Origin of the sequence: Salipaludibacillus daqingensis, assembly GCF_029891575.1 — a bacterium.
In the GTDB taxonomy this organism is placed as follows: Bacteria; Bacillota; Bacilli; order Bacillales; family Salisediminibacteriaceae; genus Salipaludibacillus; species Salipaludibacillus daqingensis.
This window is the reverse complement of the sequence record NZ_JARZHF010000005.1, coordinates 115,343-346,028: the sequence shown is the minus strand read 5'-3', so window position 1 is coordinate 346,028 and position 230,686 is coordinate 115,343. Positions and strand designations below refer to the sequence as shown.

202 protein-coding genes, 1 pseudogene and 7 riboswitches (2 of these 210 cut by a window edge) are annotated in these 230,686 nt (G+C 38.5%); of the genes and pseudogenes, 146 read left to right on the top strand and 57 right to left on the bottom strand.

Annotation, left to right across the window (positions count from 1 at the left end):
- The 4 genes from QDN89_RS12245 to QDN89_RS12230 form a co-directional block, all read left to right on the top strand.
- A protein-coding gene (locus QDN89_RS12245) for an ATP-binding protein (RefSeq protein WP_280770426.1) crosses the window boundary here: on the top strand, positions 1 to 2,045 show its 3' portion. Its footprint begins 1,285 nt before the window's first position; 2,045 of the gene's 3,330 nt are visible here — the last part of the coding sequence; its start codon lies off the left edge, out of view; it ends in the stop codon at positions 2,043 to 2,045.
- Between the two features lie 30 nt (positions 2,046 to 2,075).
- Positions 2,076 to 2,771, top strand: a complete 696-nt coding sequence (locus tag QDN89_RS12240) for a response regulator transcription factor (RefSeq protein ID WP_280770425.1) — start codon at positions 2,076 to 2,078, stop codon at positions 2,769 to 2,771.
- A 463-nt stretch (positions 2,772 to 3,234) separates the two neighbouring features.
- Positions 3,235 to 3,327: riboswitch (cyclic di-GMP riboswitch) on the top strand.
- A 34-nt stretch (positions 3,328 to 3,361) separates the two neighbouring features.
- Positions 3,362 to 3,520 (top strand): anti-repressor SinI family protein, encoded by a 159-nt coding sequence (locus QDN89_RS12235; RefSeq protein WP_280770468.1) that lies wholly within the window; start codon positions 3,362 to 3,364, stop codon positions 3,518 to 3,520.
- 246 nt (positions 3,521 to 3,766) lie between these two features.
- On the top strand, positions 3,767 to 4,741 hold the full coding sequence (locus QDN89_RS12230) for an N-acetylmuramoyl-L-alanine amidase (protein ID WP_280770424.1): 975 nt from the start codon (positions 3,767 to 3,769) through the stop codon (positions 4,739 to 4,741).
- Between the two features lie 476 nt (positions 4,742 to 5,217).
- Here QDN89_RS12230 and QDN89_RS12225 read toward each other — a convergent pair whose 3' ends face one another.
- Positions 5,218 to 5,400 (bottom strand): YfhD family protein, encoded by a 183-nt coding sequence (locus tag QDN89_RS12225; RefSeq protein WP_280770423.1) that lies wholly within the window; start codon positions 5,398 to 5,400, stop codon positions 5,218 to 5,220.
- Between the two features lie 428 nt (positions 5,401 to 5,828).
- On the opposite strand from QDN89_RS12225, the gene cydD reads away from it, so the two are divergent.
- Together cydD and cydC are read left to right on the top strand one after the other, a co-directional pair.
- Positions 5,829 to 7,559, top strand: a complete 1,731-nt coding sequence (cydD, locus tag QDN89_RS12220; protein ID WP_280770422.1) for a thiol reductant ABC exporter subunit CydD — start codon at positions 5,829 to 5,831, stop codon at positions 7,557 to 7,559.
- Positions 7,556 to 9,283 carry a thiol reductant ABC exporter subunit CydC gene (gene cydC / locus QDN89_RS12215; protein WP_280770421.1) on the top strand — a complete coding sequence of 576 codons (1,728 nt, stop codon included), beginning with the start codon at positions 7,556 to 7,558 and terminating at the stop codon, positions 9,281 to 9,283. The genes cydD and cydC overlap by 4 nt, the downstream gene beginning before the upstream one ends.
- 173 nt (positions 9,284 to 9,456) lie before the next feature.
- Here the strand turns inward: cydC and QDN89_RS12210 are convergent, their stop codons facing one another.
- Positions 9,457 to 11,412 (bottom strand): CoA-disulfide reductase, encoded by a 1,956-nt coding sequence (locus QDN89_RS12210; protein ID WP_280770420.1) that lies wholly within the window; start codon positions 11,410 to 11,412, stop codon positions 9,457 to 9,459.
- A gap of 168 nt (positions 11,413 to 11,580) precedes the next feature.
- Positions 11,581 to 11,889, bottom strand: a complete 309-nt coding sequence (locus tag QDN89_RS12205; RefSeq protein ID WP_280770419.1) for a hypothetical protein — start codon at positions 11,887 to 11,889, stop codon at positions 11,581 to 11,583.
- Positions 11,890 to 12,067: 178 nt separating this feature from the next.
- Between QDN89_RS12205 and QDN89_RS12200 the strand changes: the two genes are divergently transcribed.
- Positions 12,068 to 12,748, top strand: coding sequence for a hypothetical protein (locus tag QDN89_RS12200; RefSeq protein WP_280770418.1), 681 nt, complete (start codon positions 12,068 to 12,070; stop codon positions 12,746 to 12,748).
- A 53-nt stretch (positions 12,749 to 12,801) separates the two neighbouring features.
- On the opposite strand, the gene QDN89_RS12195 is transcribed toward QDN89_RS12200, so the two are convergent.
- The gene (locus QDN89_RS12195) at positions 12,802 to 12,999 is read right to left on the bottom strand and encodes a CsbD family protein (RefSeq protein ID WP_280770417.1); all 198 of its coding nucleotides are present in this window, start codon (positions 12,997 to 12,999) and stop codon (positions 12,802 to 12,804) included.
- A 135-nt stretch (positions 13,000 to 13,134) separates the two neighbouring features.
- On the opposite strand from QDN89_RS12195, the gene QDN89_RS12190 reads away from it, so the two are divergent.
- The 7 genes from QDN89_RS12190 to QDN89_RS12160 all read left to right on the top strand — a co-directional run bounded on the left by QDN89_RS12190 (position 13,135) and on the right by QDN89_RS12160 (position 21,353).
- The gene (locus QDN89_RS12190) at positions 13,135 to 14,640 is read left to right on the top strand and encodes an amidase (RefSeq protein ID WP_280770416.1); all 1,506 of its coding nucleotides are present in this window, start codon (positions 13,135 to 13,137) and stop codon (positions 14,638 to 14,640) included.
- Between the two features lie 327 nt (positions 14,641 to 14,967).
- The gene (locus tag QDN89_RS12185; protein ID WP_280770415.1) at positions 14,968 to 15,528 is read left to right on the top strand and encodes an RNA polymerase sigma factor; all 561 of its coding nucleotides are present in this window, start codon (positions 14,968 to 14,970) and stop codon (positions 15,526 to 15,528) included.
- A complete protein-coding gene (locus QDN89_RS12180; RefSeq protein WP_280770414.1) occupies positions 15,525 to 16,364 on the top strand; it encodes an anti-sigma factor in 840 nt (279 codons plus the stop codon). The genes QDN89_RS12185 and QDN89_RS12180 overlap by 4 nt, the downstream gene beginning before the upstream one ends.
- A gap of 226 nt (positions 16,365 to 16,590) precedes the next feature.
- Entirely contained in the window at positions 16,591 to 17,964 is a 1,374-nt protein-coding gene (locus QDN89_RS12175) for a copper amine oxidase (RefSeq protein ID WP_280770413.1), read from the top strand.
- 40 nt (positions 17,965 to 18,004) lie between these two features.
- On the top strand, positions 18,005 to 18,697 hold the full coding sequence (locus QDN89_RS12170; protein WP_280770412.1) for a class F sortase: 693 nt from the start codon (positions 18,005 to 18,007) through the stop codon (positions 18,695 to 18,697).
- Between the two features lie 274 nt (positions 18,698 to 18,971).
- Positions 18,972 to 19,748: an ABC transporter ATP-binding protein gene (locus QDN89_RS12165; protein WP_425335401.1), complete on the top strand. Its 777-nt coding sequence runs from the start codon at positions 18,972 to 18,974 to the stop codon at positions 19,746 to 19,748.
- A gap of 3 nt (positions 19,749 to 19,751) precedes the next feature.
- The gene (locus QDN89_RS12160; RefSeq protein ID WP_280770411.1) at positions 19,752 to 21,353 is read left to right on the top strand and encodes a hypothetical protein; all 1,602 of its coding nucleotides are present in this window, start codon (positions 19,752 to 19,754) and stop codon (positions 21,351 to 21,353) included.
- A gap of 181 nt (positions 21,354 to 21,534) precedes the next feature.
- On the opposite strand, the gene QDN89_RS12155 is transcribed toward QDN89_RS12160, so the two are convergent.
- Both QDN89_RS12155 and QDN89_RS12150 read right to left on the bottom strand, forming a co-directional pair.
- A complete protein-coding gene (locus tag QDN89_RS12155; protein WP_280770410.1) occupies positions 21,535 to 22,191 on the bottom strand; it encodes a vitamin K epoxide reductase family protein in 657 nt (218 codons plus the stop codon).
- Positions 22,192 to 22,495: 304 nt separating this feature from the next.
- Positions 22,496 to 22,840, bottom strand: coding sequence for a DUF192 domain-containing protein (locus tag QDN89_RS12150; RefSeq protein ID WP_280770409.1), 345 nt, complete (start codon positions 22,838 to 22,840; stop codon positions 22,496 to 22,498).
- A 204-nt stretch (positions 22,841 to 23,044) separates the two neighbouring features.
- On the opposite strand from QDN89_RS12150, the gene QDN89_RS12145 reads away from it, so the two are divergent.
- The 10 genes from QDN89_RS12145 to QDN89_RS12100 all read left to right on the top strand — a co-directional run bounded on the left by QDN89_RS12145 (position 23,045) and on the right by QDN89_RS12100 (position 30,975).
- Positions 23,045 to 23,212 carry a Flp family type IVb pilin gene (locus QDN89_RS12145; RefSeq protein WP_280770408.1) on the top strand — a complete coding sequence of 56 codons (168 nt, stop codon included), beginning with the start codon at positions 23,045 to 23,047 and terminating at the stop codon, positions 23,210 to 23,212.
- Between the two features lie 290 nt (positions 23,213 to 23,502).
- Complete coding sequence (locus tag QDN89_RS12140) at positions 23,503 to 23,664, top strand: Flp family type IVb pilin (protein ID WP_280770407.1); 162 nt, start codon at positions 23,503 to 23,505, stop codon at positions 23,662 to 23,664.
- A gap of 87 nt (positions 23,665 to 23,751) precedes the next feature.
- A complete protein-coding gene (locus QDN89_RS12135; protein WP_280770406.1) occupies positions 23,752 to 24,258 on the top strand; it encodes an A24 family peptidase in 507 nt (168 codons plus the stop codon).
- Positions 24,255 to 24,629, top strand: coding sequence for a TadE/TadG family type IV pilus assembly protein (locus tag QDN89_RS12130; protein ID WP_280770405.1), 375 nt, complete (start codon positions 24,255 to 24,257; stop codon positions 24,627 to 24,629). The genes QDN89_RS12135 and QDN89_RS12130 overlap by 4 nt, the downstream gene beginning before the upstream one ends.
- Complete coding sequence (locus QDN89_RS12125) at positions 24,630 to 25,787, top strand: pilus assembly protein TadG-related protein (protein ID WP_280770404.1); 1,158 nt, start codon at positions 24,630 to 24,632, stop codon at positions 25,785 to 25,787.
- Between the two features lie 42 nt (positions 25,788 to 25,829).
- Positions 25,830 to 26,468 (top strand): RcpC/CpaB family pilus assembly protein, encoded by a 639-nt coding sequence (locus QDN89_RS12120; RefSeq protein WP_280770403.1) that lies wholly within the window; start codon positions 25,830 to 25,832, stop codon positions 26,466 to 26,468.
- 2 nt (positions 26,469 to 26,470) lie between these two features.
- A complete protein-coding gene (locus QDN89_RS12115; RefSeq protein WP_280770402.1) occupies positions 26,471 to 27,661 on the top strand; it encodes a CpaE/TadZ family protein in 1,191 nt (396 codons plus the stop codon).
- Positions 27,662 to 27,675: 14 nt separating this feature from the next.
- Positions 27,676 to 29,079, top strand: a complete 1,404-nt coding sequence (locus QDN89_RS12110; protein WP_280770401.1) for a TadA family conjugal transfer-associated ATPase — start codon at positions 27,676 to 27,678, stop codon at positions 29,077 to 29,079.
- Positions 29,072 to 30,037: a type II secretion system F family protein gene (locus QDN89_RS12105; RefSeq protein ID WP_280770400.1), complete on the top strand. Its 966-nt coding sequence runs from the start codon at positions 29,072 to 29,074 to the stop codon at positions 30,035 to 30,037. Before QDN89_RS12110 ends, QDN89_RS12105 begins: the two co-directional genes overlap by 8 nt.
- A gap of 2 nt (positions 30,038 to 30,039) precedes the next feature.
- Positions 30,040 to 30,975, top strand: coding sequence for a type II secretion system F family protein (locus QDN89_RS12100; RefSeq protein ID WP_280770399.1), 936 nt, complete (start codon positions 30,040 to 30,042; stop codon positions 30,973 to 30,975).
- Positions 30,976 to 31,030: 55 nt separating this feature from the next.
- Here QDN89_RS12100 and QDN89_RS12095 read toward each other — a convergent pair whose 3' ends face one another.
- Complete coding sequence (locus QDN89_RS12095) at positions 31,031 to 32,200, bottom strand: PstS family phosphate ABC transporter substrate-binding protein (RefSeq protein ID WP_280770398.1); 1,170 nt, start codon at positions 32,198 to 32,200, stop codon at positions 31,031 to 31,033.
- A gap of 29 nt (positions 32,201 to 32,229) precedes the next feature.
- Complete coding sequence (locus QDN89_RS12090) at positions 32,230 to 33,207, bottom strand: DUF4003 family protein (RefSeq protein ID WP_280770397.1); 978 nt, start codon at positions 33,205 to 33,207, stop codon at positions 32,230 to 32,232.
- 168 nt (positions 33,208 to 33,375) lie between these two features.
- On the opposite strand from QDN89_RS12090, the gene QDN89_RS12085 reads away from it, so the two are divergent.
- Both QDN89_RS12085 and QDN89_RS12080 read left to right on the top strand, forming a co-directional pair.
- Positions 33,376 to 33,891 (top strand): sigma-70 family RNA polymerase sigma factor, encoded by a 516-nt coding sequence (locus QDN89_RS12085; protein ID WP_280770396.1) that lies wholly within the window; start codon positions 33,376 to 33,378, stop codon positions 33,889 to 33,891.
- Positions 33,892 to 33,918: 27 nt separating this feature from the next.
- Positions 33,919 to 34,917 (top strand): anti-sigma factor, encoded by a 999-nt coding sequence (locus QDN89_RS12080; protein ID WP_280770395.1) that lies wholly within the window; start codon positions 33,919 to 33,921, stop codon positions 34,915 to 34,917.
- A 237-nt stretch (positions 34,918 to 35,154) separates the two neighbouring features.
- Here QDN89_RS12080 and QDN89_RS12075 read toward each other — a convergent pair whose 3' ends face one another.
- The 5 genes from QDN89_RS12075 to QDN89_RS12055 all read right to left on the bottom strand — a co-directional run bounded on the left by QDN89_RS12075 (position 35,155) and on the right by QDN89_RS12055 (position 39,121).
- Positions 35,155 to 36,579, bottom strand: a complete 1,425-nt coding sequence (locus QDN89_RS12075) for a class II fumarate hydratase (RefSeq protein ID WP_280770394.1) — start codon at positions 36,577 to 36,579, stop codon at positions 35,155 to 35,157.
- Positions 36,580 to 36,653: 74 nt separating this feature from the next.
- A complete protein-coding gene (locus tag QDN89_RS12070; protein WP_280770393.1) occupies positions 36,654 to 37,514 on the bottom strand; it encodes a DUF421 domain-containing protein in 861 nt (286 codons plus the stop codon).
- A 15-nt stretch (positions 37,515 to 37,529) separates the two neighbouring features.
- Positions 37,530 to 37,736, bottom strand: a complete 207-nt coding sequence (locus tag QDN89_RS12065; protein ID WP_280770392.1) for a DUF1657 domain-containing protein — start codon at positions 37,734 to 37,736, stop codon at positions 37,530 to 37,532.
- 20 nt (positions 37,737 to 37,756) lie between these two features.
- On the bottom strand, positions 37,757 to 38,776 hold the full coding sequence (gene spoVAD, locus QDN89_RS12060) for a stage V sporulation protein AD (RefSeq protein ID WP_280770391.1): 1,020 nt from the start codon (positions 38,774 to 38,776) through the stop codon (positions 37,757 to 37,759).
- A 141-nt stretch (positions 38,777 to 38,917) separates the two neighbouring features.
- Entirely contained in the window at positions 38,918 to 39,121 is a 204-nt protein-coding gene (locus QDN89_RS12055; RefSeq protein WP_280770390.1) for a DUF1657 domain-containing protein, read from the bottom strand.
- 216 nt (positions 39,122 to 39,337) lie between these two features.
- Here QDN89_RS12055 and QDN89_RS12050 point away from each other — a divergent pair, with 216 nt between their 5' ends.
- From QDN89_RS12050 to QDN89_RS11985, 14 genes are all read left to right on the top strand, one after another.
- Positions 39,338 to 39,979 carry a nitroreductase family protein gene (locus QDN89_RS12050; RefSeq protein WP_280770389.1) on the top strand — a complete coding sequence of 214 codons (642 nt, stop codon included), beginning with the start codon at positions 39,338 to 39,340 and terminating at the stop codon, positions 39,977 to 39,979.
- A 195-nt stretch (positions 39,980 to 40,174) separates the two neighbouring features.
- Entirely contained in the window at positions 40,175 to 40,465 is a 291-nt protein-coding gene (locus QDN89_RS12045; RefSeq protein WP_280770388.1) for a hypothetical protein, read from the top strand.
- 265 nt (positions 40,466 to 40,730) lie between these two features.
- Positions 40,731 to 41,705: an AAA family ATPase gene (locus QDN89_RS12040; RefSeq protein ID WP_280770387.1), complete on the top strand. Its 975-nt coding sequence runs from the start codon at positions 40,731 to 40,733 to the stop codon at positions 41,703 to 41,705.
- The gene (locus QDN89_RS12035) at positions 41,702 to 42,964 is read left to right on the top strand and encodes a DUF58 domain-containing protein (protein WP_280770386.1); all 1,263 of its coding nucleotides are present in this window, start codon (positions 41,702 to 41,704) and stop codon (positions 42,962 to 42,964) included. The genes QDN89_RS12040 and QDN89_RS12035 overlap by 4 nt, the downstream gene beginning before the upstream one ends.
- Positions 42,965 to 45,235, top strand: coding sequence for a transglutaminaseTgpA domain-containing protein (locus QDN89_RS12030; RefSeq protein ID WP_280770385.1), 2,271 nt, complete (start codon positions 42,965 to 42,967; stop codon positions 45,233 to 45,235). It abuts the gene before it with no gap.
- 63 nt (positions 45,236 to 45,298) lie between these two features.
- Positions 45,299 to 45,400: riboswitch (purine riboswitch) on the top strand.
- Between the two features lie 232 nt (positions 45,401 to 45,632).
- Complete coding sequence (guaA, locus tag QDN89_RS12025; RefSeq protein ID WP_280770384.1) at positions 45,633 to 47,171, top strand: glutamine-hydrolyzing GMP synthase; 1,539 nt, start codon at positions 45,633 to 45,635, stop codon at positions 47,169 to 47,171.
- 138 nt (positions 47,172 to 47,309) lie between these two features.
- Positions 47,310 to 47,411, top strand: a riboswitch (purine riboswitch).
- Between the two features lie 196 nt (positions 47,412 to 47,607).
- On the top strand, positions 47,608 to 48,924 hold the full coding sequence (locus QDN89_RS12020) for an NCS2 family permease (protein ID WP_280770383.1): 1,317 nt from the start codon (positions 47,608 to 47,610) through the stop codon (positions 48,922 to 48,924).
- Positions 48,925 to 49,066: 142 nt separating this feature from the next.
- The gene (locus tag QDN89_RS12015) at positions 49,067 to 50,980 is read left to right on the top strand and encodes an LTA synthase family protein (RefSeq protein ID WP_280770382.1); all 1,914 of its coding nucleotides are present in this window, start codon (positions 49,067 to 49,069) and stop codon (positions 50,978 to 50,980) included.
- Between the two features lie 345 nt (positions 50,981 to 51,325).
- Positions 51,326 to 51,925 carry a DNA-3-methyladenine glycosylase gene (locus tag QDN89_RS12010; protein WP_280770381.1) on the top strand — a complete coding sequence of 200 codons (600 nt, stop codon included), beginning with the start codon at positions 51,326 to 51,328 and terminating at the stop codon, positions 51,923 to 51,925.
- Between the two features lie 306 nt (positions 51,926 to 52,231).
- On the top strand, positions 52,232 to 53,326 hold the full coding sequence (locus tag QDN89_RS12005) for a type III polyketide synthase (protein WP_280770380.1): 1,095 nt from the start codon (positions 52,232 to 52,234) through the stop codon (positions 53,324 to 53,326).
- The gene (locus QDN89_RS12000) at positions 53,326 to 53,838 is read left to right on the top strand and encodes an isoprenylcysteine carboxyl methyltransferase family protein (RefSeq protein ID WP_280770379.1); all 513 of its coding nucleotides are present in this window, start codon (positions 53,326 to 53,328) and stop codon (positions 53,836 to 53,838) included. Before QDN89_RS12005 ends, QDN89_RS12000 begins: the two co-directional genes overlap by 1 nt.
- 145 nt (positions 53,839 to 53,983) lie before the next feature.
- On the top strand, positions 53,984 to 54,220 hold the full coding sequence (locus tag QDN89_RS11995; RefSeq protein ID WP_280770378.1) for a FeoA family protein: 237 nt from the start codon (positions 53,984 to 53,986) through the stop codon (positions 54,218 to 54,220).
- Positions 54,217 to 56,208 (top strand): ferrous iron transport protein B, encoded by a 1,992-nt coding sequence (gene feoB / locus QDN89_RS11990; RefSeq protein WP_280770377.1) that lies wholly within the window; start codon positions 54,217 to 54,219, stop codon positions 56,206 to 56,208. The genes QDN89_RS11995 and feoB overlap by 4 nt, the downstream gene beginning before the upstream one ends.
- A 20-nt stretch (positions 56,209 to 56,228) precedes the next feature.
- Complete coding sequence (locus tag QDN89_RS11985; RefSeq protein WP_280770376.1) at positions 56,229 to 56,420, top strand: FeoB-associated Cys-rich membrane protein; 192 nt, start codon at positions 56,229 to 56,231, stop codon at positions 56,418 to 56,420.
- Between the two features lie 156 nt (positions 56,421 to 56,576).
- Here QDN89_RS11985 and QDN89_RS11980 read toward each other — a convergent pair whose 3' ends face one another.
- Together QDN89_RS11980 and QDN89_RS11975 are read right to left on the bottom strand one after the other, a co-directional pair.
- Positions 56,577 to 56,870, bottom strand: coding sequence for a hypothetical protein (locus QDN89_RS11980; protein WP_280770375.1), 294 nt, complete (start codon positions 56,868 to 56,870; stop codon positions 56,577 to 56,579).
- A gap of 5 nt (positions 56,871 to 56,875) precedes the next feature.
- Positions 56,876 to 57,103 carry a helix-turn-helix transcriptional regulator gene (locus QDN89_RS11975; protein WP_280770374.1) on the bottom strand — a complete coding sequence of 76 codons (228 nt, stop codon included), beginning with the start codon at positions 57,101 to 57,103 and terminating at the stop codon, positions 56,876 to 56,878.
- A 326-nt stretch (positions 57,104 to 57,429) separates the two neighbouring features.
- On the opposite strand from QDN89_RS11975, the gene QDN89_RS11970 reads away from it, so the two are divergent.
- The 19 genes from QDN89_RS11970 (at position 57,430) to QDN89_RS11880 (ending at position 79,876) form a co-directional block, all read left to right on the top strand.
- Positions 57,430 to 59,469: an ATP-dependent Clp protease ATP-binding subunit gene (locus tag QDN89_RS11970; protein WP_280770373.1), complete on the top strand. Its 2,040-nt coding sequence runs from the start codon at positions 57,430 to 57,432 to the stop codon at positions 59,467 to 59,469.
- Between the two features lie 366 nt (positions 59,470 to 59,835).
- Entirely contained in the window at positions 59,836 to 60,375 is a 540-nt protein-coding gene (locus QDN89_RS11965; RefSeq protein WP_280770372.1) for a DUF2179 domain-containing protein, read from the top strand.
- A gap of 4 nt (positions 60,376 to 60,379) precedes the next feature.
- Positions 60,380 to 60,586, top strand: coding sequence for an NETI motif-containing protein (locus tag QDN89_RS11960; RefSeq protein WP_280770371.1), 207 nt, complete (start codon positions 60,380 to 60,382; stop codon positions 60,584 to 60,586).
- A gap of 459 nt (positions 60,587 to 61,045) precedes the next feature.
- A riboswitch (purine riboswitch) is annotated at positions 61,046 to 61,146 on the top strand.
- 264 nt (positions 61,147 to 61,410) lie between these two features.
- Complete coding sequence (gene purE / locus QDN89_RS11955) at positions 61,411 to 61,896, top strand: 5-(carboxyamino)imidazole ribonucleotide mutase (protein WP_280770370.1); 486 nt, start codon at positions 61,411 to 61,413, stop codon at positions 61,894 to 61,896.
- Positions 61,893 to 63,047 carry a 5-(carboxyamino)imidazole ribonucleotide synthase gene (purK, locus tag QDN89_RS11950; RefSeq protein WP_280770369.1) on the top strand — a complete coding sequence of 385 codons (1,155 nt, stop codon included), beginning with the start codon at positions 61,893 to 61,895 and terminating at the stop codon, positions 63,045 to 63,047. Before purE ends, purK begins: the two co-directional genes overlap by 4 nt.
- On the top strand, positions 63,044 to 64,339 hold the full coding sequence (gene purB, locus QDN89_RS11945; RefSeq protein WP_280770368.1) for an adenylosuccinate lyase: 1,296 nt from the start codon (positions 63,044 to 63,046) through the stop codon (positions 64,337 to 64,339). The genes purK and purB overlap by 4 nt, the downstream gene beginning before the upstream one ends.
- Positions 64,340 to 64,450: 111 nt before the next feature.
- On the top strand, positions 64,451 to 65,161 hold the full coding sequence (gene purC / locus QDN89_RS11940; protein ID WP_280770367.1) for a phosphoribosylaminoimidazolesuccinocarboxamide synthase: 711 nt from the start codon (positions 64,451 to 64,453) through the stop codon (positions 65,159 to 65,161).
- A 2-nt stretch (positions 65,162 to 65,163) separates the two neighbouring features.
- A complete protein-coding gene (purS, locus tag QDN89_RS11935) occupies positions 65,164 to 65,421 on the top strand; it encodes a phosphoribosylformylglycinamidine synthase subunit PurS (RefSeq protein ID WP_280770366.1) in 258 nt (85 codons plus the stop codon).
- Positions 65,418 to 66,101: a phosphoribosylformylglycinamidine synthase subunit PurQ gene (gene purQ, locus QDN89_RS11930; RefSeq protein WP_280770365.1), complete on the top strand. Its 684-nt coding sequence runs from the start codon at positions 65,418 to 65,420 to the stop codon at positions 66,099 to 66,101. Before purS ends, purQ begins: the two co-directional genes overlap by 4 nt.
- Positions 66,085 to 68,316, top strand: a complete 2,232-nt coding sequence (gene purL / locus QDN89_RS11925; protein WP_280770364.1) for a phosphoribosylformylglycinamidine synthase subunit PurL — start codon at positions 66,085 to 66,087, stop codon at positions 68,314 to 68,316. The genes purQ and purL overlap by 17 nt, the downstream gene beginning before the upstream one ends.
- Positions 68,292 to 69,716: an amidophosphoribosyltransferase gene (purF, locus tag QDN89_RS11920; protein WP_280770363.1), complete on the top strand. Its 1,425-nt coding sequence runs from the start codon at positions 68,292 to 68,294 to the stop codon at positions 69,714 to 69,716. The genes purL and purF overlap by 25 nt, the downstream gene beginning before the upstream one ends.
- A gap of 1 nt (position 69,717) precedes the next feature.
- On the top strand, positions 69,718 to 70,764 hold the full coding sequence (gene purM, locus QDN89_RS11915) for a phosphoribosylformylglycinamidine cyclo-ligase (protein ID WP_280770362.1): 1,047 nt from the start codon (positions 69,718 to 69,720) through the stop codon (positions 70,762 to 70,764).
- Positions 70,758 to 71,330 (top strand): phosphoribosylglycinamide formyltransferase, encoded by a 573-nt coding sequence (gene purN / locus QDN89_RS11910; protein ID WP_280770361.1) that lies wholly within the window; start codon positions 70,758 to 70,760, stop codon positions 71,328 to 71,330. The genes purM and purN overlap by 7 nt, the downstream gene beginning before the upstream one ends.
- The gene (gene purH / locus QDN89_RS11905; protein ID WP_280770360.1) at positions 71,331 to 72,869 is read left to right on the top strand and encodes a bifunctional phosphoribosylaminoimidazolecarboxamide formyltransferase/IMP cyclohydrolase; all 1,539 of its coding nucleotides are present in this window, start codon (positions 71,331 to 71,333) and stop codon (positions 72,867 to 72,869) included.
- 29 nt (positions 72,870 to 72,898) lie between these two features.
- Positions 72,899 to 74,170 carry a phosphoribosylamine--glycine ligase gene (gene purD / locus QDN89_RS11900; protein WP_280770359.1) on the top strand — a complete coding sequence of 424 codons (1,272 nt, stop codon included), beginning with the start codon at positions 72,899 to 72,901 and terminating at the stop codon, positions 74,168 to 74,170.
- 589 nt (positions 74,171 to 74,759) lie between these two features.
- Complete coding sequence (locus QDN89_RS11895) at positions 74,760 to 76,385, top strand: gamma-glutamyltransferase family protein (protein WP_280770358.1); 1,626 nt, start codon at positions 74,760 to 74,762, stop codon at positions 76,383 to 76,385.
- A 36-nt stretch (positions 76,386 to 76,421) separates the two neighbouring features.
- The gene (locus QDN89_RS11890) at positions 76,422 to 78,566 is read left to right on the top strand and encodes a M20/M25/M40 family metallo-hydrolase (RefSeq protein ID WP_280770357.1); all 2,145 of its coding nucleotides are present in this window, start codon (positions 76,422 to 76,424) and stop codon (positions 78,564 to 78,566) included.
- 10 nt (positions 78,567 to 78,576) lie between these two features.
- Positions 78,577 to 79,422: an N-formylglutamate amidohydrolase gene (locus QDN89_RS11885; RefSeq protein WP_280770356.1), complete on the top strand. Its 846-nt coding sequence runs from the start codon at positions 78,577 to 78,579 to the stop codon at positions 79,420 to 79,422.
- A 250-nt stretch (positions 79,423 to 79,672) separates the two neighbouring features.
- The gene (locus QDN89_RS11880; protein WP_280770355.1) at positions 79,673 to 79,876 is read left to right on the top strand and encodes a hypothetical protein; all 204 of its coding nucleotides are present in this window, start codon (positions 79,673 to 79,675) and stop codon (positions 79,874 to 79,876) included.
- A gap of 108 nt (positions 79,877 to 79,984) precedes the next feature.
- Here the strand turns inward: QDN89_RS11880 and QDN89_RS11875 are convergent, their stop codons facing one another.
- The 4 genes from QDN89_RS11875 to QDN89_RS11865 form a co-directional block, all read right to left on the bottom strand.
- Positions 79,985 to 80,242, bottom strand: a complete 258-nt coding sequence (locus QDN89_RS11875; protein WP_280770354.1) for a CGCGG family putative rSAM-modified RiPP protein — start codon at positions 80,240 to 80,242, stop codon at positions 79,985 to 79,987.
- A gap of 292 nt (positions 80,243 to 80,534) precedes the next feature.
- Positions 80,535 to 82,058, bottom strand: a complete 1,524-nt coding sequence (locus QDN89_RS11870) for an AbgT family transporter (protein ID WP_280770353.1) — start codon at positions 82,056 to 82,058, stop codon at positions 80,535 to 80,537.
- A 281-nt stretch (positions 82,059 to 82,339) separates the two neighbouring features.
- A complete protein-coding gene (locus QDN89_RS22000; protein ID WP_425335400.1) occupies positions 82,340 to 82,489 on the bottom strand; it encodes an EYxxD motif small membrane protein in 150 nt (49 codons plus the stop codon).
- A 36-nt stretch (positions 82,490 to 82,525) separates the two neighbouring features.
- Positions 82,526 to 82,777 (bottom strand): YgaP family membrane protein, encoded by a 252-nt coding sequence (locus QDN89_RS11865; RefSeq protein WP_280770352.1) that lies wholly within the window; start codon positions 82,775 to 82,777, stop codon positions 82,526 to 82,528.
- Between the two features lie 188 nt (positions 82,778 to 82,965).
- Between QDN89_RS11865 and QDN89_RS11860 the strand changes: the two genes are divergently transcribed.
- Genes QDN89_RS11860 through QDN89_RS11850 form a run of 3 tightly spaced genes read left to right on the top strand, consistent with a single transcriptional unit; the run spans position 82,966 to position 86,142 of the window.
- On the top strand, positions 82,966 to 84,714 hold the full coding sequence (locus tag QDN89_RS11860) for an adenine deaminase C-terminal domain-containing protein (RefSeq protein WP_280770351.1): 1,749 nt from the start codon (positions 82,966 to 82,968) through the stop codon (positions 84,712 to 84,714).
- Between the two features lie 40 nt (positions 84,715 to 84,754).
- Entirely contained in the window at positions 84,755 to 85,819 is a 1,065-nt protein-coding gene (locus QDN89_RS11855; protein ID WP_280770350.1) for a DUF3048 domain-containing protein, read from the top strand.
- Positions 85,820 to 85,848: 29 nt separating this feature from the next.
- Complete coding sequence (locus tag QDN89_RS11850) at positions 85,849 to 86,142, top strand: YerC/YecD family TrpR-related protein (protein WP_280770349.1); 294 nt, start codon at positions 85,849 to 85,851, stop codon at positions 86,140 to 86,142.
- 140 nt (positions 86,143 to 86,282) lie between these two features.
- Here the strand turns inward: QDN89_RS11850 and QDN89_RS11845 are convergent, their stop codons facing one another.
- On the bottom strand, positions 86,283 to 87,266 hold the full coding sequence (locus QDN89_RS11845; RefSeq protein ID WP_280770348.1) for a nuclease-related domain-containing protein: 984 nt from the start codon (positions 87,264 to 87,266) through the stop codon (positions 86,283 to 86,285).
- A gap of 413 nt (positions 87,267 to 87,679) precedes the next feature.
- On the opposite strand from QDN89_RS11845, the gene pcrB reads away from it, so the two are divergent.
- The 9 genes from pcrB (at position 87,680) to QDN89_RS11800 (ending at position 100,466) form a co-directional block, all read left to right on the top strand.
- Positions 87,680 to 88,366, top strand: coding sequence for a heptaprenylglyceryl phosphate synthase (gene pcrB, locus QDN89_RS11840; protein WP_280770347.1), 687 nt, complete (start codon positions 87,680 to 87,682; stop codon positions 88,364 to 88,366).
- Between the two features lie 63 nt (positions 88,367 to 88,429).
- Positions 88,430 to 90,688 carry a DNA helicase PcrA gene (gene pcrA, locus QDN89_RS11835; RefSeq protein WP_280770346.1) on the top strand — a complete coding sequence of 753 codons (2,259 nt, stop codon included), beginning with the start codon at positions 88,430 to 88,432 and terminating at the stop codon, positions 90,686 to 90,688.
- A 12-nt stretch (positions 90,689 to 90,700) separates the two neighbouring features.
- The gene (ligA, locus tag QDN89_RS11830; protein ID WP_280770345.1) at positions 90,701 to 92,713 is read left to right on the top strand and encodes an NAD-dependent DNA ligase LigA; all 2,013 of its coding nucleotides are present in this window, start codon (positions 90,701 to 90,703) and stop codon (positions 92,711 to 92,713) included.
- A 142-nt stretch (positions 92,714 to 92,855) separates the two neighbouring features.
- Positions 92,856 to 94,031: a CamS family sex pheromone protein gene (locus QDN89_RS11825; RefSeq protein ID WP_280770344.1), complete on the top strand. Its 1,176-nt coding sequence runs from the start codon at positions 92,856 to 92,858 to the stop codon at positions 94,029 to 94,031.
- A gap of 515 nt (positions 94,032 to 94,546) precedes the next feature.
- A complete protein-coding gene (gene putP, locus QDN89_RS11820; protein WP_280770343.1) occupies positions 94,547 to 96,055 on the top strand; it encodes a sodium/proline symporter PutP in 1,509 nt (502 codons plus the stop codon).
- Positions 96,056 to 96,448: 393 nt separating this feature from the next.
- Positions 96,449 to 96,739, top strand: a complete 291-nt coding sequence (gatC, locus tag QDN89_RS11815; RefSeq protein ID WP_280770466.1) for an Asp-tRNA(Asn)/Glu-tRNA(Gln) amidotransferase subunit GatC — start codon at positions 96,449 to 96,451, stop codon at positions 96,737 to 96,739.
- A gap of 12 nt (positions 96,740 to 96,751) precedes the next feature.
- Complete coding sequence (gene gatA / locus QDN89_RS11810) at positions 96,752 to 98,212, top strand: Asp-tRNA(Asn)/Glu-tRNA(Gln) amidotransferase subunit GatA (protein ID WP_280770342.1); 1,461 nt, start codon at positions 96,752 to 96,754, stop codon at positions 98,210 to 98,212.
- A 17-nt stretch (positions 98,213 to 98,229) separates the two neighbouring features.
- Entirely contained in the window at positions 98,230 to 99,663 is a 1,434-nt protein-coding gene (gene gatB / locus QDN89_RS11805) for an Asp-tRNA(Asn)/Glu-tRNA(Gln) amidotransferase subunit GatB (protein WP_280770341.1), read from the top strand.
- A 362-nt stretch (positions 99,664 to 100,025) separates the two neighbouring features.
- Positions 100,026 to 100,466 carry a hypothetical protein gene (locus QDN89_RS11800; RefSeq protein WP_280770340.1) on the top strand — a complete coding sequence of 147 codons (441 nt, stop codon included), beginning with the start codon at positions 100,026 to 100,028 and terminating at the stop codon, positions 100,464 to 100,466.
- A 35-nt stretch (positions 100,467 to 100,501) separates the two neighbouring features.
- Here the strand turns inward: QDN89_RS11800 and QDN89_RS11795 are convergent, their stop codons facing one another.
- The 3 genes from QDN89_RS11795 to QDN89_RS11785 all read right to left on the bottom strand — a co-directional run bounded on the left by QDN89_RS11795 (position 100,502) and on the right by QDN89_RS11785 (position 101,576).
- Positions 100,502 to 100,765, bottom strand: a complete 264-nt coding sequence (locus QDN89_RS11795; protein WP_280770339.1) for a hypothetical protein — start codon at positions 100,763 to 100,765, stop codon at positions 100,502 to 100,504.
- Between the two features lie 98 nt (positions 100,766 to 100,863).
- Entirely contained in the window at positions 100,864 to 101,379 is a 516-nt protein-coding gene (locus QDN89_RS11790) for a GNAT family N-acetyltransferase (RefSeq protein ID WP_280770338.1), read from the bottom strand.
- On the bottom strand, positions 101,376 to 101,576 hold the full coding sequence (locus QDN89_RS11785; RefSeq protein ID WP_280770337.1) for a hypothetical protein: 201 nt from the start codon (positions 101,574 to 101,576) through the stop codon (positions 101,376 to 101,378). The genes QDN89_RS11790 and QDN89_RS11785 overlap by 4 nt, the downstream gene beginning before the upstream one ends.
- 799 nt (positions 101,577 to 102,375) lie before the next feature.
- On the opposite strand from QDN89_RS11785, the gene QDN89_RS11780 reads away from it, so the two are divergent.
- Positions 102,376 to 103,290, top strand: coding sequence for a diacylglycerol kinase (locus QDN89_RS11780; protein WP_280770336.1), 915 nt, complete (start codon positions 102,376 to 102,378; stop codon positions 103,288 to 103,290).
- A 56-nt stretch (positions 103,291 to 103,346) separates the two neighbouring features.
- Here QDN89_RS11780 and QDN89_RS11775 read toward each other — a convergent pair whose 3' ends face one another.
- Complete coding sequence (locus QDN89_RS11775; RefSeq protein ID WP_280770335.1) at positions 103,347 to 104,282, bottom strand: hypothetical protein; 936 nt, start codon at positions 104,280 to 104,282, stop codon at positions 103,347 to 103,349.
- Positions 104,283 to 104,496: 214 nt separating this feature from the next.
- Here QDN89_RS11775 and QDN89_RS11770 point away from each other — a divergent pair, with 214 nt between their 5' ends.
- Complete coding sequence (locus QDN89_RS11770; RefSeq protein ID WP_280770334.1) at positions 104,497 to 105,453, top strand: ABC transporter ATP-binding protein; 957 nt, start codon at positions 104,497 to 104,499, stop codon at positions 105,451 to 105,453.
- A gap of 3 nt (positions 105,454 to 105,456) precedes the next feature.
- The gene (locus QDN89_RS11765) at positions 105,457 to 106,416 is read left to right on the top strand and encodes an ABC transporter permease (RefSeq protein ID WP_280770333.1); all 960 of its coding nucleotides are present in this window, start codon (positions 105,457 to 105,459) and stop codon (positions 106,414 to 106,416) included.
- Positions 106,417 to 106,490: 74 nt separating this feature from the next.
- Here the strand turns inward: QDN89_RS11765 and QDN89_RS11760 are convergent, their stop codons facing one another.
- Together QDN89_RS11760 and QDN89_RS11755 are read right to left on the bottom strand one after the other, a co-directional pair.
- On the bottom strand, positions 106,491 to 106,922 hold the full coding sequence (locus tag QDN89_RS11760; RefSeq protein ID WP_280770332.1) for a DUF948 domain-containing protein: 432 nt from the start codon (positions 106,920 to 106,922) through the stop codon (positions 106,491 to 106,493).
- 87 nt (positions 106,923 to 107,009) lie between these two features.
- Entirely contained in the window at positions 107,010 to 107,351 is a 342-nt protein-coding gene (locus QDN89_RS11755) for a DUF5665 domain-containing protein (protein ID WP_280770331.1), read from the bottom strand.
- Positions 107,352 to 107,623: 272 nt separating this feature from the next.
- On the opposite strand from QDN89_RS11755, the gene QDN89_RS11750 reads away from it, so the two are divergent.
- The 3 genes from QDN89_RS11750 to deoC all read left to right on the top strand — a co-directional run bounded on the left by QDN89_RS11750 (position 107,624) and on the right by deoC (position 110,888).
- Entirely contained in the window at positions 107,624 to 108,580 is a 957-nt protein-coding gene (locus tag QDN89_RS11750) for a DNA-binding transcriptional repressor DeoR (protein ID WP_280770465.1), read from the top strand.
- Between the two features lie 162 nt (positions 108,581 to 108,742).
- Entirely contained in the window at positions 108,743 to 110,014 is a 1,272-nt protein-coding gene (locus QDN89_RS11745) for a NupC/NupG family nucleoside CNT transporter (protein ID WP_280770330.1), read from the top strand.
- A 202-nt stretch (positions 110,015 to 110,216) separates the two neighbouring features.
- The gene (deoC, locus tag QDN89_RS11740) at positions 110,217 to 110,888 is read left to right on the top strand and encodes a deoxyribose-phosphate aldolase (protein ID WP_280770329.1); all 672 of its coding nucleotides are present in this window, start codon (positions 110,217 to 110,219) and stop codon (positions 110,886 to 110,888) included.
- 112 nt (positions 110,889 to 111,000) lie between these two features.
- Here the strand turns inward: deoC and QDN89_RS11735 are convergent, their stop codons facing one another.
- Positions 111,001 to 112,029, bottom strand: a complete 1,029-nt coding sequence (locus QDN89_RS11735) for an SEC-C metal-binding domain-containing protein (RefSeq protein WP_280770328.1) — start codon at positions 112,027 to 112,029, stop codon at positions 111,001 to 111,003.
- Between the two features lie 167 nt (positions 112,030 to 112,196).
- Here QDN89_RS11735 and rlmD point away from each other — a divergent pair, with 167 nt between their 5' ends.
- From rlmD to QDN89_RS11695, 8 genes are all read left to right on the top strand, one after another.
- Positions 112,197 to 113,570 carry a 23S rRNA (uracil(1939)-C(5))-methyltransferase RlmD gene (gene rlmD / locus QDN89_RS11730; RefSeq protein ID WP_280770327.1) on the top strand — a complete coding sequence of 458 codons (1,374 nt, stop codon included), beginning with the start codon at positions 112,197 to 112,199 and terminating at the stop codon, positions 113,568 to 113,570.
- Positions 113,571 to 113,920: 350 nt separating this feature from the next.
- The gene (locus QDN89_RS11725; RefSeq protein ID WP_280770326.1) at positions 113,921 to 114,721 is read left to right on the top strand and encodes a 2-oxo acid dehydrogenase subunit E2; all 801 of its coding nucleotides are present in this window, start codon (positions 113,921 to 113,923) and stop codon (positions 114,719 to 114,721) included.
- 419 nt (positions 114,722 to 115,140) lie between these two features.
- Positions 115,141 to 115,749: a succinate dehydrogenase/fumarate reductase transmembrane subunit gene (locus QDN89_RS11720; RefSeq protein WP_280770325.1), complete on the top strand. Its 609-nt coding sequence runs from the start codon at positions 115,141 to 115,143 to the stop codon at positions 115,747 to 115,749.
- A gap of 27 nt (positions 115,750 to 115,776) precedes the next feature.
- Positions 115,777 to 117,546: a succinate dehydrogenase flavoprotein subunit gene (gene sdhA, locus QDN89_RS11715; protein WP_280770324.1), complete on the top strand. Its 1,770-nt coding sequence runs from the start codon at positions 115,777 to 115,779 to the stop codon at positions 117,544 to 117,546.
- Complete coding sequence (gene sdhB, locus QDN89_RS11710) at positions 117,543 to 118,292, top strand: succinate dehydrogenase iron-sulfur subunit (RefSeq protein WP_280770323.1); 750 nt, start codon at positions 117,543 to 117,545, stop codon at positions 118,290 to 118,292. Before sdhA ends, sdhB begins: the two co-directional genes overlap by 4 nt.
- A 222-nt stretch (positions 118,293 to 118,514) precedes the next feature.
- On the top strand, positions 118,515 to 119,891 hold the full coding sequence (locus QDN89_RS11705) for an MATE family efflux transporter (protein WP_280770322.1): 1,377 nt from the start codon (positions 118,515 to 118,517) through the stop codon (positions 119,889 to 119,891).
- A 29-nt stretch (positions 119,892 to 119,920) separates the two neighbouring features.
- A complete protein-coding gene (locus QDN89_RS11700) occupies positions 119,921 to 120,148 on the top strand; it encodes a hypothetical protein (protein WP_280770321.1) in 228 nt (75 codons plus the stop codon).
- 326 nt (positions 120,149 to 120,474) lie between these two features.
- Complete coding sequence (locus QDN89_RS11695) at positions 120,475 to 122,745, top strand: putative bifunctional diguanylate cyclase/phosphodiesterase (protein ID WP_280770320.1); 2,271 nt, start codon at positions 120,475 to 120,477, stop codon at positions 122,743 to 122,745.
- Positions 122,746 to 122,804: 59 nt separating this feature from the next.
- On the opposite strand, the gene QDN89_RS11690 is transcribed toward QDN89_RS11695, so the two are convergent.
- Genes QDN89_RS11690 through QDN89_RS11660 form a run of 7 tightly spaced genes read right to left on the bottom strand, consistent with a single transcriptional unit; the run spans position 122,805 to position 130,622 of the window.
- The gene (locus tag QDN89_RS11690; protein ID WP_280770319.1) at positions 122,805 to 123,629 is read right to left on the bottom strand and encodes a rhodanese-like domain-containing protein; all 825 of its coding nucleotides are present in this window, start codon (positions 123,627 to 123,629) and stop codon (positions 122,805 to 122,807) included.
- A complete protein-coding gene (locus tag QDN89_RS11685; RefSeq protein WP_280770318.1) occupies positions 123,619 to 124,908 on the bottom strand; it encodes a rhodanese-like domain-containing protein in 1,290 nt (429 codons plus the stop codon). The genes QDN89_RS11690 and QDN89_RS11685 overlap by 11 nt, the downstream gene beginning before the upstream one ends.
- A gap of 5 nt (positions 124,909 to 124,913) precedes the next feature.
- Positions 124,914 to 125,543: a TorD/DmsD family molecular chaperone gene (locus tag QDN89_RS11680; RefSeq protein ID WP_280770317.1), complete on the bottom strand. Its 630-nt coding sequence runs from the start codon at positions 125,541 to 125,543 to the stop codon at positions 124,914 to 124,916.
- A gap of 22 nt (positions 125,544 to 125,565) precedes the next feature.
- A complete protein-coding gene (gene srrC / locus QDN89_RS11675) occupies positions 125,566 to 126,756 on the bottom strand; it encodes a respiratory selenite reductase subunit SrrC (protein ID WP_280770316.1) in 1,191 nt (396 codons plus the stop codon).
- Between the two features lie 16 nt (positions 126,757 to 126,772).
- Complete coding sequence (srrB, locus tag QDN89_RS11670) at positions 126,773 to 127,309, bottom strand: respiratory selenite reductase subunit SrrB (RefSeq protein ID WP_280770315.1); 537 nt, start codon at positions 127,307 to 127,309, stop codon at positions 126,773 to 126,775.
- Positions 127,309 to 129,525, bottom strand: coding sequence for a respiratory selenite reductase catalytic subunit SrrA (srrA, locus tag QDN89_RS11665; RefSeq protein ID WP_280770314.1), 2,217 nt, complete (start codon positions 129,523 to 129,525; stop codon positions 127,309 to 127,311). The genes srrB and srrA overlap by 1 nt, the downstream gene beginning before the upstream one ends.
- Positions 129,526 to 129,545: 20 nt before the next feature.
- A complete protein-coding gene (locus QDN89_RS11660) occupies positions 129,546 to 130,622 on the bottom strand; it encodes a rhodanese-like domain-containing protein (RefSeq protein ID WP_280770313.1) in 1,077 nt (358 codons plus the stop codon).
- 176 nt (positions 130,623 to 130,798) lie between these two features.
- On the opposite strand from QDN89_RS11660, the gene QDN89_RS11655 reads away from it, so the two are divergent.
- From QDN89_RS11655 to galU, 9 genes are all read left to right on the top strand, one after another.
- Positions 130,799 to 131,002 carry a DUF2680 domain-containing protein gene (locus tag QDN89_RS11655; protein ID WP_280770464.1) on the top strand — a complete coding sequence of 68 codons (204 nt, stop codon included), beginning with the start codon at positions 130,799 to 130,801 and terminating at the stop codon, positions 131,000 to 131,002.
- A 257-nt stretch (positions 131,003 to 131,259) separates the two neighbouring features.
- Positions 131,260 to 132,198, top strand: a complete 939-nt coding sequence (cyoE, locus tag QDN89_RS11650; protein WP_425335399.1) for a heme o synthase — start codon at positions 131,260 to 131,262, stop codon at positions 132,196 to 132,198.
- Positions 132,199 to 132,425: 227 nt separating this feature from the next.
- A complete protein-coding gene (locus QDN89_RS11645; RefSeq protein ID WP_280770311.1) occupies positions 132,426 to 132,608 on the top strand; it encodes a hypothetical protein in 183 nt (60 codons plus the stop codon).
- A gap of 12 nt (positions 132,609 to 132,620) precedes the next feature.
- A complete protein-coding gene (locus QDN89_RS11640) occupies positions 132,621 to 133,088 on the top strand; it encodes a cytochrome c oxidase subunit II (protein WP_280770310.1) in 468 nt (155 codons plus the stop codon).
- 16 nt (positions 133,089 to 133,104) lie between these two features.
- Positions 133,105 to 134,787 (top strand): cbb3-type cytochrome c oxidase subunit I, encoded by a 1,683-nt coding sequence (locus tag QDN89_RS11635; protein WP_280770309.1) that lies wholly within the window; start codon positions 133,105 to 133,107, stop codon positions 134,785 to 134,787.
- 261 nt (positions 134,788 to 135,048) lie between these two features.
- Complete coding sequence (locus tag QDN89_RS11630; RefSeq protein ID WP_280770308.1) at positions 135,049 to 135,681, top strand: SCO family protein; 633 nt, start codon at positions 135,049 to 135,051, stop codon at positions 135,679 to 135,681.
- Between the two features lie 3 nt (positions 135,682 to 135,684).
- A complete protein-coding gene (locus tag QDN89_RS11625; RefSeq protein ID WP_280770307.1) occupies positions 135,685 to 136,248 on the top strand; it encodes a hypothetical protein in 564 nt (187 codons plus the stop codon).
- A 251-nt stretch (positions 136,249 to 136,499) separates the two neighbouring features.
- Positions 136,500 to 144,725, top strand: coding sequence for a glycoside hydrolase family 94 protein (locus QDN89_RS11620; protein ID WP_280770306.1), 8,226 nt, complete (start codon positions 136,500 to 136,502; stop codon positions 144,723 to 144,725).
- Positions 144,726 to 144,774: 49 nt separating this feature from the next.
- Entirely contained in the window at positions 144,775 to 145,674 is a 900-nt protein-coding gene (galU, locus tag QDN89_RS11615; protein WP_280770305.1) for a UTP--glucose-1-phosphate uridylyltransferase GalU, read from the top strand.
- A gap of 139 nt (positions 145,675 to 145,813) precedes the next feature.
- Here the strand turns inward: galU and QDN89_RS11610 are convergent, their stop codons facing one another.
- Positions 145,814 to 146,656: an NAD-dependent epimerase/dehydratase family protein gene (locus QDN89_RS11610; protein WP_280770304.1), complete on the bottom strand. Its 843-nt coding sequence runs from the start codon at positions 146,654 to 146,656 to the stop codon at positions 145,814 to 145,816.
- Between the two features lie 169 nt (positions 146,657 to 146,825).
- Here QDN89_RS11610 and QDN89_RS11605 point away from each other — a divergent pair, with 169 nt between their 5' ends.
- The 5 genes from QDN89_RS11605 to desB all read left to right on the top strand — a co-directional run bounded on the left by QDN89_RS11605 (position 146,826) and on the right by desB (position 150,567).
- A complete protein-coding gene (locus QDN89_RS11605; protein WP_280770303.1) occupies positions 146,826 to 147,179 on the top strand; it encodes a winged helix-turn-helix transcriptional regulator in 354 nt (117 codons plus the stop codon).
- A 144-nt stretch (positions 147,180 to 147,323) separates the two neighbouring features.
- A complete protein-coding gene (locus tag QDN89_RS11600) occupies positions 147,324 to 147,497 on the top strand; it encodes a hypothetical protein (protein ID WP_280770302.1) in 174 nt (57 codons plus the stop codon).
- Between the two features lie 298 nt (positions 147,498 to 147,795).
- Positions 147,796 to 147,948 carry a YrzI family small protein gene (locus QDN89_RS11595; protein ID WP_280770301.1) on the top strand — a complete coding sequence of 51 codons (153 nt, stop codon included), beginning with the start codon at positions 147,796 to 147,798 and terminating at the stop codon, positions 147,946 to 147,948.
- A gap of 284 nt (positions 147,949 to 148,232) precedes the next feature.
- A complete protein-coding gene (locus QDN89_RS11590; RefSeq protein WP_280770300.1) occupies positions 148,233 to 149,138 on the top strand; it encodes a glycine betaine ABC transporter substrate-binding protein in 906 nt (301 codons plus the stop codon).
- Positions 149,139 to 149,481: 343 nt separating this feature from the next.
- Positions 149,482 to 150,567 carry a Delta(10) desaturase DesB gene (gene desB / locus QDN89_RS11585; protein WP_280770299.1) on the top strand — a complete coding sequence of 362 codons (1,086 nt, stop codon included), beginning with the start codon at positions 149,482 to 149,484 and terminating at the stop codon, positions 150,565 to 150,567.
- 300 nt (positions 150,568 to 150,867) lie between these two features.
- Here desB and QDN89_RS11580 read toward each other — a convergent pair whose 3' ends face one another.
- Positions 150,868 to 151,320 (bottom strand): DUF1499 domain-containing protein, encoded by a 453-nt coding sequence (locus QDN89_RS11580; protein WP_280770298.1) that lies wholly within the window; start codon positions 151,318 to 151,320, stop codon positions 150,868 to 150,870.
- 193 nt (positions 151,321 to 151,513) lie between these two features.
- On the opposite strand from QDN89_RS11580, the gene QDN89_RS11575 reads away from it, so the two are divergent.
- Complete coding sequence (locus QDN89_RS11575; protein WP_280770297.1) at positions 151,514 to 152,329, top strand: pyruvate, water dikinase regulatory protein; 816 nt, start codon at positions 151,514 to 151,516, stop codon at positions 152,327 to 152,329.
- Between the two features lie 3 nt (positions 152,330 to 152,332).
- Complete coding sequence (gene ppdK / locus QDN89_RS11570) at positions 152,333 to 154,978, top strand: pyruvate, phosphate dikinase (protein WP_280770296.1); 2,646 nt, start codon at positions 152,333 to 152,335, stop codon at positions 154,976 to 154,978.
- A gap of 40 nt (positions 154,979 to 155,018) precedes the next feature.
- Here ppdK and QDN89_RS11565 read toward each other — a convergent pair whose 3' ends face one another.
- Positions 155,019 to 155,243, bottom strand: a complete 225-nt coding sequence (locus QDN89_RS11565; RefSeq protein WP_280770295.1) for a hypothetical protein — start codon at positions 155,241 to 155,243, stop codon at positions 155,019 to 155,021.
- 291 nt (positions 155,244 to 155,534) lie between these two features.
- The gene (locus tag QDN89_RS11560) at positions 155,535 to 156,833 is read right to left on the bottom strand and encodes a cyanophycinase (protein ID WP_280770294.1); all 1,299 of its coding nucleotides are present in this window, start codon (positions 156,831 to 156,833) and stop codon (positions 155,535 to 155,537) included.
- Positions 156,834 to 157,063: 230 nt separating this feature from the next.
- Here QDN89_RS11560 and ymzB point away from each other — a divergent pair, with 230 nt between their 5' ends.
- The 3 genes from ymzB to ilvA all read left to right on the top strand — a co-directional run bounded on the left by ymzB (position 157,064) and on the right by ilvA (position 159,497).
- Complete coding sequence (gene ymzB / locus QDN89_RS11555) at positions 157,064 to 157,423, top strand: protein YmzB (protein ID WP_280770293.1); 360 nt, start codon at positions 157,064 to 157,066, stop codon at positions 157,421 to 157,423.
- Between the two features lie 58 nt (positions 157,424 to 157,481).
- Entirely contained in the window at positions 157,482 to 158,207 is a 726-nt protein-coding gene (locus tag QDN89_RS11550; RefSeq protein WP_280770292.1) for an endonuclease/exonuclease/phosphatase family protein, read from the top strand.
- Between the two features lie 81 nt (positions 158,208 to 158,288).
- Positions 158,289 to 159,497, top strand: coding sequence for a threonine ammonia-lyase (gene ilvA, locus QDN89_RS11545; RefSeq protein WP_280770291.1), 1,209 nt, complete (start codon positions 158,289 to 158,291; stop codon positions 159,495 to 159,497).
- A gap of 172 nt (positions 159,498 to 159,669) precedes the next feature.
- Here ilvA and QDN89_RS11540 read toward each other — a convergent pair whose 3' ends face one another.
- The 4 genes from QDN89_RS11540 to QDN89_RS11525 all read right to left on the bottom strand — a co-directional run bounded on the left by QDN89_RS11540 (position 159,670) and on the right by QDN89_RS11525 (position 162,237).
- Positions 159,670 to 160,152 carry a YqeG family HAD IIIA-type phosphatase gene (locus QDN89_RS11540; RefSeq protein ID WP_280770290.1) on the bottom strand — a complete coding sequence of 161 codons (483 nt, stop codon included), beginning with the start codon at positions 160,150 to 160,152 and terminating at the stop codon, positions 159,670 to 159,672.
- A gap of 58 nt (positions 160,153 to 160,210) precedes the next feature.
- On the bottom strand, positions 160,211 to 160,345 hold the full coding sequence (locus QDN89_RS11535; protein ID WP_280770289.1) for a hypothetical protein: 135 nt from the start codon (positions 160,343 to 160,345) through the stop codon (positions 160,211 to 160,213).
- A gap of 64 nt (positions 160,346 to 160,409) precedes the next feature.
- A complete protein-coding gene (locus tag QDN89_RS11530) occupies positions 160,410 to 160,577 on the bottom strand; it encodes a hypothetical protein (protein ID WP_280770288.1) in 168 nt (55 codons plus the stop codon).
- Between the two features lie 88 nt (positions 160,578 to 160,665).
- The gene (locus tag QDN89_RS11525; RefSeq protein ID WP_280770287.1) at positions 160,666 to 162,237 is read right to left on the bottom strand and encodes an alkaline phosphatase family protein; all 1,572 of its coding nucleotides are present in this window, start codon (positions 162,235 to 162,237) and stop codon (positions 160,666 to 160,668) included.
- Between the two features lie 356 nt (positions 162,238 to 162,593).
- Between QDN89_RS11525 and QDN89_RS11520 the strand changes: the two genes are divergently transcribed.
- From QDN89_RS11520 to QDN89_RS11500, 5 genes are all read left to right on the top strand, one after another.
- Positions 162,594 to 164,192, top strand: coding sequence for an aspartate:alanine exchanger family transporter (locus QDN89_RS11520; protein WP_280770286.1), 1,599 nt, complete (start codon positions 162,594 to 162,596; stop codon positions 164,190 to 164,192).
- A gap of 147 nt (positions 164,193 to 164,339) precedes the next feature.
- The gene (locus tag QDN89_RS11515) at positions 164,340 to 165,050 is read left to right on the top strand and encodes a response regulator transcription factor (RefSeq protein ID WP_280770285.1); all 711 of its coding nucleotides are present in this window, start codon (positions 164,340 to 164,342) and stop codon (positions 165,048 to 165,050) included.
- Positions 165,031 to 166,440: a sensor histidine kinase gene (locus tag QDN89_RS11510; RefSeq protein ID WP_280770284.1), complete on the top strand. Its 1,410-nt coding sequence runs from the start codon at positions 165,031 to 165,033 to the stop codon at positions 166,438 to 166,440. The genes QDN89_RS11515 and QDN89_RS11510 overlap by 20 nt, the downstream gene beginning before the upstream one ends.
- A 100-nt stretch (positions 166,441 to 166,540) precedes the next feature.
- Positions 166,541 to 167,509 (top strand): calcium/sodium antiporter, encoded by a 969-nt coding sequence (locus QDN89_RS11505; RefSeq protein WP_280770283.1) that lies wholly within the window; start codon positions 166,541 to 166,543, stop codon positions 167,507 to 167,509.
- Between the two features lie 153 nt (positions 167,510 to 167,662).
- Positions 167,663 to 168,112 carry a GNAT family N-acetyltransferase gene (locus tag QDN89_RS11500; RefSeq protein WP_280770282.1) on the top strand — a complete coding sequence of 150 codons (450 nt, stop codon included), beginning with the start codon at positions 167,663 to 167,665 and terminating at the stop codon, positions 168,110 to 168,112.
- A 155-nt stretch (positions 168,113 to 168,267) separates the two neighbouring features.
- Here the strand turns inward: QDN89_RS11500 and QDN89_RS11495 are convergent, their stop codons facing one another.
- From QDN89_RS11495 to QDN89_RS11475, 5 genes are all read right to left on the bottom strand, one after another.
- Positions 168,268 to 168,999 carry an ABC transporter permease gene (locus QDN89_RS11495; RefSeq protein ID WP_280770281.1) on the bottom strand — a complete coding sequence of 244 codons (732 nt, stop codon included), beginning with the start codon at positions 168,997 to 168,999 and terminating at the stop codon, positions 168,268 to 168,270.
- A 1-nt stretch (position 169,000) separates the two neighbouring features.
- Positions 169,001 to 169,729 carry a fluoroquinolone export ABC transporter permease subunit gene (locus QDN89_RS11490; RefSeq protein WP_280770280.1) on the bottom strand — a complete coding sequence of 243 codons (729 nt, stop codon included), beginning with the start codon at positions 169,727 to 169,729 and terminating at the stop codon, positions 169,001 to 169,003.
- The gene (locus QDN89_RS11485; RefSeq protein WP_280770279.1) at positions 169,722 to 170,576 is read right to left on the bottom strand and encodes an ABC transporter ATP-binding protein; all 855 of its coding nucleotides are present in this window, start codon (positions 170,574 to 170,576) and stop codon (positions 169,722 to 169,724) included. The genes QDN89_RS11490 and QDN89_RS11485 overlap by 8 nt, the downstream gene beginning before the upstream one ends.
- A gap of 2 nt (positions 170,577 to 170,578) precedes the next feature.
- Positions 170,579 to 171,205, bottom strand: a complete 627-nt coding sequence (locus QDN89_RS11480; protein ID WP_280770278.1) for a TetR/AcrR family transcriptional regulator — start codon at positions 171,203 to 171,205, stop codon at positions 170,579 to 170,581.
- A 435-nt stretch (positions 171,206 to 171,640) separates the two neighbouring features.
- Positions 171,641 to 173,314: an alpha-glucosidase gene (locus tag QDN89_RS11475; RefSeq protein WP_280770277.1), complete on the bottom strand. Its 1,674-nt coding sequence runs from the start codon at positions 173,312 to 173,314 to the stop codon at positions 171,641 to 171,643.
- A 234-nt stretch (positions 173,315 to 173,548) separates the two neighbouring features.
- A riboswitch (cobalamin riboswitch) is annotated at positions 173,549 to 173,745 on the top strand.
- Between the two features lie 157 nt (positions 173,746 to 173,902).
- Here QDN89_RS11475 and QDN89_RS11470 point away from each other — a divergent pair.
- From QDN89_RS11470 to ade, 18 genes are all read left to right on the top strand, one after another.
- Entirely contained in the window at positions 173,903 to 174,448 is a 546-nt protein-coding gene (locus QDN89_RS11470; RefSeq protein WP_280770276.1) for a cob(I)yrinic acid a,c-diamide adenosyltransferase, read from the top strand.
- Positions 174,448 to 175,845 (top strand): cobyrinic acid a,c-diamide synthase CobB, encoded by a 1,398-nt coding sequence (locus QDN89_RS11465; RefSeq protein ID WP_280770275.1) that lies wholly within the window; start codon positions 174,448 to 174,450, stop codon positions 175,843 to 175,845. The genes QDN89_RS11470 and QDN89_RS11465 overlap by 1 nt, the downstream gene beginning before the upstream one ends.
- Positions 175,838 to 177,352, top strand: a complete 1,515-nt coding sequence (locus QDN89_RS11460; protein ID WP_280770274.1) for a cobyric acid synthase — start codon at positions 175,838 to 175,840, stop codon at positions 177,350 to 177,352. The genes QDN89_RS11465 and QDN89_RS11460 overlap by 8 nt, the downstream gene beginning before the upstream one ends.
- Before the next feature lie 25 nt (positions 177,353 to 177,377).
- Entirely contained in the window at positions 177,378 to 178,442 is a 1,065-nt protein-coding gene (gene cobT, locus QDN89_RS11455) for a nicotinate-nucleotide--dimethylbenzimidazole phosphoribosyltransferase (RefSeq protein ID WP_280770273.1), read from the top strand.
- 52 nt (positions 178,443 to 178,494) lie between these two features.
- Positions 178,495 to 178,692, top strand: a riboswitch (cobalamin riboswitch).
- A gap of 162 nt (positions 178,693 to 178,854) precedes the next feature.
- On the top strand, positions 178,855 to 179,907 hold the full coding sequence (locus QDN89_RS11450) for an ABC transporter substrate-binding protein (RefSeq protein ID WP_280770272.1): 1,053 nt from the start codon (positions 178,855 to 178,857) through the stop codon (positions 179,905 to 179,907).
- Positions 179,873 to 180,943 carry a FecCD family ABC transporter permease gene (locus QDN89_RS11445; protein ID WP_280770271.1) on the top strand — a complete coding sequence of 357 codons (1,071 nt, stop codon included), beginning with the start codon at positions 179,873 to 179,875 and terminating at the stop codon, positions 180,941 to 180,943. Before QDN89_RS11450 ends, QDN89_RS11445 begins: the two co-directional genes overlap by 35 nt.
- Positions 180,940 to 182,415 carry an adenosylcobinamide amidohydrolase gene (locus QDN89_RS11440; RefSeq protein ID WP_280770270.1) on the top strand — a complete coding sequence of 492 codons (1,476 nt, stop codon included), beginning with the start codon at positions 180,940 to 180,942 and terminating at the stop codon, positions 182,413 to 182,415. Before QDN89_RS11445 ends, QDN89_RS11440 begins: the two co-directional genes overlap by 4 nt.
- Positions 182,412 to 183,377 carry an adenosylcobinamide-phosphate synthase CbiB gene (gene cbiB, locus QDN89_RS11435; RefSeq protein WP_280770269.1) on the top strand — a complete coding sequence of 322 codons (966 nt, stop codon included), beginning with the start codon at positions 182,412 to 182,414 and terminating at the stop codon, positions 183,375 to 183,377. The genes QDN89_RS11440 and cbiB overlap by 4 nt, the downstream gene beginning before the upstream one ends.
- 18 nt (positions 183,378 to 183,395) lie before the next feature.
- Entirely contained in the window at positions 183,396 to 184,478 is a 1,083-nt protein-coding gene (gene cobD, locus QDN89_RS11430; protein WP_280770268.1) for a threonine-phosphate decarboxylase CobD, read from the top strand.
- The gene (locus QDN89_RS11425; protein WP_280770267.1) at positions 184,475 to 185,059 is read left to right on the top strand and encodes a bifunctional adenosylcobinamide kinase/adenosylcobinamide-phosphate guanylyltransferase; all 585 of its coding nucleotides are present in this window, start codon (positions 184,475 to 184,477) and stop codon (positions 185,057 to 185,059) included. Before cobD ends, QDN89_RS11425 begins: the two co-directional genes overlap by 4 nt.
- Positions 185,060 to 185,064: 5 nt before the next feature.
- Positions 185,065 to 185,820, top strand: coding sequence for an adenosylcobinamide-GDP ribazoletransferase (cobS, locus tag QDN89_RS11420; protein WP_280770463.1), 756 nt, complete (start codon positions 185,065 to 185,067; stop codon positions 185,818 to 185,820).
- Positions 185,772 to 186,413 carry a histidine phosphatase family protein gene (locus QDN89_RS11415; protein ID WP_280770266.1) on the top strand — a complete coding sequence of 214 codons (642 nt, stop codon included), beginning with the start codon at positions 185,772 to 185,774 and terminating at the stop codon, positions 186,411 to 186,413. The genes cobS and QDN89_RS11415 overlap by 49 nt, the downstream gene beginning before the upstream one ends.
- Positions 186,365 to 186,802 carry a bifunctional adenosylcobinamide kinase/adenosylcobinamide-phosphate guanylyltransferase gene (locus QDN89_RS11410; RefSeq protein WP_280770265.1) on the top strand — a complete coding sequence of 146 codons (438 nt, stop codon included), beginning with the start codon at positions 186,365 to 186,367 and terminating at the stop codon, positions 186,800 to 186,802. Before QDN89_RS11415 ends, QDN89_RS11410 begins: the two co-directional genes overlap by 49 nt.
- Before the next feature lie 740 nt (positions 186,803 to 187,542).
- Positions 187,543 to 188,748: an aminotransferase-like domain-containing protein gene (locus tag QDN89_RS11405; protein ID WP_280770264.1), complete on the top strand. Its 1,206-nt coding sequence runs from the start codon at positions 187,543 to 187,545 to the stop codon at positions 188,746 to 188,748.
- Between the two features lie 229 nt (positions 188,749 to 188,977).
- Entirely contained in the window at positions 188,978 to 189,982 is a 1,005-nt protein-coding gene (locus QDN89_RS11400) for a DoxX family membrane protein (protein WP_280770263.1), read from the top strand.
- A gap of 226 nt (positions 189,983 to 190,208) precedes the next feature.
- Positions 190,209 to 191,942, top strand: coding sequence for an ABC transporter ATP-binding protein (locus QDN89_RS11395; protein WP_280770262.1), 1,734 nt, complete (start codon positions 190,209 to 190,211; stop codon positions 191,940 to 191,942).
- Positions 191,932 to 193,773 carry an ABC transporter ATP-binding protein gene (locus QDN89_RS11390; protein WP_280770261.1) on the top strand — a complete coding sequence of 614 codons (1,842 nt, stop codon included), beginning with the start codon at positions 191,932 to 191,934 and terminating at the stop codon, positions 193,771 to 193,773. The genes QDN89_RS11395 and QDN89_RS11390 overlap by 11 nt, the downstream gene beginning before the upstream one ends.
- Before the next feature lie 148 nt (positions 193,774 to 193,921).
- Positions 193,922 to 195,658 carry an adenine deaminase gene (gene ade, locus QDN89_RS11385; RefSeq protein WP_280770260.1) on the top strand — a complete coding sequence of 579 codons (1,737 nt, stop codon included), beginning with the start codon at positions 193,922 to 193,924 and terminating at the stop codon, positions 195,656 to 195,658.
- Positions 195,659 to 195,835: 177 nt separating this feature from the next.
- Here ade and thiE read toward each other — a convergent pair whose 3' ends face one another.
- Genes thiE through thiM form a run of 3 tightly spaced genes read right to left on the bottom strand, consistent with a single transcriptional unit; the run spans position 195,836 to position 198,164 of the window.
- Entirely contained in the window at positions 195,836 to 196,498 is a 663-nt protein-coding gene (gene thiE, locus QDN89_RS11380) for a thiamine phosphate synthase (protein WP_280770259.1), read from the bottom strand.
- On the bottom strand, positions 196,495 to 197,328 hold the full coding sequence (gene thiD / locus QDN89_RS11375) for a bifunctional hydroxymethylpyrimidine kinase/phosphomethylpyrimidine kinase (RefSeq protein WP_280770258.1): 834 nt from the start codon (positions 197,326 to 197,328) through the stop codon (positions 196,495 to 196,497). The genes thiE and thiD overlap by 4 nt, the downstream gene beginning before the upstream one ends.
- Positions 197,325 to 198,164, bottom strand: coding sequence for a hydroxyethylthiazole kinase (gene thiM, locus QDN89_RS11370; protein ID WP_425335397.1), 840 nt, complete (start codon positions 198,162 to 198,164; stop codon positions 197,325 to 197,327). Before thiM ends, thiD begins: the two co-directional genes overlap by 4 nt.
- 125 nt (positions 198,165 to 198,289) lie before the next feature.
- Positions 198,290 to 198,390: riboswitch (TPP riboswitch) on the bottom strand.
- Between the two features lie 74 nt (positions 198,391 to 198,464).
- Here thiM and QDN89_RS11365 point away from each other — a divergent pair.
- Both QDN89_RS11365 and QDN89_RS11360 read left to right on the top strand, forming a co-directional pair.
- Positions 198,465 to 199,544 (top strand): nitric oxide synthase oxygenase, encoded by a 1,080-nt coding sequence (locus QDN89_RS11365; protein WP_280770256.1) that lies wholly within the window; start codon positions 198,465 to 198,467, stop codon positions 199,542 to 199,544.
- A 162-nt stretch (positions 199,545 to 199,706) separates the two neighbouring features.
- Positions 199,707 to 201,020: an anaerobic C4-dicarboxylate transporter family protein gene (locus QDN89_RS11360; protein WP_280770255.1), complete on the top strand. Its 1,314-nt coding sequence runs from the start codon at positions 199,707 to 199,709 to the stop codon at positions 201,018 to 201,020.
- Positions 201,021 to 201,070: 50 nt separating this feature from the next.
- Here QDN89_RS11360 and recQ read toward each other — a convergent pair whose 3' ends face one another.
- Together recQ and QDN89_RS11350 are read right to left on the bottom strand one after the other, a co-directional pair.
- Positions 201,071 to 203,245 carry a DNA helicase RecQ gene (recQ, locus tag QDN89_RS11355; RefSeq protein ID WP_280770254.1) on the bottom strand — a complete coding sequence of 725 codons (2,175 nt, stop codon included), beginning with the start codon at positions 203,243 to 203,245 and terminating at the stop codon, positions 201,071 to 201,073.
- Between the two features lie 117 nt (positions 203,246 to 203,362).
- On the bottom strand, positions 203,363 to 204,667 hold the full coding sequence (locus QDN89_RS11350; protein ID WP_280770253.1) for an acetamidase/formamidase family protein: 1,305 nt from the start codon (positions 204,665 to 204,667) through the stop codon (positions 203,363 to 203,365).
- Positions 204,668 to 204,949: 282 nt separating this feature from the next.
- Here QDN89_RS11350 and QDN89_RS11345 point away from each other — a divergent pair, with 282 nt between their 5' ends.
- From QDN89_RS11345 to QDN89_RS11330, 4 genes and pseudogenes are all read left to right on the top strand, one after another.
- Positions 204,950 to 205,564, top strand: a complete 615-nt coding sequence (locus QDN89_RS11345) for an alpha/beta hydrolase (RefSeq protein ID WP_280770252.1) — start codon at positions 204,950 to 204,952, stop codon at positions 205,562 to 205,564.
- A 6-nt stretch (positions 205,565 to 205,570) separates the two neighbouring features.
- Positions 205,571 to 206,176, top strand: a complete 606-nt coding sequence (locus tag QDN89_RS11340) for a flavin reductase family protein (protein WP_280770251.1) — start codon at positions 205,571 to 205,573, stop codon at positions 206,174 to 206,176.
- A 219-nt stretch (positions 206,177 to 206,395) separates the two neighbouring features.
- On the top strand, positions 206,396 to 206,725 hold the full coding sequence (locus tag QDN89_RS11335) for a PAS domain S-box protein (protein WP_280770250.1): 330 nt from the start codon (positions 206,396 to 206,398) through the stop codon (positions 206,723 to 206,725).
- Positions 206,667 to 207,199 (top strand): annotated as a pseudogene (locus QDN89_RS11330) (diguanylate cyclase). Before QDN89_RS11335 ends, QDN89_RS11330 begins: the two are co-directional and overlap by 59 nt.
- A gap of 94 nt (positions 207,200 to 207,293) precedes the next feature.
- On the opposite strand, the gene QDN89_RS11325 reads toward QDN89_RS11330, so the two are convergent.
- Complete coding sequence (locus tag QDN89_RS11325; protein ID WP_280770248.1) at positions 207,294 to 208,850, bottom strand: ABC-F family ATP-binding cassette domain-containing protein; 1,557 nt, start codon at positions 208,848 to 208,850, stop codon at positions 207,294 to 207,296.
- Between the two features lie 225 nt (positions 208,851 to 209,075).
- On the opposite strand from QDN89_RS11325, the gene QDN89_RS11320 reads away from it, so the two are divergent.
- The 3 genes from QDN89_RS11320 to cshA all read left to right on the top strand — a co-directional run bounded on the left by QDN89_RS11320 (position 209,076) and on the right by cshA (position 215,524).
- Positions 209,076 to 210,203, top strand: a complete 1,128-nt coding sequence (locus QDN89_RS11320) for a DEAD/DEAH box helicase (RefSeq protein WP_280770247.1) — start codon at positions 209,076 to 209,078, stop codon at positions 210,201 to 210,203.
- A gap of 297 nt (positions 210,204 to 210,500) precedes the next feature.
- Entirely contained in the window at positions 210,501 to 213,800 is a 3,300-nt protein-coding gene (locus tag QDN89_RS11315; protein WP_280770246.1) for a DEAD/DEAH box helicase, read from the top strand.
- A 221-nt stretch (positions 213,801 to 214,021) separates the two neighbouring features.
- On the top strand, positions 214,022 to 215,524 hold the full coding sequence (cshA, locus tag QDN89_RS11310; protein WP_342394381.1) for a degradosome RNA helicase CshA: 1,503 nt from the start codon (positions 214,022 to 214,024) through the stop codon (positions 215,522 to 215,524).
- A gap of 419 nt (positions 215,525 to 215,943) precedes the next feature.
- On the opposite strand, the gene QDN89_RS11305 is transcribed toward cshA, so the two are convergent.
- Entirely contained in the window at positions 215,944 to 217,635 is a 1,692-nt protein-coding gene (locus QDN89_RS11305; protein WP_280770245.1) for a hypothetical protein, read from the bottom strand.
- 182 nt (positions 217,636 to 217,817) lie between these two features.
- Here QDN89_RS11305 and QDN89_RS11300 point away from each other — a divergent pair, with 182 nt between their 5' ends.
- Positions 217,818 to 219,731, top strand: coding sequence for an ABC-F family ATP-binding cassette domain-containing protein (locus QDN89_RS11300; protein ID WP_280770244.1), 1,914 nt, complete (start codon positions 217,818 to 217,820; stop codon positions 219,729 to 219,731).
- A 124-nt stretch (positions 219,732 to 219,855) separates the two neighbouring features.
- Here QDN89_RS11300 and kynU read toward each other — a convergent pair whose 3' ends face one another.
- Complete coding sequence (gene kynU / locus QDN89_RS11295; RefSeq protein WP_280770243.1) at positions 219,856 to 221,133, bottom strand: kynureninase; 1,278 nt, start codon at positions 221,131 to 221,133, stop codon at positions 219,856 to 219,858.
- 135 nt (positions 221,134 to 221,268) lie between these two features.
- On the opposite strand from kynU, the gene QDN89_RS11290 reads away from it, so the two are divergent.
- Both QDN89_RS11290 and QDN89_RS11285 read left to right on the top strand, forming a co-directional pair.
- A complete protein-coding gene (locus QDN89_RS11290; protein ID WP_280770242.1) occupies positions 221,269 to 222,048 on the top strand; it encodes a TspO/MBR family protein in 780 nt (259 codons plus the stop codon).
- 52 nt (positions 222,049 to 222,100) lie between these two features.
- Positions 222,101 to 222,256: a hypothetical protein gene (locus QDN89_RS11285; RefSeq protein ID WP_280770241.1), complete on the top strand. Its 156-nt coding sequence runs from the start codon at positions 222,101 to 222,103 to the stop codon at positions 222,254 to 222,256.
- A 79-nt stretch (positions 222,257 to 222,335) separates the two neighbouring features.
- On the opposite strand, the gene ytvI is transcribed toward QDN89_RS11285, so the two are convergent.
- Positions 222,336 to 223,487 (bottom strand): sporulation integral membrane protein YtvI, encoded by a 1,152-nt coding sequence (gene ytvI, locus QDN89_RS11280; protein ID WP_280770240.1) that lies wholly within the window; start codon positions 223,485 to 223,487, stop codon positions 222,336 to 222,338.
- Between the two features lie 196 nt (positions 223,488 to 223,683).
- Complete coding sequence (locus tag QDN89_RS11275) at positions 223,684 to 224,820, bottom strand: glycosyltransferase family 2 protein (RefSeq protein WP_280770239.1); 1,137 nt, start codon at positions 224,818 to 224,820, stop codon at positions 223,684 to 223,686.
- Between the two features lie 292 nt (positions 224,821 to 225,112).
- Between QDN89_RS11275 and QDN89_RS11270 the strand changes: the two genes are divergently transcribed.
- From QDN89_RS11270 to QDN89_RS11240, 7 genes are all read left to right on the top strand, one after another.
- Positions 225,113 to 226,015, top strand: a complete 903-nt coding sequence (locus tag QDN89_RS11270) for a diacylglycerol/lipid kinase family protein (protein WP_280770238.1) — start codon at positions 225,113 to 225,115, stop codon at positions 226,013 to 226,015.
- Positions 226,016 to 226,104: 89 nt separating this feature from the next.
- Complete coding sequence (locus tag QDN89_RS11265) at positions 226,105 to 226,419, top strand: thioredoxin family protein (protein ID WP_280770237.1); 315 nt, start codon at positions 226,105 to 226,107, stop codon at positions 226,417 to 226,419.
- Positions 226,420 to 226,526: 107 nt separating this feature from the next.
- Positions 226,527 to 226,664, top strand: a complete 138-nt coding sequence (locus tag QDN89_RS11260) for a lmo0937 family membrane protein (RefSeq protein WP_280770236.1) — start codon at positions 226,527 to 226,529, stop codon at positions 226,662 to 226,664.
- A 319-nt stretch (positions 226,665 to 226,983) separates the two neighbouring features.
- The gene (locus tag QDN89_RS11255) at positions 226,984 to 227,550 is read left to right on the top strand and encodes a sulfurtransferase TusA family protein (RefSeq protein WP_280770235.1); all 567 of its coding nucleotides are present in this window, start codon (positions 226,984 to 226,986) and stop codon (positions 227,548 to 227,550) included.
- Positions 227,551 to 227,584: 34 nt separating this feature from the next.
- Positions 227,585 to 228,715 (top strand): MBL fold metallo-hydrolase, encoded by a 1,131-nt coding sequence (locus tag QDN89_RS11250; RefSeq protein WP_280770234.1) that lies wholly within the window; start codon positions 227,585 to 227,587, stop codon positions 228,713 to 228,715.
- A 62-nt stretch (positions 228,716 to 228,777) separates the two neighbouring features.
- On the top strand, positions 228,778 to 229,005 hold the full coding sequence (locus QDN89_RS11245) for a sulfurtransferase TusA family protein (protein ID WP_280770233.1): 228 nt from the start codon (positions 228,778 to 228,780) through the stop codon (positions 229,003 to 229,005).
- 125 nt (positions 229,006 to 229,130) lie between these two features.
- On the top strand, positions 229,131 to 230,686 hold the 5' portion of the coding sequence (locus QDN89_RS11240) for a SulP family inorganic anion transporter (RefSeq protein ID WP_280770232.1). Its footprint extends 139 nt past the window's final position; only the first 1,556 of its 1,695 coding nucleotides appear in the window; its start codon is at positions 229,131 to 229,133; its stop codon lies beyond the right edge, outside the window.

Genomic DNA, 230,686 nt, shown 5'->3' with positions numbered 1-230,686 from the left:
TTCTGGCGGTGACCTCTCATGAATTAAGAACACCATTGAACGGTATCATTGGCATTGCGGAATCGATGCACGACGGTGCGGCTGGTAAACTGAACGATCCGGTAAAAGAAAATTTATCAATGATTATTGTAAGTGGAAAAAGATTAGCTCATTTGATTAATGAAATTGTTGATTTTTCCAAGCTAAATAATCGCGATATGGACTTATCCTTAAAAGAAGTAGATGTAAAAGAAGTTGTTGATATGGTTGTGAACATATGTAGACCGCTTCTGAAAAATAAACCTATTACGTTAGAAAATGAATTACAAAACCCCTTACCAAGTGGGCTTGCTGATGAAAATAGATTTCAACAAATTCTATATAATTTAATAGGAAATGCAATCAAATATACGGAAGCGGGCAGAGTAGTGATTCGTGCAGATGTAGAAGAGGACTTTATTAAAATAGAAGTAGCTGATACGGGAATTGGAATTCCTGAAGACAAATTAGAATCAATTTTTTTACCATTTGTCCGAGTTGATAAAGAGGAAGATGGATATGTTGAAGGCATGGGAATAGGTCTTAACATATCGAAAAGGTTTGTAGAGTTACAAGGTGGAAAAATGACAGTGGTATCAGAGGAAGGGGCTGGTTCTGTTTTCAGTTTTACCATTCCAAGGTATAAATATGATGAAAAGAAAACGGGGGAAAGTTTACCAACGAAGCCTATAGCGTTGGAAGCACCTTTGTTATCCGTGGAACAAAAAGAGCGTGCTATCGAAAATAATAATGGGAAAAAGATATTGGTAGCCGATGATGAGCCGATAAATTTACAAATATTAATAAATTATTTAACATTAGAAGGATATCAAGTGGTGACGGCGTCTAGTGGTCAAGAAGCAATCGATAGTCTAGAAAAAGACCCTTCTTTTGACTTAGTTATATTAGATATTATGATGCCAAAAGTATCAGGGTATAAAGTTTGCCATGAGATTAGAAGAACGTACTCTTTTTCGGAACTTCCAGTTTTAATGTTAACGGCAAAAAATAATATAGAAGATCGTTTAGCTGCATTCGAAGCAGGAGCAAATGATTACTTAGTTAAACCTTGTGATAAAAGAGAACTGTTAGCTAGGACAAAAACATATATTCATTTAAGTGAGGCAGTGCGAGAAACGAAAGCACGAGCCCGACAATTAAATACGATGAATGTTAAACTAAAAGAAATGAACGATATATTGGAAGAAAAAGTAATTGAGAGAACCAAAGAACTAGCTGAAAAAAATGTTCAATTGAATAAGAAGAATGATAAATTAGTCAATTTAGAAGAATCCAGGATTCAATTATTATCAAATATTTCTCACGAGTTAGGTACGCCTATTACCTTTTTACAAGGCTATGTGCAAACGGTTAAGGAAGGTTTTATAGATGCGAACAATCCAAAATATTTAGATCTAGTGGAAAATAAAGTGAAACTATTAGATCGACTTATCCATGACTTATTTGATCTAGTGAAATTTGAATCTGGTAAAATGAGTATGAAAATTGAAAATGTGGAAATACGTAGTTGGTTATCTCAAGTTCATGAGAAGTTTGTTTTTGATATTGGAACGGAGTCTATTTTTTTTCCGGAGCCTCTCATAACTAATTTAGATAAAGGTAAAGAGGGAATTCTCTCAATTGATTTTGAACGGATGGACCAAGTGTTTACAAATCTTTTTCACAATGCGATGAAACATACTTCTAAAAACGGAAAAATTGAACTATTCGCTTCCGTTTGTTTTAACAATGAAGATGATTCACTGATTGAGTTTGATGGAAAAGTTTTAATAGAAGTAAGAGATAATGGAAGTGGGATAGATGAACACTCATTACCTTATGTGTTTGACCGTTTTTTCAAAGAAAGTTCTAACGATAATGATAGGAGTGGCACGGGATTAGGTCTTGCAATTACCAGAGAAATTGTTGAGTACCATAAAGGTGAGATATGGGTGGAAAGTGAAAAAGGAATATTTACGTCTTTTTTCATAACATTACCAATCATACTTATAGATAAGTCTAATTGAACCAAAACTCTTCTTTAAGGGGTGTGAAAGATGGGGGAAAATAAAATTCTCATAGTTGAAGATGATCAAGACATACGTGAACTGACTTCCTTATACCTTCAGAAAAAAGGATTTGATGTTTTCACTGCAGAGAACGGTGTCGTAGCATTGGAAATGGCAAAAGAAGAATCTCCTGAGTTAATTTTATTGGATGTACTTTTACCTGGAATGGAAGGTTTTGATGTGTGTAAAAAATTAAGAGAGCACACAGAAGTTCCAATTATATTTATGAGTTGCAAGAGATCTTCTAATGATAAGGTGAGAGGATTGAACGCAGGTGGAGATGACTATATTACGAAACCGTTTGACCTTGCAGAATTAGAGGCTAGAATCAAAGCCAACTTACGAAGAAATGTTTCACTCAGTCGACCCAAAAAAAATCGCATCCTATCATCCGGCGGAGTTTCTATTGATCTGAATAGTTTTGACGTATATGTGAAAGGCAACCAAGTATCGTTATATGCAAAAGAACTGCAGCTCCTTTTGCTATTTTTAAAAAACCCAAATCAAGTTTTTAGCTCGGAACAGCTCTATAACCAAATATGGGGAGTCGATCAATATGGAGACTTAAAAACAGTTTCTGTTCACATTCGAAACTTACGAAAAAAAATAGAAGAAAATCCGGCCAATCCAGCTTATATCCAAACGGTGAGAGGTTTCGGCTATAAGTTCAAAGAAGAGAAATAGAAGAAATTAGGAATTGTTGGATTGCACTGTCTAAAAAGGGAAAATAGAAAGTACTGTGTTATTAAAGCGTGAAATTGTTTGAAACACCTGTAATATTATGTCATTCTATTGATGTCTCTAAAAACAGAAATAAAGATACAAACCCTTGTTCTATAGTGATTTTCTTTTTAAGTTACAGATGTTAGTGCCCAATGAATTGTCATTTGGTGGTATTCTTTAACTAAATAATTGAATTTTTGTGACGTGAAAATCATTCTAAAAAAGAATGATTTTTTTCCTTTATTTAACTTGGTTTTAACCTTAGCCGTGTATATTTAAATTCAGACAGGTTGACTAAGTCATAGACATTCATTCAATGGACTGCTAGGTTAAAAGGTTTTACATGGTGAAAAGTCGGAAAATTCAAACGTTAAGGAGAGGGGAAGATTTGGTTTTGCTCATCGGTTTGAAAAAAAACTCTCCTACTAGTTAAAGGCAAACTTGTCTAAAGGCAAGGACGCAAAGCTACGGGTCTAAGGGTCTTCAACTTCGGACTTATGATCGCCGAGCTACCTATTAGGCACTTGTGGGGAAGGAGGTCTAGGGCCGTGATGGAAAAAATGTACACAACCTTAGACAAAGAATGGGAGCAAATGATGACAGAGGCAAGAAAAATTGGATTGAAGCCAGAAGACGTCCGGAAATTTCTTAGACAAAAATCAGCAGAACAGCATTTCAATGTGAATGAAGCCTCAGGAAACGTATCTTAATGATACTTCTTACGATACTTAGGTAGTAATTCGCACGATGTCGATAAAATAAATAAGTTTAGCTGATTTTATGAAAGCTGCTCCAAATTGGAACAGCTTTTTTTCTTATGATAAAAAGCAACAATTTTTTAGAAAAGAACCAAAAATTAATAGAAAATCGTCAGTTGTCCAATCAACTATTCTCAACCATTCATGTAATAAAAGGAATGAGATTTTGGAACAAAGATCAGTTTAGGAGGAGAAATAATGGTTAAAATCTTTATAGATCCTGGTCATGGTGGGAGTAATATTGGAGCGGAAGGGAATGGAATGCAAGAGAAAGATATAGTTTTGGACATTTCCAAACGAATCGTTACTCAATTAAGCGACTACAGTGGTGTTGAAACGAGAATGAGTCGAAAAGATGATCGATTTGTTTCGTTATCGGATCGAGCGGAGCAAGCAAATACATGGGGAGCAGATTACTTTATTTCTGTTCATGTGAATGCTGCAGGCGGAAGTGGTTTTGAAACATATATTTGGAGTGGCGATGTACCTGAAGAAACAACAAGAAAGCAAGGGGTTATGCACGCTGCAATTATTGATGAAATTAACGAAACAGACCGGGGGAAAAAACGAGCAGATTTTGCTGTCCTTCGGGAAACGAGTATGCCTGCCATTTTAACAGAAAACCTATTTATTGATGATCCTGATGACGCTGCAAAATTAGCTGATAGTGATTTTTTGGAACAAATCGCGCAAGGTCATACAAATGGGATTGTGACTTTATATCAGTTAGATGAAAATGGATCTGGTGAGGTGGATGAACAAGATGATGATGACACTTTATCACAAGGGACAATGAGTACGATTCAGTCGACATTAAACAATCGATATGACCTTTCCATCGCTGTAGATAACATTTATGGACCGGAAACAGAAAGTGCGTTAATAAAAGCATTGCAAAGAGAGTTAAATAGTCAATTCAATCGTGATCTTAAGGTAGATGGAATTTGGGGACCAAACACGAGAAGGGCTGTCATCAATGTTCGAAGAGGCGCACAAGGCAATATCACTTGGATGATTCAAGCGACTCTTTTTGGTAAAGGTTTTCCCCCAGGGCAGATTGATGGCATTTACGGACCTCAAACAGAGGCGTCAGTTAGAGAATTTCAAGAGTATGAAGGGATAACTGTGGATGGAATAGTTGGTAGAGAAACTTTTTCGGCAATGTTTGGCTAACAGCGGAATTGAGGGGGATGAATGGAATTAGTGACCTAAAAGACGTCAAAAAAGCTAATTAGGGTCACTAAAGGAGGGCACTAGTGACCATTGAATTGAAAAAAGAGCAATCATGGGTCACTAGTCGGTAGCCTTAGTGGAATTAATTCGTTTGCCAGTAAGTGAATGGAAATAAAAGCTAATCCAATAAGGAAGGCATCAATAGACATTTTTCAAACTCCTTCGATCATCATAGTTTTCTATATAGTTTCCTAATGAAAGGGAAGTTGGACTAAAAAATAAGCTTTTTGATGATTCACTGTTAATGTTGAAAATGACACTGGAATTCTTCGAGTAATTACTCAGTTTCCTCGGAAAAAATGTGGGATTTTTTGTACGACATGCGTCTCCTAGATTTTAACAGGATTAACAGGCTTAACAAATCATCAACATCAAAAAGACACTAGGTGCAAATTCAAACCTAATGTCTTTTTGAGTTATTTCTTTTTTCGTTCGACTTCGGTTGGAGGATAACCGGGATTAGCATGAAGATCGTAGAGATCGTCCAGTTCTTTCGCTATTTCCAAATCCGAATCGTCCCTTACGATATCTTTTGTCGGTGTTTGAGGTAGTTTTTGTTTATTTTTATCACGAGCACGTCTATTTCTTGTGCTGCCCATATGAACAACTCCTTTATTCCTAATATTTCCCATCAAAGAAAGCAAGGTATTCCACTAGAAAGTCGACCGCATTGTCCACTGCAATCTAAGGGTGGAAGGATGTCCGCCAATTTTTGTAGCGTCTCGTCTTTCCCACGGGAGACTCTCGGCTTTTTCTAATATCAACATTAACCTTTAACATAGCTTTTGAGAAAACATAAAAGGATATGTTATGAAAAACATGGATTATTAATAATTTCAGCTAACAAACGGAAAAAATGATAAGCTTACGGAGAGAAATTTATCTGTTTGTCACAAAAGTGTCATAATATAATGAAGCATCTTTTGTGCGATCTATAAAGGCATCCTTTAAAATAGAAGGTATTAACCCTATAAACAAAGTGGAAAATGAAGATAGCACATTAACTTCCGTTAGGAGATCATTCGATATGAATCAACTTAAGCAAATGGCACAATCCCAGAGAAAAAGCAGGTCAACTCTGATGGTATCATCTATTTTGATCGGTTTATCGATCATTGCCCAAGCGTATTTTATTGTGGCAATTGTCGATCATGTATTTTTGAACGATGGAACATTTCAAGATATTATCCCTTGGTTAGGGGGACTTTTCATTGCCCTATTAGCTCGTGCAATGTTTTCTTATGTGAATGGTCGAACAGGTTTAAGGATGGCATCAAAGGTCAAATCTGATATTCGAAAACAGTTATTACAAAAATATGCTCGAAATCCTATGCAAGCTTCGATCAAAGGACAATCAGGAGAAAAAGTCAGCGTCATGCTTGATTCAGTAGATGAAATTGAAAGTTACTTTCGTCATTATTACCCGCAAATGATTCAATCGACCATCGTACCACTGATGATGTTAGTTGCTGTTTTTTCATACAACTGGGTTTCTGGAGTTATTTTAGTTGTGACGGCACCGTTTATTCCTATTATGATGATCATTATCGGGAAAAACACACAGAAAAAATCAGAAGAACAAATGGAAAAGATGGCTGTTTTTTCAGGAAGGTTTTTAGATATATTGCAAGGACTGTCAACACTGAAGTTTTTTGGACGTGCGAAAGACAAAAGAGAAGACATTCGAAATAGCAGCATCGATTATCGAGAAGCGACGATGGATGTGTTGAAAATCGCCTTTTTATCTTCGCTTATGCTTGAATTTATTTCTATGCTCAGTATTGCGCTAGTAGCTTTAGAAGTGGGGCTTAGACTCGTTATTTACGATCAGTTAACATTTTTCACAGCATTTTTTGTCCTCATTCTTGTCCCTGAGTTTTTTGCTTCTCTTAAAGAGTTAGGAAGCGCCTTTCATACAGGGAGAGGAAGTATGGGCGCAGCAACTCGCATATCAGATGAATTAGAAGAAGAAGAGCTACCAGTTCATTGGGGAGATAAATCGCTTGATGTGAGTGGAGGTCCACCCACGATAGACCTTCGTGGCGTGCATTTCTCTTATGGAGAAAATCGGTTTGCATTAAAACAAATCGATGCGAATGTACCACCAAATAGTGAGGTAGCGATTGTTGGACGAAGTGGTGCAGGGAAAACGACCTTGCTTCATTTGCTGTCTGGTCTAATAGCGCCAACGGATGGATCGATCGATGTAGAAGGACGTCCGTTATTTGATTACAAGGAATCAGATTGGTTTCATCAACTAAGTTATATCTCACAAAATCCATACCTTTTTTCTGGAACAATAGAAGAAAACATTGCATTAGGATTAACGGATTTTTCTAGAGAAGAAGTCGTGGAAGCGGCAGAACAAGCAGGAATTGCCGAGATGATTTCAAAGCTTGATAAAGGGTACGACACGAAAATCGGTGAAGGGGGAAGAGGGTTATCTGGTGGAGAAAAGCAGCGAGTTGCTATCGCTAGAGCCTTTCTGAAAAAACCGACAGTGATCCTTTTTGATGAACCGACAGTTGGCCTTGACTTGAAAACAGAGCAAATTTTGCAACGATCAATGAAAAAACTTGGTCACTCGTCTACGGTCATCACTGTTGCACACAGACTTCATACGATCATGAGAGCGGACCAAATTTTATTTATCGAAGATGGAGAATTAGTTGCAAATGGAACGCATGACGAACTACTACGTAGCTCGCCATCTTACAAAAACATGGTGCGTGTTCAGCAAGGAGGCGATGCAGGATGAGAGAAATAAGCATGATCATCACACTGATGTTAAAAGAGAAAAAAGATGTCCTGTTATCCATTTTATATGGGTTCCTTGCAGGTATGGGGGCCGTTGCGGTATTTGCCAACAGTGGTTACTTGATCTCAAAAGCGGCCATCATGCCACCACTATATGTGCTAACGGTGAGCATTGCTTTGCTGAAGTTGTTTAGCTTCACACGAGCACTAAGCCGATATGCGGAACGATACTATTCTCACCGAGCAACATTTACAATATTAAGTAACTTACGCGTGCATTTTTTCGAAAAAATCATGCCGTTAGCGCCGCAAATCTTTCAGAAATACCGTAGCGGGGATTTATTGTCTCGTATTGTTGGCGATGTAGAAAGTTTGCAAAACTTCTTTTTACGAGTATTTTATCCACCATTTGTGATGGTGACCGTATTTTTAGCGACGATTGCATTTACGATGTTTTTCTCCATATATATTGGTCTGATCTTAATCGTTGGAGTTGTTCTTACTGGCTTTGCCATTCCTGCTTGGTTTGCTGTTAAACAAAGCCATTTGGAAAGGCAAGTAAGAGAACAACGAGGTCAATTATCCGTATCAGCGACAGAATTTCTGTATGGGTTTCGAGATTTGAAAATCCATCAAAAATTAGCTAAGCAAGAAAGTGATTTAATCGATGCTTCGGATGCATACATTCATGAACAAGAAAAGGACGGGAGACGAGCGTTGTTTAGTCAATCATTGAATAATGGCATTACGATGATCATTTCTTGGTTTGTCCTAGCAGTAGGCGCTTACTTCGTTTCAATAGGAGAACTAGAGGGTGTTTTCCTTGCAATGCTCGTGATGGTTTCTTTAACAGTATTTGAGAACGCTGTGCCAATGGCGGCTTTTCCGAATCATTATGAAGAAAGTCGTTTAGCTGCAGCGAGGTTGTATTCTGTAGTAGAGAACGAAGAAGCTGAGCAAACGAGGTCGGAGGAGGTTCTTGAGAAACTAGAGAATAGTCAACCATGGTCACTTACGATGGAAAACCTTACGTTTACTTATCCATTTGAAGACCGACAAGCCTTGCATGACATTAATTTAAACATCCCGATTGGTTCAAAAACTGCCATTGTAGGTCCGAGTGGATCGGGGAAATCAACGTTACTCCAATTATTTTTAAAAGTGTACGAAGCGGATAGTGGACATGTACTCATCAATGGAAAAGACGTCCGTAAAGTAGAAGAAGAATCCATATGGTCTGGAACAAATACCCTTCTCCAAGATCATCATTTTTTCTATGGCACGATTCGCGAAAATTTACAGCTCGCTAAAGACGGCTTAACAGATCTACAGATGAATGAAGCGTTGGCCAACGTAAAGCTAGAAGATTTTTCGCTAGATGATTCGGTGCTTGAAAAAGGCGAAAACCTTTCAGGTGGTGAGAAACAACGTTTATCGATAGCAAGAGCGTTATTAAAAGGAAGTCGCCTCTGGTTATTAGATGAACCAACGTCATCAGTCGATGTGTTAACCGAAAAAGTCATTTATGAGCACGTTTTTGATCAAGCATCAAACGATACATTACTACTCGTGAGTCACCGCTTAACAGGGTTGGAAAAAATGGACCGTATCGTTGTCATGAACGAAGGGACGATATTAGAAACAGGAACGTACGATCAATTAATGAAGCAAAAAGGCTATTTTTATGAGATGAAACAAATTGAAAAGAGTGTTTTTTCAGCTTGATAATTATGAGAGCAGACTTCGGAAATAAGAAGTCTGCTTTTTGTTATCTAAAGTAAATACAACAAACAGTTTCGATTCACTCTTATACAGACTTTTTAATAGAGATAAAAATGATTTCTACTACCAAAGAAAGAACCCACCAAATTGGTGGGTTCTGTTCATTAGGGAGTAGCTTATTTCACTTTTGATAACGTTCCTTTAGCAATGATCGCATGAATATTGTCTTTGCTAGTATTTCGTTCTACTAACGTGTTGCCGTTGCTTTTGCACCATGCGTCAACATCACGAGCAAATCCAGGATCTGTTACAGAGATTTTTACTGTTTGACCATCTTCTAGTTCTTTCATTGCTTTGTGTAAATTCATGATCGGACCTGGACAAGAAAGGCCAGTAGCATCAATAATGACGTCTGCTTCTTTCGTTGAAGACTCATTTGAAATCTCATTTTTTTCACGCTTCAAGTCATCTTGGAAAGAGTCAGAACAGACATTTTTCACACAAGAATACGTTTTGTATCCACCGCTCAGATTAATTGGTTGGAATCCGTTTTGCTCAAGGATTCTTGTGGCCAAGTACCCTCTTAAGCCTACTTGACACGTAATATAAATCGGCTGCTCCGCTGGTAATTCCGTTAGACGGTCACGTAATGTGTCTAGTGGAATGTTGACGGAACCTGGGATTGAGCCCATTTCCACTTCTAACGGATCGCGGACATCAACGAGGTATCCACCATTTGCGACGATCTCGTCAATTTTATCATGATGAACGATCTCTAATTCCCCATCTGCTACGTTGGATGCCACGTAACCGAGCATATTTACTGGATCTTTTGCCGAAGAATATGGTGGTGCATAGGCTAATTCTAGTTCTGGCAAGTCGTATACAGTTAATTTCCCTTTAATAGCAGTTGCAATGACATCAATTCGCTTATCGACTCCGTTAATACCAACACCTTGGGCACCATAAATGGTTCCATCTTCAGGATTGAACGTAAGTTTTAATGAAACTGGGAACCCTCCAGGATAATAACCAGCATGAGAAGCAGGGTGAACGTGAATGGCTTGATAAGGAACGCCTAGCTTTTTCAATGTTTTTTCGTTATTACCTGTTGCAGCAACGGTTAAATCAAATACTTTCGCAATCGCTGTACCTAATGTCCCTTTATAAGCGATATTTTTTCCATAAATATTATCTGCTACAATTCTTCCTTGACGGTTTGCAGGCCATGCAAGTGGCACCATTGTTGGCGTTTGTTGATTATAATCTTTTACTTCAATCGCGTCCCCGATCGCAAAAATGTTAGTGTCCGCTGTTCTTAACGTTTCGTCAACGATGATTCCACCGCGCTCACCGACTGGCAAGTTAGCAGAAACGGCTAATTCATTTTCAGGACGAACCCCGATAGATAAAATTGTGAGGTCACTCTCTAATTTTTGTCCGCTTTGTAAAACGATATTCTTTCCGTTGTCCGAAAAAGATTTCACACCATCATTTAAAATTAATCTCGCTTTACTGCGAAGGTGATCGTGAACGATTGCAGCCATTTCGTAATCAATAGGAGCCATGACTTGATTAGCCATTTCCACGATCGTAACGTCAATTCCACGCTCATGAAGGTTCTCTGCCATTTCCAAACCAATGAATCCACCACCAACAATTACTGCTTTCTTAGGTGTCTTGTCGTCAACCCATGCTTTGATTTTATCTGTATCTGGAATGTTTCTTAATGTAAACACATTGTCCGTATCATTCAACCCTGGAATAGGAGGAACGATCGGTCTTGCACCAGGAGATAGAACCAACTGGTCATAAGATTCTGTGTACTCTTCCCCTGAAGCAACTTTTTTGACTGTTACGGTTTGATCTTCACGGTTAATTTTTGTAACTTCCGTTAAGTTGCGAATATCGAGATTGAATTTTTGTGACATTCCTTCAACTGTTTGTACGAGAAGTTTATCTCGATCTTCAATCGTTCCACCGATGTAGTATGGAAGCCCGCAGTTAGCGAATGAAATGTGTTCTCCTTTTTCAAAAACAACGATATGAGATGTTTCATCAATACGACGAAGCCTTGCAGCAGCCGTAGCTCCACCTGCGACTCCACCGACAATAATAATTTTCTTAGACATTATAATTACCTCCAAATGTATTGTTTATTTCTATTGTTTTAATACCTATAAGGGTATATTAAACGATTATTAACACTATGTAAATGCCTTTAAAGGATAAGATGTGACTGTTCTGTGAAACATGACACAAATAAAAAAGAAGCCTTATATGGGAAGGCTTCTACAAAGTTAGTTATTTTGTTTTTCTGCGATTTTTTTATATTTCTCTAAAACTCTAGAGTCATGGTTCGGATAATTAGCTTCAAGGAAATCTTGAAAGTGAGAACCGTAAGTCATTATCGTTTTCTTTGTTCCAAACGGTTTCCAAAATAATTTGTTCAAGTAATACTCCCATTCTTCCAAATCCCCTGAGAGATTGTCTCCTCTTTCAAATCGGTGAGTAAGTTCTTCTAATTGCACACGAACAAGACCGATGTTCATGAAATAAATCACAAATAAGATGAGTAAAACACCGCTAATAATAATAAAAGTCCACATGAACGATTCCTCCTTCTTGCTCATTACGATGCAGGGTGAACATAAAAAAATCATAACATGTAACCGATATTTTTGTCGTCAAAAAAGAGGTTGCAAGAATACTAGAATGTTGTGTTAGTAATTGAAATACCAACTATATCCAGTTATTCTAGTAGTAAGAGTTGAGGGAGGCGTTTAGATGGATCGTTTAAAAAGGTTGACGACAATCAGTTTTCTGTTATGTATTGCTATTGGGTTAGGCATATCCTTCGTCATTGGAGAAGCAGATTCAACGTATCATTCCGAGTTAGAGGGAGATATTGGCTATTTAGCGAGCCAAGAAAAATTAGAATCTGATTTGTTTGATTTGGCCTTTGATACGACATTCAAAGGACGGGTCCATGTGTCAGACCAAGAGAAGGTCAAAATGGTCTCGTCATTTATTAACATCTATGAATATGGCGAACACGTAGCACAATTTCCACTTGGTTCTTTACATTACGATGATGAGTTCCCTTTTGACTACCCACACATTGATTTCGTATTAGGTGGAATCAATCATAGTGATGAAGAGGAGATAGAGGAAGGCTTTTATTGGACCAATGTTGTTCAAGTTGGTGAGGGAAGTTTAAGAAGTCATTTGGATATGGCCGATGAAGGTCGATTTTCATTCTCGTCAAACGAAGAGGTTGGAGCAGTGAATGATGGAGAGCTGGTGTTACTTGGGGTTGCTCTGATGGAAGGAGAAGCGGAAATGCAATCCATTTCAGGAGATCGTGATCGATTTTACCATTGGGCTGAAAACAAAGAAAAAGTATTTGCATATGAAGTTCTTATTTCTTCTGGTGACGAAATGGAAGAGACGTGGGATAAGCGATAGGGAAAAGAACCGTCATCATTGATGACGGTTCTTTCTGTCGTGTCGGCTAACGTTTATTTGCCTTCTTCCCAAGTGTCTACTTCTTTTTCAGCATCTTCTTTAGACTTTCCGTATCTTTCTTGGATTTTTCCTACAAGTTTATCTTTATTACCATCTACTTCTTTCACATCATTATCTGTAAGTTTTGACCACTTCTTTTTCGTCTCTCCTGTTAGTTGCTTCCATTTACCTTTTAGTGTATCTCTATTCATGCGAATCTCTCCTTTGAGTATTAATAATTGGTTATATATATGGTGTACCACGTTAGTTTTCCGATAAAACGTTATTGGAGGAATTTGGTACAATAGTCGGTAATAAACAAAACTAATTAATAGGGGAGAGTATTGATGGACATATATACATATAAAACAATGGATGGTGTTGATTTAGCAGAGCTGATTCGGAAAAAAGAAATGAAGCCTAAAGAACTGGTAGAGCTAAGTTTCCAGCAGTTAGAGGTCGTGAATTCATATCTAAATGCAGTTACTCATCACCGGAAGGAAAAAGCGTTGAAAGAAGCTGATCAATTTGAGACGAAAGGCGGAGAACTAGCAGGTATCCCAATTTTATTAAAAAATATATCCCAGGCTTTGGAAGGAGAGAAATTAACGGCAGGGTCGAAGTTACTCGTGGAAAATGTGGCAAAACACGATTCGAACTTGGTAAAAAGACTTCGTAACGGTGGTCTGATTGTTGGCGGGCATACAAATACTCCTGAATTTGGGTTGAAAAATATTACAGAACCAGAGAGTCATGGAGCAACGAAAAATCCTTGGAATACAAATTATTCTCCAGGTGGTTCCAGCGGTGGTTCGGCTGCCGCAGTTGCATCTGGGATTGTACCGATTGCAGGAGCCAGTGATGGTGGTGGGTCGATCCGAATTCCTGCTTCGTTTACGGGATTGTTCGGATTGAAACCGACTCGAGGTCGTACGCCAGTTGGACCTGGTGCAGGTCGACAATGGCAAGGAGCAGCGATTGATTTTGCATTGAGTCGTACTGTGCGTGATAGTGCCGTCATGCTTGATCTGTTGCAGACGGTTCAAGCCGAAGCGGCTTTTCAAACCCCATTATTTCCTAGTCGTTACAAGGACGAGGGAGAGAAGAAGTGGGACAAACCCCTTCGAGTAGCTGTTTCAGACGATTCGCCTGTTGGTACACCAGTCTCGGATGAAGCACGCAAAGCTGTACGGGAAACGGCAGAATGGTTGGAAAGAGAAGGGCATCATGTGGAAAAGATTGCACCAAAAATCGATGGCGTATCTTTGATGCGGCAGTACTATTTGATGAACAGTGGAGAAATGTCTGCTGTTATTCACTCTCTAGAAAAAGGAATCGGCAGGACGCTTACGGCAAACGACATGGAAATTGAAACGTGGTTATTAAATCAAGCGGGGAAATCTGTTTCAGCAGCGGAATTTTCCTTGAGTTTGGGCGCATGGGATGTAGCTGCAGCGGAAATGACCACTTTCCATGAAACGTATGATTTTTATGTGACACCGGCGACCGCTTTTACGGCTCCAAAGGTCGGCGAGTTAACCCATTCCGCTGAGCGCAAGGGTGAGTTAATAGAAGCGATGGAAAAAGCGGATAAAAAAGATCAACAACAGCTTATTTATGATATGTTTTTGCCGAGTTTAACCTACACGCCCTTTACGCAATTGGCTAACTTAACCGGACAACCGGCCATGTCTGTTCCTGTGCACGTGTCGAAAGAGGGAATGCCTCTCGGTGTTCATGTGATGGCGTCAAAAGGAAGGGAAGATTTGCTGTTGCGCCTCGCTTTTCAAATGGAACAGTCGGCTTTGTGGGAAGGGATGAACGGAAATCCGTGGTATGAGCGGCGAAGATGAAGGTGATGAGTGGGGTTTACGAGTTTGTGCGTGAAAATATGAATTTGTGCGTGAAAAAACAAATTTGTGCGTGAAAAATAGGGTTTTATGCGTGAATTAGAATAATTATCGCCCAACTCAACAAACCAAAACAAACAATTTATCTTTTTAGAGGTGAAATTAGCAATTCTAAATGGGGAATGAACAACTTGATACATAGGTAACGAGTTTCAGCTTTTCTAGGCAGGGTAAAAGTAACTGTTATCGATATTTTTATATAAAGTGATCTAAAACGTTCGCTCCTTCGTTAATTAAAGTAAGGAGACTATCTAGAGTGAGGAGATAAAGATGGGAAAACACGAGGACCTTAAGTTTTATGATCGCCTGCGAGAAGGAGATAAGCAGGCTTTGGAAACTCTTTACGACAAATATGAGCGTCTCCTTTATTCTTTTTCATATAAAATGGTGAACAACCCTGAGGCCGCGGAAGAAGTGGTTCAAGAGGTGATGATCAAGTTATGGAAAGGAAAGGGAGGTTATTCGCCAGAATATGGAAAGTTCTCATCTTGGCTATTAACAGTTACTCGACACACTGCGATCGATTATTTGCGAAAGCAGAAAAAAGTCAGCACAGAAGAAGTTCACACAGAAGTAGAACTTCACGATAGCGAGCCTCCGATCGAAGAAGTGTTAGAATGGAAAGAAAAGGGAGAACGATTGCATCAAGCGATGAAAACATTAAAACGAGAACAACAATTGATTATTGATCTATTTTATTTTAAAGGTTATTCTCAAAAGAAAATATCAGAGAAAGTGGATATTCCTTTAGGAACGGTGAAAGGGAGGATCCGTTTAGCATTAAAACATTTAAAGAGTGAATTATATGAGGAGAGGGGGGATTTACAATGACAGAGCGCATGTGTGAGCAAGTCATCGATTATTTTAATGATCAGCTATCTGATGATGATAAAAAAATATTTGAAGAGCACCTGCAAAATTGTGAATCCTGCAAAGAGGAGCTAGCAGAGTTGCGCGAATTAACGGATGATCTTCCTCTTATTTCGGAACCGATGGAACCTCCTCGAGGAATGAAGCAAAGAGTATTATCTTCTGTATTCGATGATGAAACAGAAGATGAAACAACCGATTCGAAACTACTAACACCAATAGATGAAAAAGTCACGGAAGAAAAACCATTACCTGTAAAGCGAAAGAATAGAGGATCAGCATTTATTTATGGATCACTTGCAGCTGCTTTGCTACTATCCCTAATAGGGAACGGGTACCTTTGGAACGAGCAGCAAAACTTGAGCCAAGATAAGCAACAATTAATGATGGAAAGAGATATTATCGAATCGGATTACCTTGCTTTACTGGAAGAAGAGGAAGAGGGTACAGGAACATCTGATGTTCTATTAACATCGAATCTTGCTTCTGTGGAAGATGAAGGGACGCAAGGGCAAGGAACAGCGACGATTATTTCTGAAAACGGGAATGTTGATTTAGTCATTCAAGTGTCTGATATGCCAGAAGCTACCGGAACAGAAGTTTTCCAAGCATGGGTGATCGATGATGAGACGCCTTATCCGACAGGAAGCTTTAATATTGATGAAAACGGAAATGGTGCTGTGACATTTAGAATTAGTGACATGGGAGATTTCCAGATTGATCAAATTGCGATTACGTTAGAACCACAACCTGATAATGAACAACCAGAAGGGCAACTCTTGTTAGCCTCTCAATAACGAATAAAACTACCGATCATCAAAGTCTTTGGACTTAATGGTCGGTAGTTTTTTAATTAATGCTTAAATTTCAGAAATGTATTTCGTGTGAAAACCTAGTCATATCAACAATTTCAAAACTTTTATAAGTTTTTTTACAAAAAAATGATCTAAAAAGTGATCCATTTGATTTTCCTTTCCGTTATCTAGGGTAAGAAAGAAAAAAACAAAAGAGGAGATGTTTAATATGAATTGGAAAAGATCATTAGCAATTGTACCACTTAGTGCAACATTATTATTCCCAGCAGGCGTTTTGGGCGCAGATCACGGGGAAGAAGAAAAGATGGATCAAGGTCAGGAGCACGAATTGAGTGTTTCCACACCGGCATCTGATTTGAGAGCAACATTGGATATGTACTTATCAGAGCATGCGTTTCTCGCAGTTGTTGCCATGCAAAAAGGCATTGATGGATCAGAAGACTTTGAGGCTGCAGCAGCATCATTAGCGAATAATACTGATGACTTAACGGGAGCGATTGCGAGTGTTTATGGCGATGAAGCTGGCGAACAGTTCCGAGGTATGTGGGAAGATCACATTGGTTTTTTCGTGGATTATGTAACAGCAACAGCAGAAGATGATGAAGAAGGACGAGAAGCAGCATTAGCAGCTTTGGATAACTACAAAGCAGACTTCTCAGAATTTCTTGAATCTGCGACAGATGAAAGGTTGGAAGCAGGTGCATTAGCAGAAGGTCTTCAAATGCACGTCAATCAACTAGTTTGGGCATTCGATCAGTATAACGAAGGTGAATTTGAATCAGCTTACGATAATGTACGCGAAGGGATTCACCATATGTATGGTGTAGGAAAAGGATTATCAACAGCAATCGTTGATCAATTTTCCGAAGATTTCGACAGTTCGCACCCAGACACTCCAGCAGCAGACCTTCGTGCAGACTTAAACCATTTGCTTTCTGAGCACGCCGCACTAGCTACATTAGCGATGCAAAAAGGAATTGATGGTGCCGAAGATTTTGAAGCAACAGCTGGAGCTTTGAATGAAAATACAGAAGAACTTAGTGGAGCAATCGCTTCTGTTTACGGTGATGACGCTGGAGAAGCATTCCAAGATCAGTGGAGTGAACATATTGACTTCTTTGTTAACTACGTCGTAGCGACAGCAGAAGAAGATGAAGCAGGACAACAAGAAGCACTAGATAACTTAGATGGATACCGTGTTACATTCGCAGAGTTTCTTGAAACAGCGACAGAAGAGCGTTTAGATGCTAGTGATTTGGCTGACGGACTGCAAATGCACGTGGACCAGTTAGTTGGAGCATTCGATAGCTATGTAGAAGGTGACTATGAAACTTCTTATGAAAACATTCGTGAAGCATATGCTCACATGTTCGGCGTAGGTGAAGGGCTTTCAGGAGCGATCGTTGACCAGTTCCCTGAAAACTTTGAATCAGATATGCCAAATGAAATGCCAAAAACAGGTATGGGCGGTATGAGTGACGCTAACCAAAGTTCAACTTGGATACTATATACAGTGGCTTCTCTTTTCCTAGCATCATTCATCATAATGATTGCAAGAAGAAAAGCTGTTACGCAACAATAGGTTAATAGATAATTTTAGCTTGAAAACAAAGGTGATGAGGATGAAAAAATGGATGCTCGGTTTGCTAATGCTGTTAGCTGCCTGTTCAACGGAGAATGTTGAAAATGTAGATGGTAGTAGCGGCAATATGAATACTACTAACATGACTGAAAACAGCATAACTGACGTCGTCGAAGAGGAAGTGGACGAGGCTGACCAAGTGTCAGCCTCCCCTTCCTTAACACTTCCATCAGAATTAACTGCCGGCGGTGACAGCTCTTCCGTAATGAGTTATGAAAGAGAAGGTATTGTTCCACATCGTATTGAAATACCAGCCATCGGTGTAGATGCAACAATAGAACATGTCGGATTACTACCTAGCGGGCAGATGGATGAACCATCTGAAATGGATGATGTAGCTTGGTATGAAGGTGGCTATATGCCAGGTGAACAAGGAAGTTCTGTTTTAGCAGGGCATGTTGATAGCAGAACGGGACCAGCAATTTTTTTCGACCTTCATAAACTCGAGCAAGGAGACGAAATCATTGTTACGGATGACGAAGGTGTCGAGAAAGTCTTCGTTGTCCAAAAAAGTGAAAGCTATGATCGAAACGATGCACCATTACAGCAAATATTTGGTTATTCGTATCGTAGTCAGCTAAATTTGATTACATGTACAGGAGAATTTAATTCAGAAGCGGGAACACACGATGAGCGACTCGTCGTTTACACCGTTTTGAAAGATGATTTGTAGAAGAAATGAACCTGACCGGATTGTGCGGTCAGGTTTTTTAGTGGCTTGTGCGTGAAAAAGAAGAGTTTGCGCGTGAAAACCAGGATTTGTGCGTGAGAATCGGGGATTGCGAGTGAAAATAGGGATCTTCTGCGTGAAAATGAATGTTTTATGCGTAAACTAGAATGATTATCATCCGAGCAACTCCAACCAAATCATAAACTTCCATGCAATCACGTTGGTCCACATGTTAAAATGTGGTTATTCAAACTATAGACAGATGGCGGTGAGAAAGATCGAACCAATATTAGAACTAAAACAACTATCCAAAAGTTTTGGCAATGCGAATGTGTTACATAACATCGACTTAACCGTCCACAAAGGTGAGATTATCGGATACATAGGACCGAACGGAGCGGGAAAAAGTACGACCGTTAAAATCATGCTCGGATTAATTGATGAGTTTGAGGGAGAAATTCGTATTTTTGGCGAAGACATTTCCAAAGGTGACCCTGCCTATAAAGGAAGGATTGGCTATGTGCCGGAAACGGCTGACTTATATGAAAATTTAACAGCATACGAATATTTAACATTTATCGGTGAATTGTATGGTATGGAAGAAGAGGCAGTGGATCAGAAAGCGAAGCAGCTAGTGAAGCTTTTAGGAATTGAGGAAGTGTACCATTCTAGAATCTCTTCTTTCTCAAAAGGAATGAAACAAAAAGTGCTCATCATTTCAAGCATGATTCACAACCCTGACTTGCTGTTTTTAGATGAACCGCTTAGTGGGTTAGACGCTAATAGCGTGATGATTGTGAAAGAAATTCTTGCAAAACTGGCGGCGGAAGGTAAAACGATTTTCTACTCGTCACACATTATGGAGGTTGTGGAGAAGATCAGTCATCGAATCGTGCTTCTTGCTGACGGAAAGCTCGTAGCTGACGGGACGTTTGAACAACTACAAGGTCAAAATAAAGATGGGACACTAGAAGAGATCTTCAACCAGCTCACAGGTTTCGATGAGCATGATCAGATCGCTGAACAGTTTGTCTCTATCGTTAAAGAGGGATAACCGATGAGAAACTATCCTTCTCTCAAGTTTATCGATTTGTTTGAAAAAATATTTCGCTTTTTTGATGTGAATTATCCACTGATGCGTAAAATCCTCCAGATTAAATTAACAATGGACCGTAGGAGAGCTCCGACCGTTTTCAATGAACGGGGCAAAAAAGAAGAGGACGATGAATCGAATAAATTTTTGAAATCATTATGGATTTATGCCTTTTTAGGGTTAATTTTAGTTCCATTTATTTTAATTAGAGATAGCTATATTTTTCCGATGAGCCTTGTATATGGCGTATTGATGTTTTTACTAATGACATCGATGATCTCAGATTTTTCGCAAGTTTTGCTCGATATTAGGGATAAAAACATCTTGAACACGAAGCCGGTGGATAAAAGAACGGTGAATGCGGCAAAAATTGTTCACGTGAGCATTTATATGTTTATTCTCACAGGAACCATTACTGGAATTCCGCTGCTTGTTAGCTTGATTGCCAGAGAAATTCCGTTTTTTCTCGTATTCCTTGGTCAGATCATTTTAATCGACCTGTTCATCGTTGTCGTAACCGCGCTATTATATATTCTTATCCTTAAATTTTTTGATGGGGAAAAACTAAAGGATATCATTAATTACGTGCAAATTGCCTTGTCGCTATCGATTGTCATCGGGTACCAACTTGTTATTCGTTCGTTTGAGTTTCTAGAGTTGGACTTTTCGTTTGCGGCACAATGGTGGCAAGTGTTTTTACCACCGGTTTGGTACGGTGCGTTGTTTGAAGTGTTATTAGGCCAATCGCGTGACGGTTATTTGCTACTATTTTCCGTGCTAGCTGTCATTATACCGTTTCTTTCCATCTATATTTATGTGAAATCCATTCCTTCGTTTGAGCGGAACCTCGAGAAGTTAGCCCATCAAGGCGCTGCGAAAAAAACGAAACGTGACCGAATCGGACCGTGGGTTTGTTCGACGAAAGAAGAAAGATTATTTTACAACTTTGCTAAAAAAATGATGAAAAACGAACGTCAATTTAAACTAAAAGTGTATCCATCGTTTGGTTTGTCGTTTATTATTCCATTCATTTTAATTTTTAACGAACTTCGCATGAGTTCATTTTCAGAAATTGTCGATAGCCGGTATTTCTTATCTGTTTATTTCGCATCGATGATGATTCCTACCATTATCCTCATGTTGAGGTATTCGGAAAACTATAAAGGATCTTGGATTTTCCGAGCGCTGCCAATTACAAGCATGACTCCTTTGTTCAAAGGCACATTGAAAGCTTTTATGGTGAAATTATATCTTCCAGTGTTTCTAGTATTAAGTTTTTTATTGATGCTGATCTTTTCGGTTGGTATATGGTTTGATCTGATTGTCGTCTGGCTCGTTTCGAGTTTATTTGTATTGATTTGCTTTAAGTTTCTAAATGAAGGGAAGCTTCCGTTCTCCGAGTCGTTTGAGATGACACAACAAGAAACAGGTAAAATGTTTTTGTTGTTTATACCAATCCCTATATTCTTCGGGATTCACTTTTGGATGACAACCTTCGAATACGGTGTGTATATCTACGGAGCCGTTTTACTGATTGCAAATATCGTTTTCTGGAGAAAACTATAATTATGCTAGGGAATCCTAACGGGTTCCTTATCGTATAGCAAAATTGCAAATAGAGGTGTATCTATATTTGCAGCCTAATTTAAAATGGCTCCGTTCAAATTTGAACGGAGCCATTTTTACACTTATTAAACTTTCTTTTTCATATAAACTCTAGTTCACCAAGAATCAGCTCTTTCCTTTACTATACACCAGGTGCAGGAATGATCGTCACGATCCAAAAGCTTAGCACAGCAAGAGCTCCTATCATAAACATGAAGAACATCCATGTTAGACCTTTTCTGTCTAATGCAGTACGAGCATTACGCAGTAATACGCCAAGTGACGGTAAATTACTCATGCGTAGCATAACTAGTTCAAGCGCAAAGAGTATTGTCGTAGCGGTAGCTGACACCATACAAAATGGGCAAATGGCTCCAATAACGAATAATTGCAAATAAACAAAGAAAGCTGAAGACATCACGCCAATCGCTGTCAGCGGTGTTAAAATTTTGAGCACTAAAGGATGACGTGAGTGAAACCACATCCCTGCGAATAATAACACTGTAAGATAATAGAAGGCTCCCAATAAAGCCAATGGGATACCAAACACATAAGCCCAATCGCTAGTCATAACTGCCCAAGGTGTTCCTGTTACATCGAATCCAGCGGGTAAGGGCAGTACCCAGAAATGAATGCCACTTAAGAAAACACTCACTGCCCAACCAATCGCAGCAACAGCAGTAAAGACAGCAAACAGCTTAGGTACCACTGATCCATAAGCATATGAAGTATCATCGGTAGTTTCTTGAGTTACTTCTCTTCCAAAAGTAAAAGTTCTTTCATGTAATATATCTTTCATCGTTAACCCTCCATCAATAAATATTTTGTAATACCCCATCAGGTATAAAAGTATTATAAAATACCATAAGGGGTATGTCAAGAGGGTGTCTACATAATATTAAAGAGCAAAAGAATATAGTGATACTAGTTAGCTGCCTTAAACGCCAGCAAGCTTTAGGTCTTCTCACATAAAAAATGTCTATCAAATGAACAAACCATTTGATAGACAACCTATACTAAATTTTCTTAGTTTGAGATAGGCAACAGAACCCTCTAGGGGAACCCAGACCTTATTTTCGTTCTTATCGATTCATTGATCCTCGTTAAAGTTCAAGTTTCTCTCCTTTTTGCAGCCCCTCTTGTTGAATCGTTCCTTTTGGTAACTCCAACACAGATTTTGAATGGGCAACAGGAGGGACGAACCTCCATGGTTTTAAATTCTCTATCATATGAACGATTCGTTCGTTTTTATCTAAAAACAACACGTCGATTGGAAAGTTCATAAAACATGTATGAATAGAATTACACGGCTTAATCCACAGTGCCTCATTTTCGATAGGTTTTCTTCTAAACATCAATCCCTTTAAACGCGTAGCAAATGTATCGGCTTTTTTGACAGTTCCTAATTCTAAGCGGGAAACCTTTGCTAATTTGGTATTTTCAATCATGAATAACCCCTCCTTTTTCGTTAAACTTTATTTGTTAAAAAGTATAAAAAATTCTAAATAAAGCACAATTCGCCATATTTGTAAAAAAAACTTCTTTTTTTATTAAAAATATCTTTACAAGTTCATTATAACGAACTATACTAAAAAGTACAAACAGGTTCTTATTTAAGAACAAAATCCTCAACTTTTGAAAGGAGGATCAATGTGTATAAACGAATCTTAATGTTCGCAAAAGAGGAACAAGGTTCTGGAATGGTTGAGTACGCATTAATTATTTCAGGGATTGCTTTAGGAGCGTTTGCAGCCGTTATGTCATTTGGGACAGGAGTTTTAGAGTTATATGAAAATACCATTGAAAGGCTCGAGTGGTAGAAAAAAATTAACGAATAACCTAACATGATTTTTTGTTTGAGAAAGTTAGTCGTAGCAACGTTTTCGTTCTATATAGTGGAATTAAACGAAAGTTATTCAAACTTTTTTTAAAAAAACACTTTACAAATTCATTATAACGAACTATAGTAAGAGACAGGTTAAGTTCTTAATAAAGAACAAAAGCGATTTGGAGAATTTCCAGGGAATAGTTGGTTGAAAAGGAAATGTCGTCATTGCTTTTCAGCCAATTAAATATAAAAATCCAAAAAACTCAAGGAGGAATTATTATTATGATGGAAAAAATGAAGAACTTAGTGGTGGAAGAAGAAGGACAAGGAATGGTGGAGTACGCATTGATTATTTCATTAATCGCAGTTGCATTAGTAACCATTTTAGGAACACTACAAGGTGGGATTTCAGACGTATTCCAATCGATTGTAGACGCTTTTTAATGAGTAGTTATAAATTATCATGAAAACTTGTCCTCAGCCCTACTTTCCTAAAGTAGGGCTCTCATTCTAAAACAGGGGGGAAAGGCAATGCCATTTCTCATTACTATCATATTGGCCGTCGTATTAGTCATCTCGTTTATTACCGATATTCGTACGAGACGCATCTTAAATATCGTAACACTTCCAGCAATTTTATTCGGTCTTATCTATTATACAGTCACTCTTGGTTGGGAAGGTTTGTTGTTCAGTGGAGCTGGTTTTCTAGTTGGTTTATTACTTCTTCTCATACCGTATCTCTTAGGGGGGATGGGCGCAGGAGATGTGAAATTGTTAGCTGCAATTGGTGCGTTAACAGGTGTCTCGTTTGTTTTCTACTCATTTATTTATACCGCTATTATAGGCGGAGTCATTTCGATCTTTCTAATTATGAAAAAAAGAGGCGTTGTTCATTCGATCAGGTCCTTCATATATATGCCATTACTGAAAAGTACGAAAGGAAGCTTCACCTCCCATTCTGATAGAATTACGTTCCCGTATGGTGTGGCGATTGTCTTCGGAACAGTCATTGCATATGTAGGGAGAGTGTGGGTATGAAATCGCAAAAAGGTCAGTCGCTCGTTGAATTTGCTTTAGTTATTCCTCTATTAATTGTTTTACTTTTTGGAATAGTTGATTTCGGAAGAGTGTTCCACACCTATTTAACTCTTGATCATGTTGGCAGAGAGGCGGCAAGAGCTGCCAGTGTTGGTGCAACAGATGGGGAAATTATTAGTATTGCTGAAAGCAATGGATCTAGTATTAACTTAACGGGAGGTCAAGTGACGATAAGTCCTGCTGGTGAGAAAAGTTCGGGTGAAAATGTCACAATTACAATCACTTATCCAGTCGGTTTTTTAACACCAGTCATTGGCGATATCATAGGACCACTTGAATTATCAAATACAACAGTAATGAGGTTGGAGTAAATGAAAAAAATTCGTGAAATTTTTCAAAAAGAAGATGGGAATGTATTAGTCCTCGTTGCCCTTTCTATTGTTGTTCTTCTGGGGTTTACTGCAATGGCTGTAGATGCTGGAAGAATGTATGCAGAAAAAAGTAACTTGCAAAAAGCGATGGATGCCTCCGCTCTTGCAGGAGCCCAAGTTTATTATTCGGAAGAAGACTCTAAAGTTAAAGCAGTTGAAATAGCTGATTTGAACGGGTTTACTATTGATGAAAGTGATGTTGTCGTTGACGAAACGAATAAACATGTGAAAGTGACACAACAATCAAATATCCCATTAACGTTTGCGAAAATTTTAGGAATAACGGATGCAGATATTGGTGCATCAGCAACTGCTGCGATTTTTCCTTTAATTCAAAGTATCGGTATTGCTCCTATTGCAGTAGATGAGTCAAGTATTCCAGATGGAACATTTCTTAATTGCGAAAACCCTGGAAACAAAGTGAAAGAAGTGAATTTTAATAGTTTAATTAAGGGGAACGCAAGCGAAGACTATAAAACTGGGTTTAAAGATGGTTACGAAGAAGGTTACATTGATGGGTACGATAAAAATTCTGAAAGGTCATTCGACGGTAGTTATGCAAATGATAATGAAGAAGGTTTTGCTGAGGGCTACGCAGAAGGATTTGAAGCAGGGGAAGCAGATGGAAACGATATTGGTAACAAAGGGAACTGCGGTTTTCTTGCAATAGATGGTTCTGGAGCAAGTGCTTTAAAAGAAGCAATTTTAAACGGAACAGAGAGAGCAATAGGGGATGATCTTGAAGAAGATACGGAACCTGGAAGAAGTCAAGGACCTGTTAAATCAGCGATAGAGGAATTAATATCGAGAGATGTAAATGGAGGAGAAGAGAGAGCGCATTGCCAAGATCAAGACACGGCGGACAGTCGATGTGAGCGTGTCATTACTGTTGCCGTAGTAGCAGAAGGCGCTTTTGATAACATTTCCGGTCGAGATACTTTAGAAATCATTGCCTTTGCTTCTTACTGGCTGGAAGGAATGGGCACAGGTCAAGATAAACATCGTATTATTGGACACTTTATCGAAATGGTTACTCTTGGTGAAGGGGAAGAAGGAGTAAACGAAAAAGGTGCGTATAGTGTTAGATTAATAGAATAAAACATCATGAAAATTAGAAATTAAGGGAGGTCTTACGGTCCTATGAAAACGAAAAGACTTTGGATATGGTCGCTTATATTTGGGGTAATGGCTTCGTTATTAGTATACGGATTTGTTTTTATGAACTTGACTACACCGGCATCAAGTGAACAGTCAGAACCAACGGAAGAAGAGTTAGCAGCAGCTGCTCAAGAAGAAGAGGAACGACTTGCAGATGAGGCGTTTAATAGAGAGAAAGTTAACCCAATCGTAGAAATTGAAGATGGTAAACGAGCCATTTCTTTAAAAGTAGCTCAATCAGAAGAAGGTGTTTCAGGCTATATTGAACCGAGATCGCAAGTAGATATTATTGCTTATAGCACTGATTTTGAATCAGAGGAGTTAGAAGATTCAGAGACAACGGAGGGGTCAGGAGAAGTCGAGGAAATGGAATTTCTAACAGCTGAAGTTATTTTACAGAATGTGAAAGTACTTGCTTCAGGAAAATCGGCGGACACTGATAACGAAGCACTAAGCTATGAAACGGTCACAGTAGAAGTGACTCCAGAAGAAGGAGTGATGCTCAGTTTAGCTGCAAAAGATCAGGATGGTTTTTACTTTATGTTACGTCATGAAGAAGATGATGATGTGCTAGAAGACACCTTGAGACAGACTCGACAAGTTGTGAAAGGGGAGCGTTAACCATGGACCTCCAATGGCTTTTTTATTCCGATACGAATGCTAAGGCAGAGATTTTGGAGGAAACTCTTCTGAAGCGGCAGTATGCAATGAAACGAATCACTTATTTAGAAAGGCTGTTTGATTACTTAAAGAAAAACAGTCAAGTTATTTTAATCATCAAAGCAAATACAGTATATAATGTCTATCAATTATCTGAAGAACTCTCTGTAAAATATCCTCATGTCTATATTATTTTGATGGTTCCAGACAACATGGAAAATGTTAAAAAGGCTATGCAGGCAGGGGCTTCTAATACGCTTCGATTTTCTTCTGATAAAGATGAAGTAAGGGAAGTCATTGTTCAAGCTGAGAAATATATGCATCATCGTTTTAACCAAGAGGATGTACCTTCGATGCATATGCTTACGAGTGATAATCGTGTTATTTCTGTTTGTAGCACAAAAGGTGGCGTCGGTCGTACTTCCCTCACGGTTAATTTGGCGGTAGGATTAGCCAAACAAGGGCAAAGAGTAGCTGTTCTAGATGGAGATGTTCAGTTTGGTGATGTGGCGATGTACCTTGATTTAAAGCCGAAAAAAACGATATATGAGTGGGTGAAAGAAGGAGAAGCGCGCAAAGAGTTGGATATAGATAAGTATATGACGAAACATGATTCAGGTGTTTCTGTTTTAGCGGCTCCTAGTCGGCCAGAGTTTTTTGAAATCATTTCTGCAAAAGACATCCGGATGGCGATCGAAGAACTGAAAAAAATATACACCGTTATTTTAATAGATAACTCCTCTTATTTATCTGAGATCAATTTACAATGTATCGAAGAGGCGGATGAATTGTTATTTATGACAAATGGAGATTTACCGTCTGTAAGGAATTTGAAGCTTTACATGGATACATTAGCATCATTAAATCTTACGAAAGAGACAAGACTAATTTTAAATCAAAAACATAAGAAAAGCTTAGTAGATGGGAAGAAAGTATCTGAAATTACTGGGCTTCCAATTTATGCGTCGCTCCCTAAACAAGAAAATATCGTTGATGCGTCCATTAATGAAGGGTTGCCCTATGTTGTGTCTCATCCAAGAAAACCGTTGTCGAAAGAAGTACTTAAACTTTCTGGGAAGCTTGTGTCTTATGGTAACTCAGGAGATGAAAAAAGTATAAAAAAAGTTAAACGACGTTTTGCTGAAGCGAAATAAAAGGGGGGAATTATATGTCCTTATTCAAAAGATATAGTCATGATGTGAAAGAAGAGGAGCCGAAAGAACAAACCCCTGTCAAAACTCTGGAGAAAAAAGAAGCGAAAGTAATCACTACCAAAAGTTTTAAGGAAGTACCTCCTTCTCCTACGAAAGAATTTTGGGAATTAGAATCAAAAATACACTCAGAACTAGTTGAAGAACTGAAGCGGAAAGCCCCGAAAAATCAAGAAAAAGAAAAGGAACTCATTGAAGAACTTGGTCAAATGATGATAGAAAAACAAGCAGACCGATTAACATATGAAGAGAAAAAGCAATTACTCTCATCAGTGAAAAATGAGTTATTAGCATACGGACCAATCACATCACTTCTGGATAACCCGGATATTAGTGAAGTAATGGTAAACGGTGCCAATGACATCTATTATGAAACAGAAGGGAAGATTCTAAAAAGTCATTTAACTTTCCGGGACGATCAGCATGTGAGGCGTGTTATCGAGAGAATCGTATCCCCATTAGGCAGAAGAATTGATGAAAGTTCACCAATGGTAGATGCCCGTCTTCCAAATGGTTCCCGTGTAAATGCGATTATTCCACCACTGTCTTTGACAGGGCCATCCATTACGATAAGAAAATTCTCGGAGACACCTTTTACGGTAGAGGATTTAATCCAATTTGGAACAATAAGTGAAGACATGGCTCACTTTATTGATGTGTGTGTAAAATCAGATTTAAATATCTTTATTAGTGGAGGGACTGGTTCAGGAAAAACTTCTTCATTAAATGTTCTCTCTTCATTTATTCCTAATGATCAGCGAATCATTACAATTGAGGATGCAGCCGAACTAAAGCTATCACAAGATCATATTTTATCATTAGAATCACGTCCACCTAATATAGAGGGGGAAGGACAAGTTACGATTCGTGACCTTGTTAGAAACTCATTGAGGATGCGTCCAGATCGAATTGTTGTAGGGGAGATTCGTGGTGCAGAAGCATTGGATATGCTTCAAGCAATGAACACCGGTCACGATGGCAGTTTAAGTACTGGTCATGCCAATTCCCCAAGAGATATGTTATCTAGGATAGAAACGATGGTTATGATGGCGGGATACGAATTGCCTGTAAAAGCCATTCGAGAACAAATTGCTAGCGCACTTGACTTGATTATTCAGCAGTCTCGTATGAAAGACGGAACGAGAAAAATCACTCACGTCACGGAAGTTTTAGGCATGGAAGGAGATACGATTGTCCTTCAAGATTTATTTACTTTTAAAGAAACTGGTGTAGATGAAAATGGGAAAATATATGGTGAATTTATATCCTCGGGTATTCGTCCCAAAATTGCAGAAAAAATTGAATTGAACGGTTATAGTATTCCTGCATCTTGGTTCGCGGGAGGCTGGGCGGATGAATGATCTAGTAATTCTCTTCATATTGGTTATTTTATTTTGTGTTAGTTTCTACTTTATATTTTCTAATATTTCTAAGAATCGTAAAATGGATCGACGTACGAGAGATTATTTGAAGGTCAATGAAAAGGTAACAAATGAAGAAGAGGAAGAAACAAACAAAAAAGGTTTAGGAAAGTCCTATGTATCCATTCTATCTAAAGCATTTCGCTGGATTCCTTATAGTAAGAAGACAGAGAAGCTCCTTCAACAAGCGGGAACGGATATGACACCTGCAGAATTTTTCGCTTTAAGAATTTCTGCTGCTGGAGCATCTGTTATCGTTGTTTATTTCTTAAATGCTCATTGGATATGGATGATTGTTGGAACCTTGATTGGTTTTTTAATTCCTTCAATCATTGTTCGCCGTCAGCGAAAGAAAAGGTTGGATCTTTTAACGTATCAACTCGTTGAAACATTAGGGACAATGGCAAATTCATTAAGGGCAGGATTTAGTTTTATGCAAGCGATGAAAATGGTGTCAGATGAGATGCCTGATCCGATTGGACCAGAGTTTGGTAGAGTTGTAAGAGAAACGAGTTTAGGTGTTCCGGTAGAAGATTCTCTAAAAAAAATGGTGGAAAGATTACCGAATACGGAACTAGACGTTATTGTTCAAGGAATTATTGCGCAACGAGAAAGTGGTGGGAACTTAGCTGAACTTTTATTAGCGATGGAAGAGACGATCCGAGGAAGAGTAAGGGTGTTGGAAGAACTGAATACACTCGTCGCTCAAGGAAAACTATCTTCGTGGATTATTACTGCTCTTCCTATTGCTCTAGCTACATTTATCTATTTTACTAATCCAGACTATTTAAGTATTATGTTCGAACATCCTTTAGGGTGGTTCCTAAGTATTTCAGCATTAATTTCTATTTTCATAGGCTGGTTATTCATTCAAAAAGTAATAAAAATTGAGGTGTAGACATGGTAGAATTCCTTATATGGTTTGTCATAGCGGTGTTCTTTATATTAGTTTCTGCTGCGTTGATGTTCACTATTTTTGGACGAAGCATTGTAGTAGAGCAAAGAATGGATCATTATGTGGGTGCACCGGCGAAAGTTAACCAGACTAGTAATGAAGATGGCACGGAAAGACAATCACCTGTGATGGAACAAGCGAAAAAATACTGGGAAAAAGGTGTCGATTATACGAGTGAACGAGTAACGAACAAGGAAAAGAAAAAACTTGATCTTTTGCTAAGGGACGCTGGTCTTTTGACAAAAATGTCAGCAATTGAATTTCGTCTCATTCAGTTAGTTGGAAGTATTGCAGGAGCTGTCGGAGCGATTCTTTTGTTTTCACCAGCAATGGAAGAAGGGATTTTAGTCGTATTAATGTCCGTAACAGTCGCTCTCTTAGGTTTTAGACTCCCAATCTTTTATATAAAGAAAAAACGGGATCAACGCATTAAACAAATCGATTTAGATATGGCTGATTTTTTTGACACAATCAATTTATTAATTGAAGCAGGTGTAGGGGTAGACGCTGCAATTAATAATGTTTGTCATAAAAAAAGAGGACCCCTTTCGGATGAATTTTTACAGGCACTTGACGATATGAAACGAGGAAAATCGAAACGTGAAGCCTTCCATGACTTAAAAAGGAGAGTCCCATCAGATGCGTTACAAAGTGTCATGAGTTCAATGATTCAAGCGGATCAGCTTGGTATCGGAATGTCGAGGGTATTGAAAAATTTAACTGTACGCATTCGTGAGCAGCGACGAGAGAAAGCGCGAGCGCAAGCGATGAAGGCACCAGTTAAAATGTTGTTCCCAATGGTATTCTTTATTTTCCCAGCATTATTTATCGTTATTCTCGGACCGTTTGTTGTTGACTTAATAGTGAATGGATTGTTTTAAATGATACGAACATAACAAGACCAACGCCTAATGAAAAGCGCTGGTCTTTTATTAGTTAATTCACCGGAACATAACCAGATTTCTCGACCAATTGTTGTCCTTCATCTGACAAAATCCAGTCGATGAAATCATCAACATGGGGATTATCAGTACCAGCAGTTACTGCATAAAACTCGGAAGCAATAGGATATTCATTGTTTCGAATCGACTCTTTATCAGGATAAATGCCTTCTATTTCCAAGTGTTTAATATCGCCATTTTGAACCATCTCTGTTGAGAAATATCGAAACGAGAACCCGATAGAATTACTATAGTTACGGTAATCTGCTGTTTCTGAAATGATTCCACCCATGCCACCGACTACATCTTCTGTTGGAGGCTGCATGAGGGAATGATTTTCCATTAAGGTTTCCAATGCGGTTTGACTTCCGCTGTCTTCCGGTCTTTGGAAAGCTCGAATCTCTTCATCCTCTCCTCCAACTTCGCTCCAATTTGTTATCTCTTTTGAATAGATCTTTTGAATCTCTTCGATGGATAACTCATCTACTGGGTTACTGGCATTTACAAAGAACACAAAAGCTTCGCGCCCGATTGGTGTCAGCTCTAATTCCACTCCCGCTCGTTCGGCTTGACCCTCTTGGCCCATAGATGGTCCGGCAACAAAAATGATGTCCACTTCCCCATCGATCAGTCGATCATAGGCTACATCTGTTTGTGTAGAAACCACTTCACTGTCTTGAAAAGAATGAGGATCATATTCTTTATCAGGGTAAACTCCATGAACAAACGCTGCGTAAACGGGATAAAGTGCAGTTGCTCCGTCTAGCGTTGGTAATTCTTCATCTATACTTAAACTCGCTTCGGACTCCAAATTGGCTATGTTCGTCCCTTCTTCAAAAGGCTGATAGTCATATAAATCTACTCCTCGCTCTGTCATTTTCAGACTGTCTATGTAGGCGTTATATCCCCAGTTGGCAATGATTGAAACGATAACTAGACCGGCGAACGAAAGGGAAGTTATTTTGAGAATCTTTCGCTGGATTGATGTGAAAAGCTTGAGAAATATGAGAATGATAAGCAAAATGGCTACTATAACGATTAATGGTGTGTAAAAAGTTATCCCACCCATAAGTGCTGAAAAAAATGCGCCGGTGTATCCGAAAAAAACAATTAGTCCCGTTAAAACGATAAAATACATGATTCTAGTACCAATCGAATTGTTCATTTATCGTGTCATCCTTTCTCTAAATATGGCTAGTTGCTTGAATTTGCTGTTACGGCAACTCCGCCAGCCATCGCTGCTACCATCGCAGCTTGTTGAGCTTGGATAATCGTTTCCATCGTCGTATAAATACCTGCCTCTAACATTTGATTATCCATTTTTTCTCTAATGACGAAGTTCACTGCCATGATTGTGTTCATATCTTTCTGCCATTTAAACCACTTAGCTTGGTTAAGCTCACCTTGTATTGCTTCCACTTGATCAAGGTCCTTTGCTGTTGCATGTGTAATTGCCAGAAGTCCAATTTCCGGATAATGCATCGGTTTGATTTTGATTTTGCGCCGTCTACATTGGTCTGATAATTCCAAGCAACGAGTAATAAGGGAATCTGCGGAAGAGCCTTTATCCATTGTTAAAATATGACTTAAAAATTGCAGGTCATTTCCTTTTCGGAATCCATTTTGATCTAGCTGACGGTAGAAATGTTCTACTTGATCCATGATTGGTTCTATTTCTTCATCGAGTTGTGCGAGTAAAACGGATAACGGATAATCATTTTTTGACGTGAGAAATGGATGGTGTTCTTTCATTCCTTTATGGACTTCAAGGGAACGTTGAATCAAAGCTTGATGTGAACGTTCTTTGTTGTCATCTGACATCATCACTAAAGCAGAAATATAAGTGAACGTCCCTTTTTTGAAGCCGCCTCTCACAAGTTTATCGTATAAATGCGTTAATGTTTCAAATTTCTCATGAGGGTGATCAAATCGTTGAATAAGCATTGCAGCAGTTGTGAATCGTTGATGGGAACGCATTGGTGAAAATAAGGGAGACTTATTTTTGATGTAATCTGCTAGATCACTATAATCCTTTAAAACAAACGGACTCCCTTTAACAATATAAAAGGAAGCTGCCATCATCAATATTCTCTGGTCACTTGCTTGCCAGCGAAACTTCGAACGCATCTGTTTGTAAATATCCTGATATTCTTTTGCAATGTCATTCATCATTATTTCCACTCCTTTTTATATAAGAAAAGTGTAAAAGTAACAGTGTAGAGAAATACTTCATGCAATATCTTCTAAAACCTTATACGATAAAAGAGCAAAGAAAGTTTCTACATTTACTGTAACATTTTTGAAATGGATTCGTTGTATTGGTGAAAGGGGGTTCAGAGGGTGGCGAAACAGAATGAGAAGTTAGAAGATATTTATTTAACACATGCAAAGTCTCTCTATTATTACTTGTTGCAACTCTCTGGATCTCCTGAAGTAGCAGAGGATTTGCTTCAAGATACCTTCCTGAAGGCAACGATATCACTGAATTTTTACAAAAATGATGAAGTGAAAAGTTGGTTGTTTAAAGTGGCTCGGCATGCTTACTTTGATTACTGGCGTAAAAGAAAGCGTTGGGAATGGGTGCCTTTTGTCGAAAAAATACATAACAAAGATCAAGTATTTCATCCATACGAAACGCCAGAGTCTTTTGTGATCGAGAAAGAAAGTAGCGAAAACATCAAGACAGTATATGGATTCATGCCAGAAAACTATCGAACAATTCTATTTCTAAGAGAAGACGAGAAATTTTCTTATGAACAGCTTGCTGAGACATTGGAGATTTCAGAAAATCAGGTGAAGGTCACGTTACATCGGGCAAGGAAACGATTTGAGGAGCTTGTTCAACAATATTTTTAGAGACGGTTAAAGAAGGAGAGAGTGATCATGACGGAGAAGTGGACAGATAAAATGGGGAAGAAGGCACTCAGGCGTTACCGATTCACGTTAACGCTGAAAATCATTCGCGTTCTCTTGATTATCTTATTTATAGGAGTTATCTATCAAATGGTTCTGCAAATCTCTTATTCGAAAACAGATAATCAAGAGAAGTTGCAAACGTACGCGCAGCTAGCAGCAGAATGGACGATGCCGGGTGTGATGGTGGATAGGCATGGGAACTTTGGTGATATTTCCGCTCTGATGACGGAAAGAACGTTGATTGATTTGAAAAAAAGAGTCGGGAGCGCTGATAAGGGGATAGGGACAAGAGAAATTCATAAACCGTTGGTGACATCTTTTACACGGATAGATGATACTATTAACGATCAGGATGTTTACTCAGAGTATCAATTTTATTTGCCATATGATCCAAGAACAGATAATCAGCTTGCAGCATCGTCAGGGGAAGTTGTATGGGAAACGCTTGAGAGGCTTCATGAAGGGACTGTGACGGAAATCGCTTTTTCATTTGATGAATATTATCGTACTGAAGAGGTTATGGAAATTTTTGATGATTATGATTTAACCGTATCGTGGCTCCCATTGTATATGGGGGAATTAAAAAACTTTGATACCGACTGGAGTGCTGGTGGCGATACGCTAAGGGTCGATCCGTGGGGATTATCGAGCGCCCAGTACTTTGATGAAAACTGGCGAAATCATCAAACGGGTTATCTATCACTTGGAAATATAGAAGAAGTTGAAACACAAATGATTCATAATATGAATCTTCTCTATGAAGAGGATGAATCGTTAGCGGAAGCGATGTTTCAAGTCCCAAAGTTCGAAGAGAGGGTTGAATTTTTAGAAGAAGAAGGATTTAAAGTCTATGGAGCGGTTGTGACAGGTCCTTCGAAAGAACTGCTGAAGTTGCAAGAAGAAGAGATGATTCGTGGTGAGCAGATCGGTCCTATCGAGTATTGGAACTGGTCGCCGACATATTAATGAAAGGAGTGTGATAAAGATGATAACATCCGTCAATTGGCCGGTCATCATTATTATGTTATCTATCATGATCGTCTTGATAGCAGGTGTATCTTTTTTAATATATCGCAGTCAGAAGTAGCGTTTATCAGTTGAATAAAGGCTATCCTAAAAAACTGCATTGATAATTCTAGCTTTTGGACCTACGTTCTATGGAGTAATCAGGAACCTAAATTTAAACGAATCCCACTTGATATTTTATGACGTGGGATTCGTTTTCGTTTCACCAAGCAATCCAAGAGGGTCAATGGCTTGTTGTAATTCATTTGTCATCAATCCCATTTCTTGAAGAACTTGCGTTAACGTTTTATTTTCCGAATCTGCTTGCATACCTATTTTTGATGCTAGGTCGTAACCTATTTTAGGATTTAATCCTGTGACTAAAGACAAGCTAGCATTCATCCAGTTGTTACATATTTTTTCATCAGCTTCAATTCCTTTAATGCATTGTCCGGTGAGTGTTTCTATCGCATTGGACATGATACTGATGGATTCAAGTAACGTGTGAGCAATCAAAGGCATTAGTACGTTTATCTCTAATTCACTCCATGTTCCTGCAGCGGAAACGGTCGATTCATAACCAATAACTTGTAAACAGACCATATGGGTCATTTCAAGAATTGCGGGGTTTACTTTACCAGGCATGATGGTTGATCCGGGCTGAACGGAGGGAAGGGTGATTTCTGCTAAACCTGTTCTCGGACCAGAGCTCAGTAAACGTAAATCACTCGTGATTTTGATTAAATGGACAGCGAGTTCTTTTAATACAGACATCGTTTGGATCGCGGCGTTACGGTTTTGCATAAAACTAAACAAGTTCGTTGGTTGTCGGAATGGGAGGTTTGTCCGATGACTAATTTCTTCAACGACTTTTTGCGGATATTGCGGGTTCGTATGAATGATCGTACCGATGGCATTTCCGCCTAGACCAAGCTCATATAATGAATCTAAGGTTGCTTCGACTTGTGTATACATAGATTGGATCGTTCCTGCGTAACCTTCGAACTCTTGTCCTAACCGCATAGGGACACCGTCGTGTAAATGGGTCCTCCCAGCTTTTAAAATCGGCATAAGTTGTTGAGATTTGTTTTCTAGTTCTTGCTGTAAATCGAGGATAGCAGGAAGAAGTCTATTGACCATCTCTTCAACCGCAGCGATATGCATGGAAGAAGGAAATGTATCATTTGTGGACTGAGCTTTGTTCACATCATCGTTTGGGTGAACGCGATAAGTACCGATTGGTTGGTCAGATATTTGTTCTAATATCTCTGTTGCTCGGTTTCCGATTACTTCATTAGCATTCATGTTTTGAGACGTTCCTGCACCCGCTTGATAGACGTCAACAACAAAGTGGTCATCCCATATTCCTTGAATGACTTCTTCAGAAGCATCGATGATCGCTTGCCCAATATTTTCAGGGAGTTCGCCTAATTCCATATTAACGGCTGCGGCAGAGGCTTTGATGATACCTTGTGCACGAATAAAAGAGCGTGGTAGTGTCATGTGACTTATTTGAAAATTCTCTACGGATCGCTGTGTTTGCGAACCATAATAAGCTGTCGAAGGGACAAGGATATCACCTAACGCGTCTGTTTCAACTCTATAATGTTCATTGGAAAGCATGGTGATTATCTCCTTTGTTTCGTAATTTGTGTGTTATTAATCGGTATTATGACCAAGCGTTAAAATGGATTCGATTACTCTTTCGTGTAAGGAGTTACTGTTTGATATATTTGATTCATCTGTTCGGCACACCACTGATATTTTTGCTTAGCTTCTTCATTTTCTGTATCAAGAGCGAACAGTTCTAAATCAGCTTGCACTTTTTTTAGACTTGCTTCGAGTAAGGGCAATTCGGTTGGGGCGGCTACTTGCATGACATCATCATATAAATCAAAGGATAGTTGACCGTATTCATCTACTTGAGCGACAAAGACATTATCTACTGCGGCATCTCGTTTTTTTAGTTCCGATATAAGCCAATCATGGCTTAACCCTCTTGTTGCTAAAGGTTCATGAAGGATTCTTCCATCCATAATCACCGTTTCTGGTTCTTTAATGGGAGGGACTTTTTGTTTCATAATTTGAGGGGTAATCGGTTGTTGTTCTTGTTTAGTTAGAATGTTTAATTCTCCACTTCCTTCCAAAACTGCGAATTCAACATCGGCATACTGAAACACATCTTTAGAACGAAGTCTCGATAACAAATCGTCTGTCGTTATTCGTTGCTTTTTCATATTGTCTTCCAGTATTTTTCCGTCTTTGATGATAGGAACCCCATCACCATAAAAAAAAGAGCGGAAGGTTTTATTTTTTTGGCTCAATAAAGATGTACCAAAAATTAAAATACCAAAGACAACTATGGCCGTAATAGGAAGGACAATTGGAATGGTTAACTGAATAGCCCCAAATGCGACGACAATGGCCATAGCTCCAAGAATGCTAAATTCAAATAAAGAAGATTCTCCTAGCGGTTTTCGAACAAATACTTTGGATAATAAAAATAAAACGACAAAGCCTCCTAAACTTCTGAGCGCAACTTCCAACCATTCTGTCATGAATATCCCTCCTTTTTACTGTTGTTGGTATTGCGGTTCTTCTCTTTCGATTTCGCCTTTTCTCGTTTGGATTTGTCGAATGACTTCTTGTGTATTTATCGCACTTTGATAAAAGGCTTCTTTTGCTTCGCGATCGTTTGTTTTTGCAGCTAACGAATGTAATGTTGCTTCGATCGATTGAAGAGAAACGAGCGTTCCGTGAACAAGGCTTCCTACTGTCATCATTATTCTCCTTTCGTTTATTAAGTCGATGCGTTCGGACTAGCTTCAATAGATACAGCGTGTGCAATACAAGGAATGGACTCTTTTTGTTGGAAAGAGATAGGTGACAACAAAGCTCCTGTTGCAACGATGAGCATCTTTTGAATGTCACCGTTTTTCATTCTGTTTAATAAGTGGCCGTAAGTAACGGCAGAGGAACACCCGGCACCGCTTCCTCCTGCTTGTATTGGTTGACTTTCGCGATAAATCATTAGGCCACAATCTTTTATTGTGTCTATAGGAATGTGTAGTTCTTTATCTTCAAGTAATTCAAGCAAGATTGGCGAGCCGATTTTACCGAGGTCCCCTGTCGCAATCAGATCATAATGGTCAGGTGAAAGGTCTCTATCGCGAAAATGAGCGACGAGGGTGTCTGCTGCAGCTGGTGCCATGGCACCTCCCATATTAAAGGGATCGCTTAACCCCATATCGATTACTTTTCCAATCGTAGCCGATGTTACGACTGGACCATCGCCAATGTTAGCAACGACAGCGGCGCCTGACGCTGTCGTGGTCCACTGGGCTGTAGGTGGTTTTTGGGCGCCGTATTCCGTTGGATATCGAAATTGTTTCTCTGTAGCGGCGTTGTGGCTTGAAGCGGCAGTGACAATTCGTTCCGCACCGTTTGCATTAATGATCAAGGCAGCGAGTGCCAAACCTTCCATCGATGTGGAACATGCGCCAAATAAACCTAAATAGGGCATTGCTAATGTTCTGCCTGCAAAACTGGAAGGAGTTAATTGGTTAATTAAATCACCTGTGAGCATAAAATGGATATCTTCATTTCTTAATTCAGCTTTTTCGACTGCCCTTGTGATGGATTCTTCAAGCATAACCTTTTGGGCTTTTTCATAAGAATCCTGTTTGATCCACAAATCTTCGTGCAACAAATCGAAATCATTTGCCAGTGGTCCATTCGCTTCAAAAGGGCCACCTACGACGCCTGTAGAAATGATCACTGGGTTATTCTCAAACTCCCATGTTTGATGCCCTTTTAACATGTAGCACCTCTCCTGACTGTTGTTTTTAATAATGGTAAGAGTTATTTGCAAATCGCACATGTTATCTCTCACGATGATAAGAGTGCTCTTCGCTATGTAAAGAACACGAACCAGTCACGCCTGATTCGTGTATTCTGGAAATTACTGTTTGTATTGTGGTTCTTCTTGTTCAATTTCCTGTAATCTTGGTTCAAGTCCAGTGACAACGCCTTGTGTTTGTTGAGCCATCTGTTGAAAAAGCTGTTTCGCCTGTTGATTTTCTGTTTCTAATGCAAATGTTTCTAAACTTGCTTGAGCACTTTTTAACCCAGCAATTGTTTGTTTCATCTTTGCTCCAACTGTCATGAATGCATCCTCCTAAAAAAATTTAGTATGAAAAATCTTATTTCCTTTATTAGGTTGTATTTATTTTCATAAATTATAAATAGAAAATAATTGTAAATAATCGTTTGAAATTAGGTGATCTGATGATTTTTCCAAACGAAAATCACTTTCGTTGAGTTTCTCTCAAATGACTTGTTATAATGCTACTTGTTAAATAGATGAAGGAGTGATCATTTCATGAATATGACAACACATCCAAATGATTTAGGCGTATTCCAAACAATTCAGGAGCGACATACCGTTCGAAAATATGAGCGTGGAGTGGAAATTCCTGAGCAGGAATTAAATGAAATATTAGAAGCAGCAACGCAAGCTCCATCGTCTTGGAACTTACAGCATTGGAAGTTTCTTGTGATTGACGATGCAAAGAAAAAAGAGCAACTGTTACCTATTGCATATAATCAGCAGCAAATTGTCGATAGTTCAGCGGTGATTGCTATTCTTGGTGATCTGGAAGCAAACAAAAATGCAGAATATGTTTACCAAGGGGCCGTAGACAATGGGTTTATGACAGAAGAAATAAAAAATACGTTAGTGGATCAAATCAACGGTGCTTATAAAGGAGATTCCCCTTTCCCAAGGGACGAAGCGGTATTAAATGCTTCTCTTGCTTCGATGCAGTTAATGCTAGCAGCAAAAGCAAAAGGGTATGATACGTGTCCAATGGGCGGCTTTCAACGAGAGCGATTTGTTGAAGAATTTAACGTACCTGAGCGATATATTCCAGTGATGTTATTAACGGTAGGTAAAGCGGAAAAACCTGCTCACGAGACTGGACGATTTCCGTTAGAAGACGTTGTTGTAAAGAATACTTTTTAAGAAATCAAGCGAGAAGAGAACTATCCACGTTGAATGGATAGTTCTTTTTTGTAAGTAAATGTATATGATCAAACTAAATTCAACATCATTTTTGTGTTTCATCCTTTAGGCTTGTAAAAAGGCTTGTTCGCTGTTTAATCTACGTTAGAAAAGGGTAAAAATACGATAGTCACATCGCTGTGGGAGGTGGGAAACATGGATAAACAAGTTGTTGCAGTTATGCACTCGTTGGAACAAAAACAAGGAGTGTTAAGAGAGCTTGAAATCAAAGGAGTGAAAGAAGAAGATGTTCAAATTCTGCATCGGGAAGATGAAGAAGCTGAACAGTATCAAAAGTACTTCAAACAAGGAGATTATGTTGTTATAGTGGAAGTAGAAAAGGACATTGGACATATTCCTGTTGAACAAGAAGAAACTGTAAATGAACATCGGACTCCAAAAGGCCATCATCATCAGCCTCACCACCAAATGAAACACGGATTATAATAGTCATCGTAAAGGTCTCGGGACAAAACAAATCCCTGGGCCTTTTTTGTTTGATATTTGGACAAGTTTGGATGAATAAAAGTTTGCGCAATCACCAAAAACACACAAAATTATTGTTAAATTAGGGAATTATAGACAATTTGAATAAAATAGAGGGTTATTAAACGAAATTTCATGTTTTTCGTGGTATCATAGATTCAGATTAACGATGGAATTATCGTTAAAAAAGTTCGAATCTTCCAACATAAATGAAGGAGGTCCCCCATTGCGTAATCGTCCAGAACCATCGGTGGTGAAACAACCACATATTCATAGATTAATTGAAAATGTAGAAAAAGTAGTGGTAGGAAAAAAGCGAGAAATTGAGTTAAGCCTTATCGCCTTATTAAGCGGGGGGCATGTACTATTAGAAGATGTGCCAGGAGTCGGAAAAACGATGATGGTGAGAGCTATCGCAAAATCGGTTGGTGCAGATTTTAAAAGGATTCAATTCACACCGGATTTATTACCTTCAGACGTGACTGGAGTCTCTGTTTTTAGTCAAAAAACAATGGAATTCTCTTTTCGACCAGGTCCTATCATGACGAATATTGTGTTAGCAGACGAAATTAATCGTACGTCACCAAAAACACAAGCGGCCCTTCTAGAAGCATTAGAAGAAGGAAGTGTTACGACAGACGGGGAAACGAGAGAATTACAAGACCCGTTTCTAGTGATGGCCACACAAAATCCGATTGAGTATGGTGGAACGTATCCTTTACCAGAAGCTCAGTTAGACCGATTTCTCTTTAAATTCAAAATTGGCTATCCATCTAGATCGGAAGAGCTTGAAGTATTAAACAGAGTGGAAACGCGTCATCCGATTGAATACCTTGAGCCTGTATTAAGTTTAGAAAATATATTAGAGATGAAAAAAGAAGTGAAAAACGTTTTCGTTAACGAAAATGTAAAACAATACATTATTAATATTGTTAACGCTACAAGACAACATCATTCTGTGTTTCTTGGGGCGAGTCCACGTGCATCGATTGCTTTAATGAAGGCCGGTCAAGCATACGCTTATATGCAGGATCGTGATTTTGTCGTACCAGATGATATTAAATATTTAGCACCTTATGCATTGCAACACAGAATGATTTTAAATTCGGATGCAAAGTTATCCAATGCAACGAACGAGCGAGTCATACACGATGTAGTTGAGCAAGTGCACATACCAACAGGGAAAGAAACAGCTCGATGAAGGTTAGAAAAATAAGTAGTCGTCTGAGACCTATTTGGACGAGCGTGAAACTGCTATCGAAAGTGTTGTTTGTGATCGGTTTATTTGTTGCGATTTTCAGTTATGCCATGTTTCAAGGTGGTTTTGTCAGCTGGTTTTTATTTTATAGCATGGCAACGTTAGTCATATTAATGCTCGTTTATGCATTGATCCCTCTAGGTAGTTTTGAGATTGAGAGAAATACGGGTGAGGGAGCCGTACCATCCGGATCGGAATGGAAGGCTGAATTAACGATTCGAAGAAAGTGGGCTTTCCCGTTTTTGTACTTATCGGTAGAAGATGATATGGAGGAAGGGCTTCGGAAACAAATGCCACCTCATGCAGCCAAAAATATCTTTTATCCGACAATAAAAAAAGAACTTCATTTTACTTATGGTGTACCAGAACTGAAACGGGGACAATACAATCTTTTGGGCGTTCATTTATCTACTAGTGATATGTTCGGATTATTTCAAAAGAAAAAATTTGTGCCAATCAAAGAAAATCTTCTTGTTTATCCTAAATATCATGAGATTGAGCGATGGTCGGCATATGAAAAACACGAGTCAGAAACGATGCTGTCATCGCAAGATTTTGTAGAAGATATGACGTCCATTGCCGGAGCGAGAGAATACGTTCCTGGTGATAAGATGACGAGCATTGACTGGAAAGTGACGGCAAGAACAAATAAATTAATGACGAAAGAATTTGAAGAATACATTGGTCAAAACTTCTTGATCGTGTTTAATAATCATATTCCGGATGATCGTTTTGCAACGCTAGATGCTTATGAAAAAGGGATTGAGCTAGTTACCTCGATTATTATGTATGCTTATAAAAAACGTCTGCAAGTAGGATTATGGACGTTAGGAAAAGAGCGAACATTATTTGATCTTGATTCTGGTGGTGATCATCAGAAAAAAATGGTTACGCACCTTTCTCATATTCAACCAGATTATGATTCAAATTTTGCTGCAAAGCTTTATGATGCGGAAGATAAAATTCCAGCAGGGGCGACGGTCATTCTTGTGTCGGCGGAATTGACAGATGACTTATTAAATAGAGTGAAAATCCTCGTTTCTAGAAGGGTTCAGGTGTATTTTGGTTTGATGGATAAAGGCAACCAAACGGATTCGTGGGAACAAAAGAGATTTGAAGAATTGAAGCGAATTGGCGCGGAGGCCTATCTATTATCAGGCGGAAATTTGGACGATGAAGTTACAACTTACGAAGGTGATTAAATGGGAAGACTGAGAGCTCAGCCAGCTAATACGATAACTCATTTGTTTATATATATCCTAACTTTACTCCTGTTATGGGAATGGTTAAGACCAATTCCGGTTGTGACAAATACGGCAGATATTCACTTATTTGTCTGGTTTGCCTTTTTTAGCGCTGCACTTATTTATTTGCGGGTTCCTTATTGGCTGACAGTCCCAATTTTATTGACCTCTAGTGTATATGGCTTGCATTTTATTTTTCATGAAGGAGCTTTTCTTAGTCGAGAAGGTGGTTGGGAAACAGTTAAGTTGTTTTCAAGTGAATTTTGGTTTAATTCGAGTCTAATTATTTCTGGTGAATTTGCTAACCTCACTGATCCATTTCGGACATTTCTTTTATTTATGTTGTTAGCGTTGATTTGTTACTTGCTTTATTTCTGGATTTTTGAGACGAGAAGAATTTTTGTGTTCCTTTTATCGACAATTATTTATATTACGATTTTGGATACATTTACGCCAATTGATGCATCATCAGCTATCGTAAGAATTGTGGTTATTGGATTTTTTATGCTGACATTGCTTCATATGTTGAAAGTACAAGAACAAGAGATGAAGATTGGAAGGCGAGCGACGTCGTTTATATCACCAGCTTGGATGTACACACTGATTTTCATGATTGGAGTGGCGACTTTTATCGGAGTAATTGCACCAAAACCGGAACCTCAGTGGAGTGATCCTGTTCCACAGATGAGAAGTTTTGTTTTAGGGGAAGGGTCAGGAACTGGTTCTGGGATCCGTAGAGTAGGTTATGGGGAGAACGATGAACGCCTTGGTGGCGGATTTGTCCAAGATAATAATCCGGTATTTCGGGCCGAAGTGGAGGATGCGTCCTACTGGCGTGGAGAATCAAAACACTATTATACGGGGCAAGGTTGGATTTCAGAACCAACAAATGTGGATTCAAACTATATTTTTGAAGATGAAATTGATTATTATATGTACGATGACCTTGCAGAGTTGGAAGAACGAGAAGTATCGATTGAAATGGAAGAAGGAGTTGGATTTTCCCATTTCTTTTATCCAGGTCAATTGAAGCAAGTCGACTTGGAGACGTTGACGTACTTAGCTGATGGTAATGAAGGGGATGTCGGTCAACTAACGTTTCAAACAGATGTTGTTGGCGGGCGAGTGGAAGCTAGTTCTGAGCAATTTGATACGACGTTAAAGAGCTATGATTTAATTTATGATGAACCGACTTTTCCGATTGAAACGTTAAAAGCGGTCGATGAAGATGATCCTGAAGATGTGAAAGAATTATACCTTCAGCTTCCAGATGACTTGCCAGATCGAGTAGTGGAATTGGCCGAAGAAATTGTTGAGGATGAAGATAATCGTTACAATATGGCTGTAGCTGTGGAACAGTATTTTTCGGAAAATGACTTTGAATATGAGACGTCCAATGTTCCTGTTCCAGATGAAGGGGAAGATTATGTTGATCAATTTCTGTTCGAAACACAGCTCGGCTATTGTGATAATTACTCTACGTCCATGGCTGTGATGCTTCGGGCCTTGGATATTCCGGCAAGATGGGTGAAAGGTTTTACTGCTGGGGAAGAAGTGGATGAAGCAGATGGCGATCGTTCTGTTTATGAAATCTCTAACTCAAATGCGCACTCATGGGTAGAAGTGTATTTCCCAGGAGTTGGGTGGGTACCATTTGAACCTACCCAAGGGTTTGATAACTACGTAGAATTTGAAGAAGAGGAAGTAGAAATTGAGTTAGATTTGGATAACGGTGCAGATCAAGATGACATGCCAGATGCTGGTTTAGAAGAAGAGTTCCCAGAGTTGGATGAAGAGTTAGAAGGGGCAACAGGTCAAACAGATTCAGGAACGGATAGATTTCGCGGACAGATGTCGGAATTCGTGACTCTGAAAGCAGTCTTGATCTCGATATTTGTGTTGGTGATGACGATGGTTATTTACGAAAAACAGAGTCGTTTGCAAAACTATTATTTCCTTTGGCATTATCGCATGATCGGAAACGATAATCGTTACACCATTGCTTACCAACGATTAATGTGGATCTTAGCAAATGAAGGATTACCTCGAGGCGAAGGTGAAACGTTAAGAGAATATGCGACACGTGTGGATTTGGGTTTGAACTCTCAATCCATGTCAAAACTGACGAAAACGTATGAGAAAATTTATTATGGTAAGTACGAAGCGGACGGGGAGTGGACGAAGCTTCAAAAAGATTGGGAAGAAATTATTAAAGCATTGAACGCTTGACCAAGCGAAATGCAATTGATAAAATGAATCAGTCCACATCCGTGGTAGCAATTGTATTTAAAAAAATTAGAAAACTATTTGCCTCATATATCCTTGAGAATACGGCTCAAGAGTCTCTACCGGGTTGCCTTAAACGGCCTGACTATGAAGGCGGACATTTCTTGATTCTTAAACTGGAAATTCTGCCTTCGTATTTTTTTTGATACGAGGAGAGAATTTTCAGTTTTTTTTGTAAAGGTAAGTTAGAATTATTTTTTTCGCCTAATGGGCTTGTAAACTTAGGTGAAGGATGCGAAGTAGACGGTGAACAAAAGGAATAGTGGTAAATTGAGTTTCAATACTGATACATACCGGCTACACTGTAGCTGATGAAAAAATGAAGAGGTGGAAAATAACTATGAAAGAAATCAATGAAAAAGTGATTGTTCTAGACTTTGGTGGCCAGTATAATCAGCTAATTGCTCGTCGTATTCGAGACTTAGGAGTGTTTAGTGAGCTAGTAACTCATAAAATTACTGCAGAAGAAGTAAAAGAAATGAATCCAAAAGGAATTATTTTCTCAGGAGGTCCAGGAAGTGTTTATGCTGATAGAGCGCCTCGTTGTGATGAGGAAATTTTCGACTTAGGAATTCCGGTTCTAGGAATATGCTACGGTATGCAGCTGATGACACATCATTTCAAAGGTCCAGTAGAAGCTGCGAACCATCGTGAATATGGAAAAGCAACAATCAAAGTGGAAAGCCCTTCTAAATTATTTGGTAATTTACCAGAGGAGCAGTCTGTTTGGATGAGCCATGGTGATCTTGTAAAAGCACCACCAGCTGGATTCAAAGTTGATGCGACGAATGTTTCTTGCCCTGTTGCAGCGATGAGCGATGAAAGTCGCGGACTTTACGGGGTACAATTTCACCCAGAAGTCCGTAATTCTGAATTCGGTAATGAGATGTTAAGAAATTTCGTTTATGATGTTTGCCAATGTGATGGTAAATGGTCAATGGAAAACTTTATTGATATTGAAGTAGATAAAATTCGTGAAAATGTTGGGGAGAGAAAAGTTCTTTGTGCCTTAAGTGGAGGAGTTGACTCTTCTGTCGTAGCGGCATTAATTCACAAAGCAATCGGTGATCAGCTCATTTGTATGTTTATCGACCATGGGTTACTTCGGAAAAATGAAGCGGAAAGCGTGATGGAAACATTTGCTGGCCGATTTGGGATGAACTTAGTCAAAATAGACGCTCAGGAACGGTTCCTTACGAAGCTTAGTGGCGTGAGTGATCCAGAACAAAAGCGTAAGATCATTGGTAACGAATTTATTTATGTTTTTGAAGAAGAAGCAGGTAAATTAACTGACGTAGACTTCCTTGCGCAAGGTACACTTTACACTGATATCATTGAAAGTGGGACTGCGACTGCCCAAACGATTAAATCTCACCATAATGTCGGTGGGCTTCCAGAAAACATGAAGTTAGACTTAATTGAACCGTTAAATACTTTGTTCAAAGACGAGGTACGTGAAGTTGGTGCGGAGCTTGGTTTACCAGATGAGATCGTATGGCGTCAACCATTCCCAGGTCCTGGTTTAGGAATTCGTGTACTAGGCGAAATCACGGATGAAAAGTTGGAAATTGTTCGTGAATCTGATCAGATTTTAAGAGATGAAATTAAAAAAGCAGGCTTAGACCGCGAAATTTGGCAATATTTCACGGCACTTCCTGATATGCGTAGTGTTGGTGTAATGGGTGATGAGCGAACGTATGACTACACAGTTGGTGTTCGTGCAGTAACGTCCATTGATGGAATGACATCGGACTGGGCGCGAATTCCTTATGATGTCCTCGAAATTATCTCCACACGTATTGTCAATGAAGTAAAGAACGTCAATCGTGTTGTGTATGATATTACGTCTAAGCCACCAAGCACCATTGAGTGGGAGTAATTACTGGTAACCATTTCAAAAAAACACAAGACAGATTGTGATAATCGAGTAATAAACGAATGAAACATCTAATTTGATTATTAATATTCGTGTTTTGTATTGACAATAATAATGTCGGTTTGCTACACTAACGATTGTAAAAAACATTTGTCGAATGTTCGTATAATTTCGGGGATAGGGCCCGATAGTTTCTACCGAGCTACCTTAAATGGCTCGACTACGAACGATGAAGATAGAGATACGTGTAGCATGTGAGAAGAAGAGAGTTCTTTTTCTTTCATACGTCTTATTTTCATTGTTATGTACGTTATAGAAACGTTAAGCTCTGATTCCCTTGTAATGGGAGTCAGAGCTTTTTTTGTGGGAACAGAACAATGGTTGCACCTATTGTAATGAGTAAAAAAATGATTTGATAATGAGAGGGAGTATGAGAGAGATGGACCGTTACTTTCGTTTTGATGAATTTGGGACAAACTATAAGAGGGAAATTCTTGGTGGTATTACGACATTCCTTGCAATGGCGTACATCCTATTTGTAAATCCAAGTGTACTAGAACCAACGGGAATGGATACAGGTGCTGTTTATGTAGCAACGGCTTTAGCAGCAGCTATCGGTACGATTATTATGGGTGTCATTGCACGATATCCAATCGCTTTAGCTCCAGGAATGGGATTGAATGCTTTCTTCACGTATTCCGTTGTTTTAGGCATGGGAATCCCTTGGGAAACAGCTTTACTAGGCGTTTTTGTATCAGGACTTATATTTATTATTATTACATTAGTAGGCATAAGAGAATTTATTATTAACGCTATTCCGGCAGAGTTAAAATATGCAGCCGGAGCCGGTATTGGTCTTTTCATCGCTTTTATTGGTTTACAAAATGCAGGTATTGTTGTTGGTTCAGAAGCAACGCTCGTTGAAATTGGGAACTTAGGGAATCCATCTACGTTACTAGCGATATTTGGTATTATTATTACCGTTGTATTTATGAGTATCGGACTTCGCGGAGGAATTTTTTACGGCATGATTTTGACTGCGATTGTCGGAATGATTTTCAGTGTTGTTCCACTACCCGATGGAAGCCCGATCGGTTCTATTCCTAGTTTAGCACCAACATTTGGTGCTGCCTTTAGTCCGTTTGCAGAAATGGGACTTGGTGAAATTTTTACGCTTCAGTTAATGATTGTCATTTTAACTTTTCTGTTTGTTGACTTTTTTGACACGGCTGGAACGTTGTATGCCGTTGCAAACCAAGCTGGTTTTGTGAAAGACAACAAGCTACCTCGTGCTCAACGTGCTTTATTAGCCGATTCATCCGCAACATCTATCGGTGCGATTCTTGGTACGTCGACAACGACGGCATATATTGAATCATCTTCAGGGATAGCTGCAGGAGCTAGAACCGGTTTTGCTTCTGTTGTCACAGGTATTTTGTTTTTAGTCGCTCTCTTATTCTCTCCACTACTAGTCGTCGTAACGGCATCCGTCACAGCTCCTGCATTAATTGTAGTTGGTGTGTTGATGGCTGGATCTTTGGCTAACATCGATTGGAAAAAATTCGAGATTGCCGTTCCTGCATTTTTCACTGTTATCGCCATGCCGTTAACGTATAGTATTGCGACAGGTATTGCGTTAGGTTTTATCATGTACCCGATCACGATGGTATGTAAAGGACGTTATAAAGAAGTTCATCCTATTATGTATGCATTATTAATTGTCTTTGTCCTATACTTTGTCTATTTAGGAGAATAATCCTTTTTAATAAAAGCTGTTTCTTTGCTAGTGAAAACTGGTAGAGGGCAGCTTTTTTTTATTTGATAGGACCTTCATCAGGAAAACGACCCTTGAAGCGAACGCAGTCCCTTGAGATAACGAGTATGAAGAGTAAATAAATATGGGAATAGTAGGAAGTGGAATGAACAAAACGTTATTCTCAAGTGATGAGGTGCAGAAATTCATGAGAAACTTCGTTCGAAATCATCGCTTTTTATTTCTCTGTTTTATGACTCTATGGCTAAAAACGGTGATGGTATCTACTATTATTTTTCACGTAAATCCTGTAACTGTATTTCAAAAAATAATTTTTATGATTAATCCATTATCATTTATGCTCATTGCTTTTGCCATTGGATTAGTTTTTAAGGAAACGTTTCAACGGTGGTATTTATTCATACTTTCTGTCTTTATGACAATGATTTTGTATAGCAATGCTGTGTACTTTAGAGAGTTCACTGATATTATTACACTTCCGATGCTCGTCATGAGCGGGAATGCAGGAGATTTAACGAGCAGTATTTTTGAATTAATTCGTTGGTATGATGTGTTGTTCTTTGTGGACATCATAGTATTCGCAATACTACTCTGGAAGAAACGCAACTGGTTAACCGTCACTCAAATGACATGCAAAGAAAACAAAGTTCTATTTGCAACTGCAATTTTACTAGCGTTGGTCATTATCGGACTTGCTCAATTAGAAAAACCACACAACATAGAAACGAAGCGGTACACGTTTGATCGTGAGTGGTTGATTCAACGGTATGGTTTATATAACTTTTACGTTTATGATGCTTTCATTCATACACGAACGGAAGCTAAATCGATTTTAAGGGAAGAGGATGCTTGGAACGAAATTTCTGAGCACCTGATGCGTCATCGTAAACTTCCAAATGAAATTTTCCATAAATTAGCTAATCAAAAAAATGTCGTTGTCATCTCAATGGAATCGGTGGAAAGCTTTGTTATTGATGAAACGATTGATGGGAAAGAAATAACACCTTTTTTGAACAGGCTAATCGAAGAAAGTTACTATTTCCCTAATTTCTATGACCAGACTGCACAAGGAAAAACGTCTGATGCAGAGTTCTTAGTGAATACTTCTCTGTATCCATTAGGAAGAGGCGCAGTTTTTCATACGCACAGTGGAAACGAATATATGGCATTGCCTGAAATTCTTCGCCATCAAGGTTATTATACAGCTTCTTTGCATGCAAATGATCGTACTTTTTACAATCGAGAAATGATGTATGACGCTTTGGGATATGAAGATTATTATTCGGAAAGCTCCTATACAATTGATGAAACAAACAGCGTTGGTTGGGGATTGAAAGACGTAGATTTCTTTCATCAGTCGATGAATTATCTACAAGAATTCCCTGAACCGTTCTACGCTACTTTGTTAACGTTAACGAATCATTTTCCATATGAATTAGATGAAGAAGATCACTTTATCGATCCCTACACGTCTTCAAGTAATGTATTAAATCGATATTTTCCAACAGTGAGGTATACGGACGAAGCGGTTCGCTTATATTTTGAAGCCATGAAAGAGGCAGGTTTGTATGAAAATACAATCTTTGTCCTTTATGGGGATCATTTCGGTATTGCTGAAAGTCACAACAAGGCAATGGGGGAATTCTTAAATAATAAGGACATTAATGAATTTGAGAATGTTCTCTTAAATCGTGTTCCCCTCATCATCCATATTCCTGGTCAAGAAGGAGAAATACGTCCAACAGTTGGTGGGAAAGTGGACATCAAACCTACACTGTTAAATTTACTCGGGTTACCTGAATCTCCGGAAGGGATGTTCGGAACAGATCTGTTTTCTACAGAAAGAGAATCGTTTGTTGCATTAACTGATGGAACAGTTGTAACAGACGAATTCGTATACTCCGGGGAAACGTGCTATGATGCAGAACTTGAAACGGAAACGTCAATAGGTTTATGTGATCCGATACGTGAGCGGGCAGATTGGGAAATGTTTTATTCAGATAAAATTATATATGGGGATCTCTTACGTTTTCGCTAACTACGGTGAACTATAGTCCGAACTATTCTCTAAGGAAGTTCATATTCTTTTATCTATGATAAAATAAATTCACAATCGGTCATAGATGAGGAGAGACAATGTAGATGAATACTCCAGTGCTACTCCGTTTACATTGGGAAAATGATCGTCCGTGGATACATGTGAAGAACACAAAATATACGTAAGTTTTAAAAGACGGAAGTTCGAGTTCCTATGTGCACATAGACAAGCTGTTCGAACACATCGTTACGCTGTTCATACTCATAGCGTAACTATTGCGACACCCAACAAGTTTGATCTAAATTCCACATAAACAATTTTAAAAAGGAGTGTTTGACTATCAATTTGAAGCAATTAGAACCTCTGTTTTTTCAAAAAACTACGCTTGAATTAGCTCAGGCTCTCATAGGGAAATTACTAGTAAAAGAAACAAACGAAGGTATCACTGCTGGATGGATTGTTGAAACAGAAGCTTATATTGGGCCAAACGATCGTGCGGCACATAGCTTTAATAATCGGCGTACGAAGAGAACGGAAGTGATGTTTGGCCCGCCAGGTTTCACTTATACGTACGTCATGCACACCCATTGTCTCGTCAATGTCGTCAGTGGCAGTGAATCTAGTCCCGAGGCGATACTCATTCGGGCAGTTGAGCCTTATGTAGGGATCGATTTAATGTGGGAACGGCGACCAAAAGTGAATAAAATCGAGGATCTGACGAATGGTCCGGGGAAGCTAACGAAAGCACTCGGTATTGTAAAAGATGATTATGGACGACCTTTGGATAAACCTCCCCTTTTTATTGCGGAAGGAAAAACGCCAGAAAATATAAGAGTCGGTCCTCGAATTGGAATAGAAAATAGTGGGGAAGCAAAAGATTATCCGTGGCGCTTCTGGGAAGCTGGAAATGCCTTTGTTTCTCGCTTTAAAAAAAGACGAGACTAAAAAATGCTCTGTTACTAATACTAATTTTTCCCCATCTTCGTTTGAAAAAACACGATTTTGATGAAATGTAAGTGACGTCATCCCCCACGATGAATCAATCTCTTTTCTATGTAAAGCGTACTCATTTTATCTATTTAAATTTCGCTAAATTTATTACATTTGCGTGATTGTTCAATCTTCTTTGTTTAAAAAAGAAGGAAGAGAATAGCATGACAAGATGTATTTTAAAAATATGGAAAAAGATAGCATAAACTCTTCTTGTTCGGGACATGATAACGGAAAGATATGCGAATAGGAGGGATTCTATTGCCAGCGATTGTTTCAGTAAGTACAGAAATGCCTCCGTATCATATGACGCAACAAGAAACAAAAGAGTTAATTTACCATTTATTTTCACCATCCACTCCTCATGTCGATCGATTGATCAGCGTGTTTGATCATAGTGAAATCGTAAATCGGCAATTCATGGCACCAAAGTCTTGGTATGTTGAAGCTCATACGTTTGCAGAGAAAAACGCTCTCTATGTGAAATCAGCAGTAAAACTAGGTGTAAATGCAGTGAAGTCATGTATAGAAGATGCCAAAAAACATGTAGATGTGGATTTAAAAGATGTAGATGCGCTCATCTGTGTGTCGAGTTCGGGAATATCAACACCAACGATTGATGCAAAAATTATGAACGAGCTTTCTTTTTCTCCTCATGTAAAACGGATGCCTCTTTGGGGGTTGGGGTGTGCTGGCGGGGCAGCAGGATTAAGTCGGGCTTATGATTATTGTAAAGCCTATCCTCATGCAAAAGTACTTGTGCTCTGTATTGAATTTTGCAGTCTCACTTTCACGAGAGATGATCGCTCAAAAAGTAATATTGTCGGTACGTCGCTTTTTGGGGACGGGGTTGCGTGTGCGTTGATTACCGGAGACCAAATGGAATTTCATCAACATACAAATGGGACAAATCGTCCATATATTAAAGAAGTCCAGTCTACATTTATGGAAGATTCGGAAGACATTATGGGATGGGATCTTCAGGAGGATGGCCTACACGTTATTTTTTCTAGAGATATCCCTAATGTCGTTGAGAAGTGGTTGAAACCTAACGTGGACGGATTTCTTAAAGGGATGTCGGTAAATGTCAAGGATATTCAGGCATTTGTTGCCCACCCTGGTGGGAAAAAGGTACTTACCGCATATGAACAAGCGTTAAATTTTTCCGAGAGCATGACAGAAGTTCCGAGAAAAATCTTGTCTAATCATGGCAACATGTCATCTCCTACCCTGCTTTACGTGTTGAAAGAGTTTATGGAAAAACCATTTAATCATGGGGATATGGGATTAGCAACCGCACTTGGACCAGGATTCTCTTCTGAACTTCTTCTATTAGAATGGAGGGATATTAGTTAATGTTGTTTTGGGTGCTTTGGACAATGATCATTTTTCAAAGAGGTGTGGAGCTTTTTTACGCGAAGCGAAACGAACGGTGGATGAAAGCAAAAGGGGCGATGGAATTTGGGCGAAGTCATTACAAGTGGATTGTTTTGCTTCATGCAAGCTTTTTCCTATCGCTATTTATCGAATGGCATCTCGGAGTAAAAGAGCTACATCCTCTTTGGGGATTATTGACGGTCGGATTTATTCTATTACAAGGATGTCGGATTTGGGTCATTCAATCATTAGGGAGGTTCTGGAATACAAAAGTATTAGTGTTGCCTGGTGAAAGACTAGTAAAGAAAGGAATATATTCCGGAAAAATACGACATCCGAATTATGTGATCGTAAGTTTGGAAATCCTTCTGTTACCCTTGATTTTTCAAGCATATGCAACAGCAATTTGCTTCACGATTTTAAACGGAGCTCTCCTCTTTTTCATTCGAATTCCAATTGAAGAGCAAGCGCTAAGAAGTTATCGCTCATAAAGAGATTCAATCGACGTAAAATAGCTTCAAAAATGGACTTTATGTGAACAATCGTACAAAAGGAATAAATGATACTGGTTCTCATTGTATACTAGTAATTGAGAACGAATATCATTTGAAGTTCTTTATTGAGGGAGCGATGACGATGAAACTTACAGAGTTAGCAGTAGGGGATAAAGCAACAATTGTTGATATGTCAGGTTGTTCGCGTATGATTCAAAAGCGATTGACTCAACTTGGTATCGATGACTGTGCAGAAGTGTGTGTTCAAAACAAATTACCTTTCGGAGGACCTTGCTTCATTCAATGTGAGAATCAATGCATTAGTATTAGAAAAAAAGATGCTATGTCGATTGAAGTTTGCCAGGAGTCAGTCATATGATTGCGCTCCTTGGAAATCCAAACACAGGTAAAACATCACTATTTAATGCATTAACCGATTCGTATGAATATGTAGGGAATTGGAGCGGTGTTACAGTTGATAAAAAAGTCGGTAACCTTAGAAAAGGAGGCGAACTAGTCGATTTACCGGGCGTTTATTCTTTGAACCCAGTTTCAAAAGATGAAACAGTCGTTTCGACATTTTTAATAGAAGGTAATTTTGATTCCCTTATTAATATTGTAGATGCGTCTCAGTTAAATCGAAGTTTACACTTAACGATCCAACTTCTTGAATTTGGTTGCCCATTTATAGTGGGACTAAATATGGCAGACGTCGCTCAAACGAGAGGCATTAAAATTGATGTAGAAAAAATGGCTAATTTTCTTCAAGTACCAGTAAGATCGATTGTTGCTAGAAAAAAGCAAGGAATTGATGAGTTAGAAGCTGATTTAATAAACATAAAGAAACAACAGGAACATGGGCAAGTTATTTTATACGCAAAACCTTTAGAAGCACTTATTCAAAAATTAGAAGGAATATTACCATTAGACTTGCCAATAAATAAACGGTGGGCCGCAATACAATACATTGATGATAATCCAGTAGTAAAGGCAGAAATTCAAAAGTATATGAACGACGAAACAATGAATGAAATAGTAAACGAGCATATGACGAGGGAAAATATTACTGAGGAACAACTTCGGCGATTGATCCGTCAAGGACGCGAGAAGTATATTCATAACTTAATAGCTGAAGTTGTAAACGATCAACAATCAGGAGAGAAATCCTCGACGGAAAAAATTGATAAGTTTGTGACTCACCCTGTTTTAGGAATTCCTACATTTATTGCTCTCATGTATTTGATGTTTATGTTGACATTTAATTGGCTTGGTTTCCCAATTTCAGATTTGCTAGAAGGTGTTATTTCAGGGCCTATTACAACCGGATTGGAAGCGGGGTTAACGTTCATTGGTGCTTCGGCGTTTTTAGAATCAATGATTTTAGATGGGATCGTCGCTGGAGTTGGAGGAGTACTCGTATTTGTGCCCCAAATTTTTATCTTGTTCTTTTTTATTTCTCTTCTTGAAGATTCAGGATATATGGCTAGAGTTGCGACTGTTATGGATCGCCTCATGCAAGTGATGGGCTTAAATGGTAAGGCATTTATTCCTATGATTATTGGGTTCGGTTGCAATGTTCCTGGGGTCATGGCGGCACGAACAATTGAACAACCACGCGAGAGATTAATTACGATTTTGTTGACTCCACTGATGTCTTGTTCGGCAAGGCTTCCTGTTTATGCATTGTTTGCCGGTGCATTTTTTGCACAGCAACAAGCATTTGTTGTTCTTTCTCTATATATTTTAGGCGTCGTTCTTGCGTTACTGATGGCAAAACTATTATCAAAAAGTATGTTGAAATCAGAAGAATCATTTTTTATTATGGAACTTCCACCTTATCGAATCCCACAACCTTTAACGTTATGGAGAAGTACGTGGGAAAAAGGGAAAGGGTTTTTACGAAAAGCAGGAACGTATATTTTTGCCGGTTCGGTAATCATTTGGTTGTTAACATACACTGGTCCTGGAGGAATCGGCGTTGAAATGAACGATAGCTTTCTAGCAGCGATTGGAGGATGGTTTAGTCCATTGTTCGCCCCTCTCGGTTTTGGAACATGGCAAGCGTCAGCTGCGCTAATCACTGGATTTCTAGCGAAAGAAATAGTCGTAGCAACGATGGCAATCTTATATGTTGTACCGGAAGCATCGATGCATTTGGCTTTATCAGAGGCGTTTACTCCTATTGCTGCATATAGCTTTATGGTATTTATTTTAATTTATGTGCCATGTCTTGCAACAGTTGCCGTTATCAAAAAAGAAACCGATTCTATGAAACTCACTTTATTTAGTATGGCATACGCGTTTATCTTGGCTTATGGATTATCATTTCTCATCTACCAAGTAGGAACAATTTGGTTTGCAGGATAACAAGGGCGGAGGCGTTTTTTATGGTTAGTTGGATCATTGCAAGTATCATATTTCTCTATGCAGGTTATAGCTTGTATACATTTATTTCTAGAAGTAAACAAGGGAAGTGTGCAGCTTGTGAATTAAATAAACATTGTGACAAAGGGACAAGTTGCCCTAGTGAAGGTAATCAATTGATGTTTGTAAAACAAGGTTCAAAAACGAATAAATAAAGGAAAAGATCAGGTGAAAACGAAACATTTCTGTTTTTTGAAAATAATTAACTAGGCATGCAAAAGGCCTTCCCATTGTAGATTGTCTCTAACAATTGGAGGGCCTATCATTTTTGTGCGACTTTTTAATATAAAATCATGAAGAACAATCCCTCACTAAACTTTTTTGCTTATATAGAGCCAGTAGCCAAGACCGACTAAAATGGTTAATGACATCAAGCTCGTAAGGCTAACTCGAAGTAAAGTATAATCTACCGTTTGTCCTCCTGTGATAAATATAATTAAAGCTAATCCTCCCAATAAAAAAGTAAATAGAAACCTAAACAATTTATATCCCATATATTGTGTTCTTTCGTCTTTTCCTTCTCTCCTTACTAAAAAAATTAAAACTAAAAATGCAAAAAATGCGACGACTGTTATACCGTTTGTTACATTGATTAACATCTCCATGAAGATCACTCCTCTTTCATTTTTTTATACTGAAACACATCAGTTATTTCCAATTCAAACGCATTGGCAATTTCAAAGCCTAATGTTAATGATGGCGTATATTTTCCCTTTTCAATTGAAATAATTGTTTGTCTACTCACGCCAATTTTTTCGGCTAAGTCTTTTTGTGTCATATTTCGTTCAGCCCTCAATACATTTATTCGATTAGATAAAGAGCCGTTGATTACTACCATTTTTCACACCTCCTTAGTAAAGTGTTCTTTACTTATAGTAAAGTAAACTTAACTTAATGTCAAGTTTACTTTACTTTAATTCTTAGAAATAATAGGAAAAGTATTTAAAAATCTCGAATCGATCATAACCGCTTCTATCTCTTAGCGTAACTTTTGGAAAAAATGCCCTAAATGGTCGATTTGAAACGTTGTTTTAGACAAAAAGAATACAAAGGTCAAAAAAGGTTAAACTAATTGTTGACCTTTCCTGACCTTCGTTTTATAATGAGATTAACTAATAGTCAAAGATAGTCAAAGTCAAACTTTGATGAAGGAGGAGATATGATATGAGAACGTGTCAACATTGTCAGCAGAAGGAAGCAACCATTTTTTGGAGAGTAAATGTCAACGGACAAGAGCAATCAGCGGAACTATGTTCTACTTGCTATGAAGAGTTATCCCAACATGCAAACCAAGCAAACCAAGGTCAAGGAAAGACAACGTCATTTTCCTCTACAAATCAAAACTCAAATGGGGGACAGCAACCTCAGACGCAGCAAGAACAACAAAAAGGTGTTTTGGAAACGTATGGTAGAGATTTGACAGAGCAAGCGAAAAAAGGGTTGATCGACCCCGTAATCGGTCGAGAAGATGAAATTCAACACGTTGCAGAGGTTTTGAATCGTAGGAATAAGAATAACCCTGTTTTAGTAGGTGAGCCTGGTGTCGGTAAGACAGCGATTGTAGAAGGGCTCGCATTGAAAATCAACGAAGGGGACGTTCCTGCAAAACTACAAGGAAAAGCCATTGTCTCATTAGATGTGGCGTCCATTTTGTCTGGAACTAGCTATCGAGGTCAATTTGAGGAAAAAATGAAGCAGTTGGTCGATGAATTGGAACAGAGCCCTGACACCATATTATTTATTGATGAAATTCACCAGTTAGTTGGTGCAGGAAAAACGGAAGGGTCAACGGATGCTGGAAACATTTTAAAACCAGCGCTTGCAGGCGGACAAGTCCAAGTTATTGGAGCAACAACCTACCAAGAATATCGTATCATTGAAAAAGATGCGGCACTAGAACGACGGTTTGAACCAGTTGATGTAAAGGAACCAAAAGTGGAAGACATGGTAGCGATTTTAAAAGGTTTGGCACCTAAATACGAGGCATATCATGGAGTGACGTATCCAGAGGAAGTATTAGAAGCGTGCGCGAGGTTGTCTCATCGTTATATTCAAGATCGACGTTTGCCAGATAAGGCCATTGATTTACTGGATATTGCCGGTGCGAAGATCAACCTTCGAGAAGGCACTGGCAATAAAGATGAACTTGAAGCGCGGTTGAAAACAATTGAAAAAGAGAAACAAGATGCAGCAGAAAAAGAAAACTATGAACAAGCAGCCAAATTACGTCAAGAAGAACTAACATTACAAGAAAGGCTAGAACAGGCGTCAAACGAAGCACTTGTTGTCCAAATAAGTGATGTTCAAGCCATTATTGAACAAAAAACAGGAATTCCAGTACAAAAGTTAGAACAAGCAGAACAAGAAAAGCTTCAACACCTTCAAGAACACTTGGCATCAAGGGTAGTTGGTCAAGAACAAGCGGTGGAAGCTGTAGCAAAAGCGGTTCGACGAGGACGAGCAGGTTTTCGCAGAGAAGGTCGTCCGATTGCATCCTTTTTATTCCATGGACAAACTGGTGTAGGGAAAACAGAGCTTACTCGAGCACTAGCTGAAGAAATGTTCGGAGATCGAGAAGCAATGTTACGGTTAGATATGAGTGAATTTATGGAAAAACATACGGTGTCTAAATTAATTGGTTCTCCTCCAGGTTATATTGGTCATGAAGAAGCGGGACAGTTAACTGAGAAAGTTCGTCATCGACCGTACTCGATTGTATTGTTAGACGAGATGGAAAAAGCTCACCCTGACGTGCAGCATATGTTTCTACAAGTACTTGAAGATGGGCGTTTAACAGATAGTCATGGAAGGACGGTAAGTTTCAAAGATACGATTGTCGTCATGACAACGAATGCGAAACCTTTAGAAGCTTATTTCAAACCTGAATTCATGAATAGAATCGACAGAGTGGTTCAATTTGAAGCATTAGCAAAAGATGACCTTCAAGCAATTACTAAATTAATGCTTGAAGAAGTGATGGAACACAGTGATGAGCAAGGTATAACGTTAACATTCACAGATGCAGCGATTGAAGTATTGGCTGAAAAGGGCTACGATCCAAAATACGGAGCTCGTCCATTAAGAAGGACAATTCAAGAAGAGGTAGAAGATCGAATCGTCGACTTAATGATGGAAACAGAGCAAATCGATTCGTTAACTGTTGATGCAGCTAGTGGAGAGATAATCGTAACTCAGACAAAATAAATAAGAGTAAGCCTGATGATGGTAGTAAGTTCTACCTCATCAGGCTTTTTTATTTTGGTGTAGTTTGCTTGGAAGAATTAATTTAGAGCGGAAAAGAATTTGATTAGCTAAGAACTTGTGGACAAGTTCTAGCGAGAAATGGAAAGAAAGGTCACAAGAGTATTCATACAATTAGAAATTGTAATCTCATGTCAGTTATTGTGAGAATTTTTGTTTAATTTACACTATCTATTTTATATAAAAGCATTTAAAATTGCAGGAAATAGATGATAAATGAATATATACATAGATATATTGATTTAAATCATTATTTTAGAAGTATATGATTGTTTTTAGATGTAAATTGAGATTTATGGGGGTATGGTGATGTTGTCAGCAATGATGGATTACGCTGTTGGTATGGTTATCATCATTTTAGTCATTAACATCGTATACGTAACGCTTTTTACTGTGAGGATGATCTTAACGTTGAAGGGGCAACGTTATTTAGCGGCTAGTGTTAGTGTGGTAGAGATTCTAATTTATATTATCGGGTTAGGAATTGTCCTAGAAAACTTAGATAGAATAGAAAACTTAATTGCTTATGCGATCGGTTATGCTATTGGTGTTTTGGTCGGAATGAAGATTGAAGAAAAGCTTGCATTGGGGTATATTACTGTTAACGTGATTACAAAAGAGTATGAACCGGATATTCCAAATAGTCTCAGAGATAAAGGATACGGTGTGACAAACTGGGTAGCTTATGGGCGCGAAGGCGAACGTTTAATGATGGAAATCTTAACATCACGTAAATATGAAAGAAAACTATATCAGCAAGTGAAAGTGTTAGATCCATCAGCTTTTATTATCTCTCACGAAACAAAAGCATTTTTTGGTGGTTTCTGGCTCAAAGGAGTGAAACGATAATTTTATGGCAGCAAAAAAAAGGAAGCAGCGGTTTTATGTGGAAGAAAATGAGACGATTGATCAGTGCCTTTCACGAATGCAAAAGGAAGGGTTTCAACCAGTTCGTCGAATGGAAGAGCCAGTGTTAAAAGAAGTAAAAGGTGGCAAGAAAAATGATGTGGAAGTCGCTTATCAACGCATTGTTTTTGAAGGGAAACCGATAGAAGAATAACCCACTTCATTTTAGAAGTAACCCGAGCGAGCAATTCATCTCAATTCGGGTTACTTCTTTCCATTTTTTTCTCATCAGAGAAGGAAAGTGCATTATAGGTTCGTCGAAGTGCATTATAGATTCGTCGAAGTGCATTATAATGTTGCAGAAGTGCATTATAGAACGTCCGAAGTGCATTATAACATCACGAAAGTGCATTATAACAAATTACGACAGATTCCAACAATTTTCGCACTCCCCCCTTCAACCGCTCAACCGCCTAGAGCCCTAAAACTACTCCCCCCCCTCGAAAAGAAAACACATAGCCTCAAATACAATAATTAGCATTTTTACAAACGATAGCAAATGTCTACCGGGCGAAAACACGTAATGGGAGCTAATTCCGAACAATAGCTTATTATTAACTATCAAATGTTCGAAAAAAGTTGACTCATTCGAGCCAAATTGGTATGATAGACATAACAAAACAATACGTTACCTCATATAATATCGGGAATTGGCCTGAAAGTTTCTACCTGCTGACCGTAAATCGGCGGACTATGAGGGAGATGGACACAAATGTACACACCAAGAGGACAAGTTTTTTGTTGCGCATTTTTTTATGTGCGGTTTTCTGACATGTGTAAACATCTAAACGTGTCTTATTGTCCCTCATTGAAATGGACGATAAGACACGTTTTTTATATGTTTTATTAATCGGTGATTTAACATCACCTAAAGAAAAACGTATAATGGAAGGTGTTGAGAGTTTATTTCTCGGTAAGGGCAGTTTTAGCGGCATGCAAAGCTATTCTTGTAGAAACCAAACTTAGGAGGTTTTTTATATGACAGTGAAAGTCGGAGTCATCATGGGTTCCACATCTGATTGGGAAACGATGAAACATACCGCAGAAACATTAAAAGAACTAGGAGTTCCTTTTGAAACAAAAGTAGTATCGGCTCATAGAACGCCTGACTTGATGTTTGAGTATGCTGAAACAGCAAGAGGACGAGGCTTAGAAGTGATTATTGCAGGAGCAGGAGGAGCTGCCCACTTACCCGGTATGGTAGCAGCAAAAACAACGATTCCAGTGATTGGAGTTCCTGTCCAATCAAAAGCACTTGATGGGATGGACTCCCTATTATCTATCGTACAAATGCCAGCGGGTGTACCTGTTGCTACAGTGGCGATTGGAAAAGCAGGAGCAATTAACGCAGCACTGTTAGCAGCTCAGCAACTATCTATTCATGACACAGAGATTCATCAAATGTTAGAACTTCGCCGTGATAAAAAACGACAAGAAGTGATGTTAGAAGGGGAGTTAACATGAAAAAAGAGTGGATTGCACCAGGCAAAACTATTGGAATTCTTGGCGGTGGACAACTTGGTCGTATGATGGCTTTATCTGCTCGTGAGATGGGGTATCGAGTGGCGGTGCTTGAACCAACGCCTGATTCTCCTTGTGGACAAGTTTCAGATAACCAAGTGGAAGCAGAATATGATGATTTAGAAGGGGCAAAGAAATTCGTCGAACTTTGTGATGTCCTGACATATGAATTTGAGAATATTGATGCTAATACTGCTACGTGGTTAGAAAAACAAGTATATCTTCCTCAAGGAAGTGATTTATTAGAAATAACGCAAAATCGTATTCACGAAAAGCAAGCCATTAAATCATTTCAAGTTCCTGTAGTTCGTTACCGAGCGTTAGAAACAGCCAATGAATTGCAAAAAGCCCGTGAAGCGCTAGGACTTCCAGCTGTGCTGAAAACAACACGAGGTGGTTATGACGGCAAAGGGCAACAAGTAATAAGAACGAACAATGATATTGCAAAAGCTTGGAAAGAGATGGAAGGGAAAGGACCTTTTGTCCTCGAATCGTGGGTTGATTTTGATCAAGAAATTTCTGTCGTCGTAACGAGAAGCAGTACAGGTGAAATGACAACATTTCCAGTTGCAGAAAATATTCATGTAAATAACATTTTGCATCAATCGATCGTGCCAGCTAGAATCCCTTATGAGATTGAAAAACAAGCGATTGATATAGCGAAACATTTAGCCGAATCGTTCCACCTTATAGGAACACTAGCTGTAGAAATGTTTGTTACGGATGATCAGATGGTTTATGTAAATGAACTAGCACCAAGACCACACAATTCCGGTCACTACACGATAAATGCTTGTGAAACATCGCAGTTTGAACAACACATTCGTGCCATCTGTGGGTGGCCATTAGGTAAAACCGATTTATTAAGACCTGCTGTTATGGTGAACATTTTAGGAGAACACGTAGATGAGGTATTGGAAGGTTTGTCTGACTTACCGACTGGACATGTTCATCTATACGGAAAGAAAGAGGCACGACCTGGTCGAAAAATGGGGCATATCACATTTTTAACTGACGATCTTGAGAAAACATTAAAAGAAATTAACCAGTCACCCATTTGGAAGCTGGACAACCCCGAGGAGGATGAAGCATGATTGAACGTTATACGCGCCCAGAAATGGGAGCGATTTGGACAGAAAAAAATCGATTTCAAGCGTGGCTTGAAGTAGAAATAGTGGCTTGTGAAGCCTGGGCTGAACTTGGAGATATTCCAAAAGCAGATGTGGAAAAAATTCGTGAAAATGCTTCGTTTGATGTGGAGAGAATTCATGAAATAGAAGCGGAAACAAGGCACGACGTTGTCGCGTTTACTCGCGCTGTTTCTGAGTCATTAGGGGAAGAAAGAAAGTGGGTTCACTACGGACTCACCTCCACAGATGTCGTTGATACGGCCTTATCGTATTTATTAAAACAAGCAAATGAAATTCTTGAGAATGACTTAATAAATTTCATTGAGATTCTCAAAAACAAGGCGATGGAGCATAAAACTACAGTCATGATGGGACGTACTCACGGTGTTCATGCTGAACCAACAACGTTCGGGTTGAAATTGGCACTTTGGTACGAAGAAATGAAACGAAACTTGGAGAGATTCCGTCAAGCAGCAGAAACAGTGAGAGTAGGTAAATTGTCAGGTGCTGTTGGCACATATGCGAATATTGACCCTTCTATTGAGAAGCACGTCTGTGAAGGATTAGGACTTGAAGCGTCACCAATTTCAACACAAACATTACAGCGCGATCGCCACGCTCATTACATGGGAACAATTTCCCTTATTGCATCATCTATTGAAAAAATGGCGGTTGAAATTCGAGGCCTACAAAAAAGCGAAACAAGAGAAGTAGAAGAATTTTTTGCGAAAGGGCAAAAAGGGTCATCGGCTATGCCACATAAACGGAACCCAATCGGTTCTGAAAATATGACTGGTCTTGCTCGCGTCATTCGCGGACATATGTTGACAGCATACGAAAACGTAGCGTTATGGCATGAACGAGATATTTCCCACTCCTCGGCCGAAAGAATCATCATTCCAGATGCAACGATCGCTCTAAATTATATGTTGAATCGATTTGGTAATATCGTGAAAAACTTAACGGTATTCCCTGATAACATGAAACGCAACATGACACGAACGTATGGATTGATTTACTCTCAGCGTGTTCTATTATCGTTAATTGATAAAGGCATGTCCCGTGAAGACGCATATGACCTCGTTCAACCAAAAGCAATGGATGCATGGGAACAAGCGGTTCAGTTCAGAACGCTTGTGGATGCGGACGATCGAATTACAACTCATTTATCAAAAGAAGAGTTGGATGATTGTTTTGACTATCATCATCATTTGAAACATGTAGACACGATTTTTACCCGTTTAGGATTAGTTTAATTGCGTATTAGCTTTAAAGAAGTAAAAGGTACATAGGGGGCGGCAAGTTCGCTCCTCCTGAATGTGGAAAATTCCCAATATTCTGATGAGAATAAATAGGAGGCGGCTTTGGTGGATAAAAAAGCATGTTTATATGAGGGCAAAGCGAAAAGAATCTATGAAACGGAAAAACCAGAAGTGTTATGGGTGGAGTACAAAGACGATGCAACGGCGTTTGATGGAAAGAAAAAAGACGTCCTTCTAGGTAAAGGACGTCTTAATAATGAAATCAGTTCTCTTATTTTTTCTACACTAGCAAAACAAGGCATCAAAAGCCATTTCATTGAGAGGTTGTCTGAGACAGAGCAACTGATCAGAAAAGTGACAATTATTCCAATTGAAGTTGTCGTGAGAAATGTCGCTGCTGGCAGCTTAGTGAAGCGGTTAGGATTGACTCGAGGACAAACATTTTCTGAGCCAATAGTAGAGTTTTACTATAAAGACGATGAGCTGGGTGATCCACTCATGAATGAAGAGCATGTTCGTGCGATGCAGTTAGCAACAGACGAAGAAGTGCTTGTGCTGAAACAAAAAGCGAAAGAAGTGAATGAGCAATTGATACCACTTTTTGAACGCATCGGAGTTCAGCTGATCGACTTTAAATTAGAATTTGGCCGCGATGCTTCTGGAAATGTATTATTAGCAGATGAAATATCGCCTGATACGTGTCGCCTTTGGGACAAAGAAACAGGAGAATCGTTTGATAAAGACTTGTTCCGATTCGGACAAGGTAATTTGCAAGAAGGATATGAAACTATTTTTGCAAGACTAGGGGGACAATAATAATGAATTATGATGTAAAGGTACATGTAACGTTAAAAGAAGGCGTATTAGATCCACAAGGTTCAGCGGTGAAAACGTCGCTGCATCACCTCGGCTTTGCTGGAGTGGAAGATGTTCGTATCGGCAAAGTAATGAACCTTCGTATAGAGGGAACGAAAGACTCGGTTGATGGACAAGTGAAAGAAATGTGTGACAAGTTATTAGCGAATCCTGTTATTGAAGATTATACGTATGAAATAGAGGAGGTTGTCTCCACATGAAGTTTGCCGTCATCGTATTTCCAGGTTCCAACTGTGACATAGATATGTTTCATGCGATAAAAGATGAGCTTGGTGAAGACGTCTCTTACGTGTGGCATGACGAAACGAGCCTTGAAGGATTCGATGCGATTCTTCTTCCAGGTGGATTTAGTTACGGAGATTATCTTCGGTCAGGAGCGATTGCAAGGTTTTCACCAATCATGAAAGCAGTGGAAGAAGCTGCTGCTGCGGGAAAACCAATTCTAGGTGTATGTAACGGATTTCAAGTTTTATTAGAGGCAGGACTCCTACCAGGCGCCATGCGACGAAATTCTAAACTAACGTTTATTTGTAAGCAAACCGAGCTTGAAGTAAAACAAGGGGATACGATGTTCACTCAAAGCTATGAGGAAGGGGAGTCGATCACGATTCCTGTTGCTCATGGAGATGGGAACTATTATTGCGACGAAGAAACATTGAAGAATCTTCAAGCAAACAATCAAATTGTATTTACGTACAAAGAAGATATTAATGGATCAATCGCAAATATTGCTGGAATTACGAACAAAAAAGGGAATGTGCTCGGAATGATGCCTCACCCTGAGCGTGCTGTGGACGAACTCTTAGGTTCAGCAGATGGATTAAAACTTTTTCAATCGATTGTTAAGCATTGGAGGGAACAACATGCCATTACTTCATGAACCATCACCTGTGATGATTAAAGATGAGAAAATATATAAAGAAATGGGTGTCAGCGATTCGGAGTTTCAAATGATCGAAGACATTTTGGGGCGTCAACCAAACTATACGGAACTAGGGTTATTTTCCGTGATGTGGTCAGAGCATTGTAGTTATAAAAATTCAAAAGTCCTGTTAGGAAAATTTCCAACGAAGGGCGATAAAGTATTGCAAGGTCCTGGTGAAGGGGCTGGTATTATCGATATTGGAGATGAGCAGGCGGTTGTTTTTAAGATCGAAAGTCATAATCATCCGTCAGCGATCGAGCCATACGAAGGAGCAGCGACAGGTGTTGGTGGGATTATTCGCGATGTGTTCTCCATGGGAGCTCGTCCTGTTGCACTATTGAACTCTCTTCGTTTCGGTGAATTGAAAAATCCACGAGTGAAATATATTTTTGAAGGTGTTGTAGCAGGCATAGCAGGTTACGGCAATTGCATTGGGATTCCAACGGTCGGTGGCGAGGTGCAGTTCGACCCTTGTTACGAAGGCAATCCGTTAGTAAACGCTATGTGTGTTGGACTAATAGATCATAAAGATATCCAAAAAGGTCAGGCAAAAGGTGTTGGAAACCCCGTTATGTATGTGGGAGCGAGCACAGGTCGCGATGGAATTCACGGAGCGACATTTGCCTCAGAAGAGTTAAGTGAAAAGTCAGAAGCGAAACGTCCAGCTGTTCAAGTTGGCGATCCTTTTATGGAAAAATTATTAGTAGAAGCTTGTCTTGAAGCGACGAAACATCCGAAACTAGTTGGCATTCAAGATATGGGAGCAGCAGGTCTTACATCTTCATCTGCAGAAATGGCAAGTAAAGCAGGGTCTGGTATTGAAATGAACTTAGATGACGTGCCGCAACGAGAAAAAGCGATGACTGCTTACGAAATGATGCTGTCAGAATCACAAGAGAGAATGCTTCTTGTGATGGAAAAAGGCAGTGAGCAAGAATTCATTGATTTATTTGAAAAATGGGGCTTAGAAGCGAAAGTGGTCGGAAAAGTGACAGATGATCACCGATTGAAACTTGTTCATCAAGGAGAAACGGTCGCAGATGTCCCAGTTGATGCACTTGCCGAAGATGCGCCAGTTTATCACCAGCCATCAAAAGAACCAGCTTACTTCCGTGAATTTCAGGAAATGAAAGAATATCGACCAGAAATAACGGACTACGCAAAAGCGTTAAACGATTTACTCAAGCAACCGACGATTGCTAGTAAAGAGTGGGTATATGAGCAATACGATTACATGGTGCGAACGAACACCGTGGTCGCTCCAGGGTCCGATGCTGCCGTCATCCGCATTCGCGAAACAGAAAAAGCACTAGCAATGACAACAGACTGTAACTCTCGTTATATCTATTTAGATCCATATGAGGGCGGGAAACTTGCTGTAGCAGAAGCGGCAAGAAACTTGGTGTGTTCTGGTGCGGAACCATTAGGTGTGACCGATTGTTTAAATTACGGAAGCCCAGAGAAGCCAGAAATATTTTGGCAATTGGAACGATCGACAGACGGGTTAAGTGAAGCGTGTGAACAACTGTCCACACCAGTTATTGGTGGGAACGTGTCATTATACAATGAAACAGCTAAAGGAGCGATTTATCCTACACCTGTTATTGGGATGGTTGGTTTGATTCATCACTTAGACCACATTACGAAACAGTCGTTCCAACAAGCTGGAGACGTGATTTATCAACTAGGCGAAGCGAAACCGGAGTTTTCAGGAAGTGAGCTACAAAAGCTTACAGAAGGAAAGATTTTCGGACCATCGCCTCTCATAGACTTGGCTTTGGAAAAATCAAGACAAACGCGAGTGCTCACAGCAATTCAACAAGGTACGGTGCAGTCAGCTCATGATTTATCAGAAGGCGGATTCCTTGTAGCGCTAGCGGAAAAAGCATTTGGAACATCGTTTGGAGCAGAAATAACGTTACAGGATAACGATATTTTAGCAAGTTTCTTTAGTGAATCGCCTTCTCGCTATATTTTGACTGTTAAGAAAGAAGATCAGATAGAGTTTGAGAAGCTCATTCCAGACGCAAAAGCAATTGGAATGGTAACAAAGGCAGCGGACATTATCGTGAAAGATAAAAAAGGTGAATTTCTAATTAACGAAAGCGTCCAGCCAATGGAGGATGCTTGGAGAGGTGCTATTTCATGTTACCTGAAATCAAAGGATTAAACGAAGAATGCGGCGTTTTTGGAGTTTGGAATCACGAAGAAGCGTCTCACATCACTTATTATGGATTACACAGCCTTCAGCACCGTGGTCAAGAAGGTGCTGGTATTGTTGTGACGGATCGGGAGAGACTAAAAATTCATAAAGGGATGGGCCTCGTTAATGAAGTATTCAATCCTGACATACTCGATAGTTTAAAAGGAAACGGAGCGATCGGTCACGTTCGATATACGACGGCTGGTAATAGCGACTTCATCAATTGTCAGCCACTGCAGTTTAATTCACAAACAGGAAGTCTAGCATTAGCTCATAATGGAAATATAGTCAATGCGACAGCGTTGAAACGCCAGTTAGAACATCAAGGCAGTATTTTTCAAACGACTTCAGATACAGAAGTCATTGCTCATCTTATCAAGAGAAGTGGTTACCCGGACGTAAGAGATTCTGTGAAAAATGCACTAACGATGGTGAAAGGGGCTTATGCTCTTGCTGTCCTTGTAGAAGATTTCATGATGGTTGCCCTAGATCCGAACGGACTGCGTCCTCTATCGATCGGAAAAATGGGAGATGCCTATGTTGTTTCTTCGGAGACGTGCGCGTTTGATATTGTAGGTGCTGAATTTGTTCGGGAAGTTCAACCAGGAGAGTTAATTACGATTGATGATGAAGGACTTCACATTGAAGAGTTCTCTCCATCAACAAAGAGAACCATTTGTTCCATGGAATATGTTTATTTCGCTCGACCAGATAGCAACGTGGAAGAAATCAACGTCCATTATGCTCGAAAAAATCTTGGCAAACAGTTAGCCAAAGAGTTTCCTGTCGAAGCTGACGTCGTTACCGGTGTGCCCGATTCGAGTATTTCTGCAGCAATTGGTTTTGCTGAAGAAACGGGAATTCCTTATGAATTAGGGTTAATCAAAAATCGCTACGTAGGACGTACTTTCATTCAACCTTCTCAAGCATTACGTGAACAAGGGGTAAAGATGAAGCTTTCCGCCGTTCGAGGTGTTGTAGAAGGAAAACGTGTCGTCATGATTGATGATTCCATCGTAAGAGGAACGACAGCAAGGCGAATTGTTAAACTACTTCGTGAAGCAGGAGCGAAAGAAGTGCATGTTCGTATCAGTTCACCACCGATTATCAACCCTTGTTTTTATGGAATTGATACGTCCACGAAAGGTGAGCTTATTGCGTCAACCAAAAGTCAGCAAGAAATTTGTGACGAAATGGGAGCGGACTCGTTATCCTATTTAAGTGTGGATGGCTTAATGGAAGGTATAGGACGTTCTGATAAAATGGAAAACTGCGGGCAGTGTTTGGCTTGTTTCACGGGTCAGTACCCGACTGAAATCTATCCAGAAACAGATCATCCTTATGATAAAGTTTTAGGGGGGAAATAACGTGGCTAAAGCATATGAATCTGCGGGCGTGAATATTGAGGCAGGATACGAAGGTGTCCGTCGCATGAAAAAACATGTGGAATCGACCTTACGAAAAGAAGTGATCGGTGGTCTCGGTGGCTTCGGCGGTATGTTTGATTTATCTCAATTGAATTTAAAAGAGCCTGTTCTTGTTTCTGGTACGGATGGCGTTGGAACGAAACTTATGATTGCCCAAGAAATGAACAAACATGACTCGATTGGAATCGATGCAGTAGCCATGTGTGTCAACGATATTATTGTTCAAGGCGCATCACCATTGTTTTTCCTAGATTATTTAGCCCTTGGCAAAAATGATCCTGTACAAGTTGAACAAATTGTATCGGGTGTAGCAGAAGGCTGCCGTCAGTCAGGTTGTGCATTGATCGGTGGAGAAACAGCAGAAATGCCAGGGCTCTATGATGAAAAGGAATATGATGTAGCTGGATTTGTTGTCGGTGCTGCTGAAAAAAGCGAGCTTTGGGGAGCGACCAGAGTATCAGAAGGAGATGTCCTTATTGGCCTTCCTTCTAGTGGTGTTCATAGTAATGGATTTTCCCTCGTTCGGAAAATTGTCAATGATGCAGGATGCACATGGAAAGACGTGGTTGTAAGTGGCGATAAAGAAGAATCATTAGGTGACATGATGATGACACCAACGAGAATTTATGTAAAAGCTTTGCAACCTTTTATAGGCACGAATCTTATACAAGCTGCGGCTCATATAACAGGTGGAGGGTTAGTGGAAAATGTTCCACGTATGTTACCAGAAAGTCTAGGCGCAGAATTACAATTAGACGCCTGGGACGTGCCACATGTATTCCAGTGGTTGAAAGAAAAAGGCACATTAACAGAAGAAGATCTACTCGAAACATTTAACATGGGCATTGGTCTAGTTTTAGCCGTGAAAAAAGAAAATGTCGCTGATGTCATGGACGGCTTGAATTCATCTGGAGAATCTCCTGTGGAAATAGGAATTGTTAAGGAAGGCGAGGGTCTTAGCTATAAAGGGGCGCTGAAAAGATGGTGAAAATAGCAGTTTTCGCATCAGGAAGTGGCAGCAATTTTCAGTCGATTATGGATTCAGACATTGATGCAACCGTTGAACTTCTTGTTTGTGATAAACCCGGAGCGTATGTTGAAAAACGAGCGGAAAAGCATCGCGTAGACGTATTTTCTTTTACAGCAAAGGATTACTCGTCCAAAGCTTTGTTCGAGCAAGAAATCTTGAAGGAACTTCAACGACGAGATATTGAGCTACTCGTATTAGCTGGATACATGCGACTTGTTGGACCAACCTTGTTAAGGGAATTTCAAGGAAGAATTATCAATATTCACCCTTCTTTATTGCCTGCTTTTCCAGGACTGGATGCGATTGGGCAAGCGTTTGAAGCAAATGTGAAAGTATCTGGAGTGACGATTCATTTTGTTGATGACGGAATGGATACAGGACCAATTATTGCTCAAGAACCTGTTAGAATAGAAGAGACGGATACAAAAGAAGATGTGCAGCGAAAAATTCAAGCAGTAGAGCATATCCTTTATCCGAAAACAATTCAAAATGTGATTTCACAATGGCAGAGGAGCGTGAATTAAGTGAAGAAAAGAGCGTTAGTAAGTGTGTCAGATAAACAGGGGATTGTCCCTTTTGTTCAGCAGTTGGTAGACATGGGTGTGGAGGTCATTTCTACGGGAGGAACGAAGCGTGAGTTAGAAAAAGCAGGTGTTGATGTTATAGGGATTGAAGACGTGACAGGATTTCCTGAAATGATGGATGGACGAGTTAAAACGCTTCACCCAAATATTCACGGTGGATTACTTGGCGTGCGAGAAAACGAAGAGCATATGTCTGCCTTGAAACAACAAGGGATTGGTCTGATTGATTTTGTTATCGTCAATTTATATCCATTCCAGTCAACGATTGAAAACCCAGACTCTACGTTTGATGATGCCATTGAAAACATTGATATTGGTGGGCCTTCGATGATTCGATCTGCTGCAAAAAATCACAACGATGTGGCAATCATTGTCGATTCAGCAGATTATGATGTAGTTTTGCAAGAATTAAAAGAATTCGACGGAGAATTACCGAACCAACGAAAGCGAAAACTTGCAGCTAAAGCATTTCGCCATACGGCAGCCTATGATGCGTTGATTGGAGAGTACTTAACGAAACAAGTAGGGGAAGATGCACCAGAAAAAATGACGATTACATATAACTTAAAGCAAATGCTACGTTATGGAGAAAATCCTCACCAGCTAGCTGCTTTCTACGAGCGCCCACTAGGAAATCCGACGTCGATTGCTCATGCGAAACAGCTTCACGGAAAAGAGCTTTCTTATAATAACATCAACGATGCGGATGCAGCGTTGGCTGTGATTCGTGACTTTCATTCACCGGTAGTCGCTGCGATTAAACATATGAATCCTTGTGGCGTTGGTTTTGGAGAATCCTTGGTCGATGCTTATACGAAGGCATATGAAGCAGATCCAATGTCGATTTTTGGTGGAGTTATCGCGACGAATCAAGAAGTGGACGAAGAAACAGCCTTGAAAATGAAAGAAATTTTCCTTGAAATAATCATTGCACCTAGTTTTTCTGATGAAGCGCTAGAAGTGTTAACACAAAAGAAAAATATTCGTTTGTTAACGGTGAATCTGGCGACGAATCAGATGACAGAACAGCGAATTACTACTGTGTCTGGCGGAGCACTTATGCAAGAGACCGATACGCTTAGCTATGAAGATGTGGAAGTGACGATTCCGACGGATCGAAAACCGTCTGACCGTGAATTGGAACAAATTAAATTAGCTTGGAAAGTAGTTAAACACGTGAAATCTAACGCGATTGTATTAGCAAAAGAAGATCAGACGATTGGGATTGGTGCTGGACAAATGAATCGCGTGGGAGCGGCAAAAATTGCCATCGAACAAGCGGGAGACAAAGCGGATGGTTGTGTCATGGCTTCAGACGCGTTTTTCCCTATGAGTGACACGGTAGAAACAGCAGGCAAAGCGGGCATTCGTGCCATTATCCAGCCTGGAGGTTCGAAACGGGATCAAGAATCGATTGATATGGCGAACGAATACGGTATCGCGATGGTATTCACAGGAGTAAGACACTTTAAGCATTAATTTTTAATAACGGGTGGGGGAGGATCTCTATGAAAGTATTGGTTATTGGTGGCGGTGGACGAGAGCATGCATTGGCCTGGAAGTTTGCCCAGTCAGAACGTGTAACAGAAGTATTGGTAGCCCCAGGGAGCGACGGAATTGACGACGAGCAAGGCTGTCGATCGGTAGCAATTCGTGAGGACGATCACGAAGGCTTAATTGCATTGGCTAAAAAGGAGAATGTCGCCTTGACGATGGTCGGGCCTGAAGCCCCTCTTGTCGCAGGGTTGGTCGATGATTTTCTAGCAGCGGGTTTAACCGTGTTTGGTCCTTCGAAAGCTGCAGCGGAGATTGAAGGAAGCAAACAGTTTGCCAAAGATATCATGAAAAAATATGAGATCCCCACAGCTACGTATGAGTCATTCACAAACTTGGTTGATGCTAAAGCATATGTGAAACGTGTTGGAGTACCGATTGTTGTGAAAGCAGATGGTCTCGCAGCAGGCAAAGGTGTCGTTGTTGCAGAATCAGAAAGTGAAGCGCTGACGGCATTGGATGAAATGATGACTGCGAAGAAATTTGGCGATGCTGGGGCATCGGTTGTCATCGAAGAATGTCTTCGAGGAGAAGAGCTATCGTATATGGCATTTGTGCATGGAAAAACGGTTGTTCCAATGGTCACAGCACAGGATCATAAACGTGCATTTGAAGGGGATACTGGACCAAACACTGGAGGCATGGGCGCTTACTCTCCAGTCCCTCATTTAGACGGGGATTGGCTAAAAGAAGCGGAAGCAACGGTGCTTCGTCCAATGGCAGAAGCGATGGTAGCCGAAGGTGTTCCATTTACTGGTATTTTATACGGCGGATTAATGATTACAGAAAAGGGACCGAAAGTAATTGAATTCAACGCACGATTTGGTGATCCGGAAACGCAAGTAATTTTGCCGAGGCTAAAGTCTGACCTTGTAGACGTGATCGAAAGAGTGCTAGATGGCGAAGAAGTTTCGTTATCTTGGACAGATCAAGCGTGTGTAGGCGTCGTGCTAGCATCGGAAGGTTACCCAGGAAGTTATGAAAAAGGAATCCCATTCCAGTTGCCTGATGTCAATGATACGGAAAATCAACTTTGGTTTCATGCAGGAAGTGTGAAGGATAAAAACGAAGTCGACGGATGGAAAACAAACGGCGGAAGAGTCTTGTTGTTGTCTACGATGGCCCCAAGCCTTAAAGTAGCGTTAGATGGTACATATGACGTGCTTAATCAACATTCGTGGAATGGTCTTTTTTATCGAAAGGATATCGCTCACCAACTGAAGTGAGTTTAGAGGAACCCTATTTTGTAGGGTTCTTTTTTCTGTTCAGAAAAGGGAGCGCTTTTAAGATGTGTTGGTGCGCTCTTGAACGAGGTTGGTGCGCTTTCAAACGAGGTTGGTGCGCTTTCAAATTAGTTTTGAGCGCTCTCACGAAAAGGGAGCGCTTTTAAGATGTGTTGGAGCGCTCTTGAACGAGGTTGGTGCGCTTTCAAACGAGGGAGATGGGCTTTCAAATTAGTTTTGAGCGCTCTCACGAAAAGGGAGCGTGGAAAGACGGTCACAAAAGCTTCGTGCACACAACAAATTTTGATACAATTTCAACTGTCGAATGATTGAAGAATTTTCCTCTCTGATGTCAGCAATATTCTCTTGTGCAAAACTTATACGTGGAATATAATTACAAGAGATAGTCTTTTATGAAAAAGGTGCAAATGCACTGTCATGCAAGTAACTTCAAAGTTTTTCTTATGCACGGAAAAGCTTTTTTACATGTCATTTACTTTCATGCGTTAATGTATAAAACAGTGCGCGAAAGTAAATTATTATCAATAAAAGTCGGAATTTTCAGTTTAATTGACAGTTAGGAGTGGGTTTCATGAGTGAAATACATAGAGAAATTTCTTCTTCACAAGGAAGTTATGGAATGGTTTCCACGGCTTCTAAACAAGCGACAGATGCAGGTGTAGAAATGCTTCGTCGCGGAGGAAACGCCATTGACGCAGCAGTTGCTGCAGCATTTTGCTTAGGTGTATCCGAACCGCAAGCTTCTGGAATTGGTGGTCAATCAATGGCTCTTGTGCGTCTCTCTGATGAGAAAAGAGTGTTTGCTCTTGATGGTTCTTCTCGAGCACCATACTCTTTGCAACCAGCAAAAAATCCGAAAAAACCGATAAAGTTTGGTCTTAAATCATCCACTGTTCCGTCGACACCAGCTGCCCTCGGTTATTTACAAGAATCTTATGGAAAGTTACCTTTAGCCGTAACGTTGGAACCTTCCATTCGTGCGGCAGAAGAAGGAGTTAAAATTACAGAACTCATTCATCGTCGGATGAAAAAGGAAGTGGAACATCTTAGAAAGGATTCATCTGTTAAGCGAATTTTTTTCGAAAAAAATCACCTTAAAAACATTGGAGATATGATCATTCAACCAGAGTTAGCTGAAACGATGAGAACGATGGCTGAAAAAGGTTGGCGTGATTTTTACACAGGATCGATTGCTGACACAATTGTCAAAGATATGGAAATTAGGGGTGGCTGGATCACAAAACTCGATTTGAATCAAATTCCATTTCCCGTTGAACGAGAAGTCCTTGAAAGTACGTATCGGGATTACGATATTTATACGTATCCCCCACCAGGAGCAGGGCGAGTACTTGTTCAAATTCTAAATACATTAGAAGGGTTTCCTCCCGAAACGCTTGATCCAAATGAGCCAATTGGAGCTGTTATATCAGCATTAGCTTTTCGATTCGCACTCAATTATCGAGAGAGAATGCCGATGCATCCGGATCACTATTTGCAATCGGTCAGCCAAATGCTAGTTGATAAAGGGTATGCAAAAGAAATCATTAAACGAATTCATTATATTTATAACATGGCTTTGAAAGATACGTTTTTGCCTCCACCAACAAGTGGAGAAACGACTCATTTATCTGTAGTTGATAAAGAGGGAAATATGGTAGGTATTACACAATCTATTGAACTTGTTTTCGGTAGTAAAACGATGGCAAAAGGACTTGGATTTTTTTATAACAACTACATGAGTGCATTTGAATACAAAAACATGGCACATCCATACTATTTGTTGCCTGGAGGCAGGCCTTGGAGTAGTGTAGCGCCAGTATTGTTATTTAAAAAAGGAAAACCTCACTACTTACTCGGCAGTCCTGGTAGCAGCCGGATCTCAACCACTCTAGCTCAAGTCATTGTAAGGCTTGTTGATAAAGAAGAGTCCCTTGAAGAAGCCATATCAGCTCCACGATTTCACGCTTCTGATACAGGTGAACTGTTGATTGAAAAAGATCGTTTTCAAAAAGACGTGTATAAAGCTTTAGAAATTTCAGGATTTGATCTGAAAAAAAGGGATCCATACAGCTTTTACTTAGGCTGTGTACAAGGCGTACAAATGCCTATGAAATGGCGTGAACCATATAAAGGAGTGGCTGATCCAAGACGAGATGGAACAGCACTAGGTCCATCAGAAAACGAAACGAATATCTAAGACAGAGAAAAAAACATTAAAAGGGGTTGAACATTAATGAAAATTGCCGTGGTCTATAACCGTGAAAGTCAGGCGGTCATCAATCTATTTGGAACACAGAACCGAGAAAAGTACGGAATGGAAACAATTAAAATGATTAAAGAAGGCTTACTATCAGGCGGGCATCAAGTAAAGACATTTGAGGGAGACAAAAATTTAATTAAAAAGCTTGAAGAATTTATGCCCACGGTAATCTCCGGTGAACGCCCCGGATTAGTTTTCAATTTGAGTTACGGCATTCAAGGTAGAGGGAGATACATGCATGTACCAGGAATGTTAGAGATGCTTGGTGTTCCTTATGTCGGTTCTGGACCAGAAACACATGCGCTAGCTCTTGATAAAGTAGTAACGAAAATGATTCTTTTACAACGAGGGTTGCCAACGCCAAAGTTCACTGTATTAGATACACCAGATTCGCCAGTAACGGAAGATTTAACGTATCCGTTGATTGTGAAACCGAAGGATGAAGCGGTATCTTTTGGACTTAAAATCGTTCATAACGAAGAGGAGCTCCGTGAAGGTGTGAAAGTGATTTATGAGACATACCATGCACCTACTCTTGTAGAAGAATATATTGAAGGACGCGAAGTGAATGTCGGCCTATTAGGAAATAATCCCGTTCAGGCCTTACCAGCTGTCGAACTTGTGTTTGGCGAAGGGCCACAAATTTTTACGTATGAAGATAAAAAGAATAAAAGTGGACGTACGGTAGAAAAAGTTTGCCCAGCTAATTTAACAGAAGAAGAAGCGGAAAAGATACAGCAACTTGCGATTGAAACGTTCAAAGCGTTGAATTGTTATGACACGGCAAGAGTTGATTTTCGAATTGATAAACAAGGTAATCCATACATTTTAGAAGTGAATTCTATGGCTAGTCTTGGGTCGGACGGTTCATTTGTTTTTGCGGCAGAAAAAATCGGTTTATCTTATAAAGATCTCATGAACAGAATTATTGATGTCACATGTGAACGATATTTTGGAGCTGATTTCCTTGTTCCAGCGGATGAGCATATGCAAAAAGCAGATGTACGTATTTTCAATCAATTAACGAAGAAACGAAGCGCAATGGAAACGGAATTAAAAGCATGGACAAACATTTCAAGTCGGACTGAAGACCCCGTTGGACTTAGTCGGATTCGAAAAAAATTAGAAGAACGATTAAATAAATTAGGGTTAAACCCTTTAGAATCATGTACAAATGGTCGATCGGCTTGGGCTTTTGAAACAGCAGCAGGGATGCAAGGAGGAACGTTACTTGTTGTTCCAATCGATGTACCTGGTGAGCGAACAGGATTTCCGATTCCTTTTCGTACAGAACAAGAGTGGTTGTACGGGGAGGGAATAGCGTCAAGTCGTGGTGGAATAGTCACAATGCTTTCCGCTTTAAATGCTTTAAAGGAACAGAAGTTACTAAGCAAAAAAAAGGTAGGCGTTCTTTTCTATTCAGATGAAGGAAGGGGAATGCGGTACAGTTCCTCCATGGTCGAAAAGGCAGCCAAGTTAGCTGCAGAAGTCATAGTTTTGCAACCAGGTTTTACGGATGGAAAAGTGGTTCATCAACGGCGTGGAACGAAACAATTTAGCATTATTGTTGAAGGAGACCCCATTCGAATTGGAAAAGAAACGAAATCTGTTGATGTTCTGAACTCATTCATTCAAAATGCCCAGAAGCTTCAGGATTTTAATAATCGTAAAAAGAAATTAGCTGTTTCTATCCAAGATGTTCGATCGGAACGTTACTCTGTTTTGAAACCTCACCGAGTCTATGCCACGTTATCGATCACGTATATAGATGAAAAGTTAGCAGTCGAAACAGAAAAAGCAGTGAGAGAACTTTTTAAATCACAATCAAAAGGGATGCGAACACATATAGAAAAATTAGTAGAGCGATCGCCATTTATTCGAAGAAAAAATAACGAATTATTAGAGAAACTAACCGACTTAAGTTCGAAATGGAATTTACCTTTTGGCACGGAATCAAGTTTGTTATCTTCAGCTGCTGGTGAAGTTCCTAAAGGGACAACTGTTGTTTGTGGATTTTCGCCTGCAAGTAAAGGACTGTATATGCCAGAAGAAGCACTCCATAGAAGTGAATTGGTTCAGCGTTCGTTACTTTTAGCTTTGTACCTAAATGGTGAATGAGGTGGAGAAAATGTTGAAAGAAAAACTTCCTATTCTTATTTCTGTTCCGCACGGTGGACAGGACATTCCTGATGAGATTCAGACAACGTGTTTGCTTAATGAAATGGATATTTTGCTTGATGGGGATACGTGGACAAAAGAATTGTTTGCCTTTGAAGACCTCGTGGAGGAATTTCATCAGATGGATGTGGCGCGGATTGTGATAGATATGAACCGTTCATTAACCGATTTACCACCTGAAAATCCAGATGGAATTGTGAAAACATTGACGGTGGACGGGGGGAATGTTTGGGACTCTCCTTCAGGCCTCAATGAATTGGAGCGGAAGATCGTCATTGAAAAACATTATATGCCTTATCACCAAAAGTTAATCGAAGGGGCAAAAAATCCTAATGTAAAACTTGCGATTGATTGTCATTCTATGCTTGATTATGGTCCTAGTGGGAATGGGGAGGAATGGCAACATCGACCGTTATTTTGTATAAGCAATCGTGGCACGAAAATGGCTGAAATGGATGCTGAACCATTAACAGCACCAGTTGAAATGGTGATTCGGTTTAAAGAATTGTTAGAAACTAAATTTCAAAAGTATGCCGTTAATGATAGGGATTTTGTGACATTAAATGACCCATTTAAAGGTGGGCATGTCACTCGGTATCACGGAAATATTGGTGATACGCCTTGGATTCAGCTGGAAATCAATCGAATGCTCTATTTACCTGAGACACCATTATTAACAGTGGAACCGGATGATTTACAACGTGTTAAATTAGAAGAATTTAGAAATATACTTTATGACGTCTTCTCAGAGCTTGTAAAAGGAGTTCACCCGATTCATGGGAAAGAAGCATTGTAGTTTTTTTCGGAAAAATAGAACGAGGAAAAAAGGATTCGAATCTATGATCATTCTAAATTATTTAGATTTTTATGATGACGTGTGAGTTAATTCGTCAAAGAGAGGGTATAGAATTAAATGAAGACTTTTATGACTGATAAATGATTGACACCTATTTAGTCATAAAAAATACTTTGAATTTTCGTTAAGTGGCGGCGTTCTTTCTCCATCGTTTATTTTCTAAATAAAAGGGGAGATTGGAGATGATTTTATGTCAGCGACAGTTGCAATCGTACTTGGATTAGCTGTATTGGTGCTGGTAATGATCATTCTATTTTTTGTTAATAATCGAAAAATGGAAACAGTTGATGTCAATCTTAATTCTCAAAGAAAATGCGAAAACTGTCATTTTGTGATTCCAAATGATTATCAAAAATCATTATGTCCGCAATGTAAAACTTACTTATCTAGATAAGTCGTGTATACAATCATTATTTAAAAGACGTAAAAATTGGATGACAACTTTTACGTCTTTTTTGTGTATTTTTAAGATCTGGAAGTGGCACTGTGGCACTGCATAAGCTTATTTAAAAACTCTTAAAACATAGCCGCCGCAACCACATTGGTCGATAAATTTCGTTGTAATCGTGTCACCGTATTTTTCACGGATTAATAAAGATAAATAGTCGTCTGGGTTTCCGAAAACATCAGGAGTGACAAGATTGACGTAGCACCCGTCTGCTGTTTCATCAATCGCTTCTATTGCATGGCGAATCACTAAGTCTCGATCTTCTGCGTACTCTCCGTGTTCTAAGCTTGCTGACCAATCTTTTGTTTCCATATAGACATCACCTTTCACCTTTCGTAAGGAAGATTTACTTTTATTTTAATTTGGAGGATTGTTACTGTCAGTGATGTAGATCATTCAGATTAGTTTTTTACATGCAGGAGGGGTGGGAAAACAGCGGAAGTGCATTATAAGTTGTTGGAAGTGCATTATAAAATCGCAGAAGTGCATTATAAGTCGGAGGAAGTGCATTATAACAAAAAACGACAATTATCGCCATCGCCCCCGGCCGATCTGTGAATCTATAAAAAAGGTATTGACCGCGCTAACGGCCAATACCTCTCTTTTATTCATATAAGATTGGTGAACCTGGTCCAAGATCAATACCAAGAAGCATCCAAATAATAAGCATGATTGTCCATGCAATCGTAAAGATAATTGTATAAGGGAACATTACAGAAATAAGTGTTCCAATACCCATCTTTTTATCGTATTTTTGTGCAAAGGCGATGATAATTGCAAAATACGTCATAAGTGGGGTAATGATATTTGTCGTTGAATCGGCAATACGGTAAGCCATTTGCGTCATTTCTGGCGAGTATCCAAGTTGCATCATAATTGGAACGAATACTGGCGCCATCATTGCCCACTTCGCAGATGCACTGCCGATGAAAAGGTTGATGAAACCGGCAACAACGATAAATCCTAAGATCAATGGAATACCAGTTAAGTTAGCTGCTTCCAACGCTTCCGCACCATATACACCTAGGACAAGTCCCATGTTTGTTTCAGCGAAATAGGAAACAAATTGACCAGCCGTGAATGCTAATACGATAAACATTCCCATGGCAGCCATGGTTTCTGATAGTTGGTTGGCGACGTCTTTATCATTTCTAATGTTCTTTGTTGCCATTCCATAGAAAAGACCAGGAATGAAGAATAAAATCATAATAATTGGAACGAGTGAGTCCATAAATGGCGATTGAATAATTCCTCCATCATCGGCTCTTAACGGTCCGTTTGCTGGAACAATGGTAAGGGCGAAAATGATGATTCCGATAAGGAAAGAAAGGCCTGCCCAGATTAATCCTTTTTTCTCAATTGCTTCAAGGCCTTTTAAGTCCTCGCGATATTCCCCTTTATATTCACCCAGGCGTGGTTCCACTATTTTTTCAGTTACCCAAGCACCAACAAATGTTAATATAAACACGGAGACAATAATAAAGTAATAGTTCATTGCAATGTTCATGCCTTCAGCATAAGCTGGATCAATAATCGCAGCAGCTGAAATAGTTAGTTCACCGAGCAACGGATCAGTTGCAGATAAAAATAAATTGGCACTAAAACCTGCGGATACACCTGCAAAAGCAGCAGCGAGACCGGCAAGTGGATGACGACCAATTGCGGCGAAGATAACTGCACCTAAAGGCGGTAAAACAACATATCCGGCGTCAGATGCGACACTGGACATGATCCCTGCAAAGACAAGACCACCAGTAATTAACCGTTGTGGAACGGATAAAACAAACCCGCGCAAACACGCGCTAATTAAACCTGTTCGCTCAGCGAGACCAATACCAAGCATAGTAGCTAGTACTACACCTAATGGAGCGAATCCGATGAAATTATCAACCATACTGGAAAAAATATATTGAATCCCTTCAGCATTCATGAGGTTTGTTACTTCAACCATTTCTCCTTCTTGACCAGGGTGTTCCACGCTGACTCCTAAGCTGGACACGACGGCCGATAGTCCAATTACTAATAATGCTAAAATAGCAAAAAGAGTAACAGGATGAGGTAGTTTGTTTCCGACATATTCAACCATGTCGAGGAATCGTTGAAATAACCCCTTACGTTTTTCTCCCAATGTGAAAACCCCTTTCGGTAATAGATGTAACAAAAATAGAAAAATTCAGATTTCGACATCCGCTATTTTCATTACAACATGTTTTATACTCGTCCCTAGTATAAAGGTACATGACCAAAAAATGAACACGCTTTCAAAAAGTGGGAATAATGGGATTTTTCAGGCAATTCGTGGTAGTGAGAAAATTATCGTAATAAACTTAAATATTAGAAGTTAAATGAGACATTTATCTCGCTATTAATGTAAAAAGGAATCCGAAATAATCGGATTCCTTACGTGCATTATTTCTTTTTTAATATTTCATCTCTCGTTCCATGATCTTCAGAAAGTTTTCGTTTCTTATTTAGTTTTATCCAAAAGTACACACCGAAAACAATGCTTCCAACCAAGAAAAGGAACAGAAATATGGAATCGGTGGCTACTTCCCAAATATTGATGTCTCATCATTCCTTTCAATTGATTCGCCTTTAAGATGGATTTACCGGAGAATATACATCTTCATCGAACGTGTCATCTGTTTGTCTTTCTTCATAAAGATAAACGACAGGGCAAAAACGAGTGATTCCTTCTGCTACTTTAAGTGCACCCATCATCACAGAAAATAAAGGGTAATTTCTCCTTGAGTGTTTTACTAATGCTGCAGTACCCCAACCTAATAGTGTAAATCCAGCAGTAATTCTTATTAAAGCATTGAGAGTACCGATGTTTGGCTTAAGCATAGTTGACCTCCTTCTGTTTTTTAAAGAAAATGTAACAATATCTTTAGCAATGTAAAGGGGAAATATGTTAAGATTATGAAAACGATTTCTTTGCTAATTTAAAGCTAAAAAACCTTTTTTTTTAAAGAACTTGTGAAAAAGTCAACATAACAAAACATATAAACGAAAGTATCGAATAGGTGATAAAAATGGTAAAAGGATTTTCTCATTATTGGACAAAAAAACAAATACGCGAACAGCAAGCTGTTATTCAAGGCAAGGTAGCTCCGACGATGGTCATTGCTAATGCGACCTACTTAAACAGCTTTCGTAAAAGTTGGGTGACCGGGAACATCTGGATTTATGATGACCGGATTGTTTACGTAGGACAAGAAATGCCTCAAAATCAAATGGATACGGAAGTTGTCGATGCTTCGAGTGAATTTGTCGTGCCTGGTTATATCGAACATCATGCGCATCCGTTTCAGTTATATCATCCCCTTACCCTTGCTAAATATGCATCGGAACGTGGCACAACAACACTTATAAACGACAATATGCCGTTCTTTTTTCATTTGTACAAAAAGAAAGCGCTTACTTTATTGGATGACCTACAAGAGACACCTGCAACGATGCTTTGGTGGGCTAGATACGATGCCCAAACGGAACTGAAAAATGAATACGACGTGTTTGCAGACTCTAATTTGAAAGCTTGGATTGATCACCCTTATGTCGTTCAAGGTGGAGAATTGACTGACTGGGCTAAAGTGCTACAAGGCGATGACCATATGCTCCATTGGATGCTGGAAACGAAAGATGTTCGCAAACCGATTGAAGGACACTTTCCTGGAGCAGGCAAGAAGACGCTCTCACAAATGGCTCTAATGGGAGTTGATGGAGATCATGAGGCTATGAGTGGAGAAGATGTCCTTAAACGACTAGATGTTGGAATGACGACTTCCTTACGTTACTCATCGATCCGACCTGATTTACCAAATATATTGCGCGAATTACATGAACAAGGGTTTAACCACTACGATAGACTAATGATGACAACAGATGGATCGCCACCCCACTTCATGAAAAAAGGAATGATGGAGCATTTAATTCAGCTTGCATTAGACGAGGGAGTACCATTCATTGATGCAGTTAATATGTGTACGATCAATGTGGCCACCCATTTTCATATGGACGACGTCATTGGAATGATCGCTCCCGGTCGGTTAGCTAATCTCAATTTTTTGAGCAGTAAAGAAGATCCTTTCCCTACGGATGTTCTTGCTAAAGGGACGTGGGTTCGCCGAAAGAACGAACCTTGTTTCCCTGATATCCGTTTCGACTGGGAAAAATACGGTTTCACTCCAATGGAATTAGATTGGGATTTAACAAGAAAAGACTTTCACTTTTCTATGCCATTAGGGCTTGAAATGGTTAATGAAGTGATTATGAAACCATATCAAATTGATCGCGACTTAACTTGCGAAGACCTTGGAGAAAAGAGTGATGAATGTTTTATGATGCTTGTTGATAAAAATGGGAAGTGGTTAGTCTCAACGTTAATCAAAGGATTTGCCAAGAATATTTATGGATTTGCTAGTTCATTTTCTAACACAGGAGATATAATTTTGATCGGAAAAAGTAAACAAGGACTATTAGATGCCTTTAAACTATTAAAGGAACAAAAGGGAGGAATCGTCCTTGTAGATCACGAAGATATTGTAGCAAAAGTATCTTTACCAATTGCAGGGTTACTCTCAGACTTATCAATGGATGGAGGGTTAGTAGAGGAAGAGGAAAGCCTTCGAGAGGCTTTATCTGCAAGGGGATATCGTTATAGTGATCCTATTTATAGCTTGTTATTCTTTTCTGCAACGCACTTACCTTATGTTCGAATTACACAAAAAGGGATTTTTGATGTGAAGAAAAAAAGGGTACTTTTTCCTTCGATAATGCGTTAAACTATAAAAGTAAATAGGGGTTTGGAAGGTGATGTCCTACATGAAGTGGTCGAAAGTAATCTTTTATATGTTATTATTACTTCTCCTCGTTGTTTTTGTTGCCTGTAGTGGAAACAATGAAGAAGTGGTGGAAAGCGAAACCGTTGATGAACCAGAACAGGAACAGGAAGAAGAAGAGCCAGAGGAAGAAGAACCTGAGCCTGAATTTGCAGGTGCTTATCCATTGACGGGATTGGAAACAGATGAAGACGTTGATCATCGTGCTTTCGGTGTCATGGTCGAAAACTCTAATGCAGCAAGACCGCAAACTGGACTATATCAAGCGGATGTCGTATATGAAGTTTTAGTCGAAGGACGAATTACGAGACAGCTAGCATTTTACCATAGTCACCAGCCAGATCGAATTGGTCCAGTCCGAAGTGCTAGAGATTACTTCATTTTTTTGAACAATGGGTATGATGCGATTCATACGTCCGCGGGAGGAAGCCCTGGAGCTTTAGACCTTGCTGAACGTGGAGAAGTCGCCTTTATTAGTGCGTTAAATTATGATGGACAATTTTTCAGTCGATCGACTGATCGCTCAGCACCCCACAATATGTTTACGACATATGAAGATCTAGAGGGAGCAGCAGAACATATCGGTTTTGATGTTGAGGATCGAGAACCTCCTGCTTTACCATTCATGGAAGAGTTGGACGACTCTTTATCCGAGATAGAGGCATTCACCGTAGATATTAATTACGGTAGTTCTACAAATAATGTTCGATTTGAGCATGATGAAGAGGTCGGTGGTTATATTCGCTCAGTTGGTGGTGAAAGAGTGGATGACATGGAAACAGGGGAACATGTTGCTCCTCGTAACTTGTTTATTGTGGAAACCACGCACCGTGTCATTGATGACCAAGGAAGACGAGATATTGACATAGAGACGGGTGGAAACGCATACTTAATACATGATGGTTCCGTTATTGAAGCAGAATGGGAAAACGTCGACGGTGTTATTCTGCCTTTCAAAGACGGAGAACCATTAGATTTCTTGCCAGGTCAAACGTGGATAAATTTAGTGGAATCATTAGATGACATTTCGTTTCCACATGATGAATGAGTGAGATGAAGAAAGGATGAATTCATGACATGCAAATCGATAAATTAAGAGGAAAAGAGTTAGATCAACTTTTCAAAGCCATTTTAAGTTTGAAAGATGTGGAAGAATGTTACACTTTCTTCGATGATCTCTGTACAATGAATGAAATTCAATCGTTAGCACAACGGTTGGAAGTGGCGCGCATGCTCATGGATGGCGACACCTACCAACGAATCGAAAAGGATACTGGTGCTAGCACTGCAACAATTTCAAGAGTGAAACGCTGTATCAATTATGGAAATGACGGTTACAAGTTTGCTTTAGACCGAGTCCATGAAAAATAAAGATTGATTCCATGGAGACCTGGCTGCGCCGGGTCTCTTTTTGGTAGATTTATGGTGTGTGTTTGTTTGTGCGTGAGAAACGTGTGTTTGTGCGTGAAAATACCAATTTGTGCGTGAGAATACCGACTTATGCGTAATTCTTACATATAAGGATATTTATTTGGCAAGTTGTACTTACTAGATTTGCTTTTTCCACTAACTAATAGTTTCATGTCTTTACATAAATAGTTAACGACATTTCTAGAAGACACCCTCAAAAACCACCTAGCTTCTGCGTTTGTTATCGTATTGCCAATCAATAATGAATAATCTTCTAATGCTTGCTTATGAGCCGTCTTGGATGAAGTGCGGCATGAAGAGCAGTACCATTGGCCTTGAGAGCGGATAATCGAATAGCAACCGCACGCTTCGCAGCAAACTCCAGTAATGAGTTCATTTCGGTTGATCAGATACTTTTTTAATACGTCCTCTTTTTTAGGGACGTCATGTTTGACGATTGCTTTGCCTATTTTTCGTAAAGTCTTTTTATCCAAAAAATCAGTTGACATTTTGTCATTTAATTTTTTCAGGTGATCAAGAACAGCGTGAGCATGAAACACATGATCAGCTATTAGTTTAAAGTTATTTTCTATTTCAATCGTTGTCGTTGGATAGCTGATGACAACAAATGGATAGATAGGAATCGTGGTAGAAAATCGGTGATTTTGTAGCCATTTAAGGAGATGTGTTCGTTGAAGGAAAACTTGACTAATAGGGTCGCTGCAACCTTCCTGCTCACCTTGGACTTTGCGAGTCGCTTGCTTGAGTGCAGGATTAAAGGAGATCGTACCACTCCAGTTTTTCACTTCAAAAAGACAAAAGTAAGAACGGACCAATAAAAGAGTGTCTACTTGAAAGAAACTTCCGAAGTTGTCTCGAAGTCGTAATCCTTGAATCAGGAAGTGGGGATCTGTGGTGAAAAAGTTTAAATAATGGTCCAGTTGGAGTTCGCCACGATGTCCTTTTTCGAACATGATTAGATCTTTTTCAATGGATGGTCTTCTATGGTCATTATTGGGGAGTCGACGCAGAAGAGCTTTCAATTGAAGAATGATAAGAGGGATGGAGCGTGGTTTTAATATCAAAATAATCACCTCATAGGCATATTTGATTACTGGAACATACTTTCGACATTTGTTAGTAAAAACCTTTCTTAAATTACGCTTAAATGAGGCGAATTTATGTAATTTTTGTCGATGGACGAGCTTGTGTGAGTGCTTATTAGGAACAGGTGGGCTGTTGTGCGTGAAAAATGAGAGTTGTGCGTGAGAAACGAGATTTGTGCGTGAGAAACACAGTTTGTGCGTGAGAAACACAGTTTGTGCGTGAAAAACAGCCCTTTATGCGTAAACTAGAATGATTATTGACTCGAAATGCCACTCTTCCAAACAATCTTAGACAAATTAACAAGTTTAACGTCTTGATTGTCGAGTCTCCTACTATTTTTTGATATACTATTCCACAGACGATAACGCAATGGATGATTGGAGATAAAATGATGAAAGTTTATTACGAATGGAAACACGTTTTTAAGTTGGATCCGAACAAAGATCTGTCTGAAGAGGCATTAGAACAAATATGTGAGTCTGGAACAGATGCGGTAATCATTGGAGGAAGTGACGGTGTCACAGAAGAGAACACCCTTGATTTGCTAATGCGAGTCAGACGCTTCAGTGTGACATGTGTATTAGAAGTTAGTAATCTCCACTCTGTCGTTCCAGGATTTGATTACTATTTAATTCCGTCTGTTTTGAATACTAGGCATACCGCATGGCTGAATGGATTGCACCATCGTGCGTTAAAGGAATTCGGTCATTTAATGAATTTTGAAGAAGTATTATCTGAGGGATATTGCGTCCTTAACCCTGAATCGAAAGTGGCTCAGTTAACCGATGCAGATACAGAACTTGATGAGGAAGATATTGTTGCGTATGCTCGGATGACGGATCAACTTTTTCATATGCCAATCTTTTATCTGGAGTATAGCGGGATTTATGGCGAGCTTTCAACGGTGAAAGAAGTAAGTCGAGTACTAGAGAAATCACAACTTTTTTACGGTGGAGGCATTGAGTCTCTTGAGCAAGCGGTAGAGATGGCAGAACATGCGGATACAATCGTGGTTGGTAACATCATATATACCGATTTGAAAAGTGCGCTGAAAACTGTTGCTGCAGTAAAAAATTAAGTGTACAAACGGCTGATAAAAGGGTAAAATAGCATTAATTAGAACGTACGTTTGGATGGTGAAATGATGAAAAGTGAATTATTGGAAGGATTAAATCCGGAACAACAGGAGGCAGTCAAACACGCAGAAGGACCGTTGTTGATTATGGCCGGAGCAGGTAGTGGAAAGACGAGGGTGTTGACGCACCGAATTGCATATTTAATTGGGGAAAAAGAGGTACCCCACTGGTCGATTCTTGCGATTACCTTTACAAACAAAGCGGCGCGAGAAATGAAAGACCGAGTAGCGAAAATCATAGGTGGACAAGCAGAAGGAATGTGGATTTCCACGTTTCACTCCATGTGTGTGAGAATACTTAGAAGAGATATAGACCGGATTGGTTTTAATCGAAACTTTACAATCCTTGACTCGACGGATCAAAAAACGGTCATCAAACGTCTAGTAAAAGAAATGAATATCGATTCGAAAAAATTTGATCCACGGACAATCCTTGGTTCAATCAGTTCAGCAAAAAATGAATTGAAAACGCCGGCAGACTTTGCGAAAACAGCGAACAGTTATTACGATGAAACTGTTCATAAAGTATATGAAGCGTATCAAAAAGAATTAAAGAAAAACCAAGCATTGGATTTTGATGATTTAATTATGACAACGATCAAACTTTTCAAATTGGTTCCTGAAGTGCTTGAATATTATCAACGCCGCTTCCGCTATGTCATGGTGGATGAGTACCAGGATACGAACAGGGCACAATACGTGTTAGTGAATATGATGGCAGATCGTCACAAAAACATTTGTGTCGTTGGGGACTCAGATCAGTCGATTTATCGATGGCGAGGGGCAGATATCGGAAATATTATGTCCTTTGAAAAAGATTACACAAATGCCACGGTCGTCATGTTAGAGCAAAACTACCGATCCACAAAAAGAATTCTTGAAGCTGCCAACAAAGTGATTGATAAAAATACTGGAAGGAAGCCGAAGAATTTATGGACAGAAAATATCGACGGGGAAAAGCTGAGTTATTATGAGGCTAGTAACGAGCATGATGAAGCTCAATTTGTCGTTGGGAGAATACAAGAACATATCAATAGTGGTAAATATAAAGCGTCAGATGTGGCGGTTCTTTATCGTACGAATGCTCAGTCCCGTGTGATCGAGGAATTATTCGTTAAGTCTAATTTATCTTATACGATTGTTGGCGGTACGAAGTTCTACGATAGAAAAGAAATCAAAGATTTGCTTGCTTATTTAAGACTCGTTGCCAACCCTGACGATGATATTAGTTTAAGACGAATTATCAACGTACCTAAACGTGGGATTGGAAATACAACATTAGATAAAATTCAAGAGTATGCCAATCATCATGATTTATCTTTGTTTCAAACAATTCAAGAAGTTGATCAAATTGGATTGAGTGCTCGTTTCACGAAGATGTTACGAGAATTTGCTGATCAACTGCGCGGTTGGGTGCAGATGCAAGAATATTTACCTGTCATGGAGTTAGTCGAAGAGCTGCTAGAAAAGACAGGGTACAGGGAAATGCTCAAAAATGATAAGAGCCTTGAAGCAGAGGGGCGATTAGAAAACATTAATGAATTTTTAACAGTTGCAAAAGAATTTGAAGAAGTGAATGAAGATAAAACGTTGATTGCATTCCTTACTGATTTAGCATTAATAGCAGATATTGATAAAGTCGATGACGAGGAAGAAGCTAGCGAAAAAATCTTACTTATGACACTTCACTCAGCAAAAGGATTGGAATTTCCACTCGTTTTCCTAATCGGTTTGGAAGAAGGGGTGTTTCCTCATAGTCGAGCGCTAATGGAAGAAGTAGAAATGGAAGAAGAACGAAGACTTGCTTATGTAGGAATTACTCGTGCTGAGCAGCGACTTTACTTGAGTCGGGCACAAATGCGGACGCTTTACGGCCGAACGAACATAAATCCACCGTCACGTTTTCTTAGCGAAGTGCCTAGTGAATTACTAGAAACAATAGGAAAAGAAAAGGCGGCAACACCACCTTGGATGCAAACGTCTCGGAAAGGTCTAAGTGCTTTAAGTACATCCAGCAACGGAGGCAAAGCACCGACACGGTCACCGCAAAAACAAAGAAAAACGGTATCAACACCTCAAACGACGACAACAGAAGGTGCTTCATTTGAATGGGGAGTTGGAGATAAAGCGCTTCATAAAAAATGGGGAACAGGTACGGTCGTTAGTTTGAAAGGGAGCGGTGAGAACGTCGAATTGGATATAGCATTTCCTCAAGTCGGCGTGAAAAGATTGGCTGCAAAATTTGCTCCGATTACGAAAGGGTAAGGTGAGGTTTCCATGTCAAATGATCAAGTGAGAAAGCAAATCGATCAATTAACAGATCAATTAAATGACTATGCTCATCACTATTATGTCTTGGATCAGCCGAAAGTGACGGACGCTGAGTACGACCAGCTTTTGCGCGAGCTAATCGATTTGGAAGAAAAGCATCCAGACATGAAGCGGGAAGACTCACCAAGTGAACGTGTTGGTGGAGTAGCGTTGGATCATTTCAGTAAAGTGCAGCATGATGTTCCTATGCTTAGTTTATCCAACGCTTTTGATGATAGTGAACTGCGCGATTTCGATCGCCGTGTCCAACAAGGATTAGGTCATGAAGCGACGTATAGCTGTGAGCTAAAGATTGATGGACTTGCTGTTACTCTCAAGTATGATAATGGCCGTTTTGTTCAAGGAGCAACTCGTGGAGATGGATCGACAGGGGAAGACATTACAAGTAATTTAAAAACGATTGCGTCGATTCCACTTAAACTGAATGAAACTGTTACCATTGACGTGCGTGGCGAAGCTTTTATGCCAAAAAGTTCGTTTAATCGATTGAATAAAGCAAAAGAAGCCAACGATGAAGCACTATTTGCTAATCCAAGGAATGCAGCAGCAGGTTCTTTACGTCAGTTGGATCCGAAAATTGCAGCGAAACGTCAGTTAGATATATTTATTTACTCTGTGGGTCAATTAGAGGGAAAAGAACTCACATCCCATCATGAGTCTCTGGAGTACGTTAGTAAGCTAGGTTTTAAAATTAACGACCAAGCAAAGCATTGCAAAAATATAGAAGATGTCATTGAATTTTGTGAAGGTTGGTTAGAAAAGCGTGCGGATCTTCCATATGAAATTGATGGAATTGTCATCAAAGTGGATCGTTTGGAAGATCAAAGAACGTTAGGTTTTACAGCAAAAAGCCCTCGCTGGGCGACAGCGTTTAAATTCCCAGCTGAAGAAGTTGTTACGACATTAAGAGATATTGAATTAAGCATAGGCAGGACGGGTGTCGTGACTCCTACTGCTATTTTAGATCCCGTATCTGTAGCAGGAACAACTGTCCAACGGGCATCTCTTCATAATGAAGATTTAATTCGTGAGCAAGATGTGAAGATAGGCGATAAAATTACGATTAAAAAAGCTGGAGACATCATTCCTAAAGTAGTCAATGTCCTCACAGACCAGCGGACTGGCGAGGAAAAAGATTTTCATATGCCAACGGAATGTCCGGAGTGTAATAGTGAATTGGTTCGAATAGAAGGAGAAGTGGCATTACGATGTGTTAACCCAAAATGCCCTGCACAAATTCGCGAAGGATTAATTCACTTTGTATCTAGAAATGCCATGAATATTGATGGTCTTGGCGAACGTGTTATTACACAATTATTTGAACACGAGCTAGTGGAAGACGTAGCAGACATTTATCGTCTTGAAAAAGACGAATTATTGAAGTTAGAGAGAATGGGTGAGAAGTCTGTTGATAATCTGTTGAAGGCGATAGAGGTTACGAAGACGAACTCTTTAGAAAAATTATTATTCGGACTTGGTATTCGATATGTTGGTTCCAAAGCAGCAAAAACATTAGCCATGAATTTTGAAACAATGGATCAACTAAAAGAAGCTTCGATCGACCAATTAGAAGCAGTAGATGAAATTGGGACGAAAATGGCACATGCGATTGCGACTTATTTCGATAAAGAAGAAGTTCATTTATTGTTGGAAGAATTGGATGAGTTAGGAATTAATATGACGTATACAGGACCAAAGCTCCAGTCTGCCGAAGAAATCGACTCTATTTTTGCAGGGAAAACGATTGTACTTACTGGCTCGATGGAAGAGCTATCTCGTAAAGAGGCGAAAGAGAAAATTGAACTTTTAGGTGGCAAGGTAACTGGTAGTGTTACTGCAAACACAGACATCGTAGTGGCTGGTGAAAGAGCTGGATCAAAGTTGAAAAAAGCCAATGAACTTCAAATTGAGGTTTGGGATGAAGCGAAGTTACTAACAGAACTAGGTTTAATTTCATAGATAAAACTACGTAAAATGTTAGGCTAGACCGCGCCATTGGTTTGTGAGAAAATGGCAAGTAGAACTGAAAAATAGGCAAGTCGATTGAACGGTTTGTCAGGTTGCGACGCCATAAAGTCGATGGCGAGGAGTGTGAATATAAATGAAAAAGTGGAATATACTTAGTCTTTCGTTTGTTATTCTTTTGACAGGATGTATTCCTGCTCTTGAAAGAAGCGAAGAAGATGTGATCATTGTAGAAGAAACAGAGGAAGAAGAGGAACAACAATACGTCATTACACCTACCATTGATTCTCCTGATAACTTTTATCGTAATGTGTTAAGAGATGGAAAGTATCACAGGAGTGAAGCGCGGGGAAATGTAGCTCATGCTATGGAAAACCGAGTGGATTTAAATCAATTCGAGATGGGGTTAATTGAAATTGCAAGTGGCTTTTATGATCAAGAAGATTACTACTTTCAAGAAGGACAGCACTTGGATGGGAGCAGGATAAATAGTTGGTTACGTCGGTATGACCCTGATGAAGATGGTAATCAATTTGGATTGAACCCTTCTCTTGGAGATGGAGACGATGATGAAGAAAGAATGCGTAGCAATCCGCTTGTATTGTCTCATATTATGGAACATAATTACTTTTATGGTAATGAAGAAGAAGGTGTCAATCTTGGCGGGGTCGTCATCGGACTATCACTGAGATCTGTTTATTATTTCCGAACAGTAGATGAAGATGGGGGATACTATTTCCATGAAGAACCATTAGATCCTGAAGAAACATTGGAACAAGGGCGCGAAATCGCTCAAGAAATCTTAGAACGAATGAGAGCAATGGAAGGTTTAGAAGAAGTACCGATTACTTTTGCTCTATACCAAGAAGAAGAAAGAGGGTCGGTGGCTCCGGGTTCTTTTGTTTCTATGGGAAATGTTGAGAGTGGTCAATCTGAGATTCAAGGTTGGGAGTCCATTAATGAAGATTTTATTGTATTCCCATCTCAACGAGCAAGAAATGACCAACCAAATTTATCTAGTAACTTTTCCCAATTTAGAGAGGAAATAGAAGAGTTTTTTGATCGCACGGTTGGTGTCGTTGGAAAAGGTCGTTACAAAAATGACATGTTAGAAGAATTAAAAATTGAGCTGAACATTCAGTCTCATGGCAAAGCGGAAATTATCGCTTTAACACAATTTATTAGTGGTCGAGTAGAATCAACGTTTGCTACACAAGTGCCAATTCATATCTATGTCGAATCTGTTAACGGACCTGAATCGATTATTATTCAATATGCGGACCAAGAACCTTATATTCATATATATAAATAACGTAATGGAAACTCCTGGACATCAATGTTCAGGAGTTTCTTTTGTACTAGAATAATTTAAAGGGACATAAGGTAAAATAGGAACATGTTATGAAATAGGCTATTAATTTTCATTTTTTTTGATGAATATATATGACCCATTAAGTCTGCAAGCGTAAATGAAAGAAGATTATTTGTATAAAAATACAATTACTGATTATTAAAACAATATTTGCAATGTTCTTACAATAAATATGTGATAAACTTCTGCTTATGCTTTTCGTTTGAGATTTGAAGGTATATTGAGAAAATTCAGATTAATGTATAGTTCTGTATATTTAAGATGGTATTTTATTCGTATAATATGCTATGATAAATACATCTTTAGTCTTAATTTTCTTGAAATTCAATATGTGAGGGGGGGAACAGTATGGAACACTCATTGACAGCAGCGACGTGGTTTTTGTTATTTGTTCCAATGCCATTATTAGTGATCTTATCAATTATTACATTCTTTACTGAGAGGAGAGGATAGTCATGGAAACTTCGACGTTAATAACGTTTATTATTTATCTTATAGGTATGTTAGGTATAGGACTAGTAGCTTATAAAATGACAAATAACTTATCGGATTATGTATTAGGTGGACGCCGATTAGGCGGTGGGGTAGCCGCACTTAGTGCTGGTGCTTCAGACATGAGTAGTTGGCTATTACTAGGACTACCAGGAGCGATGTATGCAGCTGGTATGACAGAAATTTGGATAGGAGTCGGGCTTGCTATCGGTGCCTATTTGAACTGGCAGTTTGTTGCAACTCGATTACGTATGTATACGGAAATTGCAGGAGATTCCATTACACTTCCTGACTTTTTTGAAAACAGATTCAAAGATGACACGAAAATACTGCGTATTGTTTCAGCACTTGTTATATTAATTTTCTTTGCGTTCTATACATCCTCCGGTTTAGTTGGGGGAGCGATTTTATTTGAAAGTTCATTTGGATTTAGCTATACACAAGCGTTATGGATAGGTGCGATAGTTATCATATCCTATACCTTCCTAGGTGGCTTCCTAGCTGTTTCGTGGACAGACTTTGCACAAGGTATTTTAATGTTCTTAGCTCTAATTATAGTTCCTGTGGTAGCTATCTCAGATATGGGAGGTTGGGGTGAAACGGTTCAACGAGTTGGCGATATTGACCCAGCTTATTTGGATGTTTTCACTGGTACAACCTTTTTGGGTATTGTTTCCTTACTAGCTTGGGGGCTTGGTTATTTTGGACAGCCTCATATCATCGCTCGTTTTATGGCGGTGAAATCAAAAGATGAAATTCCAAAAGCACGTTTAGTTGGGATGTCTTGGATGGTATTTGCTTTATTCGGTGCTATATTCACAGGTTTTGTAGGGATTGCCTACTTTGCTGATGCGCCTCTAGCGAATTCAGAAACAGTTTTTATTGAATTTACTCAAGTGTTATTTAATCCGTGGGTATCTGGGTTCCTATTAGCTGCAATTTTAGCAGCGATCATGAGTACAATTGACTCTCAGTTACTCGTTTCATCAAGTGCGTTAACAGAAGACTTCTATAAAGCATTATTCCGTAAGAATGCTTCCCAAAGAGAGTTAGTCATGGTAGGTCGTTTAGGTGTTGTTGCAATAGCGTTGTTTGCGATTTTCTTAGCTTACAATCCAGAGTCTACAGTCTTGGATCTCGTAGGTTATGCGTGGGCAGGTTTTGGTGCAGCTTTTGGTCCTGTCGTGATCTTAGCACTTTTCTGGAAAAAGATGACGAAGTGGGGAGCTTTAGCAGGAATGGTCGTAGGTGGAGCATCCGTTATCCTTTGGGATATTATGTCTACCCCACCAATGGATCCGGCAACTGGTGAGCGAATGGCTCAGGCAGAAGCTCTTATTCCATTCTCCCTTTATGAAATTGTTCCAGGGTTTATCTTAGCTTGGATTGCTATTTACGTCGTATCTAAACTAGGTGGCGAGCCAGAACAAGAAATTCAAGATCAATTTGAACAAGTAAAAGAAAGTTTATAAACTTAAAAAAACATGAGAGCTTTCAAGTGGTCGCTATCAAGGGACTGCTTGAAAGCTTTTTTAGGTCACGCAATCAAGTATAATCGCCCCCTCATGATAAGTAGCAATCTAGCGTAAGTTCTAGCAACCAGAGTGGCTACTCTAGTGGAAAAGGAAGAGGTGACGATCCTTGTGTGTGTGTTCGATGAAACAGAAGCGTTTATCGAGGAAAGCGTTCGCTTGAAAGGAATTTTAAATAAGATTAAAGTTGAACAAGTCCTAAAGAAAAAGAACAATAATATTTTATATCAAATTATCTGTCTGATTGCTTGTCTAGAGCATATTTGGTATGATCATACTATTGTAAAGTCAGGTATTGAGCAAATATTCTTTCAAATTGTGGAGGTGGATGCAGTGGAACGAATTACGAAAGAACAAGTAAGGCACGTTGCGAAATTAGCAAGGCTTGAATTTAAAGAGGAAAAGATCGAACAATTAGCATATGAGTTAGATGAAATCATCAGTTTTGCAGAGCAATTAAATGAATTGGACACGGATAACGTGGAGCCAACTTCTCATGTTTTAGACGTGAGAAATGTTTTACGAGAAGATGAAGTGAAACCGTCATTATCTAGAGAAGAAACGATGAAAAACGCACCAGATCAAAAGGATGGGCAATTCAAAGTACCGTCTGTGCTTGAATAAGGAGGGAAACAAATGGGATTATTTGATCATAAATTACGTGATATCCATGAGTTATTACATAATAAAGAACTTACTGTAACAGAGTTAGTTGAAGAATCATACAAACGAATTGAAGAAGTGGACGAAAAAGTAGGTGCTTTTCTCCGATTAAACAAAGAAGCAGCGCTCAAGCAAGCGGCAGAGCTTGATGATCAACTGGCTAAAGGGCAAATTCAGTCAAAAGAAGTTCTTTTTGGATTACCAGTAGGGATCAAGGATAATATTAGTACAAAAGGATTGAAAACGACATGTGGAAGCCAGCTGCTCGATAATTTTGATCCATTATATGATGCAACGGTTGTAGAGAAACTTGCTTCAGCCAACACGGTAACGATTGGGAAATTAAACATGGACGAGTTTGCCATGGGCTCATCAAATGAAAATTCCAGCTATAAACAAGTGAAAAATCCATGGGACCTGTCGCGAGTTCCAGGGGGATCAAGCGGTGGATCTGCTGCGACGGTAGCAGCTGGAGAAGTTCCTTTTTCATTAGGTTCTGATACAGGCGGTTCGATTCGGCAACCAGCAGCATTTTGCGGAGTTGTTGGATTAAAACCAACGTACGGTCGAGTATCACGTTATGGGTTAGTTGCCTTTGCATCTTCATTGGATCAAATTGGACCAATTACGAGAAGTGTAGAAGACAATGCTTATGTTTTGCAACAAATAGCAGGATATGACAACCGAGATTCAACAAGTGCAGACAAGGATGTTCCAGATTATCTTGCCGCCCTTGATGGAGATATTAAAGGGATGAAAATTGCTGTGCCAAAAGAATATCTTGGTGAAGGTGTTAATGAAGATGTGAAAAATCAAGTGAAGCAAGCTCTTCAGCATTTGGAGGACTTAGGTGCTACATGGGATGAAGTATCCTTACCGCACTCTAAATATGCTTTGGCTACTTATTACTTGTTAGCTTCATCTGAAGCATCGGCCAATTTAGCTCGTTTTGATGGTATTCGTTATGGAGTAAGAAAAGAGCAAACGAATTTAATTGACACATATAAACAAACGAGAACAGATGGATTTGGTGATGAAGTAAAACGTCGAATCATGTTAGGGACATTTGCTTTAAGTTCTGGTTATTATGACGCGTATTATAAAAAGGCCCAAAAAGTTCGTACGTTAATTAAACAAGACTTTGAAGACATATTTTTAAATTATGATGTCGTAATAGGTCCAACAACGCCAACAACAGCGTTTAAACTTGGGGAGAATCTCGATGATCCGCTTACGATGTATGCGAATGATATTTTAACGATTCCAGTCAACTTAGCTGGTGTACCAGCCATTAGTATTCCTTGTGGTTTAGCAGATGGACTACCTGTAGGATTACAGATTATCGGAAAACATTTCGATGAAGAATCAGTTTATCGCGTAGCGCATGCTTTTGAACAAGCAACTGACTATCATAAACAAAAGCCAGAGCTATAGAGGAGGGAGGCAAAAATATGAGTTTTGAAACAGTAATAGGATTAGAAGTACATGTGGAACTTAAAACGAACTCAAAAATATTCTGTAGTTGCTCAACGGAGTTTGGAGCACCGCCGAACACCCATACATGTCCAGTTTGTCTCGGTCATCCTGGTGTTTTACCGGTATTAAATAAACGAGCTGTTGAGTTTGCGATGAAAGCATCGATGGCATTAAATTGTGACATAGCGGAAATGACGAAATTTGATCGAAAAAATTATTTCTACCCTGATAATCCAAAAGCTTATCAGATTTCACAATTTGATCGTCCAATTGGGGAAAATGGCTGGCTTGAAATCGAAGTGAACGGTGAGAAAAAGAAGATAGGAATTACGAGGCTCCATCTAGAAGAAGACGCTGGTAAACTGACGCATGATGAAGAGGAAGGGCATACGCTTGTTGACTACAATCGCGTAGGAACACCACTCGTTGAAATTGTCTCTGAACCAGATATTCGAACGCCAGAGGAAGCATATGCTTATTTAGAAAAACTAAAAGCGATCATGCAATACACGGAAGTATCGGATTGTAAAATGGAAGAAGGATCCCTTCGATGTGATGCGAATATATCTTTAAGACCAAAAGGACAAAAAGAATTTGGAACGAAAACAGAATTAAAGAACTTAAATTCGTTTACGAACGTATTAAAAGGTCTTGAATATGAAGAAGTTCGCCAAGCAGAAGAACTTTCAAATGGAGGAGAAATTCTTCAAGAAACGCGACGATGGAATGAGCCAAGTAAAAAAACCGTGTTGATGAGAGTGAAAGAAGGTTCTGATGACTACCGATATTTTCCGGAACCAGATTTGGTTAATTTGTATATCCAAGAAGACTGGAAAGAGAAAGTTCGTCAAGAGATTCCGGAATTGCCTGACGCGAGACAGAAACGATACATTAACAAATTTGATCTCCCTGCATATGACGCTGGAGTTCTTACCCAGCAAAAAGCAATGAGCGATTTTTTTGAAGAAGGATTAAGTCAAGGTGGCCCAGCTAAACCACTATCCAATTGGCTTATGGGTGAAGTGAATGCCTATTTGAAGGACAAAAATAAAGAAATTACCGATATACCGATGACACCGGAAGCCTTGGTTAACATGATTAAATTGATTGAAAAAGGAACAATCTCTTCAAAGATTGCAAAAAAAGTTTTCAAAGAGTTAATTGAAAACGGTGGAGATCCTGAAAAAATCGTCAAAGACAAAGGTCTTGTACAAATTAGTGACGAAGGTGAAATCCGCAAAATGGTAAATGAAACGTTAGATAGTAACCCACAGTCTATTGAAGATTACCAAAATGGGAAAGACAAGGCAATTGGGTTCCTTGTAGGACAAGTGATGAAAGCTTCTAGAGGAAAAGCCAATCCTCAAATGGTGAATCAGCTACTAGTTGAAGAAATCAAACAACGATAATATGAAATGCCTCGTCTATGTGAATCCATAGATGAGGCATTTTTTAAAAGATAGGTAATATGTAGTTACTTTCTCGTGGAAAAAGACTTGGAAATGGTAACAGAGTCTTATTTCAAAAATTTGGTCAAATGATGAGTTATATAGAGGATACGTGTGAATGATAAGGAAAAGTATAAGTAAAATAACGGCATTGATAGATACAAATAAATAAGAGAAAATACGCTGCAATAACGTTCTTTACACTATTACTCCGTATGTTATAATCACAAACATGTGTAATGAAGCTATGATGTATAGACATGTAAAAGAAGCAATAGTATCAAAAACAACTAGTAGATATAGAAAGGTTTGAATTAAAGCGAATGAAAGATTTTCTGAAGTTTATTGTAAGTATCGTTAGTATCGTTGGTTTCTTTATTGTCGCAATAGCTGGGACAGTATTAATCACTTCGGCATTTTTAGGAGCAGAGATCATTGTAGAGTCATGGACAGCTCTTTTTGTGTTCGCATTTGGTACATTTTTATGGATTGTCCCTTTGCAAGTGATTGATTGGATGAAACTCATCCCTGTTCAAAGAAGAATGAGGAGAATTCTTTATCCATATTTTGTTACGTTTATTCAAGTAGTATTTTTCGCAGCTTATATGATTGGTCTTAATGTAACAGTTAGCAACATCATTTTTACAAACATAGGGCTTATTACATTTATTTCTGTGATCGTTCTCGTTGCGAAAGTGATCTACACACAATTTGTTCTCTACCTTCGTAAATATAAACAAAATCGTCTGAAAGTATCTGCATAAAAAGGTGTGCCAAAATGGTGCGGCACACCTTTTGTTCATATTAAAAGATGAAAAGAGTCCAGAATATAAATAATGATCGAACTGGCGCTCAAAATACCAGTTGTTGTAGCCATATTCACATGCTTTTTTGAGTAAAGAGAACCTTTGTTCATCCATACGATAACAGAGAGTAAGACACCGATAAAAGATACCCCTAGCGAGATCATTTGATTGGAGGCAGGTGTAAATAACATAAAAGTGAGAAAGTAAACTTGATATCCGATAAGAAAAATAAAAATGTAATCAATGGATCTTCTCACTGTAGTTCATTCTCCTTTCACGGTTATCGAGGATAGTCCTTGCAATGTTAATCATCTCAAATGAACATGATTTGCTCAATAACCATTGTGTCTTTTTGTTACGATTTAGTCACAGATTTTCTCATAACGATGAAAGGCATGTCCCAATTCCCAACTTGCGTAAAAAAAATTTCTCCAGAAATAAACCCTGCTCTTTGATAGGTGCGAATGGCCCGGTCATTAACTGTGGCCACCACTAATCTTACTTCGTTAACGGTTAGGTTCTTTTCTATCCATTGAAGAATAGATGATACGAAAGAAATTCCTAATCCTTTACCAGTAAAATTAGGGTGAATGCCTAACCCCAAGTCAATCACATTCTCCATGTCATCATAGATTTTCGCTTGATACCCGCCTGGCACTCTTGCTTCATTACCGATACAAAAATATCCAAACAAAGGTTCTTCGGCTGTTGATACAAGGTAATAGTCTTTAGACAGGAGGGCGGAGATCGTTTCCTGTGATCCATCCATGCTATAAAGTTCATAAGGAGATGGATATTCCCAAAATGAGATGTTCGTAGCTGCATCTTTCGTCATTTTCTTTATTTGATAGGTTTCATTATCATGGGTCATTGATTAATACCGTCATCAATACCATCGCAACTAACGCTCCAACTACCTGAAAAGAAGTTTTTATCCACGTATGCAGTGCCACCTACTTCTTCGCACAACTCAGTCACTTGGTGCATGCTATATTCGTTCATGACAACTAGTACAATCATTAAAATAGATAAACTAGTTGAAATAATTAAAAACGCTTTTTTTGTCATGGGAACGTTCACCTCCGATAACTTGATTTTACAGGAATAGGTAAGAGATGTCATTGACCGAATAAATAAAAAAATGAAATCGTTAGATAATTAGAGTAAATAAGCGGAAGAGATAGGCAAATAGAAGGTAAACAGTTGTAACTAAATATTCTGAATGTTTACAATAGATAATTAATTGTATAGTATACGTAGTAAGCAATAACAATTGCTAATTCGAAACGAAAGGAGAACGGCTTTCGAGTAGCGAATAATAATCTAAACAGGTTTTCTGAGTGAGTACTTACAAAAGGATGTGAATCCAATGACGTAGGTGAGCGAAATGTACCAAAACCGCAACACCGGTACATGGGTGACTCAAATTGAAACATCTGCTAGATAAAAAGGAAGAAGGTTTTGAATTACATGATTGAAGAAAGTTTAATGTGAGTGACCCTTTGAATCCATACAAGGATGAGGGTCACTTTTATTGTGCAATTTAAAATTGAATCCAGAGTTCTAACTAGGGATCAGTTATTTTCAATGGAAGAAAATAGCTTATTCGTTCTTTTTTTCTGTGTGAAGTGGTATACTGACTGTCATAAGAATAGTTAGAATGCTATGTACAAAAAATAAATGAATGTTTAAACGTATTCGCTTCTATAAAGGCCATGTTATCGTAGTATGTTGATTTAGAATATAGCCGTTCCACAACTAGCAGCAGAGCCGTGAACTTCCTAAGGAAAGTCTTGCGGATTTTTAACATCAAACAGAGACATTAAACAGAGCCGTAAACATAAGTGAATCTGATGGAGGAAATTCGATGAAACGTGCAAGGTTAATATATAACCCTTCTTCTGGAAGGGAACATGTGAAAAAACATCTCCCATACATTTTGGAAAAACTTGAGACATCTGGGTATGAAGCATCAGCGCATGCGACAACAGGGAAAGATTCTGCGAAACACGCTGCATCCTTGGCTTGTGATCGCAATTATGATCTTATTATTGCAGCTGGTGGTGATGGAACCATCCATGAAGTCATTAACGGTATGGCAGAAAAAGATAATCGACCTACGCTCGGTATTTTACCTGGTGGAACTACGAATGATTTTGTACGCGCCCTACATATACCGAAAAACATTGAGGAAGCTTGTGATGTTTTAATAGATGGTCGTCAACAGTTAATTGATATTGGAAAAGTTGGTGCCAAATATTTTATGAACATAGCCGGAGGAGGTACGCTAACGGAGTTGACATATGAGGTGCCAAGTCGTCTTAAAACAATGATGGGCCAAGTTGCTTATTATGTTAAAGGATTTGAGAAGTTACCAAGAATCAAACCGAATCGGGTGACGATCGAATATGATGGAAAGTGGTTTGAAGGGGAGATAATGCTATTTCTCGTTTCTAACACTAATTCAGTCGGTGGTTTTGAGAAACTTGCACCAAATGCATACTTAAATGATGGACTGTTTGATTTAATTATCTTGAAAAAGACGAATTTAGCTGATGTAGTGAGGTTAACAGGTGCAGCTATGCGTGGTGAGCACATTCATGATGAAAGAATCATATATGTTCAAGCAAGCAGAATTAAAATCCATGCAGAAAACGAAGTTCAATTAAACTTAGATGGAGAATATGGTGGAAACCTCCCAGGTGAATTTATCAATTTACACAATCATATTGAGCTTATCGTACCAGATAAACAGTTAAGTTGTTTTCAAGGTTTATATTAACGATTTAAAGGTTGGTGAGCGTTGTTAATTGATTGAAATAAAAAGGCAGAGGGTTGTTATCCTCTGCTTTTTTGATAAGGGTGTGAATCTATTCGATCAAATTGTTGAAGCATTCGAAGTGTTTGAACAGTGAGGAAACCTTTCCATTCAGGCTTTGCATCCTGCTCCCAAACATCAATATATTGTCCCCATTGCCAAAAAGGAAGCCATGAGCCATCTTCATGTTGCTGCTCAATTTCGTAGTCTAGATTTAGTTGAACGTACTTTTCCAATTTAGGGTACAGAGAAGCATCAGGACTAGAGGCAAGCCATAATGGTTTAGCACAATAACCACCCCAATCTTGTGGGTCTTTGGTGACGACTTTTACAGCAACATCTAATATATGTTCCATACACTTCTTTTTAATAGAGTGGTCTGATAATTCTTCGATTAACCTTAAGTAGCAAAGAACTTCATGGAATTCAATGTTTCCTCGTCGTCCTTCTAAATCTTGCATCACCAAATCATCTAATTCCGGTAAAGATAAATGATGATCCACCTTTGAGTAAGCATGGAAATAACCGATTATTTCAGCACCTGGATTTGCTTGAAAGGATGTTTGTTGATCGCTTCGTGATCCCCACCATTCCGCGTGAGGGTAGGTTTTCATTTCTGGAAGAATTAATGGCCAGTGACCGAATCGATCATATGTATCTTCTAAATATTTCATTGTTGATTTAATAAATGGATGACGCCAAGGGGTATTTACATTTCTGGTATATTGCAATGCTACAGAGGTAGCTATAGGACTTGATTGCGGCATTCGAATATCAGGTTCTATTCCATGACCTATACCACCATCTTCATTTTGGAAATGAGCTAATTCATTAAGGACTGCAATATTTGAGGCATTATTAAAGTAGTAGTCAAATAGTTTTCTATCAAGTGGACGAGCATGGGTCATAATAAAATCAACAGCTTTCAAAAACTGATCTGAAGAAAGTTTTTTCATTAATAGCACTCCTTTTAATCAAAAATGAACGTTTCGGTACAGTTCAACATGTGATAATCTAGCGAGACTATGAAAAAATTGTAAAAATGAAACATTTTACCAACTTCCCCGTATAGTAAAATATGCTCTTTTCTATATACTACCATATTTCGAAAAAATATCATGTGTGAAAAGTGATGGTTTCAAAGATTAAATGTTCTAAAGGAGTGAGTGTATGAGTGATACAGTGATGGAAGTAAAAGGGCTTACGAAACAAGTAAGTGGAAAGAAACGAATTGTCCACGATGCTTCATTTGTTATGAATAAAGGTGAAATTCTCGGTTTATTAGGGCCTAATGGTGCAGGGAAAACGACAACGATTCGAATGATCGTTGGACTGATTAATAAAACGGAAGGGAAAGTATTTATTAATGGTGCTGACTTAGACAAAGAAGGACTTGCTTGTAAATCTGATATTGGAGCAATTGTTGAAAATCCATCTTTTTATGACTATATGAGTGGATACAAAAATTTGCAACTTTATGCTCGAATGTCCAAAAATCCAATTACAAAAGAACGTATGGATGAGGTTGTAGAATTAGTGAAATTAAGTCACGCCATCCAAGATAAAGTGAAAAAATATAGTTTAGGGATGAAACAGAGATTAGGTGTGGCTCAAGCAATTTTACATAAACCGGCTTTATTAATTCTTGATGAACCGACAAATGGTCTTGATCCAAAGGGGATTCGTGAGCTTCGGGATTACTTACGACAGCTTGCAAATCAAGGTATTTCAACGCTTGTATCTTCTCACTTGCTTTCAGAAATGCAACTAATGTGTGATCGGGTCGTCATTATGGAGAAAGGGAAAATCATTGATGTTTCCAATATTTCCTCATTAAGCGAAAATGGTAATTCTGATAAATTAATCGTTTCCATTGAAGTGAAAAAAGAGCATCTACAACAAACAGAACAAGTAATTAAAATGGTGGATGGTGTAAGTATCGTTAAACAAGAAAATGATCATATGTTTATTCTAGAAATGAACCAAAATCTTGTCCCTACGTTAAATCGTAAGTTAGTAGAAGCAGAAGTTGATGTTTATGGAATTGAATCAAAGAAAACGTCCCTTGAAGATAAATTCCTTGCCTTAACATCAGAAGATAACGTTCAGATGAAGGAGGGGCAATAACCAATGGGTGCATTACTAAAAAATGAGTGGATCAAACTGTGGAATAAAAAACAGACGTGGTTTTTCCTAGGAGCAATTGTTATTATTATGATCGGTTTAACGTTTATCTATCAATCCTTTATTGCTGATTCAACGAACCAAGGTGAGGGAGAATGGACAATTGAGTTAGAGACAGAGATTTCTGAGCAAGAAGAGATATTAGAATCAGGTACGGATGAAGAGTGGATGGAAGCTCAGGCAGAACAGACGATTCAAGAAAATGAAGAACTACTTGAAGCAGGGATCAATCCTAATGAAATGAATAATATGATATTTATGAACGAAACAGTCCTCAGTGTCGCATCATTTATTACGCTTTTCACTGTTATCGTTGCAAGTTCGATTGTTTCTTCTGAAATAGATAACGGAACGATGAAACATTTACTCATTCGTCCGTATGAAAGATGGCAAGTGCTACTTTCAAAGTTTATAACAGTAGTAGCTTTCTCTATAGTTATGATGGTTACGCTAATATTAACAAATATTCTTATGGGGACAATCTTTTTTGGAACAGGGAGTTATTCATCGCAAGTCATGGAAATGAGTTTTCATGGCGGACCACTTTATACAACAGTTGCTAATATTTTTCCTGCAAAAATCGGATTGTACTTTTTGAACATGCTTATGTTTGTGATCATTTCATTTTCTCTTTCTATTTTGTTTAAGAGTCAAACATTGGCAGTAGGTATTTCTATATTTATTTTGTTCTCTACTTCTGTATTGCAAGGATTCTCTTTGTTACTAGCAGATACTGCATGGTATAAGTTTATCTTTTTACCGCACTTGGATCTACCTGCATATGCCGTAGTAGATGAAATCATGCCAGGTGTAGGAATTGGGTTTTCATTAACAATATTAGCTATATATGCGATCGCATTTATAGGGGCAAGTGGTATCTACTTTCAAAAGAAAGATCTCATGTAAACTAACGGATACTATTTGATCTTAATGAGCTTAATAACAAAACAAAAACCCCTGAATTTTCAGGGGTTTTAAACTTAGTTGTTTGCGTCGTATTCTTTTTTTGCCTGTCTTAAATAATAAATAAATGCTGCGCCACGAAGGAGACCTTCGAGGTTAGTTCGATCAACAGCGTCTACTCCAGATTTTGCTCTGTCCGTTTTACCAGACGTATACTTAACCAAAGTAGAAGTTAAATGCTGCGCAGATGTCCCTGTGTCATGAATAATATCAAATAGTGGGTTGAGTTTTGAAATTTTTTCATTTACATCAACTAGCGTTTCATTAGCATTAAACAGAATGACCGTTGCTTCTCCTGTGACTTCCCCGATACTTTTGTTAACCGTTGCCACAGTGTCAGCTGTATTTCCTAATGTGGCCGATAGCTTTTTCATAACAGGAATAAGAATGAATACGAGTCCTGCAAAGCCAAGCGATAAAATAAATACACCTATACCTAACCAATCCATATGTATCACCTCGTTTAAAATTTACTTCCTTATGCTGTGGATCCTTGATGTAAAATAAGTTGATCATTTTTGTTCAAATGCGATAAGTTAATTTCGCTGAGTCTCTATAGCTTCTAATAGCTGGGCGATGTATTCCCCAACTAAAGGTAAGGAGACCGTCTGAGTTAAAATAAAAAAGAAGAGTCCTAGGAAAATTGCTGTTCCTAATGTAAGTCCAACACCACGGGCAACTCCTGCTAGCAGATTGACTTTAATCACTTCTTTTTTATTTGTAAAGTGATAAGCCATGTCCTTTAATCTGCCGTTCGTTGTCATGTCTTCTAAATTATCAAGAAGTTTTTCAAACCTCTCGTTTTCATCATGACGCTTTTCATCTCCACGATTTTTCGAGGGGATTTTCCGTTTTTCTTGTTCTTTTGATAAAGCCAATACAAGCACCCCTTCATAAAAATAAAATATAGACAGGTGCTTAAGGTTTACCCCTTACTATATTATTGTAAACCAATTACAGCATTGGTACTAGTCTAAAACAGCGGATATATGAAAAGATTTCACAATTTTATTATATAAAAAAGAGATTGAATTGCTTTCGATAGTACGATTGTTTTATAATTACTGTGAAATAAATTTCGATTATAAATGAATAAAATTTCATTATTTTGAAAGCGTTTAACTATTTATTTGGAAGAAGGTGATGGATGGTGGATCAAGAAAAACGTAACAAAGTTATTGAGGCTGCTCGTATGTATTATGTATATGACTACAATCAAAGTGTCATTGCAGAAAAGTTAGGTGTGTCACGTCCCACTGTGTCGAGATTACTTGATTTAGCTAAGCAAGAAGGAATTGTTGAGATCAACGTTGTTGATCCTGAAGAAGATACGGTACATATGACAAAGAAACTAGAAAATAAATACGGACTGAAGAAAGTTTTTATTGCCCACACGCCTGATGATGAAGAGCAAACGAAGTACTATTTAGGAAGAATGGCGGCACAATATTTGAATGAAATAGTTAAAGATGACGATATTATCGGATTAACGTGGGGAACAACGCTACATAAAGTTGCCAAAGAATTAACTCCAAAAGAAGTATCAAATGTAAAAGTCGTCCAATTAAAAGGTGGTGTCAGTCATTCAGAAACAAACACATACGCAGGGGAGATTTTACATTTGTTCGGTCAAGCTTACGATACCATTCCCCATCATCTTCCGCTTCCAGCAATTGTTGACCACGTCGTTGTAAAACAAGCAATGGAAGCAGATCGTTATATTAAAAATATCCTCGATCTAGGCAGACGTGCGAATATTGCTATGTATACGATTGGACCGATTAAAACGGAATCGATTTTGTTTCAGCTTGGTTATTTTTCCGATAACGATTTAAAGGTGATATATTCTAAAGCCGTTGGGGACATAAGTTCGCGATTTTTTGATGAAAAAGGGGATATATGTCACTCAGAACTGAATGCAAGAACGCTAGGCCTCGATTTAGAAGAACTGCGCTCGAAAGAGTATTCCATACTAGTTGCTGGAGGCGAAAATAAATTACAAGGTATACGTGGTGCTTTAGTAGGAGGATATGCTAATGTACTCATCACGGACATCCATTCTGCTAAACAATTAATGGAAGAGGAGTCATTATCGGGATTGGTCTGAAATCGCAAAATAAGCTATAAGTAGAGAGTAATAGAATAAATGAAAAAAAGTTCATGAAAAGGTTTACAAATATTCACGTCATCTGCTATAGTCATACTTGTTAACAAGTTGTTAGACGTCTGAACAATATAAACATACATCTTATGACGAGAGGTGACTAACATGAATATTTTATGGGGATTTTTGGGTGTTTTTGTTGTACTATCTATCGCATTTCTTTTATCTAGTAATCGAAAAGCGATCAAACCGAGAACAATTATCGGTGGATTGGCAATACAATTTATCTTTGCTTTTACTGTCTTTCAGTGGGAATTTGGAAGAGATCAGCTACAAAACTTAACTGGACTTGTAAATAACGTCGTTGGGTATACAGATGAAGGAATTAATTTCCTTTTCGGAGGATTATTTGAAGCGGAAGGTGTTGGCATGATTTTTGCCTTTCAAGTACTAACCGTTGTCATTTTCTTTTCTTCCCTCATCTCTGTGTTATATTATTTAGGAATTATGCAAAAAATTATCAAAGTGATTGGTGGAGGATTGGCAAAATTACTTGGTACTAGTAAGCCTGAATCATTATCGGCAGCAGCGAATATCTTCGTAGGACAAACAGAAGCGCCGCTTGTTGTACGACCATTTCTCGATAAAATGACTCGATCAGAATTATTTGCTGTCATGACTGGGGGACTCGCCTCTGTTGCAGGTTCGGTGTTGATTGGGTATTCCTTATTAGGGGTTCCACTTGAATATTTACTTGCGGCAAGTTTTATGGCTGCTCCATCCGGGTTGATCATGGCAAAAATCATGTTACCTGAAACAGACCCTGAGGCAACTTCTGATGAAAGAGAAGTTGAAATGGATGATGATAAAGAGTCCTATAACGTCATCGATGCAGCGGCACGAGGAGCAAGCACTGGGCTTCAGCTAGCTTTGAATATCGGTGCCATGCTATTAGCATTTATTGCATTAATCGCATTAATCAATGGACTTCTTGGTGGTGCAGAAACAATTACGAATAATACCGTTAACTTCTTTTTAAGTTTATTTGGTTCCGATGCTACCATTAACTTACAAGGAATTACTTTAGAGAACATTTTCGGTATTCTTTTTGCCCCGTTAGCATTTGCCATAGGAGTACCTTGGGCTGAAGCGTTTCAAGCAGGATCTTTTATTGGACAAAAACTTGTTTTAAATGAATTCGTAGCTTATGTAGCATTTACAGATGTTATGGAAACATTATCTCCAAAAACCATTTTAGTTGTTAGTTTTGCTCTTTGTGGTTTCGCGAACGTATCCTCTTTAGGGATTTTACTAGGTGGTCTTGGTCGACTAGCTCCTAGCCGTCGAGGAGATATTGCAAAATTAGGAGTTAAAGCAGTTGCAGCAGGTATGCTGGCGTCACTTCTTAATGCGTCTATTGCTGGAATGTTCTTTTAAGAGGGATTTTAAGTTAGTTATGGGAATACGTATCTGGAAAATCAGGATTTATGTTGGACAAAGTCAGATTGTGCGTGAATATAGGAGATTTGTCCGTGAAAGATCAAGTTTATGCGTAAAAGTTTGATTTTACCCATAAATAGTATAATTTTCTTTTGGAAATGAGTTAAAATAAACTTAGGTATATGAAAGGATGAGTGACATGAGTAAATCTATCGGAGCTATTATTGATCACACACAATTAAAACCAGAAACAAAACAAGAGCAGATCGTTAAACTTTGTGAAGAAGCAAGAGAGTACAAATTTGCATCTGTCTGTGTCAATCCAACATGGGTAAAGAAATCTGCAGAATTATTATCAGGAAGCGGCGTCGATGTTTGTACTGTCGTTGGGTTCCCTTTAGGAGCGACAACTCCTGAAACAAAAGCATTTGAAACAAAAAATGCCATTGAAAATGGTGCAACAGAAATCGATATGGTTTTAAACATTGGTGCACTAAAGGATGGAAACAATGACCTTGTGGAAGCTGACATGCGAGCAGTTGTGGAAGCAGCTAAAGGAAAAGCATTAACAAAAGTGATCCTTGAAACTTGTTTATTAACGGATGAAGAGAAAACTCGAGCATGTGAAATTGCTTTGAAAGCTGGTCTTGATTTTGTGAAGACATCTACTGGTTTCTCAACTGGTAATGCGACAATAGAAGACGTAAAGCTTATGAGAAGTGTCGTTGGTGATAAAGCTGGTGTCAAAGCATCAGGAGGCGTTCGTAGCCTTGAAGATGCACAAGCGATGGTGGAAGCAGGAGCGACGAGAATTGGAGCAAGTGCTGGCGTCTCTATCGTTAAAGGCGAAACTGCAAAAAGTGATTACTAATTTATAAAGGAAATAAAAGAGCAGCGAATGCAAATATTCGCTGCCCTTTTTTTGTTTTAAAAAAGGTGCTGTCCCCTCCCATTTTACTAAAAGAAGACTGCACCTTTTTAAATTAGTTTTCGTTAATCGCTTTGTATTTATTAGAAATGGTCCCGGCTGAAACCGTATATTTTTCAGCAAGTTTCTTTTGAGAAACGTGAGTGGAATCATGTAACTTGCTTATCCAATATTCCATTGCGGCCGCAAACGTTTCAGGTTTCTGAATTCTTGGAGATTGCTCTGTTGCATAGGAAATCCACGTGACTTTCGCTTGTAAATAGTGAGCGAAAGAGATCGAAGACCAATCTAATTTATCCATTAATAGAGTTAAGACTTGTTTGCTTTTGTTTTCTAGACTCTCTTCGGCTTGGAGTGTTTTTCCTGAAACGGCAATCAAACTGAGAACTTCAAGCACATCATGAAAATGTCGCGTAAACATTGATTGCTCTGTCTCATTGCTTTTATGCTTAGATAATTGGCTAACTTGATTCATACTTTCCCATTGCACCAAAAATGCTTCTTCTAGTTTTTTAGGGATCGCAATAGCGTCATTTCCAAGAGTGTATCCTTTTGGAGTTGGATATAAGAACCCGATTAGCCTATCGCCTTCGTTTAAATTCGCAGATGCTGGTGTTTTTTCCAATGTCATAGAATGATCTTGAAAGACGTCATAAACAACCATGTTTTTTGCGTCAGAATTTGTGATGCGAAATAACTTTGGCTCTAGAGCCTTCCAGTCTTGTAAAAATTGTTGGAAATGATCGGAATACGTTGATGAATGAGTAGAAATATAATCATCAAGTATCGTTTTATTGTTTTCTAACGGATAATTAAAAAGCATCCAATGAAACAAAAGTTGAGAAAAGGCTTGTGCATCAGCTTTTGGTAGACGCTCAAATGAATGAACGTATTGTTCGTAAACGGGTTGAATCTCCTCATCAAAGGTTTTGCTATAATCAAAAATTTTCGGTAATAGTTCGTTAAACGCCCGCTGATCGGCTTGGTCAAACGTTGGTTTATCCTGTAATTTTATTAAACAGCATTTTTTGTATTTTTTCCCACTCCCGCAAAGACACGGGTCATTTCTTTTCAGTGTTGCCATTCTTTTATTCACCTCATTGATTTAAATCGCCTTTGCTCTATCCGTGAGCAATCTCACAGTAAAGTAAGCCTTCTATATCATATCAGCCATGCTAATTTTTTCAAGAGTTCAGTTGTGGTACAATCAATGGCAGACGATTATTGGAGAGCGGAAAGGATCGAGATAAGATGAGTAAGCAACAACCCCCTGTAGAAAAAAACGAAACGGTAGATGTGACGTTTGAGGATATAACACACGATGGCGCTGGTGTAGCAAAGTTGGGCGGGTATCCATTGTTCGTAAAAGGTGGATTACCTGGAGAAAAAGCGGAAGTTAAGGTTGTGCAAGTGAAGAAGAATTATGGCTTTGGTCGACTGATGAACGTAATGAAAGAGAGTAACCAACGAGTAGACGCTCCTTGCCCTGTTTTTAATCGGTGCGGTGGCTGTCAGTTGCAGCATTTAAGTTATGAAGGGCAGCTAGAGTACAAACAAAAACAAGTCAAAGAGACGTTAGCTAGGATTGGTGGGTTAAATGATGTTGCCGTTCATCCTACTTTAGGAATGGATGATCCTTGGCGTTATCGTAACAAATCACAAGTTCCAGTTGGGGAACAAGGTGGAAATATCGTCACTGGATTTTATGCAGAAAGAAGTCATCAAATCGTTGATATAAATAGCTGTATCATCCAACACGAACACAATGATAAAGTCGTTCAGCTCGTAAAAAAATTAGCGAAGGATTATGGTATACGTGGTTACGATGACCGTATTCATAAAGGAACGCTTCGGCATGTTGTTGTTCGTCACGCAAAACATACAGATGAATTGATGGTTGTTCTTGTTACAAAAGGGAAAGAACTCCCGAACAAGAAAAACCTCGTTCATGCAATGAAAGAAGAACTTCCTAACGTGAAGTCGATTATTCAAAACATTAATCCGAAACGGACAAATGTCATTTTTGGAGAACGGTCGGAAGTGCTTTGGGGTGAGGAAGTTATTCATGATTATATTGGTGATATTAAATTTGCAATCTCCGCCCGATCATTTTATCAAGTCAATCCAGTGCAAACAAAAGTGTTGTACGAAAAAGCGCTTGAATATGCTCAGTTAACAGGCAAAGAAACGGTTATAGATGCTTACTGTGGGATCGGGACGATTAGTTTATTTTTGGCCGAAAAAGCGAAACACGTATATGGTGTGGAAATTGTTCCAGAAGCTGTGTCGGATGCGAAACGAAATGCAAAATTAAATCACGTGACAAACGCAGACTTTGTTGTAGGCGAAGCGGAAAACGTCATGCCATGGTGGCAAGCGCAAGGCATTGAAGCGGACGTGATTGTTGTTGATCCGCCTCGAAAAGGATGCGATGAAAAACTATTGGAAACGATGGCTACGATGAAACCGGATCGGATCGTCTACGTTTCGTGTAACCCTGCTACTTTAGCTCGAGATCTGAAATATTTAGAGGAACATGGGTATGAAACGAAAGAAGTTCAGCCAGTGGACATGTTTCCACAGACGACACATGTGGAGTGTTGTGTGTTGCTCGAAAAAAAATAAAATTGGTGTAAGAGGGATCAGAGAAATCTGGTCTTTTTTATTTGTGTCCGAATTTAATGTAGCAATTTTGTAGTAAAAAATAGGAATAGAAGTTTTTTCAATAGAACATCTACATAAAAGAATTTGGTATTTGTGTGAAGGTGTTAGTGAATACGTCCCTACCTTGAAAAAAGTGTGCTATATTTTATTTGAGATGAAGTGGAATTGGTACGATAGCCTTAATAGAAAACATCGATTAATTACGTGTCATTAACCCCTGTCGTAATCAAATTCTCTCTTCCAAGGCTTGTATAAGTGAGTATACCTATACTTTATTTTTTCGATAATAATAGTGAATAGGGGGAGTGTGTATGAAACAGCTAGGAGAATACCGCATCGATTCTTTTCCGTCGAGTAGAATAGCGACAATTGACATTGGCGCTGCTAGTAAAATGAAACACCATATAAGGGCATTAATAGAACTGGATGTTACGGATGCACGTCAAATGCTTCTAGAAAAAAAGAAGCAAAAGCAGAATGTTTCTTTCAATGCATGGTTAATAAAATGTATTAGTAAAGCAGTGGAAGATTGTAAAGATCTTCATGGAGTTCGAAAAGGAAAAAAGAAAATTGTTATCTTCGAGGATGTTGATATTTCGATCATGATTGAAAGAGAGATCGAAGGAGAAAAAGTTCCATTACCTTATGTGATTCGAAAGACTAATGAAAAAGGAATGGAAGAGATTCACGATGAAATAAAAGGAGCACAAACACAGTCTATCGATGATGAAGGTGATTTTGTTCTAGGAGAGAGGAAAAATGAATTTTTAATGAAAGCATATTATTCCATGCCTGGATTTATTAGAGGAATAGTATGGAAAAAAATAATTGGAAGTCCTTTTCTAACAAAACAAAATATGGGGACAGTTATGATAACTTCTGTTGGAATGATGGGGAAAATTAATGGTTGGGTCATGCCAGTAAGTATTCATCCACTTTCTTTTGCAGTTGGTTCCATTATTAAAAAACCTGGAGTGAAAGATGGAAGAATCGAAATAAGGGAGTATCTTTTTGTGACAGTTTCCGTTGATCATAATGTTATTGATGGTGCCCCTGCAGTTAGGGCTTTATCGAAACTTACAAAACTAGTGGAAAAGGGATTTGGTTTATAAAAAAATGAAAACTAGGTGATATACACTCGTCAGGTTTCTAAGAAAAAAGTGCTTTGCAAAGACTAAAATGAAAATGACGAAAAGGTGTAACAGAATTCTATTGCGCAGAGTCATTTCATCCTATATTCTGAAGGTAGGAGATATTTTTCTCGTTAATTATTATATAAACATATCACTTTTCAGATCATTGTAAATGATAATTTTTAGTTGATCATTCATAATTCTGTGTTTTTTTGTGCGTTCTTTTCTTCGATATATTTTTTTAGTGTCATTTGTGAAATGTTTCACTTATTGTAGTTTTCTATTGATTATATATATAAACGAAATGTAAAGATGCGAGGAGGATAGATTCACCGTATTTTCAATGTTAGCCCAAAAAATAACCAGTGCATCACTGGTTTATAAGGAGGAACAAGAATATGAGTCGAGATCGAGCATTTTTTTGGAGAAGGGTACATTCGCTATCTGGTTTGATCCCCATCGGAGTGTTTTTACTCGTGCACTTTGGGATTAATTACACGGCGTTTTATGGAGAAGAGGTCTATAATCAAGCCGCAGGTTTAATGGATCAACTACCTTTTAAATATGCACTTGAACTATTTGTTATCTTTATTCCCCTTTTATTTCACGGAATATATGGGATATTTATTGCTCGAGAAGCAAAGATGAAAATGAGTGTCTACTCTTACGAAAAAAATTGGTATTTCTATTTCCAACGTCTTTCTGGGATTTTAGTATTTATATTTATCATTTGGCATGTTTGGACAACTAGGGTTCAAGTGTTTTTTGGAGCAGAAGTCAACTTTCAGATGGTTTCAGAACTTGTAGCGAATCCATTTTTCCTTTTGTTTTATATCATTGGAATCACGATGGCTACTTTTCATTTTAGTAATGGACTTCGGACGATGTTAATTACGTGGGGCCTTACGGTCAGTGAGCATTCCCAGAAAGCAGCAAAATATGGAGCAATTGGCGTGTTTGTTCTTCTTACAGGTGTTGGAATGGTAGCAATATTTGCTTTTGTATAAACGGAAAAGTCTTGAGGAGGAGATACAATGAGTACTGGAAAAGTTGTTGTCGTTGGAGGTGGGCTTGCTGGACTAATGGCCACCATTAAACTTGTTGAACAAGGGTTAGATGTGGACTTACTATCACTCGTCCCAGTAAAAAGGTCACATTCTGTATGTGCCCAAGGTGGAATTAATGGTGCGATAAATACGAAAGGGGAAAATGATTCTCCATGGGAGCACTTTGACGATACATTATACGGTGGAGATTTTTTAGCAAATCAATCTCAAGTTTGGGGCATGTGTCAAGCGGCGCCAAAAATTTTGCATATGTTTGACAGAATGGGCGTCATGTTTAATCGAACGCCAGAGGGACTTTTGGATTTCCGAAGATTTGGAGGAACACAACACCGAAGAACAGCATTTGCAGGAGCGACAACAGGACAACAACTCCTTTATGCACTTGATGAGCAAGTACGAAAATTAGAAGATGAAGGTCGCGTCAAAAAGTTTGAAGGCTGGGACTTTGTTTCAGCTATTCTAGATGATGATGGAAGGTGCCGTGGCATCACAGCACAAGAACTCTATTCGATGGAGATCCATGTTTTTAAAGGAGACGCTGTTATCATGGCATCTGGCGGACCGGGAATGGTTTTCGGTCGATCAACCAACTCATTAATCAACACAGGTTCAGCTGCTGGGCGTTTATATCAGCAAGGTGCCACCTATGCGAACGGAGAGTTTATTCAAATTCATCCTACAGCCATTCCAGGTGACGATAAACTTCGCTTAATGAGTGAATCAGCAAGAGGTGAAGGTGCTCGAGTATGGACATATAAAGACGGAAAGCCATGGTATTTCCTTGAAGAAAAGTATCCTGCTTATGGAAACCTTGTACCAAGAGATATTGCAACGAGAGAGATTTTTGATATTTGTGTGAATCAAAAGCTCGGAATCGACGGAGAAAACATGGTTTATCTCGATGTTTCTCATATTGATAATGAGAAACTGAATGTGCGATTAGGGGGCATCTTAGAAATCTATGAAAAATTTATGGGGGACGACCCACGCCGTGTTCCGATGAAAATTTTCCCTGGAGTACATTATTCGATGGGAGGTATTTGGGTAGATGAGAAACAACATACGTCCATTCGTGGATTATTTGCGGCTGGAGAATGTGATTATTCCCAGCATGGTGCGAATCGATTAGGTGCCAACTCTCTCTTATCTGCTGTTTATGGTGGCATGGTAGCAGGTCCATCGGCAGCAGAATACGTAAAAGGTCTTGAACCTGCTGAAAAAGGTAATGCAACAGCTGTTTGTGAAGCACAGCGAAAACAAGACATCGAACAGGTGAAGGCCATAAAGGCAATGAATGGAAAAGAAAATGCCTTTGCATTGCATCAAGAGATGGGAAAATTAATGACTGAAAATGTAACGGTCGTTCGTGAAAATGAGAATTTACTTCGAACGGACGAAAAATTAACGGAGATAATGGAACGTTATAATGACATCGGAATCGATGATAACTTGCAGTATCACAACCATAGTGTGTCATTTATTCGAGGATTAAGAGGGATGATGGATTTAGCTCGAGTAATCATTCAAGGGGCATATAGAAGAAATGAAAGCAGGGGAGCTCATTATAAACCAGAGTTTCCAGATCGCAACGACGAAGAGTGGCTAAAAACAACGATGGCAACATATAATCAAGAAACAAATCAGCCGGAGTTTACCTATGCAAATGTTGATACTTCCCTTATCGAACCTCGAAAACGCGATTATACGAAAACGAAGAAGGCGGGTGCTCGAGCATGATGGATGAAAGAAAGATTCACTTCATTATAAGTCGAAAAAATGGCCCAAGTTCCGAAACGTATGAAGAGGAATTTCTCATTCCTTATCGTCCTAGCATGAACATTATAACGGCATTGATGGAAATTAGAAAAAATCCGTATACAAAAGATGGTCAGAAAACGAATCCAGTGGAGTGGGAGTCGGTTTGTTTAGAGGAAGTTTGTGGAGCGTGTTCTATGCTAGTTAATGGAAAACCACGGCAAGCATGCTCAACGCAAGTGGATCAACTAGAACAACCTGTTCGAATTGCTCCATTATCAGCGTTCCCTGTGGAGCGAGATTTGATCATAAATCGTAAAAAAATGTTTGAAGGGTTAAGAAAAGTAAAAGCATGGATTGAAGTGGACGGAACGTATGATTTAGGTCCCGGACCAAGAATGGCAGAAAAAGATCGACGTTGGGCATATGAATTAAGTAAGTGTATGACGTGTGGTCTTTGTTTTGAAGCTTGTCCAAATGTAAATGATCGTTCTGGATTCATAGGACCAGCACCACTATCTCAAGTGCGGCTTTTCAATAATCACCCTACAGGAAAGATGCAAGCTCATGAGAGATTAGATCGTATCATGTTAGAGGATGGTCTCACTTCTTGTGGGAACTCAGGTAACTGTGTTCGTGCTTGCCCTAAAGAGATCCCGTTAACAACTTCGATTGCTGATTTAAATCGCCAAGCAACGATTCATTCCTTTAAACGATTTTTTGGATGAAGGTGAGATGGAAAACACCGTAAAGGGTAACTACCCGATGCGGTGTTTTTTGTTGTGTTCATGTCTAGTACAAAAGAAGGCGAGATCGTGCGCAACTATTTTTAATTTTAAAATGTTTCGTTTTCTCTTTGCTTTTTTTGATAGAATGGTATGATAAATAATCGACGTAGCAACATTCTTGCTACATAGTAAAATAATTAAATGAAAAAATAGGTGAAGACGATGGATCATGTAAATACTCGTAAAGAAAAAATACAATTATTTCTAAATATATTATGGCCAATCATGGTGACACAAGTTAGTTTATTTGCAATGAATTTAGTTGATACAATGATGTCTGGAAGAGTTGGGACAGATGATTTAGCAGGTGTCGCAATTGGTTCCAGCATATGGATGCCCGTTTTCACTGGAATTAATGGGATATTGCTAGCTGTGACGACTATTGTTGCTCAACTAGTTGGGAGTGGACGGCGCGACAAAATTGCAGAGTCCGTGACACAAGCGATGTATTTAGCGATGGTGCTTGCGGTCATCGTTGTAACGAGTGGTGTTTTATGGCTTGAACCGATTTTATCAATGATGAACTTAACGGAGCCTGTGACGCATATTTCATTTCATTATTTAGTTGGTTTATCCGTAGGGATTGTTCCGTTGTTTTTGGCAAGTGTCCTTCGTAATTTCTTTGACGGACAAGGTTTCACTCGAATAACGATGATCATCATTGTATTAGCTGTTCCGTTTAATATTTTGTTGAACTATGGATTTATTTTTGGGAACTTTGGGTTGCCCGCATTAGGTGGCATAGGTGCTGGCTATGCAACAGCTGCAACGTATTGGATTATTCTCTTTTTTAGTATAGCTATGACGTTTAAATTGGAAGTGATTAGACATTATCAAATCTTTGTTGTTTGGATGAAACCTTCTTGGAAGATGTGGAAAGAGCAGTTATCGATTGGGGTTCCAATTGGACTTTCTATTTTCTTTGAATCGAGTATTTTTGCAGTAGTTACGTTGCTTATGGGAATTATGTTTACGACTGTGACGATTGCAGCCCATCAAATCGCCTTAAGTTTTACGTCATTAATCTTTATGATTCCATTAAGTATTTCGATGGCATTAACGATTGTTGTTGGTTTTTCAGTAGGTGGGAAAAGGATTCAATCTGCAAAACAGTATGGTCGTCTAGGCGTATGGGGTGGAATTGGCTTTTTAGCCGTAGGGGCGGTTTTTCTTTATTTTTTAAGGGAACAAATCGCTTACTTGTATACTAATGATCGGGAAGTAGTATTAATGGCTGGACAGTTTTTTATCATTGCGATCATTTATCAACTATCCGATGCTGCTCAATCAGGCTTGCAAGGTGTACTCCGGGGATATAAGGATGTGAAAGTACCGTTTATTACCGCTTTTACTTCTTATTGGATTATTGGAATCCCTGCAGGGTACTATTTAGCAGCTTTTACTCAGTTAGGGCCTTTTGGATTATGGGTTGGCATTACATTAGGTCTTACGTGTGCGGCAATAGGTTTTTATGTAAGACTTCAAATTGTCCAACGTCGTGCTGAAACGCAATTTGCACAAGAGTTAGAAAATAAGTAGCCTTTTTTATCGTTAGTATTGATGAAGCAATGACAGGGAGTAATGAAATTTCAGGGCTAGGAGCGAGTGCTTTTCTATTTAGTGCTTTAGCAGTTATCGGGGGAATTGTTGTTAAGTTCAAAGCTAAGTTGGGCGGATGGTTAATGCTCATCAGCGGAGTGGCCATATTAATCTCGATTAGTCTATTTGGAGTTGTGCCTGCCCTCTTATTAATTCCAGCTGGATTAATGGGGATCATTAGAAAAGCAAAAGTCTAATCAGTCGCTGCGTAAAAAGAGAACAAAGAGAATGAAATGAAACGTTTAAGTTTAGGTAACTCCATAATGAAAGCTCTATTGATATTCAATAGAGCTTTTTTGAATGGAATTAAATATTACATTTATTTAAAATACCTCTTCATCAAAATAAATAATGGTATAATTATACTAAATAAATGCTTGAATATGTCGAAATAAACAATATAAAGAAATAAATCAATTTTTTATAGTTCTAAATAACTATAACTTATATTATTTCATTGGAATGGGAATTTAATTTCATCTACAAGTAGATTGGTTTTTTCAATAGATCGTGAGGGATTACTATGTTAAATACTAGACAATCAGCTTTCAAATTTCTTATTGTTATTGTCAGTGTATTTCTTGGTTGGAATGTTATTTTCAGTGGCAATGACTGGATGATAGCTTTAGGTGGGAGTGTGATACCTATTGTTGCGGGTGGAGTAAGCTTTTTGTGGATATTCAAAGCTTATCAAATGTATTCAAGTAAACATCGTTACTTTTGGTTACTATTGAGTATCGGAATATTGATCTACCTTACTGCAAATGTGATTTGGTTTTTACAGGCTGTTTTTTTTGGGGGAACGTCTTTTCCAGACGTATCCTATTTTCTATGGTTATTAGCGTATGTCACCTTTTTCATAGCACTTATTTATAAAGCTTACTTAGTTAGTGGTTCTGTAATCGTAAACCCATATATTTTTAATATTGCTATATTTATGATCGTTGCTTCGTCATTAAGCATTCATTATTTAATTGAACCTATGATTACATTAACGGGTTCTTCCTTGTTACTAACAATCACGAATACGGCATTTCAAATAATAAATCTTAGTATTTTATTTGTTGTCACAACACTATATTATTTATCTAGAAAAAGTAATGAAAACAAAATGATGATGTTTATCATTGTCGGTTTTTCTTTTCAACTGATGGCCGATATGAGCTTAGCGTATTTAACGATTGTTGGGAGTTATGATTTAGGTAGTTTCATAGACTCATTTTGGATCATGTGGATATTAGTGATTGGTTTTGCTGGATTATATGCCCAAACGCAAGCAGATGGAGCCGAACCGAGATGGGAAATCCCTGATTTATTTAAAAATATTGACACAGTTTTCCCTTATGCTAGTAGTTTATTGTTAACTGTTTTAGTGATCCACAGTTATCAATCTAATTTAAATGCCCTTAGCATTGGCCTTAGTGTTGTATTTGTTATCATTGTTTGCCGGCAATATATTGTTATTAAAAATAACAAAGAGCTCATGAATCAATATAAACATTTAGCTTATCATGATCCGCTTACCAAATTGAAAAACCGAACAAGTTTCCAAAGAGAACTTGATTACACGCTGGAACAAGCAAAAAGAAGAGAGTCAAAAGTAGGCTTACTTGTACTTGATTTAGATCGCTTTAAAATTGTCAATGATACGTTAGGGCATCATATCGGGGATCACATTTTAAAGAAAGCATCCATACGATTAAAGAGTACACTTGGTATTCAAGATGAAATTTATCGATTAGGTGGTGATGAATTTGTTCTGATTTTTCCTGAGGGGTCAAAGGAGAAATGCAGATTAGTGTCAGAAAAAATCATTAAGGAATTTTCTGTACCTTTTTTCATAGCCCATCATCAAATTACTATTACTCCAAGCATTGGTATTAGTTTGTTTCCTGAAAACGGAGAACATTCAGGTGCGTTGTTAAAGAGTGCCGATGCTGCAATGTATTTAGCAAAAGGCAGCGGAAGAAACGAGTATCGTTTTTATAACGTAACATTACATGAGCAAATGACTCGCAAAATGGAAATAGAAAATGGCTTACGAAGCGCGTTAATAGACAATCAGATGACCCTTTGTTATCAGCCTAAAATCGAATTACAATCAAAGGACATGTATGGCATGGAGGCATTACTTCGCTGGGAGCATCCGGACTTAGGGAATGTTTCACCTGGAGCATTTATTCCTGTTGCAGAAGAGACAGGGCAAATTGTTTCTATCGGTGAATGGGTATTAAAATCAGCATGTAAACAAAATAAAGAATGGCAACTAGCCGGATTCCCTTTTCTTACTGTATCTGTGAACGTTTCTGTTCGACAATTTCAACACGGGGATTTTGTAAAAACGGTAAAGGAAACTTTACTAGAAACGGATTTAGAACCAAAATATTTAGAGTTAGAAATAACCGAGAGTATTATGCAAAATGTGGAGGAATCTTTCCATATTTTATCTGATCTTAGAAAATTAGGAGTGAAAATAGCGATTGACGATTTTGGTACAGGCTACTCTTCGCTTCATATTTTAAAAGAATTACCAATAGATACGATTAAAATCGATAAGGCATTTATAGATGATTTGTCTACTTCTTCAAATGATTCGATAGTCAAGACAATCATAAATATCGCTATGAACTTAAATCTCTTTGTCGTTGCTGAAGGAATAGAACATGAACATCAAGTAGATACATTGTTAAAATACAATTGTAATTATGGGCAAGGATATTTGTTTCAAAGACCAGTTGATGTCGCCAATTTTGAGAGATTTATGAAAAGGAAGAGACTTCTCGTTAGTCAATGAAATGTATTCGCCCAAAACTAAAAAATCCCCCTTACCAATTTTGGGTAAGGGGGGACCCCTTATTGTAATTCTTCCCAACCAACCATGCCGCCTGAAATTCCAACAACATGTCGTACAGTTTCAAAACCACTTTCTTTCAAAGATAATGCAGCTTGTTTGCTTCGATTAATTGTTCGACAAACGAGCACCACTTCTTTGCTTGAATCCAACTCATAAGCACGTTCATCTAATTCGCTTAATGGAATATTTGTAAAACCGTCGATATGGTAGTCGTTAAATTCATTTCTTTCACGAATATCAATAAATTGAACGGAAGAATTATCGTTCATATAAGCTTCTAGTTCGAAAACGAACAGACCATCAATAAGGTCTTGAGAGTGCAGCCAACCTTGGTAGCCGCCGGATAATGATTGAGCATCAAATCCAACAAAATTTAATATCCCCGCTGTTTGTGCGGCACTTTGCCCTGTATTGCATACAACCAATATAGGTTGATATTCTGGTATTTCATTCATTCGTTCACCAAGTTCGGGACGTGGAATATTGATAGACTCAGCAAGATGACCTTGTGCCCAGTCGTTATTCGAACGAACATCTAATATGAAATAGTTCTCTAACACCACATCTTCCACGGCAACTAAGTAGCGGTCGGAAGGATAGTTGTTGTAGAAATCTTTGAATTTATTTTTCAAAAGTTCCTCTTCAGAAAGTTCGGATTCATCGTTCTCCGAAGAAATTTCCACTTCGTTTTCTTCACTTGTAGAAACATTGTCAACTAATTCGTCATTTGTTACTTGTTCTATATTTTCGTCACCTGAACAGCTAGACGTTAGGAATATAGCACAAGAAAGGACAGCGATCATTGAAAATTGTCTAATAATCAAAATTTCCCTCGTCATCTAAAGAAAAAGCAGCATCTAGATAGTAAACATTCTCATATCCTAAATCAACGATTGGTTCCGAGACACCTGCTGCACGAGCACCACTAGCACAGTGAACGAGTATCGTTTGACTTTTGTCAGAAGGAAGTTTGTCTTCAACGGTTGGCTCTCCTGCAAGAATGTCACTATCAACAATGTGAATGGCACCATCGAGCATTCCGCTAGCAACTTCGCCATCTCCACGAACATCAACGATGGCATGACCACCTTCATCTAACATTTCAGCAAACGCTTCAGCTGTTATCGATCGATCAACAGCGCCGTCAGATACATCGAACTCCGCTTCGGAGCTTTCCATTCCAAACGTAGGAAGACCTGCCTGATTCCAAGCGGGCATTCCACCTGCTAATACTTTCACATTACGATGACCATCTCCTAGCAATTCATTAGCAAGAACGTGGCTTTTATGACAGAAGAACCCTCCACAGTATACGATTATTTCTTGGTCTTTATCTGCTGGTGCAAAACCTTGGTATTTATTTCCGTACTGTGTTTCGTCTACAAAAATAGCAGTTGGAATATGATTATCGAAATAGCCACTATATGTTCGAGTGTCAATGATTAAAACAGGATCAGTATCATCTCTTGATACATAACTTTCCATGATTTTTTCTTCGACGTGATCGACATCGACAACAAAATAGTTTCCTGCTGCCTTCCAAGCTGGAGTTCCTTCTTGATAGACGTATGTGTCTGTGAATCCAAGCTCTTCAGCTTTTTCTGCCGAAGATCCACTTAGAGGACAGTGTGTTCCTCCACAATAAAAAATAAGTTTCGTAGATTTATCATCAGGAAGTCGGTCTTTATAACTTTCAAATTCACTGTCTGGAATATTGATAGAACCATTGATATGGCCAGAAGCATAGACGCTTGGCGGTCTTGAATCAATTAAAGCAACACCATCCCATTCAGGAGGGACTTCGTCGTAAGATGATCGATCTTGACTTTCTGCAGGGAGTCCATCTAACAAACGTTCTAGTTGCAATGTAGAAATGTAGTTCCAATCCTCATTGTAAGGAACGTCGTCTTCACTCTCCTCATCTTCCTCCTCTTCAATAATGTAATTGGAGAGATCTTGCTCTTCTGTAGCATGGAAGATTATTTGATTTTCTTGAGAATCATCATCGCTTTTTACTGAGTTGTCGGCCTGATATTGACTTCCACATGCGCTGAGCAATAGGAGTAATAACCCGCCAATAAAGGCAGAGGTGATTCGACTCATATTTCTCACTCCTCTCTTTTAAAACCGTCTGTAGGATTTACCATTAACAATTGACTCAATCTTTTTGTCACTTCTTGATAAAAAGGGATGTCATTGAGCTGTTGGAGAGCAGCCTCAAAATCAGAGATCCAGTTTAAATGTTCATCTCGAAACGTCATCGCTGCATCCATGTCTTCTTCGATCAAAAAAGCATAAAATTCTAATTCAATAACCAGATGATCTGGCGTCATCGTAAAATTTTCTGGAATATCGAGCTGATAATGATGAAGAAGATGTTTCATATGAAGAGCGCTATCTCCCATGTAATACCCTTTTTTACTTGCTAACGGTTTGGCTGATGCTGTATCTGCACTCCATTGTTTATAGAGAGATTCAACAGGAGGTGTGAAAGGTTTGCTAATTCCACTGAACGCCTTCATGAATTGTTTTTGTAAATTGTGCTCTTGATCAATGAAATGCTGTAAGTTAATCTCTTCATCAAATGCTGACGAATATATAGAACTCATCGTGTTGATTTCATCTTCAATAGTACCGTTCTTGAATTCTTCCATGAACGCTTCATCAGGATATTTATAGAACTCTGCAAATAATTTAATGAGCGATTGATAATGATTTTTCACTGCTGTCGCCTCCATGTTTTCACCTCCTGTGATTCAATTATTTTGCTAAACTGTATGAACCTTCTCCTGTGTTAACTCTTTTTCTACGTTCTTCTTTATGAGGAGCAACGTTTAAATCGAATAGTCTTTCGGCTATTAAATATAGAAGGATCGTTCCACCTACACCAAAGCCCATCGTGGCCCATTCAGACCACAATATACCGAATTCTCTTAATTGATTTGTTGATTCAGAGCCTTGAACGACAGTTAGAGGAACAATCTGTCCTGCAAAAACCATGATAATTCGCATAGCCAAAAATCCAATTAACATTGAAATACTAGCAATCGTTAACGACAGTTGCTTGCGTTGTTTAAAAGCAAATAGAACGATGATTGGTAAGACAAACACAAGTCCGACTTCCAGTACCCAATAAGGAATGGTTAATGGTCCTCCTACCATAAGAAGAGCTGCTTCTGCTTTTCCGGGCATGTTTCCATACAAGCTATAAAACCATTTCCATATATTGAAAAAGACAGTGACGATTAACAATCCAATTAACATTTTTGAAAAAATAGGTTGTAGTACGAGGATTTTTTGTTTGTCTGATTCTGAAATAGTTTTAGTCTTAGTGAGAATGACCGTCATTAATATGGCAAACGCTAGACCGGAGACGAAAGCTAGTAAGATAAAGTAGATGGATATATACGATTCATTCCAATACCCTCTAGCGATCGACATACCAAACACTGCTCCTAGAGTACCTTGTGCAGCAATGGCAACAACTAACACAATCGGGCTGATGATCTTAATTTTCCCGTGATCCTCTTTCAATTGAAAGAAGAATTCAACGATGTGAAGCGCCATGTATATCCCGTAAAGTAACCCCATCCAGAAAATTGGTGCTTGCAAATTAGGAGAAATTAAAATATAAAATAATGATAATGGACTACCTAGTTCGACACCGATCATGACAAAGCCCATCATTAAAGTGACAATGGATGCTAACGTCAACCTTTTCGTCATAACTTCGATTTTACCCCACTTAAATACGTGGGCTAGAGAAGATAGGAAAGTTAACCCTGTGCTAATTGCTACGAAAAAAACATAGGCTGCAATGAGTGAACCCCAAGGAACATAATTGCTCGTTCCCATGACATGTTCTCCTTGAATAAATATATTAACAATTCCTACCGCTCCTATTAATACGAGAACGGAAGAGATACTTAACCACATTTTTCGATTTAGCATGTTTTTCACCTCAATTCTATTTAATGTAATAAATTCTAGGTTTTGTCCCATGTGAATCTAGTAACTGAGAAACTTCGTGTTGAGCCATCTTTTTATTGATCTCACTATTAGGATCATCTAGATCACCAAATAAACGAACTTCGTTCATACAAGTGCTAGAACAGACTGGTTGTTCTCCTTGTGTCAGCTTTTCAGGACACCATCGACATTTTTCTGCTAATCTAGCCTCATTTAACGCTCTAGCATCATATGGACAAGCTGCCATACATGCTTTGCATCCTGTACATTTATCTGCAATAAATGAAACAATTCCGTTCTCTTCTTTAAACGTAGCTTGTGTAGAGCAAACGGCTACACATGGAGCGTTATCACAATGCATGCATTGGAGTGGAATGATGTCCATCTTCACATGTGGGTACGAGCCTTTTTCAACAAATTCTAAGCGATTATAATTAACTTCTTCTTCTAATTCGTTATACTCAGCGCAAGCAATGCTGCACGCATGACATCCCGTACACTTTCTAGCATCTATTAACAACCCGAATCGAGCCATTATACGTCAGCCCCCTTTCTAACCTTAACAACAACTTCTTGAGACATAACGGCACCTGAGAATGGTTCTACTTCTGCTTTAATAAAATCGTTATAGTTTACCCCGAGATTGTAGGCTGTCTCTAATCGATCAGAGAAGCCGCCGTATGCTGATGAAATCCAAACACATTCAGGGTGAACGAGTTCTGTGACTTTGACTGGCACAGATTTTGATGCCAAGTCAGAAGTTATCGTAACAGTCTCACCGTCTTTAATTCCAAGTCGATCTGCTCTCTTTTTATTCATCCACATCGCTGTGCCATTGTATTTTTCCGTTATTCTCACTAATTTTGGATTGTTACTCGTTACATGGTGAGAATGATATGGCTGTTTCCCATGAATTAGTCGAAATTCATCATCTTTACTAGGGTCAGGACTTACTTTTGGTGCAACCCAAGTTGGGATACCTTTTTTACCATCAATACGATATATTTCTCCAGAGAATTGAATTTTTCCAGAATGGGTTCCAATGTTTGGGTTCCCGTTCATGTCGGTAGGGAATATTGGTTCTATTTTGTTCGATCGAAGTTCCACTGTCCCTTTTTCTAGTAAATCTGATCGACTGACGCCAACAGGTTCTAACATTTGGTCTATTTCGTCTTCAACCGTTAACCCATACATCCCGGTGTGTCCCATTGCATGAGTGATCCCTCTCATGATGTCTAGAAGCGGTAACGTATCATGCATTGGTTCAGCAACTTTTTGGCGAATCGATATTTGCGGATATAAGTGTGACGTATGCCCAGCAACTTGTGTAGGAACTTCTGTTCTTTCTAAATAATAGCTTTCAGGTAAAATGTAGTCAGCGGCATATACAGATGTTTCATTCCAGTCCACAGGAATAGATACAACTAATTCCGCATTTTTCATTTTCTTCTGATACTCAGGGTCTGGTGCTGTTCGCAAAGGGTTAAAATGGTAAACAAACAATGCTTTGACCTTATCATTTTCAATCATATCTGGAACGGTTTGCGCAATGCCTCGTCCTGTTTCGACAGTCATTCTTTGTCCTTCAATACCAGCCCCATCTGCTCGTGGACCTTTTTCTACTTCAACGACATCTCTTAGTAAAACTTCACCGAAATCAACGCCAGCGCTTGGCATTAGGCCACCTTCTCGATAGAAGTTACCTAACAATGCGTTTAAAATAACCCCCATCTGAGCTGTTTGCGTACTGTTTATATAATGGGCATGCAATCCGTGCCACCCTGGTTCAATAAACGCTTTTGGAGCGTTGGCTGCTAATTCACGTGAGATCTCACGAATTTTACTTGCGGCTATTCCAGTGATTTCTTCTGCCCATTCAGGTGTTTTGTCTTTATTTTCATGCCAATATTCTTCGAAACCATCCACATATTTTTTTACATAGGATTTATCATAAAGGTTTTCGTTAATAAGTACGTGAGCCATTGCGAGACGCAATGCTAAATCTGTTCCTGGCCGAATCGGAATCCAATCATCTGCGATTTTAGCGATTTCTGAATACTTCGGATCAATGACGACTATTTTTGCGCCATTTTCCTTTGCTTTTGTAATTTGATTCATGCCGTGGGGGATAATACCACCTGCGAAATTTCTTCCTTCAAAAATCATGTACTTTGAATTTTCATGATCACCATTCAGCATACCACCAACCATTTGTTGCCAAGCATTTGTTTTTGCACTAAAGCAAGTGGAGTAGTGCGTGACATAGTTTGAAGAACCGATACGATCTAATAGTTGTTCAGCATAACGAAGACCTCTTACACCGTGTTCCAACCACATGACGCTGTTCCCACCATGCTGATCAATAACGCCGTTCAGTTTTTCGCCAATTTCATCAAAGGCCTGGTCCCAAGAAATTGGTTCAAACTCCCCCTCAGCAACTTTTTTCATAGGGCTAGTTACGCGTCCTTTTCCATATATATCTGCAGCCATTCCATGTCCTCTCGCACAAAGTCGACCTCGAGATTTTGCATGTACCGGATGCCCCTCCACTCGAACTAATCGATCGTTCTTGATGTAGGCGTAAATGCCACACATACTCGCACATCCGTTACACGTTGTGGGGATCTTTTTTGTAGGTTCATCTGCTATTGCCTTCTGATAATCTTTCATCGATAATTTAAATGGTATCGCTGCAGCCGCAGCGGAAATTGCTCCTGCTTTTAGAAAACTTCTCCGTTTCAACTTAGCCATTATTTTTCTCTCCCTTCTACTTAGCTACAACCAGTTTCTACCTCTCCACCGTCGAGATCATAATTTAATTCTTGTACAGGATTGGTTTTTATTGATTGGAAATCGATAGGTTCTTCACCGACAATCCTTTGATCTCCACTCCATATACTCATTCCGTAAGCCATAGGTATCGTCGTATAATCCAATTGATTTAAGAGTCTCATCAATTGACTTGCATCTGTTCCGTTATAACCAATAAGAATTTGGGTTTTATCAGGATCGAGTTTAACTATTTGATCTTTTTGAAAAAGTTCATCGTAAGGGATATTCATTGAAAAAGGGATGTGTCCGCTGTCATAGTGTTCACTCAACCGAATATCAATGATTTGATGTTCCTCTAGCTCATTCACTTCCACCAATTCCTTCACATCAGGAGCTCCCATTACGTTTGGTATTTCTCTTTCCAAGGCCTCATCAGATTGATCCAGCATAAATTGTTCGATACTCACATCACTCATATAAGATATGGAAGGTAAATCAAATTCTTCATCTGATTCATATCCATTCGTAACAACATCAAAATCGAACGATTCTTTTGGAATATCGGATCCAGCTCCAGTTCCTGCAGCGTAACCACCCATACCAAATTGAAGTGCTTTTGCGTTGAAGCCTAACGTGTTTAGCATCGCTGTCGTTTGACCAGCTTGATGTCCTGAAAAACAAACAACGATAATTTCTTTATCTTTTGGTAACTGTTCCACCATATTTTCTAGTGGCGTGATACGTTGTGGAATGTTTACAGAACCGGGTATATTAGCGCTTGCAAACGTTGTCGTATCTCTCACATCTAACACAAGAAAGTCATTTGGATCTCCGAACAAAATTAAATCATGTAACTCAGATGGTGACATGACTTCGAATTGTGGGTCCTCCATATATGCAAAGGACTTTTCCAACAGTTCATCAAATCCATCTACCTCTGTTTGTTCCGCTTCCTTTTTCTGATTGGCAGTTTCATTATTTGCTTGATTTTCTGATGAAGCATCATATTCATCTGAACAACCAACACCGACAATAAGAAGAAATCCAACTATCCATATGTTCCATTTGGTTAACATGGAATCTACCTCCTTTTTCTTGAGTCCCCCTGTAGGTCTCTTTATATAAAGAGTAAATGACAATTATGAAATGACGATGAAATCCCTTAGAGTATTCTGTGAACTGTTTAACATAACTAGTTATTTAATATGTTGGAGCTGAAGGGATGGAGGATGTTGATTGATCGGAAGAACAAATATATGAAATGAGAGGTCTTCAAATGAAGGTTTTTGATCAGAAAAAAGAAATCATCGATAAATATGTCGAGTACGGAGTATTTACAGAAGAGAAAACACAAAAAATAAAGAGTCATATGGACGAATGTTTTCATAAACTTGAAGAAAATCGGTTCATCCCGAATTGGGATAACATGCATATAAAACATGGTGATGAGTATTAATGCTGACATCTTATCGTGACGATGAACAGAGTAAGAAGTAGCCGGAATGAAAAAAGACAATTAAAATAGAAAATGATGATCTAGGGTGGAAAGAACCTTAACGTTTTATTGTTTTTCAAACGAAAGGGTTAATATATTAGAATAAGGTAAGTGCTTCTTGCGATATTTATAATGAGAAATGATATAGTATATATGGTGAATTATAATCATTATTGTTTTCGTATAGGTATTTTATGTTGAAGGGAGTAAGTATGATGATGACTGATAAAATCCCTACTGTTGAAAAAGAAAGGGATTTTGAATCTATAAATAAGAATAAATCTATGGGACTTCTATCTGATTTAAAAGCCCTCTTAAAACTAGCTGTTCTTATAGCGAACGTTCTGCCTGTTTTTACAGGATTTTGGCTCGCCCTTTATTTTTCTAACGAATCTATTTCTACACAATGGCCACTGTTATTATTATTGTTAGTAGGTAGTACGTTTGTTATGGCAGGCGCATTAATTCTCAATAATTGGTACGACGTTGATATTGATAGCATAATGGATAGGACAAAAAATCGACCGACAGTTACTGGAAATATACCTCTTCGTATCGTTTTATCGATGGGAATTATTTTTACTATTATAGGTTTCATTATGTTGCTTTTTACTACAATGGAAGCGGCAATCTATGCATTTATCGGCTGGTTTACGTATGTAGTATTGTATACGATGTGGTCTAAACGAAGGTATGCTATGAATACGATTATTGGCAGCGTATCTGGTGCAGTGACACCACTTATTGGTTGGGCAGCGGTTGGATCCACTTTTCATATCGTTCCGATAATGTTGGCTATAATCATTTTTATTTGGCAAATGCCTCATACATTTGCAATTGCAATGAGAAAATGTGATGAATATCGTGCAGCTAAAGTAGCGATGCTTCCTGTTGTGCGAGGATTCAAAATAACGAAAATACAGATGCTCATTTATATCACGTTATTGTTACCATTACCTTTCTTTTTAACATCTTTAGGGACAACGTTTATCGCCCTTACGTCGATCTTGAATGTTGCGTGGCTAGTTATAAGTATGTATGGTTTTTTTCAGAAAAACGATGATGTATGGGCTAGAATCATGTTTATATACTCTGTTAGCTATATAACCGTTGTATTTGTATCGATGGTGGTTGTAACATTACCGATATTTCATTAATTATATATTGTTTATTAGAGCTCTTCTTTAAGGTTTGCAAGTATGATGCGATCTTAAGGGAGAGCTTTTTTTGTATTTCGTAAAAATGCAAAAAAAGCTCCGAAATTAATTTTGTGACTTTCTATACATTTTACGCTTTTATTTATGTTTGAGTGATACACCTCACTTCCTCGAGAATAGTTATCAACTATGCTAAGAGTAAGAAAAACAAGGGAGGTTGGTTTTCGATGGAAAGGACAAATGTTACAGCAGAACAAGAAGAACTAGTTAGGGAAGAAGAAAAGGTTGTTGAGGATCATGGGCATGGATACGGTGCATCTCTAGGTACGTGGGTAGCATTAGGCATTGTTGGGGCAGTTATATTCGCAACATTTATACTCATGTTTGCAATCTATTTTGCAAGATTATAGGAGGGAAGAGAGATGAAAATGCATCTAGATGAAAAAATATGGCTCGTATTAAGTTTTGGAATGATCATGGGGATGATGCTTTTTACAGGTTATCAAACATTTGTATTAGGCATGGGACCGCCTAGTCATATGGAAACAATTGATCCGCAACAGGTGGATGAAACAGCACCATTTGATGAACCGGGTGTTTTTGAAATAGGAGAAAATGAATACGAAGTTGTGATGACTTTAGAGTTATTTAGTTTTAATCCGGGAGATATAGAAATTCCAGCAGGATCCACCGTCCATTTCACGATGACATCAAAAGACGTCACGCATGGATTTCAAGTTACTGGAACAAATTTAAATGCGATGGTAATGCCTGGACATATACAAAAAATTAGTCAGACATTTCATGAACCTGGGGAATATTTAGTACTTTGTAATGAATATTGTGGGATTGGTCACCAACATATGGCTACGACAATTACGGTGAAATAAAAGGGAGGGAAGAAAAATGGAATCAGCAGCAAGAAACATATCATTTAAAGAAAAAGCGAATAAAGCGTTAGGTATCGTACCAGAAGATGCCATAATATCGAAATCATACCTATTTGTATCATTTATCGCTTTACTAGTTGGCGGAGTATTAGGATTGTTGCAAGGATTAAATCGTGCAGGTCTACTAGAATTACCATTATGGTTTAATTATTATCAAGTTTTAACGGCACACGGAATACTTCTCATTCTTGTGTTTACGGCATTTTTTACAATCGGATATTTTTACGCGGTACTGTCACATACATTGGATGGCCTTCTTCCTAAAGTTCGAAAAATGGCGTGGATTGGGTTTGGACTGAAGATATTTGGTTTCGTATTAGCGGTAATACCAATCATTATGAATGAAGCATCTGTGATGTTTACATTTTATCCACCATTGGCAGCACATCCCGTATTCTATATCGGTTTAGTGTTCATTGTCGTAGGGGTGTGGATGTGTGCATTCGGATCATTTATACAAGTAGCGAACTGGAGAAAGAGAAACAAAGGAGAACACGTTCCTATTCTTTCTTACTTTGCTACAGGCGTTTTTGTTCTATTGTTTTTTGGTAGTGTTCCTGTTGCAATTGAAGTATTTATGATCATTCCGTGGGCACTCGGATGGGTTGAGACGATCAATGTTATGCTCTCTAGAACGTTATTTTGGGCGTTTGGACATACACTAGTAAATATTTGGTATTTAACAGCTATTTCAGCTTGGTACGTTGTGGTACCAAAAGTCATTGGAGGAAGACGATTTAGCGATACATTAACACGTCTTGTCATTATTATGCTCGTTGTTCTAAACATTCCAGGAGGATTTCATCACCAAATCGTAGATCCAGGAATCACGGAATCTGTGAAGTTTTTACACGTATTTATGAGTTTAGCCATTGGATTTCCTTCACTAATGACTGCTTATGCAATGTTCTCTGTATTTGAGAAAACAGCAAAGAAAAAAGGTGGAAAAGGAGTATTCGCCTGGTTTAAAAAGCTGCCATGGGGAGATGTACGTTTCCTAGCACCAATGATCGCGATGATCGCCTTCATCCCAGGTGGTGCAGGTGGAATTGCTCAAAGTACAAACCAATTAAATCAAGTAGCGCACAATACAATGTGGGTTGTCGGACATTTCCATTTAACACTTGGAACCACTGCTGTTCTTACGTTCTTTGGAATTAGTTATTGGTTAGTTCCTTTCATATCAAAACGCGTGTTAACGCCTGCAATTAATAAGCTTGGAGTAATCCAAACGATATTTTGGACAGTCGGTATGATATTTATGGCTGGAGCGATGCACTGGGTTGGTCTTCTAGGTTCGCCAAGAAGGACTTCCTATACGACATATTCTGATCATGCAACTGCTTTAGGTTGGGATCCATATTTGTTTTTCTTAGCTATTGGTGGAACGCTGTTGATGATCGGAATTATTATTCAAGTATATGCTGTCATACACTTGATGTTCTTTGCACCAAAAGGAGAAACAGAGTTTCCTATTGCTGAAGTAGAAGAGAATGCAACAAAAACTCCATATTGGACAGAGCGTTGGGGTGTCATTATCGTCATCATGCTATTGGTTATCGCGATGGGTTATGTGATTCCATTAGTTGAAATGATTGTTAATGCGCCTCCAGGATCACCACCATATAGTCCTTGGTAAAAATAAAGAGAGGCTCCCTTGAAAATACTGGAGAGTTTTTTGGCCCTCCCTTTCCGCGGAGGAATCGGCAAGCCTTCTCAGGCTGATGCCTTGTGAGGGCTCGCTTGATCCCTTCTTCCGCTGGAGTGTCCGGCATAGCTGTTAATTACCATCATCAGGAACAGTCAGTTATTTTCATTCATCATGAGATAATCTTTAGCATGAATGGCTTAGTTAGAAAATAACGGAGTTTAATTAAAGTGAATCTAGGAAGTGATTACGATGATCCAAAAAAGACAAACAGGATTTGCGTTTCTTCTCGTATTACTGTTTGGATTTAGCTTGTTTTATGTTGGAACAGATGGGTTCAAAGCGTATACGGCAGAAACCGCTAGAGTATATAACCTTTTAGAAGAAAAACCTGCATTACCCGAAGTTATATTAGAAGACAGTAATGGTAGAGAGTATCCTATTTCAGAATTTGAGGGTAACTATTTATTTATTACATTTATGTATACAGCCTGTGTTGACGAATGTCCCTTATTAGAAATGAATATGGGGAGGGTTTATGACCAAATTCCAAGTGAGTATATAGGAGAAGATATACTATTTTTAAGTATTAGCTTTGATCCTGAACAAGATGACCCTCCCACGTTAGATCATTACAAAAATCACTTTCAAGCTGATGGAGAAACGTGGCGAATGGCACGAATTAACGATCAAACAGAACTAAATTCCTTATTAAAGACGTATGGAGTAACGGTCATTCCAGATGGAGAGGGAGATTTCGCCCATAATTCAGCTTTTTATTTAGTAGACGAACAAGGTCGACTCAAAGATATCATGGATTATACCGATGTTGATTCAGCTGCTAACAGAGTGAATGACGTACTAGCGAATGAAGAGGAGGAATAACCAATGAATCAATTTATCTTTGGCTTCTTATTGCTAATTTTCTTAGCACTTCCTCCAGTTGCATATTTGTTGGAGTCTATTATGATTGTTCATATGCACATGCAAATGCCTCTGTTGGTCATTGCAGGTTTTCTAATGGCTATTTTCTTTCAAAACAAGTTTCCACAGTTTTTTGAGAACTGGAATCACAATGGTATACCTGGTATTTTACTATTTTCAATTATTATGATTTATTGGATGATTCCTCGAGCGATGGACGATGCACTCACCTTTCAGACGGTTGAATTATTTAAATATATTAGTCTTCCATTTTTAGCTGGGGTCCCATTGCGGGATAGTTGGCAAAAAATAAGTTCGAAAATGAAAAATGCAGTCATTATGATTTTTACAATGATCTTTTTTGCAATGGGTTGGTTATATATTAAGTGGCCGGAGCAACTATGCAACAACTACTTAATTATCGAGCAAGTGACTCTTGGATGGGGGTTTCTTACAATGGGGGTGTGTATGACCATTTATCTAGTATACAATGGGCTCGTTGATCCAACAGCCTATGAACGAGAGTGAAAAATCATAAAGATAATCAGTGCGGAGAATCAATCATTTCTTCGGTTATTTGAATGAATAATTCTTTAAAATAGACAAGAAGAAATGATACAAATACGTCTAGTAAAAGCAGTCTCTCAAGAGGGATTGCTTTTTTAGTTTCCCCTTTTAAAAAAGTTTATCATCAATAAATGAATAATTGTCTCCAAAAATGAAAATCTTTGTATAGAGAAACCTTTCATTTTAAAAGACATTTTTGGAGGCAATAAACCATGACGTTAACTTTACAGCAAATCAAGGAGAAGGCACACATTTCTGCGCTAGAACATGATCCTTTTACAAGTAGAAAATCAACGAATCTTTTTTGGAAGAGGAATGAGGCTCACCTTGAGGAAATACGTTTGTTAGTGACGAAGTTAGAGAAAAAGGAGTCAACTTGCACTCCTCCAGCTGAAGATTGGCTTCTTGATAATATCGAATTTATTGAAGAACAATATCTCACAATCAAACAAAGTTTAACGAATCCATATATAAAATCCTTGCCTCATCTTGAAAAAACGGGGGAGTCAAGGATTCTTTCCGTTTGTAATGATTATGTAAAGATTACGGAAGGATTTATGAATAAAGATGGATTAAGTCATTTTATTCATGCATATCAAGAAGTTTCTGTTCTTTCAATAGCTGAATTATGGGCGATTCCGATGATGATGCGTTTGGCATTAATTAGGTACCTTTCGAAAACTATGGAAACAATTACGGAGCGTCACGAAATCTGTGTGCAAGTGGATAACATGCTTGCTGGGATAGAGACGGCGGATTTAAGTCCTGAAAAATTGACGGATATAATCGAAAAAGCTGGATACGAAATACCCTTGTCAGGTCCGGTGGCTGTGCATCTAGTTAAGCATCTACGTGAGCGTGCCGATTACTCTGCAACAGTAGGCGAATGGTTAGTATGTAAACTCGATAATGATTCAGAAAGTTTAGATCAAATCTTGTCTTATGAATATCAGCTTCAAGCAAGATACCAAGTAACAACAGGTCATTTAATTACGAGTATGCGGAAGCTTTCTCGCTTAGATTGGAGCGAAAAGTTTGAAGAATTAAGCATGGTCGAACAAACGCTCAACAAGGAACTAGCTGGTGTTTATCCGAAAATGGATTTTTCGAGCAGGGAAACGTTGCGGAATAGTATAGAAAGACTATCTCGGCGCCTAAAAGTTCCTGAGAACCTAGTTGCATCACAAGCACGTGAATTAGCAGATGATGTCATGAAAAGATGCGAGGGGAACAAGGACGAAAATTTACCCAAGCAAGCGATTGTATCTTATTATCTATTAGAAGCAGAGGGGCTTTCATCTTTAAGAAAAGCGCTGAAAATGTGTAGTCAACCGAAGAAAATTCCAGAAAATATATTGAAAAAAAGAGCACCTGAATCTTTTTTTTCTTTATCTGTCGTTTTATTTTTAATTGTTTTCACGGCTCTAATCGTCATCATTTCACAAGAGCAACTTTTTTCAATAGGAGAATGGATACTACTCGGACTAGTATTATTCATTCCAGCTAGTGAATGGGCGATAGTAGCTACTCATTGGATAATCGAAAAAATAACTCGTCCGATTCCATTACTCAAATATGATTTTTCAGAAGGGGTGCCTGAAGACGCCCAGACGATGGTTGTTATACCAGTTATATGGTCCACAACGGAAGAAGTAGAAAAATTAACAGAACGTCTTGAATTGCATTATTTAGCCAATAGAGATCAGCATATTCATTTTGCTCTGTTAGGAGACTTTAAAAGTTCGAATAAACAACATTCAGCTAAAGATGATGAACTGTTGAAGGTTGCTAAAAAAGAGTTAAACCGATTAATGGAAACATACCCAGAGGGCTCTTTCCATCTGTTTCACCGGAAGAGAGTTTGGAACGATTCAGAAAATATATGGATGGGGTGGGAAAGAAAAAGGGGGAAACTAGTTGAGTTTATCCATTTAATAAAAGGAAAATCTAATACTAGCTATCACGTTTCTTTCGGCAATCGACATGTAATTCAGGAAATTCGCTATCTCATCACATTAGATGCTGATACGGAACTGCCTCTTGAAAGTGCAAAAAGGATGATCGGTACGATTCATTTACCTTTTAATCGTCCAAAATTAAATCAGACTAAAACGAGAGTGATTGATGGATACGGCGTTCTTCAACCACGAATTGGTATGAGTTATGACGTAGCTGACCGTTCTCGTTTCGCCTCATTATGGGCGGCTGAACCAGGCGTTGATCCTTATTCATTTACAGTATCTGATCCATACCAAGACTGTTTAGGCGAAGGGATTTTCACAGGAAAAGGGATTATTGACGTCGATAGTTTTCACGAAGTATTATCCGAAAGAGTTCCAGAAAATAGGTTACTTAGCCATGACTTGCTTGAAGGTGGTTTTTTGCGGGCTGGTTTACTCTCGGACATAGAGTTAGTAGACGGTCATCCGATTAAATATATGGCTTATCAAAAAAGGTTACACCGATGGGTAAGGGGAGATTGGCAACTTCTTTTATGGTTACTCCCTAAAGTACGTAACCAAAAGGGAGAGCTTCAGCCTGTTGATTTATCTTCCCTAACGAAGTGGCAAATCATCGATAACTTAAGAAGAAGCTTATTGTCTCCAGTTTTGTTTCTGATGCTTTTGGCAGGTTTAACGGTTCTTCCAGGAAGTGCTTTGTTTTGGACAATACTCTTTTTCGCTACACTATTTTTGCCAGTCATTCGAAAGGTCTTTACGATTAATCAAAAACGTTGGTATATAAAAGCAGTTGCTCATACGACTGCCCAAGTGTTGGTAACAATGATAACTTTGCCATTTCAAACGGTTGTCTTATTAGATGCCATCATAAGAACCATTTATCGATTGACTTATTCGAAGCGTCGATTACTAGAATGGACTCCAGCTGCAGATGTAGATCGATTTAGTGAAAAGAAAGATTCACCAATCTTATCAGGGGTGGCTAGTGGTTATATTATTGTTGGGATATTTTTGATTGCTGTCATGGTAATCGGTAATGCATTCGAGCAGTTTATTATGATAAGTTTGACAACTTTATGGGTGATTGCACCTTTTGTTATTAATTGGCTAAACAGTCCAATAAACGAGAAAAAAATAAAACTCTCTGAATTAGAAAAACAGGAGTTGTCTATTTTATCAAAAGAAATTTGGTCTTTTTATGAAGACTATGTCACAAAACAAGATAACTGGCTGCCACCGGATAATGTTCAATTTAATCCACCTAGAGGTATTGCTCACCGCACGTCGCCTACAAACATAGGGCTCTATCTCTGCAGTATTGTAGCAGCTAAAGACATGGGCTTTATCTCGTTAATCGAGATGATGGATCGAATGGATAACACGATTATGACAATTGAAAAAATGGAAAAATGGCAAGGGCACTTGTATAACTGGTACGACACAACTACACTAATCCCTTTACATCCCAAATATGTTTCTACAGTAGACTCAGGGAACTTTGTAGGATCATTGATAACTGTGAACGAAGCGATACTGGAGTGGTTGGGATCTTATAATTATACAATAGATCCTTCAGAAGAACCTGAAATAACAGCTAATGCTCATCAATTAGCGCTGTCGGAAGAACTTGCGCCTGTGAATATAAATGACTATAGAATTAATAAGAGACTAACGAATAAGGAACGACTTAAACAGCTGCATCTTCGATTAAACAAACTTATTTATGCAGTAGATTTTCGACCATTATATAACCATAAATCAAAACTATTTTCACTAGGTTATCATGAGGAAAGGCTCAGCCAAGATGATGTTCTGTATGATCTAATGGCTTCTGAAGCTAGACAAGCAAGCTTTATTGCTATTGCTTTTGGCCAAGTTTCAGTCTCTCACTGGAATGCTTTAGGGCGAACAATGACAAAGGTTGATAATGAACCTGTTTTATTGTCTTGGTCAGGAACGATGTTTGAGTATCTCATGCCGAATATGTTTATGAGATCGTACCGTCGGTCTTTATGGGATCACACTTATCATTCCGTTGTGCAAAGGCAAATTGATTATGCTAAACAACGGGGGATTCCATTCGGAATATCAGAATCAGGTTATTACGCATTTGATTATCAGATGAACTATCAGTACCGAGCATTTGGAACTCCTGGACTTGGTTTTAAAAGAGGGCTTGAACAAGATCTCGTTGTTTCTCCATATGCTACTGTTTTAGCGCTGCCTTTTGCTAAGAATGAGGGCGTTCATTCTCTGAAGGAACTAGAAAAATTGAATGGACGTGGAAAGTACGGATTTTATGAGGCGATTGATTTCACAAAAAAGAGATTGCCACGAGACTCTAATTATAAAGTGATACAAAGTTATATGGCCCACCATCAAGGAATGAGCTTATTAACGATTGCAAACCTTCTGCTTGATGATGTGATGATTGATCGTTTTCATCGAAATAAATCAATACGTGCAGCAGAGCTTCTTTTACAAGAGCGTATGCCGAAGCAGATAAAAGTGATTGAGCATCATGCCATGAATCGCAAGCACGAGCACTATTTAAAACCAGTTGAAAACATATCTTCAAAGAGACGGTTTCCTTCTGTTCATACGAAGACACCCGAAATGTGTGTGCTCTCAAACGGGAAATTTTCTACGTTTATTACAACCACCGGAAGCGGGTTCAGTCAATACAAAGGACACACCGTTTCAAGATGGCGTCAAGACCCTGTGAGAGATTCATGGGGAAGTTACATGTATATTCGTGACACGAGTAACGACCGCATTTGGTCCCCTTCTTATCAACCAGTTCAAGCGGAATCAGAGGAACAGACAGCAGAATTTGAACTAGGTCGGGCTGTTTTTGTGCATAAGAATAATGCAATGGAGACATATATGGAAGTTTGTGTTTCGCCTGAAAGAAATGCAGAAGTAAGACGTTTGACGCTTGTGAACACAAGTGAAGAAACAAAAGTTATTGAGGTGACAACATTTTCAGAAATAGCATTAGCAAATAAAATTGCAGATGAAACTCATCCAGCATTTAGTAAGTTATTTATTCGAACGTCTTATGATTCTGAATCCAGCTGTCTTCTTGCTGGCAGAAGACCTCGAGAAGTCAACGGTGAATCTCTATGGGCAGCTCATTCACTAGTGGTAAATGATCATCCGTCAAGTTCTTTAGAGTATGAAACGGACAGAAGTACTTTTATTGGGAGAGGAAATAACATTTCAAATCCACAAGGGATTCGTTCGCGTTTAAAAGGAAAAACAGGGGCTGTAGCTGACCCTGCCTTTGTGATGAAAAAACGAGTAACGATACAGTCTGGAGAAAAAGTCCAACTAGCTGCTATAACAGCTGTATCAGAAACATGTGAGGATGCTTTAGAAACAGTTCGTTACTTTACTTCAAATGAATTGGTTGATCGCACTTACCAAATGTCTTGGAATAGAAGTGAAATAGAATTAAGAAATTTACAATTATCAAACAAAGAGGCAAATATTTTTCAAACATTGGCAGGGCAAATATTATACTGTCCTCCTTTAAGGAAAGAACGAGAAAAGTATATTTTGTTAAATAGATATGGACAATCTAAACTTTGGGCATTCGGTATATCAGGTGATCGTCCGATTATCCTCGTCAGAGTAGAACATATTAATGACATGAAATTTGTTGTCCATATGGCGATGGCTCATGAATATTTACGAAGACATGGTATACTCTTTGACCTCGTTATCTTTAATGAATCGGAAGAAGGGTATCATCAAAAACTCCAGGAAGCACTTCAGCAAACAGTTGAACACGGGGTTGGTCGCTTCGGTGCACAGATGACAGGGGTTCACGTCATTGAAGCAACGCAATTAGATGAAGATGATAGAGGTCTATTCATTTCGGTTGCTCGACTGACTTTACATGCTCGTGGGCCAACTTTGGAATCACAATTAAATTTCCCGAAAGAACAATCGAGTCATATATTCCCTGAGAAACTCATCCCTGAAAAGATAGCGAGAAAAGAAGATAACCTTAATGTGTCATTAAAAGAAAAGGTAAAAGGGTTGCTTTTCTATAATGGATGGGGAGGTTTTTCTGAAAATGGGAAAGAGTATCGTATTTTAATGAAAAGTAACAATCCATTGCCAGCTCCTTGGATTAACGTTTTGTCCAATCCTTCTTTTGGTTGTCTCATCTCAGAGTTAGGTACTGGGTATACGTGGTGGAAAAATAGCAGTCAATGCAAAATAACACCTTGGTCGAACGATCCTGTTCTTGATCCGCCAGCAGAAAAACTATTTTTAAGGGACGAAGAAACGGGGGATTTTTGGTCAGGAACCTCTTCTTCTAATAAACGAGAAGAAAAACAATATTTCGTAACACATGGTAGAGGATTTACAAATTTTGAGCATGAAACAAATGGTATCGAGCATAAAATGACTGTGTATGTTCCATTAAAAGATCCAATAAAGATCATTAAAGTGAAGGTGAAAAACCAATCTTTTGAACCGAAAAGGTTGTCATTAACGTATTACGCCGAATGGGTTTTAGGGGTGCAACGTGAGAATAACAGTCCTTTTATCGTGACAGATTGGCAAGAGTCACTAAACATTCTGACTGCACGGAATACGTATCAAGAAACTTTCCGGGATGCGAATGCTTTTTTAGGTATCTTTACAGAAGGAGTGATGGATTCCATATCATGGACTGCTGATAGAAATGAATTTATCGGAAGAAACGGTGATATGGAAGAGCCAGCATCGATGCAAAGGAATCATTTATCAGGTCGAACAGGAACCTTTCATGAAAACTGTGGCGCCGTACAAACCAAAATAAGTCTTCAACCATACGAAGAGCAGGAGGTCTATATTCTGATAGGTTGTGATGAGTCCGAAGAAAAGGTCTCGGAACTAGTGCAGAAATATCGTCAAAGCTCTGCCTGTGATCAAGCTTTGAAAGAAGTGCAAGCTTATTGGGAACGTAGCTTAGATCAAATTCAAGTTCAAACCCCATCTCTTGAAATGGATATTCTTTTAAACGGATGGCTTGGTTATCAAACTTTAGCATGCAGAATGTGGGGACGTACGGCCTTTTATCAGTCAGGAGGTGCTTATGGATACAGAGACCAATTGCAAGATTCTCTTTCGTTGCTTCATTCGCTGCCGGAAATAACAAAGCAACAAATTTTACTTCATGCAGCTCATCAGTATGTAGAAGGTGACGTTCAACATTGGTGGCACGAAGAGACGGAGAAAGGTATTCGAACGATGTTCTCTGATGATCTTCTTTGGTTACCATATTGTGTTTCCCGCTACATCGAACATACTGGAGATATTTCAATTCTAGATGAAACGGTGCCATTCTTGCAGAGTGAACCACTTCAGGAAGGGGAACATGAACGTTATGAGTCAACAGTAGTATCTTCAGAATCAGGAACGATTTACGATCACTGTTTGCGAGCGATAAACAAAGCATTAGAAAGAATAGGCGAGCACGGCCTACCACTAATTGGGGTAGGCGACTGGAACGATGGAATGAATTTGGTAGGGGCTGAAGGTCGGGGTGAAAGTGTTTGGTTAGGTTGGTTTATGTGTGACATATTAACTCGATTTGAAAAATTGTCATACGATCAAGGTAATAAGTCAAAAGCACAATTTTTTGTCGAAGTGAAAGATAAATTGGCAATCGCTTTAAATAAGCATGGATGGGACGGTCATTGGTACAGAAGAGCCTTTACAGATAAGGGAAATTGGATAGGTTCAACTGAAAATGATGAGTGTCGCATTGATGCCATTGCTCAGTCATGGTCAGTTATTTCAGGAGCAGCACCAAAGGAACGGGCTGTGCAGGCTATGGAGTCGTTCAACCGTGAACTGGTGGACAGAGAACTTTCCGTTATTCAATTGTTGACACCCCCTTTTGATAAAACGGATGATAGTCCAGGGTATATTCAAGGATATCCACCTGGAATCAGAGAAAACGGAGCCCAATATACTCATGGAGTGATTTGGAGTATTATCGCATATTGTCAGCTTGGAAAAGGTAATTTAGCAATGGAGTTATTCCATTTACTTAACCCAATGACACATACGCGAACAGACCATGAAGTGAGGGAATATAAAGGAGAACCTTACGTAATGGCAGCGGATGTATATACTGCTGATCCTCATAAAGGTCAGGCAGGATGGACATGGTATACAGGCGCTTCAGGGTGGATGTACCAAGCGGGTCTCGAAGGCATTCTTGGAATAAAACGGAGGGGGGATATTTTGTACATTGACCCGTGTATACCGGAAGATTGGCCAGAGTATTCTTTGAGCTATCGGTATGGTGAATCGAGCTACCAAATCAAAGTTATTCATCAAAAAGGTGGTTCTAAACAAGTATTAACTGTAGATAATGAGGTAAAAGAATTTGTTGGAACTATACCATCTGTTTTATTGATAAATGATGGCGAAAAACACAATGTTGAGTTATATCTTTCGAAAAATTAGGAACCAATTCCGATCGCAACTGTTGATTAAAATACGGAGGGGAATGTGTATGACGAGAAAAATTAGAAAAGCTGTAATACCTGCGGCTGGACTAGGCACTCGATGTTTACCTGCAACAAAGTCTCAACCTAAAGAGATGCTTCCGCTAATAAATAAGCCAGCAATACAATATATTGTGGAAGAAGCCATTGAAAGCGGGATTGAACACATTTTAATCATCACAGGAAGAAACAAGCGATCTATTGAGGACCATTTTGATCATAATATCGAGCTTGAAAATGTTCTGAAAAATCGAGGGAAATGGTCACACTATAAAGAAGTTTTAGATATTGCAGAAATGGCTGACATCCATTTTATAAGACAAAAAGAACAGCTAGGATTGGGTCATGCGATTTCTTGTGCCAAAGTGTTTGTGGGAGAGGAACCTTTTGCCGTTTTGTTAGGAGATGATATTATTCATCATTCTAGTAAGCCAGCACTTAAACAGATGATTGATCAATATGAGAAATATGGTCAATCGGTCGTAGGAGTACAGGAGGTCGCAACGGAGAATGTCTCGAAATATGGAATTATTTCAGGGCAAAAGATCACCAATCACGTATTTGAATTAAATGACCTTGTTGAGAAACCTGATCCTGAAGATACTCCTTCAAATATGGCTATCGTTGGCCGCTATATTATTCATCCAGAAGTATTTGACATATTAGAGGACACAAAGCCAGGTCGAGGAGGAGAAATTCAACTGACAGACGCTTTAAAAAATTTATGTCGAGCACAAGGGTTACAGGCATGTCAGCTTGAAGGCAAGCGTTTTGATATTGGGGATGTATGGGGGTATATTCAAGCGACTCTTTCTCTAGCCATAGAAGATGAAGACTTAGAACGGAAGCTACAGTATTTTTGTAGGGAAAACTTCATGAACGAAAAAATGTTTTCTAATAATCGATAACACAAAAGAAAAGAGTCCTCTTTTGGACTCTTTTCTTTTGTAATATATTTATACCGATTTATAGGATGTTTTCGGTAAACGGTACTCCTTTGGTTGAACAGCTCGAAGAAATGAATGGCGACAACTCCAGCGTTGCTCTTTAAATATTTTCTCTCCAACCATGGATCGGTTGCCATCCAAGTAGTTGTTTTGCTTTTTTGTTGCAAAGAAGCGTTTCATAACCTTTTAGGTCCTCTCGAAAATCTGTTACATTTGGAAATTGAGCAGACATTAAGTCTCTACTTTTAATATCCATACTCGTATCATCAGCGGCTAAATTCATTTCTACAGCACCGAGACCTTCTTTTTCAATGGCTAATCGGCATGCATTTGCAGCATCTCTCGTATCGATATAGCTCCAAAGAATTCGGTCTCTTTCAGCTGAATGATGAATAAAGTCAGGGAAATTACGATACATTTCTGGAGAGATAACATTTCCAAGTCTTAAAGAAACGATTTGCATGTTTGATTTGCGGTGAAACATCTTAGCTGTTTCTTCGTTAACTATTTTTGATAGGCCATAACTATCTTGTGGAAGTTGAGGGTGATCTTCATCTAGTGGAACATAGTTTGGATCGAATCGTTCTGGAGCAAATACAATACCATAAGACGATTCGCTAGATGCTAATACAACCTTTTTAATGCCTAAACCTGAAGCCGCTTCCAAAATATTATACGTAGACATGACGTTGTTTTGGAACGTTACTTCATTCGCATGGGAGTATGCGACAGGTATAGCTGCTAAATGAACAACTGCATCAGCACCTTCTAATAATCCGTATACTTCACCTAAGTTTTTCAAATCAATGATTTTTGTTTGTGATAGTGGATTATCAGGTTTTTTAACATCTCCATTTACGACTTCATACCCTTGCTCTACAAACTCTTTTACAACCCATTTACCAAGGTGACCACTGCCACCTGTTACGACAACTTTTTTCATTTTCTCACGTCCTTTTCAAATTGTGTGAAAAATGTAATATGTATCTGTTGAAATTATAAGCTATATCGTTACATACTTAAAGAAGGCAAAATGTTTATAGAAAGTATTGTATAGTATACTTACTAACTTATTGAAAGTATAGATTTATCGAAATAAGAGGAGGGTTCGTATGAAAACGACTGAAAAAACAATGATTAGCAGCTCACCATTAAAAGAAGTTGAATGTTCTATTGAAAGGGCTTTGGATATCATTGGTGGCAAATGGTCTTTCTTAGTAATGAAACAATTATTTGATGAAAAAAAGCGATTTGGCGAACTGAAAAAAGCGTTAAATGGCGTAAGTCCTAAAGCATTGACGGATACACTGAAACATCTAGAGAAGAATAACATTATTATTCGTACGGTCTATCCAACTGTCCCTGTAACAGTGGAATACTCTCTGACCGAAAAAGGAAAGGATTTCCATAAAATATTGAAAGAAATGAAATTGTGGGGAGCGAGGTGGGCAACAGACCAAGAGTAATCGAAAATAATGTGAAACAGGTTAGCTAATACATGCTCTAAATGTCTTTGTAAGTCACATAATTTCACAGGATAAGCGTATAACATTGGCTTTGTTCCATAAACTAACTCCTACATAGATAGAATAGAAAAGGGGTTAGCTAAAATGAAAAACAAATCTAAAAAACACGATAGACAATTTAAAGAAAATAAAGACCATGGTGAACATCGAAATGGACGGTTAAGCCAGTTCAAAAATCATGAAGTTCATCAAAACGATGAAACGCCAAATGAATACATTAACGCCGAGTCATACAATGAGCGAACAGAAACAGACTAGACGTTAAACTAAAAGCCGCATGTTTCGTGACATGCGGCTTTTAGTTTCATAGCTTCCGTATTTTGTGCAATTTCATTTAAAACAAGGAGTCTCTTGAAGGTAAGTATGATCCTCATTTCTAAGTAGGAGAGACAATTATCGTTAGTTGGAGAAGAAAATCAACCTCTAGGTGGAGGGGAAATCAATCTTGAGATTGCTTCATTTAATAAGGAGAAGAATTACACTAGAACTAACAACAGAGAAGCTATCTTAGCTAACGAGATTGATGTAATCCCTTAAAATGAGGAGGAAGATGAAAATGATGTTTAATATTTTTAACTTAACGGTTGCTATTACTAAACGAGAATTATCCCAAGAGGAAATCTTGAAACAAATCAAAAGGAATGAGTGTAGACAAAGGAGTTTGGAATTAAAGGCAAAGCAATCTTCTTATGCAAGAATGATAAGATAAAGGCTTTGTTTTCGTTTGTTACAAGTGAAATGGGAGCAATTTATACATGATTGTTGCATTTTCCATTCCAGAGGAAAAAAGGTTTTTTATTGCATTTATTAAATATAAAACCTAATACCTTACGTAATCTTACGTAAGGTAGTTCTTAAGAGATTTAATAGTGATATAACAAGTGTAACAAGGTTCCTTGTCCATTTCCTGCGTTTGAGTTTAATGAGAAAAGAGAGTAACATAAATAAAGCTATAGTAAAAAAGGAAAAGTATTTAATAGAAGGAGACTGGTTATGATTAGAAGTAAGTTTATTTATGGAGGAGTATTATCCTCTATGTTGTTGCTTTCTGCTTGTGGAGATGGTAATTCGAACGAGGATGTGAACGAAAACGATCAGCAAGGAAATAATGGTGCTCAGGAAGAAAAAGGAGAACTAAAAATTGGGCTTAATAACTGGGCTGAAAATATTGCTGTTTCTAACATGTGGAAAGTTATTCTTGATGAAGAAGGTTATGATGTCACGTTGACAATGTCTGAAAAAGCACCAATTTGGACAGGAATTGCGAATGATGACTTGGATTTGGCTCTTGAAATTTGGCTTCCAACAACAGATGCGCACTTGTATGATGACTTTGAAGAAGATATTGATTTACAAGAGAATACGTGGTTTTCAGGAACTGGATTAGGGCTCGTGGTACCAGAATACATGGATATTAACAGCATTGAAGAACTGAATGATCATGTTGATGAGCTTGATGGAAACATCGTTGGAATTGATGCTGGAGCTAGTTTAACTGGTTTATCTGAAGAGGCGATTGAAGAATATGAGCTTGATTATGAACTACTTGTAAGTTCAGAGCCAGCTATGATTGCTGAATTGGATAGTGCTTATCAAGCAGAGGAACCAGTTGTTGTTACGCTTTGGAATCCTCACTGGACATTCTCTGACTATGATCTGAAGTACCTTGAAGATCCTCAAAATGTCTTCGGTGAACCAGAAGATATTTACTATATGTCTCGTCAAGGTTTTGAAGAAGAGCATCCAGAAGTAATTACGTGGTTAAATAATTGGCAAATGGACGATGAAAACTTAGGTGAGCTTATGTCAGTCATCAATGATATGGATGATGAGGCAGAAGGTGCTCAACAATGGGTTGAAGAAAATCGTGACCTCGTTGACGAATGGCTTGAACAATAATTTGTTCGTATGAAGAGTAAAAGGAGTGTTCTCTGTATTTGGAGAATGCTCCTTTTTTCTCATTTTTTTGACTCGATATTGCTCGAAAAAGAACTAATGAAGCATTAAAATATCATAAAAAGGATATGCTATGGACTATAAAAGTCCTTTGTGAAAAGGGTTTTACTCGAAAAAAACATAAATTAGAACCAACATTTATTACCAGGTAATAAAAATCCATTGCTTTTCAATATTCTTCTTGTTAAGATGTCCGTATAGAAATTTAACATCTTTTCCAAGTTAGATATAATATTAATAGTCAGAAAAGATAAAAAATAGTTAATTACTATAGGGGGACGCATTCATGAAAGAACTTCACTCATTTGGCTGGTACGCCTCTAAGATTTCACCTCACTTACCGAAAAAGGCATTTAAACCTGTTCCAGCTCGATTACTTGGAGGACTAGCTTATCTTCTCGTTACCTTCAGTGGCATGTATGCCATTGCGACGTTTGACTTACCATTGTTAGTTAATTTAGTGATTTCATTAATTATTGGCATGAGTTTTGCTGCAATGGGCTTTTTAGGACATGAAATATTACACGGTACCGTTGTAAAAAAAGCGTGGTTAAGAAATTTCTTAGGAGCTGTATTTTTCTGGCCATTAGTCACTGGTCCAAGATTGTGGCGGAAGTGGCATAATATGACGCATCACGTTCATACACAAGATGAGCATAACGATCCTGATACATGGTTAACGAAAGATAAAGTAGATAAGGCACCATTGCTTCGATTTATTTACCGGTTACCATTTTCAGTGCGCGCATTTTTTGAGTTTCTATCCCTTTCGTTTACGTTTACGTTGCATTCAACAAGAATGTTCTTTATTTATGTGAAAGAATTTAAACGAGCGAAACAGTGGGGGGTTTGGATCCAGTTTATTTTACCTTGGGTTTCTTGGATTGGGCTCATGTTCTTTGTCGGAATCCCAACTTGGATTTTCATCTTTTTCTTGCCGTTACTAATAGCTAACTCCATCGTGATGGGATATATATCGACGAATCACCGATTAAACCCACAAGTTCCTGTCAATGATCCTTTGGCAAATAGCTTGTCTGTTACGGTACCTAAATGGGTAAACGTGCTTCACTTTAATTTTTCATTCCATACGGAACATCATATTTTTCCGAGTATGAGTTCGAAATATTATCCGTTAGTAAAAGAGCATATTAAAAATAATTGGCCCCACTTATATCATGAAATGCCGATGTCAAGTGCTCTAAAAGCGTTATGGAAAACACCACGAATTTATTATAAGGGAAAAGAGTTAATTGATCCTCGAGATAACATGGTTTATGGTTCGTTAGGTTATGGCTTGGATCATGAGGAAATCAAACCAAGGGCTTTTATGGAAAGCTCATCTGAAGATCATAACGAAAAAAAAGCATAATGTGACGCGCGAATTTCTTATTGGAAGAGGTTCGCGCTTTTTTTAATGAATATTTTAGTTGAATGCGAAAGGGGCTGCTGTTCTATGGAAAAAAATAGTCGGTCTATGGAGAAATATTCCCCTCCTATGGACAAAAAACAGCACTCTATGGTGAAACTAGAATGATTATCATTAGAACCCGCTAATCACGATCAAATCACCAACCAACCCCCTCACTAAACTATACGTCTGCCAAATATTTTCCACAAAAAAGACTGTCGTACCCAATATTGGATACAAACAGTCGTGGAATAGATGTTGTTATTGTAAATAGCTCTCTCTAATTCTCTCATAACGCTGTTGATTTGCTCCCATATCTGAATATCCTATTCTTGAAGCCGATCGATAGTCTACTCGTTGATTATTCGTATCAAAATAAAATTCGACGTCGTCTTTATAACGCATCGTTGGAGAAGTGAAAACTGCGTGAATATAGTTGTCTGTTTTCTCAACAATTTCTGCTTGTTCTTCGCTGTTGAGAATCTTTTCGATAAGTGAATAACTTGTTTTTAAATCTCCATCCTTAAATGGGAAAGGATCCACTCGTTTTTCATCAATACTTGTTTGAGTTGAAACGGCATTAGGTGAAGAAGGAAGCTCAGAAAGGTGTCCGTCATTAACCCCTAGATGTTTTGGGGCTGTTGAGTTTTTAGAAAACATAAAAATAGCAACAATGGCAATAAGTGAAACAAAAATTGTCAAAAAGATTCTCATAGAACAATCGCCTCCGATAATAATTATATACTATCATTACATTCCCTATTTTTTATCTATCTACTCTATATTGTTTTGAAAAAATAATGTGATGTTTTTAATTAGTCACTTTAATTTTCCTTTTAATGTGTTATACTTTATTTTAAAATAGTATAACACATTGTTTTTATATTATTAAAAGGAGGTGGGAGTTTTGGACAAAAAGAAAAAAGTATTTATTCTGTCAGATTCTGTAGGAGAAACAGCAGATCATGTTGTAAATGCTGTTGCTAGTCAATTTCATTTACAGGATTTGGATATCCAACGAAACCCTTATGTGAATCAATTTGAGGATATTGAAGAAGTGATTATGGAAGCAAAGTCATTTCAGGCGATCATTGCATATACGATCGTTGTCGATGAACTAAAGGATTATTTAGACCGCCGAGCGAAGGAAGAAAATATTGATGCGATTGATGTCATGAATCCTTTGATAACAGCATTTAGTAAATCGTTTCAAATACAGCCAGCACATGAACCAGGAATGATGCGAAAACTAGATGAAGACTACTTTCGAAAAGTAGCTGCGATTGAATTTGCTGTTAAATATGATGATGCGCAAGATGCGGGGGGAATCCTTAAGGCCGATATCGTTCTCATAGGAGTTTCAAGAACGTCGAAGACACCGTTATCTATGTATCTTGCTCACAAACGTTATAAAGTTGCGAATATTCCTTTAGTTCCAGAAGTGCCCCCACCAGAAGAGTTGTTTCAACTTCCGAGAAGTCGTTGTGTGGGGCTTATTATTACACCAGATAAGTTAAATGAAATTCGAAAAGAACGTTTGAAAGCGATGGGATTGCAATCTGGATCGACATATGCGAGACATGAAAGAATTTTAGAAGAGTTAGATTATGCAGAGAAAATTATGAAACGCATAGGTTGTCCGATTATTAATGTTTCTAATAAAGCTGTGGAAGAGACGGCTAACTATATTATCGAAGTGCTTAAAATGGAGAGGGGATCATAAAAAATGGATAAATTGGTTTATATGTTTGATGAAGGGCAAAGTGGAATGAAAGAAACATTAGGCGGCAAAGGAGCTAATTTAGCCGAAATGACACGTATTGGTTTACCAGTACCATATGGTTTTACTATTTCTACACAAGCATGTAATACGTACTATGATTCCAATAAAAAATTGACTGGTACGTTAGAAGATCAAGTGCTTCAATCACTGGAGAAGCTTGAAAAAAGAACTGGTAAGAAGCTCGGTGACACAAACCATCCACTTCTCGTTTCTGTGCGATCAGGTGCTGTTTTTTCTATGCCTGGGATGATGGATACCGTGTTGAACTTAGGAATGAACGATAAAACTGTTGAAGCCATTGGGTCATTAACAAATAATCCTCGTTTTGCTTATGACTCTTACCGTAGATTTATCCAAATGTTTAGTGATGTCGTATTGGAAGTGGATGTGTATTTTTTCGAACAATACTTAGAGAAACATAAAGAAAAAAAGGGGTACACCTCTGATCCACAATTATCTGCTGATGATTGGAAAGAAGTAATTGAAGGGTATAAAGAGATTGTTAAAACACATACGAAACGTTCATTTCCAGAAGATCCAAAACAGCAGCTTTTCTTAGCTATTCAGTCTGTATTTGATTCTTGGAACAACCAACGGGCGATTATATACCGTCGTTTAAATAAAATTCCAGGGCACTTGGGCACAGCGGTTAACATTCAAAGCATGGTGTTCGGAAATATGGGAGATGACTCTGGAACAGGTGTTGCATTTACAAGAGACCCATCGACGGGAGAATCCCTTTTATATGGAGAATATTTAATCAATGCTCAAGGGGAAGATGTTGTGGCTGGGATTAGGACCCCTCAACCAATCCATACGTTAGAAAAAGATATGCCGGATGTATTCAAACAGTTTGTTGAGACGTGTCAGCGTTTAGAAAGTCACTATGGCGATATGCAAGATATCGAGTTCACTGTGGAACGTGGAAATCTATTTATCTTGCAAACTAGAAATGGAAAAAGGACAGCACAAGCAGCGATTCGAATCGCCGTAGAAATGGTTGAAGAGGGCATTTTAAATAAAAAAGAGGCGTTGCTTAGAGTAGATCCAGATCAATTAAATCAACTTCTCCATCAACGAATTGACGATACATTTGAATTTAAGAAACTAGTAAAAGGATTACCAGCTTCTCCAGGAGCGGCGACAGGGCAAGTGGTATTTGACTCTGATGATGCTGAATTACTTCACCAGGAAGGTAAAAAAGTCATTCTTGTCAGACCAGAAACAACACCAGATGATATTCATGGTATCGTATCGGCGGAAGCAGTAGTAACGAGTCGTGGAGGTATGACGAGCCATGCCGCTGTTGTTGCACGAGGAATGGGGAAAGCGTGTATTTGTGGTTGTGAAGGATTAAAGATCGATTTGAAAAATAAAGAGTTTCGAGTTGGGGATACGGTGGTGCGTTATTTAGATACGATTACGATTGACGGTGGAACAGGAGAAATTATGTTAGGTGAAATACCAATGATTGCTCCTGAACTGTCTAAAGAATTTCAAATACTTCTTTCTTGGGCGGATGACGAACGAACGTTAGGTGTTCGGGCAAATGCAGATAATCCGGAAGATGCAGCAAAAGCTTTGGAGTTTGGCGCAGGGGGCATCGGGTTATGTCGAACAGAGCATATGTTTATGGATTCAAAACGAATTCCGATTGTGCAGCAGATGATTTTAGCAGAGTCGTTTGAAGAGAGAATGGTCGCATTGGATCAACTTCTACCAATGCAGCAAAGCGATTTCACTAAAATTCTTGAAGTGATGAAAGGTCATCCGGTAACAATAAGGTTATTAGATCCTCCGTTACACGAATTTTTACCTGACAAAGAAGAGTTAATTGTTGATGTGACCAAACTTCAAATCACGGACCCAGGTTCACCAGAGTTAAAGGAAAAAGAGTTTTTACTTCGGAAAGTTCGTCAATTAGATGAATTTAATCCGATGCTTGGACATCGAGGTTGTCGTCTCGGAATGGTTTATCCAGAAATTTATACGATGCAAGCGAAGGCGATTTTTTATGCAGCATCCGATTTAAAATCTAAAGGAATAAACGTAAATCCAGAAGTAATGATCCCGCTTGTTGGTGATGTGAATGAATTAAAAGCAATGCGACAAGTAGTGGTTGAGGCTGCTAAAGAGGTAGTGGAAGAAACAGGTCATGAGATTGATTATACAGTGGGCACGATGATAGAAATTCCAAGGGCAGCATTAACTGCTGATAAAATAGCTGAAGAAGCAGATTTCTTCTCGTTTGGAACAAATGACTTAACGCAAACAACGTTTGGCTTTAGTAGAGATGATGCGGAGAGCAAGTTTCTCCAGCATTATATCGATGAAGGAACATTAGCAGAAAATCCGTTTATGGTTTTAGATCAAGAAGGGGTTGGAAAACTTGTTGAGACTGGTGTTACACTTGGACGACAAACAAAACCTACGTTGAAAACAGGTATTTGTGGTGAGCATGGTGGAGAAAAAAGCTCGATTCAATTTTGCTTTGAAAAAGGGTTAGATTATGTGAGTTGTTCCCCTTACCGTGTTCCGTTAGCACGTTTAGCTGCGGCGCAAGCAACCGTAAGCAACAATACAAAGTGAAAAAGAGAGGCAGACATATTGTCTGCCTCTTTCAAATTTATTAAATCCACTCGATAAATTCTTCTTGATTATCGTCACTTATTTTTACCTTTGAAATTCTGATCACATTAATGTTGTCCATATTAATCATGGCGTTTTCTAAACGAATCCAATGTCCTTTCTCCCTTTCTAACCAATCATTCACCCGTGGAGAAGGGTTTTCAGTGAAATAAGAAGATTCTTCGTTTCCATTCATAAATTCAAAAACTACTTTGTAACGTTCCATGTTTTCGACACTCCTTAATGTATTAACTAATCATGGTAAGTAAAACAATGTTTCACTCTATGAGTCAGTTACCCTGTTTCTATTGTTCTCACACATGAAATTGGATATGAATTGGTAGAGAAGAATATAATAACCGTTGCAATGGATGGTAAGCTCTCCAAGAGATCGGGTATCACGGTGTCAGGTAAATAGCGATCGATGAGGATTGGTCAGCGCTTCACATTGATTTTATTGATTTAAAAATAAGAAATAAGAGCACGGGGGATTTAATGCCCCCTGTGCTCTTCGTCTTTATTCAGGATTAATCTTTACCATCACACCGTCATAAGACCATTGCTCTTGGCCATAGTGAGATTTCATTCTTACTTGTGTTTGTTTCGTTTGTGTAGCAGTTAACTCGTATCGCGGTGAATCCTCAAAAGAAGTACCTGTTATGTGTTCAGCATCTGACGTAACAAGGTCTCTCGTTAAGTTTTTATAAGCATTCGTTTCATAAAAAATATCATCATGTGTATGATCAGAAGAACCTTGACCTCTATAAGGGTTACTTTGAGAGTTGAAAATGACGTTTCCTTGATTTGGTTTATAACGGTCACCGTCATGTAAGTATGTCGATTTCACCTGATCAATTTCCCATTCCCCTTCGATCTGGTTGTTTTGAGATGTGGAAGAGCTTAGGTCAAAAATTTGCACCCCATTTTCGCCAACAACTTCCATTTCAGCTGAAGGATGGTTCGCATTTTTCACGACTAATGCAGTTGTTTCATCAACGCCATAAACTTTATCTACATTCACGTCCGAAGCTAATCTGATCATTCTCCCTTCTCTTGCTCTTTCAGAGAAGTGGCTATCAACTAAGCCGTAAGAGAAGAAACCTAAACCCCCATTTTCGTAATAACCTAATACACTACCATCTGTATGATATCCTTCTATCGCACCTTCTGTGACACCGCGATAGCTATCTCCCCCAGTAATCATGTACTCAGAAGACTGTGCAGCGGCACCAGCAGAAGATCCTGCTATCATCAACTTCCCTTCTTCAAACCTATCTCTCATTGCACTAAGCACAGCGGAATCAGACCAATTCCCTTGATCATCTTCTCGAACGAGAGACGTAATATATCTCGATTGGTCCCCACCACCGAGGAAGAATCCAGAAAACTCTCCACTACTAATTCGGTCTGCCCACTCTTGATCGTCTGCTACATCAATATTAGCAATATCAACGGGAACCCACTCTGCTTCGATGCCAAAGCTATCAAAAGCATCAATATAATAATTGGCATTCATTTTGCTGTTACTAATATCAGGGTCGTTACAACCTCCATCAGTAGATTCACCGAAATCTTCACAGTCCCAATCATAAGGATAGCTACTAGCTGTAATTATTCCTATTTTACCGTCTTCTCCACCTGATAGATCGATCATCGTTTCATAGATATCATCTGCTGCATCCCCACTACCTAGAGATCCGCCAATGACTACAAGATGACTTCCACGAGCTGCTTCTGTTTCAGCTGATAAAAATAATACGTTTCCGCTAATCAATAGGGTAAATACTAGAAAAAATATGCTACTTCTTTTAAACACACCATCGCCTCCTTCAATTTAAATAAATTATATTATAAAAAAGTATGCAATGACTGTATATTCTGAAAATTAGGAAAAAAGTTAGTGTGATTTAGAAAGAAAGATCTATTTTTTTGTAAAATAAAACTCGAACAAAGTCTAATCATGTAATTAGATTTAATTTATAGAAACGTTGAATGAAGTTCTTTATTCTGGAGAAAGTAAGAACAAAATGTAAAGGTGGTAATGATATGAACGAATCTGTTCAAGCGGTATCGGAATGGCTCGAATTGCAAAAGGAGAAGACATTGTTAATCACTAAAAAAGAGCTTGCTGTGGAGAAAAATGAATCGTTTGACGAAGATCAAGTACAAATTCAATTAAATAGAGTGGATGTTCGTAAAATCGAACGCCACGATGAAGATGGTTATTTATCAGACGATGAAGTGATCTTACACGGAGAAGGACATATACATAGTGATAAAGGAGAAGTAGAGTTACCGCAAAATGTGTTTGAAATACCTTTATATGGAGAAATAATCACTCATAAAGAAAACAGTAGAATGAAAATAGAGACAGAAAGAGCGAATTATACAATGATTGTTTTATAAAGGATACTTAAAGGTGGAATTATAACCAATGAAGTAGGTTGTTTTGAGGTGAAGTTTGTTGGAAATTAAAGTCATGACCTTTAATATACACCACGGTAAAGGGATGGATAATCATGTTGATCTCATGAGAATTGCTTCCGTGATCAGAAATAGTGAAGCAGAGGTTGTTGGTTTAAATGAAGTGGATAAATATTTCTCGAAGCGAAGTGATTTTAAAGATCAAATCCATTTCTTAGCTGATCAACTAAACATGGACTATGCTTTTGGACCTTCATTTTCTATACAGTCACGTAATAGAAAAGAAAGGAGACAATACGGAAATGGACTTTTGTCGCACTATCCCATAGAGTCAACGGAAGTGTATCGATTTAATCTCATTCCATTTATAGCTGAACCTAGATCAATGTTAGAAGCACGTATCATCATCCACCAAAGGCCAATTTATGTTTACATAACGCACTTAGGTTTGAATCCGCTTCTTCATCATATGCAAATACGTTTTATCACAAAAAAACTATCAGGAAATATCTATCCATCACTCGTAATAGGGGATTTCAACATGGTACCAAATTCGAGAGCGTGGCATCACATGCGAAAAAAATACAAAGATGCGTGGCACGTTTCTGGTCACGGTTGCGGTAAAACGTATCCTACTATAAAACCGAAAAGGAGGTTAGATTACTTATTTTGTAATCATCTTTTTGAAATAAATACTGTGTACGTTGCATCTAATGAACGAGAGGCTTCAGACCATTTACCGGTAATTGCGTCTCTGCGATTTTAGGTTATGTTACGTAATAAGATGGGGTAAAGAGAAGTATGTTGTTTTCAAGATCATCATGTATGTTTTAAGGAGGAAATGATTGTGCTTACGTATGAAGAAATTGTTAACGCTAGAGAACAAATGAAAGGTGTGATCCATGAAACACCTTTGGATTACTCTAATACGTTTAGTTCTCTTTCCCACAATAAAATATATTTAAAGTTAGAAAACATGCAAAAAACGGGCTCTTTTAAAGTGAGAGGAGCGTATAATAAAATCATTTCTTTAACCAAAAAACAAAGGGAAAAAGGGATTATCGCCGCTTCAGCAGGGAATCATGCTCAAGGAGTCGCCTTTGCATGTCGTATGTTAGCTATACCGTGCACGATCGTGATGCCTAAGGGGGCGCCTTTGAGCAAAATAGAAGCAACAAAAAGTTATGGTGCAACGGTAGAGTTATCTGGTCATAGCTTCGATGATGCATTAGCGGAAGCTTTAATAATTAAAGAACAAACGGAAGCAACATTTGTTCATGCATTCGATGATGATGCAATCATTGCGGGGCAAGGGACTATAGGATTGGAAATAATTGAACAACTACCAGATGTCGATGCTATTGTGTGTCCAATCGGTGGCGGAGGCTTGATAGCAGGTTTAGCAAAAGCCATTAAAGAAACACATCCTCATGTAAAAGTATATGGTGTTCAAGCTAGTAGCTGTAATAGTATGGGGCAATCAATCGATCGAAAACAACCAACATTAATTGATGCTTTACCGACGATGGCTGACGGAATAGCTGTGAAAAAACCAGGACAGAAACCGTATGACATTGTGGAAAAATATGTTGATGATTTGTTTATTGTTGAGGAAACAGAATTAGCTAAAACGATGCTTCTATTATTGGAGAGAAATAAATTAGTAGTGGAAGGATCCGGAGCTACAGCATTAGCTGCCTTGATGTACGAAAAAATACCAATCAAAGATAAAAAAGTTGTTGCAATACTGAGTGGTGGAAACGTAGACGTGTCGTTTGTGTCGAAAGTTATTGAGTATGGGTTAATGGAATCGGGACGTTATTTAACATTTCGTACATTGATTGAAGATAAACCAGGGAAATTACCAGAAATCCTCGGAAAGATTTCTGAACTCGAAGCCAATATTTTGAATGTAAATCAACAACGAGTCGGTGTAAAAGTATTTCCTGGACAAACGCAGTTACAAGTATCTTTGGAAACGAGAGATCCAGAACATATTAAGCAAATCTTAGAAAAATTAAGAAAAGCAGGATATGATATTGATGAACTATCTTGATTAAAATAGATGTATTGAAGAGAGGCGGCGAGAACGGCTAGGTAGCGAAGCGAAAGTGCATTATAGATTGAGGGAAGTGCATTATAGATTGAGGGAAGTGCATTATAGGATCGAGAAAGTGCATTATAGATTCGAGAAAGTGCATTATAACGAAAAGAATAATTAGTGAAGATCATTTATACCATCTTTTTATCATTTGTTTTTCTATTTTTCGCTTTAATTTGATTTGGAGCGGTTCATGCTCTCTCCCTATTGGTTTCACTAAAGCAGTTTTCATATTAAGCAGTTTTCCGCACCAAATATCAGTTAGTAATTGGTCACCTAAGAAAAGACATTCATTTGGGTTAGTGCCATTCATCTGTTTTCGTAAGCGATGAGGTAAAGGTTTCCCACAGTTTCCAAAACCATTGATTTGAAAAGGGGAACAAAATCGATCAACTCTTCCTTGACTATTATTAGATGCAATAATTAATGTGATCTTCTGCTGTTTAAGCATATTTATCCAATTGGTCAAATCACGATCTCCAGGTTTATCGTGTATCGCTAACGTACTATCTAAATCAGAAAAAATATAAGTGATTCTGTTATTATCTAGCCATTCTTTTGTGATGTCAGAAAAATGATGGAGCTCAAAATCAGGTTTGAAATACTTCATCTGGTTTACACGTCCTTTGCAAATAATAAGTTATTTTTCACCTGACTATGAGAGAATGTTACATTTCTTCAAAGACGTTGGTTGAACTTTTATTGGAACTTATATCATTTTGAAGATGTTCATATTCTAACGTAAACAATGCATCGATGATTTCAGACAGGATATCAATTACTTTCGAACGTTGTTTATTCATTACGGATAGCCCCTTTGATAGTTATTGTGAAAGTACCTCGTGCTCTATATTTTTAGTAAACGGTTTAAGAGTGGTCATATTCATCATAAATAAGCCTAGTCACTTTCGTCGTCTCTCCTTCTTCTTTGTCTTCTTTAGACGCATCCTCCCCATAAGAATCTTCTTCGTCTATTCCAGGTGCAATTTTTTCATTTTCATTAACGGATTGATTCTTGTGCTTTTTATAGTCCATTTTTTCCCACCCTTTTTTGATAATCTTGTTCTTTATTAGTGTTCTTTCAATTGCGATAAAATATGCTATAGAAACGGGCTTATAAAGGTTAATTTTCATTTTCTTCAAGTAGTTCCATTACAAATTCCTTTAAATCAACGATTCGATTGAACTCAGGTTTTTTATTCGTTCCAGCAATAACCATTGCAGCTAGTAAATCATTTTTATGAAGACCTCCGTGTTCCCCTCCGTCTTCATGGGTAGCGATACCTTCAGACAAAAAAGAGTGTCCTGGTTTGGCAGCTAAAATTAGTTTATCTGTTTCATGACTTTTTAACGATGTTTCTAAATGATTTAAAACGTCTGGAAATCGGTTGTATGAAATCCCTTTTTTATTGGATTCTGACCGTGTCAAGTCAAGGACGTCTGTATTTCCTCGTAACGACCAATTTTGATTGTAAGGGTCCATCCAATCCCCCCCACGTTTAAAAGACAGTTCTTCTTCATGGTCTGGGCTTCGGACATTTATCCAATCATTTTCTATCCAAGCAGCCAGATCGATACGGGAATCTTCCATAGCAAGCTTTGCTAAAGAGGACAAAGAATGGTGATGATGAAGATCATACACGTAAGTCATTCGTTGATTTACTCCAAAAGCAATTTCCCCTTCGTTTACAGGGGTACCTAAATCAGCAATCTGAAAATCGTTGTACATCGAATCTAAATTAATCGCAAGATCGTCGTGTTTTTCAACCAACTGGTCTTGACCGTGGTCACCGAAAATAATAAAGACATTTTCATCCAAAGCTTTGTCCCAACTGCCATAGCTATCAAGAATTCCTTGTAAATACTTATCAGCTTTTTCTAAGCCAGCTAGATGATCTGGTCCGTGTTTATGTGTCTTTTTGTCATTATCCGGTAAAAATAGCAACAGAAAGTGAGGTTGCAAACCTTTTTGAACCAATTGTTGTGTCATTTCCATCGAGTATTTGTCCATTAATCCGAAACGGTGAAACACTCCATCATTAAACTGCACTTCTTCTAATCCATGAGGTTTTTTGAATCGGCCAAAAGCTAACGTTTCTGGTCCAGCTGTGTTTATCGTTTGAGGGAGGTCAGTTAAGCCATCGATTATTGGAAAAATCTTGAGCTGATGATCGATATTTCCGCGGTAAAGTAACGTATTTATCGAACCAGATGATTGGCCTCGATCGTACAATTCTTCAAACACGGTACTGACTTCAGGATTTAAATGGTCATTATTTAAATTGGATAGAACATCATATATTCCTTGATAAAGTCCATTATTAAGCCAATATGTCCAATTTGAACCGTAATTGACGAGGCGATTCTCATCTGCTTTAAACCACGCTAATCCGGGGACTTGGTGCATGTCTGGCATCGTTCCTGTAATAAGTGTGCTTTCTACTGTTACAGACATACTCGGGAAAGGGACGACTAGTTCCTTTTCATAGTGACCCTTGTTAATTAAATATTCTAAAGCAGGGACGTTTCCTTGTTCGAGACTTTTGTCAAGAGAATGACTCATCATGGAGTCGATCATGATCATCACAACTTTTTTCTGTTGAGACGATGGTTGATTGATTTTATAAGGATCGATAGAATGAGAATCTGATTGGCAAGCACTTAATAAAATAATGAGAATGAGTACATATTTCATTTTTTTGCCTCCCTCGCTTTTCGTCCGCTTTGATTTTCTAATGTTCTAATTCAGTCAGTCTCTATTATTTTGTCCCTTTTCAATGATGTTTCATTCGGGTTATCTGAAAAAACGGGGAAGGTTCCATTTAGAATCTTTGCGAATGAAAATTGGAAGTGAAAGTTCACAATTGGAAACGATATCATTGACAACTATTCGAACGTTTTGCATCAAAAGTGTGAATCCTTTCATATTAAGTGTCTAATCGCTTTTTTTTGAAAATAAAAAGACTATAATGAAGGTTAACTTATGAATGAATAAATGAAGCAATACATACTTAGCTATTTAGCGAGTTTTTTTAGATGGAGGGGAAGGCTTTGGACATCGTAATTCATTTACTAGAAGAGCCTCTTGTGCTTCTTTTTGTTATTTTATTTTTAGGATCAATGGTCGGACAGGGAAAAATTAAAGGACTTAGTTTAGGAACATCCGGAGTTCTTCTCGTTGCCATGGTATTTGGACACTTTGGATTTCAAATTTCTCCCATTGTACAAAACCTCGGGCTCAGTTTATTTATTGTTGCTGTTGGTTTGCAAGCCGGGCCACGCTTTTTTCGAATGATGAAAACATCGGGGATTATTTTTGGGATCATTGGTTTGTTAATTGTTTTTATTGCAGCATTGACAACAATTTTTGTGTCAAAAGTATTTGGACTATCTCCTGCCCTTAGTATCGGGTTGATGACAGGAGCGCTAACGAGTACACCGGGACTTGCATCTGCTCTCCAAGCTACAAACGACCCAATTGCTTCGGTTGGGTATGGAATTGCTTATCCATTTGGCGTGATAGCAGTTGTTCTTTTTGTTCAGCTATTTCCAAAACTATTAAAAATTGATTTGGAAAAAGATTTGAAAAAAACGGTTGGTCCAGTTCGACATAAAGGGTCTCCTGAAGTGATGACCATTGAAGTGACAAAAGATGAAATCAATAAGCGAACGTTAAAAGAGCTGCGACTAATGCCTAACAGTTCAGCAGTTATAAGTCGAGTGATAAGAGGGAATCGAAATATAATAAGTCTCAGCGATACCGTAATCTTAAAAGGAGATCGCTTAGTTGCTGTAGGGATTCCATCAGATTTAGAAAAACTACGTGATCAAATTGGTCAAACAGTAGAGACAGATTTTTCAAATGTAGATAATATTAAATTACGAAAAATAACTGTCGATTCGGAAGATATGATCGGGAAAAGTGTTCGAGAACTTCGTCTTAGAAGCAAATATGGTGTAACAGTAACAAGAATGGAACGTGGGGGTTTCGAATTCAATCAAAATCCAGGTTGGCGATTGGAACGTGGGGATATTCTTACCGTAGTAAGCAGTGAGGATCGATTGAATGAAGTGGAACATTTATTTAGTCGAAAGAAATTAGCGGTGACAAATATTCATATCTTTTCATTAAGCCTTATACTTTTAATGGGAATTTTTGTTGGGATGATACCGATTTACTTGCCTGGTTTAGGTACGATGACGTTAGGTGTTGCAGGAGGACCATTGTTTGTCGCTCTTATTATTGGACATTTTGGTAAATTAGGACCGATTCGTGCGCGATTTTTCCAGCCCTCTAATCAAGTTATTGGAGATATTGGACTCGTATTATTTTTGGCGGGGGCAGGAACGACAGCTGGAGAAGGACTTGTTGAAGTCGTCATTGCAGAAGGGATCGGCCTCGTTTTTGGAGGGGCACTCATTACGATTCTTCCAATTTTCGCTGGATTTTTAATGGCAAAAAAACTATTCCACTTAAGTATTCTTCACTCTTTAGGAGCACTTTGTGGAGGTTTAACGAGTACTCCGGGTCTTGGAGCCGTCAATCAGTTGACCGATGGAAATGAACCAGCGATCGCATATGCTGCAGCATATCCTTTTGCACTGATTTTTGTTGCGATTGCAGCACAACTCCTCGTGTTTGTTTTATAACGAAACTCATTTAATTATCTTAGAAAAGGTGTTCTAGAGAAAATCTAGAGCACCTTATTTGTCTATTATCGGACAATTTTAGAGAAGGACTACATGAAGAGTGAGAAATCTCGTAGAATAGAAGTAAGATCGATAACGGGGGTGGGTATGTTGAGTCGCTATACAGTATTAATTGCCGATGATGAAGTTAATATGGTGGAATTTATTTCAGATTATCTTACAAAAGAAGGTTACCATGTTTTATCATCAGGAAATGGTAAAGAGTTACTGGAAAAAGTGAGTAGTCATAAAGTAGATTTAATTTTACTTGATGTCATGATGCCGATTATGGATGGGTTTGAAGCGTTGAAAGAAATACGCTTATCTAAAAAAATTCCTGTCATCATGGTTACAGCAAAGTCGGATGAAAATGATCGGATACAAGGATTAAAATCCGGAGCGGATGATTATATAATTAAACCTTTTAGTCCTAGGGAACTGCTTGCACGAGTCGAAGCTCAATTAAGAAGAAATTATCAATTTAATGAAGAGATAGAGAAAAATGAGTTAAGCTATGGGGCAATAGCGTGCAAACCAAGTGCACGGAAAGTTTATGTGAAAAATGAGTTGATTCAATTAACGAGAAAAGAGTATGATTTACTTTTTCATTTTTTACATCATCCTGAGCAAGTATTTAGTCGTGAACAATTATTGGACCAAGTATGGGGAATGAACTACACGGACGGAGGGCATCGAACAATTGATACCCATATGAAAACATTACGATATAAAATGAAGCAGGCAGGGGAATATTTCCAAACTGTTTATGGTGTCGGGTATGTTCTCGAGAAGGTGACTCATGATGACTTGGAATCTTAAGCAAAAAACGTGGATTTTTATCATTCTATTTACAATAATCACGATGTTCACGATTGTCTTACTTACTAATTATTTGTATGAGCAATTTTATATAGAAAACCAAGTGAATCAATTAAAGGCACGTGGTGATTCACTTGAGGAAGTTTATTATGAAGAGGAAGAAAACAATAAAGAAGAATTTCATCGATTTATTGTATTTATGTCTCGTTGTGCTGCGGCTCAAATCGTCTATGATGATTCTGTTGAGGTTATCAATGGTACAATTCCAAGTGATATTCCTCTTCTAGACGAAGAATCACGGTTAACTGAAGAAGAAATGATCAAGTTTGAAGAAGATGAAACATTAATTTTAACAAGAAGTGGGATAGACAAAGATTACCTTATTATAATGAATCCATTGTTAAATGACGACGATGTTGTTGAATCTGCAATTGTCATTTCCACACCAGTAACTGCAGCTTTTGCCCCATTTCAATCGTTAAGAGGAATATTGTTTGTAGGATTAGCTATTGCCTTTTTAGTCATTGTGTTTGTATTAAATAAAGTTGCAAATTATGTAATTAAGCCAATAGAAAAGATGATCTATGCCTCTAAGTTTATGTCAAAAGGTGATTTTTCAAAAAAAATAGATGTTGAAAATAATGATGAAATCGGAGAATTAGCAACCTCATTTAATTATATGAGTACATCACTAGCAGAAGCAGATATGAAGAAACAAGAATTTCTCGGTAATGTCTCACACGAATTAAGAACACCATTAAGTTATTTAAAAGGTTATTCTGAAGTTTTACTTGAGCAAAAAGAAAATGGAGAGCCATTAGATACGAAATATATTGAAAAAATTCACTCTGAAGGTTCTAGAATGGAAAATTTAGTTCATGACTTACTCGACTTAGCTCGATTGGAGGGAGATAAATATCCGATGACACTAGCGCCAATTCCGTTCGCCCAATTAGTTGAAGATGTGGTGGAAAGAATGTCGTTGGAAGCTAAAAAGCGTGGAATGGAAATCAGGCTAGATTTAAACAATGATACGATCATCAATGGTGATGAAAAACGGATGGAGCAAGTTGTCATTAATTTAGTTGAGAATGCGATTCGATACGGGAAACATGGAGAATATGTTGATTTAATGATGGATATCAAAGAAGATAAAGCTATTTTAAAAGTAATTGATTATGGGGAAGGACTTCCTAAAGATGCTTTAGATAAACTGACGGAAAGGTTTTATCGTTTAGATCGGTCGAGATCTCGTTCTTCAGGTGGAACTGGATTAGGCTTGACGATCGTAAAAGAAATTGTGAAAAAGCATAATGGATCATTGACGTTCGAATCAGAAGTAGGAAAAGGAATGATAGTTAGCGTGATTTTGCCGTTGTTTGAAGGATAAATTCAAACTCTCTATCGTTGTTTCAGTTGGTAGAAAAGAATAATTGCTATTAAAACCATGCATAATACAACCGTCGACTAGATGGAAGGAGAAAATATGTATGGTTTATATATTGTTATTGATAGGTTTTATCTTACTAATCAAAGGAGCGGATTTGTTTGTTACGGGTGCCTCTGAAATAGCAAGATTACTAAGAGTATCACCTGTCTTAGTTGGTCTTACGATCGTTGCTTTTGGAACCGGAGCTCCAGAGGCAACGGTTAGTATTATTGCTGCATTAGAAGGGAATCCAGGAGTCACGATTGGAAACGTCGTTGGTAGTAATATTATTAATATTGCCGGAGTGATTGGTCTCACAGCAGTGATTTCTCCTTTATTAGTTGAGAATCAAACGGTACGAAAAGAAATACCATTTACTATTTTAGGGAGTATCGCATTTATGGCGTTAATTGCTGACATAGGAATGGACGCGGAGTCCACAAATTTATTGTCACGCGGTGATGGGATTGTTTTGCTATTATTTTTTGCTATTTTTATGTACTACGTTTTTGAATTAGCTATGAATCACCGCCAAGAAGACATTGTTTCAAGTGAAGAGAAGAAAGCAAATAATGAGGTAAATGCCTGGAAGAAAAATAGTATCGTCACGTTGCTCGGCTTGGCAGCAATCATCTTAGGTGGATATTGGGTTGTTGAAAGCAGCACTTCCATTGCAATACGATTTGGTATGAGTGAAACACTTGTGGGGTTAACCGTTGTATCTTTAGGATCCTCGCTTCCTGAATTTGTCACATCTATTACTGCTGCTTTGAAAAAACATAGTGATATTGCCTTGGGTAACATTGTTGGAAGTTGTATCTTTAACATCCTTTTTGTTTTAGGAGTTGCCTCTATTATTACTCCCCTGCAAATAGAGAGTAAAATCTTGTTAGATGTTTCATTTATGATTCTTCTAACTATTAGTTTGCTTTTCTTCTCTCGGACAAATTGGAAGATTGACAAGCGGGAAGGGAGTATTCTTGTCATTTCTTACCTTATTTATCTGGCATATATTATATACCGAAATTAATTCGATGCTGTAACTCTCTCTACTGTGTTTTCTTTTCAAGGTAGACACTTTCATATTGTAAGGTTGAAAATTCTGTTAATAGTGATAAAATAAATAAAATCACTAGGTGGAGTTTTCTTTGCAGGGCTCGCTCAATATTTGGAGGAGATCATTATGGAGTGGTACATAAAAAGGTTTGAAGAGCTTTCAACAAGCGAGCTCTATAAGATTTTGCAGGAAAGAGTGAATGTATTTGTTGTGGAACAGAATTGCCCATATCCTGAAGTAGACGGAAAAGATCCGAAAGCCTATCACCTCTATGTGAAAAAAGAGGAAAAAGTGATTGCCTATACCCGACTTCTTCCTGCTGGAGTAGCCTACGAACAGGCATCGATAGGAAGAGTTCTTGTTGAACAATCATATCGAAATACAGGGTTAGGCCGAGATATTATGAATAAATCGATCGAATTCTTAACAACGGAACTCCGGGAACACGCGATTAAAATTCAAGCACAAGAATATGCACTGAAATTTTACGAGTCGTTTGGTTTTAGAGCCGTTTCGGACGTTTACCTAGAAGATGATATTCCTCATGTAGATATGGTGATGCAGAGAATCAACTAATTCACTTGATAAAGGTTTCGTTACTTTATGGAGAAACGGGGATGCCCCCAGCAATGCTCTTTCCCACCATCCCTCATGGAAAAGCGAAGCTATCGAAGAGGCATCCCGTCCTTCTATGAAGCCGCAATGTCTAGTTGAGCTTCTAAAGTTTCTAATTACGATAATCCTCTTTTCTTAAAAACTCCGTAAACGAGATAGAGAAGTATGATCATATATGCGAAACCAATCCAATAAAATCCATGGAAACTTAAAGGCAGTGTTCCGTCAGGTAAAAGCAAGGTACTTAACACTTTGGCAGGCCAAAATCCAGGGACGAATGCAAAAAACCATTGTTTCGCATCATTAAAAAATAACGCTGCTACTGTAAATATCATTAAAACCCCAACAACTGCCTTCATCATCGCAAACCCTTCCATTTTATTTTTAGCCAAAGAATTAATTAATAATGTGATAATTGGAGTGATGAGTGCAGATAAGAAACCAATCATGATTACATAGCCCATTCCGATCGAAACTAAATTTGAAAATAGGATGATGTATACGCTCGCTAAAAACGTAAGAAGAACCCCCATCATAAGTCGAAAAGATAAAAATTGAAAAAGGGGAAGAGGAGTTACTCGTATAGATGTGAAAATATGGTCTTCTCGGTCATCAATAATCGAAAATGCAATCATCGCACCGTAAATATGGGGGGCGATTAACGTCAGCCCTGCTAAAATGATATAGTAATACGGCTCTAAATTCATCCCGTCAGCGTCCTCGATCCAAGGCACAAGCCAGCGTCCCAAAAAACCAAATAAAATCGGATAGAAAATCATAAACGCCGTTAACGAATCACGAGTCCACTTTTTCACTTCCGTTTCAATTAAACTACTGTAAACACTCATGTTATTGTCCCCCTTCTTTTTGGGCAAAAACATCGAACTTCTTCAGCGTGATAAAAAAGATTCCTATCGTCACTGCTAGTAAATAACTAGCTGAAACCCATATTTCCCATGTCTCCAGAGGTATTCCAGCTGCGGCATTTAACACGTTCATAGATGCTTGTGTTGGGATGATATATAGGACGTATGCAAACCATTCTGTTTGGATGACTTGCAGTTCCACAAGAATGACAGGAACGACAAACACAATCATATATAGAGATGATCGCATAATTAAACTGGTGAAATCTTTGGCATAGAAACTCATCCAAAATCCTAGAATGGCGTGGAAAAAACCAATGAGAGAAACACCTGCTATAAACCCAATTAGGTTGATATTAGCACCTTTTACCCAATACACGAAAGCGAATAAAAGAACAACTGTAAGTAAATTGGAAACGACAATAGAAACACCTTTGGAAAGAATATAGTCACTTTTTCGGATTGGTGATACCATCAATGACCGAAATGTTCCTTCTTGTTTTTCGAAAAACATCGTCGCGCCAACGAAGATAATCGACATAATGGAAGCATCAACAAAAACAAGGATAGCAAACATTTGATTAATAAAGGTATCATCGACAAAGTATAAAAATCCTATCCAAAATAAGATGACGAACAATGAGGAAGGAAGTATTTGATACTTGTTCATTCTTTGAATTTCTCCGACCGTTAGCCTTAAGAAATTAGTCATCGATTTTCACTCCTGTCATTTGAATGAAAATATCCTCCAGAGTGGTTTCTTGGCTGTGCATTGTTAAGAGCTTATGCTGTTGGATAATAGAAAGAAAGGCGTCGTCTGTCCCAATCGTATCTAGGTTAAAAACATCTGTTTTTTGTTTATTCCCACTCATATATTCAACGATGACTGTGCGAGCACTACCCTTTTGTTTTAAATTTTTCGGTGAATCGATTTCCGCAATCGTTCCGTTTGCCATGAACGCAACGCGGTCACACAGTTCATCCACGTCATTCATCAAGTGAGTTGTTAAAAGAATCGTTCCGCCTTGATTACGGTATTCTTTCATCATATTTTTAATAATTCTTGAATTGACTGGATCGAGCCCATTTGTCGGTTCATCTAGAAATAACATGGTAGGTTGATTGATCATCGCTCTCACGAAATTGAGTCGTACTTTCATGCCTTTCGAAAACTCACTGACTTTCTTTTTGCGATCGTCGTAAAGACCTACTCGTTTCAAGAGGGCATCCGTATCAGCGGGATTTTTGTATAATTTTTTGAAAAAAGAAATGTTCTCCTCCGCTGTTAATTTAGAAAAATGGACAGGCATTTCAAAGCCTACACCTATGTCTTCAAAATAATCTTTACCGTATTGAGTCAAATCTTTACCTTTGTAAAGAACGGCACCTTTATAATTTTGAATAAGCTTGGTTAGAACCTTTTGCGTCGTACTTTTTCCAACACCACTTGGACCAAGCAAACCGAAGATTTCTCCTTTATTAACGTGGAAGTTCACATCCTTTAGCGTTTGCTCATTCCCATTTGGATACGTGTAAGATAGTTGCTCCACTTGAAACATTTTTATTCCCCCTTTTTAGTTTCTACACCTCGTTTGAAAATATTGATCATCTCATCAACAGCAATCAAATATTCTTCTGGGCTCTCAAACCATGTTGTTCCTGTTAGATAATAGTCACTAATGGATAGATTCATTTGGTAAAACAAAAAGGCAGCTGTTTGAATATTTATATCAGAGCGAATTTCCCCTTTGTTTTGTGCTGATTGCAAGAGATCGATGAAAAATTGTTTTGATTGCTGCTCTTGCTCCCCAAAGATCTTTTGCTTAAATACAGGGTCTCCTTTGAATAAAAGGTTCCCTATTTGTGCATATTTTGGATGCGTCATGGCAAACGTTAGTCCAGTGGAATATAACCCTTTCAGCCGTTCAAAAAAAGACGCATCTTTTTTTTCAAGGTATGCATGCAAGTACGACAATTTTTCATGTGCAATTTGTTCTGTAATGTGACAATAGAGGTCCTCAAGGTTTTCAAAATATTGATAAAAGCTCCCTCTTGATATTTCAGCTCGTTTAATTAGCTGATTAATGCTCACATCATTAAAATGAGCGGAAGCAAATTCATCAATAGCAACGTCTATGATGCGTTGACTTTTCTGTTTGGGTAAGTTAAAAAACGTTGGGGTCGGCATAAATTCACTCCTCTCGAGATGCTTTTTTGTAATTGTGACAAGGTTGTCATATCGTTACTTTGATTATATGACAAGGGTGTCATATAATCAATGGAATAAGTGATTTTTTTGAGAAAAAGATGTGTAAGTAGAGTATTTGTGAATGTTTTCGAGGGCACCAGTGAGATGGGTGGCGTTCGGTGTTGGGCATGTCGCGAGTGTGTCGTGTGTCGAAAATTGTCATAATGCAATTTCGTGATTCTATAATGCACTTCCTCAGATCTATAATGCACTTTCGTGATTCTATAATGCACTTCCGCAAATTTATAATGCATTCCCCCGATTCTATAATGCACTTCCGCAGAAAAACATGCATTTTCAAAATTTGAAACCAACCAAAAAAGAGCAAACTCGAGCGGAAAATCATCATCCGCTCCGGGTTTGCTCTTAAAACACTTATTTTTTAACTAAATAAACTCTCGCTTCATATGGTTTTAAAGAAATTGTCGTTGATGCCGAGTGAGCGTCTGTGTTCAAGTTTGCTAATGCAAGTTGTTCACTTGAAAGGGGTTGGGAATCGTCTTCTGCTACCCACTTGGCATTTTCAGATGTTAAGTTTGTGATAATAACGGCTATTTCTCCATTAAGTTCACGTTTATAAGAGAAAATTTGCTCATCATCCGCTAACAATAAGTCGTAGCTTCCATACGTGAAAATGTCGTGGTTCTTTTTCAGCTGAATCATCTTTTTATAAAAATGAAGGATAGAATTGTTATCTTCCAACTGCTTCTCAACATTGATTTCCTTATAATTTGGATTCACTTTAAGCCATGGCTTACCAGTAGTGAAACCGGCGTTCGTCTCATCTGTCCATTGCATCGGTGTACGGCTATTATCTCTAGACGTGTGCGCTAAAACATCAATAATTTCTTTCGGAGAAACACCTGCCGCAGTTTGCTCACGATACATATTCTTCGCAGCAACGTCGTTGTACTCATCAATGTCGTCGAAATAAATATTCGTCATGCCGATCTCTTGACCTTGATAAATGTAAGGTGTCCCTTTCATAAGGAAGTACATTGCACCAAGCGCCGTTGTACTTTCGCGCCAATATTTCTTGTCGTCGCCCCACGTGGATACAACACGAGCTTTATCATGGTTTTCAATAAATAATGCATTCCAGCCATCATGCTCTAACCCTTTTTGCCAACGGGTTAACACTTTTTTCAGCTCAACAACATCTAGACCGCCACCAACTTCATAGTCCCACAAGTCCAAATGTTCAAATTGAAACACCATATCCATTTTGCCTTCTTCACCAACCCATAAGTGCGCTTCATCAACGCTAACCCCATTGGCTTCACCGACGGTCATCGTATTTGGATATTTTGCATATGTTTCCTCTTTATATTCTTGTAAATAATCGTGTATGCCTTCTTGATTCATGTGCATGTCGAAAGAAGGAACATATTTCTTTTCATCTGGGTTCGGTAAGTCTGGGAATTCTGGACGTTTCTTAATATGACTAATAGCATCAATTCGAAAGCCGTCTACGCCTTTATCAAGCCACCAATTAACCATGTCATACAATGCGCTTCTTACTTCTGGATTTTCCCAGTTCAAATCAGGCTGGCGTTGGGAGAAAACGTGAAGAAAATATTGCTTTGTTTTTTCATCATATTCCCACGCGGAACCACCGAAAATACTTTCCCAGTTATTGGGCTCTTGGCCTTTTTTCCCATCACGCCAAATATACCAATCTCTCTTTGGATTGTCTTTATTTGAGCGAGACTCAATGAACCAAGGGTGCTCGTCACTCGTATGGTTTAATACTAAATCAATAATCAATCGCATTCCTCGTTTATGAACTTCGTCAAGGAGTTGATTAAAGTCGGCCATCGTGCCGAAGTCTTCTAAAATGTCTTGATAATCAGAAATATCATAACCATTGTCATCCAATGGAGACTTATACATCGGACATATCCAGATAAAATCAACGCCTAAGTCTTTCAAATAGTCGAGACGCTGAATCATTCCAGGAAGGTCACCAAACCCATCCCCATTACTGTCTTGAAAACTTCGAGGATACACTTGGTACCCAACTGCTTCTTTCCACCACGTTCTTTCCATGTTCTCCACCTCATTATTCCAATATATCTCTTTTTATTTATCATGCACGAACAAGTTGTGCAAACGATTTTCCAGTTACTTTGATAATCATATCTAAATTAGATGAAAAATACAATTGCATTCGTTATATTTTTGTGCACACATGAATGAAAATCATCTTTTAGAATGAAATGACTAAATTGTCCGTTTACTTTCCACTGACGCTCCATTATACTGTGTACAAATAAAAGACAATGACATAGTTACAAATAGGTTCCTTTTTCTAGTGATCATTCGGAAAAGGTTAAAAGGGAAACTGGTGAAATTCCAGTACGGTCCCGCCACTGTAAACGTTTAGGAATGTTGATGATAACCACTGTGGAAACACGGGAAGGAGTCAACAAAACCTTTGAGACGTAAGTCAGGAGACCTGCCTTATTTGTTGCTTCATCATCCTTCGAGGAAAAGGACGTGAACGTGCGAACTGTTGCTATAAAAACAACAGTTACCTTACTATATTTCGCTGAAATATGTATAGGTATACGTATGTAACGCTTTCCTTAGGGGAAGCGTTTTTTATTTGGAACGAATAAAAGGAGGACGGCCAAGATGGGTGAAAAGAAACAGCGAGGCATGACGCTCGTGCACACAGGAAATGGAAAAGGGAAAACCACTTCATCATTAGGGGTAGCTCTTCGCGCCGCAGGACATGATTTTAACGTGAAAATTTTTCAGTTTATCAAATCACCAGAACGAACGTACGGCGAGCAAATTGCGCTTAAAAAACTTGGAATCGAGATGCTTCAACTAGGAAGAGGTTTTACGTGGACAAAAACACCAGCAGAACATAGAGAGGCCCTTGCCAATGGATGGCCTATTGCGAAAGAAGCGATCATGAGTGGAGAGTTTGATGTCATCATTTTAGATGAAATCAATAATGCTTTGGCCATTGAGACGTTTCCAATCGATGATGTGTTACCACTTGAAGATGTGTTAGAAGTAATAAAAAATAGACCAAAACACGTCCATCTTCTGTTAACTGGTAGGGATGCTCATCCAAAAATTAAGGACCTTGCAGACCTCGTTTCCGTCGTTGAAGCAGAGAAACACTATTATGATGAGGGGATTCCAGCAATTAAAGGAATCGAATATTAATGAATATGGAAACCGCAAACGAGAAAAGCAGACGGTTAGTCATTGCTGGAACAAGCAGTGGTGTTGGGAAAACGACCTTAACGATTGGTATCATGTCGGCTTTGAAACAAAAGGGCTTGATCGTACAAGGATTTAAATGTGGTCCCGACTATATCGATCCATCCTATCACACGGCTGTTTCTGGAAGGAAATCTCGTAACTTAGACAGTTGGATGCTAAAAGAACAAACGCTAAAAGAAGTGTTGCATAAAGGAAGCATTGGAGCAGATATATCCATCATCGAAGGGGTCATGGGTCTTTACGATGGGAAAGATCCAACGTCTGATGAAGGGAGCACAGCTGACATTAGTGTGATGACAGATAGCCCTGTTTTGCTTGTTGTCCAGTGTAATGCGATGGCTCGAAGCGCAGCGGCGATTGTGAAGGGGTTTCAATTATTCAATGAAAACGTGAATATCGTTGGAGTTATCGCCAATCAAGTTGGGAGTGAAGGACACTACTTCCTTGTGAAAAAAGCGATTGAACAGGAGTGTCAGATCCCAGTTGTCGGTTATTTAACGAAAGACACAAATCTGACGATGCCAGAACGACATTTAGGATTGATTCCATCTGTGGAAAGAGGGGAATTAACGCCATTTTTTGACGAAATAGGCAAGGTTGTTTCGCAAACAGTTGATCTTGATCAGATTTATGATATCTCGCAAACTTCTCCAGCTGTTGAACAGCAATCGGACCTGTTTACACGTCGTCAAAATACCCCTGTTGTAAAGCTAGCGATCGCAAGGGACGAAGCTTTTAACTTCTATTACGAAGAAAATCTAGAATTATTGGAAGCTTATGGGGCAGAGCTTGTTTATTTTTCACCACTTTTAGGGGAAACGCTTCCAACAGGCGTCCATGGATTATACATTGGCGGAGGATTTCCAGAAGAGTACGCCGAAAAGTTATCGTCGTTTATCGATGTGAAGAACTCCATTAAACATGCAATAGAGAGAGGAATGCCAACGTTTGCTGAGTGCGGTGGTTTTATGTATCTATGTGAATCAATGGTGACATCGGACAAGCTAACGTACCCTATGGTAGGTCTACTCCCTGGTGTTATTTCCATGACGGATCGATTAGCAGCACTTGGCTACCGAGAAGTGAGCGGATTAAAGGGAAACTTTTTACTCAACAATGGTGAAAAAGTAAGAGGGCATGAATTTCATTACTCTACTTACGAAGCAAGAGAGTCAATGAATGCAGCTTTTGAAACAGAAGGTAGGCATGGTTTTACTAAAGAAGGTGTTGTTACAAATAATCTAGTTGCTGGTTACACTCATCTTCACTTTGCTTCCAACCCTTCATTAGCAGAGTCCTGGATTCATCGATGTTTGGAGTGGAAAAACGATGACTAAAGGGTTGCCAATAATGATTCAAGGAACTCATTCCGATGCAGGGAAAAGCATTATTTGCACAGCATTATGTCGGATTTTTTCAGAAAAGGGGTATAAAACGGCGCCATTTAAGTCCCAGAATATGGCGTTGAATTCCTATATTACGGTGGATGGAAAGGAAATTGGTCGTGCTCAAGGTGTTCAAGCAGAAGCAGCAGGAGTTGTTGCAACGACGGATATGAATCCAGTGTTGATTAAACCAACAGGGGAGTTTCAGTCGCAAATTGTTGTTCATGGTATACCATACAAAAATATGAAGGCTGGAGAGTACCGTCAGGATTTTTACGATGAAGGGCTTAAATTAATCACGGAAAGTTATGAGACCCTTGCAGAAAATTATGAGCGAATTGTTATCGAAGGAGCGGGAAGTCCAGCGGAAGTGAATTTGAATGACCGAGAATTGGTGAATATGCGGGTGGCTAACATCGCAAATGCTCCGGTTATTTTAGTTGGGGATATTGATAAAGGTGGCGTGTTTGCTAGTTTAGTAGGGACGTTACAGCTCCTCGAACGAGAGGATCGGAAACGTGTCATTGGGGTAGTGATCAATAAATTTCGTGGAGACGTCAAGCTACTTGAACCAGGTCTGGATTGGTTTGAAGAATATACGGGTTTACCGGTTTTAGGTGTCGTTCCACATATCGATCACTTGAACATTGAGGCAGAAGACTCGCTGGCGTTGGAACAGTATGCAACCTATAAGGACGAAGAAAAGGAATTGGATATTGCCGTTATCTCATACCCACGCATCTCTAATTTTACGGACCTTGATCCATTGATGAGAGAGCCGGATTGCAGTGTGCGGTTTGTCCGGTCAAAAAAACAGTTAGGAAATCCAGATTTAATTATCTTACCTGGAAGTAAAAACACGTTAGAAGACGTGGCATTTCTTCATGGCAATGGTCTAGTTAAAAAGATCCTCACACTCGTTAAGGAAAACAGGACTCTTGTTGTTGGCATATGTGGTGGGTATCAAATGCTTGGTAACACGATATCAGATCCGAATGCTGTGGAGTCCGGAGTCAAGTCGATAACAGGATTGGGATTGATTGATCATTTACAGACCACGTTAACGGAGAAAAAACGGACGGTTTTGTCTAAAGGAACGGTTACTTATTTAGGAGAAGAAATAGCTGTTTCTGGTTATGAAATCCATATGGGAGTGTCTCATTTTTCAAATAATGACGGTGACTCGTTTATTGATGTAAACGATGGTGAGGAAGATGGGTTTATCAGTACGAATGAACGCATCATCGGAACGTACTTTCACGGAATTTTTGAAAATGACCAGTTTAGACGCCTGCTATTAAACCATTTACGCGAGGAAAAGGGATTGGCACCAATTGATCATCGTGTTGAGTTTCTTGCACTGAAAGAAGAAGCATTTCAAAATTTGGCAGCGGTTGTCGAAGGTCATCTTAACGTGGATTGGATAGAAGAAAAAATGCAAACGTTTCAAGAAAACTAGACTATTCAGAGAGAAGGTCAAGAAGATGGAAAAAACAATGAAACAAATTTCTCCGAAAGATAAACAAGTAGGGAAAGAAGTACTTGCGCATTTAAATGATTTGACGAAACCAAAAGGGAGTCTTGGAAGGTTAGAGGAACTAGCGATTCAACTTGCAGAAATGACAGGAGATATGTTTCCGACTATATCTCCACCTGGATCGATTGTGTTCGCGGCAGATCATGGAATTGCAAATGAAGGCGTATCGGCTTACCCTCAAGAAGTGACAGCCCAGATGGTCTATAATTTTTTAGGCGATGGCGCGGCAATCAACGTATTGACGAAAGAAATTAACGCCATGTTTGAGATCGTAGATATTGGTGTTGCATCTGATTTAGATGGAGATGGGTATGTTGCCAAAAAAGTGAAATATGGAACGGCTAGTTTTTTACGTGAGAATGCGATGTCGAGAGAAGAAGCGCAACAAGCAATGGAAGTAGGGATGGAAGTCGCGGAAAAGATGATCGACAATGGGGCTAAGTCACTGATATTAGGTGAAATGGGGATTGGAAACACGACGAGCAGCAGTGCAATCCTTGCGTTATTAAGCGAGGGCGATCTAGAGGATATCGTAGGGAGAGGCACAGGAATAACGGAGGAAATGCTCCAAAAAAAACGAGAAGTAATTCAACAAGCATTAGCTGAGCGTCAACCAGACCGTAACGACGTCCTTGATATATTATCGAAAATAGGTGGACTAGAAATTGCCGGAATGACAGGAGCGATGTTAAAAGCAGCGTCAAGACGAACACCTATTATAGTCGATGGGTTCATTTGCACGATATCAGCGATATTGGCAACAAAATTATCTGAAAATGTTTCGGACTATTTCATATTTAGTCATCGTTCTGAAGAAAAGGGGCATGGCCTAGCTCTCGACTTGCTTCACGCGAGACCCATATTAGACTTGGGTCTTCGACTAGGTGAAGGAACTGGAGCAGCTCTCGCCTTTCCGATATTAGAATCTTCGTTGCAAATTTTAAAAAAAATGGCTACGTTCTCTTCCGCTGGAATTTCTAAAGAACAAAAGTCGATAAAGGTAAAAAATTAAATTTACATTATATAAAAACTGGATTATACTGAATTTATTAGCAAGAGTATTAATTTCATATATGCAACGAGGTTCTTTAAACAATCCGTTTAAAGTTAAAAGGGAAGTCGGTTTAAGTCCGACACGGTCCCGCCACTGTAAGCGTTTAGGAAAGCTACGAATATCCCACTGTGTTTTTTATTTTCACGGGAAGGGGTAGCTGATCCGATGAGACGTAAGTCAGGAGACCTGCCTAGTTGTTTGTAAACACCTTCGAGGAAAAGGGATGTTTTAATGTTCACAGGATAATCAATGACACTTTTTGGTAAGATGAAAAGTTGTCTGGATCCAACCGTGACTTTTACATTCAACGCTTTCCTATAGGGAGAGCGTTTTTTATTTCGGAGAAAAAGAAAACATAGGAGGAGAAGTGATGAAAAAGATGATGCAAAAGTGGGGGCAATTAACGATCGTTTCAGCGTTATTATTGATCTTGATGACGGCTTGTGGAGACAATGCGAATGGTGACGTAGAAAATGTAAATGGTGATAACGAAGGAACGACGGAAGAATCCGTTAATAACAACAAAGATGAAAACGCTAGCGAGAACGATGCAGATGAAGGAAATGAAGCAAGTGGAGATGAATTTCCAGTCACCGTTACCGATAGTACGGGGGAAGAAATCACGATTGAAAAAGAACCAGAAACAATCGTATCGTTATTGCCTAGTAATACAGAAATTGTGTTTGAACTAGGCGCGGGTGACCGATTAATTGGTGTATCGGAGTATTGTAATTATCCTGTAGAAACGGCAGATATTGATGTTGTAGGTGCGCAAGATATGGATGCAGAATTGATCTTATCGATGGAGCCAGATTTGGCACTTGTTCAAGGCTACCATGCGCAAAATCATTCCGATATTTTGGATCAATATGAAGAAGCAGGGATTGATGTCATCGTTATTGAAGGAGGCAACTCTTTCGAAGAAGTGTATGATGCGATTGGGTTACTAGGAACGGTTACAGGAACTACAGACAAAGCAGAAGAAATTGTGACAGACATGCAAGAAAGCTTAGCGGAAATCAAGGAACAGGCATCCGAAATTTCTGAAGAAGATCAGAAAAAAGTGTGGGTAGAAGTAGCTCCTTCTCCAGACATTTTTACAACAGGCCAAGGAACATTTATGCACGAAATGTTAGAAGCGATTCATGCAGTAAATGCTGCGGGAGAACAAGAAGGTTGGGTCAATATGACGGAAGAAGAAATTGTTTCGTTAAATCCAGATGTGATTGTCACAACGTACGGATATTATGTGGAAGATCCAATCGATGAAGTAGTGTCACGTGAAGGTTGGTCAGATATCCCTGCGATTGAGAATGAAAGAATTTATGATGTGGATAACGACACGGTCACTCGACCAGGACCAAGGTTAATCGAAGGAGTGGAAACACTTGCCGAGCTCGTCTACCCAGAAGTTTTTGAATAAGCGAATATTCTGGGTCTATCTAATTAGTGGGGGATTTGTACTTAGTACAATCCTCTTTGGTCTATTTATAAGTAGTGTGACGATCCCTGTACCAAACATCATCCACATCATTTTTGACAATGTGTTTGGCTGGCAGTTGGTCTCAGACATACCGAACAATCAAGAGAGTATTATTTGGGATATTCGACTTCCCCGTGTGCTGTTAGCGTTTAGTGTCGGGGCATCACTAGCACTGGCGGGTGCGGCGTTTCAAGGATTGCTCAGAAATCCGTTAGCTGATCCTTACACGATTGGTGTATCGTCAGGGGCAGCATTAGGGGCAGTCATTGTCATATTTTTTCAACTGACGATTGTTGGACTAGGAGCATTCACCCTTCCTTTTATTTCTATTTTAGGTGGTTTCATCGCTCTTATGCTCGTTTTTGGTCTTGTCAAAATCGCTAGTCGGAGCATGGCAATTGAAACGATTATTCTAGCAGGTATTATTATGAGTTCATTTATTGGTGCGATCATCTCGTTAATCATTTCACTTGGCGACCAAGATTCGATGACACAAATTATTTACTGGCTTTACGGAAGTGTTGGTATGAGAGGGTGGAGCCATGTGCAATTAATTGTTCCATTTATGGTGGTCGGAATGTTTGTATTGTTGATTCATTATAGAGAATTGAATGCCCTTGCTTTAGGGGAAGAAGCAGCGGAACATATCGGTGTGAATGTGAAAAGAGGGAAATATTTCATTTTAGGTGGTGCATCACTATTAACGGGAGCGTCAGTTGCCGTGTCTGGAACGATTGGATTTGTTGGGTTAGTTATTCCACATTTGGTTCGTCTCATTACTGGACCTAACCACCGTCATGTCCTACCTTTATCATTTCTTGTCGGTGGAGGATTTCTAATTATAGCTGATTTAGTTTCAAAAACAATTATTGCACCAAAAGAGCTCCCGATCGGAGTTATTACCGCATTGATTGGAGCTCCAGTTTTCGCACTGTTGCTGATTCGAAATCGGCTTGGAAAGGGGAAAACGCTATGATCCAGGTCAAAGATCTTGAAGGTGGCTATACGACTAACCGACCGATTATTCGTGGAGTTGATTTCAAGATCGGAAAAGGAGAATTCTTTGGACTGCTTGGACCGAACGGAAGCGGGAAAACGACGCTTTTTAAATTGATCACCGGTAGTCTTCCGATGAAAACAGGTGAAATTGCGATTGATGGTCAACTTATTTCTAAGTTATCACCACTTGAAAAAGCGAAACAAATGGCCGTTCTAACGCAAGAGGCTCACGTTTCATTTGATTTTACAGTGGAGGAAATTGTAAGTCTTGGACGATACGCCTTTCAAAAAGGTGTTTTTAAGAGTTTATCGAAAAACGATCGAATGATCATTGAAGAAGTAATGGAGCTTGCAAATGTTGTTTGTTATCGCGATACTCAGTTTCGGCTTTTAAGTGGTGGTGAAAAACAGCGGGTGCTTCTTGCAAAAGCATTGGCTCAACAACCAAAAGTCCTTTTATTAGATGAACCGACAAACCACTTGGACGTAAAACATTCGTTTTACATGCTCGATTTATTGAAAAGATGGCAAAGGGAACATAAGTTAACCATTTTTGCTATTTTACATGATCTAAACGTTGCTTCTCTTTACGCCGATCGAGTTGCCCTATTAAATAAAGGAACGTTTCAAAAGGTTGGTGGTGTTGACATCCTTAGAAATGAACAACAGTTGGAAGATGTTTATGAGGTGAAAGTGACGGCACACTCTCACCCTCACGTGCCAAAACCGCAGCTATTGATGACGCCAAACTTAGAAGAACCAAAAGCCAAGAAAGAATTAAACGAATCGTTTAAGTTAGAACAAAATGAAGGGTTTATTCATCTGGAATTTGACGAACCATTAAGAACAATATCCAATAGTGTGATTGGAGAAGGAATCCAATGGTTGAAGCATTTCTGTAACTTCCATGTGAACAAAAATTATGACGGCGGAGATCCTATTGATGATATGGAAAACTGGATGAGTAACTGGGGAATTCCCACAGAGCTATCTGCTGGAATGATGACAGCCGTTCAACTAGAGGATATGGTTCTTGTTAATAAGACGGAACATGGCATGCAGTTAGTCGTTATGGTCACAGCTGGAGTCGGAAATGCCGTTGATATAACAAGTTCTGGAATGGACGAAAGAATCAATCAGATAGGTACGATTAATACGATGGTATTTATTGACGCTCATTTAACGGATGGAGCTCTTGTCAATGCTTGTACGTCAGCTACGGAAGCGAAAACGAAAGCTTTGCATGACCTAGGCGTAAAAGATCCATTTACAAACACGCATGCAACAGGTACTTCCACAGATAGTATCTTAATTGGTGTCACACAAAGAGGGGAAAAAACACCATATGCTGGCTCAGGGACGGTTGTAGGAAAAGCAATAGGGAATGCTGTTTACGAAGCAACAAAAAAAGCGACAGTAAAATCGAAATCTAGGTTAGATCGACGATGATCGACTTTTTAATTGAAACAAGAATTTGGATCATTACAGCAGCGATCTTACTTGATATTATCATTGGTGACCCGAAGTGGTTGCCTCATCCAGTCATTGGTTTTGGAAAATTGATTTCGTTTCTTGATAAAAAGTGGAACCATGGATCAGCCCGTCGAAAAAAAAATCATGGTATTCTCACGACAACAGTAGTTGTAGGTGTTGTAATCATCGGTTCGGTAAGTATTTTAGGTCTGTTTTACCACATACACGTGTTAGTTGGAATGTTGGTAGAGGTGTATCTTATTTCGTCAACGATTGCGATCAAAGGATTGAGACAAGCCGCTTTGCAAGTCGCTCTCCCTTTATCACAAGGGCATTTAGTCGAAGCTCGATATGAATTGAGTATGATCGTTGGTCGGGATACTCAAAAACTGGAGGAAAAAGACATTGTCCGTGGGGCAGTAGAAACAGTTGCTGAAAATACAGTGGACGGGATTACCGCTCCGCTGTTTTGGGCTTTTATTGGCGGTGCACCACTGGCAATGGCATACCGTTCGATTAACACACTTGATTCCATGGTGGGATATAAAAACGAGCGGTACAGTGAATTTGGTTGGGCCTCAGCAAAACTTGATGACTTGGTGAATTGGGTGCCAGCAAGAATCACGTCGCTAACGTTTTGGCTTGGTTCGTTTTTTATGAAAGGATCTAGGTGGCGAAAAGCATGGCTCGTAACGATGAGAGATGCGAAAAAACACCCTAGCCCTAACAGTGGGTGGTCGGAAGCCATGGTTGCCGCTCTAATGGGGGTGCAGTTAGGTGGAAGAAATGAATACAAAGGTATTGTTTCACACCGAGCGGAAATGGGTGATCCGTTGCAGCCTTTAACTTGTCAGCATATCTACAAGTCAATTGGACTCATGCATGGTGGATGGATCTTGTTTTATTTACTCTTTTCGTTTATTTGGTTTGTTATTTAAAAAGTGGAGGGATAGGATATGGAAATCCAATGGCCAGACCATGGTGGACAACCTACAGAGATGAAACGAAAATTCCATATAGAGAAGGATGTTATCGATTTTAGTGCAAATATCCACCCTTTTGGTCCTCCTTCTTGGCTGAAGGAAGCATTAAAAAATAGTTATGATCAAATTAGCCATTATCCAGATCCATCCTATGCAAAAGCGAATCGTAGTTTGGCTGCATTTGATCAGGTTCATGATGAGGAAGTGCTCGTGACAAATGGCGGAGCGGAAGCGATATTTTTAACGGCAAAGTTATTTGAAGGGAAACATGCGCTCATCATTCAGCCAACCTTTTCTGAATATGAACGAGCTTGTAAGCATTACCACTTAGAAGTGGAAGATGTTTTTTTACATATGAACGATGAATGCCGACTTCCATTAGAACAAATCATCGAGCAGTTAGATTGGGCGGACGTCGTCTTCCTCTGCCGTCCAAATAACCCAACAGGGACAGTTGCACAAGAATCAGACATAAGGAGAATATTGGAGAAGGCTAAAAAGACTGGCACATTCCTCGTCGTTGATGAAGCGTTTGTTGACTTTTTAGGCGATGGTGCAAACTTAGTTCATCTGTTAAAAGATTATGAAAATCTCATTTTATTAAGGTCTTTAACAAAAATGTACGCCATACCAGGTGTTCGAGTAGGTTATTTGTTAGCGAACCGTGAAATTATTAAATTGTTAAAACAATGGCAGATTCCATGGAGTGTGAATGCTTTTGCTGAGGCTATCATTCCAGCGATCGTAAATAATCAGTCATTTGTTTCGGTGTCGCAACAATTTTTCCGAGAGGAATTAGCACGAATAAGAGAACAATTAGTGAAGCTGAATTTCTATATGTCTCCGTCAGCCGTTAATTTTTATCTTCTGAGAGATAATGAGAAACCTGATTCAACAGGGGAATTATTTCATTTTTTATTCCATCACGGCGTCCTTCCTAGACATACAGATAATTTCAAACAGTTAAACGGAAATTACCTTCGATTTGCAGTTCGATCTCAACAGGATAATGACTTGCTTTTGAAGGCGCTTGCCGATTGGAGGGATCGAGGATGATTATTTTTGTGTCTGGTGGAGCGAGATCTGGAAAAAGTCGTTTTGCTGAAGAAAAGGCAATGATGATTCATCACCAACGAGACATTCCTAGTCGTCTAGTATATGTTGCTACAGCAAAAATCACAGATGATGAAATGGCAGAACGAATTCGTTTCCACAAAGAGGACCGAACAGAATCGTGGCATACGATAGAAGAACCTTTCGATCTGGCATCCATTCCTCTAAAAACGAAGATCGGTGACGTCGTTTTAATTGATTGTCTGACAATTTGGTTAAGTAACATGCTTTATTCATCAGATACACACGGGTCATCTTTTTTCACGGAATTTAACGAAGTGAATCAAATTGGTGTGATAAACATGCTTCAAACGCTTATCATGAAGGCAAAAGAAAAACATCAGACGCTTATATTTGTGTCCAATGATGTTAATGAAGGGGAACCAATGGTGATGGATTCGATGGTTCTAGACTATATTTACGAGTTGGAACGGATTCATCAATACGTCGTTAAACAAGCAGACTCAGCTGTGCAAGTGATTGCAGGGATGGCATTGGAGTGGAAGGGAGAAGAATTTTCGTGAAAGAAATGATATACGGATTTTTATTAGCAGTGCAATTTCTTACGAGAATTCCAGTTCCAGTGGAATGTCCATGGAACGAGAGGACGAGTAGATGGGCGATTCGGTTTTATCCTACAATTGGAATAGTCATAGGAGGGATTTTAGTAGGGATAGGACTTTTACTAATTTCTTATGTTCCAGCTGAATTTCTCACACTTATTATCATTTCGCTCTGGGTATGGTTAACAGGCGGACTCCACTTGGATGGATTAATGGATGTAGCTGATGCTGTTGGATCTAATGCCCCTCTAGAAAAAAAGTGGCAGATTATGAAAGACCCACACGTTGGGAGCTTTGGGATCATTACGCTATTTTTTCTGCTGATCTGGAAGACGATGATGATTTATTTACTATTAAGTACTTTTTCAACCGATCATCTTATTGGATTTCTTGTGATTGGTGCATTGGCTAGGTTTGCAGCAGTAGCTTTACTAGTATTCCTACCAACTGCTAAAAAACAAGGGTTAGCATGGCATTGGAAACAGAATATTAGTGTTGTTGATGCAGCTTATTCTTTCATTCCTATTATTATTTTGCTCATGTTTTTACCTGAGTACATCGTTATTGTGCCGATATTTCTCCTTTTTCTTTGGTTATATAGTTTATGGGTTATGCGGTCGTTTAAAGGAATCAACGGTGATCTAATAGGCACAGCAATTGAAGGAGGGGAAATATGTGCGCTTTTGCTCGTTTGGATCTTTATCTCATTCGTCATGGGGTAACAACTTGGAATAAAGAAAAACGTTATTTAGGTCACTCGGATGAACCAGTAGAAAAGGATCGACTGAAAGATTTATTTGCTATCAAAAACGAATTAAAAGACGTTTCATTTGATGGGGGGATTTGGACGAGCGACCTTAAACGCTGTCAACAAACCTTGCAATATCTTCTTCCTGAAAACTTCTATAACGTGGATGAACGTTTAAGAGAATACAACTTCGGTGATTGGGAAGGAAAAACGTATGATGATTTAAAAGAGATTGTCGAGTATAGACAGTGGATCGATAATTGGCAAGGAAATCGTGCTCCAAGAGGTGAAACAGGTAAAGGTTTTACTGAGAGAATTCAAAGTTGGGTGGATGAGTTTTTCTCCGAAATAGAAGAACCTTCTGCTAGTTTTTGTAAAAATTGTCTTGTCGTTACACACGGTGGGGTGATCCGATATCTTTTATCGACGTTAGATGGCTCAAAGTCATTTTGGGACTGGCGCGTGAATCATGGAGAAGGCGTAAAATTATCATTTATCTTTAGAGAGGGGAAATGGGAATGCAGCTCATTATCGGCGGTGCCTACTCCGGAAAAAGGAAACTCGTAAGGAACCAATATAATAATAAGGTTGATTTAAGCTGGTTATCAAGTTATGAGTCGTCGACACTTGGTAGGTGGAGAGAAGTTTGGCAGCAGGACCATCACCTTGTCATAGAAGGTTGGGAAACTTGGCTGTGTGAAGATGTTCGTTCCATCACCTCCCTTTCTGATCTTCGTCAAAAGTACAATAAAATGTTTAAAGAACTCATAAATGAAGAAACGATTAGAAATAAACAAGTCATTTTAATCATGCTTGAGATGGGAAAAGGGATTGTCCCAGTTGAAGGAGAAGACCGCCGAATGCGTGATTTGGCTGGTTGGATTCAGCAAGATGCAGCATCGTTATCAACAGACGTCTTTTACGTGTGGCATGGGCTTTCGCGACGGATGAAATAGTCCGTCGTTTTTTGGGGTGGGGAAAACAGGCGAGATTGCACCGATTCATCGGAGGAAGAGGGAATGAATGGGTCTAACCGGGAGACTTAATTATGTAATGTCTTTTCCAAGTTGCTCCTTCTTGTTGAAAAATTGAAGAAAGATTGAGGTCATATATGCGCATCGATTGCAAAAGTCGCCTAAATAGTGTTTCCGTTCGCCTTAATTGTAAATGAGGGTTCTCAATTTCATAACCTGATGCGGAATACCACTCTTCTCCTTTAACAAGATTATTTAAATGTTTTTCGAGGTCTTCTGAAAAATTCAGTCGAGGTTTTAAGCATTTTAACATTTTCAATTCATATGGTTCCATTCGGTTATATAAAAACATGGTTATCATTCCATTCAGAGGGATCGCTCTGTTACTATGTAAAGCGAATAGATGTGGTAACACAGCACCTCGATTAATCGGGGAAGGGATCGGGGCATAGGCCTATTTCGCAACAGAGCGTGTGTTCTAAAGTAATCATATAAAATCTATATTAGAAAAACAAGACGAACAAAAAAATATTTTTTCGAACGCACGTTCTAGTAAATGGAATAGCCATCCTCCCTTCTCAAAGCACTTTCCCTTTCCTCGTAAACAGTTTCAATGAATCTCAAAATACCCATCAAAAAAGCCAAAGTTTATGTTATGATATTAATTATCTGATTTTTCGAATTAGTTAAATATTTTTTCAGTGAAAAGGATGGGGAGTTTTGTGAAATATGGTTTTGCACAACGAGTTCGTTACATGCGATCTTCGGCCGTAAGGGAAATTCTAAAAGTTGTTAACAAAGAAAATGTTATCTCATTTGCAGGGGGGCTTCCGGATGAGGAGTTATTTCCAGTAGAAGCGGTTCGACAAGCATTTGATAAGGCGCTTACTTCTGGAAACAAGACGTTACAATACGGAGAAACGGAAGGTGTTCTGGATCTTCGCAATATGTTAGTGCAGAGGATGATGAAGAAAGGAATCGACCGAAAAGCGGAAGATATTTTAGTGACATCAGGCTCGCAACAAGCAATTGATTTATTTTCGAGAATTATGTTCAATCCGGGTGATATTGTTTTAACAGAAAACCCAACTTATCTTGCCGCTCTTCAGGTCTTTAACTCTTATGAAGTGAACATTGTTCCAGTCAAGTCGGACAAAGATGGAATGCTAGCAGACGATCTTGAGGAAAAAATTTGGAGGTTAAAGCCAAAATGTATTTATGTTGTTCCTACCTATTCAAATCCGGATGGTAAAGTTTGGTCCCTTGAACGGCGCAAACATTTGTTAGCTTTAGCGAAAAAATACCATGTCGTCATTTTTGAAGATGATCCTTACGGCGATCTTCAATTTGATTCTGCAGAAAAAGTTCCACCGCTTGCTTCGATGGACGATAATCAATTTGTATTATATACGAGTACGTTTTCGAAAACGGTTGTTCCAGCTTTAAGAACAGGATGGATCGTCGGCCCACATCAGATTATTCGACTAATGGCTCAAGCAAAACAAGCGACAGACTTACACACGAATTCGTTATCGCAACATGCATTGATACATTTAATGAATGACTTTGATCTCGATGGTCATATTCAGACCTTAATTTCTGCTTACAGGGAAAGAATGCATATAATGAGAGACCTTCTTGATAGCGCAGGCAGTGAAGGCGTAAGCTATGTGGAACCACGCGGAGGCATGTTCCTTTGGGTGACAATGCCAAAGCATGTGAATACAACAAAATTGCTAAACTCTGCAGTTGATAATGGAGTTGCGTTTGTTCCTGGAGCACCTTTTTATGTAAAAAAACCAAATCAAAACACGCTTCGTCTAAATTTTACAAATGCAAAACCAGACCTTATCAAAGTTGGAATGGAACGGCTTGTTTCTGTTATTGATGAAGTGAATTCTCAGGAGAATATAGAAGTGAACTCTTAATTTTTCCGGAAAAATTAAATAATAAATAGAATAAACAGTCCAAACGCTCATTTTTCAGTGAGCGTTTTTTGTTACTTTACCTGTTTCCCGAACTTACATAAGAAATGGGATGAGTAATGTTACACAAATGAGCAAAGGGAGAACGACATAGTTGTTGAATTTTGCTGTCTAGTAGTCGGTTCGTATATAATAAAGCGAAGAAATCAGAAATAAAGGAGATGTCTGCCCATTGAAGCGGTTTATCATTAAATTTAACATGATCCTTGTGGCATTGTTGGTCATCCCTACTTTAGCCGGTCACGCTCACGTGAAATGGTTTACGGAAACAGAACCAGTGAGAGCACCGATCGAAGAAATTATTAGTCCTTTATTTATTTCGTTAGCGATATTGACTGCCGTAATATTAGCTATTTTACCCCAACTCGTTCCGAAAACGATGAATATTGATCTACTTAAGAAAGTCGAAAAAAAATTAGCGACGTTTAGACCCTTTACGTTTCCTATTATAAAATATGGGGCGGCATTAGCGATCATTATTCAAGTTTTTACAGGAGGACTTTTTGCACCAGAATTATTGGCTCCAAGTGATTTGTTAGCGGTTTTTCCATGGGTAGCGATCGTTCTTCTAGTGATACCAAATAAGTATGCATCCAAAGGTGCAGGAATCATTCTTTTCATTCTGTTTGGACTTACGACGTGGGAATATGGTATCTTTCACATGCTTGACTATGCATTTTATCTCGCTGTCATTTTTGTATTGCTTTTTCATGGAACGAAACTTCATGACTGGAGTTTCCCATTTTTATATTTGGCGACAGGGTTATCTCTTTGTTGGGTTGCTGTTGAGAAATTTGTTTATCCTACGATGGCAACGGATGTAATTATGAACCACGGTGTACCTACGTTTGGATTTGCACCTGAAACGTTCGTTATTTTAAGTGCTTATATCGAATTTGTTGTTGGGTACCTTCTCGTCGTAGGGATTCTCAACCGATTACTCGCGCTCGTCTTAACGCTTATTTTCGTATCGACAACGATGCTGTTTGGAATGACAGAAATAATTGGACACTTGATGATCCATATTATTTTAGTTACGTTTATTATCGAAGGAGTATCTTTTTACCGACCACCAATTGACATGCACCATACACCTTTCGAAAAAATCGTGTTTATCTTTCTAAATTTTTTGTTTGTCCTAGCAACGATTCTACTCATTTACTATCGTTTTGCTTAAGATGAAAAAGTAAAACCATACTATGTTTACCAGGGGCCTTAAGTATAGGCCTCTTTTTCGTCCTTAAATGGACGAACCGACCAACCGAGAAGGACGAATCGTATCGTGATCTTTCTTTAAAAAAATATGGTAAAGTGTAAAGCAGAAGTGTTTACAATTTCTAAACAATACGAAAAATAGCTATGAAAATCAACGAACATAACATCTTTGAAGGAAGCGATACAAAATGAAAACTGTTTTTTCTTTTTTGGGGCCATATCGTTTAGCTATTATGGTTGCGCTTACGCTAACGTTAGTAGAATTGTCTGTTGAGCTAGTTCAACCGCTGCTCATGTCTAAAATTATAGATGATGGAATTATGCAAGAAGACTTAACGGTAGTCATGACATGGGGTGGTGTCATGGTAGGACTTTCGTTAGTAGCTTTTGCAGCAGGGATTATAAACTCTTTTTATGCCGCACACGTTAGTCAACATACAGGGTTTGATTTGAGAGGGAGACTATTTGGAAAAGTCCAGTCGTTTGCTTTTTCAAACTTCAGTCAGTTTCCAACATCGTCATTAATGACAAGAATGACAAACGATGTGAATCAGATTCAAAATACGATTTTTATGAGTTTAAGGATTATGCTTCGAGCTCCTTTATTAGTTATTGGATCTGTTATCATGGCGTTGTTTGTAAACGTGCAGCTAGCACTTATTCTCGTTGTTACAATTCCGATACTAGTCACGTTTTTATTATGGCTCATGCGAAAAGCTGGGAGATTATTCAAAGCGGTGCAAGCTCGCGTTGATCAAGTGAACAACGTTGTTCAAGAGAACTTAACAGCGATACGCTTAATCAAATCATTTATCCGGAGAAAGCATGAATCAAGCCGTTTTACAACTGCATCAGACGACCTTCGTAATAAAACAGTAAAAGCGCTTCGTCTCATTGAAACAACGATGCCTGTCATTCTTCTCGTCATGAATGGAAGCATTATAGCTGTACTTTGGTTTGGAAGCATTGGAGTCAATACTGGTGGAGCTACGGTAGGGGAAGTTGTTGCTATCGTAAACTATGTGACACGTATGACTGGAGCGTTATCTATATTTTCCATGATCATCATTATTTTTTCTAGAGCAAGAGCTTCATCAGAGCGAATTGCAGATGTGTTAGAAGTAGATGTGGACTTAAAAGACGCCGAAGATCTCGATCATGCACCGACGATAACAGAAGGTAGTATCCAATTCGATCGCGTGTCTTTTCGCTATCCTGGAACAGAGAAACGAATCCTTGAAGACATTTCGTTTGAAGCGAAACCTGGGGAAACGGTGGCAGTACTTGGCGCTACAGGTTCAGGGAAAACGTCGATGTTTCAACTGATTCCAAGACTTTATGATATAGACCGTGGTACGGTTTGGATTGATGGGCATGATATTAGGAAAATGAAATTAAAGCATCTACGCCGACAAATTGGTTACGTGCCACAAGAAGCGATGCTTTTTACCGGTTCTATTGAAGAAAACTTGTTATGGGGAAAAGAAGATGCGTCAAAAACCGAGATGGAGCAATCATTAAAAGATGCACAAATCCATGATACGGTCATTGAACTACCGAATGGTTCCGAAACCGTCATCGGACAGCGCGGTGTTAATTTATCTGGAGGACAGAAGCAACGGATTTCCATTGCTAGAGCTCTCGTTAGAAAACCGAAAATCTTACTTTTTGATGACAGTACTAGTGCACTAGACGTAAAAACGGAAAAGCGACTATTAAAAGCATTGAAAAACTACTCATGCACAACGATTATGATTACGCAAAAGATGAGTACGACGATGAATGCGGATCAAATTTTGTTAATGGAAGATGGTCAAATTGTAGCTCGTGGCACACATGAAGAGTTATTGAAGAACTCTACCCTCTATCAGAAAATATTTGATTCACAGTTTGGGAAGGAGAAGGCAACGTATGTTAAATAAATTAACGGAACCGTTTAAACATGAAAAAATGCCTCTTCAAGATCCTTCTTCAACTGAGAAACAAGGAAATACGTCCACTAAGAAACGAGCACAAGATTGGAAAGGAACATTGAAACGAATTTGGAGCTATCTTGCTGAAAGTAAGGGTCGTTTATTTCTCGTATTAGTAATGATCTTTTTAAGCTCATTCTTTGCTTTGTTAGGTCCTTTTATCGTTGGTGTTTCCATCGATGAATTTATTGTTGAGCAAGATACAACGACTCTCGTCTGGGTATTAATTGGACTAGCAGTCATTTACGTATTCCATTCTATTTCTGTATTTTTGCAGCATTTTTGGATGGTGAGGATTGCGCAAAAAACCGTGTTTACGATGCGAACGCAATTATTTGATCATCTTCATAAACTCCCAATACCGTTTTTTGATAAGCGAAAACATGGAGATTTAATGAGTCGTTTAACAAATGATATGGAGAATGTCAGTAATACGCTGAATAGTTCTGTGATCCAAATTTTCGCAAGTTTATTAACGCTTATCGGAACGATTTCCGTCATGTTATATTTAAGCCCGTTGTTGACGCTAATTACGTTAACGATCGTACCTGCTATGGTTGTTGGAATGAAGTGGATCACTAATCGTACTGGGAAACTATTTAAAGCGCAGCAGTCAAACCTCGGAGAATTAAATGGATATATACAAGAATCCATGTCCGGCCAACGAATCATCAAAACATTTTCTCAAGAAGAGAAAGTGATGCATGGATTTGAAGAACGAAATATGGAGTTGCGGAAAGCAGGTTTTTGGGCACAAACGATCTCAGGATTTATCCCAAAACTAATGAATATGCTGAACAACTTAAGCTTTGCGATTATTGCTGGTGTCGGAGGGATCTTCGTTTTAAATGGGATGATAACGATTGGTGTTATCGTCATTTTCGCAGAATATGCGAGACAATTTACGCGTCCGTTGAATGATTTAGCGAATCAATTTAATACGTTGTTATCGGCGATTGCAGGGGCAGAACGTGTCTTCTCGATAATGGATGAACAAGATGAATTAAGTGATGAAATTTGGCAAGAGGAGTTGCAAGATGTGAAAGGCGAGGTTAGTTTTGACAACGTCTCTTTCTCTTATGAAAAAGAAGGAAATACCGTAAAAGATATCACGTTTCATGCGTCCGTTGGAGAATCAATTGCGTTTGTTGGGCCAACAGGAGCGGGTAAAACGACGATGATCAGTTTATTATCGAGGTTTTATGATCCCGATAACGGTGTGATTACTGTTGATGGGGTCGATACTTCCAAGATAAAACGGGAATCGTTACGAAAACATATGGCTTTTGTTCTGCAAGATTCGTTTCTCTTTCAAGGGACGATACGAGAAAATATTCGTTACGGTCGATTGAATGCGACTGATGAGGAAGTAGAAGAGGCAGCGAAACTTGCCAATGCTCATTCTTTTATTGATCGTATGCCTGACAAATATGATACACCAATTAATGCAGAAGGCGGTGGCATCAGTCAAGGGCAGAAACAATTACTCTCGATTGCGAGAGCCTTGTTAGCCGATCCAGCAATTCTCGTCTTAGATGAAGCAACGAGCAGCATTGATACAGTGACAGAACTGAAAATACAAGAGGCACTGCAGCGATTGATGAATGGCAGAACGAGTTTCGTCGTTGCCCATCGTTTAAATACAATTCAACAGGCAGATCAAATTCTCGTATTGCAAGAAGGAAAATTAATTGAAAAAGGATCCCATCATGAATTATTAGAAGAAGATGGATTTTATGCTGATTTATTTTATAGTCAATTAAAACGCGAAGTTGGATAAATCATGGAAGAATATGTGACAATTCATTGAATGTAGATAGACGTCTGACATCTATTTCGTTATAATGGACTTACTTACTCATTTGATGACAAAACTGCTCCAGGTGGATCCTGGAGTTTTTTTCAAAAAAAGAAAAGGAGACAAAACGATGGATGAAAAAGCGAAATTAACGAAGCGAATTCAAGTCTCAAATAAACAACAGCCGGCTGATTTAGTCATTAAGAACGGAAAAATTGTTAACGTATTCACGTTAGAGGTTGAATCAGGTGATGTGGCGATTTTTGACGGAAAAATCGTAGGCATAGGTGATTATAATGGTGAAAAAGAAGTCGATGCAGCAGGTAAATTCATCGTTCCAGGTCTGATTGATGGGCACGTTCACATCGAATCATCAATGGTTCCACCAAGTCATTTTGCTCACGTAGTCGTTCCACATGGTGTCACAACGATCGTGACAGATCCCCATGAAATTGCAAACGTAGCTGGTGAAGAAGGTATCCAATTTATGTTAAATGATTCAGAAGGGATCCCGTTAGATGCTATGTTCATGCTGCCTTCTTGTGTTCCGGCCACGCCGTTTGAAAATTCAGGAGCGAATTTAACTGCTGAAAACTTGGAGCCATTTTATGAACACGAGCGGGTATTAGGTTTAGCGGAAGTGATGGATTATCCTTCTACGGCAGCAGCTGATCAAGGTATGGTGAATAAACTAAATGATGCAAGAGCGAGAAAACGAGTTATAGATGGTCATGGAGCGGGATTAGATGATCATGCGATGAACATTTATGGAACCGCTGGAATTACGACGGATCACGAGTGCACAACGGCTGAAGAAGCTCACGAACGTCTAAGGAAAGGGCTCTATGTTTTGATTCGTGAAGGTTCTGGAGCAAAAGATTTAGAAGCACTTATTCCACTTGTGAACGAAAAAAATGCACGCCGATTTTTATTCTGTACGGACGACAAGCATTTAGACGAACTGATGGAAAAAGGTAGCATCGATGATAATATTAGACTTGCGATCAAGCAAGGATTAGATCCGATGTTAGCAGTGCAACTTGCAACGCTTAATGCGGCAGAATGTTACGGTCTGAAAACGAAGGGTGCTATTGCCCCAGGTTTTGAGGCAGACTTGCTTCTCGTCGATGATTTACAATCATTTACCATTTCTGACGTCTATAAAAATGGTAAATTAGTGGCAGAGCAAGGAGAGATGCTGCTAGAGGAAAAAACCGTCAAAAAGCCGAATGAATCTTTGTTAAATACGGTTAAATTACCCGGAGTGACAAAAAAGAGCTTGCAAATAAAGTCGTCTGAATCGGGAAAAGCAAATGCGATTAAATTGATTCCAAATAGCCTTGTAACGGAAAAAATTGTTGTAACTCCTTCTAAAGAAGACGGTAATTTTACTGCTAGTGTGGAGCATGATTTGATGAAAATGGCCGTTATCGAACGACATCACTTAACAGGTAATATTGGATTAGGTTTGATTGAAGGTTTAGGTTTTAGTGATGGCGCAATAGCCTTAACGGTAGCCCATGATTCACATAATTTAGTGACAGCGGGCACAAATGATGAAGATATGATCAAAGCAATAGAAGAAGTAAGTAAAGTTCGTGGAGGTTTGGTCCTTGTGAAAGAGGGCGAAGTCATTGCAAAGTTGTCGTTAGATATTGCTGGACTTATGTCTTCAGGGACGAAAGTAGATGCCTATAAAGGCTTAAAGCAACTTGATGAAGGGCTTGAAGAATTAGGATTTAAAGGTAATTTTAATCCTTTCTCAGCATTGTCATTTATGTGTTTACCGGTCATTCCAGAACTGAAACTAACCGATTTAGGTTACTTTGATGGGACTCTTGGAAAGCACATATCGATAGAAGCATAAAGAGTTTAAAGCAGCACCCTTTTGTTAGGGTGCTGCTTTTGTTTTTGTGCTTTCTTGTTTCTTTGGATTGGGGGTGGGGTTGTGTTTGGTTCGGGAGGTCATAGTGCCGACGAGCGAGCGGAACGGGGGCGAAAGGAAGTGAAAGAAGTAGATAGTTCCTTTCAGCCGCTGCCAGTTTCATGAGTCCCTTTTACATTCTCTTTGAAACTCAGCCGCAGCCTGTTTAGCAGATGGTGCTGAAGCGATAGCAGAGATGAGTGATACCCCATCTGCGCCTGCTCGTAAGATGTCTCCGGTACGTTGCGCAGTAATCCCTCCAATCGCTACAATTGGAACATGAATTCCATGTCTTCGCATGTGTGTAATCATTTCTGGACCACACACATCTTCCGCATCTTTCTTAGATGTTGTCGCAAACATGGGCCCTACGCCAATATAATCAGCACCATTTTCTACTGCAATTTTTGCTTCTTCCAATGTGTGCGCCGATACACCGAGAATCATTTTTTCACTAATTTGTTGTCTAACATTATAAGCATTGGCATCTTTTTGACCAACATGAATACCATCTGCATCGACTTTAATCGCTAAGTCCACATCATCATTGACGATAAACGGGATGTGATGAGCGTGACAAATCTGCTTCAAAGTAGTCGCCATTTCTGCCTTCTCATCTCCGATTAAAGAACCTACTCCCTTTTCGCGAAATTGGAAGAGAGTAACGCCACCTGAAATGGCTTCCTTAAGAACTTTTGGCAAAGGTTTTGTGACGTTATTTGTGCCACTAATAAAATAAACTTTCAACTTTTCTTTTAAAAAATCCGATCTAGGCACGGTCATTCTGTTTCAACCTCCATTTCTTCCAGTAACGGTTCTTTGGAATGACGAAATGCTGCGTGTTTTGTTGGTCCTGGACCTTCTCCAATAGAAAATCCTTCTAAAATAGCGAGATGAATAAATTTCTTTGCTTCTTTTACAGACTGCACTATAGGCATTCCTTTAGCCAGGTTTGCTGTGATCGCTGCAGCATACGTACAACCAGTTCCATGGGTATGTTCCGTATCGATTTTTGGTACGGAAAAATAATGGAAATTATCGCCGTCAAACAATATATCGATTATTTTATCAGCGTCTTCCTCATGACCACCTTTTAAAAGAACGGACTTTGCCCCCATGGCATGAATGGCTTTCACTGCTTTTTTTCGATCAGCTAATGTTTCTAAAGGCATGCCGGTAATTTCCTTAGCTTCAGGAATATTAGGCGTGATAATTGTTGCTTTAGGGATCAGCTTTGTTATTAAAGCTTCCATCGCTTCTTCGTGTAACAATTTAGAACCAGATGTTGAAACCATAACAGGATCAACAACGAGTAAAGGCCATTTATATTGCTCGGCCATATCGACAACGATGTTAATCCGTTCCTTATCAAATAACATACCTGTTTTTACTGCGGCCGCACCGATGTCGTCCATGACAGAGGTGATTTGTTGGATTACTCCTTTCGGATCGACGGGATAAACACCTTGGACGCCTGTTGTATTCTGAGCAGTAATTGCTGTTATCGCAGTCATTCCAAATACGTCTAACTCTTGGAATGTTTTTAAATCTGCTTGAATACCAGCTCCTCCCCCACTATCAGAGCCAGCAATCGTTAGTACTTTTGGTATCATAGTGAATCTCCCTCCGTGTGATTAAATTTATGGATTCGTACCCAATGGTCAATTTCTTCGGAAGATATCTGATATAATACGTCTAAAAAGTGTGTCTGGAAATGGCCTGGACCCATATTTGGTTGTTTTTCAGCAGCTACTTGTGCACTAATTCCATAAAAGGATACGGCAGATGTGACCGCTTCTAACAGATCATCATGAATAGCTACGAAAGCTCCAACGATGGAGCTTAATAGACAACCAGCTCCGGTTATTTTAGATTGAAGGAAGTGACCGTTATCAACGGTATAAACGTGATCACCATCTGTTATCACATCGGTTTCACCAGTTAGGGCAACGACAGTATCCCATGTTTTTGCAACTTCTTTAGCAACGGTTACGACGTTGTCCATTTTTGCAGTGGAATCAACTCCACGCATTTCTACTGTCTGATCCGTTAAGTTAGCAATTTCCCCAGCGTTACCTCGAATGACAGCGATGTTTAGCTCGGTTAATAAGTGTTTTGCCGTTTCGGTTCTAAAGGAAGTAGCACCAACTCCGACCGGATCAAGAATAATTGGTGTTCCGGCTTTATTGGCGGCCTTTCCAGCTAGAAGCATGGCATGAACTTCTCGTTTCGTAAGCGTTCCGATATTTAAAACTAAAGCTTCGGCTATTTTAGCCATTTCCTCTACTTCTTCCTCCGCATAAGCCATCACTGGACTTGCTCCAATTGCATAGAGTCCATTCGCTGTAAAGTTAGTTACTACAACGTTTGTAATGTTATGAATCAGTGGCGATGTTTCTTGAATTATTTTTCTTAACGTATGAATCGGTAGTGTTGTCATCGTCATCATCCTTTCATATTAAAATACTAGTTATTGAGTAACTGTCTTGGATCATTTTACTAACAGATGATTTATTACGATTGTCATCAAAAAAGCGCTGTTCCTAATGGAACAGCGCTTTGGCTAATCGTTAACCTCGCTACGTTCCACTTTCCTACGCTGGTATCATCCAGATCAGGTTCAAAGGGATCAAGCAAAGCTCTGTCTCAGCCAATCGGCACCCCTAGTGGTTAAATATTTACTTTAATCTCTTCTTTATATTATCATAGGATGAATCTACCTTACAAAAAAATGATTAGGGTGAGTAAAATGAATGCACTATATAAAAAAGCAGAGGACTTTATTTGTCGTTGTTACGAAGAATTAAATAAGCCTCAAGCTATTAGAGAAAGGTTAGCTGAAATCAAACTAGAAATAGACAGAAAAGGTACATATAAGCATACATTCGAAGAGTTAGAGCACGGAGCAAAAATGGCTTGGAGAAATGCAAACAAATGCATCGGCCGTTTGTTTTGGGATACGTTAACCGTCAAGGATGAAAGAGCATTACTCAATGAAAAGGAGGTATTTCAAGCATTAGAGAATCATATTCGTTATGCTACGAATGAAGGGCGTATTCGACCAACAATGACAATTTTTGCCCCTCGTAAAAAAGAAGAGTCTCCTGTTAGAATAGTGAATCATCAGCTCATCAGATATGCTGGATATGAACGTGAGGGGAAAGTGATTGGAGATCCTGCCTCGATTGCATTTACAAACCTTTGTTTATCATTAGGGTGGCATAGCAAAGAGACACAATTTGATCTTTTACCACTTGTTATAAAACTAAACAGTGGGAAACTCATTTGGCGATCATTGAATGAAGCTGATATTCTCGAAGTGGCGATTAAGCATCCAGAAATATCGAAAATAAATGATTTACATATGAAGTGGTATGCTGTGCCGATTATTTCAGACATGTTGCTAGAAATTGGTGGGATAGAATACCCTACAGCACCATTTAACGGATGGTACATGGGAACGGAAATTGGAGCAAGGAATTTAGCTGACGAGGGTCGTTATCATTTTCTACCAGCTGTAGCAGATAAAATGGGACTTGATACGTCAAAGGCTTCTTCGTTGTGGAAAGACCAAGCTCTCGTAGAACTTAATCGAGCAGTATTAGATTCGTTTCATAAAAAAGAAGTTAGTATCGTTGACCACCATACAGCGGCGGAACAATTTAAGACATTCGAAAAAAAGGAACAGGCAGCAGGAAGAAGTGTAACCGGAACTTGGAGTTGGCTTATTCCACCCATGTCTCCTGCGACAACGAATATTTTTCATAAAGAATATAACGATCAGACGGTTTCTCCTAACTTTCATTACCAGCACCAATTAGTTGAGTGAATAACAATACCAAAAAATGATGAAATTTAAAGAGGAGAAATGTGACTAATTATTGAAAAACGAATTATTTGTGAAATATTGAGCAAAACCATTTCATTTTCTAAAAGAAGCGGTATGATCAAATCAGAAACATAAATTTGTTGTAAAGAAGAGGTGAGTCAGATGTTTTGGTTAGAGTTTGCAGTTGTCATTATAGCTATTTTTATTGGTGCAAGAATTGGGGGCATTGGACTAGGTGTTATGGGTGGTGTGGGTCTCGCGATTCTCGCGTTCGGTTTCAATCTTGAGCCGACTGCACCACCAATTGATGTCATGTTAATGATTGTTGCTGTTGTTACAGCGGCAGGGTCATTACAAGCAGCAGGTGGGATGAATTATCTCGTTACGATAGCGGAAAAAGTATTACGAAAAAATCCAAATAGGATCACCTTCATGGCCCCTATTGTTACGTACTTTTTCACATTTTTTGCGGGAACGGGTCATGTTGCATATACATTGTTACCTGTTATTGCTGAGGTAGCACAAGAGTCAAAAGTTCGACCAGAGCGACCGATGTCTATCGCGGTTATCGCATCTCAACAAGCGATTACAGCTAGTCCGATTTCGGCTGCAACAGTAGCACTACTAGCGTTATTATCCCCATTTGATATTACGTTACTTCAGATCTTAGGTGTAACGATTCCGGCTACTTTTGTTGGGATAATGGTTGCGGCATTTGCTATTCGTAGAAAAGGTGCAGAGCTTGAAGATGATCCAGAATACAAGCGGCGCTTAGAAAAAGGTCTTGAACCGATTCGAGCAGAAAAAGAAAAAGCTGTTGTTACAGGATTATCAAAGATTTCGGTTTTGTTCTTTATGGTTGCTGCGGTGTTGATAGTATTATTAGGAAGTTTTCCAGATCTTCGTCCTTCATTTGCCGCTGACGGAGGCGAAATGGTCACATTATCAATGCCTTACACGATTCAAATTATTATGTTGACCGTTTCTGCATTAATCATTTTAATTTGTAAAGCCAATGTTCAACAATTGGCTGAAGGAAGCGTATTCCGAGCTGGAATCGTTGCTGTCGTAGCTATTTTTGGTATCGCATGGATGGGGGATACTTTCTTCCAAGCAAATATGGATACGATTGAACCGGCTGTTCAAAGCATGGTCACTGCGGCTCCTTGGATTTTCGCAGTAGCATTGTTTATTATGTCGATTCTATTAAACAGCCAGGCAGCTACTGTTGGAGCACTTGTGCCATTAGGTATTACTCTTGGAATTAACCCTTTATTCTTGATCGCAATGTTCCCAGCGGTTAACGGATACTTCTTTATACCAAACTACGGTCCAATCATTGCTGCTATAAGTTTTGACCGTACAGGAACGACCAAAATCGGTAAGTATGTGTTAAACCACAGCTTTATGATTCCAGGTCTCGTTACAACAGTTGTAGCTGTTGCATTAGGATTTTTGTTTGTATTGTTCTTATAATGAATGGGAAATCCCCATGCTCATCTAGCATGGGGATTTTTTGACTGCAATCATTGACTTTTTTCTGCAACAAACTGCTGGTATTTATTTATAAAAACACGAATTGTAAAGTAATCAATCTCTTCAGGTAATGCTTCTTTAATAGGCTTCATTCCATTTTCAAGACCAATTTCGTCTACTACTTTTTCTACGAGCGACATGTGTTCTTTTTCAACAAGACGATCAAAATCGATATCATAACCATCGTCAGCTGCTTGTAAAAAGTGACTTTGCACTGTCGTCTGTTTTATTTGCCGTGCTTCGCATATTTGTTCAATAGAGTAACCTTGTTTATACATTTCTACTGTTGTCACAAAACTAGGTGTTTTATCTTTTTTTATCCCAATTCCATCAGCTTTTGATTCTGGATTCATGTTAGAAGGATTGGATAAATTAGAAGAACTCTTTTCATCAGGATTCTCATCTAAATAATTTGCGATAACTTGAAGGAATTGCTCTCCATAAGAATCGACTTTCATCTGACCAATCCCTTTAACATCTAATAAATCACTTTCCGTTTCAGGTAGTTTGGCGCATAAATCATTTAACGTTTGATCTGAAAAAACCATGTATGGAGCTACGGCATGCTCTTTTGCAAGAGTTGTTCGAAGTTCACGTAATTTTTCAAATAGAGGGTGCTGTTTGGAAAGAACAGTTGTCTGTTTGGCCTGTTTTTTCTCGACTTTTTTTTCTCCTTTTAACACAGCTATCGTATTTTCAGTAAGTTGCAAGACTGGGTAATTCCCACCACTCATTTTTAAAAATTGAGAGGCAACGAGATAGTCAATAAACTGACTCACTTCTTTTTGTGTGCGATCTTTCATCAAACCGTAGGTAGATAAACGATTAAATGAGAAGTCTTTCACCTTTTTGTTGGAAGAACCGACAAGTACTTGGGCAACCATTGTTTTTCCAAACCGTTCGTCCATTCGTTTTATGCAAGAGAATACCATTTGAGCTTCTCTCGTTACGTCAACCGTGTTTCGATTGTCCACACACTCCGAACAACGTCCGCATGGAGAGATGTCATTGTCACTAAAGTAATCAAGGATGTATGCTTGTAAACACATTTCAGTATGACAATAATTGACGATCGCTTGAAGTTTACTATATTCTTGCTCTTTACGTTCCTCTGCCATCGTTGATTGATCGATAAGAAATTGTTGAATTCGAATATCTTGTGGGGTAAATAGCAGAATACATTCACTATCTTCGCCATCTCGTCCTGCACGACCTGCTTCTTGATAGTAGCTTTCAATATTTCGAGGCATCTGCGCATGAATAACAAAACGAACATTTGATTTGTTTATCCCCATACCAAACGCATTTGTTGCAACCATTACTTGAGTATTGTCATAAACAAAGGACTCTTGCATTTGTCGTCGTTCATCTGAAGTTAATCCGCCATGGTATTTACCAACGGAAATTCCCATTTTTGTCAATTTCTCGTGGAGACGTTCTACTTCTTTTCTCGTTGCTGCATAAATAATGCCAGAATAATGACCGTTACGCTTTAAATAGTCTTTAATATACATGTCTCGGTCCATTCCTTTGACGACATGGAACGATAAATTTTCTCTCGCAAAACCAGTTTGAATAACATTGTCAGATTGAATGGATAATGCTTGGCAAATATCATCTGTTACTTCGGGTGTTGCCGTTGCGGTGAGAGCTAATACAGCTGGTTGTCCAGGTAACTGTTTAATAAGACTAGGAATTTTTAAATAACTAGGGCGGAAATCATGACCCCATTGAGATAAGCAATGAGCCTCGTCGACGGCAAGTAATGAGATAGGCAGCGATTGAAGCATTTGCAAAAATCCAGAAGACTCTAGTCGCTCAGGAGCAACATATACGAGTTTGTGAATACCTTGACGAATGCCATCAATCCTGTCCCGAACTTCTTCATGGCTTAAGGAGCTATTAATATAAGTCGAATCGATCCCCACTTCTTGAAGTTCATCTACTTGGTCTTTCATCAATGAAATAAGAGGGGAGATAACGAGTGTCACACCAGAAAAAAGAAGAGAAGGAATTTGATAACAAATGGATTTCCCTCCACCCGTCGGCATAACACCCATCGTATTTTTATGATCAAAAACTTTAGCAAGAATATCTTTTTGTCCTTTTCTAAAATCATCATATCCGTAATGTTCTTTTAATTTTTGTTCAGCCTTTTTCAGCATGTTTATCCTCCAAAACGTCCTAATAATTTCATCCTTCACTTAGTGTACAAGATCAACAGGCTGAAATACTAGAGGCAATCGAAGAAAAAAGAATCATAGATCAAAAAATGAAGAAAACTATTCGATATTGCCGTATTGCTCGATGGCTAATTGATCTAACTGTAGTTTTTCCAAATCATGAACGGGAACTAAGAACGTTACAGTAATAACACCAGGGTTTCGTCCGATTTCGATGGAACCAGTAACGGTTGCACGGTTCATCACTTCAGGGACGCTTACTCCTAGTAAAATAGCAGCTCGCTCTAACCCGTTTGTTGTTGCATCATTTAGCGTTGGGCCTGTCCCCACAAATGAGAGAGGAAGAGACTTTTCTATACGATTTTCCATATTCCATTGTTTTGCTAAACGTTCGGCTTTTTCACGTTCTTCTTTTGAGAAAGGTTTAGCTAAAAAAGGCAAGTCTTCTGATACTGGTAATAGAATGGGACCTTGGATATTTAACCCTTTGATAACAGAAACTTGTAGCGTGACAATTCCGGAAACGTCCGTTGTATGTCCTGCTATTTCACCGTCTCCTTGCATCGCGTGCATATCGCCTAGATATACACCACCGCCAGGGACTTTAACTGGACAAATAACGACAGCGCCTTCTCGAGCGCGATTGATATCCATATGTCCATCTGTTCTATCTTCCAATTCTTCTTGAGTAAGAGCATATTCGTGCGGAGCTCCCACTAGAAAAGAACCGAAATCCCCAGCGTTGTGAGAATCTGGAATTGGACGAGAAGGAGTGGTACCTAGTTGACCCATAAATGGTCTAAGTCGAGCGAGTGTGCCAACCATATCGTGAGGAGCAAATGTAACGACAGGGTTTTGAACGGACTGATCTGGGGTTGCCATATAGTGACGACCCGCTTTTGCAACTTGCTCTGCTCCTTTTGCATCAAGAGTGATACCGACTTGCTTCGAATCATCAAAAGTCATCGTATAAGCGTTCGTGAACCGGAAAGGTGTGACGTCAGCACCACATTTAGCACAACGAATCGCATCTTGACCAATTCCTTTAATAACAGTATCTGGATACATCGTTTCACATTCCGGACATTTTACGGCAACGAAAGGGTCACCAAGAAATCGTCCATCGACAGGGGCATCATTTCCTGAGGCGGTTGCGATGGATGTCACTCGGATGGATTTGATTTTGATCGCAATCGCATCCCCTACTTCTGCCCCTTCAACGAAAACTGGTTTAGTTACTTCGTGTCCCCCTCGAAGGCATGGTGTAATCATAGGTCCCCAACAACCTGGAGTCGTATTAGCGATAATGTGACCTCCATCTTGAACCGGTCCAAGCATGTCTTCATTGGGATCCAACACACCGTTGACAAATTGATTGACAATAATTGTTTCTTTTCCTCCCATACCAATTTCCTCCTTTGTTTTGAAAACGTTTACATATAGAATATACTATGAGGGGAAGGGTGAAAGGAAATGATATGATTTTGTTATGGAGAATATATTATGTCGTCTCCTTCAACATATTGTTTAAAGGTACATATGGATACGTCACAAATGTTTGAAAAAGATTTTATGAGGTACTATAATAGAGGTACTTACTTTTTGAAAGTGATTTGTCGTTGTAAATAAGAAATGAGATTAGTAAAGTAATTTTTTATACTTAAATTTTGAGGAGTGTGTTAAAACATGAAAAATATTTTTAAACAAGGAACAAAAGGACATGACCAGACGTTGTTACTACTACATGGAACAGGAGGAGATGAGCAAGATTTACTGCCGATTGCAGAAATGATCGATCCGAATGCCTCTGTATTAAGCGTTAGGGGAAATGTAGATGAGAACGGCATGAATCGTTTTTTTCGCCGTTTAGCTGAAGGTGTTTTTGACGAAGAAGATTTGATTTTCCGTACGAAAGAACTTCAAGATTTTATCAATGATGCAGCAAAAGAGCATGGATTCGACCGTGACAAAGTGACAGCGGTTGGATACTCAAACGGGGCAAACATTGCAGCAAGTCTCGTGTATCATTTCGAGAAACCTCTTAATGGAGCTGTACTCCTTCACCCGATGGTGCCACGTAGAGGGATTGAGTTACCGAAACTAGAAAAATTCCCAGTATTTATAGGTGCAGGTTCAAATGACCCTATTTGTCCTCCTGAAGAGACCGATGAGTTGGAAAAAACGTTAAGTGAAGCGGGGGCTTCAGTTGAGGTTTTTTGGGCTAATCAAGGTCACCAATTGACAAGAGAAGAAATAGATCACGCGAAAGAATGGTATGACAAAAACATGAAAGGAGAGTGATGGAACATGGCGAAAATGGACCCTAAAAATTTATCAAAAAAAGATAATTATCGCTTGCTGACATCAGCAGTGACACCTAGGCCGATTGCTTTCATTACTTCCATGTCTCAAGAAGGAGTCATAAATGCAGCACCTTTTAGTTATTTCAATATCATTTCTGCTGAACCGCCATTATTAGCAGTATCGATTGGTCGAAAACAAGGGCAACAAAAAGATACCGCTAGAAATATTTTGCAAGTAGGTGAATTTGTTGTCCATGTGACAGATGAAGATAATGTAAAAAAGGTAAATTTGACGTCAATGAACTTGCCACCTGATCAAAGTGAAGTGAAAAAAGTAGGTCTTTCACCAACAGTAAGCGACGTCGTCGGTGTACCATCATTAAAAGAAAGCAAAGTTCGCTTCGAATGTATATTAGAGAAACACCTTGTTTTTGAAGAAGGAGAATCGGCCACAGATTATATTATTGGGCGAATTGTTAGCTACTATGTCGACGACGAATTATACGAAGAAGGGATAGTGAAAACGAATAAATTAAAACCAGTTGCTAGATTAGGTGGTAAAAAGTACACAACGTTAGGAAAGATATTTGAACTAGATCGACCGGACTAAGTGTTAAAATGACTTTGAAATAGAAAGCTCGCCATTCGGCGAGCTTTTTTTCTGCAAAGGCTATTTAGCCTTCAAAAAGTGGAGGAAATGTCAATTTATTATTTAAGTAGTTATAAAGGTGAAAAACAGGGAATGGGACTTTATTAATGAATTAAAAGAACTGATATTAAGTAAAGGAATAGTGTTTATAGGAGATTAAATGGATGAGGAGTGGGAATGATGATACACGGAGTTGATGCATCAGAATTATTTGAGCAAGCATTTCGTTTTTCGTCTATAGGCATCGCTCTCGTGTCCATAGAAGGAAAGTTTTTTCTAGCTAATTCAAGTTTAACAAAGATGCTCGGGTATTCGGAAGAAGAGTTAAAAACCAAATCATTTGTAGAATTGACACACTCCAAAGATGTTCATGAAAGTAAGAAAAAAGTAGAGGAACCTATTCAAGGCGAACAAAATAATTACCAAATGGAAAAACGTTACGTTCATAAAGATGGCAGAATCATTTGGTGTCTTCTTAATAACAGGTCTAGCAAATCGCCGATATTTTGATGAACAATTGGATTTTTTATGGGGAGAAGCAGTGAATAACCAAGGTGAACTTTCGATGATTATGTTAGATTTTGATTATTTCAAAAACTTCAATGATTTCTATGGCCATCAAGCCGGAGATGACTGTTTAAAACTAGTGACAAATGAAATAGATATACACTTATCGCAAGAAGATGTGGTTTTTGCACGCTATGGAGGAGAGGAGTTTGCAATGATTTTGCCCCATTTTTCAGAAGGGAAGTCATATGAACTAGCTCTAGAAATACAAAAGTTAGTCGAACAGTTACAAATTTACATGAAGTTTCTACGGTTTCTAAATATGTGACGATAAGTCTTGGAGTAAAGACTGTTCAGCCAAGTAAAAACGAAAGCTCCTTTCGTTTTATCAAACGAGTAGATGAAGCACTTTATCAAGCGAAAAGTAATGGAAGAAACGGTGTTGCCCCATGTCGAGAAATATCAAATAATCTATAATAAAAAACCTCTCTGTAACTTCCATTGCAGAGAGGCATATGTTTTTATGTTTAAGCTATGCTAATTGACGACTAAATGATAACAGAGCCAATGTTTAAAATACTTTTGTTGTCCACGATTCGCCGTTCCAAACATCTGTCACAATATCTTGATAAAACTCAGGTTCGTGACTGATAAGGAGAATACTTCCTTTGTATGCTTGAAGGGCTCGTTTTAATTCCGCTTTCGCATCCACATCTAAATGATTAGTAGGCTCATCTAAGACTAACACATTTGTTTCGCTGTTAATGAGTTTACAAAGTCGTACTTTCGACTTTTCTCCGCCACTTAAGACAGACACTTTACTTTCAATATGTTTTGTCATTAAACCACACTTTGCTAAAGCGGAGCGAACTTCTCGTTGTGAAAAATGAGGAAAGTCTTCCCAAATATCTTCCATACAAGACAGGTTTGTTTGTTTTTTTACTTCTTGTTCAAAGTAGCCAAGGTGCAAGTTGTCTCCGCGTTCTACGGAGCCTTTTAATGGTGGGATTTCACCTAATAAACTTTTTAGCAGGGTTGTTTTACCAATTCCATTCGCACCTGTTAATGCAAGCTTTTGTCCTCTTTCCATTCGTAAATTTAATGGAGCAGATAACGGTTCATCATAACCAATGACTAAATCGGTAGCTTCAAAAATGAGCTTACTAGGTGTTCTAGAGAATAAAAAGTTGAACTCTGGTTTTGGTTTATCTTGGGTTAATTCGATCTTTTCCATTTTATCTAGCTTTTTTTGCCTAGACATGGCCATGTTCCTTGTTGCTACTCTTGCTTTATTGCGAGCCACAAAGTCTTTTAAGCCAGCGATTTCCTTTTGTTGCTTTTTATATGCAGATTCTATTTGCTGTTTTTTTACTTCATAGACGTGCATGAAATGATCGTAATCCCCAGCGTAGCGATCTAATGACAAATTTTCCATATGATAAACAAGGTTGATGACCGAATTTAGGAACGGAATATCGTGGGAAATAAGAATAAATGCATTCTCGTATTCTTGTAAATACCGTTTTAACCATTCGATATGTTGTTCATCTAGGAAGTTTGTAGGTTCGTCTAATAGTAGAATATCTGGTTTTTCTAGAAGAAGTTTAGCTAGTAGTACTTTCGTTCGTTGGCCACCACTTAAATCATTGACTTCTTGCTCAAGACCAATTTCATCTAATCCTAACCCTTTCGCAATTTCTTCTACTTTCGCATCGATCGTGTAAAAGTCATTATTTGTTAACATATCTTGAATGATACCAACGTCTTCTAGTAACTTTTCCATTTCTTCAGGGGAAACGTCCCCCATTTTTTCATACATCTGGTTCATGTCGGATTCTAAATCGTATAAATATTTGAACGCTCCCTTCAGAACGTCTCGCATTGTTTGCCCTTTTTCTAAAACGGTGTGTTGATCCAAAAAACCTACACGAACATGTTTTGACCAATCGACTTTACCTTCGTCTGGATCAAGTTGACCGGTAATGATATTCATGAACGTTGATTTCCCTTCCCCATTCGCACCAACTAGACCGATGTGCTCTCCTTTAAGGAGGCGGAAAGAGACATCATGAAAAATCTCACGGTCGCCAAAGCCATGACTTAAATTTTTTACTGTTAATATACTCATTCTACTGCACCTCTATATATAAAATTGTGTTACTTTCATCATCATTTATTTTCTATTGGAATGTATAGACCTTCCAATGATAAGCAAACAGACTAGTTTTCTTTCTTGATAACAAGACATAGATCAACGGCTACCTTGCACTTTTCTAAAAATAAGTTAAAATCGGATTAGCACTGAGAAAAGAGAGCATTGTAATAATATACCCTCTCAAAAAAGGAGAAATCAATGAGTAATCCATCGTCTATCATACCTACTTTACCACCCTTCTTACAAGAGGCGTGGGAGAAATCAGGTTTTACAACATTAACACAAATTCAAACAGAGATGATTCCTAAGGCATTAGAAGGAAAAAATATTATCGCAGAAGCCCCAACAGGGTCAGGAAAAACGTTAGCTTATTTAATACCCGCTTTGCAAAAAATAGACACGAATATAAAGCAAACACAAATTGTCATTGTTGCATCTTCTCGAGAATTAGTAATGCAAATTTTGGACGAGGTTCAAACCTGGTCAAAAGGCAGTAATATTATGGGCGCTGCCCTCATCGGTGGAGCAAATGTAAAGCGACAGCAAGAAAAATTGAAGAAAAAACCTCAAGTGATTATTGCTACACCAGGCCGATTAATGGAACTTGTAAAAAGTAAAAAACTAAAGATGCATGAAGTGAAAACAGTTGTTTTGGATGAAGCAGATCAACTTTTTGCAAAAGAGCACATAAATGAAATCGATGACTTGATGAAAGCTGTTTTGAAGGATTGTCAACGAATCATTTGTTCAGCGACGATTCCAAAACATGTAGAAAAACAAGCGAAACAAAGGATGGACTCGCCACAGGTCATTCGAATCGATATGGATCGAGATCATTTAGAGAGAGTGGATCATGTTTACCTTGTTGCTGAGCGTCGTGACAAAGTAAAATTACTAAGAAAACTAGTTAATATGGAAGGACTATACGGTTTAGCTTTCTCAAACGACATACGAGAATTAGAAACGTTTGCGGAACGTCTTGAGTTTCGCGGTAAAAATGTTGGAGTGCTTCATGGCACTACTACGAAACAAGAACGGGAAAAAGCGATTAATCAATTTAGAAGCGGAGAAGTACCGTTACTGATGGCAACGGATGTTGCGTCAAGAGGATTAGATATCGATGGTTTGACTCACGTTATTCAATTGGATTTAGCAAACGATATTCAGCAGTACGTTCACCGTTCTGGTCGAACTGGTCGTGCTGGACGTTCTGGCACTGTCGTCTCCATTGTGACAGAAGGTGAAAAAGAAAGAGTGTTACAAATGGGTGAAAAACTAGGATTGAAAATGGAAGAAAAAACACTTTCTTATGGAAAGTTAGTTTAATAAAGAAAACAGCACAACTACTGTGCTGTTTTTTTTATTAAGCTATCAAAGAGTGATTACTATGCCTTACATTAAAAATGTGTGATAAATTTTAAGGTAGATTAGATCATTTACGTTTACGATTTTTCATATGAATGGAACGAGTTCATTGTATAATTTAGCTTGTTTTATTAGCATTAATTATGAAAAACTTTCTATATTTTCGATTTAAGCTGAAAAGTTTGTTAAAATTAAAGATTGAGTACTGCTTATCGTCATTTAACTTTTAGCCAAACATAGAAAAGCAGGTGAAGAAAAATGAACCTGAATCAATTAACGAATAAAGATATTCATAAAAATAGTGCTTCGACTAGTACTTACGACAAAGGAAATAAATATTATGAAGAAGAGCACGTTCAAGATGTCGTTTGGAGTAAAAATGATCGTAGTTTTCGTGCCATTGTTAGAGGTCATGAAGATTATCTTGTAACTGTTAAAGCAACAGAAGGAATGCTATTAACGAAATCAAAGTGCACTTGTCCAGCTTATGAAACGTATGAGGGTTTTTGTAAACATATTGTGGCTACACTGTTCTCAGTGAGAGATTATTTCAAGAATCATAAAATAAATACAGACTTTTTATCAGAAGGGAAGACTAATACAATCGTGAAAATCCCTTATAATGAAAGAGAAAGAACGAGTAAATTACTGAAGTCTTTTGAACAACTTTATGTAAAAAAGCAAGAAACGTATCACGAAAGAGAACCATTAAAGGTACAATACATTTTAAAAATTTCGTCGACATTTAGTGAAAGAATGCGAGGATCCATTGAGTTAGAGATGAGAATAGGCCGTAAAAGACTATATGTCGTGAGAAATGTATCGGAACTTCTCCATGCAGTAGAAGAAGAGCAAGCGCTGAAGTTTTCAAAATTATTTACGTACCATCCATCTGACTATTATTTTGAAGAAGAAGATATCGCTATTTTCCGGTTGATGGCTAGGTTATTAGATATTAAATATGCGGAGACGTATACCTTCTCGTATCAATATTTAAGACGGTCGAAAGACCAAGACCGGAGTTTCGATGTGCCACCTGCTTACGCGTTTGATTTTTTGACTCAGCTTGAAGGAAGAGACGTGATTGTCGACGACCATACTCATGAGTATCAAGGATTTGAACTTCAGAAAGAAAAACCTCCTCTTTCGTTTCAAATTGAAGATGATGTGACTGATGCAGGAATTTACCGACTAACTTGGGAAAATGCCATACACGCAACGTATTTCGGAAAAAAATACGGTCTTTTGTTTTTACACGGTATCTTTTACAAATTAGAAGGAAATCACTTACAAGCTTTTGATTCGTTATTTTTTCAAATTGCCATGGAAGACCCGTCAGAAATGCTAATAGAGGAAGCTCAGCTTGAATCATTTGCCTCGATCGTTTTACCACAATTAAATGAAATTGGGGAAGTGGAATTAAGTGAATCAATTCGTGAGAATATTCAAATGTCTCCGCTCGTTCCTCAGCTATATGTTGATTATCAGGCAGATCGAGTGACGGCAGAAGTTATATTTCAGTACGGTGAAATGAAACTTTCTCCGTTTCGTCAAGATGCGACGGAAGGTAGTCAGCTCATCGTTCGTGATATGGAAAAAGAGTATTATTTGCTTTCGTTTATTGAAGATATTCCGTTTAAGTTCAATGGAACGGAATTATACTTGGAAGAGATGGAAGACATTTTAGATTTTGTGGCTGAAGATGTACCGAAACTCTCTGAGTTGTTTCATCTTTATGCTACTTCTGCTTTACGAAACATTGTTCATCAGCCGGAAGAACGACCTTCAGTGAAAGTGGAAACTAATGAAAAGCTGAACCTGCTAGACGTAGAGTTTGAAATAGATGGTGTATCAGATGAAGAACTTTCCCAAGTATTAGAGAGCCTTCTCGATAATAAGAAATATTACCGTCTAGCATCAGGTCAATATATTCACTTGAAAAATCAAGAATTCAATGGGATGAAAGAGATGATGGAGGATTTAGATATGTCCTCTGAGGAAACAAAGCAACATGCAAAGCTGCCTCTATATCGAGCATTTCAGTTGAATGAAACGACGGAAGTTCAAGTGAAAAAAGATCGTGCTTTTAAAAAGCTCGTCGAACGATTAACAGAACCAGAAGAATTGGATTTTCCAATTCCCGAACATCTTGACGACGTATTAAGAGACTATCAAAAAAGAGGGTTTCAGTGGTTAATGTCTCTATCTTACTATGGTTTTGGTGGTATTTTAGCCGATGATATGGGATTAGGAAAAACACTTCAAACGATCACATATCTTATTGCTTCTAAAATGAATCATCCTGAGCAAGGTCCAGCACTGATTATTTGCCCGTCCAGCGTTGTTTACAACTGGCAAAAAGAGATGGAACGATTTGCTCCAAATTTATCCACTGCGGTTATTGCTGGTCCGTCGTCAGAAAGAAAAGAAGCAATGGAAGAAGCCGAGAAGAGTGATGTATGGATTACGTCCTATCCACTTATTCGAAGAGATATTCCGCACTATCAAAATCGAACCTTTTCAACAATGGTTTTAGATGAAGCACAGTATGTGAAAAATGAAGGAACACTAACTGCGAAGGCTGTAAAAATGATTTCTTCTACTCGAAGTTTTGCTTTAAGTGGAACTCCTATAGAAAATTCACTAGAAGAACTCTATTCGATATTTTCACTTGTTCAACCAGGAATGTTTAAAAACAAACAAGTATATAAAAATATGGAAGAGCAAAAGATTGCAAAACGAGTAAAACCATTTGTATTAAGACGCATGAAACAAGATGTTTTAACAGAGCTTCCTGATAAAATTGAGTCCGTTGAGTATACACCGTTAACAGATAAACAAAAAGCCGTATATTTAGGGCAACTACAACTGTTACAAAACGAAGCTACTACTGCTATTCAAACAGACACTCTTCAGCAAAACCGGATAAAAATTCTCGCAGGAATAACACGACTCCGTCAAATATGCTGTCACCCAGGCATGTTTATGAAAGAATATGATGGAGGTTCTGGCAAACTAGAGCGTCTTATGGAATATTTAGAAGAAGCTCGGGACGCTGGTAAACGAATTGTCCTCTTCAGCCAATTTACCCAAATGCTTTCGATAATGAAAGAACGATTGCATGAAGGAGGATGGGATTATCATTATTTAGATGGGTCGACACCAGGAAAAGAGCGTCTAGCCTTGTCAGAGAAGTTTAATGCTGGTGAGAAAAACTTATTCCTCGTTTCACTAAAAGCAGGTGGAACTGGCTTGAATTTAACCGGTGGAGATACAGTGATATTATTTGATTCATGGTGGAATCCGGCGGTAGAAGAACAAGCGGCCGACAGAGTTTATCGTTTCGGTCAAAAGCGTGTCGTGCAAGTGACCAAAATGATCACCACAGGAACGATAGAAGAAAAAATTCATAAACTCCAAGAAAAAAAGCGTGATTTACTCGATCGTGTTATTCAACCAGGGGAAACAATGATTTCTTCGTTAGGGAAAGATGATATCGAGGAATTACTTGATTTGAAAGGGGGAAAGGAAAAATTACGTAATAAAACTAGTCAATAAGGATAAACTATGTTAAAGTAGGAAAGTTGATTAAAAAATCAAACATCATACATGTGATTCATCCTTTTCGTGTAAGATAAAGAATAAGCCCTTCAGAACAAGGATACCTAAACAGCTTGTTCCGTTTAATAAAGGAATGGGCTGTTTTCTTTATAAAGATTGAACGTAGGGCATGTGGCTCGCGTTATCAGGAAAGTATGAACCAAAAGGAGAAATTAAATTTGGCACTTTTTAAAGATTTAAACATTGAGGAATCCATTTTAAAGGCAATTGAAAAAATGGGATTCACGGAAGCAACACCGATTCAAGAACAAGTTATTCCAGCAGCGAAAGACGGACAAGACGTCATTGGACAAGCACAGACCGGTACAGGTAAAACGGTTGCTTTCGGAATTCCGCTTTTAGAATCTGTTGACAAAGATGCTAGTCATCCACAAGGACTTGTACTAGCTCCTACTCGTGAGCTTGCGATGCAAGTATCTGATGAATTGAGTAAATTAGGTCGCGATAAAGGAATTACATCTCTAGCCATTTATGGTGGACAAGATATTTCTAAACAAATTCGTGGTTTAAAGAAACGTCCACAAATTATTGTTGGAACACCAGGTCGTTTTATGGACCATATGAGAAGAAAAACGATTAAGCCAGAATATATGAATACGGTTGTTTTGGATGAAGCAGATGAAATGCTCAGCATGGGATTCATTGAAGACATTGAGACGATTTTGAAGGAAGTACCTGAAGACCGTCGTACAATGCTTTTCTCTGCAACAATGCCTAAGCGCTTGAAAACAGTCATCAATTCTTTTATGACTAATCCTGTTACTATTGCGATTAAATCAAAAGAAATGACTGTAGAGAATATCGAACAACGATATATCGAAGTACATGAAAAGCAAAAATTTGATGCACTTTGTCATATTCTTGATATTGATCCTCCAGAATTAGCGATTGTATTCGGTCGCACAAAACGCCGTGTTGACGAAGTGACAGAATCACTTGGTATTCGTGGGTTTGCTGCGGAAGGACTTCATGGAGATATGAAACAAGAACGAAGAGACGCTGTCATTCGCAAGTTCAAACGTGGTGCTATTGATATCCTTGTAGCAACAGACGTTGCAGCACGTGGATTAGATGTGAACAACGTTTCTCACGTTTTCAACTTCGACTTACCACAAGATTCTGAGAGCTATGTTCACCGAATTGGTCGTACAGGTCGAGCGGGTAAAAGCGGAATTGCTTTTAGTTTTGTTACACCTAAAGAACGAGATCACTTGAAAGTGATTGAAAAGAGTACGAAGAAAACAATGAAGCAACAATCTGTACCGACATATGAAGAAGCGTTAGCTGGTCGTCAAGATCGCTCCGTTAACCATTTGATGCAATCTCTTAGAAGCGGTAACTTTGAGCACCTTATGGGAGCTGCAAAATCAATGCTAGCAGAGCATGATCCTGAAACATTAGTTGCAGCAGCATTAAAAACAATGACAAAAGAACCAGACCAAACGCCAATTCGTTTAACTGGAGAAGCACCTGTTCATGCCAAGCGTCGTAGTGGCGGTGGATATGGTGGAGGAAAAGGAAAACCTAACCGTAATTCCTCTTCAGCAAGAAAGCGAACAGACAATGATCGCGGTGGTCGAGGTCGTCCCGGTCAAGATCGCAACCGCGGTGGTGGAAAACCAGCTGCAAAAGTAAAGTCTCTTGCATTTAAAAAGAACTAAAGATGGAATAGATAAAGACTGACTCACAATATCCTGAGTCAGTCTTTTTTTGGTGTTTAAAACGACAGAGATGCTATTGGAGTTCATTTCATATGCTTGATACGAGTATGGAGATTGCCAAAAGGAGGAAGAAGCTGTTTACGGCCGCTCTTCTACCAGTCTTACCTAGAAATGGACTCGCAACGGTCACAAGAGGCACGCTCTTCTACCAGTCTTTGGGAGAAATCGGCTCGCAACGGTCACAAGAAGCACGCTCTTCTACCAGTCTTACCTAGAAAACGGCTCGCAATGGTCATAAGAAGTTAATTCTGTATAGCATCAACTCCCAACCCACTAATATCACATCCTTCCAAATTTACCCGTCAAAAAAGGTTGACCCGAGTGCTTCCCGGATCAACCTAAATTTATCAACATCTATATTAAAAATCTAACTCTTCAATCGGTTGAACATCTTCTCCAGTATCCATGAATGAGATGGTAATCTCGTCACCAGCTTCAATAAATACAGCTCTTGGATAAGAGGAAGCATTAACTGTGAATATTCTCTCTTCACCTTCTAATAAAATACGAACTGTGACATTATCTTCACGATCCCATTGGTACACTCTTTCAACAGTTGCTGTTATTTCAACCATGTCAGTGTATTCTCCAGGAACAACTTGATCATCTGTTTTCGATGCAATTTCCAATTGATAAGCACCAAAAGCTTCACGCTTCGTTTCACCATGGCCATAAACGTTCTCATCACTTGCACTAATGAGCATAATTTGTCGGAGTACATTGTTTCTATCCATTAATGGGGTGACCCATGTGTACTGTCCGTATATGTTATAAAGGGATGGTGTTCCAGCAATGTAGTCATCACGCCGGAATGTACGTTCAGCTAAATCCATCGCTGTTCGACCATTTAAGGAACCACTAGCGTCACGGAAGTAGCTAAGTTCACCGCTTCTTGCATTAAATAGGGTAAAGCCAACCATCGAACGAGATGCTTCTTGACCATCGCTTTGAAGACGCATATGGTCGGTGAACCAGCTTAACTGTAAATCTTGGTTAACAACGCCCGTTACGGCATCTGTTTCTCCCCATCTTGTAGGTTCTGTTAAACCTTCACGTCCGAAAAAGCGATTAATCAGTCCTTGTTTATAAATACCGAACCAATTATTTCGTTCTTGCGCAATATGAGGAGGATAAACTCGATTGACCCACTCTGGTGCATCTTCTTTCGCATATTGAGTGGTTTCTCCTGAAGCAGGATCAACCGTAATGATTCCATCCACTTCAGCTACTCTTCTGAATTCAGTGAAGTGCCCATAGCTGACAATATAATATGGGTTTCCTTCCCCATCAATCTCGAATGTAGTGTCGAGCATAACAACATCAGGATGTTGAGAGCGAACATGGCGCTCTAAGTTTTCATGAAAAAATGCAGATGGAACGTAGTTCATTTCTGTCAGGACAAGTTCAGGTTCTTCACGAGGATTTTCTGCACTAACCATAATGTATCCAGGTGCATGATTACTTCGATACCAGCGGAAGATCCCATCATATTCGATAGGTGTAATCCAATAAAGAGAATCATTTACCCGTTGAATTCTAGAATGGCCTAAGTTATAAAATGCTGGATTATCCAACTGTCCCATCATAATATCAGAACGATACTCTGCATAACTGCGAGGAACAACAGGTATGTGTTCTTCGTTAACAGGGTTTAGTTCTTCTACTGTTACTTCTTCCCCATCTGCTATATCAAACTTTACGTCTGCTAAAAATAGCGGTTGCACGAGCCAAAAAACGATAAACCCAATTAAAATGACAAGACCTACACCAGCACCACTGGTAGCTTGCTTTTTTCTGAACGTTTTCATAAACATGAAAACCAACGTGTTATCAAGGATTAAACCAATTCCGATAATCGGTAAATAAGCTGCGATAAATGCGCTTAAACTTTGATCTAACAATCCTATGTAAAACAGAAGTAATCCATAAATAAATCCAAGTATATACCTTACGGGAATCCATTTGCGGAAATCAGTCATCTTCCACCAACTCATTTGAAGAGGAAGGAATAAAAGAGCTAATAGAGCACTTGCTAAAATCATCTGAATCATACTTTCACCTCATTTAATTTATAGGAGCAAAATGTCCTACTTTTCTATACGAATTCAGTCATTAAAATGTTTCAATGATTGACATATTAATCTTATCACAGTCAGGCTCATATCGGACTATTCATGCATGATTTTTTCAGATACAATAAGGAATTAGAGTAACAAATGAAGGATGATGATATATGAGTATGTTTCGAGTAGAACAATTACATAAAACGTTTGGAGAGAAAACGTTATTTGACCATATTTCGTTTTCGATTGAAAAAAAAGAACGAGTTGGTCTCATCGGTGTGAATGGTACGGGAAAATCTACGCTCCTGAAAGTTCTTGCCCAAATCGATGGAAAAGAATCTGGAGAGTTAATTTATCCAAATGACTTTTCAATCGAATATTTACCTCAAGATCCCGAGTTAGAAGAAGATCTGACGGTACTTGAGCAAGTATATTACGGTGATGCACCAGTTATGAAAACGATGCGAGCTTATGAACAAGCATTGTTGAAATTGGAACAAGATCCAATGAATGAGTCCTATCAGAAAAAATTGGCTGATGTGCAACAAAAAATGGATGAGCAAAATGCATGGGAAGCGAACACATTAGCAAAAACGGTTCTAACGAAGCTTGGTGTTTCAGATTTCACTAAAAACGTAAAGGAATTATCAGGTGGACAAAGAAAACGCGTTTCCATTGCTAAATCTTTAATTCAACCAGTTGATCTACTTTTACTGGATGAGCCGACGAACCACTTGGATAATATGACGATCGAATGGTTAGAAGGATTTTTGGCTCAGTACCCTGGAGCGATTATGTTAATTACGCACGATCGTTACTTTTTAAATCGTGTAACGAAACGAATTTTTGAATTAGATCACGGGAAGCTTTATCAATATAACGGTAATTATGAATTATTTTTAGAAAAGAAAGCAGAGCGAGATCAAGAAGAAGATCAACAAGAAAACAAACGACAAAATCTTCTGCGACGTGAACTTGCTTGGTTGAAACGAGGAGCAAAGGCTCGTACAACGAAACAAAAGGCTAGAAAACAAAGAGTAGAAGCGATTCAAGAAGATACACCACAATCGAAACATGGGGATGTTGATTTTGCTATTGGCTCTACTCGACTAGGAAAGAAAGTCATAGAATTAGAAAAAGTGTCCAAGTCATTTCAAGGACAGACAATCATTAGTAATCTTGATTATTTGATTATCCCAGGTGAAAGGTTAGGAATCATTGGTCCAAATGGCGTTGGTAAGACAACATTATTGAATATGATGGCTGGTCGTATCTTACCTGATGAAGGCAAGATTCATGTAGGAGATACAGTGAAGATCGGTTATTATACGCAAAATCATGAAGAGATGGATGAAAAGCTCCGTATGATTGATTACATTAAACAAACGGCCGAAGTCGTTCATACAGCCGATGGGCAAGTGATAACAGCAGAACAGATGTTAGAAAGGTTTTTGTTTTCACGACCGATGCAGTGGACGCACATACGTCGATTGTCAGGTGGAGAAAGACGTCGATTATATTTGTTAAAAACACTGATGGAAGAACCGAATGTGTTATTTTTGGATGAGCCGACCAATGACCTTGATACGCAAACATTATCAATACTAGAAGACTATCTCGATCAATTTCCAGGTGTTGTCATCACGGTTTCCCATGATCGATATTTTCTTGACCGTGTCGTTGATAAACTTCTCGTTTTTCAAAAGGAAGGGCCTATCGAAAGATACTTTGGTTCATATTCTGAGTGGTTAGAAACAGCGAAGGAAAAAGAGGTAGAGCGACAGCAGCTAAAAAGCCTAGAAAATAAGCAAAAAATCATAGAGCCAAACACAACAAAAAAGCCCAAAAAACTTTCTTATAAAGACCAACAGGAGTGGAACACAATCGAAGACCGAATTGCTGAATTAGAACAAAGGCAGGAAACGGTTGAAAAAGAGATCGCTGACACAGGAAGCGATTTCGACAAAGCGCGAGATTTATTTGATGAACAAAAGCGTTTAGAAGAAGAGTTAGATAAAGCGATGGAAAGGTGGACAGAATTGTCTATGATCGTAGAAGAAATGGAAGAAGATAAAAAGAAATAATAGATGCGTGTTTCCTATTAGAACGAATGGTATATGTTCTAATAGGAAACACGCTTTTTGTTTAGGGCTAAAAAAGAGTACGTCGTTTCATTAATCCCTACTCTATTTTCATCGGAGATAGAACTTAAGCGATAATGTTTCTCTCGTTTGAAAATCGTTCGAACGTTTTATTTTCTAGAATATTCTTCAATATCATGTACGTTTGCCATAAATCATCATATGAACTATATAGAGGAGATGGAGCAAATCTAATCACATTTGGTGCTCTGTAATCTGGGATAACGCCTTTTGTTTTTAAATCTTTGCAAATACGTGCTGCATCTGGATGAGTGACGGCAATATGCCCCCCTCTACGAACGTCTTCGTAAGGTGTTATGACGATGAACTTATTATCCAATTTGTTAAGGTCTTCAAATGCTTCTCTTAAGTAACTTGTTAGTGTCAGAGACTTTTCTCTAACACACTTCATTCCTATTTCTTCAAACATCTCTAGGGAACCTAAGAGAGGAGCCATGCTGAAGATATGAGGCGTTCCTAACTGATAAGCACTTGCATTATTTGCTGGTGTAAATGTATGCGCCATATCAAATTGTTTTGTTTTATCTGATCCAAACCACCCAGTTAAGCCGGGTACTCGACCGTGGTGTCTCTCGTGAATAAATAAACCTGCAACTCCACCTGGACCACTATTTAAATATTTATATGTACACCAAACAGCAAAATCACATTCGGAATGATTTAAATCATGAGGGACGACACCGATGGAGTGTGCTAAGTCAAAGCCAATGATTATTCCGCGATCATGGGCTGCTTTCGTCAATTTGTTTATATTAAGGAGTTGGCCACTTCGATAAAATACTGTTGGAAGCAAGATTAAACAAACATCATCATTCATTTGATCAATGATATCTTCTTCATTTAACGTATGTCCATCAGTACTTTTCACTTTTATTAAGGATTCCATAGGGTCTTCCCCATGCAAAATCAACTGACTTTCTAAAACGTAAACGTCTGTAGGAAACGCTAGTTCATCTGTTAATATTTTCTTTCGCTTCCCTTTTGGTTGATATAAAGAAGCAACAAGTTGATGAAGGTTTGTCGTAATCGATCCTGTCACCGTCACCTCAGATTCTCTAGCACCAATCAGAGGTGCTGTAAGTTTTGATAATGTTTCAGAGTAATATAACCATGGGTCCGTTCCTTCTGTCCAGCCATCAATAGCGAACGTTTTCCAATCATTCATGCTTTTTATTAAACTGGATTCTGCTCGTTTTGACATTAGTCCTAAGGAATTTCCGTCTAAGTATATTGGGGATGAAGCAGGATAATAAAATTCATCGCGATATTGCGAAAGGAAATCGTCGTTATCTAACTTACTTGCTTTTTTTTGTAATAAATTCATCGTGACCTCCTAGGTAAATTTATTCAGTTAACTTAGTGTATCACGCTCTAAACTTTTCAGGATAGACTAATGGTTAAAACTTGCCCAGTATGGGTAAAAGTATAGTAATTGATTTTAACGGGGAGACTTGTCATTATGAAACAATTCAAACATAAACTCATATATTGGATTAATGTTGCATCTTTAGTTGCAGTTATTGTCATCAATGCACTTGCGAATATATTACCTTTTAATAATTTAACAACAGGTGACATATCAGATCAATTGAATGTTTTATTCACACCAGCGGGGTATGTATTTAGCATTTGGAGTGTTATTTATCTATTTCTCGTTTTTTGGGTTGTAAGACCGTTCTTTACGAAACATAAGAAGGATCAACAAGCATATTTAAACGTAGGGTATGCTTTTCTAGTGAATGCTATTTTAAATATTGGTTGGCTTCTTTTGTTTCATTATGAATTTTTTGTGACTACATTGTTTGTCATGGTAGCTCTCTTAATAAATTTAATTGTCATTTATCGGAGGATACACTCTGTGGATGGAACGAGTGTTTGGATGAGGTTGCCTTTCTCCATCTACATTGGTTGGATATCAGTAGCAACAATCGTAAATGTAGGTATCTTTTTTAACACAATTGGTTTTGAGCAAGGTTTCGTATTATCACCTGAAGCGTGGTCGATTGCCTTGTTAATTATCGCACTATTATTAGGTGCTTGGTTTACCATTTCTCAAAAGGATGTCATATTCCCACTCGTATTTATTTGGGCTTTTATCGGAATTGGATTAGAAAGATATAGTGAATATCCAGCTTTAGGTTTAAGTGCATTTGTTGTAGCTGGGATACTAACAGCTTTTACAGTGATTAATTTCTTTCTAAACAAAGGATACTTTAAATTAATGGTTGAAGAATCTTAAGAATGGGTAAAGTTATAGTAGTACAGAATTTAGCTAAGAGGAGGGTGCATCAATGAATATCACAAAAGAAGATGTCCTTCGACAAATTGATGAGTTATCCGAAACAGAGCTTAGAATCATTTATACATTTATTGAGGAGTTTCGAATTGCTGAAGCAGAAAGAAATTCCCAAGCTCATTTTGATCATGAGCTTTTTCAAGATAAATAAAACAGATGTTTTCATTTTATAAGCGCACACTTCTTAATAAGAAGTGTGCGCCTTTTTATTGTCCTATTTCTTTGGAAAACTACTTTTTATAGTAAATTTTATTCGGTGGATCATCATGCTTAAATCCATCTCGAATAAATACAAATAGTTCATGACCGACGCCAATATCTTTAAAAATTACTAATACAACTAGAATAAGAGGTCCAAGGAAAACCCCAACGATTCCAAAAATTTGAAAACCAATAAATAAAGATAATAACACAGCTAATGCATTTAAATTCATGCTTGAAGACAATATTTTCGGCTCAATGGATTGACGAATGCCAACAGTGACTCCATAAACGATTGCTAACCCAATCCCCATACTAATATTTCCTGTGAAGAACATATATATAAACCATGGAATAAGAATCGTTCCAGAACCTAAATAAGGCAAAATTTCTGCAATTCCTATAATCATTGCAATCGTTAAGGCATACTCGACACGTAGAATGGCTAATCCGATCAAAACCACGATAGATGCAACAAACATTAATATAAGCTGTGCTTGAACAAATCCAATCACTCGAAATTGAAACATTGTTTTAAAAGCTTTAGCTTTTTTTAACACGGGAGCTGGAGTAGTGAGATAAATTCTTTTAAATATTCGTTCCCAATCTTTTCCAATAAAATAAAAAGCAATAAAAACAAACAAAAACACGATTAAAAAAGTTGGAACGATAATAAGGACATGGGCCAGTCCATCTGCAAGACCTTGTCCAATATCTGTGAGGTTTTCAGCTAGCCTACTTCCTAGTGTAGCAATTCCATCTTGTAGGGTTGCTTGCTGTTCTGGTGTAAGGGAGTCCATTGCACCTGTAACTTTTTGCCAAATAGGGAAGATTGATTCATTAAAAAAATGTTGCATTTGAAATGCCGTCGTTTGAATCCATTGAGGGACAAAATCAGAAATTCTACGTACACCAAACATGATTAAAAAAACAATTCCTGTAATCGCTCCTACTAAAGTACTGATTCCGAGAAGAAGCGTTACAAGAACCGCTAACGAATTTGGAAGGTGAGCTTTATTTTTGAAAAATCGGATAAGTGGATAAAACATCCAAACAAGCAGCGCTGCGATCCAAAAAGGGTAAGAGACTGTGAATAGCCATCCGATAATCCATATTAATGAGAGAATGACAACGATGACTAATAATAGTCTGGTAAATATCCATGCATGTTTTTTAGTCATGGACCAGCACTCCATTCTTTCTTTTGACATGTAAGGTGAAATCGATACCTATGGTTTATTATTCCAATATTAATCCTCTTTACACATATATTTAATCATAGCAGATTATTCCATTATAATACATCCTCCGTAAAGAAATATAGTTTACTTCATTTGTAGCAATCAGACTGCCATATAAACATAGATAAATATTAGTTTATTGATTTTTCATCTGTTGACGTAATTCTTTAAGAGAGTAATGGGTTCCTCGCCATTCTATCCGACCATTTTTTATTGTGACGAATGCGGATCGACAAAGACATAAGATAAATAATAAACCATTTAAAGGCATGAATAAGAAAAACCACGGAGAATCTTTTACAAATTTCTTATTATACCAGTACATTGTTGCATAAATGAATATAGTAGCTAAAAAGAACACTCTCGTTAACAAATCGGAAGAAGTAATTCCGATGAAAGGTAATACATGAAACATGAAAAGAAGTATTGAAAAGAGCATAACTAAAAATACGCTGTATCGCATAAAGGCAAATAAATTTTTTTCCAATCCAGTTATCACTTGAGGGATGTTCTTATACCATTGAATCCGAATTAAGTTTTTCCCAAAACCTAGCTGTTGGCGATAACCTGTTTGGACAACCCTTTTCCCTAATTTTAAATCATCATCCGGAACCATAGCTAAAGAACGATGTGTCCCAATTTTTTCATAAACACTTGATCGAAGCATGTTATAAGCTCCTACCCCAGCGTGTTTTAACTGTATAAAATTCCACACACCTAAGATACTCCAATAGCTATGAAATGCCCTATAGGCCAAAGAGCCACCGATATTTTCAGGAATGATAGTCAAATGATCAAGCTTATTTTTGGTGACGCAATGAACTGATTTAGTCAGCGTCTCTTTTGAAAATATTACGTCTCCATCCGCAAATAGTAACCATTCACCTTTAGCAAGTTTAGTTCCTTCATATAAAGCGTGATTTTTGCCGAGCCAACCATGTGGGAGAGAATGAATGGTTGTGATAGTTAGTTTCTTTCGATTACGATGTGTTTCTTTTAATTGTTTTAGAAACGTTAAGGTCTCATCTGTAGAGCGGTCATTTGTAACAATGACTTCATACGATGGATAATGCTGATCTAATAGAGAGTGAATACTTTTATAGATTTCTTTCTCTTCATTTTTTGCGGCAACTATGACACTAATAAATGGCGTGCTACTTGGTAAATGGCGTGGGTAATTATCAAGTATTGCAAGGTTTTTAGTACCATAATACCACTGGAAAAAAATGAAAAGGGCTCCTAAGAATACGAAAATAGACAATATCATTAACATCCAAGTGAAACCTCCTAAATGAGAGTTGAATTTTTAGACAATCTAATAATACTTTTTGATAAACTCGAATTTAATGCGGAAATTTTTATCTGCATTAAATTCGAGCATTGTCTTAACTATAGTAATAATTTATTAGAATTAGCCTGGTATTAAATTAAATATGAAAAATTGCGTTTTTGTTTAATGAAAATAAAAGAAATGAGTGAATACTTATTTTACCATCATTATGAAAAAGATAGCGACGAGAATGACTTCCTTTTAAAACGGGTATAGTTTCAAAAGGATGACAAGGATGGGAGTTGGAAACATGTATGCAAAAGGTATGATTTTATACAACAGCAAAGCTGGTCAAAATGACATTCAACATGATATTGGAGTTGCAGTAGGAATTCTTTCTGAAAAAATAGAAGAACTGACTATTGTTAAGGGGAGTAAACCAGGTGATTTAGAACGAATTAGTTATGAACGTGGAGAAGAGGTAGACATCTTATTTGTAATGGGCGGAGATGGAACGGTCCATGAGTGTGTAAACGGTTTGGCGAGATTGACTAATTCCCCTTTAGTGGCCATTCTTCCCAATGGTACGTGCAATGATTTCGCTAGGTCATTACAACTTCCTTTAACTGTTGCTGAAGCATGTGTCGTAGCGTTAAGGCGAAATAAGAAAATCGTAGATATTGGATTTGTAAATGGACGTGTTTTTACAAACTTCGTAGGAATTGGCCTTATCACAAAAGTGTCAGAAAATATAGATGAAGGAATGAAAGAAGTAACCGGATCATTGAGCTATCTGTTGAGCGCTTTAAAATCAGCGAAAGAAGCCGATCCTTTTCAATATAATCTCAAGACAGCATCGGAGCACCTTGAAGGAGAAGCAGTGATGATTGTTGCTATGAATGGTCATTATATTGGAACAACAGAGCTGCCATTTGAAGACATGTACCTTGATGACGGTAAGTTAAATGTTTTTATAGTGAAGGAAGGAGGTATGTCTATTTTTCTAGAGTGGCTTCAGCGAAAAAACCCATTTATTCAAGAAGTAGAAAATGAAAATATTGTAATGATGAAAACAAGTACATTAAAAATTCAAACAGACGATAAAATGTTGGTTGATACGGATGGAGAGATCTATTTGAAGACTCCTTTAAATATAGGTGTAAGTTCTAAACCGCTAACTTTTATAACTGATTTATGATGCTATAAACTCAGTGAGCAATATACTATCTATTCCATATTAAAACACATATAATACCTACATAGGTATTTAAAAGGGGGGGAATAAATTTGGATTCGCCAAAATCAATAAAGGAATTTACTGATTTTATAACTACACAAGAGATAGCCATTTTACTCGTTAAAACGGATGCTTGTTCCGTTTGTGATGCAGTCGAACAACAAATGGAGCATGGAGCGATTCATAATATAAAAGTTCCAATAGTTAAAGTGCGCCTAGAAGATGTTCCGGAAATTTCAGGACAGTATCTAGTATTCACAGCACCAACTATTTTGTTATTTATTAAAGGAAAAGAGTACTGGAGAGGTTCAAGGTTTATTTCATATGAAGAATTAAATCGAACGATCGATAAGTTCTATAAGTGACAGCTTTCTAATAATCATTGTTTACAAATTGACTATACAGGTAATAGCTAACTATAATCCTATTTTAGTGGATTGTAAAAAATGAATTGGTTTAGGAGGCATTACTTATGATTTGGACAATAATTTCGATATTACTTCTATTTTGGATAGTAGGATTTGCTTTAGAAATTGCTGGTGGGCTTATTCACCTTATTCTAGTTATAGCATTAATTGTATTCATCGTGAACATGATTAGAGGACGTTAGCTAGGTAATATAAAGCCCTCAAAGTGAGCATTTGTTTACTTTGAGGGTGTTATTATAAAAATAGATTAGAATAATTATTATTTTTTTGAGTGAAATAAATGAACGTGCAAAAGCGTAAATTCATTGGTCAATAAGATTAATTAAGAAAAATAGTTTTTCCCCTTGACATTTATCTCAATGTTTATTACTATACCTGTAGGGGTAATAGTTAGATATAAAGATTAACAGCAATTTTATGTTGCTATATTTTTTTAATCATTTTAATACCCCGCAAGGTATAAGTCGACAATTAATTTATTATATAAGGAGGAAATATTTAATGAGTATTAAAGTAGACAAAGTCTTAGACGCAAAAGGTTTAGCTTGCCCAATGCCAGTTGTTAAAACGAAAAAAACGATGGATCAGATCGAACCAGGGCAGGTATTACTAGTAGAAGCAACAGACCGAGGTTCTTTAGCAGATATGAAAGGATGGGCTAAAAACACTGGTAATCAATATTTAGGTTCTAAAGAAGATGGAGATGTTCTTTACCATTATCTTCGTAAGTCAGATCCTAGTGAAACAAAAGAAGAAAAAGAATTCCCTAACATTGTTCAAAATGACGAATTAAAAGGGAAAATTAATGGTGATGATATCACAATTTTAGATGTTCGAGAGCCGGCAGAATATGTTTTCTCTCATATACCTGGTTCCGTTTCCATTCCATTAGGTGAATTGGAAGATAGAATGGATGAAATTAACAAAGATAAAGAAATTTATGTTGTATGTCGAACAGGGAATAGAAGTAACATGGCAGCGCAGCAATTAACGGATAAAGGATATGAAAAAGTATTTAATGTGAAACCAGGCATGACTGAATGGGATGGCCCGACGGAAGATCAATAGATAATTAACAAGAAAATTGAAGGAGGAATTATAAATGAGTGTTAAAGCGATGAAAGCAGGAGCAGTAGCAAAGAAAGTAATTGAAAAAAAGGAATTATTTATCGTTGATGTAAGAAATAACGATGCCTATGAAGATTGGAAAATTGAAGGTGAAAACATTACTTCCATCAATCATCCATACTTTGATCTATTAGATAGTGTTGATGACGTAGTGAAAGAACTTCCAGAAAACCAAGAAGTCCTTGTTGTCTGTGCGAAAGAAGGGTCCTCAAAGTTTATAGCTGAAGAACTATCCGAAGCCACCGGAAAAGATTTCTACTATCTTGAAGGTGGGATGAAAACGTGGAGTGAACACTTAGAGCCAGTTAAACTAGGGGACCTAGACGGTGGTGGATCTGTTTATCAATTTGTTCGCTTAGGTAAAGGTTGTCTCTCTTATATGATCGTTTCTGGTGATGAAGGTGCGATGATTGATCCTCTTCGTTTAACCGACCAATATGAAGCATTCGCAGAAAAACTAGGTATTAAAGTGTTGCACATGTTTGACACACATTTACATGCTGATCATATTTCTGGAGGACGCCGATTAGCAGAAAAAACAGGAGGTACGTATTATTTACCACCTAAAGATGCAGAAGAAGTAACATTTAAGTATGAGCCAGCAGAAGATGGAAAAGAAATTACTTTTGGACCAGATAATGTAACAGTGAAAGCCGCGTACACACCAGGCCATACGATTGGGAGTACGTCATATATTGTAAATGACACGTACTTGTTTACGGGAGATATTTTGTTCATTGATTCTATTGGTCGTCCTGACTTAGCAGGTCTAGCTGAAGACTGGGTAGGAGACTTGAGAGAATCGTTATATGTTCGATACAAAAACATGAACCAAGATCTCCAAGTTCTGCCTGCACATTTTGCGAAATTAAAGGAACTAGACGACACAGGTAGAGTTGTAGCACGTTTAGGTGATTTGTATGAAGAGAACACAGGTTTACAAGTAGAAGATGAAGATGAATTCCGTCGCATGGTAACAGAAAATCTACCACCACAACCGAATTCTTACAAAGAAATTCGTCAAACAAACATGGGTAAAGTAAATCCAGACTCAGAAGAAGAAACAGAAATGGAAATTGGTCCAAACCGTTGTGCCGTATCATAAAGCATCAAGCATCAATGATTAAGAAATGATAACTAACTTAAATGATAAAGGGGTTAATATAAATGGAAAGTACAAAAGTATTTGACGCAAAAGGGTTAGCATGTCCAATGCCAGTAGTAAAAGCGAAAAAGGAAATGGATAAACTTGAATCAGGAGATATACTAGAATTACATGCTACAGATAAAGGAGCAAAATCAGATATTCCTGCATGGGCGAAATCTAGTGGAAATGAAATTGTTAAACAAGACCAAGAAGCAGACGTTTTGAAATTTTGGATTAAAAAAGCGTAACTTGTCAATAAAGAGAAATAGGCCTGCACCTCACTCAGGTGACAGGTCTTTATTTTGATCAAGTTATCAACATTAAGCTTTACCATAGCGAATGAAATAGATAGAAGAAAGGAGAGGGAAAAGTCATGAATCGCTGGTTTCCTTTTCTTGATTGGATCAAGCAATATGATTTAAAAGAAGACTTTAAAGGAGATATTACAGCGGGATTAATTGTGGCAATAATGTTGATTCCTCAAGGGATGGCATACGCTATGCTTGCTGGTCTCCCACCTGTAATGGGACTATATGCATCAACTGTCCCGCTAATTCTATACGCATTATTTGGAACATCGCGGCAACTATCTGTTGGGCCAGTGGCAATGGTTTCATTACTCATATTTACAGGAGTTTCTAGTCTGGCAGAACCTGGGACGGAAGAATATATCTCTCTTGTATTGTTGCTTGCCTTCATGGTCGGAATTATTCAACTGTTAATGGGTGTTTTTAAACTAGGAGCAATTAGTAAGTTTATTTCCCATGCAGTCATAAGTGGATTTACTTCTGCCGCAGCAATTATAATTGGAATGAGTCAAGTGAAGCATTTAATAGGTGTGGATATTGAAGCCTCAGAAAATATTTTTTTGATTTTGGCTGAAGTAGCCGTACGTATCAATGAAATTCATTTACCGACGTTAATTATTGGCTTATCAAGTGTACTCATTCTCATCTTTTTCAAGAAAAAAGTAAAGAAAATTCCAGGGGCATTAGTAGTTGTCGTTTCAATGATTAGTCTCGCAGGAGCCTTTCAGTTGAATGAAATTGGTGTGAATATTGTGGAGGTAGTTCCAGATGGGTTACCTGCTTTGTCGCTACCAGCATTTGATCTAACTGCAATAAACTCGCTTTTACCGATTGCATTTACGATCGCAATTATTGGATTTGTGGAATCTTATGCGATGGCAAAAGTAATAGCTTCAAAAGAAAAATATCCAATTAATGCGAATAAAGAATTAAATGGACTAGGAATTGCAAATATTGGAACAAGTTTTCTATCAGGGTTTCCAGTAACAGGTGGTTTTTCTCGTTCAGCAGTTAACTACGACGCTGGTGCCCGTAGTGGAATTGCTTCGATTATTACGGCCGTATTCATTTTACTTACCCTTCTTTTCTTCACATCATGGTTCTATTACTTACCTCAAGCGGTGCTTGCAGCGATTATCATTGTAGCCGTTTACGGGTTAATAGATGTAAAAGAAGCGTTTCATTTATGGCACATTAAGAGGATGGACGCTGTTTCGTTACTAGTAACGTTTGCAACCACACTTGCTATCGGTATTGAAGCGGGAATTGCTACTGGTGTCGTTTTCTCTATCCTTGTTTTTGTCTATCGTAGTGCGAAACCACATATGGCAGAATTAGGGTATATTAATAAAACGAAAACATTTCGGAATGTCTCCCGATACCCTGAAGCTGAAACAAGAGACGATGTGCTTATGGTGAGAATTGATGCATCGATCTATTTTGCAAATATCTCATATATCGAAGAACGATTAAATGAGTTAATGTATAAGAAAACTGGATTACAAGCAGTTATCCTTGATTTTTCAGGTGTAAATGATATTGACGCAGTAGCGATGGATGATTTAAGTAGTTGGATCGATCGTTTAAAAGATGATCATATCTATGTTTATCTTGCTCAAAC

Coding starts and splice junctions, on each gene's coding strand:
- QDN89_RS11855 (WP_280770350.1), top strand. CDS start 84,755: ATGAAGTGGTCGAAAGTAATCTTTTATATGTTATTATTACTTCTCCTC.
- QDN89_RS12190 (WP_280770416.1), top strand. CDS start 13,135: ATGGACATATATACATATAAAACAATGGATGGTGTTGATTTAGCAGAG.
- QDN89_RS12195 (WP_280770417.1), bottom strand. CDS start 12,999: ATGAATAGAGATACACTAAAAGGTAAATGGAAGCAACTAACAGGAGAG.
- QDN89_RS11885 (WP_280770356.1), top strand. CDS start 78,577: ATGTTGAAAGAAAAACTTCCTATTCTTATTTCTGTTCCGCACGGTGGA.
- QDN89_RS12115 (WP_280770402.1), top strand. CDS start 26,471: ATGGACCTCCAATGGCTTTTTTATTCCGATACGAATGCTAAGGCAGAG.
- QDN89_RS11300 (WP_280770244.1), top strand. CDS start 217,818: ATGAGTATGTTTCGAGTAGAACAATTACATAAAACGTTTGGAGAGAAA.
- desB (WP_280770299.1), top strand. CDS start 149,482: ATGAAAGAACTTCACTCATTTGGCTGGTACGCCTCTAAGATTTCACCT.
- QDN89_RS12035 (WP_280770386.1), top strand. CDS start 41,702: ATGAAGGTTAGAAAAATAAGTAGTCGTCTGAGACCTATTTGGACGAGC.
- purE (WP_280770370.1), top strand. CDS start 61,411: ATGACAGTGAAAGTCGGAGTCATCATGGGTTCCACATCTGATTGGGAA.
- QDN89_RS11255 (WP_280770235.1), top strand. CDS start 226,984: ATGAGTATTAAAGTAGACAAAGTCTTAGACGCAAAAGGTTTAGCTTGC.
- QDN89_RS11325 (WP_280770248.1), bottom strand. CDS start 208,850: ATGAGTATATTAACAGTAAAAAATTTAAGTCATGGCTTTGGCGACCGT.
- purB (WP_280770368.1), top strand. CDS start 63,044: ATGATTGAACGTTATACGCGCCCAGAAATGGGAGCGATTTGGACAGAA.
- QDN89_RS11985 (WP_280770376.1), top strand. CDS start 56,229: ATGGTTAGTTGGATCATTGCAAGTATCATATTTCTCTATGCAGGTTAT.
- kynU (WP_280770243.1), bottom strand. CDS start 221,133: ATGAATTTATTACAAAAAAAAGCAAGTAAGTTAGATAACGACGATTTC.
- QDN89_RS11510 (WP_280770284.1), top strand. CDS start 165,031: ATGATGACTTGGAATCTTAAGCAAAAAACGTGGATTTTTATCATTCTA.
- QDN89_RS12200 (WP_280770418.1), top strand. CDS start 12,068: ATGGATCGTTTAAAAAGGTTGACGACAATCAGTTTTCTGTTATGTATT.
- QDN89_RS12170 (WP_280770412.1), top strand. CDS start 18,005: ATGAAAAAATGGATGCTCGGTTTGCTAATGCTGTTAGCTGCCTGTTCA.
- QDN89_RS11425 (WP_280770267.1), top strand. CDS start 184,475: ATGATTATTTTTGTGTCTGGTGGAGCGAGATCTGGAAAAAGTCGTTTT.
- QDN89_RS12180 (WP_280770414.1), top strand. CDS start 15,525: ATGACAGAGCGCATGTGTGAGCAAGTCATCGATTATTTTAATGATCAG.
- purQ (WP_280770365.1), top strand. CDS start 65,418: ATGAAGTTTGCCGTCATCGTATTTCCAGGTTCCAACTGTGACATAGAT.
- QDN89_RS11860 (WP_280770351.1), top strand. CDS start 82,966: ATGGTAAAAGGATTTTCTCATTATTGGACAAAAAAACAAATACGCGAA.
- purS (WP_280770366.1), top strand. CDS start 65,164: ATGAATTATGATGTAAAGGTACATGTAACGTTAAAAGAAGGCGTATTA.
- cydD (WP_280770422.1), top strand. CDS start 5,829: ATGAATCAACTTAAGCAAATGGCACAATCCCAGAGAAAAAGCAGGTCA.
- QDN89_RS11790 (WP_280770338.1), bottom strand. CDS start 101,379: ATGACCCATGATAATGAAACCTATCAAATAAAGAAAATGACGAAAGAT.
- QDN89_RS11495 (WP_280770281.1), bottom strand. CDS start 168,999: ATGAGTGTTTACAGTAGTTTAATTGAAACGGAAGTGAAAAAGTGGACT.
- QDN89_RS12125 (WP_280770404.1), top strand. CDS start 24,630: ATGAAAAAAATTCGTGAAATTTTTCAAAAAGAAGATGGGAATGTATTA.
- gatA (WP_280770342.1), top strand. CDS start 96,752: ATGGGATTATTTGATCATAAATTACGTGATATCCATGAGTTATTACAT.
- QDN89_RS11890 (WP_280770357.1), top strand. CDS start 76,422: ATGAAAATTGCCGTGGTCTATAACCGTGAAAGTCAGGCGGTCATCAAT.
- QDN89_RS11880 (WP_280770355.1), top strand. CDS start 79,673: ATGTCAGCGACAGTTGCAATCGTACTTGGATTAGCTGTATTGGTGCTG.
- QDN89_RS11725 (WP_280770326.1), top strand. CDS start 113,921: ATGAAACAGCTAGGAGAATACCGCATCGATTCTTTTCCGTCGAGTAGA.
- QDN89_RS11640 (WP_280770310.1), top strand. CDS start 132,621: ATGAAAATGCATCTAGATGAAAAAATATGGCTCGTATTAAGTTTTGGA.
- QDN89_RS12045 (WP_280770388.1), top strand. CDS start 40,175: ATGGATAAACAAGTTGTTGCAGTTATGCACTCGTTGGAACAAAAACAA.
- QDN89_RS11605 (WP_280770303.1), top strand. CDS start 146,826: ATGAAAACGACTGAAAAAACAATGATTAGCAGCTCACCATTAAAAGAA.
- srrC (WP_280770316.1), bottom strand. CDS start 126,756: ATGCTAAATCGAAAAATGTGGTTAAGTATCTCTTCCGTTCTCGTATTA.
- QDN89_RS11660 (WP_280770313.1), bottom strand. CDS start 130,622: ATGTTAACCAAATGGAACATATGGATAGTTGGATTTCTTCTTATTGTC.
- QDN89_RS12230 (WP_280770424.1), top strand. CDS start 3,767: ATGGTTAAAATCTTTATAGATCCTGGTCATGGTGGGAGTAATATTGGA.
- QDN89_RS11450 (WP_280770272.1), top strand. CDS start 178,855: ATGAAAAAGATGATGCAAAAGTGGGGGCAATTAACGATCGTTTCAGCG.
- ymzB (WP_280770293.1), top strand. CDS start 157,064: ATGAACGAATCTGTTCAAGCGGTATCGGAATGGCTCGAATTGCAAAAG.
- QDN89_RS11600 (WP_280770302.1), top strand. CDS start 147,324: ATGAAAAACAAATCTAAAAAACACGATAGACAATTTAAAGAAAATAAA.
- QDN89_RS11620 (WP_280770306.1), top strand. CDS start 136,500: ATGACGTTAACTTTACAGCAAATCAAGGAGAAGGCACACATTTCTGCG.
- QDN89_RS11695 (WP_280770320.1), top strand. CDS start 120,475: ATGTTAAATACTAGACAATCAGCTTTCAAATTTCTTATTGTTATTGTC.
- QDN89_RS11760 (WP_280770332.1), bottom strand. CDS start 106,922: ATGGATTGGTTAGGTATAGGTGTATTTATTTTATCGCTTGGCTTTGCA.
- QDN89_RS12050 (WP_280770389.1), top strand. CDS start 39,338: ATGAATATGACAACACATCCAAATGATTTAGGCGTATTCCAAACAATT.
- QDN89_RS11515 (WP_280770285.1), top strand. CDS start 164,340: ATGTTGAGTCGCTATACAGTATTAATTGCCGATGATGAAGTTAATATG.
- QDN89_RS11895 (WP_280770358.1), top strand. CDS start 74,760: ATGAGTGAAATACATAGAGAAATTTCTTCTTCACAAGGAAGTTATGGA.
- QDN89_RS11595 (WP_280770301.1), top strand. CDS start 147,796: ATGATGTTTAATATTTTTAACTTAACGGTTGCTATTACTAAACGAGAA.
- QDN89_RS12100 (WP_280770399.1), top strand. CDS start 30,040: ATGGTAGAATTCCTTATATGGTTTGTCATAGCGGTGTTCTTTATATTA.
- QDN89_RS12210 (WP_280770420.1), bottom strand. CDS start 11,412: ATGTCTAAGAAAATTATTATTGTCGGTGGAGTCGCAGGTGGAGCTACG.
- cydC (WP_280770421.1), top strand. CDS start 7,556: ATGAGAGAAATAAGCATGATCATCACACTGATGTTAAAAGAGAAAAAA.
- srrA (WP_280770314.1), bottom strand. CDS start 129,525: ATGGCTAAGTTGAAACGGAGAAGTTTTCTAAAAGCAGGAGCAATTTCC.
- QDN89_RS11630 (WP_280770308.1), top strand. CDS start 135,049: ATGATCCAAAAAAGACAAACAGGATTTGCGTTTCTTCTCGTATTACTG.
- ade (WP_280770260.1), top strand. CDS start 193,922: ATGGATGAAAAAGCGAAATTAACGAAGCGAATTCAAGTCTCAAATAAA.
- QDN89_RS12135 (WP_280770406.1), top strand. CDS start 23,752: ATGCCATTTCTCATTACTATCATATTGGCCGTCGTATTAGTCATCTCG.
- QDN89_RS12015 (WP_280770382.1), top strand. CDS start 49,067: ATGGGAATAGTAGGAAGTGGAATGAACAAAACGTTATTCTCAAGTGAT.
- cobS (WP_280770463.1), top strand. CDS start 185,065: ATGATATACGGATTTTTATTAGCAGTGCAATTTCTTACGAGAATTCCA.
- QDN89_RS12030 (WP_280770385.1), top strand. CDS start 42,965: ATGGGAAGACTGAGAGCTCAGCCAGCTAATACGATAACTCATTTGTTT.
- QDN89_RS12140 (WP_280770407.1), top strand. CDS start 23,503: ATGATGGAAAAAATGAAGAACTTAGTGGTGGAAGAAGAAGGACAAGGA.
- QDN89_RS11270 (WP_280770238.1), top strand. CDS start 225,113: ATGGGAGTTGGAAACATGTATGCAAAAGGTATGATTTTATACAACAGC.
- QDN89_RS11535 (WP_280770289.1), bottom strand. CDS start 160,345: ATGAATAAACAACGTTCGAAAGTAATTGATATCCTGTCTGAAATCATC.
- purF (WP_280770363.1), top strand. CDS start 68,292: ATGTTACCTGAAATCAAAGGATTAAACGAAGAATGCGGCGTTTTTGGA.
- QDN89_RS12150 (WP_280770409.1), bottom strand. CDS start 22,840: ATGATTGAAAATACCAAATTAGCAAAGGTTTCCCGCTTAGAATTAGGA.
- QDN89_RS11260 (WP_280770236.1), top strand. CDS start 226,527: ATGATTTGGACAATAATTTCGATATTACTTCTATTTTGGATAGTAGGA.
- purN (WP_280770361.1), top strand. CDS start 70,758: ATGGTGAAAATAGCAGTTTTCGCATCAGGAAGTGGCAGCAATTTTCAG.
- QDN89_RS12070 (WP_280770393.1), bottom strand. CDS start 37,514: ATGACAGAATGGTTGGAAGTTGCGCTCAGAAGTTTAGGAGGCTTTGTC.
- QDN89_RS11500 (WP_280770282.1), top strand. CDS start 167,663: ATGGAGTGGTACATAAAAAGGTTTGAAGAGCTTTCAACAAGCGAGCTC.
- QDN89_RS12095 (WP_280770398.1), bottom strand. CDS start 32,200: ATGAACAATTCGATTGGTACTAGAATCATGTATTTTATCGTTTTAACG.
- QDN89_RS11345 (WP_280770252.1), top strand. CDS start 204,950: ATGAAAAATATTTTTAAACAAGGAACAAAAGGACATGACCAGACGTTG.
- sdhA (WP_280770324.1), top strand. CDS start 115,777: ATGAGTACTGGAAAAGTTGTTGTCGTTGGAGGTGGGCTTGCTGGACTA.
- sdhB (WP_280770323.1), top strand. CDS start 117,543: ATGATGGATGAAAGAAAGATTCACTTCATTATAAGTCGAAAAAATGGC.
- QDN89_RS11685 (WP_280770318.1), bottom strand. CDS start 124,908: ATGAGTCGAATCACCTCTGCCTTTATTGGCGGGTTATTACTCCTATTG.
- pcrA (WP_280770346.1), top strand. CDS start 88,430: ATGATGAAAAGTGAATTATTGGAAGGATTAAATCCGGAACAACAGGAG.
- QDN89_RS11565 (WP_280770295.1), bottom strand. CDS start 155,243: ATGGAACGTTACAAAGTAGTTTTTGAATTTATGAATGGAAACGAAGAA.
- QDN89_RS11625 (WP_280770307.1), top strand. CDS start 135,685: ATGAATCAATTTATCTTTGGCTTCTTATTGCTAATTTTCTTAGCACTT.
- rlmD (WP_280770327.1), top strand. CDS start 112,197: ATGAGTAAGCAACAACCCCCTGTAGAAAAAAACGAAACGGTAGATGTG.
- QDN89_RS11590 (WP_280770300.1), top strand. CDS start 148,233: ATGATTAGAAGTAAGTTTATTTATGGAGGAGTATTATCCTCTATGTTG.
- QDN89_RS11975 (WP_280770374.1), bottom strand. CDS start 57,103: ATGGTAGTAATCAACGGCTCTTTATCTAATCGAATAAATGTATTGAGG.
- QDN89_RS12240 (WP_280770425.1), top strand. CDS start 2,076: ATGGGGGAAAATAAAATTCTCATAGTTGAAGATGATCAAGACATACGT.
- QDN89_RS11415 (WP_280770266.1), top strand. CDS start 185,772: ATGTGCGCTTTTGCTCGTTTGGATCTTTATCTCATTCGTCATGGGGTA.
- gatB (WP_280770341.1), top strand. CDS start 98,230: ATGAGTTTTGAAACAGTAATAGGATTAGAAGTACATGTGGAACTTAAA.
- QDN89_RS12110 (WP_280770401.1), top strand. CDS start 27,676: ATGTCCTTATTCAAAAGATATAGTCATGATGTGAAAGAAGAGGAGCCG.
- cbiB (WP_280770269.1), top strand. CDS start 182,412: ATGATCGACTTTTTAATTGAAACAAGAATTTGGATCATTACAGCAGCG.
- QDN89_RS11785 (WP_280770337.1), bottom strand. CDS start 101,576: ATGACAAAAAAAGCGTTTTTAATTATTTCAACTAGTTTATCTATTTTA.
- QDN89_RS11765 (WP_280770333.1), top strand. CDS start 105,457: ATGGGTGCATTACTAAAAAATGAGTGGATCAAACTGTGGAATAAAAAA.
- QDN89_RS11525 (WP_280770287.1), bottom strand. CDS start 162,237: ATGAAATATGTACTCATTCTCATTATTTTATTAAGTGCTTGCCAATCA.
- QDN89_RS11315 (WP_280770246.1), top strand. CDS start 210,501: ATGAACCTGAATCAATTAACGAATAAAGATATTCATAAAAATAGTGCT.
- QDN89_RS11440 (WP_280770270.1), top strand. CDS start 180,940: ATGATCCAGGTCAAAGATCTTGAAGGTGGCTATACGACTAACCGACCG.
- QDN89_RS12075 (WP_280770394.1), bottom strand. CDS start 36,579: ATGCTTTCCAATGAACATTATAGAGTTGAAACAGACGCGTTAGGTGAT.
- thiD (WP_280770258.1), bottom strand. CDS start 197,328: ATGATACCAAAAGTACTAACGATTGCTGGCTCTGATAGTGGGGGAGGA.
- QDN89_RS11680 (WP_280770317.1), bottom strand. CDS start 125,543: ATGGAGGCGACAGCAGTGAAAAATCATTATCAATCGCTCATTAAATTA.
- QDN89_RS11285 (WP_280770241.1), top strand. CDS start 222,101: ATGAATATCACAAAAGAAGATGTCCTTCGACAAATTGATGAGTTATCC.
- spoVAD (WP_280770391.1), bottom strand. CDS start 38,776: ATGTTAAAAGGGCATCAAACATGGGAGTTTGAGAATAACCCAGTGATC.
- QDN89_RS11965 (WP_280770372.1), top strand. CDS start 59,836: ATGTTGTCAGCAATGATGGATTACGCTGTTGGTATGGTTATCATCATT.
- cobT (WP_280770273.1), top strand. CDS start 177,378: ATGGAAAAAACAATGAAACAAATTTCTCCGAAAGATAAACAAGTAGGG.
- QDN89_RS12055 (WP_280770390.1), bottom strand. CDS start 39,121: ATGACAGTTGGAGCAAAGATGAAACAAACAATTGCTGGGTTAAAAAGT.
- QDN89_RS11485 (WP_280770279.1), bottom strand. CDS start 170,576: ATGTTTCAAGTGGAGCAACTATCTTACACGTATCCAAATGGGAATGAG.
- QDN89_RS11780 (WP_280770336.1), top strand. CDS start 102,376: ATGAAACGTGCAAGGTTAATATATAACCCTTCTTCTGGAAGGGAACAT.
- QDN89_RS11745 (WP_280770330.1), top strand. CDS start 108,743: ATGAATATTTTATGGGGATTTTTGGGTGTTTTTGTTGTACTATCTATC.
- QDN89_RS11245 (WP_280770233.1), top strand. CDS start 228,778: ATGGAAAGTACAAAAGTATTTGACGCAAAAGGGTTAGCATGTCCAATG.
- QDN89_RS11800 (WP_280770340.1), top strand. CDS start 100,026: ATGAAAGATTTTCTGAAGTTTATTGTAAGTATCGTTAGTATCGTTGGT.
- QDN89_RS11350 (WP_280770253.1), bottom strand. CDS start 204,667: ATGGGAGGAAAAGAAACAATTATTGTCAATCAATTTGTCAACGGTGTG.
- QDN89_RS12160 (WP_280770411.1), top strand. CDS start 19,752: ATGAGAAACTATCCTTCTCTCAAGTTTATCGATTTGTTTGAAAAAATA.
- QDN89_RS11390 (WP_280770261.1), top strand. CDS start 191,932: ATGTTAAATAAATTAACGGAACCGTTTAAACATGAAAAAATGCCTCTT.
- recQ (WP_280770254.1), bottom strand. CDS start 203,245: ATGCTGAAAAAGGCTGAACAAAAATTAAAAGAACATTACGGATATGAT.
- QDN89_RS11530 (WP_280770288.1), bottom strand. CDS start 160,577: ATGGACTATAAAAAGCACAAGAATCAATCCGTTAATGAAAATGAAAAA.
- guaA (WP_280770384.1), top strand. CDS start 45,633: ATGAAAGAAATCAATGAAAAAGTGATTGTTCTAGACTTTGGTGGCCAG.
- QDN89_RS12120 (WP_280770403.1), top strand. CDS start 25,830: ATGAAAACGAAAAGACTTTGGATATGGTCGCTTATATTTGGGGTAATG.
- feoB (WP_280770377.1), top strand. CDS start 54,217: ATGATTGCGCTCCTTGGAAATCCAAACACAGGTAAAACATCACTATTT.
- QDN89_RS11960 (WP_280770371.1), top strand. CDS start 60,380: ATGGCAGCAAAAAAAAGGAAGCAGCGGTTTTATGTGGAAGAAAATGAG.
- QDN89_RS11705 (WP_280770322.1), top strand. CDS start 118,515: ATGGATCATGTAAATACTCGTAAAGAAAAAATACAATTATTTCTAAAT.
- QDN89_RS12155 (WP_280770410.1), bottom strand. CDS start 22,191: ATGAAAGATATATTACATGAAAGAACTTTTACTTTTGGAAGAGAAGTA.
- QDN89_RS11505 (WP_280770283.1), top strand. CDS start 166,541: ATGGTTTATATATTGTTATTGATAGGTTTTATCTTACTAATCAAAGGA.
- QDN89_RS11290 (WP_280770242.1), top strand. CDS start 221,269: ATGAAACAATTCAAACATAAACTCATATATTGGATTAATGTTGCATCT.
- QDN89_RS11480 (WP_280770278.1), bottom strand. CDS start 171,205: ATGCCGACCCCAACGTTTTTTAACTTACCCAAACAGAAAAGTCAACGC.
- QDN89_RS12105 (WP_280770400.1), top strand. CDS start 29,072: ATGAATGATCTAGTAATTCTCTTCATATTGGTTATTTTATTTTGTGTT.
- QDN89_RS11735 (WP_280770328.1), bottom strand. CDS start 112,029: ATGGCAACACTGAAAAGAAATGACCCGTGTCTTTGCGGGAGTGGGAAA.
- QDN89_RS12205 (WP_280770419.1), bottom strand. CDS start 11,889: ATGTGGACTTTTATTATTATTAGCGGTGTTTTACTCATCTTATTTGTG.
- QDN89_RS12065 (WP_280770392.1), bottom strand. CDS start 37,736: ATGACAGTAGGAAGCCTTGTTCACGGAACGCTCGTTTCTCTTCAATCG.
- QDN89_RS11980 (WP_280770375.1), bottom strand. CDS start 56,870: ATGGAGATGTTAATCAATGTAACAAACGGTATAACAGTCGTCGCATTT.
- srrB (WP_280770315.1), bottom strand. CDS start 127,309: ATGGCTCGATTCGGGTTGTTAATAGATGCTAGAAAGTGTACGGGATGT.
- QDN89_RS11580 (WP_280770298.1), bottom strand. CDS start 151,320: ATGAGAATCTTTTTGACAATTTTTGTTTCACTTATTGCCATTGTTGCT.
- QDN89_RS11720 (WP_280770325.1), top strand. CDS start 115,141: ATGAGTCGAGATCGAGCATTTTTTTGGAGAAGGGTACATTCGCTATCT.
- QDN89_RS11410 (WP_280770265.1), top strand. CDS start 186,365: ATGCAGCTCATTATCGGCGGTGCCTACTCCGGAAAAAGGAAACTCGTA.
- QDN89_RS12175 (WP_280770413.1), top strand. CDS start 16,591: ATGAATTGGAAAAGATCATTAGCAATTGTACCACTTAGTGCAACATTA.
- cyoE (WP_425335399.1), top strand. CDS start 131,260: ATGACTGATAAAATCCCTACTGTTGAAAAAGAAAGGGATTTTGAATCT.
- QDN89_RS12130 (WP_280770405.1), top strand. CDS start 24,255: ATGAAATCGCAAAAAGGTCAGTCGCTCGTTGAATTTGCTTTAGTTATT.
- QDN89_RS11865 (WP_280770352.1), bottom strand. CDS start 82,777: ATGCTTAAGCCAAACATCGGTACTCTCAATGCTTTAATAAGAATTACT.
- QDN89_RS11395 (WP_280770262.1), top strand. CDS start 190,209: ATGAAAACTGTTTTTTCTTTTTTGGGGCCATATCGTTTAGCTATTATG.
- QDN89_RS11470 (WP_280770276.1), top strand. CDS start 173,903: ATGGGTGAAAAGAAACAGCGAGGCATGACGCTCGTGCACACAGGAAAT.
- QDN89_RS11775 (WP_280770335.1), bottom strand. CDS start 104,282: ATGAAAAAACTTTCTTCAGATCAGTTTTTGAAAGCTGTTGATTTTATT.
- QDN89_RS12235 (WP_280770468.1), top strand. CDS start 3,362: ATGGAAAAAATGTACACAACCTTAGACAAAGAATGGGAGCAAATGATG.
- ligA (WP_280770345.1), top strand. CDS start 90,701: ATGTCAAATGATCAAGTGAGAAAGCAAATCGATCAATTAACAGATCAA.
- QDN89_RS11340 (WP_280770251.1), top strand. CDS start 205,571: ATGGCGAAAATGGACCCTAAAAATTTATCAAAAAAAGATAATTATCGC.
- QDN89_RS12080 (WP_280770395.1), top strand. CDS start 33,919: ATGACGGAGAAGTGGACAGATAAAATGGGGAAGAAGGCACTCAGGCGT.
- QDN89_RS11645 (WP_280770311.1), top strand. CDS start 132,426: ATGGAAAGGACAAATGTTACAGCAGAACAAGAAGAACTAGTTAGGGAA.
- purD (WP_280770359.1), top strand. CDS start 72,899: ATGAAAGTATTGGTTATTGGTGGCGGTGGACGAGAGCATGCATTGGCC.
- QDN89_RS12185 (WP_280770415.1), top strand. CDS start 14,968: ATGGGAAAACACGAGGACCTTAAGTTTTATGATCGCCTGCGAGAAGGA.
- putP (WP_280770343.1), top strand. CDS start 94,547: ATGGAAACTTCGACGTTAATAACGTTTATTATTTATCTTATAGGTATG.
- thiE (WP_280770259.1), bottom strand. CDS start 196,498: ATGACCGTGCCTAGATCGGATTTTTTAAAAGAAAAGTTGAAAGTTTAT.
- QDN89_RS11850 (WP_280770349.1), top strand. CDS start 85,849: ATGCAAATCGATAAATTAAGAGGAAAAGAGTTAGATCAACTTTTCAAA.
- QDN89_RS11825 (WP_280770344.1), top strand. CDS start 92,856: ATGAAAAAGTGGAATATACTTAGTCTTTCGTTTGTTATTCTTTTGACA.
- QDN89_RS11360 (WP_280770255.1), top strand. CDS start 199,707: ATGTTTTGGTTAGAGTTTGCAGTTGTCATTATAGCTATTTTTATTGGT.
- QDN89_RS11460 (WP_280770274.1), top strand. CDS start 175,838: ATGACTAAAGGGTTGCCAATAATGATTCAAGGAACTCATTCCGATGCA.
- QDN89_RS11475 (WP_280770277.1), bottom strand. CDS start 173,314: ATGGAAAGAACGTGGTGGAAAGAAGCAGTTGGGTACCAAGTGTATCCT.
- QDN89_RS11320 (WP_280770247.1), top strand. CDS start 209,076: ATGAGTAATCCATCGTCTATCATACCTACTTTACCACCCTTCTTACAA.
- QDN89_RS11875 (WP_280770354.1), bottom strand. CDS start 80,242: ATGGAAACAAAAGATTGGTCAGCAAGCTTAGAACACGGAGAGTACGCA.
- QDN89_RS12090 (WP_280770397.1), bottom strand. CDS start 33,207: ATGATGAATGACATTGCAAAAGAATATCAGGATATTTACAAACAGATG.
- QDN89_RS11970 (WP_280770373.1), top strand. CDS start 57,430: ATGAGAACGTGTCAACATTGTCAGCAGAAGGAAGCAACCATTTTTTGG.
- QDN89_RS11635 (WP_280770309.1), top strand. CDS start 133,105: ATGGAATCAGCAGCAAGAAACATATCATTTAAAGAAAAAGCGAATAAA.
- ppdK (WP_280770296.1), top strand. CDS start 152,333: ATGGATAAATTGGTTTATATGTTTGATGAAGGGCAAAGTGGAATGAAA.
- QDN89_RS12000 (WP_280770379.1), top strand. CDS start 53,326: ATGTTGTTTTGGGTGCTTTGGACAATGATCATTTTTCAAAGAGGTGTG.
- QDN89_RS12225 (WP_280770423.1), bottom strand. CDS start 5,400: ATGGGCAGCACAAGAAATAGACGTGCTCGTGATAAAAATAAACAAAAA.
- purL (WP_280770364.1), top strand. CDS start 66,085: ATGCCATTACTTCATGAACCATCACCTGTGATGATTAAAGATGAGAAA.
- pcrB (WP_280770347.1), top strand. CDS start 87,680: ATGAAAGTTTATTACGAATGGAAACACGTTTTTAAGTTGGATCCGAAC.
- purK (WP_280770369.1), top strand. CDS start 61,893: ATGAAAAAAGAGTGGATTGCACCAGGCAAAACTATTGGAATTCTTGGC.
- QDN89_RS11335 (WP_280770250.1), top strand. CDS start 206,396: ATGATACACGGAGTTGATGCATCAGAATTATTTGAGCAAGCATTTCGT.
- galU (WP_280770305.1), top strand. CDS start 144,775: ATGACGAGAAAAATTAGAAAAGCTGTAATACCTGCGGCTGGACTAGGC.
- QDN89_RS11305 (WP_280770245.1), bottom strand. CDS start 217,635: ATGATTCAGATGATTTTAGCAAGTGCTCTATTAGCTCTTTTATTCCTT.
- QDN89_RS11490 (WP_280770280.1), bottom strand. CDS start 169,729: ATGACTAATTTCTTAAGGCTAACGGTCGGAGAAATTCAAAGAATGAAC.
- thiM (WP_425335397.1), bottom strand. CDS start 198,164: ATGATGACGATGACAACACTACCGATTCATACGTTAAGAAAAATAATT.
- QDN89_RS11770 (WP_280770334.1), top strand. CDS start 104,497: ATGAGTGATACAGTGATGGAAGTAAAAGGGCTTACGAAACAAGTAAGT.
- ytvI (WP_280770240.1), bottom strand. CDS start 223,487: ATGACTAAAAAACATGCATGGATATTTACCAGACTATTATTAGTCATC.
- QDN89_RS11250 (WP_280770234.1), top strand. CDS start 227,585: ATGAGTGTTAAAGCGATGAAAGCAGGAGCAGTAGCAAAGAAAGTAATT.
- QDN89_RS11995 (WP_280770378.1), top strand. CDS start 53,984: ATGAAACTTACAGAGTTAGCAGTAGGGGATAAAGCAACAATTGTTGAT.
- deoC (WP_280770329.1), top strand. CDS start 110,217: ATGAGTAAATCTATCGGAGCTATTATTGATCACACACAATTAAAACCA.
- QDN89_RS11610 (WP_280770304.1), bottom strand. CDS start 146,656: ATGAAAAAAGTTGTCGTAACAGGTGGCAGTGGTCACCTTGGTAAATGG.
- cobD (WP_280770268.1), top strand. CDS start 183,396: ATGGAAATCCAATGGCCAGACCATGGTGGACAACCTACAGAGATGAAA.
- QDN89_RS11365 (WP_280770256.1), top strand. CDS start 198,465: ATGAATGCACTATATAAAAAAGCAGAGGACTTTATTTGTCGTTGTTAC.
- QDN89_RS12020 (WP_280770383.1), top strand. CDS start 47,608: ATGGACCGTTACTTTCGTTTTGATGAATTTGGGACAAACTATAAGAGG.
- QDN89_RS11275 (WP_280770239.1), bottom strand. CDS start 224,820: ATGTTAATGATATTGTCTATTTTCGTATTCTTAGGAGCCCTTTTCATT.
- QDN89_RS11465 (WP_280770275.1), top strand. CDS start 174,448: ATGAATATGGAAACCGCAAACGAGAAAAGCAGACGGTTAGTCATTGCT.
- QDN89_RS11540 (WP_280770290.1), bottom strand. CDS start 160,152: ATGAAGTATTTCAAACCTGATTTTGAGCTCCATCATTTTTCTGACATC.
- QDN89_RS11700 (WP_280770321.1), top strand. CDS start 119,921: ATGACAGGGAGTAATGAAATTTCAGGGCTAGGAGCGAGTGCTTTTCTA.